At 59.9% G+C, this 230,686-nt stretch carries 189 protein-coding genes, 1 pseudogene and 2 riboswitches (1 of these 192 running past the window's edge); of the genes and pseudogenes, 113 read left to right on the top strand and 77 right to left on the bottom strand.

Features of this window, described 5'->3' with window-relative positions; all coding sequences use genetic code 11:
* Positions 1-1,032, bottom strand: partial view of a TonB-dependent receptor gene (locus tag AC6CIA_RS01150; protein ID WP_498310244.1) — the 5' portion only. It extends 1,017 nt beyond the left edge of the window; 1,032 of the gene's 2,049 nt are visible here — the first part of the coding sequence; it begins with the start codon at positions 1,030-1,032; its stop codon lies off the left edge, out of view.
* A gap of 340 nt (positions 1,033-1,372) precedes the next feature.
* On the opposite strand from AC6CIA_RS01150, the gene AC6CIA_RS01145 reads away from it, so the two are divergent.
* On the top strand, positions 1,373-2,254 hold the full coding sequence (locus AC6CIA_RS01145) for a helix-turn-helix domain-containing protein (protein WP_498310243.1): 882 nt from the start codon (positions 1,373-1,375) through the stop codon (positions 2,252-2,254).
* A gap of 106 nt (positions 2,255-2,360) precedes the next feature.
* Here the strand turns inward: AC6CIA_RS01145 and AC6CIA_RS01140 are convergent, their stop codons facing one another.
* Both AC6CIA_RS01140 and AC6CIA_RS01135 read right to left on the bottom strand, forming a co-directional pair.
* Positions 2,361-2,717: a type II toxin-antitoxin system RelE/ParE family toxin gene (locus tag AC6CIA_RS01140; protein ID WP_498310242.1), complete on the bottom strand. Its 357-nt coding sequence runs from the start codon at positions 2,715-2,717 to the stop codon at positions 2,361-2,363.
* Between the two features lie 2 nt (positions 2,718-2,719).
* Positions 2,720-3,010 (bottom strand): type II toxin-antitoxin system ParD family antitoxin, encoded by a 291-nt coding sequence (locus AC6CIA_RS01135; protein ID WP_498310241.1) that lies wholly within the window; start codon positions 3,008-3,010, stop codon positions 2,720-2,722.
* 351 nt (positions 3,011-3,361) lie between these two features.
* On the opposite strand from AC6CIA_RS01135, the gene AC6CIA_RS01130 reads away from it, so the two are divergent.
* Positions 3,362-4,606: a serine hydrolase domain-containing protein gene (locus AC6CIA_RS01130; RefSeq protein ID WP_498310240.1), complete on the top strand. Its 1,245-nt coding sequence runs from the start codon at positions 3,362-3,364 to the stop codon at positions 4,604-4,606.
* A gap of 264 nt (positions 4,607-4,870) precedes the next feature.
* On the opposite strand, the gene AC6CIA_RS01125 is transcribed toward AC6CIA_RS01130, so the two are convergent.
* On the bottom strand, positions 4,871-5,662 hold the full coding sequence (locus AC6CIA_RS01125; RefSeq protein WP_498310239.1) for a helix-turn-helix transcriptional regulator: 792 nt from the start codon (positions 5,660-5,662) through the stop codon (positions 4,871-4,873).
* Positions 5,663-5,766: 104 nt separating this feature from the next.
* Here AC6CIA_RS01125 and AC6CIA_RS01120 point away from each other — a divergent pair, with 104 nt between their 5' ends.
* Together AC6CIA_RS01120 and AC6CIA_RS01115 are read left to right on the top strand one after the other, a co-directional pair.
* Positions 5,767-7,338 carry an MFS transporter gene (locus tag AC6CIA_RS01120; RefSeq protein WP_498310238.1) on the top strand — a complete coding sequence of 524 codons (1,572 nt, stop codon included), beginning with the start codon at positions 5,767-5,769 and terminating at the stop codon, positions 7,336-7,338.
* A 73-nt stretch (positions 7,339-7,411) separates the two neighbouring features.
* Positions 7,412-7,666: a hypothetical protein gene (locus AC6CIA_RS01115; protein ID WP_498310237.1), complete on the top strand. Its 255-nt coding sequence runs from the start codon at positions 7,412-7,414 to the stop codon at positions 7,664-7,666.
* A 396-nt stretch (positions 7,667-8,062) separates the two neighbouring features.
* On the opposite strand, the gene AC6CIA_RS01110 is transcribed toward AC6CIA_RS01115, so the two are convergent.
* A complete protein-coding gene (locus tag AC6CIA_RS01110) occupies positions 8,063-8,794 on the bottom strand; it encodes a hypothetical protein (RefSeq protein ID WP_498310236.1) in 732 nt (243 codons plus the stop codon).
* Positions 8,795-8,972: 178 nt separating this feature from the next.
* Between AC6CIA_RS01110 and AC6CIA_RS01105 the strand changes: the two genes are divergently transcribed.
* Both AC6CIA_RS01105 and AC6CIA_RS01100 read left to right on the top strand, forming a co-directional pair.
* The gene (locus AC6CIA_RS01105; protein ID WP_498310235.1) at positions 8,973-10,145 is read left to right on the top strand and encodes a hypothetical protein; all 1,173 of its coding nucleotides are present in this window, start codon (positions 8,973-8,975) and stop codon (positions 10,143-10,145) included.
* A gap of 199 nt (positions 10,146-10,344) precedes the next feature.
* Positions 10,345-10,614 carry a hypothetical protein gene (locus tag AC6CIA_RS01100; protein WP_498310234.1) on the top strand — a complete coding sequence of 90 codons (270 nt, stop codon included), beginning with the start codon at positions 10,345-10,347 and terminating at the stop codon, positions 10,612-10,614.
* A 391-nt stretch (positions 10,615-11,005) separates the two neighbouring features.
* Here the strand turns inward: AC6CIA_RS01100 and AC6CIA_RS01095 are convergent, their stop codons facing one another.
* Positions 11,006-11,920: a LysR family transcriptional regulator gene (locus tag AC6CIA_RS01095; RefSeq protein ID WP_498310233.1), complete on the bottom strand. Its 915-nt coding sequence runs from the start codon at positions 11,918-11,920 to the stop codon at positions 11,006-11,008.
* Positions 11,921-12,167: 247 nt separating this feature from the next.
* Here AC6CIA_RS01095 and AC6CIA_RS01090 point away from each other — a divergent pair, with 247 nt between their 5' ends.
* The 5 genes from AC6CIA_RS01090 to AC6CIA_RS01070 all read left to right on the top strand — a co-directional run bounded on the left by AC6CIA_RS01090 (position 12,168) and on the right by AC6CIA_RS01070 (position 21,152).
* The gene (locus AC6CIA_RS01090; protein WP_498310232.1) at positions 12,168-13,190 is read left to right on the top strand and encodes a zinc-dependent alcohol dehydrogenase family protein; all 1,023 of its coding nucleotides are present in this window, start codon (positions 12,168-12,170) and stop codon (positions 13,188-13,190) included.
* 704 nt (positions 13,191-13,894) lie between these two features.
* Entirely contained in the window at positions 13,895-15,292 is a 1,398-nt protein-coding gene (locus AC6CIA_RS01085; RefSeq protein WP_498310418.1) for a hypothetical protein, read from the top strand.
* A 27-nt stretch (positions 15,293-15,319) separates the two neighbouring features.
* Positions 15,320-16,702 carry an aminotransferase-like domain-containing protein gene (locus tag AC6CIA_RS01080; RefSeq protein WP_498310231.1) on the top strand — a complete coding sequence of 461 codons (1,383 nt, stop codon included), beginning with the start codon at positions 15,320-15,322 and terminating at the stop codon, positions 16,700-16,702.
* Between the two features lie 137 nt (positions 16,703-16,839).
* Positions 16,840-18,486 carry a phosphoglucomutase (alpha-D-glucose-1,6-bisphosphate-dependent) gene (gene pgm, locus AC6CIA_RS01075; protein WP_498310230.1) on the top strand — a complete coding sequence of 549 codons (1,647 nt, stop codon included), beginning with the start codon at positions 16,840-16,842 and terminating at the stop codon, positions 18,484-18,486.
* Between the two features lie 197 nt (positions 18,487-18,683).
* Complete coding sequence (locus tag AC6CIA_RS01070) at positions 18,684-21,152, top strand: UvrD-helicase domain-containing protein (protein WP_498310229.1); 2,469 nt, start codon at positions 18,684-18,686, stop codon at positions 21,150-21,152.
* Between the two features lie 45 nt (positions 21,153-21,197).
* Here AC6CIA_RS01070 and AC6CIA_RS01065 read toward each other — a convergent pair whose 3' ends face one another.
* Complete coding sequence (locus tag AC6CIA_RS01065; protein WP_339532164.1) at positions 21,198-21,452, bottom strand: DUF1652 domain-containing protein; 255 nt, start codon at positions 21,450-21,452, stop codon at positions 21,198-21,200.
* Positions 21,453-21,713: 261 nt separating this feature from the next.
* On the opposite strand from AC6CIA_RS01065, the pseudogene AC6CIA_RS01060 reads away from it, so the two are divergent.
* The 8 genes and pseudogenes from AC6CIA_RS01060 to AC6CIA_RS01025 form a co-directional block, all read left to right on the top strand.
* A pseudogene (locus AC6CIA_RS01060) lies at positions 21,714-21,869 on the top strand (REP-associated tyrosine transposase); the annotation flags it as partial.
* Positions 21,870-22,373: 504 nt separating this feature from the next.
* Positions 22,374-23,822, top strand: coding sequence for a serralysin family metalloprotease (locus tag AC6CIA_RS01055; RefSeq protein WP_498310228.1), 1,449 nt, complete (start codon positions 22,374-22,376; stop codon positions 23,820-23,822).
* 71 nt (positions 23,823-23,893) lie between these two features.
* Complete coding sequence (locus AC6CIA_RS01050) at positions 23,894-24,262, top strand: AprI/Inh family metalloprotease inhibitor (protein WP_498310227.1); 369 nt, start codon at positions 23,894-23,896, stop codon at positions 24,260-24,262.
* 153 nt (positions 24,263-24,415) lie between these two features.
* A complete protein-coding gene (locus AC6CIA_RS01045; protein WP_498310226.1) occupies positions 24,416-26,167 on the top strand; it encodes a type I secretion system permease/ATPase in 1,752 nt (583 codons plus the stop codon).
* Entirely contained in the window at positions 26,164-27,486 is a 1,323-nt protein-coding gene (locus AC6CIA_RS01040) for an HlyD family type I secretion periplasmic adaptor subunit (RefSeq protein ID WP_498310225.1), read from the top strand. Before AC6CIA_RS01045 ends, AC6CIA_RS01040 begins: the two co-directional genes overlap by 4 nt.
* Before the next feature lie 2 nt (positions 27,487-27,488).
* On the top strand, positions 27,489-28,841 hold the full coding sequence (locus AC6CIA_RS01035; protein ID WP_498310224.1) for a TolC family outer membrane protein: 1,353 nt from the start codon (positions 27,489-27,491) through the stop codon (positions 28,839-28,841).
* Positions 28,842-28,959: 118 nt separating this feature from the next.
* Positions 28,960-32,037 (top strand): autotransporter domain-containing protein, encoded by a 3,078-nt coding sequence (locus tag AC6CIA_RS01030; protein ID WP_498310417.1) that lies wholly within the window; start codon positions 28,960-28,962, stop codon positions 32,035-32,037.
* Positions 32,038-32,145: 108 nt separating this feature from the next.
* Complete coding sequence (locus AC6CIA_RS01025; RefSeq protein WP_498310223.1) at positions 32,146-33,993, top strand: polyurethane esterase; 1,848 nt, start codon at positions 32,146-32,148, stop codon at positions 33,991-33,993.
* Between the two features lie 67 nt (positions 33,994-34,060).
* Here AC6CIA_RS01025 and AC6CIA_RS01020 read toward each other — a convergent pair whose 3' ends face one another.
* Complete coding sequence (locus AC6CIA_RS01020) at positions 34,061-34,285, bottom strand: YgdI/YgdR family lipoprotein (RefSeq protein ID WP_498310222.1); 225 nt, start codon at positions 34,283-34,285, stop codon at positions 34,061-34,063.
* Between the two features lie 188 nt (positions 34,286-34,473).
* Here AC6CIA_RS01020 and AC6CIA_RS01015 point away from each other — a divergent pair, with 188 nt between their 5' ends.
* From AC6CIA_RS01015 to AC6CIA_RS01005, 3 genes are all read left to right on the top strand, one after another.
* Positions 34,474-36,123 carry a VRR-NUC domain-containing protein gene (locus tag AC6CIA_RS01015; RefSeq protein WP_498310221.1) on the top strand — a complete coding sequence of 550 codons (1,650 nt, stop codon included), beginning with the start codon at positions 34,474-34,476 and terminating at the stop codon, positions 36,121-36,123.
* A complete protein-coding gene (locus tag AC6CIA_RS01010; protein ID WP_498310220.1) occupies positions 36,120-38,375 on the top strand; it encodes an ATP-dependent DNA helicase in 2,256 nt (751 codons plus the stop codon). Before AC6CIA_RS01015 ends, AC6CIA_RS01010 begins: the two co-directional genes overlap by 4 nt.
* 342 nt (positions 38,376-38,717) lie before the next feature.
* Positions 38,718-39,662, top strand: coding sequence for an alpha/beta fold hydrolase (locus AC6CIA_RS01005; RefSeq protein WP_498310219.1), 945 nt, complete (start codon positions 38,718-38,720; stop codon positions 39,660-39,662).
* Positions 39,663-39,757: 95 nt separating this feature from the next.
* On the opposite strand, the gene AC6CIA_RS01000 is transcribed toward AC6CIA_RS01005, so the two are convergent.
* The 3 genes from AC6CIA_RS01000 to AC6CIA_RS00990 form a co-directional block, all read right to left on the bottom strand.
* The gene (locus tag AC6CIA_RS01000; RefSeq protein WP_339532175.1) at positions 39,758-40,165 is read right to left on the bottom strand and encodes a nuclear transport factor 2 family protein; all 408 of its coding nucleotides are present in this window, start codon (positions 40,163-40,165) and stop codon (positions 39,758-39,760) included.
* Between the two features lie 141 nt (positions 40,166-40,306).
* Positions 40,307-41,257: an alpha-E domain-containing protein gene (locus AC6CIA_RS00995; RefSeq protein WP_498310218.1), complete on the bottom strand. Its 951-nt coding sequence runs from the start codon at positions 41,255-41,257 to the stop codon at positions 40,307-40,309.
* Positions 41,258-41,259: 2 nt separating this feature from the next.
* Positions 41,260-42,669, bottom strand: coding sequence for a circularly permuted type 2 ATP-grasp protein (locus AC6CIA_RS00990; protein WP_498310217.1), 1,410 nt, complete (start codon positions 42,667-42,669; stop codon positions 41,260-41,262).
* 381 nt (positions 42,670-43,050) lie between these two features.
* Between AC6CIA_RS00990 and AC6CIA_RS00985 the strand changes: the two genes are divergently transcribed.
* Together AC6CIA_RS00985 and AC6CIA_RS00980 are read left to right on the top strand one after the other, a co-directional pair.
* Complete coding sequence (locus AC6CIA_RS00985) at positions 43,051-43,596, top strand: hypothetical protein (RefSeq protein ID WP_498310216.1); 546 nt, start codon at positions 43,051-43,053, stop codon at positions 43,594-43,596.
* 99 nt (positions 43,597-43,695) lie between these two features.
* Positions 43,696-43,923 carry a hypothetical protein gene (locus AC6CIA_RS00980; protein ID WP_498310215.1) on the top strand — a complete coding sequence of 76 codons (228 nt, stop codon included), beginning with the start codon at positions 43,696-43,698 and terminating at the stop codon, positions 43,921-43,923.
* A 140-nt stretch (positions 43,924-44,063) separates the two neighbouring features.
* On the opposite strand, the gene AC6CIA_RS00975 is transcribed toward AC6CIA_RS00980, so the two are convergent.
* The gene (locus tag AC6CIA_RS00975) at positions 44,064-44,504 is read right to left on the bottom strand and encodes an Lrp/AsnC family transcriptional regulator (protein WP_084376673.1); all 441 of its coding nucleotides are present in this window, start codon (positions 44,502-44,504) and stop codon (positions 44,064-44,066) included.
* A gap of 132 nt (positions 44,505-44,636) precedes the next feature.
* Between AC6CIA_RS00975 and AC6CIA_RS00970 the strand changes: the two genes are divergently transcribed.
* Positions 44,637-45,539: a DMT family transporter gene (locus tag AC6CIA_RS00970; RefSeq protein ID WP_498310214.1), complete on the top strand. Its 903-nt coding sequence runs from the start codon at positions 44,637-44,639 to the stop codon at positions 45,537-45,539.
* A gap of 146 nt (positions 45,540-45,685) precedes the next feature.
* On the opposite strand, the gene AC6CIA_RS00965 is transcribed toward AC6CIA_RS00970, so the two are convergent.
* The 3 genes from AC6CIA_RS00965 to AC6CIA_RS00955 form a co-directional block, all read right to left on the bottom strand.
* Positions 45,686-47,686 (bottom strand): peptidase U32 family protein, encoded by a 2,001-nt coding sequence (locus tag AC6CIA_RS00965; protein WP_498310213.1) that lies wholly within the window; start codon positions 47,684-47,686, stop codon positions 45,686-45,688.
* Positions 47,687-47,824: 138 nt separating this feature from the next.
* Positions 47,825-48,205 carry a RidA family protein gene (locus tag AC6CIA_RS00960; RefSeq protein WP_084376676.1) on the bottom strand — a complete coding sequence of 127 codons (381 nt, stop codon included), beginning with the start codon at positions 48,203-48,205 and terminating at the stop codon, positions 47,825-47,827.
* A 53-nt stretch (positions 48,206-48,258) separates the two neighbouring features.
* Positions 48,259-49,353, bottom strand: coding sequence for a mechanosensitive ion channel family protein (locus AC6CIA_RS00955; RefSeq protein ID WP_498310212.1), 1,095 nt, complete (start codon positions 49,351-49,353; stop codon positions 48,259-48,261).
* 716 nt (positions 49,354-50,069) lie between these two features.
* Here AC6CIA_RS00955 and AC6CIA_RS00950 point away from each other — a divergent pair.
* From AC6CIA_RS00950 to AC6CIA_RS00930, 5 genes are read left to right on the top strand one after another with little or no spacing between them, the layout of a single operon-like run.
* Positions 50,070-51,443: an epoxide hydrolase family protein gene (locus AC6CIA_RS00950; protein WP_498310211.1), complete on the top strand. Its 1,374-nt coding sequence runs from the start codon at positions 50,070-50,072 to the stop codon at positions 51,441-51,443.
* 56 nt (positions 51,444-51,499) lie between these two features.
* A complete protein-coding gene (locus tag AC6CIA_RS00945; RefSeq protein WP_498310210.1) occupies positions 51,500-52,567 on the top strand; it encodes an alpha/beta fold hydrolase in 1,068 nt (355 codons plus the stop codon).
* A 28-nt stretch (positions 52,568-52,595) separates the two neighbouring features.
* Positions 52,596-53,105: a cytochrome P460 family protein gene (locus tag AC6CIA_RS00940; RefSeq protein WP_498310209.1), complete on the top strand. Its 510-nt coding sequence runs from the start codon at positions 52,596-52,598 to the stop codon at positions 53,103-53,105.
* A 24-nt stretch (positions 53,106-53,129) separates the two neighbouring features.
* Positions 53,130-53,906 (top strand): alpha/beta fold hydrolase, encoded by a 777-nt coding sequence (locus tag AC6CIA_RS00935; protein WP_498310208.1) that lies wholly within the window; start codon positions 53,130-53,132, stop codon positions 53,904-53,906.
* A gap of 58 nt (positions 53,907-53,964) precedes the next feature.
* Positions 53,965-54,717, top strand: a complete 753-nt coding sequence (locus AC6CIA_RS00930) for a 3-oxoacyl-ACP reductase family protein (protein WP_498310207.1) — start codon at positions 53,965-53,967, stop codon at positions 54,715-54,717.
* Positions 54,718-55,008: 291 nt separating this feature from the next.
* Here the strand turns inward: AC6CIA_RS00930 and AC6CIA_RS00925 are convergent, their stop codons facing one another.
* Genes AC6CIA_RS00925 through AC6CIA_RS00915 form a run of 3 tightly spaced genes read right to left on the bottom strand, consistent with a single transcriptional unit; the run spans position 55,009 to position 56,681 of the window.
* The gene (locus tag AC6CIA_RS00925; RefSeq protein WP_498310206.1) at positions 55,009-56,223 is read right to left on the bottom strand and encodes a cytochrome c biogenesis protein DipZ; all 1,215 of its coding nucleotides are present in this window, start codon (positions 56,221-56,223) and stop codon (positions 55,009-55,011) included.
* Between the two features lie 4 nt (positions 56,224-56,227).
* On the bottom strand, positions 56,228-56,377 hold the full coding sequence (locus AC6CIA_RS00920) for a hypothetical protein (protein ID WP_498310426.1): 150 nt from the start codon (positions 56,375-56,377) through the stop codon (positions 56,228-56,230).
* A gap of 40 nt (positions 56,378-56,417) precedes the next feature.
* Complete coding sequence (locus AC6CIA_RS00915; protein ID WP_498310205.1) at positions 56,418-56,681, bottom strand: DUF2790 domain-containing protein; 264 nt, start codon at positions 56,679-56,681, stop codon at positions 56,418-56,420.
* Positions 56,682-56,974: 293 nt separating this feature from the next.
* Between AC6CIA_RS00915 and AC6CIA_RS00910 the strand changes: the two genes are divergently transcribed.
* The 4 genes from AC6CIA_RS00910 (at position 56,975) to AC6CIA_RS00895 (ending at position 64,597) form a co-directional block, all read left to right on the top strand.
* Complete coding sequence (locus AC6CIA_RS00910; protein WP_498310204.1) at positions 56,975-57,715, top strand: response regulator; 741 nt, start codon at positions 56,975-56,977, stop codon at positions 57,713-57,715.
* Positions 57,712-59,022 carry a sensor histidine kinase gene (locus AC6CIA_RS00905; protein WP_498310203.1) on the top strand — a complete coding sequence of 437 codons (1,311 nt, stop codon included), beginning with the start codon at positions 57,712-57,714 and terminating at the stop codon, positions 59,020-59,022. Before AC6CIA_RS00910 ends, AC6CIA_RS00905 begins: the two co-directional genes overlap by 4 nt.
* 724 nt (positions 59,023-59,746) lie before the next feature.
* Positions 59,747-60,847: an ABC transporter substrate-binding protein gene (locus tag AC6CIA_RS00900; RefSeq protein ID WP_498310202.1), complete on the top strand. Its 1,101-nt coding sequence runs from the start codon at positions 59,747-59,749 to the stop codon at positions 60,845-60,847.
* 24 nt (positions 60,848-60,871) lie between these two features.
* The gene (locus tag AC6CIA_RS00895) at positions 60,872-64,597 is read left to right on the top strand and encodes an ATP-binding response regulator (RefSeq protein WP_498310201.1); all 3,726 of its coding nucleotides are present in this window, start codon (positions 60,872-60,874) and stop codon (positions 64,595-64,597) included.
* Between the two features lie 791 nt (positions 64,598-65,388).
* Here AC6CIA_RS00895 and AC6CIA_RS00890 read toward each other — a convergent pair.
* Positions 65,389-65,808, bottom strand: a complete 420-nt coding sequence (locus AC6CIA_RS00890) for a hypothetical protein (protein WP_498310200.1) — start codon at positions 65,806-65,808, stop codon at positions 65,389-65,391.
* Here AC6CIA_RS00890 and AC6CIA_RS00885 point away from each other — a divergent pair.
* Positions 65,807-66,415, top strand: coding sequence for an N-acetyltransferase (locus AC6CIA_RS00885; protein WP_498310199.1), 609 nt, complete (start codon positions 65,807-65,809; stop codon positions 66,413-66,415). The genes AC6CIA_RS00890 and AC6CIA_RS00885 overlap by 2 nt on opposite strands.
* Before the next feature lie 160 nt (positions 66,416-66,575).
* Here AC6CIA_RS00885 and AC6CIA_RS00880 read toward each other — a convergent pair whose 3' ends face one another.
* The 12 genes from AC6CIA_RS00880 to AC6CIA_RS00825 all read right to left on the bottom strand — a co-directional run bounded on the left by AC6CIA_RS00880 (position 66,576) and on the right by AC6CIA_RS00825 (position 81,445).
* A complete protein-coding gene (locus AC6CIA_RS00880) occupies positions 66,576-66,788 on the bottom strand; it encodes a DUF3079 domain-containing protein (protein ID WP_498310198.1) in 213 nt (70 codons plus the stop codon).
* A gap of 123 nt (positions 66,789-66,911) precedes the next feature.
* Complete coding sequence (locus AC6CIA_RS00875) at positions 66,912-67,607, bottom strand: anaerobic ribonucleoside-triphosphate reductase activating protein (protein ID WP_339532502.1); 696 nt, start codon at positions 67,605-67,607, stop codon at positions 66,912-66,914.
* Positions 67,604-67,771, bottom strand: coding sequence for an anaerobic ribonucleoside-triphosphate reductase (nrdD, locus tag AC6CIA_RS00870; RefSeq protein WP_498310197.1), 168 nt, complete (start codon positions 67,769-67,771; stop codon positions 67,604-67,606). Before nrdD ends, AC6CIA_RS00875 begins: the two co-directional genes overlap by 4 nt.
* A gap of 32 nt (positions 67,772-67,803) precedes the next feature.
* Positions 67,804-69,819, bottom strand: a complete 2,016-nt coding sequence (locus tag AC6CIA_RS00865; RefSeq protein WP_498310196.1) for a ribonucleoside triphosphate reductase — start codon at positions 69,817-69,819, stop codon at positions 67,804-67,806.
* 148 nt (positions 69,820-69,967) lie between these two features.
* A complete protein-coding gene (gene moaA / locus AC6CIA_RS00860; RefSeq protein WP_498310195.1) occupies positions 69,968-70,960 on the bottom strand; it encodes a GTP 3',8-cyclase MoaA in 993 nt (330 codons plus the stop codon).
* 20 nt (positions 70,961-70,980) lie between these two features.
* Positions 70,981-71,940 carry a peptidylprolyl isomerase gene (locus AC6CIA_RS00855; protein ID WP_498310194.1) on the bottom strand — a complete coding sequence of 320 codons (960 nt, stop codon included), beginning with the start codon at positions 71,938-71,940 and terminating at the stop codon, positions 70,981-70,983.
* Positions 71,941-71,950: 10 nt separating this feature from the next.
* A complete protein-coding gene (narI, locus tag AC6CIA_RS00850) occupies positions 71,951-72,631 on the bottom strand; it encodes a respiratory nitrate reductase subunit gamma (RefSeq protein ID WP_498310193.1) in 681 nt (226 codons plus the stop codon).
* On the bottom strand, positions 72,624-73,379 hold the full coding sequence (narJ, locus tag AC6CIA_RS00845; RefSeq protein ID WP_498310192.1) for a nitrate reductase molybdenum cofactor assembly chaperone: 756 nt from the start codon (positions 73,377-73,379) through the stop codon (positions 72,624-72,626). The genes narI and narJ overlap by 8 nt, the downstream gene beginning before the upstream one ends.
* A 2-nt stretch (positions 73,380-73,381) precedes the next feature.
* Positions 73,382-74,920: a nitrate reductase subunit beta gene (gene narH, locus AC6CIA_RS00840; RefSeq protein ID WP_498310191.1), complete on the bottom strand. Its 1,539-nt coding sequence runs from the start codon at positions 74,918-74,920 to the stop codon at positions 73,382-73,384.
* Position 74,921: 1 nt separating this feature from the next.
* Entirely contained in the window at positions 74,922-78,695 is a 3,774-nt protein-coding gene (locus AC6CIA_RS00835) for a nitrate reductase subunit alpha (RefSeq protein ID WP_498310190.1), read from the bottom strand.
* 70 nt (positions 78,696-78,765) lie between these two features.
* The gene (locus AC6CIA_RS00830) at positions 78,766-80,163 is read right to left on the bottom strand and encodes a NarK family nitrate/nitrite MFS transporter (protein ID WP_498310189.1); all 1,398 of its coding nucleotides are present in this window, start codon (positions 80,161-80,163) and stop codon (positions 78,766-78,768) included.
* Positions 80,141-81,445: an MFS transporter gene (locus AC6CIA_RS00825; protein ID WP_498310188.1), complete on the bottom strand. Its 1,305-nt coding sequence runs from the start codon at positions 81,443-81,445 to the stop codon at positions 80,141-80,143. The genes AC6CIA_RS00830 and AC6CIA_RS00825 overlap by 23 nt, the downstream gene beginning before the upstream one ends.
* A 303-nt stretch (positions 81,446-81,748) precedes the next feature.
* Here AC6CIA_RS00825 and AC6CIA_RS00820 point away from each other — a divergent pair, with 303 nt between their 5' ends.
* The 3 genes from AC6CIA_RS00820 (at position 81,749) to AC6CIA_RS00810 (ending at position 84,955) form a co-directional block, all read left to right on the top strand.
* Positions 81,749-83,551 (top strand): HAMP domain-containing protein, encoded by a 1,803-nt coding sequence (locus tag AC6CIA_RS00820; RefSeq protein ID WP_498310187.1) that lies wholly within the window; start codon positions 81,749-81,751, stop codon positions 83,549-83,551.
* Positions 83,548-84,195, top strand: coding sequence for a two-component system response regulator NarL (narL, locus tag AC6CIA_RS00815; protein ID WP_498310186.1), 648 nt, complete (start codon positions 83,548-83,550; stop codon positions 84,193-84,195). Before AC6CIA_RS00820 ends, narL begins: the two co-directional genes overlap by 4 nt.
* An 85-nt stretch (positions 84,196-84,280) precedes the next feature.
* Positions 84,281-84,955 (top strand): Crp/Fnr family transcriptional regulator, encoded by a 675-nt coding sequence (locus tag AC6CIA_RS00810; RefSeq protein ID WP_498310185.1) that lies wholly within the window; start codon positions 84,281-84,283, stop codon positions 84,953-84,955.
* A 37-nt stretch (positions 84,956-84,992) separates the two neighbouring features.
* Here the strand turns inward: AC6CIA_RS00810 and deoC are convergent, their stop codons facing one another.
* Complete coding sequence (gene deoC / locus AC6CIA_RS00805; protein WP_498310184.1) at positions 84,993-85,676, bottom strand: deoxyribose-phosphate aldolase; 684 nt, start codon at positions 85,674-85,676, stop codon at positions 84,993-84,995.
* Positions 85,677-85,804: 128 nt separating this feature from the next.
* Between deoC and deoR the strand changes: the two genes are divergently transcribed.
* Positions 85,805-86,563: a DNA-binding transcriptional repressor DeoR gene (gene deoR / locus AC6CIA_RS00800; RefSeq protein WP_084376741.1), complete on the top strand. Its 759-nt coding sequence runs from the start codon at positions 85,805-85,807 to the stop codon at positions 86,561-86,563.
* Here deoR and AC6CIA_RS00795 read toward each other — a convergent pair.
* The 3 genes from AC6CIA_RS00795 to rbsK are packed head-to-tail and all read right to left on the bottom strand — an operon-like array spanning position 86,560 to position 89,879.
* Positions 86,560-87,606: an aldose 1-epimerase family protein gene (locus tag AC6CIA_RS00795; RefSeq protein WP_498310183.1), complete on the bottom strand. Its 1,047-nt coding sequence runs from the start codon at positions 87,604-87,606 to the stop codon at positions 86,560-86,562. The two genes, deoR and AC6CIA_RS00795, sit on opposite strands and share 4 nt — an antisense overlap.
* Complete coding sequence (fucP, locus tag AC6CIA_RS00790; protein ID WP_498310182.1) at positions 87,603-88,931, bottom strand: L-fucose:H+ symporter permease; 1,329 nt, start codon at positions 88,929-88,931, stop codon at positions 87,603-87,605. The genes AC6CIA_RS00795 and fucP overlap by 4 nt, the downstream gene beginning before the upstream one ends.
* A 27-nt stretch (positions 88,932-88,958) precedes the next feature.
* Positions 88,959-89,879: a ribokinase gene (gene rbsK / locus AC6CIA_RS00785; RefSeq protein ID WP_498310181.1), complete on the bottom strand. Its 921-nt coding sequence runs from the start codon at positions 89,877-89,879 to the stop codon at positions 88,959-88,961.
* A gap of 216 nt (positions 89,880-90,095) precedes the next feature.
* Here rbsK and AC6CIA_RS00780 point away from each other — a divergent pair, with 216 nt between their 5' ends.
* Entirely contained in the window at positions 90,096-90,953 is an 858-nt protein-coding gene (locus AC6CIA_RS00780; RefSeq protein WP_498310180.1) for an SDR family oxidoreductase, read from the top strand.
* A 434-nt stretch (positions 90,954-91,387) separates the two neighbouring features.
* Here the strand turns inward: AC6CIA_RS00780 and AC6CIA_RS00775 are convergent, their stop codons facing one another.
* Positions 91,388-92,302 carry a site-specific integrase gene (locus tag AC6CIA_RS00775; protein WP_498310179.1) on the bottom strand — a complete coding sequence of 305 codons (915 nt, stop codon included), beginning with the start codon at positions 92,300-92,302 and terminating at the stop codon, positions 91,388-91,390.
* A 510-nt stretch (positions 92,303-92,812) separates the two neighbouring features.
* Here AC6CIA_RS00775 and arnC point away from each other — a divergent pair.
* From arnC to AC6CIA_RS00640, 27 genes are all read left to right on the top strand, one after another.
* On the top strand, positions 92,813-93,847 hold the full coding sequence (gene arnC, locus AC6CIA_RS00770) for an undecaprenyl-phosphate 4-deoxy-4-formamido-L-arabinose transferase (protein ID WP_498310178.1): 1,035 nt from the start codon (positions 92,813-92,815) through the stop codon (positions 93,845-93,847).
* Positions 93,844-95,847 carry a bifunctional UDP-4-amino-4-deoxy-L-arabinose formyltransferase/UDP-glucuronic acid oxidase ArnA gene (gene arnA / locus AC6CIA_RS00765; RefSeq protein WP_498310177.1) on the top strand — a complete coding sequence of 668 codons (2,004 nt, stop codon included), beginning with the start codon at positions 93,844-93,846 and terminating at the stop codon, positions 95,845-95,847. The genes arnC and arnA overlap by 4 nt, the downstream gene beginning before the upstream one ends.
* Positions 95,847-96,731, top strand: a complete 885-nt coding sequence (gene arnD, locus AC6CIA_RS00760) for a 4-deoxy-4-formamido-L-arabinose-phosphoundecaprenol deformylase (protein WP_498310176.1) — start codon at positions 95,847-95,849, stop codon at positions 96,729-96,731. Before arnA ends, arnD begins: the two co-directional genes overlap by 1 nt.
* The gene (gene arnT, locus AC6CIA_RS00755) at positions 96,728-98,383 is read left to right on the top strand and encodes a lipid IV(A) 4-amino-4-deoxy-L-arabinosyltransferase (RefSeq protein WP_498310175.1); all 1,656 of its coding nucleotides are present in this window, start codon (positions 96,728-96,730) and stop codon (positions 98,381-98,383) included. The genes arnD and arnT overlap by 4 nt, the downstream gene beginning before the upstream one ends.
* On the top strand, positions 98,383-98,730 hold the full coding sequence (arnE, locus tag AC6CIA_RS00750; protein ID WP_498310416.1) for a 4-amino-4-deoxy-L-arabinose-phosphoundecaprenol flippase subunit ArnE: 348 nt from the start codon (positions 98,383-98,385) through the stop codon (positions 98,728-98,730). The genes arnT and arnE overlap by 1 nt, the downstream gene beginning before the upstream one ends.
* Positions 98,727-99,140 (top strand): 4-amino-4-deoxy-L-arabinose-phosphoundecaprenol flippase subunit ArnF, encoded by a 414-nt coding sequence (arnF, locus tag AC6CIA_RS00745; RefSeq protein ID WP_498310174.1) that lies wholly within the window; start codon positions 98,727-98,729, stop codon positions 99,138-99,140. The genes arnE and arnF overlap by 4 nt, the downstream gene beginning before the upstream one ends.
* On the top strand, positions 99,137-100,516 hold the full coding sequence (locus AC6CIA_RS00740) for a UDP-glucose dehydrogenase family protein (RefSeq protein ID WP_498310173.1): 1,380 nt from the start codon (positions 99,137-99,139) through the stop codon (positions 100,514-100,516). Before arnF ends, AC6CIA_RS00740 begins: the two co-directional genes overlap by 4 nt.
* A 245-nt stretch (positions 100,517-100,761) precedes the next feature.
* On the top strand, positions 100,762-101,022 hold the full coding sequence (locus AC6CIA_RS00735; RefSeq protein ID WP_498310172.1) for a type VI secretion system contractile sheath small subunit: 261 nt from the start codon (positions 100,762-100,764) through the stop codon (positions 101,020-101,022).
* Between the two features lie 178 nt (positions 101,023-101,200).
* Positions 101,201-101,905, top strand: a complete 705-nt coding sequence (locus AC6CIA_RS00730) for an HPP family protein (RefSeq protein ID WP_498310171.1) — start codon at positions 101,201-101,203, stop codon at positions 101,903-101,905.
* A 149-nt stretch (positions 101,906-102,054) separates the two neighbouring features.
* Positions 102,055-103,149 (top strand): enoyl-CoA hydratase/isomerase family protein, encoded by a 1,095-nt coding sequence (locus AC6CIA_RS00725; protein ID WP_498310170.1) that lies wholly within the window; start codon positions 102,055-102,057, stop codon positions 103,147-103,149.
* A 15-nt stretch (positions 103,150-103,164) separates the two neighbouring features.
* On the top strand, positions 103,165-104,316 hold the full coding sequence (locus AC6CIA_RS00720; RefSeq protein WP_498310169.1) for an acyl-CoA dehydrogenase family protein: 1,152 nt from the start codon (positions 103,165-103,167) through the stop codon (positions 104,314-104,316).
* Between the two features lie 168 nt (positions 104,317-104,484).
* Positions 104,485-106,479: a methyl-accepting chemotaxis protein gene (locus AC6CIA_RS00715; protein ID WP_498310168.1), complete on the top strand. Its 1,995-nt coding sequence runs from the start codon at positions 104,485-104,487 to the stop codon at positions 106,477-106,479.
* Between the two features lie 77 nt (positions 106,480-106,556).
* Complete coding sequence (locus AC6CIA_RS00710) at positions 106,557-107,006, top strand: SRPBCC family protein (protein WP_498310167.1); 450 nt, start codon at positions 106,557-106,559, stop codon at positions 107,004-107,006.
* A 174-nt stretch (positions 107,007-107,180) separates the two neighbouring features.
* Positions 107,181-107,627: a DUF411 domain-containing protein gene (locus AC6CIA_RS00705; RefSeq protein ID WP_498310166.1), complete on the top strand. Its 447-nt coding sequence runs from the start codon at positions 107,181-107,183 to the stop codon at positions 107,625-107,627.
* A gap of 3 nt (positions 107,628-107,630) precedes the next feature.
* On the top strand, positions 107,631-108,062 hold the full coding sequence (locus AC6CIA_RS00700) for a YqaA family protein (RefSeq protein ID WP_498310165.1): 432 nt from the start codon (positions 107,631-107,633) through the stop codon (positions 108,060-108,062).
* A 40-nt stretch (positions 108,063-108,102) separates the two neighbouring features.
* Positions 108,103-109,116 carry an alpha/beta fold hydrolase gene (locus tag AC6CIA_RS00695; RefSeq protein WP_498310164.1) on the top strand — a complete coding sequence of 338 codons (1,014 nt, stop codon included), beginning with the start codon at positions 108,103-108,105 and terminating at the stop codon, positions 109,114-109,116.
* A gap of 716 nt (positions 109,117-109,832) precedes the next feature.
* Entirely contained in the window at positions 109,833-111,392 is a 1,560-nt protein-coding gene (gene glgA, locus AC6CIA_RS00690; protein WP_498310163.1) for a glycogen synthase GlgA, read from the top strand.
* 14 nt (positions 111,393-111,406) lie between these two features.
* On the top strand, positions 111,407-113,167 hold the full coding sequence (treZ, locus tag AC6CIA_RS00685) for a malto-oligosyltrehalose trehalohydrolase (protein ID WP_498310162.1): 1,761 nt from the start codon (positions 111,407-111,409) through the stop codon (positions 113,165-113,167).
* Positions 113,164-115,248 (top strand): 4-alpha-glucanotransferase, encoded by a 2,085-nt coding sequence (gene malQ / locus AC6CIA_RS00680; protein WP_498310161.1) that lies wholly within the window; start codon positions 113,164-113,166, stop codon positions 115,246-115,248. The genes treZ and malQ overlap by 4 nt, the downstream gene beginning before the upstream one ends.
* On the top strand, positions 115,245-118,010 hold the full coding sequence (locus AC6CIA_RS00675) for a malto-oligosyltrehalose synthase (protein ID WP_498310160.1): 2,766 nt from the start codon (positions 115,245-115,247) through the stop codon (positions 118,008-118,010). Before malQ ends, AC6CIA_RS00675 begins: the two co-directional genes overlap by 4 nt.
* 23 nt (positions 118,011-118,033) lie before the next feature.
* A complete protein-coding gene (locus AC6CIA_RS00670; RefSeq protein WP_339531165.1) occupies positions 118,034-118,285 on the top strand; it encodes a DUF2934 domain-containing protein in 252 nt (83 codons plus the stop codon).
* A 193-nt stretch (positions 118,286-118,478) separates the two neighbouring features.
* Complete coding sequence (gene glgX, locus AC6CIA_RS00665) at positions 118,479-120,638, top strand: glycogen debranching protein GlgX (RefSeq protein WP_339531166.1); 2,160 nt, start codon at positions 118,479-118,481, stop codon at positions 120,636-120,638.
* Position 120,639: 1 nt separating this feature from the next.
* Complete coding sequence (locus AC6CIA_RS00660; RefSeq protein ID WP_498310159.1) at positions 120,640-121,641, top strand: acyl-CoA dehydrogenase family protein; 1,002 nt, start codon at positions 120,640-120,642, stop codon at positions 121,639-121,641.
* Positions 121,638-122,396 (top strand): PIG-L deacetylase family protein, encoded by a 759-nt coding sequence (locus AC6CIA_RS00655; protein ID WP_498310158.1) that lies wholly within the window; start codon positions 121,638-121,640, stop codon positions 122,394-122,396. Before AC6CIA_RS00660 ends, AC6CIA_RS00655 begins: the two co-directional genes overlap by 4 nt.
* Entirely contained in the window at positions 122,393-122,992 is a 600-nt protein-coding gene (locus AC6CIA_RS00650; RefSeq protein ID WP_498310157.1) for an SAM-dependent methyltransferase, read from the top strand. Before AC6CIA_RS00655 ends, AC6CIA_RS00650 begins: the two co-directional genes overlap by 4 nt.
* Positions 122,989-123,648 carry a glycosyltransferase family 2 protein gene (locus AC6CIA_RS00645; protein ID WP_498310156.1) on the top strand — a complete coding sequence of 220 codons (660 nt, stop codon included), beginning with the start codon at positions 122,989-122,991 and terminating at the stop codon, positions 123,646-123,648. The genes AC6CIA_RS00650 and AC6CIA_RS00645 overlap by 4 nt, the downstream gene beginning before the upstream one ends.
* Before the next feature lie 270 nt (positions 123,649-123,918).
* On the top strand, positions 123,919-126,438 hold the full coding sequence (locus tag AC6CIA_RS00640; RefSeq protein WP_498310155.1) for an autotransporter family protein: 2,520 nt from the start codon (positions 123,919-123,921) through the stop codon (positions 126,436-126,438).
* Positions 126,439-126,590: 152 nt separating this feature from the next.
* Here AC6CIA_RS00640 and glgB read toward each other — a convergent pair whose 3' ends face one another.
* The 3 genes from glgB to AC6CIA_RS00625 all read right to left on the bottom strand — a co-directional run bounded on the left by glgB (position 126,591) and on the right by AC6CIA_RS00625 (position 134,356).
* Complete coding sequence (gene glgB, locus AC6CIA_RS00635; RefSeq protein ID WP_498310154.1) at positions 126,591-128,822, bottom strand: 1,4-alpha-glucan branching protein GlgB; 2,232 nt, start codon at positions 128,820-128,822, stop codon at positions 126,591-126,593.
* Positions 128,819-132,172, bottom strand: coding sequence for a maltose alpha-D-glucosyltransferase (gene treS / locus AC6CIA_RS00630; protein WP_498310153.1), 3,354 nt, complete (start codon positions 132,170-132,172; stop codon positions 128,819-128,821). The genes glgB and treS overlap by 4 nt, the downstream gene beginning before the upstream one ends.
* Positions 132,173-132,343: 171 nt before the next feature.
* Positions 132,344-134,356 (bottom strand): alpha-1,4-glucan--maltose-1-phosphate maltosyltransferase, encoded by a 2,013-nt coding sequence (locus AC6CIA_RS00625; protein WP_498310152.1) that lies wholly within the window; start codon positions 134,354-134,356, stop codon positions 132,344-132,346.
* 203 nt (positions 134,357-134,559) lie between these two features.
* Here AC6CIA_RS00625 and AC6CIA_RS00620 point away from each other — a divergent pair, with 203 nt between their 5' ends.
* Positions 134,560-134,718, top strand: coding sequence for a hypothetical protein (locus AC6CIA_RS00620; RefSeq protein ID WP_498310151.1), 159 nt, complete (start codon positions 134,560-134,562; stop codon positions 134,716-134,718).
* 8 nt (positions 134,719-134,726) lie between these two features.
* On the opposite strand, the gene AC6CIA_RS00615 is transcribed toward AC6CIA_RS00620, so the two are convergent.
* Positions 134,727-135,221, bottom strand: coding sequence for an MgtC/SapB family protein (locus tag AC6CIA_RS00615; protein ID WP_339531181.1), 495 nt, complete (start codon positions 135,219-135,221; stop codon positions 134,727-134,729).
* Between the two features lie 119 nt (positions 135,222-135,340).
* Here AC6CIA_RS00615 and AC6CIA_RS00610 point away from each other — a divergent pair, with 119 nt between their 5' ends.
* From AC6CIA_RS00610 to mapR, 3 genes are all read left to right on the top strand, one after another.
* Positions 135,341-135,580 carry a DUF3203 family protein gene (locus tag AC6CIA_RS00610; protein ID WP_498310150.1) on the top strand — a complete coding sequence of 80 codons (240 nt, stop codon included), beginning with the start codon at positions 135,341-135,343 and terminating at the stop codon, positions 135,578-135,580.
* Between the two features lie 195 nt (positions 135,581-135,775).
* On the top strand, positions 135,776-137,191 hold the full coding sequence (gene ccoG / locus AC6CIA_RS00605) for a cytochrome c oxidase accessory protein CcoG (RefSeq protein WP_498310149.1): 1,416 nt from the start codon (positions 135,776-135,778) through the stop codon (positions 137,189-137,191).
* Positions 137,192-137,269: 78 nt separating this feature from the next.
* The gene (gene mapR / locus AC6CIA_RS00600) at positions 137,270-138,679 is read left to right on the top strand and encodes a GntR family transcriptional regulator MpaR (RefSeq protein ID WP_498310148.1); all 1,410 of its coding nucleotides are present in this window, start codon (positions 137,270-137,272) and stop codon (positions 138,677-138,679) included.
* A 6-nt stretch (positions 138,680-138,685) separates the two neighbouring features.
* Here the strand turns inward: mapR and AC6CIA_RS00595 are convergent, their stop codons facing one another.
* The 7 genes from AC6CIA_RS00595 to tpx all read right to left on the bottom strand — a co-directional run bounded on the left by AC6CIA_RS00595 (position 138,686) and on the right by tpx (position 151,570).
* Positions 138,686-139,432: an SDR family oxidoreductase gene (locus AC6CIA_RS00595; protein ID WP_498310147.1), complete on the bottom strand. Its 747-nt coding sequence runs from the start codon at positions 139,430-139,432 to the stop codon at positions 138,686-138,688.
* A 125-nt stretch (positions 139,433-139,557) separates the two neighbouring features.
* Positions 139,558-141,642, bottom strand: coding sequence for a putative bifunctional diguanylate cyclase/phosphodiesterase (locus AC6CIA_RS00590; RefSeq protein WP_498310146.1), 2,085 nt, complete (start codon positions 141,640-141,642; stop codon positions 139,558-139,560).
* 155 nt (positions 141,643-141,797) lie between these two features.
* The gene (locus AC6CIA_RS00585) at positions 141,798-143,216 is read right to left on the bottom strand and encodes an efflux transporter outer membrane subunit (RefSeq protein WP_498310415.1); all 1,419 of its coding nucleotides are present in this window, start codon (positions 143,214-143,216) and stop codon (positions 141,798-141,800) included.
* Positions 143,217-143,335: 119 nt separating this feature from the next.
* On the bottom strand, positions 143,336-146,443 hold the full coding sequence (locus AC6CIA_RS00580) for an efflux RND transporter permease subunit (protein ID WP_498310145.1): 3,108 nt from the start codon (positions 146,441-146,443) through the stop codon (positions 143,336-143,338).
* Entirely contained in the window at positions 146,440-149,541 is a 3,102-nt protein-coding gene (locus tag AC6CIA_RS00575; protein WP_498310144.1) for an MdtB/MuxB family multidrug efflux RND transporter permease subunit, read from the bottom strand. Before AC6CIA_RS00575 ends, AC6CIA_RS00580 begins: the two co-directional genes overlap by 4 nt.
* On the bottom strand, positions 149,538-150,836 hold the full coding sequence (locus AC6CIA_RS00570) for an MdtA/MuxA family multidrug efflux RND transporter periplasmic adaptor subunit (protein WP_498310143.1): 1,299 nt from the start codon (positions 150,834-150,836) through the stop codon (positions 149,538-149,540). The genes AC6CIA_RS00575 and AC6CIA_RS00570 overlap by 4 nt, the downstream gene beginning before the upstream one ends.
* Before the next feature lie 233 nt (positions 150,837-151,069).
* Complete coding sequence (gene tpx / locus AC6CIA_RS00565) at positions 151,070-151,570, bottom strand: thiol peroxidase (protein WP_498310142.1); 501 nt, start codon at positions 151,568-151,570, stop codon at positions 151,070-151,072.
* 247 nt (positions 151,571-151,817) lie between these two features.
* Between tpx and AC6CIA_RS00560 the strand changes: the two genes are divergently transcribed.
* From AC6CIA_RS00560 to AC6CIA_RS00520, 9 genes are all read left to right on the top strand, one after another.
* Positions 151,818-153,029, top strand: a complete 1,212-nt coding sequence (locus tag AC6CIA_RS00560) for a glycosyltransferase family 4 protein (protein WP_498310141.1) — start codon at positions 151,818-151,820, stop codon at positions 153,027-153,029.
* A gap of 72 nt (positions 153,030-153,101) precedes the next feature.
* Entirely contained in the window at positions 153,102-154,007 is a 906-nt protein-coding gene (locus tag AC6CIA_RS00555; protein ID WP_498310140.1) for an AraC family transcriptional regulator, read from the top strand.
* Positions 154,008-154,320: 313 nt separating this feature from the next.
* Positions 154,321-155,631: an ABC transporter substrate-binding protein gene (locus tag AC6CIA_RS00550; RefSeq protein ID WP_498310139.1), complete on the top strand. Its 1,311-nt coding sequence runs from the start codon at positions 154,321-154,323 to the stop codon at positions 155,629-155,631.
* Between the two features lie 161 nt (positions 155,632-155,792).
* The gene (locus AC6CIA_RS00545) at positions 155,793-156,716 is read left to right on the top strand and encodes a carbohydrate ABC transporter permease (protein ID WP_498310138.1); all 924 of its coding nucleotides are present in this window, start codon (positions 155,793-155,795) and stop codon (positions 156,714-156,716) included.
* 10 nt (positions 156,717-156,726) lie between these two features.
* On the top strand, positions 156,727-157,557 hold the full coding sequence (locus AC6CIA_RS00540; protein ID WP_084376794.1) for a carbohydrate ABC transporter permease: 831 nt from the start codon (positions 156,727-156,729) through the stop codon (positions 157,555-157,557).
* A 36-nt stretch (positions 157,558-157,593) separates the two neighbouring features.
* Entirely contained in the window at positions 157,594-158,697 is a 1,104-nt protein-coding gene (locus tag AC6CIA_RS00535; RefSeq protein ID WP_498310137.1) for an ABC transporter ATP-binding protein, read from the top strand.
* Between the two features lie 18 nt (positions 158,698-158,715).
* Complete coding sequence (locus tag AC6CIA_RS00530; protein WP_498310136.1) at positions 158,716-160,197, top strand: mannitol dehydrogenase family protein; 1,482 nt, start codon at positions 158,716-158,718, stop codon at positions 160,195-160,197.
* Between the two features lie 144 nt (positions 160,198-160,341).
* Positions 160,342-161,823 (top strand): xylulokinase, encoded by a 1,482-nt coding sequence (xylB, locus tag AC6CIA_RS00525; protein ID WP_498310135.1) that lies wholly within the window; start codon positions 160,342-160,344, stop codon positions 161,821-161,823.
* A 12-nt stretch (positions 161,824-161,835) separates the two neighbouring features.
* Entirely contained in the window at positions 161,836-162,774 is a 939-nt protein-coding gene (locus AC6CIA_RS00520) for a carbohydrate kinase family protein (RefSeq protein ID WP_498310134.1), read from the top strand.
* Positions 162,775-162,788: 14 nt separating this feature from the next.
* Here the strand turns inward: AC6CIA_RS00520 and aqpZ are convergent, their stop codons facing one another.
* A complete protein-coding gene (gene aqpZ, locus AC6CIA_RS00515) occupies positions 162,789-163,478 on the bottom strand; it encodes an aquaporin Z (protein ID WP_498310133.1) in 690 nt (229 codons plus the stop codon).
* A gap of 239 nt (positions 163,479-163,717) precedes the next feature.
* Between aqpZ and AC6CIA_RS00510 the strand changes: the two genes are divergently transcribed.
* Entirely contained in the window at positions 163,718-164,116 is a 399-nt protein-coding gene (locus tag AC6CIA_RS00510) for a hypothetical protein (RefSeq protein ID WP_498310132.1), read from the top strand.
* Here AC6CIA_RS00510 and AC6CIA_RS00505 read toward each other — a convergent pair whose 3' ends face one another.
* A complete protein-coding gene (locus AC6CIA_RS00505) occupies positions 164,117-164,374 on the bottom strand; it encodes a DUF1652 domain-containing protein (RefSeq protein ID WP_339531217.1) in 258 nt (85 codons plus the stop codon). It abuts the gene before it with no gap.
* A 265-nt stretch (positions 164,375-164,639) separates the two neighbouring features.
* On the opposite strand from AC6CIA_RS00505, the gene eco reads away from it, so the two are divergent.
* The gene (gene eco, locus AC6CIA_RS00500) at positions 164,640-165,122 is read left to right on the top strand and encodes a serine protease inhibitor ecotin (RefSeq protein WP_498310131.1); all 483 of its coding nucleotides are present in this window, start codon (positions 164,640-164,642) and stop codon (positions 165,120-165,122) included.
* Here eco and ilvA read toward each other — a convergent pair.
* Complete coding sequence (ilvA, locus tag AC6CIA_RS00495) at positions 165,090-166,148, bottom strand: threonine ammonia-lyase, biosynthetic (RefSeq protein WP_498310130.1); 1,059 nt, start codon at positions 166,146-166,148, stop codon at positions 165,090-165,092. The genes eco and ilvA overlap by 33 nt on opposite strands.
* A 274-nt stretch (positions 166,149-166,422) precedes the next feature.
* Between ilvA and AC6CIA_RS00490 the strand changes: the two genes are divergently transcribed.
* From AC6CIA_RS00490 to AC6CIA_RS00480, 3 genes are all read left to right on the top strand, one after another.
* Positions 166,423-166,626, top strand: coding sequence for a ParD-like family protein (locus tag AC6CIA_RS00490; protein ID WP_498310129.1), 204 nt, complete (start codon positions 166,423-166,425; stop codon positions 166,624-166,626).
* Positions 166,623-167,381 (top strand): type I methionyl aminopeptidase, encoded by a 759-nt coding sequence (gene map, locus AC6CIA_RS00485; protein ID WP_498310128.1) that lies wholly within the window; start codon positions 166,623-166,625, stop codon positions 167,379-167,381. Before AC6CIA_RS00490 ends, map begins: the two co-directional genes overlap by 4 nt.
* Positions 167,382-167,478: 97 nt before the next feature.
* A complete protein-coding gene (locus tag AC6CIA_RS00480; RefSeq protein WP_339531226.1) occupies positions 167,479-168,258 on the top strand; it encodes a TSUP family transporter in 780 nt (259 codons plus the stop codon).
* On the opposite strand, the gene nudC is transcribed toward AC6CIA_RS00480, so the two are convergent.
* The 4 genes from nudC to AC6CIA_RS00460 all read right to left on the bottom strand — a co-directional run bounded on the left by nudC (position 168,226) and on the right by AC6CIA_RS00460 (position 172,008).
* Entirely contained in the window at positions 168,226-169,059 is an 834-nt protein-coding gene (gene nudC, locus AC6CIA_RS00475) for an NAD(+) diphosphatase (protein ID WP_498310127.1), read from the bottom strand. The two genes, AC6CIA_RS00480 and nudC, sit on opposite strands and share 33 nt — an antisense overlap.
* A gap of 6 nt (positions 169,060-169,065) precedes the next feature.
* Entirely contained in the window at positions 169,066-169,878 is an 813-nt protein-coding gene (locus tag AC6CIA_RS00470; protein ID WP_498310126.1) for a crotonase/enoyl-CoA hydratase family protein, read from the bottom strand.
* Positions 169,879-169,997: 119 nt separating this feature from the next.
* Positions 169,998-171,302 (bottom strand): ATP-binding protein, encoded by a 1,305-nt coding sequence (locus AC6CIA_RS00465; protein WP_498310125.1) that lies wholly within the window; start codon positions 171,300-171,302, stop codon positions 169,998-170,000.
* A gap of 4 nt (positions 171,303-171,306) precedes the next feature.
* Positions 171,307-172,008, bottom strand: coding sequence for a response regulator (locus AC6CIA_RS00460; RefSeq protein ID WP_339531232.1), 702 nt, complete (start codon positions 172,006-172,008; stop codon positions 171,307-171,309).
* Between the two features lie 174 nt (positions 172,009-172,182).
* Here AC6CIA_RS00460 and AC6CIA_RS00455 point away from each other — a divergent pair, with 174 nt between their 5' ends.
* The 3 genes from AC6CIA_RS00455 to AC6CIA_RS00445 all read left to right on the top strand — a co-directional run bounded on the left by AC6CIA_RS00455 (position 172,183) and on the right by AC6CIA_RS00445 (position 177,316).
* On the top strand, positions 172,183-173,352 hold the full coding sequence (locus AC6CIA_RS00455; RefSeq protein WP_498310124.1) for an efflux RND transporter periplasmic adaptor subunit: 1,170 nt from the start codon (positions 172,183-172,185) through the stop codon (positions 173,350-173,352).
* Between the two features lie 6 nt (positions 173,353-173,358).
* Positions 173,359-176,457, top strand: coding sequence for a multidrug efflux RND transporter permease subunit (locus AC6CIA_RS00450; RefSeq protein ID WP_498310123.1), 3,099 nt, complete (start codon positions 173,359-173,361; stop codon positions 176,455-176,457).
* Positions 176,458-176,851: 394 nt separating this feature from the next.
* Positions 176,852-177,316, top strand: coding sequence for a hypothetical protein (locus AC6CIA_RS00445; protein ID WP_498310122.1), 465 nt, complete (start codon positions 176,852-176,854; stop codon positions 177,314-177,316).
* Between the two features lie 66 nt (positions 177,317-177,382).
* Here AC6CIA_RS00445 and AC6CIA_RS00440 read toward each other — a convergent pair whose 3' ends face one another.
* On the bottom strand, positions 177,383-179,647 hold the full coding sequence (locus AC6CIA_RS00440) for an autotransporter outer membrane beta-barrel domain-containing protein (RefSeq protein ID WP_498310121.1): 2,265 nt from the start codon (positions 179,645-179,647) through the stop codon (positions 177,383-177,385).
* A gap of 278 nt (positions 179,648-179,925) precedes the next feature.
* Entirely contained in the window at positions 179,926-183,177 is a 3,252-nt protein-coding gene (locus tag AC6CIA_RS00435; protein ID WP_498310120.1) for a hypothetical protein, read from the bottom strand.
* Between the two features lie 270 nt (positions 183,178-183,447).
* Between AC6CIA_RS00435 and AC6CIA_RS00430 the strand changes: the two genes are divergently transcribed.
* The 7 genes from AC6CIA_RS00430 (at position 183,448) to AC6CIA_RS00400 (ending at position 190,660) form a co-directional block, all read left to right on the top strand.
* A complete protein-coding gene (locus AC6CIA_RS00430) occupies positions 183,448-184,482 on the top strand; it encodes a LacI family DNA-binding transcriptional regulator (RefSeq protein WP_498310119.1) in 1,035 nt (344 codons plus the stop codon).
* Between the two features lie 70 nt (positions 184,483-184,552).
* Positions 184,553-185,335, top strand: a complete 783-nt coding sequence (locus AC6CIA_RS00425; RefSeq protein WP_498310118.1) for a sugar phosphate isomerase/epimerase family protein — start codon at positions 184,553-184,555, stop codon at positions 185,333-185,335.
* Positions 185,328-186,272 carry a sugar kinase gene (locus AC6CIA_RS00420; protein WP_498310117.1) on the top strand — a complete coding sequence of 315 codons (945 nt, stop codon included), beginning with the start codon at positions 185,328-185,330 and terminating at the stop codon, positions 186,270-186,272. Before AC6CIA_RS00425 ends, AC6CIA_RS00420 begins: the two co-directional genes overlap by 8 nt.
* Before the next feature lie 58 nt (positions 186,273-186,330).
* On the top strand, positions 186,331-187,632 hold the full coding sequence (locus AC6CIA_RS00415) for an MFS transporter (protein ID WP_498310116.1): 1,302 nt from the start codon (positions 186,331-186,333) through the stop codon (positions 187,630-187,632).
* The gene (locus tag AC6CIA_RS00410; protein ID WP_498310115.1) at positions 187,629-188,606 is read left to right on the top strand and encodes a 2-hydroxyacid dehydrogenase; all 978 of its coding nucleotides are present in this window, start codon (positions 187,629-187,631) and stop codon (positions 188,604-188,606) included. The genes AC6CIA_RS00415 and AC6CIA_RS00410 overlap by 4 nt, the downstream gene beginning before the upstream one ends.
* Before the next feature lie 150 nt (positions 188,607-188,756).
* Positions 188,757-190,184 (top strand): nucleobase:cation symporter-2 family protein, encoded by a 1,428-nt coding sequence (locus tag AC6CIA_RS00405; RefSeq protein WP_498310114.1) that lies wholly within the window; start codon positions 188,757-188,759, stop codon positions 190,182-190,184.
* Positions 190,185-190,192: 8 nt separating this feature from the next.
* Positions 190,193-190,660, top strand: a complete 468-nt coding sequence (locus tag AC6CIA_RS00400) for an LEA/WHy family protein (RefSeq protein ID WP_498310113.1) — start codon at positions 190,193-190,195, stop codon at positions 190,658-190,660.
* A 249-nt stretch (positions 190,661-190,909) separates the two neighbouring features.
* Here AC6CIA_RS00400 and AC6CIA_RS00395 read toward each other — a convergent pair whose 3' ends face one another.
* Positions 190,910-191,164 (bottom strand): hypothetical protein, encoded by a 255-nt coding sequence (locus tag AC6CIA_RS00395; protein WP_084376820.1) that lies wholly within the window; start codon positions 191,162-191,164, stop codon positions 190,910-190,912.
* Between the two features lie 163 nt (positions 191,165-191,327).
* On the opposite strand from AC6CIA_RS00395, the gene AC6CIA_RS00390 reads away from it, so the two are divergent.
* Positions 191,328-191,648 carry an ElaB/YgaM/YqjD family protein gene (locus AC6CIA_RS00390; RefSeq protein WP_498310112.1) on the top strand — a complete coding sequence of 107 codons (321 nt, stop codon included), beginning with the start codon at positions 191,328-191,330 and terminating at the stop codon, positions 191,646-191,648.
* Between the two features lie 39 nt (positions 191,649-191,687).
* Here AC6CIA_RS00390 and AC6CIA_RS00385 read toward each other — a convergent pair whose 3' ends face one another.
* Positions 191,688-192,707, bottom strand: a complete 1,020-nt coding sequence (locus AC6CIA_RS00385; protein WP_498310111.1) for an Ldh family oxidoreductase — start codon at positions 192,705-192,707, stop codon at positions 191,688-191,690.
* 276 nt (positions 192,708-192,983) lie between these two features.
* On the bottom strand, positions 192,984-193,253 hold the full coding sequence (locus AC6CIA_RS00380) for a PepSY domain-containing protein (protein ID WP_498310110.1): 270 nt from the start codon (positions 193,251-193,253) through the stop codon (positions 192,984-192,986).
* A 152-nt stretch (positions 193,254-193,405) separates the two neighbouring features.
* Here AC6CIA_RS00380 and AC6CIA_RS00375 point away from each other — a divergent pair, with 152 nt between their 5' ends.
* From AC6CIA_RS00375 to fapF, 7 genes are all read left to right on the top strand, one after another.
* On the top strand, positions 193,406-194,401 hold the full coding sequence (locus tag AC6CIA_RS00375; protein ID WP_498310109.1) for a FecR family protein: 996 nt from the start codon (positions 193,406-193,408) through the stop codon (positions 194,399-194,401).
* 365 nt (positions 194,402-194,766) lie between these two features.
* Entirely contained in the window at positions 194,767-195,225 is a 459-nt protein-coding gene (fapA, locus tag AC6CIA_RS00370; RefSeq protein WP_498310108.1) for a fibril amyloid chaperone protein FapA, read from the top strand.
* Positions 195,222-195,776, top strand: a complete 555-nt coding sequence (gene fapB / locus AC6CIA_RS00365) for a fibril amyloid subunit FapB (protein WP_498310107.1) — start codon at positions 195,222-195,224, stop codon at positions 195,774-195,776. Before fapA ends, fapB begins: the two co-directional genes overlap by 4 nt.
* 68 nt (positions 195,777-195,844) lie before the next feature.
* Entirely contained in the window at positions 195,845-196,603 is a 759-nt protein-coding gene (gene fapC / locus AC6CIA_RS00360) for an amyloid-like fimbrin subunit FapC (RefSeq protein WP_498310106.1), read from the top strand.
* 61 nt (positions 196,604-196,664) lie between these two features.
* Entirely contained in the window at positions 196,665-197,345 is a 681-nt protein-coding gene (gene fapD / locus AC6CIA_RS00355; RefSeq protein WP_498310105.1) for a fibril amyloid maturation endopeptidase FapD, read from the top strand.
* A 37-nt stretch (positions 197,346-197,382) separates the two neighbouring features.
* Complete coding sequence (gene fapE / locus AC6CIA_RS00350) at positions 197,383-198,129, top strand: fibril amyloid subunit FapE (RefSeq protein ID WP_498310104.1); 747 nt, start codon at positions 197,383-197,385, stop codon at positions 198,127-198,129.
* 48 nt (positions 198,130-198,177) lie between these two features.
* Positions 198,178-199,467, top strand: a complete 1,290-nt coding sequence (fapF, locus tag AC6CIA_RS00345) for a fibril amyloid transporter FapF (RefSeq protein ID WP_498310103.1) — start codon at positions 198,178-198,180, stop codon at positions 199,465-199,467.
* Between the two features lie 61 nt (positions 199,468-199,528).
* On the opposite strand, the gene AC6CIA_RS00340 is transcribed toward fapF, so the two are convergent.
* Positions 199,529-200,854 carry a sigma-54 dependent transcriptional regulator gene (locus tag AC6CIA_RS00340; RefSeq protein ID WP_498310102.1) on the bottom strand — a complete coding sequence of 442 codons (1,326 nt, stop codon included), beginning with the start codon at positions 200,852-200,854 and terminating at the stop codon, positions 199,529-199,531.
* A gap of 342 nt (positions 200,855-201,196) precedes the next feature.
* Between AC6CIA_RS00340 and AC6CIA_RS00335 the strand changes: the two genes are divergently transcribed.
* Positions 201,197-201,457, top strand: coding sequence for a DUF1652 domain-containing protein (locus AC6CIA_RS00335; RefSeq protein WP_498310101.1), 261 nt, complete (start codon positions 201,197-201,199; stop codon positions 201,455-201,457).
* A gap of 162 nt (positions 201,458-201,619) precedes the next feature.
* Here the strand turns inward: AC6CIA_RS00335 and AC6CIA_RS00330 are convergent, their stop codons facing one another.
* Genes AC6CIA_RS00330 through gnd form a run of 3 tightly spaced genes read right to left on the bottom strand, consistent with a single transcriptional unit; the run spans position 201,620 to position 204,941 of the window.
* Positions 201,620-202,444, bottom strand: coding sequence for a Cof-type HAD-IIB family hydrolase (locus AC6CIA_RS00330; RefSeq protein ID WP_339531279.1), 825 nt, complete (start codon positions 202,442-202,444; stop codon positions 201,620-201,622).
* Positions 202,441-203,964: a glucose-6-phosphate dehydrogenase gene (gene zwf, locus AC6CIA_RS00325; protein ID WP_339531280.1), complete on the bottom strand. Its 1,524-nt coding sequence runs from the start codon at positions 203,962-203,964 to the stop codon at positions 202,441-202,443. Before zwf ends, AC6CIA_RS00330 begins: the two co-directional genes overlap by 4 nt.
* Positions 203,961-204,941: a phosphogluconate dehydrogenase (NAD(+)-dependent, decarboxylating) gene (gene gnd, locus AC6CIA_RS00320; protein WP_498310100.1), complete on the bottom strand. Its 981-nt coding sequence runs from the start codon at positions 204,939-204,941 to the stop codon at positions 203,961-203,963. Before gnd ends, zwf begins: the two co-directional genes overlap by 4 nt.
* A gap of 270 nt (positions 204,942-205,211) precedes the next feature.
* Here gnd and AC6CIA_RS00315 point away from each other — a divergent pair, with 270 nt between their 5' ends.
* From AC6CIA_RS00315 to AC6CIA_RS00300, 4 genes are all read left to right on the top strand, one after another.
* Positions 205,212-205,388: a DUF6026 family protein gene (locus AC6CIA_RS00315; RefSeq protein ID WP_498310099.1), complete on the top strand. Its 177-nt coding sequence runs from the start codon at positions 205,212-205,214 to the stop codon at positions 205,386-205,388.
* Positions 205,389-205,538: 150 nt separating this feature from the next.
* Positions 205,539-207,284 (top strand): phosphoethanolamine transferase CptA, encoded by a 1,746-nt coding sequence (locus AC6CIA_RS00310; RefSeq protein ID WP_498310098.1) that lies wholly within the window; start codon positions 205,539-205,541, stop codon positions 207,282-207,284.
* 150 nt (positions 207,285-207,434) lie between these two features.
* Positions 207,435-209,675, top strand: coding sequence for a TonB-dependent siderophore receptor (locus AC6CIA_RS00305; protein ID WP_498310097.1), 2,241 nt, complete (start codon positions 207,435-207,437; stop codon positions 209,673-209,675).
* A 153-nt stretch (positions 209,676-209,828) separates the two neighbouring features.
* Entirely contained in the window at positions 209,829-210,047 is a 219-nt protein-coding gene (locus AC6CIA_RS00300; RefSeq protein ID WP_498310096.1) for a hypothetical protein, read from the top strand.
* Positions 210,048-210,239: 192 nt separating this feature from the next.
* On the opposite strand, the gene AC6CIA_RS00295 is transcribed toward AC6CIA_RS00300, so the two are convergent.
* From AC6CIA_RS00295 to AC6CIA_RS00250, 10 genes are all read right to left on the bottom strand, one after another.
* Positions 210,240-210,731: a GNAT family N-acetyltransferase gene (locus AC6CIA_RS00295; protein WP_498310095.1), complete on the bottom strand. Its 492-nt coding sequence runs from the start codon at positions 210,729-210,731 to the stop codon at positions 210,240-210,242.
* 146 nt (positions 210,732-210,877) lie between these two features.
* Positions 210,878-211,984, bottom strand: coding sequence for a cell division protein ZapE (zapE, locus tag AC6CIA_RS00290; RefSeq protein ID WP_498310414.1), 1,107 nt, complete (start codon positions 211,982-211,984; stop codon positions 210,878-210,880).
* 43 nt (positions 211,985-212,027) lie between these two features.
* Positions 212,028-212,369: a nuclear transport factor 2 family protein gene (locus AC6CIA_RS00285; RefSeq protein WP_498310094.1), complete on the bottom strand. Its 342-nt coding sequence runs from the start codon at positions 212,367-212,369 to the stop codon at positions 212,028-212,030.
* 52 nt (positions 212,370-212,421) lie between these two features.
* Positions 212,422-213,141: a helix-turn-helix transcriptional regulator gene (locus AC6CIA_RS00280; RefSeq protein ID WP_498310093.1), complete on the bottom strand. Its 720-nt coding sequence runs from the start codon at positions 213,139-213,141 to the stop codon at positions 212,422-212,424.
* A 156-nt stretch (positions 213,142-213,297) separates the two neighbouring features.
* A complete protein-coding gene (gene pepN / locus AC6CIA_RS00275) occupies positions 213,298-215,955 on the bottom strand; it encodes an aminopeptidase N (RefSeq protein WP_498310092.1) in 2,658 nt (885 codons plus the stop codon).
* A gap of 13 nt (positions 215,956-215,968) precedes the next feature.
* Entirely contained in the window at positions 215,969-216,799 is an 831-nt protein-coding gene (locus tag AC6CIA_RS00270) for a DUF2797 domain-containing protein (protein WP_339531298.1), read from the bottom strand.
* The gene (locus tag AC6CIA_RS00265; RefSeq protein WP_339531299.1) at positions 216,796-217,056 is read right to left on the bottom strand and encodes a YeaC family protein; all 261 of its coding nucleotides are present in this window, start codon (positions 217,054-217,056) and stop codon (positions 216,796-216,798) included. The genes AC6CIA_RS00270 and AC6CIA_RS00265 overlap by 4 nt, the downstream gene beginning before the upstream one ends.
* Before the next feature lie 30 nt (positions 217,057-217,086).
* Entirely contained in the window at positions 217,087-217,956 is an 870-nt protein-coding gene (locus AC6CIA_RS00260; RefSeq protein WP_498310091.1) for a rhomboid family intramembrane serine protease, read from the bottom strand.
* Positions 217,953-218,924, bottom strand: a complete 972-nt coding sequence (locus AC6CIA_RS00255; protein WP_498310090.1) for a metallophosphoesterase — start codon at positions 218,922-218,924, stop codon at positions 217,953-217,955. Before AC6CIA_RS00255 ends, AC6CIA_RS00260 begins: the two co-directional genes overlap by 4 nt.
* Entirely contained in the window at positions 218,924-219,814 is an 891-nt protein-coding gene (locus AC6CIA_RS00250; RefSeq protein WP_339531302.1) for an NAD(+) kinase, read from the bottom strand. The genes AC6CIA_RS00255 and AC6CIA_RS00250 overlap by 1 nt, the downstream gene beginning before the upstream one ends.
* A gap of 155 nt (positions 219,815-219,969) precedes the next feature.
* Between AC6CIA_RS00250 and AC6CIA_RS00245 the strand changes: the two genes are divergently transcribed.
* Positions 219,970-220,917: a DUF1853 family protein gene (locus AC6CIA_RS00245; protein WP_498310089.1), complete on the top strand. Its 948-nt coding sequence runs from the start codon at positions 219,970-219,972 to the stop codon at positions 220,915-220,917.
* Between the two features lie 250 nt (positions 220,918-221,167).
* Here the strand turns inward: AC6CIA_RS00245 and AC6CIA_RS00240 are convergent, their stop codons facing one another.
* The 4 genes from AC6CIA_RS00240 to cobW form a co-directional block, all read right to left on the bottom strand.
* Positions 221,168-221,770 (bottom strand): vWA domain-containing protein, encoded by a 603-nt coding sequence (locus AC6CIA_RS00240; RefSeq protein ID WP_498310088.1) that lies wholly within the window; start codon positions 221,768-221,770, stop codon positions 221,168-221,170.
* Between the two features lie 53 nt (positions 221,771-221,823).
* On the bottom strand, positions 221,824-222,834 hold the full coding sequence (locus tag AC6CIA_RS00235) for a magnesium chelatase ATPase subunit I (protein ID WP_498310087.1): 1,011 nt from the start codon (positions 222,832-222,834) through the stop codon (positions 221,824-221,826).
* Between the two features lie 190 nt (positions 222,835-223,024).
* Positions 223,025-226,798, bottom strand: coding sequence for a cobaltochelatase subunit CobN (gene cobN, locus AC6CIA_RS00230; protein ID WP_498310086.1), 3,774 nt, complete (start codon positions 226,796-226,798; stop codon positions 223,025-223,027).
* Positions 226,799-226,801: 3 nt separating this feature from the next.
* A complete protein-coding gene (gene cobW / locus AC6CIA_RS00225; RefSeq protein WP_498310085.1) occupies positions 226,802-227,869 on the bottom strand; it encodes a cobalamin biosynthesis protein CobW in 1,068 nt (355 codons plus the stop codon).
* Between the two features lie 93 nt (positions 227,870-227,962).
* A riboswitch (cobalamin riboswitch) is annotated at positions 227,963-228,164 on the bottom strand.
* A 42-nt stretch (positions 228,165-228,206) separates the two neighbouring features.
* Positions 228,207-228,433, top strand: a riboswitch (cobalamin riboswitch).
* Positions 228,434-228,528: 95 nt separating this feature from the next.
* On the opposite strand from cobW, the gene AC6CIA_RS00220 reads away from it, so the two are divergent.
* The 4 genes from AC6CIA_RS00220 to cobM all read left to right on the top strand — a co-directional run bounded on the left by AC6CIA_RS00220 (position 228,529) and on the right by cobM (position 230,667).
* On the top strand, positions 228,529-228,717 hold the full coding sequence (locus AC6CIA_RS00220) for a CbtB domain-containing protein (RefSeq protein ID WP_084380862.1): 189 nt from the start codon (positions 228,529-228,531) through the stop codon (positions 228,715-228,717).
* Between the two features lie 11 nt (positions 228,718-228,728).
* Positions 228,729-229,430 carry a CbtA family protein gene (locus AC6CIA_RS00215; RefSeq protein WP_498310084.1) on the top strand — a complete coding sequence of 234 codons (702 nt, stop codon included), beginning with the start codon at positions 228,729-228,731 and terminating at the stop codon, positions 229,428-229,430.
* Positions 229,427-229,840, top strand: a complete 414-nt coding sequence (locus tag AC6CIA_RS00210) for a cobalamin biosynthesis protein (protein WP_498310083.1) — start codon at positions 229,427-229,429, stop codon at positions 229,838-229,840. The genes AC6CIA_RS00215 and AC6CIA_RS00210 overlap by 4 nt, the downstream gene beginning before the upstream one ends.
* Before the next feature lie 80 nt (positions 229,841-229,920).
* Positions 229,921-230,667: a precorrin-4 C(11)-methyltransferase gene (cobM, locus tag AC6CIA_RS00205; protein ID WP_498310082.1), complete on the top strand. Its 747-nt coding sequence runs from the start codon at positions 229,921-229,923 to the stop codon at positions 230,665-230,667.
* Positions 230,668-230,686: the final 19 nt, after the last annotated feature.

The following is a 230,686-nucleotide window of genomic DNA, read 5'->3' as shown; positions in this document are numbered from 1 at the left end:
CCCGGCCACCCAGAACACCCCGGATTCGGGTAGCGAACTCAGGTGCAGGTCCTGGCTCCAGCTGCGCTCGAAGGATTTGTCCACCACCCAGAACTCGCTGGGGGTGCCGTACAGGGCACCCATTAGTTTGCTGTCGTAGGCGATCAGGCCTTCGAAGTCGGTGGTGGAAGTCGCGGTGGTGGAGGTCAGGCGACTGTTGGCTAAGTCGTGATCGACCTTGAGCGTATAGCGTTCTGTGGTCTTGTAGTTGTCGTCGAACAGACCGGGGGTCAGGTCCAGGCTCGGATCGCTGCCGTAGGGGCGCAACACCAGGGAGTTGGTGGCGCGCTCGGTTTTCTGGCGTTCGGCGCTGACCAGCACAAGGGTGTCATCGTTGAGGTCCCAGAGCAGGCTGCCTCGGTAGGCTTCGTTACGCGGCTTGGTGATGGGGTGGTTGGTCTGGTCGTTGTCGATCCAGCTGTCATAGCCGGCACGGCGCACGGCCAGACGACCGCTGAGGCTGTCGCTGATCGGCCCGCCGATGGCGCCTTCGGTAAGGAACTGGCCTTCCTGGCCGACTTCGCCGCGCACGTACCCCTCGAGTTCTCGGGTGGGTTGGCGCGTAGTGATATTCACCGCACCCGCCTGGCCGATCGCACCGGACAACGTGCCCTGCGGGCCCTTGAGCACTTCGATGCGATCAACGTCGAGGGTGCCGAAACCGAGGCTGCGCGACGACACCGGCACACCGTCGATATTGAACGCCACTGAGCTGTCATCCATCGACATCTGGTACAGCGAGCCGACGCCGCGGATCAGCACGTTGAAGTCATTCGGTCCTCCGGAGGAGTTGACGCTCACCCCGGAAGTATTGCGCAGCGCGCTTTCCAGGGTGTCGAGACGTTGGGTACGCAGTTGCTCGCCGCTGATCACGCTGAGGCTGATGGGCACTTCCTTCGGGTCTTCCTGCTCCATGCGTGCGGTCACAGTCGAGGCCGGCAGTTGCAGGGGCTCGCTGGTGGCGAGCGCCAAATTGGCCAGTGTCAAACTCATAACTATTGTTATAGTATTACGTTTGTAGCAAGATTGGCGGGTAGCCGTCGTGTTGCATCGTGCAGACATGATGGGACCTTGACTGAGGATTCTGGTCGACGCGCGTTGCGGGGTGGCAGCGGCGATTTGGCGGAGCCTTTGTAGCGCGCCAGATGCTAATAATTATCAATTGCGAACTTCCACCCCGATGTGATCTGATTCGAGCCGTATCCGATCAGCCAGGAGATTTACGATGTCAGCCGTTCAAGGAGGCGCAGGGGAGCCGATGCCGGTCTCGCGAATCATTACGGGAGGATATGGAAGCGATCTTGGGCCAGGAGCGCACTGTCGCGTCACTCGCGTGACACTGCAGGACGGGCTGGACATCGTGCGTTGGCAAAGCACGTTCGAACAGCCGATCGAGTTACCCTTGCAAGACGACAGCGAGTGCATCCACTTCAGTTTCACCAACCTGCTCAAGGGCAAGGCCGCCTGCAGCTTTCAAGAAGGTCGTCGGCAACGGCGCTATGCGATTGACGAGGGCGCCGGCAGCATCAGCTATGGTCGTTGCCGCCATGGTCTCTATTACCAGCACGGCGAGATCGATAACATCACCGTGATGATTCGTCCTGAAGTGCTTGAGCAGTGGGAGTTGAAACTCGACCCACTGCTGAACAAAGCGCTGGCCTGTGACCATTGCTTTCTCGACGGCCACCGCAGTGGCGAAATGAGCGCGACTGCGCACATGCTCGGCACCGCTATGGACCAAGGCGCCGGCCTGTCGCCGGCCCAGCCGCGCAGCAGCCTATGGCTATACGGGCAAAGCGTCACGCTGGTGAGTCTGTTCCTGGAAGCACGCCAGGACGCCGAATGCACATGCCGCGTGAGTAACATCGACCGCCAACGGCTGGTGCGTGCCCGTGATCGTCTGCTCGAGGACCTGGGCAAGGCACCGAGCCTGTCGGAGCTGGCGCGTGAGTCTGGGTTGAGCCAACCCAAGCTGACACGCGGGTTTCGCCAACTGTTCTTCAACAGTGTCTACGGCGTATTCCAGCAAGCACGGATGATCCAGGCGCGCAGCCGGTTGATGAGCGGCGATGAATCCGTGATGCGCATTGCCTCGGACCTGGGCTACGCCAATGCTAGTCATTTCGCCACGGCGTTTCGTAAGCAGTTCGGAATCAACCCGTCGACGCTCAAGAACGGCGGGAGAAGCAAATCATTTGGTATTAGTGCTTCATAAACGAAGTTGTGCCTGAGCGTTCTGATTCCGTTTGACGCATAGGCGGATGCGCCATGGATCTGATTCGCTTTTCATGGCCAGTTAGGGCGTTGGGCCAGGTCGCTGATCAGTCATTAGGCAAGTGCAACTGCACGTCCATGGCGTCATGAAGAAGTCGAACGACCTCGATCACGTCGTCGTTTGCCACCCGATAGAAGACGATATGGCGTGGGTTTTTGACCGTCCCATGAGGGGGGTTGGCTTGCTGGCGTGAATAGACGAGGTGATAGCTGCGAAGACCCGGTGCAAGCTCATCGCGGTCGTGGCTGCCAATGCGATAAGGCGTATCGGCAATCGCGTGCAGCGCGGAAAGGATCAGCGCCTGGTAGCACTGGCGTGCTTGATCGCCGAACCGCGTCTGGGAGAGCCTGAGGATGTCGACAATGTCGGCGCGCGCCGCGTTGGACATCCGATACTGCGACATGCTCAGGGTTTCTCTCTCGCCGGGATCGTTGCCTCCAGGCTCAAGCTCTCGAGGTAGTGCGCCAGATCCCCTTCGTTGAACTGAGTGAAGTGCCCCTGCTCAAGATCCATGATGCCGATCGAGGTGGCCTGCCGCAGGGCCTCAATTTTGGCGGTGTCTTCGGCGACACGTTGTTCCAATAGCCGCAAACCTTCTCGCATCACTTCGCTGGCATTTTGATAGCGGCCAGACTGAACCAGGTCATGGATGAGCTGTTCCTGGTGAGGAGTGAGCACCACGTTTCGCGTCGCCATAATGAGCTCCAGCGTTCGGTAAACAGTCTGTTTTTAGTCATTGGCATATTATGCCATTTTGGCTAAAGGCACATGGTTTGGGATTTGAATCTGACGAACTGTGTCATACGGGGTCACCCTTTGCGCCGAACAGCACGTAGCCATGCACTGACAGCATCCGTGACAGCTCACATGAGATAGGCGGACTCGTGTCTGTCTGTAGGTGAGGTTGAGTTGCTCGCAATTCTTTGTCCCTGACAAGACGCAAACAGCATCGTCCTTCAGCTCGGGCGCGATTCCAATGCGTAGGCTATGGTTCAAGCGGGCGCGTGTCTGAACGTGCGTGAATAGCAAAACAAAAAAGGATAGGTTATGCACTCATCCGCTATTTTTCGTGCGGCTGCGCCTGGTCGTTCGCTGCTTCTCTCGCTCGGTCTGCTCGCTGCGGGTATCACCTCGGGCGCATGGGCTGAGGATTACCCCCACGCCCAGGAACCGATTGGCACCGTGGAGCAGATCTATGACGGCGCCATGCTCCCCGATCTGGCGGTCAGTACCTACCGCAACATCGACCGGCTGTTCCCCACCCACAGGATTAAAGCCGGCGATCACCGGTATGCGCTGCCGAAATCAGACAAACAGTTGACCAACGTTCGCTTCACTGTCGGGGACAAAAAGTACGACCTGTATGACTTCGTCGCACTGGACAGCATTACGGCGATGCTCGTGCTCAAGGACGGCAAGATCGTGTTCGAGACCTACCAGCGTGGCAACACCGAGAAAACCCGATGGATGTCGATGTCGATAGCCAAGTCCATCACCTCCACGCTGGCGGCTGCAGCGATCAAAGACGGCCTTATCAAGGGCCTTGATGCGCACGTGGTGGATTACGTTCCCGAGCTCAAGGGCAGCGCCTACGAAGGCGTGACCGTGCGCAACGTGCTGATGATGTCTTCGGGCGTGAAGTGGAACGAGACCTACACCGATCCGGCGTCCGATCGTCGCGCGCTACTCAAAGCGCAGATATCTCAGAAACCGCGTTCGGCCATGGCCTTGATGGCAAGTTTGCCGCGAGCGGCCGAGCCCGGCACGGCCAACACTTACAGCACTGGCGAAACGCAGGTACTTGGCGAGATCGTCCGTGGCGCTGTGAAGATGCCGCTGGCCGATTATCTATCGCAGAAGATCTGGCAGCCGTTCGGTATGGAGAGTGATGCCCGGTGGTGGCTCGATTCGCCTGACGGCGTGGAAATCGGTGGCAGCGGTATCAGCGCCACGCTGCGCGATTATGGACGCTTCGGGCTGTTTTTCATGAACGGCGGCAAGATCAATGGCACGTCGATTCTGCCCGAAGGCTGGGTCAAGGAAGCGACGCTGCCGACTACCCTCAAAGGCGGCAAGCCCCTGGACTACGGTCACATGTGGTGGACGGCGTGGACCGAACCGTCGGTGAAAGACGGCGCCTATTCGGCGGTCGGTATCCAGGGCCAGAACATCTACGTCAACCCTGCCAATAACGTGGTGATTGTCACCTTCGGTGCCCAGCCCAAGCCGGTTGACAAAGAGCCGATCGACCCGATGGTATTCTTCGATGCCGTGGTCGCTGCGTTGAAGTAAATTCGCGCGTCGGATGACGTTAATCTTCGCGGCGCGGAAGAACAACTGCGCGAGCCACGAAGAGCGACCCTGTTCCGTCGTGCAGGAGCCAGGTCTCAGTACGCATACGGCGCGAGGCTTCGCTACTGACTGTGGCTGCGTACGGCACTGGCTCGATTAGAGCAGGTGGAGACAGGCAGCTTTTCGGCCAGAAGCGGACGGTCTGTCCTATGCATAAATCTGTCCTTGCAAAAGTTGATTGCGGTACGTTCTTCAGTGATTCATCTATTCACCGAAATACACCACCATCCTGAGATGCCGGTGTTCATCCACCACCAGCGTCTCATGGCGAAAACTCTGGCGTTCGGTATCGGTTGTCATGAGAGAGCCAATTCCGCGCTGAGCTTCCTCGCGATCCGGTGTCTCCCACCAGCGCCGAAAGTCGGCCGATAGATCCTTCAGGTCCTCGACCAACGTCAGCATGGGCGGGTCGTCCGGCGCTACAGCGAAGTCATAACGGAACTGTGCCAGTAATTTGGGTGCATCGTCGCGCCACGCAGGCAGACGCCGTCGCATGTCGGGATCGGAAAACACCATACGCAGGATGTTGCGTATCTCATGTTCCCGGGCACTGAAGCCGAACAAATTATCGGCCGCGGTATTCCAGGCAATGACATCCCAACGCAGGTTGAGCACATAAGCCGGTCTTGTCACCAGATCGTCCATCAACTGTTGAATAAGTGGCGTGACCGAAACCCATTGATGAGCCTCCGGTGGAGGGGGCCGCCTGTGGGCCAGAAGAAACAGATGGCTGCATTCTGCGTCATCAAGCTTGAGGGCATACGCCACGCTCAGCAGGAATTTCTCCGATACCTGGATGTCTCGCCCCTGTTCGAACCAGGTGTACCAGGTGAGTCCCACGCCAGCCAGCGCGGCGACTTCTTCCCTGCGCAGGCCCGGCGTTCGGCGCCGCCCGTGGGACGGCATCCCGACATCGGCTGGTGTCAGTTTCCGACGGTGTCGGGTCAGAAACTCCGATAATTCGTTCTTGGTGCGGCTCAGGCTTCGCCCAATCATGGCTATTGTCCCCAGTAATAGGATAAACAGTTAAATTGTAATGTAATGATGCTGCCCTGAAGATGTGGCTTCCACAACCAATCCGAGCGAACCCGGAGGCCACTTTGACAGCACTTGGCGATTCATCTTCCATTCCAGAAAGTCGTCAGACACGCGGTGATTCGGTCGAAAGACGCGCGGGGGCCCGTGAGTGGATCGGGCTGGCACTGCTTGCGCTGCCGACCATCCTGCTCGGGCTTGATCTGACGCTGCTGCACCTGGCGTTGCCCGCGCTGTCAGTGGATCTGCGCGCGACCAGTGCGCAGGCGCTCTGGATCGTCGATGCCTATGGCTTCATGATTGCCGGCTTTCTTATCACGATGGGAACGCTGGGGGATCGCATCGGGCGGCGCAAGCTGCTCATGGTCGGCGCGGCCGCTTTCGGGGTTGCCTCCGTGATGGCGGCCTATTCGACCAGTGCCACCATGCTGATTGCGGCGCGTGCCGTGCTGGGTGTGGCGGGCGCGACGCTGATGCCATCAACGCTGGCGCTGATCAGCAACATGTTTATCCATCCCCACCAGAGGGCCTTGGCCATCGGGGTGTGGGCGACCATGTTTGCACTGGGCATGGCGGCCGGCCCAGTGGTAGGCGGCATCTTGCTGGAGCATTACTGGTGGGGAGCAGCATTTCTCGTGGCGCTGCCGGTCGTCGTGCTTTTGCTGGTTGCCGCGCCGTTTCTCCTGCCGGAGTACCGCGCTCCGCAACAAGGGCGGCTGGATCTGTCCAGTGTTGCGCTGTCGCTGCTTGCCTTGCTGCCGATCGTCTATGGCATCAAGCAACTGGCTAAGGATGGGTTAGTGGCCAATGCCACACTGGCTATCGTGGCTGGGCTGGCCTTCATGCTTCTGTTCATCCGACGGCAACGCCGATTGAGCAGTCCATTGATCGACCTCGGTCTGTTCTCCAGCCGGGCATTCAGCGTCGCCTTGGTGGTACTCCTGGTTGGCCTGATCGGTGTCGGTGGGACGATGCTACTGGTGAACCAGTACCTGCAACTGGTGGTGGGGTTGTCACCTTTGGCGGCAGGGCTGTGGATGGGGCCTCCGGCACTCGCCATGCTGGTGGCAGGAATTACGGCACCACTGCTTGCAAGGAGAATTCAGCCGGGCTATGTGATTGCAGGCGCGCTGGGACTATCCGTAGCGGGCTACCTGATGTTGACCCAACTCGATCACACGCCTCACGGAATTGCATTGGTGACTGCATCATTCTCGCTGGTGTATCTCGGCTTGGGCACCATTGCCGCGCTGGGAACGGATCTGGTGGTGGGCACCGCGCCAGCCGAAAAAGCAGGAGCAGCCTCGGCCATATCGGAGACGGTGCAGGAGCTTGGCCTGGCTGTGGGCATCGCCACGCTGGGCAGCCTCACGACCACTATCTATCGCACCAGAATGACCGATCAAGTCGGCGCCTTCATAGCTCAGGACATTCAACGCGCAATATCGGACAGTCTTGCCGGTGCCAAAACGGTGTCGCAGGAACTGCCTGCTGGCGTACTGGAACAGGCGCAAGCCGCGTTCATGATGGGCTTCCACGCGGCGGCGGTAACCAGCGCTATCTGCATCGCCGTCCTGGCTGCGCTGGCAGCGGTCACGTTGCGACATATCGGCGTAGACGGGGCACTGACGAAGTGAATTCCTGATGTCGCATGCCTGTTGGTTCTGACCTCTGTAATAGAGGGGAAATCGGGGGCGGACCACGATATTGATGCTTCTCACCGTCCGCTTCTGGCCGAAAGCTGTCAGTCGTAGCTGCTACATGACCTTGCGTGGGATTCCAGAGGTTGCACATGGGTCAGATAAAATCAGTAACCTGGGTCAAAATCGCATCAGCGCCAACAGGCCGTCCGAGCTCGTGATGGTCAACGGGGTTTTCAGTGCCAAATTCTCGCCCGTCGAAGAGCTGTTGCCGAACGTCACGCCGGAGCGAAAGGCCGCCTACTTTTCCGCAGCTGGTGAATGACGCTTGGAGCTTCACTTTGCGGCGTTGCGGTCACGATTTCATCGTTGCTTTTGAGATGCTCCAACATGGTGAGTAACCCACGCTTCGATCCGCATTTGGTTGTGGACGGGGTTTTCCTGGTATGTGTCGTCGGGTGAGCAGAGGTTGATCGGTTATCGCTGTGCAACGGCTCCCAGGATTAGGTGGTCGCAGCCTGCCGGTTGGTACAGCCAGAACGCGAGGCTGGAACCCTGACTGTCAGCCTGCCGTTGTCAGATGGTAGGCCAGGTTCGATACCCCCCATGAACTGGCATGCTGTTGATAGCTCCCCTTGGCCACGCACCAGCGTCTGAGCATGTGAAGCCAATTGACAGCAGCTTGGGCGACGCTTCCCCGATTGACCTCCATGGTTCTCGATCAAACTCGATACCTCAGTTCATGGTTGCTGAGAAAGCAAGTCAGCAGATCTTGTAGCGCCATGGATTCCTCTTCAGTTAGTTCGAACGGATCGCTGTCTTCGATGTAGTAGGTGTAACGCTCGTAGCGATAGTCCTGCATCTTGCTTCCCACAAGCTTTCCTTTCTGAAAATGTACTTTGCCACGGCTAGATAGATGAAGCTCACTGAGTAGGTTGCCGATGTCCTGCGCATCGAGGATGTAGAGGGTCTCATCTATCTTGAAGTGAAGGTGAGTGCCTTTCCAGTGCATGCCCGAGAATCTGTCCCGCGATGCGCTGCTCACCAATCCGAACGGTCGGAGCATCGTGTTTACGTTACGAAAGCGCTCGTAAAGCTCGGGCAACTCAGGCAAGTCCGAAAGGTTGGAGAGGTCGGAGTGAACGATTTTGTTCCGCATGGTGTTGAGCTTTTCCGCTCGGTCTAAAAACTCAGGCCAGAGTTCAGGTCTTTCTGGGTACATGTCGAATTTGGGCAGCTCGTTCTTGATCAATGACGCAAGGCTTTGACGCTTGGGCCATTTGCCGGTTTTTCGCTCGATGTAGCCCTTGACCATTTTCTCGAACTCAAGGGCTTCGTAGCGAATATCATCTACCGAAGGCCCCAAACTGCCCGGCAGATCCTTGTAATCTGTACCCGGCATATATAGGGGTATCACAGCGGGGGTTTTCTTTCGTCGGAACCCGTTAAACATACACGGCAAGCCTTGAAGTGGGGACGGGGTGATTATAGTGAGCGCGGTTCTGGGTACAGGACATCCATTTGAGTTCTTACCAAAGTAAGCCATGGCTATTCCGATGAAAGCCTCGTTGTGCACCAAGCTTCGAGAGACAGTAAACTCCGGGTCTGACGGGAAGACTAGAGGCATCACATTGTCCATCGAGAATTCAGCTGCAGAACCCATAGCGGTACCCGAGTGTGGCGATCCAGAGGCTAAGCCGTTCGCACTGAATGAACGTAACCGTCGGCTGATACTGGACGCGCAAAAAAAATACCGTCGCCGCAAGCGTCTAGAGCGGCGGATCGAATTTAGCTGGCTCTCTTGGCTTTTCGACGAGTTCCCAAGTGATGAAATGTACAGGCCTCCACTTGGGGAGCGACGCAACACGCGTCAAGAAATGGCGTATCACCGCTTCAGGCAGATGATGAGCTGGTCGTTCTGGTCTGGCATCAAATCGTCCACCGGCATCAAGCTCGCAGCGGTCGCAGGCTTGGTAGCTGGTTTTCTACAAGCCGCGCCATTACTGAAAGGGGCCGAGGTTGCTGTCGGGCCCTTCGGCTGGTTGCTGGTCAGCGGTAGTTTCTATGTGCTCGCTGTGCTCTGGTTCGAGTGGAGGTGCCCCGTTCTGCTTAAGCGAACTCTTGCAGGGAAACAGGAGTACCTGGGAATTGAAGGTCGACGCTGGCTGCTCGCGCTAGTCGAAGATGAATTGCGAAGATGGTGGGGCATCAAAACTTATGACCTTAAGGCGGGGAGGGCCCAGGGAAGTGCTGATACCTACCAGGTTGCTCTCGGAATCGTTCAGTACGGGAACGTTCCCGCTTACGGCGGTTTCTACGATTTCGCAGCAGCTCGGATCGAACACGCCCTTGATGAATATGCCCAACTGACGTCTACCATTATTTGGCGAGACGAGGGGCGGCCAGAGGAGTTGCACAGGTTCTCACCAAGTTACCGCCTATCCCCATTGAATATGCCTCTGCGTAGCCTGTATTTGTCGATCATCGATGAGAGCACGGTGAAGACAGCCAAGGTTGGAAAGGAGGGGGATTTGGCGATCCGCTGGTTCGACACGCCTTTGACCTTCATCACAGAGCTGTCGACCCATCGAAACCTGACCGTATCAGCCTATACCGAAGGCTTGGTCTATCTTTTTCGCACCGACTCATCGGCGCTGACGTTCACTCGAATTGTCGCCCAGTGGCAGAACTCCATGCGCCCTTTGAGCCGACTCGTCCTACTCGGCCTGTTTTCAGCCGGTGGGGCATGTTTTCTGTGGTTTGTCCTCCAGCAACTGAAGATACTCGCGCCGATCTTGCTTTGACGCGCACCGCTCGTCTCTTTGTCCAGCAGGCGAATTCGAGCACATGCTAGATAAATGGTGCCACAGCAGCCCAATAGGGGCGCTGCGGTCTGCTGTCTTATTACAGGAGCAGCTTCATTGCAGTTAGCAGAATGCTAATGGTGACGGAGAACCTGCAAGAACAGCTATCAGGATGTCCTAGACCCTTTTGAGGTCGAGGATGGGGGGGCGTCTTGAACTGGTCAGCTACCAGGTTATTCCCGGTGAGGGTCTTGATTCCGCGATTCAGGCGCGGGTGCTCGCTACCATTACACGCCTGAAACTGAACGACCATGATTGCCCGAAGGTCCGTGAAGAGTACGCAACAGCATTTTTCGATGGCGACATCAAATTGGACTATTTGCGGCGGCGCGCGCCGTTTTTGGCACAGGAAATTGAAGGGCAGGGTGCGGTTGACCCCATGGAGAGACACGAGGAGTTGGGGGCTTAATCACGTCGACGGACGCTTCTTTTCGGTACCAGACGAACCGTATCTTTTTTCCCTTTGGAGTTCAGACATGCTGCTTTCTAAGGGGCTTGAGGTCGACAGACAAATTACCGGTTAGCTGCCCCAGAATATCTTCGCGCGATTTGGTGTTGCTGTGCCAAAGCGACCAGAGCGTTGACTGCTTTCCGGGTGCGCTGGAGTGCGACTCAGGTGGCGCTTAACTACGTCGGGGGGGGAGGTCTTGTTGTGGCGTGAGACTGGGTGCATCCTTTTCAAACCATCCAAAGCATGCCCTCAAATATGCCCCCAATGTAGCAATCCACTGGAAGTGAATGGCGCTCCATGGTTTGTGGAAAGCCAGAAATGATCAGCTAAACAGCCTGCCCGACAACGCCTAAAGACTCTCAGGATCGCCGAAAAACATCTGAATCCGCGACCGCAACCAACGTTCCCCTGGATCATTGTCCTGGGAGCCACGCCACGCCATATGCAGCTCAAAAGTGCGCACCGGCAAGGGTGGGTCTTCGGCGCGCAGGCCGCCGGCGGCGGTCAGGGCTTCGGCGGTGTAGTCCGGGACGGTGGCGAGGATGTCGGTGCCTGCCAGCAGTGTCCCCAGTCCATTGAACTGCGGGACGGCCAGTACTACATGGCGTTTGCGGTCGAGCTTTTCCAGTTCTTCATCGATGAATCCGCTCAGGTCGCCGGCAAACGAGACCAGCGCGTGGGGGCGGGCGCAAAAGTCGTCCAGGCTCAGGGCGCCGGGCACGCTGTCGGCACGCAGCAGTTTGGGCAAGCTGCGACGCAGGACTTTGCGCTTGGCGTTGGCCGGCAGGTCGGTGGTGTAGCTGACGCCGATGGATATTTCCCCGGAGGCCAGCAGGCTGGGCATCAGGATGTAGTTGACGCGACGTATGACTAGCACGATGCCCGGCGCTTCGGCGCGCAAGCGTTTGAGCAACTGGGGCAGCAGGGCGAATTCCACATCGTCGGAAAGGCCGATGCGAAACACCGCGGTGCTGGTGGCCGGGTCGAACTCGGCGGCACGGCTGACCGCCGTGGAAATCGAGTCCAGGGCCGGCGAGAGCAGGGCGAAGATTTCCACCGCCCGCGCGGAAGGCTCCATGCTGCGTCCGGTGCGCACGAACAATGGGTCATCGAACAGCCCGCGCAGGCGTGACAGCGCGGCGCTGATGGCCGGTTGGCCGAGGAACAATTTCTCGGCGGCGCGGGTCACACTGCGTTCATGCATCAAGGTTTCGAATACGATCAGCAGATTGAGGTCGACACGTCGCAGGTCGTTACGGTTCATCTTGTGTCCCAGGCGGCGTCAGCAAACTTGACGAGAGTGGCCCCATAAGAACGATGGCCAGCATGAATCTTACGGGGAAAGACTGGTACTCTGCACAGGATTATTCAATTTTCCTACGTGGCCTGAGGTGTTTTCCGAAGGTGCGAATCAATGACAGACATGTCGACTATTAATGGTGACCGGTGGTCTTGCCCGGAAAGCCCAGATAGAGTTCAGGGTAATAGAGGTTATTTTGGCGAGGTTTGCGATGTCCCGCACGATTCGTTTTCACAAGTTTGGTCCGGCCGAGGTGCTCAAATGCGAAGAGCATGAAGCCACGCTGCCTGCACCGGGCGAAGTGCAGGTGCGTGTCGAAGCGATTGGCATCAGCTGGTATGACATTTTATGGCGCCAGAACCTGGCGTCGTCTCACGCTCGCTTGCCGTCCGGCCTTGGCCATGAGATGGCCGGGGTGGTGGTCGCCCTTGGCGATGGCGTGGATGACTTGGCGGTGGGCGATAAAGTGGCCAGTTTTCCGGCCGAGAGCCCCAACGATTACCCGGTGTATGGCGAACAGATCGTCCTGCCCCGTTCGGCCCTGACCCGATACCCTGACGTGTTGAGTCCGATCGAGGCCAGCGTGCACTACACGCCGTTGTTGATTGCCTATTTTGCGTACATGGACCTGGCGCGGGTCAAACCAGGACAATTCGCCCTGGTGACTGACGCCAGCCACTGCGCCGGCCCTTCCTTCGTGCAACTGGGCAAGGCCTTGGGTGTCAGGGTGATTGCCGCAACCAAGGACAGCGCGGAGCGTGAGTACCTGTTGTCCCTCGGGGCGGAAAAGGTCATCGTCACCGAAGAGCAGGACCTGCTGATGCAAATCAACAAGTTCACTGACAATCGCGGCGTTGACGTGGTGTTTGACGGTTTGGGTGGCCCGCAGATGTCGCTGTTGGGAGATGTCCTGGCGCCGCGTGGCAGCCTGGTGCTTTACGGTCTGCAGGGCGGTAACCAAACCCCGTTCCCGGCGTGTGCGGCGTTCCAGAAGAACATTCAGTTCTTTGTGCACTGCATCGGCAACTTCACCGGCAAACCGGAGCTGGGCATCATCCAGGACCAGGTGGCGTTGCAGCGAGCCTTGCGTGATATCAACCAGTTGACCGCCGACCGTGTGCTGGTGCCGCTGAAAACCACAGTGTTTCCGTTCAGCCAGTTCGTTGAAGCCCATCGGTATATGGACGAATGCCCATGCCGTGAGCGGGTTGCGTTGCAGATCGAGCTGGCTTGATCTGTAGGAGTGTTCGCAAACGGGTATGTTTCCTGAACTGCCCATGTGGCAAATACGCCATTTAGAAGGACTCTATCTACTTGGGCGCCGAGATATTATCTCGGCGCTCACCTCTCCCAACGTGCTCTTGACGCCGCCGTCGCCCTGAATTTCGGGCGGCGGCGTTTTGCATGGGTGCAAGTTTTGGCCGGTGGTTAACTATCTGCACTGGTTTTTGCACGGCCTCTGTATCTTTTAATCATTATTCAAGTACTGATAATTACCCGATCGCTTTCCTCTCAGGTGCGGAGCAATGATGGGGGAGACGTGTGCCCACCCATAAATCAACTGCAACTAGCGAGTACCTGCAAAAGTCGATACCGAGGAATATTTCGTTGGGCGCTTCGGGAGCCGAACGTGATCTTTTATCTTTGGTTTTATATGTGTCGGAACGTTCTTTGTTTTCTGAATTAAGAGTAAGTAGGACGCTGTAGGAGTATTCCTAGGGTTGCGAGAGATGGCTGGAAGGCTACAGGATAGGCACCTTTATCCTCGTTTCGTTGAAGCCATCGTCGGACATTCTAACTATCGTCTTGTTAAGCGGTGCTTACATTTGGGGATTTATCTGTGCCGCAAAAAGACCTCACCTCTGTATACGCAATAAGTCCGCTAATCGTACAGGTACGTTTAGCGGAAACGGATCGTCAATCTCAGGTAGTAAGACTATGAGCGCTATTCACGAACAAGCCATGAACTATGTCTATCAACAAGTTTTGCAGCGGTTACTGGGAAAATTTTCCAGGGCAGAACGGACAGCGCTTCAACTATTGGTTCAGCGGGTGATTGTTGCGGCAGGCGGTATTGATCAAATAGGCGACTATAAAGTATTGATCGCCCATGGGGGCGGCAAAGGAAGTAGCTGCGCCCTGGCTTTTCTTAGAGCTGCTCAGTTGACCATCGCCGGCCGTGCACCGAAGAGTTTCCAACTGCGAGTCGCGACCTTGCGTCATGCCGGCATGACACAAACCACCCTGGACAACATTCAGCGTGGTTACAGTGCGTTGTTTTTTCATGATGACCCCAGGGTCGAATTGCTGATGGTGGAAAATCAGGAGGTGCTGCCATTCAATCACTTGCGCCTGGTGTCCACTGCGGGCCAGTACGCCAGTCGACGCAACATGCTGATGATCGGTCATGTGACTGGCGGGGATATTCGCGCCAGCCTGCACAATGACGGCTATTTATCTCTTGGGGATTTCTACCGGCGCATCATCTCCTGGAAGGGCGGGGTGCATGCCTTGCTCAGCGGCGATCCCTCGCGCAAGCAAAATCGCTACCTGGCGTGGCTGACGAAAACCACCAGGGCGGCGAAGAGCAGGGAGCGAGCCCGCCGGCCATTGACGCTTAACGCGTTATTCACCGACATGGACGAGCGGAGTACGATGTATTACCGCGATATTTACGGTGATCATTGCGCGTTGGCGCACGATTCCTCATCCAAGCATGATCATCGCCCCCTGGCCTATATCGGTGTAGCTGATCTGCTGGCTGAAACCAACACTGATTTTACCTGGTTGCTAAACGACTTCATGGGGCACCGGCTTGATGAATTTGCCTTTCAATTCAGCAATCCCGCCTACGCCAACCCGCTCTTGATGGCGCACGTGCACGGTCTGCAAGCCGAGGTGTTGTTGGCGCTGGACTACTATCAGGGAGCCACGGGTTTTGTTCAGCGGGCTACGGCTTTCATGCGTCGCCAACAGATCCCTGAACTGTTGCGGGCCCAGGCCGGAACCCGGGAGGGGCGAATGCTGGCGGCTACTTATGCCCGAGAGTTCTTCAGCCTGGAAGAAAACCAGTTGGTGTGCATGTTGTTTTCACCCTTTGTTCAGCAAGGGCAAAAACTCGAAGCTTTCTTGCGCCGTTGCCATCCCGGCATGTTGGTGGCGTTGCCCGAGGTGCATAAAGTACTTCAGGGCAAGTCTTGTGCAGAGTTGATCCAGCATTGGCTTGTCGATACCAGCGGTTTGCCTCTGGAGCTTTTGCAACATATCTATCGTACCCAACCGGCGGCCAGCGCGTCGTGTCCTCCTGGCGACCCACCCCTGGGGCAAGGGCGCTAAGGGATTGCTGCTCAGACATAAACGCTCATGAGGTCTGGCAAGCAGGCAGATTTTGCCTATCAGGCGGTCTATCGCTACATGATCAATCTGATCAACGAGGTCAGTCCTGATGCACGGATCAAGTTGCCTTCCCTGCGGCATTTGGCAGAGCGTTTGAATGTATCGATTTCGACCATTCAATACGCTTACTCGTTGTTGGAAAAGGAGGGCAGGGTCTACTCGGTGGCCAAGTCGGGTTACTACGCCTTGCCTGCCTCCACAAATGCGCCGTGGAACACCGCTGGTGATTTGCTGGAGCGTCTCTATGCCGGTACCAGAAGGCCCGGGATGCGGGTGCTCAGCGCCGATGAGCCGGCGCTGCTGCTGTCGCTGGATGCAGCCTTGTTGCAACTGGAGCGCGAAGTGGTGCGCCAATATCCACGTCAACTGGAACCTTATTTCCAGCCGTGCGGTATCTGGGAGTTGCGTGCGGCGCTTGCGGCACGTTACACCCAGTCACCGACGCGCTACTGGCAGGCGGATGACGTTTATATCGGTGCCGACCTGCGCGGCGTTCTGGAAATCCTGATTGAAGCGCTTGGTCTCAAGGGCGCAGGCGTACTGGTGGAGTCACCCTGTGACTGGATCATTCTGCGCTTGTTGCAAGACGCTGGCGTGCGCGTGATCGAGGCGCCCTGTAATGAGAGCGGCAGCCTGGACCTGATGCGCCTGGAGCACCTGTTGCATACCGAAACGGTGCAACTGGCATTGCTCTCGTCGACGGCCAGCTTGCCACCGCAAGAACGCGTGCACGCAGCGCGGTTGCTGGAGCGCTATGGCTGTTGGGTACTGGAAAATGATATCCACGGCGAACTGGAGTACGAACCATCCACCTGCCATCTGCGGGATTTGGTGAACCCCGGTCGGTTACTGGTGTTTTCCACCTTCGAGAAAATCATTGGGCCAGAGGCGCCTTACGGATATTTGCTATCGCGCCACTTGAGCGCTGCTTTGCAGCGCCAGTTCGTGTTGCGGGCGTTTCGTTTATCGTCGATTCGCCAGCGCGCCATTGCCCGGCTCTATCAAAACGGTCGTTTTGACCAGCACCTGCAGGCATTGCGCGGATTGCTCAAGATGCATGCGACGTCAATGAATGCGCACTTGAGGCAGCACTTGGGCGCCCGTGTGAGCTATCGCATGCCACAGGCCGGGGCCACCTTTTGGCTGCGCTCCACACAGGCTGTCGATATGCGCCGGGTATTCCAGCACATGCTGGCCCAACAGGTGGTGATTGCCCCGGGAGAGTTGTTCAGTGTCAGCGGACTCTACCAGCAACACCTGCGGTTGAGTCATACCTTCAGTGGGCATATTCCCCTTGATCAGGTGATGGAAGCGCTGGCTCAAGCGCTCAGGCACGGGCAGATCGGCTGAACCGAGTTGTATAGGATTTATCGCAACTTATTGCGGAATAGATAACATCTAGTTGTGGGATATATAACATCGCGCCGTGGTCGAACTCTCAGTAAACTGCATTTCTTTTACGAATCCTTCTTTTCAGAGGTTTTTGCATGACTCTCAGTCCTTTTGCGGGCAAACCGGCGCCAGCTCAGTTGTTGGTGGACATCCCGCGACTGGTGACGGCCTATTACACCGGCCAGCCTGATGCAGCGATCTCCACCCAGCGTGTGGCCTTTGGTACTTCCGGGCACCGTGGCAGCTCCTTTGACTTGAGTTTCAATGAATGGCACGTGTTGGCAATCAGCCAGGCCATTTGCCTGTACCGTGAGGCCCAAGGCATCAATGGCCCGCTGTTCGTTGGCCTGGACACCCACGCGCTGTCGACCCCGGCGGGCGCCAGTGCCCTGGAAGTACTGGCTGCCAACGGGGTTCACGTGATGCTCGCGCAGGGCGACGAATACACCCCGACACCGGCAATTTCCCACGCCATCATTTGCTACAACCGTGGGCGTACCAGCGGTCTGGCGGACGGTATTGTGATTACCCCGTCGCACAACCCGCCCCAGAGTGGCGGGTATAAGTACAACCCGCCAAACGGTGGCCCGGCGGACACGCATGTCACCAAATGGATCGAAGCCAAGGCCAACGAGCTGCTTGCCGCGAGACTCGCGGGGGTCAAGCGCATGACCCACGCACAGGCGTTGAAAGCCGACACCACTCATCGCCATGACTACCTCAACAGTTATGTCGCGGACCTGATCAACGTCATCGACATGGACGTCATTCGCGGCGCGGATCTGCGTCTGGGCGTTGATCCGCTGGGCGGAGCGGGGGTGCGCTATTGGTCGGCGATTGCCGAGCATTACCGTCTTAATCTGGAAGTGGTGAACACCGAGGTCGACGCGACCTTCCGCTTCATGAGTGTCGACTGGGACGGGCAGATTCGCATGGACCCTTCGTCCAGTCATGCCATGCAAGGCCTGATCGGACTCAAAGAACGTTTCGACGTCGCGTTTGCCTGCGACCCGGACCATGATCGCCACGGCATTGTCACGCCATCCGGTGGGTTGTTGGCGCCGAACAACTACCTGGCGGTGTGCATCGATTACCTGTTTCAGAATCGGCCTGATTGGCGCACCGATGCCGCCGTGGGTAAAACCGTGGTCAGCAGTGGCCTGATCGATCGGGTCGCTGCCCGTATCGGCCGCAGACTTTACGAAGTACCGGTGGGCTTCAAGTGGTTTGCCGACGGGCTGTTCGACGGTTCCCTGGGTTTTGGTGGCGAAGAAAGTGCCGGCGCCTCGTTCCTGCGCAAGGACGGCAGCGTCTGGAGTACCGACAAGGATGGCTTGATCCCGGCGCTGCTGGCTGCGGAAATGACCTCGCGCAAAGGCCAGGATCCGAGCCAGATCTATCGCGGGCTGACGGATGCCCTGGGCGAGCCGTTTGCCATCCGCGTCGATGCCAAGGCCACGCCTGCGCAGAAGGCCTTGCTGGGCAAGCTGGCGCCGGAGCAGGTCACCTCCACGCAATTGGCCGGGGAGCGTATTCAGCAGATCCTCAGCCACGCACCGGGTAACGATCAAGCGATAGGCGGGCTGAAGGTCATGACCGAAAATGGCTGGTTTGCCGCGCGACCCTCGGGCACCGAAGACATCTACAAGATCTATGCCGAGAGCTTTATCGGCGAGGATCACCTCAAGCGTCTGGTGGAAGAAGCTCAAGTGCTGGTGGATGGCGCAATCGCCGCTGAATAACTCCACCAGGCTCGGTACGCAACTGTGGCGGGGGGCTCGTCGCCTCGCCACAGGGTGTTCCTCGACCTATACAAAACCTAGACCACATCTTCACTTCATCGCCTAACTGCATGAACCTAAAGCAATTGGCTGGAACTGACGGAAGATTCCGGCGACCATAGCGCTCCTTGTCCGAGCCAAGCATCGCAGGAGTCCGCGTGCCGCAACACACCCCCGATCTGCCCCCCGAACTGCGGCCTATGGCCGAAATGCCGCTATTGAAACGACTCGCCGCACGCTTGTTCGGCCACGGCTTGACGCGTTTGCGCGCCCAGCACCGTTTTTCCTGGTTGCACGGCCAGGCGGACGGCTTTCGCAGTGGCCATGAGGCGGGCGTGGAATATGGCTATCGGGAAGGCAAGGCGGACGGCATTGAAGAAGGGCGCCAAGTCCTGTTGATTCGAGACTTTCGACCTGATGAACACCGCGCGCCGGCTATCGACGCCAGTCTGTTCGACGACTGGCGCCTGCCACTGACCGCCGAGTTGAAGAAACGTATCAAGGCCGATGTGGCACGTCTGCTGCCGGCCCACTCGCAGCCGAGTGCGGCGCAGTGGAAGATGATCTTCAGCGACACGCCCTCGACCTCGGTCATCGCCGGGGCCGGTGCAGGCAAATCGACCTCTTTGGTCCTGCGTATCCTGCTGCTCACCCATTACCTGGGGTTTGAACTGAGCTCAATGACGGTGGTGACCTTCACCCGTGAGTCGCGCAAGGACTTCATCAACAAGCTCATGGAAATTCTCAACCTGTGGGGGCAACCTCTTGGTTTGAAAGAAGCACAAGCGGTGGTGCGCACCTTTCATTCGCGCATTCTGCCGATGGTGCGCAGTCTGCCGGGTTTCGAGCGTCTGCAAGCCTTTGAGAATCTTAATGCGCGTACTGCTCAAGGCGATGATGAGGGTGACAGCAACCCGTTTGAACTGCGTATCAATGATGCCCAGCGCCAGCAGCTCAACGCGTGCTATCACCGACTGTACGCCCGCCACGCACGCTTTCGCGAGCTGATCGCGCCTCTGGCGCGCCACGCCCTGCAACTCAAGGAGCTGGAGCGCGACCATCCCGATGTGCAGAAGCGCGTGGCAGTGACCGAGCTGGCGGCCAAGCGTGACGAAGACCTGTGTGATGTGGTCGAAGACCTGTGGTTCCGTGCCGGTGCGTGGCCGATCAAGGGCATTGAGCCCAATCGCCAGACGGTCGAAATCAACGGTGCGCAATTCCATTGCCATGGTTACATCGCCGAATTGGGCGCGTGGGTCGTGCTGGGCTTTGACCCCCGTGAAAATCCGCAGATGGTGCGTTCCGGGGCCAAACTCTCGGTGCGCGCAGAGTGCGCGGTTAAGCGCACACTCTTTCAAGCTTTCTGTCGCAAGCCTTTGATATGGCTAGATAGCTATGAGGAATCCAAGCGCGTATCAAGCAGCCTTGCGAAGGACGCCACAGCCGGGCCAGGCTTCGATTACAAGGTCAAGGGCGAACTGGCTTCGTCGCCGTTGCTGGACTGTTTTGTCTCCGCTGCGGGGTTTATCGAAAATCTCGGCCTGGACGTCACGAACGCCGTAGGCCAAATGAGTTTTGCCGAGGACGACCCGGACCGTTCGTTCTTCGAGGCCCTGAGTATTTTCTGGAAAGCCCTGGAAGATCACCTGCTGGACCAGTCGCCGCCGATCATGACGTATAACCGCATGTTTTCGTTGTTCGGCGAAAATACTCCGGAAAACCTCAAGCTGCTCGACGATGGATTACTGCGGCCGATGTCGCACCTGATGATCGATGAGTTCCAGGATGTCTCGCCACAGATCGTCTCGTGGATCCGCGCCAGCCTGCGCGAAATCCGCAGCCGTGGACCGGCGATGCATGTGGGGCGGGGCGCGCAGCATTCCTCGCTGTTGTGTGTCGGAGATGATTGGCAATCGATTTATGGCTGGCGCGGCAGTTCGCCCAAGTACTTCATGGCGTTCAACAAGGAGTTCCCGTCGCCAGCCACCACGCGGGTCATGCTGGGTGAAAACTACCGCAGTCATCAACACATCATCGATGCTGCCGAACACATCGTTAAATCCGCTCCGGCGATCCCCGGCAAGAAGGCCAAGGCCAGCGGGGGCGCAAAGGCACTGGTGCCGGTCGCCGTGCGAGATCGGGATGATGCAGGCTTGGCGCAACAGCTGCTGCTGCACTATAACAATGGCGAATCCGTGTTAATGCTCTATCGAAAAAGCAGCGATAAATCTTTGATTTTGCAGCATATTCAGTCTGTGGTTAATCTTGATTCTAGCTTGCCGCCCGCAGCGCGACGCTTGAAGCAGCTGACCTATCACAGCGCCAAGGGCCTGCAGGCCGATGCGGTATTCCTGTTGGGGGATTGCCAGCATTTGACCCGTTCGCCCTACAAGAATCAGGTTTACCGCATGGCGGGCCTTGGCAAGGAGGCGGACGCCGAACCTTATGACAGTGCCCAACGGGACGAAGCCTTGCGCCTCGCGTATGTGGGCATCACTCGAGCGGTGAGTCATTGCTACTGGTATGTCGAAAAGCAAGAAGCCGGTGTCAAGGGACACAAGGCGTCTGACCGTATTGCTGGGGACAGGCCGTTCTTTGACGATCAGCGTGGCGTGAAAGGGGAGTGAAGGAGTAGGAGCGAGCCTGCGAGTTCGCTCCTACAGCGACAGGACTCAGGCCCGCAGCAACAGAGGCGGTATAAAGGACTCGAGTTCGTCCTCGATGGCCTCGATGATCCGCTCGACGTCGCTTGCGTTCATCACCGTGGCGCAGGGAATCCCGGCGATGGCGATCAGGGTGGCGCCGCTTTCCCGGTCAAACAATCGCGCGACCATGCTGGCTGGAGCATCCATGCTCCCTTCAAAGCCTATCGGGTGAAAATGCCAGCGCATCAGCTGGCATGCATTCGGGAATGTCACCTTGTTCATATGCCCTCCTTGATCATTGAGCGCTTCCTTTAGCTCGCGGCAAGGGTGCCAGGTCCATCTATGTTCCTGGCCGTTGAAGGTTAAAAATAGCACTCATTCGCAGCCCTCATCAGGGTTTTCCTATCCGTTCGGCAGTTCTTTTCGATTAATTTGACGTGCGTCATGTCCTACCTGGATTTGGGCAAAAGGCCATTAGCGCCATCGCCAGGTCGGCATTGAAGCGGTTGGCAAAGTTGGGCGAGTGACTTGGGCATTGGGCCGCAAGGGGCGCTCTGGAAAAAGGGGTATCACGACCGTGCTATGCGCCGGGAAGAAGATCTTAAGGATTTTGCCCGTTATGGGGTGCATAACCCCGTTCCTGCAGGATGGGTGAACCGGGTGCATGACTATTCGCTTTGGGATGTGTTCTGGCTTTAGGGCGCAAGGGGTTGGCTTTGCAGAGGCGGCGCGGTTGGACGTAGCTTTGCTTGAGGCGCTGCGCCGGACGGCCTGGCACCGCCACATCAACATAACATCGCGTAGATAACGCATGATCGGGTAGCTGTCATTAATAATAAAATATTTAGCCAATGATATTAATGACACGGTGGCACTTTACAAGTGAGGCCCACTCAATATAACGGATCCATTTCACTGCAAAGTGTGAGCGTTTTAGCATTTAAGTGTTTAGCAGTATTTAATATTTAAATAGAGGTTTGTCCTGGCGCAGGCTAATCCCAAGGAATGCATCGGCTTATTCACCACTGTTTGCGGGCGTTATTCGTTTTTTGCACTTTTTAGTGCAAAAAAATGCTGGACGGCTGATTTCAAATTGTGTCAGTTTTATTTCGCCTTCATAAGAGGCGAGTGATAGGACGATCTCGCCAGAGCGCGTCGCTATCGGACAAAAACTGTTCCACTTGCAAACAAGGAAGTACGTTTATGTCGAAAGTTAAAGAAAAAGCTATTGTATCGGCGGCTCAAGCAAGTACCGCTTATGCGCAGATCGATAGCTTTAGCCATTTGTATGACCGCGGCGGCAATCTCACGGTCAATGGCAAACCGTCCTTTTCCGTCGATCAGGCAGCTGAACATTTACTGCGCGATAACGCGGCGTATCGGGATGTCGATGGTAACGGCAGGATTGATCTTACCTACACCTTCCTGACCTCGGCCTCCTCGGCGACCATGAACAAACATGGCATCTCCGGGTTCAGCCAGTTCAGTAACCTGCAAAAAGGCCAGGCGGTGCTCGCCATGCAGTCCTGGGCCGATGTGGCCAATGTAACCTTCACCGAGCGAGCCTATGGCGGTGACGCGCACATGACCTTCGGCAACTACAGCGGGGGCCAGGACGGGGCGGCGGCCTTTGCCTACCTGCCGGGGACCGATGAGCAGTACAACATGAGTGGCCTGGACGGCTCCTCCTGGTACTTGACCAACAGAAGCTACACGGCCAACGTCAATCCCGGGCTCAATAACTACGGCCGCCAGACCCTGACCCATGAGATCGGGCATACCCTGGGCCTGGCTCACCCTGGCGATTATAACGCCGGGACCGGTAACCCGTCCTACTACGACGCGGACTATGGACAGGACACGCGCGGCTACAGCGTCATGAGTTACTGGAGTGAAAGCAACACCAACCAGAACTTCACCAAGGGTGGGGTAGAAGCCTATGCATCCGGGCCGCTGATTGACGATATCGCCGCGATCCAGAAGCTTTACGGCGCCAACTACAACACCCGTGCGGGCGACACCACCTACGGTTTCAACTCCAACACCGGGCGTGATTTCCTCAGTGCCCATTCGAACGCCGACAAACTGGTGTTCTCGGTATGGGACGGTGGCGGCAATGACACCCTGGATTTCTCCGGTTTCACCCAGAACCAGAAAATCAACCTCAATGAGACCTCGCTCTCTGATGTGGGCGGGCTGGTGGGCAACGTTTCCATCGCCCAGGGCGTGACGGTCGAAAATGCCTTCGGTGGTGCCGGCAATGACCTGCTGATCGGTAACGCTGCGGCCAACACCCTCAAGGGCGGCGCCGGCAACGATCTGATCTACGGCGGCGGCGGTGCTGACAAGCTGTGGGGTGGGGCGGGGGCGGACACCTTTGTGTTCGGCGCCAGTTCGGACTCCAAGCCCGGCGCGGCTGATCAGATCCTCGATTTCATCTCGGGATCGGACAAGATCGACCTGACCGGAATTACCAACGGTAACGGCCTGCACTTCGTCAATGCCTTCACCGGCGCGGCCGGCGATGCAGTGCTCAGTTATGCCTCGGGCACCAACCTGGGCACCTTGGCGGTGGACTTCTCCGGGCACGGCGTGGCGGACTTCCTCGTTACCACTGTCGGCCAGGCGGCGTTCAGCGACATCGTGGCTTGATCCAGGCCTGAGGAGAGCAGCGCCCCGGCGCTGCTCTCTCCTTGCAACAACCCCGTAAACGGGTAATGGTGATGAACAACTATCGCAATGCAATCGCCTGTCTGATTCAGGCGTTGCTCGTGTCGGCAGGAGCCAACGCAATGGCAAGCAGTCTTGTTTTACCCAGCGCCGCAGAATTGGCCGGGCATTGGCAATTGCATCAGCAAGAGCAGATCTGCGCACTGGACCTGATTGCCGATTCCAACGCACTGGGTGGGGATGTCGATTGCGCCGAACAGTGGTTGGGGGATAAACCTATTACCTGGTCGCCCACGCCGGACGGTATATGGTTGATGAATGCAGAAGGCACTGGCATTATCCATTTGAATCGCCTTAAAGTGGGTGAATATAAAGGACGCAGCCGTTCAGGCGCTGAACTTTTATTGCAGCAGGCACCTTGAATATATAAAACGGCTATCTCGTTATAAATGGTGACCGGAGAGTCACTTTCAGTATAAGTCGGTCAGTATTAAGCAATTGTAGTAGTTGCCGGTCCATTATGTGGGCGTCCGGTAGACTATTGTGTGCATTCAGCTTAGGGATGATTAAGCAACATGGCGAAGACCACTCCCGCTGCACCCTTGTTCAAGACGCTTGGTGAATATAAAAGCATTCTGATCAGCGTCGGTTTTTTCACCGCACTGATCAATTTGCTGATGCTGGTGCCCTCTATCTACATGCTGCAAGTTTACGATCGAGTGCTGTCGTCGCAGAACGAAACCACGCTGGTGATGTTGACGCTGATGGTGGTGGGCTTCTTTGCGTTTATCGGCGCACTGGAAGTGGTGCGCAGTTTCATCGTGATCCGCATCGGCAGCCAGTTGGAGCGTCGTTTCAACCTCAAGGTCTACAAGGCCGCGTTCGAGCGCAATCTGCAACGCGGCGAAGGACATGCCGGGCAATCCCTGGGGGACTTGACCCACATACGGCAGTTTCTCACCGGGCCCGCGCTGTTCGCGTTTTTTGATGCGCCGTGGTTTCCGATCTATCTGGCGGTGATTTTCCTGTTCAACGTCTGGCTCGGCGTACTGGCCAGTGCGGGCGCCGTGTTGTTGATCGGCCTGGCGTGTCTGAACGAGTACCTGACCAGGAAACCCTTGCGCGAAGCCGGTGGTTATTCCCAGCAGTCGACGCAATTGGCCACCAGCCATCTGCACAACGCCGAGACCATCCAGGCCATGGGCATGCTGGGGGCGCTGCGCAATCGCTGGTTTGCGGTGCATTCGCGATTTCTCGGCCTGCAGAACCAGGCCAGTGACACCGGTTCGGTGATCAGTTCCCTGAGTAAATCCCTGCGCCTGTGTCTGCAATCGCTGGTGCTGGGGTTGGGGGCCTTGTTGGTGATCAAGGGCCAAATGACTGCCGGGATGATGATTGCCGGCACGATCCTGATGGGGCGGGTGCTCAGCCCTATCGATCAGTTGATCGCGGTGTGGAAGCAGTGGAGTTCCGCCAAGCTCGCCTATCAACGCCTGGATGGGCTGTTGCAGGAGTTCCCGCCAGAAGCCGAGGCCATGGCGTTGCCGGCGCCGAAGGGCCAAGTGAGTTTCGAACAGGTCAGCGCGGGGCCGCCCGGTCGGCGGGCTGCGACCTTGCATCAGGTCAGCTTCAACCTGGGAGCGGGCGAAGTGCTCGGCGTGCTGGGTGCCTCCGGTTCCGGCAAGTCGACCCTCGCGCGGGTGCTGGTGGGCGTGTGGCCGACGCTGGCTGGCACGGTGCGCCTGGACGGTGCGGATATTCATCGTTGGGACCGCGACGAACTCGGCCCGCACATCGGCTATTTGCCGCAGGACATCGAACTGTTCAGCGGCAGCATCGCCGACAACATCGCGCGCTTTCGCGAGGCCGACCCCGAACTCGTGGTGCGGGCCGCGCAACAAGCCGGTGTGCATGAGCTGATCCTGCGTTTGCCCCAGGGCTACGACACGGTGCTGGGAGACGACGGCAGCGGCCTGTCCGGCGGCCAGAAACAACGCGTCGCCCTGGCGCGCGCGCTGTACGGCGGGCCGCGCCTGATCGTGCTCGATGAGCCTAACTCCAACCTCGACACCGTCGGCGAGGCCGCGTTGGCCAGCGCCATCATGCAAATGAAGGCCCAGGGCAGCAGCGTGATTCTGGTGACACACCGCTCTTCAGCGCTGGCCCAGGCCGACAAGTTGCTGGTGCTCAACGAAGGCCGCCTGCAGGCGTTTGGCCCCAGTCAGGAAGTCCTGCGCGCGTTGTCCGGCCAGCAGGAACCGCCCCGCGAGAAAGCCGGTGTCAGCCTGAGTCGTCAGTATCAAGCCGCAAGGAATCCAGGCCAATGAGCGTCGATAGCAGCCTTCAACTCGACTCGGTTCGCCCCGAACGTGATGCACGCTTCTTTGCCCGGATGGGCTGGCTGTTGAGCGTGGTCGGCGCCGGTGGGTTTTTCCTGTGGGCCAGCCTCGCGCCGCTGGACCAAGGGGTTGCCGTGCAGGGCACGGTGGTGGTGTCCGGCAAGCGCAAAGCGGTACAAACCCTGAGCCCCGGCGTGGTCAGCCGGATCCTGGTGCGCGAAGGCGAGGTGGTGAAGCAAGGCCAGCCCTTGTTTCGACTCGACCAGACGCAAAACCAGGCCGATGTCCATTCGCTGCAAGCCCAGTACCGCATGGCCTGGGCCAGCGTCGCGCGCTGGCAGAGCGAGCGCGATAACCTGCCGGGTATCACCTTTCCTTCTGAACTGAGCAGCAACCCCGATCCGGCACTGGCGCTGGTGCTTGAAGGCCAGCGCCAACTGTTCAGCAGTCGTCGCCAGGCCTTTGCCCGCGAACAGGCGGGGATTCGCGCCAGTATCGAGGGCGCCAATGCTCAGCTGAGCGGCATGCGCCGTGCCCGCAGTGATTTGAACGCCCAGGCACAATCCCTGCGCGATCAGTTGAACAACCTGCAACCCTTGGCTGACAACGGCTACATCCCGCGCAATCGCTTGCTCGAGTACCAGCGCCAGCTGTCCCAAGTGCAACAGGATCTGGCGCAGAACAGCGGCGAAAGCGGGCGCATCGAGCAAAGCATCCTCGAATCCCGCCTGAAGTTGCAGCAGCACAGTGAGGAGTACCAGAAGGAAGTTCGCAGCCAGTTGGCCGATGCGCAACTGCGTAGCCTGACCCTGGAGCAGCAACTGACGTCCGCCGGCTTCGACCTGCAGCACAGCGAAATCAACGCTCCGGCGGACGGTATTGCAGTCAACCTCAGTGTTCACACCGAGGGCGCGGTGGTGCGTGCCGGTGAAACCCTGCTGGAAATCGTGCCCCAGGGCACGCGCCTCGAAGTGGAAGGGCATCTGCCGGTCAATCTGGTGGATAAGGTCGGCACCCACCTGCCGGTGGACATTCTTTTCACCGCCTTCAACCAGAGCCGCACGCCACGGGTGCCGGGGGAGGTGAGCCTGATTTCCGCAGACCAGATGCTCGACGAGAAAACCGGCGCGCCGTATTACGTGCTGCGCACCGCGGTCAGTGACGAAGCCCTGGAGAAACTCCATGGGCTGGTGATCAAGCCAGGGATGCCAGCCGAAATGTTTGTGCGTACTGGCGAGCGTTCGCTGCTCAATTACTTGTTCAAGCCGCTGCTGGATCGTGCCGGCTCCGCATTGACCGAGGAATGAGCATGGCTTTCAGGTATCCAAAACAGCTGCTCACGGCCTTGCTGCTGGGATGTAGCAGCGCCCAGGCGGCCATGGGGCCGTTCGATGTCTACGAACAAGCCCTGCGTAACGACCCGGTGTTCCTCGGCGCCGTCAAGGAACGTGACGCCGGCCTGGAAAACCGCCTGATTGGCCGCGCCGGGCTATTGCCCAGGCTGTCGTACAACTACAACAAGGGCCGCAACAACTCCCAGGCCACCTTGCCCGATGGACGGGGTGGCAATTATCACGACGATCGCAACTACAACAGCTACGGCTCCACGTTCACCCTGCAACAACCGTTGTTCGACTACGAAGCCTATGCCAACTACCGCAAGGGCGTGGCCCAGGCGCTGTTTGCCGATGAAAGTTTCCGCGACAAAAGCCAGGCGCTGCTGGTGCGCGTGCTGACCTATTACACCGAGGCGCTGTTCGCCCAGGATCAGATCGATATTGCGCGGGCCAAGAAAAACGCCTTTGAGCAGCAGTTCCAGCAGAACCGGCATCTGTTCGAGCAAGGCGAGGGCACGCGCACCGATATTCTTGAAGCGGAATCACGCTATGAACTGGCGATCGCCGAGGAAATCCAGGCGCTCGATGAACAGGATGCCGCCCTCAGGGAGTTGGGCGCGTTGCTCGGTGTACGCAGTGTCGATATCGCCGACCTGGCGCCGCTGAACGAGGATTTTGCCGCTTTTAGCCTGACGCCGGCCAACTATGACACCTGGCACGAGCTGGCAATCACCAACAACCCGACACTGGCCTCCCAGCGCCAGGCCGTGGAAATCGCGCGCCAGGAAGTGGCGCGCAACCGTGCCGGGCATTTGCCGACGGTCACGGCCTACGCCAGTTCGCGACAGCAGGAATCCGACAGCGGGAATACCTACAACCAGCGCTACGACACCAACACCATCGGGATCGAGGTCAGCCTGCCGCTGTATGCCGGAGGTGGCGTATCAGCGTCCACTCGCCAGGCCAGCCGTGCAATGGAGCAGGCCGAATATGAGCTGGAAGGCAAGACCCGCGCGACCCTGATCGAACTGCGCCGTCAGTTCAGCGCGTGCCTGTCGGGCGTGAGCAAGCTGCGCGCCTATCAGAAAGCCCTGGCGTCGGCCGAAGCGCTGGTGGTCTCGACCAAGCACAGCATCCTCGGGGGCGAGCGGGTCAACCTCGATGCCCTCAACGCCGAGCAGCAGTTGTACAGCACCCGTCGCGACCTGGCCCGGGCCCGTTACGACTACCTGATGGCCTGGACCAAATTGCATTACTACGCCGGCAACTTGCGCGACACCGACCTGGCCAAGGTGGACGAGGCTTTTGGCCATGCGCAGCGTTAATGGTTGGCTGGATGCCAGCTGCTACGCCGGGGGGGTGTAGATGCCCACAAGAACAACAAACGCGACAAAACTAAGGAAGGTAACCGTGAACGCAAAACGACGAGGGTTTCAATCCGCCATCCCAACAGGCCCGGGCTACCCGCTCAAGGCTTTGAGCTGCGTGCCATACGGCGCGTTGCTGTGTTGCCTGGCCAGCCTGGGAACCGCCCAGGCCGCACCCTACGTGGAAACCGGCAAGCTGGGCGATGTCGCCAGTTGGCGCAGCGATGAGTTCAAGGCCGATTGGGGATTGGGCGCGGTGAATGCCGATGTGGCCTACGCCGCCGGCTATACCGGCAAAGGCGTGAAGCTGGGGATTTTCGACCAGCCGGTCTACGCCCAGCACCCCGAGTTCGCCAGCCCCGGCAAAGTAGTGACGCTCGTCACTGAAGGCATCCGCCAATACACCGACCCCTACATTCCGGTGAAGGCCGGCGATGCGTTTCGCTACGACGGCACGCCGTCCCTGGGGTCCAACGGCAAGCTGGGTAACCACGGTACACACGTCGGCGGGATCGCAGCGGGCAACCGTGACGGCGGGCCGATGCATGGCGTGGCCTTCGATGCGCAGATCATCACGGCTGAAAACGGTGACCCGGGTCCGGAAGACGGGATCATCCTCGGCAATGATGGCGCGGTGTACAAGGCCGGTTGGGATGCCTTGGTGGCCAGCGGCGCGAGGATCATCAATAACAGTTGGGGCATCGGCATCGGTGATCAGTACGCCAAGGGCGGGCGGGATCCGGCATTCCCCAATTTCACGGTGGTTGAAGCCCAGGCGCAGTTCGATAACATTCGGCCGATCCTCGGGACCCTTGCCGGCGGCGCTTATCAAGGCGCTATCGATGCTGCTCGCAGCGGTGTGCTGACGATTTTTGCTGCCGGTAACGACTACAACCGCAATAACCCCGATGCCATTTCGGGCCTGGCGTATTTCGTGCCGGAAATCGCCCCCAACTGGCTTTCGGTAGCAGCCTTGCAGCAGAACCCGGACACCACCAGCAGCGACCCGTATGTGATCAGCACTTTTTCGTCGCGCTGTGGTTACGCCGCAAGCTTCTGCGTGGCGGCGCCGGGAACAAAAATCTACAGTTCGGTGATCAACGGCACTTCCCTGGAAAACCTCACCACGGATTACGCCAACTTCAACGGCACCTCCATGGCCGCGCCGCATGTTGCCGGGAGTGCCGCGGTGCTGATGGAGCGTTTTCCGTACATGAGTGGCGAGCATATTTCGACGCTGCTGAAAACCACCGCCACCGACCTCGGCGCGCCGGGCATCGACGCATTGTACGGCTGGGGCATGATCAACCTGGGCAAGGCGGTAAACGGACCTGGAATGTTGGTCACCGCAGAGGATATTCCGCTCGAGTTGCGTATCGACGGTGCCTATGGCAGCGGCCAGTTCGTCGCGGACTTGCCAGGGATTGGCGCCGTGGTCGACGCGGGCAAACCGACCCAACGCCGGTGTACCGATGTGCATTGCGGCCTGGATGTGTGGAGCAATGATATTTCCGGTCACGGCGGCTTGACCAAGCAAGGCATCGGTGCGCTGGTACTGAGCGGCAGCAACACCTACAGCGGGCCGACCCTGGTCAACCAAGGTCTGTTGGCGGTCACGGGTTCGCTGACCTCGGCGGTCACGGTCGGCAACAGCGGCGTGCTCGGCGGTTCCGGGACGGTGGGCGCGTTGACCGCGAGCAGGGGCGGCACGGTGGCGCCGGGCAATTCCATCGGCACCTTGAACGTGGCCGGGGATGTGCGTTTCGATGCCGGTTCCACGTATGCGGTGGAACTGTCGAACAGCGCCAGCGACCGAATCGTTGCCGGCGGCACGGCCACGCTCAACGGCGGCAACGTGACCCTGGCGCTGGAAAACAGCGCGACATTGCTCAGCCAGAGCGAAGCGCACAGCCTGATCGGTCGCCAATACAACATTCTGCAGGCCGCTGGTGGCATTACGGGCAGCTTCGGCGCCGTGTTGCCCAACTATCTGTTTCTGGGTGGCACGCTCAACTATGCGGCCAACGGCGTGCAGTTGGACGTCGGGCGCAACGCCAACAGTTTCGCCAGTGTCGCGACCACCGACAACCAGCGCTCCGTGGCGGCTGCCGCCGAGCAATTGGGGGCCGGTAATGGCGTCTATGAAAGCCTGCTGCTGGCCCCCGACGCGGCCTCGGCCCAAGGGGCATTTCAACAGTTGAGCGGAGAAATCTACCCGGCCCTGGAAACCGCGCTGATCAATGACAGCCGCTACTTGCGCGAAGCGGTGGGCGAGCGCTTGCAGCAAGGTGAAATGGGCACGACCACTCAAACCATCGACAGCCGTGGCAATGTTTGGGTCAAGGCGCTGGGGGCCTGGGGCAAGACTGATAGCCGCAGCGATACGGCGGGCTACACCACGTCCATCGGCGGCATGCTGGCAGGCGTCGACGGCGCGCTGGACGAGGACACGCGCCTGGGCCTGGTGGCCGGTTATAGCGACACCTCGCTGAACATGGGCAGTGGCACGCACTCCCGGGCAGCGGTGGACAGTTACCACTTCGGCGCTTATGCCGGGCATGAGATCGGCGCCTGGCGCTTGAGCGGCGGGGCCAGCTACAGCTGGCATCGCGCCGATGTAAAACGCGACCTGCAGTACGGCAACGTGTCCGGCAAGCAGAAAGCCAAAGTCGACGCCGGCACGACCCAAGTGTTCACCGAAGCAGCCTACCGGGTGAATCTGCAACCACTGGCGCTTGAGCCTTTCGCCAATCTGGCCTACATCCATCTGGCTACCGACGGTTTCACCGAGAAGGGCGACGCTGCCGCATTGCGAAGTGGTGATGACACCCGCGATCTGGTCCTGAGCACGCTGGGCGTGCGGGCGTTGAAAACCTTCAATGTCACGGATCATCAACAACTGGATGTTTCCGGCACCTTGGGCTGGCAGCACAACCTCAGCTCGACCGACGCCGAGCAACACCTGGCCTTTGCCTCTGGCGGCAGTTCCTTCGCAGTAGAAAGTGCGCCGATGGTACGCGATGCGGCCCTCGTGGGCGCTCGGGTCAGCCTGGCGCTGACCAAGGACGCACGGGTGAACTTTGACTACAACGGACTGTTGGCCAGCAAGGAGAAAACTCACGGCGTGGGCTTGAGCCTGGATTGGGCGTTCTGATGCCCGATTTTTAGTACATGAAGGACAATGTGGGAGCCGGTGCTCCCACATTCAGCATTCCAATCGTTTTAGCTTTCTCGACAATTCCAACAAAAGAGAGGCAATACCATGGGTGTCTATGACTACAAAAACCTCGCAACCGAGGACTCCAAAGCACTGTTCGCCGATGCCATGGCGATCACGCTGTACTCCTATCACAACCTGGACAACGGCTTTGCCGAGGGCTATCAGCAACACGGCATGGGCATCGGGTTGCCTGCCACCCTGGTACAGGCGCTGCTTGGCAGCACTGACTCGCAAGGTGTGATCCCGGGAATTCCCTGGAACCCCGACTCGGAAAAAGCCGCCCTGGAAGCGGTGCAAAAGGCCGGCTGGACGCCGATCAGCGCCAGCACCCTTGACTACGCGGGGAAGGTCGACGCTCGGGGCACATTTTTTGGCGAAAAGCCGGGCTATACCAGCGCTCAGGTAGAGGTCCTGGGCAAGTACGACGATGCCGGCAAACTACTGGAAATCGGCATTGCGTTTCGGGGGACATCGGGCCCGAGGGAAACCCTGATCACGGACTCCATTGGTGACGCGATCAGCGACCTGTTGGCGGCCTTCGGTCCGCAGGACTATGCAAAGAACTACTCGGGTGAAGCCTTCGGCACCTTGCTTGGCAAGGTTGCCGAGTATGCCAGTGCCCAGGGGCTGAGCGGCCAGGACGTACTGGTCAGCGGCCATAGCCTGGGTGGTCTCGCCGTGAACAGCATGGCGGACCTGAGCGACAGCACCTGGTCAGGGTTCTACCAGGATGCCAACTACGTGGCCTATGCCTCACCGACCCAGAGTGCCGGCGACAAGGTGTTGAACATCGGTTATGAAAACGACCCGGTGTTTCGTGTCCTTGACGGCTCATCCTTCACTCTGTCGTCCCTTGGCGTACACGATCAGGGGCATGCGTCCAGTACGGATAACATCGTCAGTTTCAACGATCACTACGCTTCGTCGTTGTGGAACGCACTGCCGTTTTCCATCGTCAACCTGTCGACCTGGGTCTCGCATTTGCCCACCGGCTACGGTGATGGCATGACGCGCATTCTTGAGTCCGGGTTCTATGACCTGACCACGCGTGACTCGACCATCATCGTTGCCGACCTGTCCGACCCGGCCCGAGCCACTACCTGGGTGCAGGACCTCAACCGCAACGCGGAGACTCACCAGGGCAGCACATTCATCATCGGCAGCGACGCCAGCGACCTGATCCAGGGCGGCAAGGGCAACGATTATCTGGAAGGGCGCGCGGGCAACGACACCTTCCGTGACAGCGGCGGCTACAACATGCTGCTCGGGGGGGCGGGCTTCAACACCCTGGACATGCAGCAGTCGTTGAAACGTGTCGAGGTTGCCAATGACGGTGCAGGCACTCTGTACATCCGTGACGACCATGGCGGCATCAGCGTGACCCGCGATATAGGCGCGTTGGTGAGCAAGGAAAGCAGCCTGTTTTTCTTCTCCAAGAATGTGACCCACACCGTCACGGATCAAGGCTTGCGGGCGGGCAGCGACCTCACCGCCTATGCCTCGTCGGTCAAGGGCGATGCCAGCGACAACCTGCTCAAGGCCAACGATAGCGGTCAATGGTTGTTTGGCCTGGCGGGCAACGATCATCTGATCGGTGGCAAAGGCAACGATGTGTTGGTCGGCGGTGGCGGCAATGACTTGCTGCAAGTGGGCGGCGGTGGCAATACCTTGCTGTTCGACGGGCACTTTGGCCAGGACCGGGTCGTCGGCTACCAATCGACGGACACCTTGGTGTTCATGGGAGTAGACGGGGTGAACGGGCAGTACGACTACCTTGAGCATGCCAAGGCGGTGGGGAGCGATACGGTGCTGAGCTTTGGCGCCGATTCGGTGACGCTGGTGGGGGTAGGGCTGGATAGCCTGTCGGCAGACGCCATTATCATCGCGTGATACGCAGCGGGCTGAATTGTCGAAGTGCAGAAGCTTCGCTGATTCGGCCCGCTGTCAGGTGAGCGGTTTACTCTTCCTTGATCACGGTCGCGACATCCGCGGCCTTGACCCGTACTCGCTTGCCGGCGATATCGGTGAATTCGTAGAAACCGTCCGGGGTCTTGGCGTTCGGCGTGTCCTTGGTCAAGTACTGGGTGCCGTTCTGTAACGTCACGACGGTGGGTGTCGAGCAACCGGCCAACACCAGAAAAGTGAGTGCAACCAGCGGCAGCCCCAAGTGCTTCATGTTCATTTACCCTTACCTTCACTCTTCAAAAGCCCGTGCCTGAGCGGCGTCGGACCGTAAATGTTACGCCATTCCCCAGCATCTGATCACTTTTATGCAAAAAGTTGCGTGAGCCGCTGATCTATTACTGATTGCAACAGCGGGCCATGAACGGCAATCTGTATGTATAAACAGTGTTCGATCAAGTGCCTGCAATGTCCAATCCCCTGCAAGATCCTTTCTATTACCTGCATAACTTCCGCCAAGTGCTCGATTGGCTGGAGCAACGCTATGCCGATTTGCTGGATCGCGAGGAACGACATTTCATTGAGCAATTTGACCGCTTGCCGCAAGCCTCCCAGGCCTTGCTGGTGCGTATGGTCATGCGTAAAGGTCGGCACTTTCGCGCCAACAAGCTGGATTATGTCGAGATCGGCTCGACCTGCGCGGCGATCGCGCCCTTGCTGGAACAAGGCTGGGTGGACAGCCGGGGCCTGCTGACGTTTAGCGAGCTGTTTGGGTTGTTGCACAAAGGTGAAGTGCTTGCGGCTTTCGCACCCTGGATCGAGCAGCCCCGGGGCAAGAAGGCCGATTGGCTACCGATGCTGGCAGCGCGGTTCCCGCAAACCCGGAGCTTCCAGCAATGGTGTCCGCAGATCGCGGAGCCGCTCTACAGCCTGACGGTCATGGACCTCTGCGATCGCCTGCGTCTGATGTTCTTCGGCAATCTGTACCAGGACTGGTCGGAATTCGTGCTGGCGGACCTGGGTATCTATACCTACGAAAAAGTCGAATTCTGCGCCGAGTCCCGTGGATTGCGCAGCCGCGACGATGTCTACGGATTTCTGTTCCTTCACCAATGCCAGCAGGCCCTTGAGGCCGGCGACGCACTGGAAAGCGTGCTGGAACAAATCGCCACCCTGGACACCGACAACCCGTGGCTGGAAAAGCGTCGGGCCAAGCTGTTGTTTCAACTCGGTCAACAATGCGAGCGGCGCGCCGAGCTGGCCTTGGCCGAGGTGATTTATCGGGGTTGCGCGCATCCTGGTGCGCGGGCGCGATTGATCCGGGTACTGGAGCGCCAGGAACACATTGGCGCGGCGATGGCGCTGGCGGTGCAGGCACACGCCGCCCCCCACAGTGCGGCCGAGCAGCAGCATCTGTTGCGGGTTCTGCCACGGCTGCGACGCAAGTTGGGCGAGCCGGCACTGCCCAAACCAACGCCACGGGAGATTCTGCGCCTGGATCTGGAACTGCCCTTTCCGCAACCGCTGGCGGCGGTGGAGTATTGCGTCCAGACCCACCTGAACGATGAAGCGGCGCCGGTGCATTACGTCGAGAACAGCCTGATCAATTCGCTGTTCGGGCTGTTGTGCTGGCCGGCGATTTTCGCGCCGTTGCCGGGCGCGTTTTTCCATCCGTTCCAGCGGGGTCCGGTGGACCTGCACAGCGAAGACTTTCATCAGCGTCGTGCCGAACTGTTCGCCGCCTGCCTGGATGAACTGCAGGACGAGCGCTACAAAAGCACCATTCGCCAGCGTTACTTCGACAAATGGGGGATCCAGTCACCGTTCGTGTTCTGGGGCGCGCTGAGCGAAGAACTGCTCGACCAGGCCCTTGACTGCCTGCCCGCCGAACACTTGCGACAGTGGTTCGCCCGCCTGTTGCTGGATATTCGCGCCAATCGCAGCGGGATGCCGGACCTGATCCAGTTCTGGCCGGCGCAAAAGACCTATCGCATGATCGAAGTCAAAGGCCCCGGCGACCGCTTGCAAGACAACCAACTGCGCTGGCTGGAGTTCTGTGACGAGCATCAGATGCCGGTCACGGTCTGTTATGTGCGGTGGGCGGAGCAGGGGGCTTGAGCTACACCGTTGCGGTACGTGCATTGTGTGAGTTCACCGCCAAGGTCGGTGACCTCGACTTGCGTTTCACACCGTCTCCCAGCGCCCAGGAGGGGATTGTCGGCCACCGCACCGTGGCCTCCCGGCGTAGCGCCCATTACCAGAACGAAGTGGCGCTGGAGGGTAACTATCAACAGTTGACTGTCAGGGGCCGCGCGGATGGTTATGACCCTGACCGCAATCAATTGGAGGAGGTCAAGACCTACCGTGGCGACCTTGAGGCCCAACCCGCCAATCATCGGCAATTGCACTGGGCACAGGTCAAGGTGTATGGCTGGTTGCTGTGCCAGAAGCTGGGCCTTGCCGAGGTTGTCCTGGCGTTGGTGTATTTCGACATCGTCAGCGAGCGTGAAACCCTGGTCCGCCAGACCTGCCGGGCGGCTGAGCTGGAACAGTTTTTCAACCGCCAATGCGCGTTGTTTCTCGGCTGGGCCGAGCAGCAAATGCAGCGACGCCAGGCCCGGGATGCCGCGGCCCGGGTTCTGGGGTTTCCCCACCACGACTTTCGACCCGGCCAGCGCGTCCTTGCCGAGTCGGTGTACAAGGCGGTCAGCACCGGGCGCTGCCTGATGGCGCAGGCGCCCACCGGCATCGGTAAAACCCTCGGCACGATTTTCCCCCTGCTCAAGGCCCTGGCGCCCCAGCAGTTGGACAAGGTGTTCTTTCTCACGGCGAAAACCCCCGGCCGCAAGCTGGCGCTGGATGCCGCGCAAGTGCTGTACGACAGCAGTCCGGATTTGCCGCTGCGGGTCCTGGAGCTGGTGGCCCGGGATAAAGCCTGTGAACATCTCGATAAGGCGTGTCACGGTGACTCCTGTCCATTGGCCAAAGGCTTCTATGATCGCCTGCCGGCGGCGCGGGAAGCTGCGGCCAAAGTGCGCCTGCTGGATCAGCGCCAGCTGCGGGAAGTGGCCCTGGACCACCAGGTGTGCCCGTACTACCTGAGCCAGGAAATGGCGCGCTGGGCCGATATGGTGGTCGCCGACTACAACTATTATTTTGATTTCGGCGCGATGCTGTTTGGCTTGGCCCAGCTCAACCAGTGGCGTGTCGCGGTGCTGGTGGATGAAGCGCATAACCTGGTGGAGCGTGGTCGTTCGATGTACAGCGCCGAGCTGGATCAGTACACCCTCAAGGCATTACGTACTACGGCGCCGGAGCCGTTGAAAAGGCCCTTGCAGCGTCTGAACCGCGAGTGGAATGCGCTGCACAAGGAACAGATTGCGCCGTATCAGGCGTATGCCGCCAAACCGGAAAAGCTGCTGCAGGCCCTGGCGTTATGCACCCGCGCCATGGGCGAGTATTTCAATGACCATCCACAGGCGCTGGGCGGCGATCTGCAACGTTTCTACTTCGATGCGCTGCAGTTTTCCAAGGTGGCGGAGCTGTTCAACGAGCAGTTCATTTTTGACATCACCCAGCGCGAGCCGCAGGCCAAACGCACGCTGTCACGACTGTGCCTGCGCAATGTGGTGCCCGCCGAGTTTCTTCGCCCACGGCTGACGGCGGCTCGCAGCAGCGTGTTGTTTTCCGCGACCTTGAGCCCTAGGCATTACTACACCGACTTGCTCGGCCTGCCGGCCAATACCGCATGGGTCGACGTCGAATCGCCGTTCCAGGCGCAACAGTTGCAAGTGCATATCGTCGAGCGGATCTCCACCCGCTTTGTTCATCGCCAGGCTTCCCTGGCGCCCATCGTCGAGTTGATCGCCGAACAGTTCCAGCGTCAGCCGGGCAATTACCTGGCGTTTTTCAGCAGCTTCGATTACTTGCAACAAGTGGCGCAGCTGTTGGCCGAACGCTATCCCCACATTGCGCTGTGGCATCAAGCGCGCGGGATGGCTGAAGCCGAACGCCAGGCCTTTCTCGATCAGTTCACCCAGCACAGCCAGGGCGTAGGCTTTGCGGTGTTGGGCGGAGTGTTTGGTGAAGGCATCGACTTGCCGGGCGCGCGCCTGATCGGCGCGTTCATCGCCACCCTGGGCCTGGCGCAGTTGAACCCGATCAACGAGCAGATGAAGCAGCGCATGGCGGCGATTTTTGGTGCCGGGTATGACTATACCTACCTGTATCCCGGGATCCAGAAGGTCGTACAGGCGGCGGGCCGGGTGATTCGCACCCAACAAGACCAGGGAACAGTGATGCTGATCGATGATCGCTTCGCCGAGCCCAAGGTCAGGCAGTTGTTGCCGCGCTGGTGGTCGCTGAGCTGACGCGTAAGATGCGCCATTCCCGGCATCAATGATGCTGGCGAAGGCTGCAGGGGTGCGTCAGTCTCAGGTCTGTCCCGTCCCTTCATCTGCACAATTTTGCCTTAACACTTAAATCCCAGTAGATAGGGCTGTTGTGTGGCGAACGGGCTTGTCGGAACGCCGCATCGCCCGTGTTGGGTTGCGAAGCAGCCCCAGAACCCTCCGCTACGGAGTATCTGATACACCGCATTCGGCTAACTGGGGCTGCTTCGCAGCCCAACACGGGCGATGCGGCGTTCCGACAAGCCCGCTCGCCACAAGGAAATAAGTTGTGTAGATGCCTATGCCTCAAGGAGCCGCGTGATGTATACCCCCGAACAACAGACGATCCAGGTCAACGGCATTCAACTGAGCCTGCATATCACAGGTCCCGAGAGCGGTCCGCCTGTCTGGCTGCTCCACGGTTTCCCTGAGTGCTGGCATTCCTGGCGTGAGCAGATACCGGCGCTGGTGGCGGCTGGATACCGGGTATTTGCCCCGCAAATGCGCGGTTACGGGCGCAGCAGCGCACCGGCCGGGATTGCCGACTATGACCTGCTGACCCTGTGCGCGGATATCCAGGCGGGCATGGATTTTTTCGGCCATCGGCAGGTGTCGATGGTCGGCCATGACTGGGGCGCGGTGGTGGCCTGGCACCTGGCATTGCTGGAGCCTGAGCGTGTCGCGGCGCTGGTGACGATGTCAGTCCCGTTTGCCGGTCGCGCACGCAGGCCGGTGATCGAGATCATGCGCGAGCTGTATGCGGATCGGTTCAACTACATCCTGTATTTCCAGGAGCCGGGTGTGGCGGAAGAGGAACTGGACGCTGATGTCGAGCGCACTTTGCGGCTGTTCATGCAGGACCAGGATGTGTTTCTGCAGAAAAAGCCCGCCACGGCCAGGTTGTTCGACGGCGTGGCGCAACCCGCTGCCTTGCCCCATTGGTGCAGTCAGCAAGATCTGCAGATTTACCTGCAGACGTTTGCTGAAGGCTTTCGCGGGCCGTTGAACTGGTACCGTAATTTTGAGCGCAACTGGCAGCGCACCGAGTTCCTCGTCGGCAGAAAAGTCCTGCAACCGACGCTGTTCCTGATCGGTGACCGGGATCCGGTGGGCGTGTTTGAAGCCCATACCCTCAAACGCATGCCCGAGGTGGTGCCGAGGCTGGAACCTCACGTGCTGGCGAATTGTGGGCACTGGATTCAGGTTGAACAGGCGCAGCAGGTCAACGCACTGTTGATCGACTTTCTCATGAGAACACCGTCCTGAACCGTGCCGAGCAAAGCGCACATCTCAACCAGGCAGTTATTTCGGGCCCTTGCAGGAGCGAGCTCGCTCCTGCAAGGGGGCTTGACTGACCGGTATCAGGCCAGGCGTCGGCCCATTTCTTCGCCCAGGGCCTGCAAGCCACTCATTGGGCGGACCATCACTTCGAACTCGATAATTTGCCCTTGTTCGTTGAAGCGAATCAGGTCGATACCCTTGAGCTGCTTGTCGCCCACCCGTGCACTGAACTCCAGCACCACGTTCTGACCATCCGCCGTGGCTAATTCGCGATGATATTTGAAGTCTTCAAACACCGTGAACACAGTGTTGAGGATCCTCGATACCACGGGCGCGCCTGGATAAGGCGTGTGGGCCATGGGCGAACGGAAGACGGCATCCGGGGCCAGCAGTTCGGGCAGGGCTTTCAAGTCGGCGGCGGCCAGCATGGCGTGCCAGCGTTGCAGGGTGTGGGCGGCGTGAGGGCTGAGTTTCGGCGCGTCGGACATGGTCTGTGCCTATTTTTATGAGGGGTGAGCAACGTTAAGAGCAGTACCGAAGCGGGGTCAATGATCGAAACTGACGGTTATATGATCGGGGTGAACACCGGGGGGCATGGTAGAAACCGTCCACAACCCTGTGTCCCCGCCTTAAACCACTTCCAGGTAAGAGCTGTGAATTGCCTGCGCAAGCTCACGCACGGTGTCGATGAACGCGGTCAGCCGGGTATGCAGGCCTTCCTCAAGGATCTCGTCAATCCCGGTATAGCGCAGGCGGGCTTCAAACTCGGCGGCCAGGCGTTGGGCGGTACGCCCGTAGCTGCCGGGAAGGTCGCCCAGGATATGACTCAATTCCTCGATACAGGCGTGCAGCGAGCGTGGCACATCGCTGCGCAACAGCAGCAGTTCTGACACCGAGCGGGCATTCAGCGCATTGGGATACAGCTCGGTATAGGCTTCAAATGAAGACAAGGCGCGGAGCAGGGCGCTCCATTGGTAGTAGCCCCGGGCCGAGAGGTCGCTGACTTCTTCTGATTCTTCGCCGAACATCTCGTAGCGCGCATCCAGCAGGCGCAAGGTGTTGTCAGCCCGTTCGACAAAGGTGCCCAGGCGAATGAAACGATAGGCGTCGTTGCGCATGATGGTGCCCGCGGTAGCACCACGGAACAGGTGTGAACGCTGCTTGACCCAGTCACAGAAGTGGCTGATGCCATGCCGCGCCAGGCCACCGGCGGCAATGCTGCGCATCTCCAGCCAGGTGGCATTGAGGTTTTCCCACATGTCGGCGGTGATGCGTCCACGGACTGCATGGGCATTGCCGCGAGCGGCGCGCAGGCAGTTGTAGATGCTCGCCGGGTTTGCTTCGTCGAGCGCGAAGAAGTGCAACATACGCTCGGCGTCCAGTTGCTGATGGCGCTCCAGATAGCTGTCCAGGGTGCCACTGCTGAGCAGCGACATCGCCAGTTCGTCCAGGCCATCACTGCGTCCGGCCTGGGGCATCAGTGACAGCGAATAACTGACTTCGAGCATTCGGGCGAGGTTTTCCGCGCGTTCCAGGTAGCGCGACATCCAATACAAATCCGCGGCGGTTCTACTCAGCATACTCAGCCCTCCACCACCCAGGTGTCCTTGGTTCCGCCGCCTTGCGACGAGTTGACGATCAACGAACCTTCGCGCAACGCAACCCGGGTCAGTCCGCCGGGGACCAAGCGGGTTTCCTTGCCCGAGAGCACGAACGGCCGCAGATCAATGTGCCGGGGCGCGATGCCGTTTTCGACAAAGGTCGGGCAGGTCGACAGGCTCAAGGTCGGCTGAGCGATGTAGGCGTGGGGACGCGCCTTGATGCGTTGGCGGAAGTCTTCGATTTCGGCGGCAGAGGCCGCCGGGCCCACCAGCATGCCGTAGCCGCCGGAGCCTTGGGTTTCCTTGACCACCAGGTCCGGCAGATGCGCCAGTACGTGCGACAGCTCTTCCGGCTTGCGGCACTGGAAGGTAGGCACGTTGTGCAGCACAGGTTCTTCATCCAGATAGAACCGGATCATCTCCGGCACATAGGGATAGATGGATTTATCGTCGGCCACACCCGTGCCGATGGCATTGGCCAGCACCACGTTGCCGGCGCAATAGGCCGCCACCAGGCCAGGAACGCCGAGCATCGATTCGGGATTGAACACCTTGGGATCGAGGAAAGCGTCGTCGATACGACGATAGATCACGTCCACGGCTTTCGGGCCGTCAGTGGTGCGCATGAATACCTTGAGGTCCTGGACGAACAGGTCGGCGCCTTCCACCAGTTCCACGCCCATTTCCCGGGCCAGGAACGCGTGCTCAAAGAACGCACTGTTAAAGCGCCCCGGTGTCAGCACCACGACATTGGGGTTATCCAGGCGGCTGGCGCTTTTCAGGGTCTTGAGCAGGAGATTGGGGTAGTGGTCCACCGGGGCGATGCGCTGTTTGGCAAACACCTCGGGGAACAGGCGCATCATCATCTTGCGGTCTTCGAGCATATAGCTGACGCCGCTGGGCGTGCGCAGGTTGTCTTCCAGAACGTAGTAAGTGCCATCGCCATCCCGTACGAGATCGACGCCGGAGATGTGGGAATAAATATCGCGGTGCAGGTCCAGCCCAATCATGGATTTCTGATAGCCCTCATTGCCCAGGACCTGATCGGCGGGAACGATCCCGGCCTTGATAATGCGTTGGTCGTGGTAAATGTCGGCCAGAAACATGTTCAGTGCGTTGACCCGCTGGATGCAACCCCGCTCGATGACGCTCCACTCACTGGCGGGGATGCTGCGCGGGATGATGTCAAACGGGATCAGGCGCTCGGTGTCTTGTTCGTCACCGTACAGGGTGAAGGTGATTCCCGCGCGGTGAAACAGTAGATCGGCTTCGCGGCGGCGCTGTGCCAGCAGCTCTGGCGGGGTATTGGCCAGCCAGCGGGAGAAATCCTGATAGTGCGCACGGCAGACGCCATGTGCGTCATTCATTTCATCAAAGAAAGATCGAGCCATTCCAATTACCTTGTCAGTGCCAGGCGAAAACCTGGGGGTGGCACTGCCGCTTTAGAAAACGCATTTTTTATGAGCCCGTGGCGTTTGGCGCCACCAGGCCTGGTCCTTACTTTCTTTTGGAGTCGGCTCTGAGTCAGGGGGTAACAATTGCTCCTGTATTCATCTGTGGCAGGCTGGGCCTTGCAGGATTAAAGCAATGCCTGTGCCTAAACCGCGTTTTGCCGCCTAAATCCCCTCGGCCGCCGCCTGATTCGCCCGGCATGCTCAACGCCGGTGCGCGGGAGTCGCAATGAATGCTCCAGGACGGTGCGCATGATCCACTTGAACTAAGGGCTGCGCCGGCTCTTCTAAGACAAACAAGTACTGCGAGGATCACCGTTTGTGCCTAGGATCATTCACCCGCAAAACCCGGAATCGGCGCTGAGCGACCACGACGAATACAACGCCAGGATATTTGGTTCGCCCAAGGACCGACTGGACTTCTATCGTCGGGAAATCCAATACGAAACCAGTATTCTGGCCAACCGCACCGACGCCTATCTCACGGCGCAATCGTTTCTGGTGATTGCTTTTGTCTCCGGCATGGGCAATCTCAATCCGGAGTGGAGCAAACTCTTCACATTGGTGGTGCCGCTGTTCCTGGCGCTGCTCGGGGTGCTCAGTTCGCTCAACGCCTGGCCGGGTATCCGGGCGGCCTACGACATCATTGATCACTGGCACTTCAAACAAAGCGAGTTGCTGCGCAGCGAGCCGATGATGGGCCTGGCCTACGATGAATCACCGTTGTTCAGCGAAATGGAATCGACCCACAAGGGTTATCGCAAGTCGCTGCTGTTTTCAGTGCGCACGCCTTGGTTGTTCATGGTGTTCTGGATCGTGCTGGGGGCGTTTTCGTTTTATATCCAGGTGGACAACCCCGGTGCGTGACCACTGATCAGCCGCGGACGATTTGACGGAACTTCATCCAGGCCGACAAGACCTTAACCTTACGCATAGACGTATTGATGAACCGGTAAAGAGGTAGAGATGAACGCGACCGACGACCCAGACCCACAAGTCAGCGACAGGAACGATCCGGCCATTGACGGTGGTCGTGAGGATGTCCCAGCGGCCGACACCGGCGCGACCGCCCCCAAGGACCGCAAACCGCCCGCGGACCCGGTCGACAAGGAGAATGAGTTCAGCCCTGACTTCAAGCCGGAACCCGAACCCAAGCCCGAAACAGATGCCGACATCGATACCCAGGGCGGCTAGAGGAGGCGAGCATGCACACTCCGCCAGAAGAGGAACCCATCAATGACCCCGGCAACGAAGATCCGGGTTCGTTGATGGACGACGCCGAGGTACCGCTTACCGCGCCGGAGGATCCCGAGCCTTGAGCCTTCGATTGCAGGTTATTCGGCCAACGGCGGCAACCGGCGCTTGACCGGAGTTTTCTTGACGATCGCGGTGTTGGTTTCGGCGTAGCCATTGAGCCGGTCGAGCAGCGTATCCAGTTGATCCATGGTGCGCACATGCAGCCGTGCGATAAAACAGTCGTCGCCGGTGACCTTGTCGCACTCGGTGAACTCCGGGATCGCCTGGATCTGACGCTCCACTTCCTGCAATTGGCCGGGGAGAGGGCGGATCCGAACAATGGCTTGCAGCAGATAGCCAAAGTGTTTCGGGTCGATATTGACCGTGTAGCCTTTCAACACCCCGCGTTCTTCCAGGCGTCGTAGTCGTTCGCTCACGCTGGGCGAGGACAGCCCGGTGATGCCCGCCAGGGTTTTCAGCGAACGTCGCGAATCTTCCATCAAGGCCGCAATCAGTTGCTGGTCGATAAGATCAATCATGCCTGTCTCCTGAAGTGAATTCGCCTTTTTGCCTAACAAGAAAAGGTCATGAACGACCTTTGCCTTTTTTAGGCGCTGGAGCCTGTGTGACGCAGATTGCCATAATTTAGCTTCATTCGAGGAGCACAAACTATGGACACATCCATGCGTCGCGGAACCTGGGAAATGATTGCCGCCATGCTGATCTCAGGCACGATCGGCTGGTTTGTACTGGTATCAGGCGTGCCGGTAATCGAGGTGGTGTTCTGGCGCTGCGTTATCGGTGCCTTGGCGCTGTTACTGGTGTGCGGGTTGCTGGGGTATTTGCGGGTCGACTTGTTGAGTTATTCGACACTCGGCTGGGCGATGCTCAGTGGCGTGGCCATCGTGGGCAATTGGCTGCTGCTGTTCGCCTCCTATGCCAAGGCGTCCATTGCTATCAGCACCGCGGTCTATAACGTCCAGCCGTTCATGCTGGTGATGCTCGCGGCGCTGTTTCTCGGTGAAAAGATCACCGTGCAGAAGCTCGCCTGGCTGAGCGTGGCTTTTCTGGGGATGCTGGCGATCGTTACGGCCCACGGTAACCAGGCAACCGGCGGCGAGCAATACCTGCTCGGGGTCGCGCTGGCGATGGGCGCGGCCTTTTTGTATGCGATCGCTGCGCTGATTATCAAACGCTTGAAAGCGGTGCCACCGCACCTGATGGCGTTGATCCAGGTGACTACCGGCGCCGTGCTGCTGGCACCACTGGTCTCGTCGCAGAGTTTGTCTGCGCCCTTCGAGGCCTGGGCAGCCTTGTTGACCTTGGGGGTGGTACATACCGGATTGATGTATGTGTTGCTCTACGGTGCGATACAAAAATTACCCACCGCCATGACCGGCGCGCTGTCTTTCATTTATCCGATCGCGGCCATTCTGGTCGACTGGATTGCCTACGGGCATCGTTTGGGCTGGGCACAATGGCTGGGTGTGGCGGCGATTCTACTGGCAGCGGCGGGGTTGCAGCGCGGATGGTGGTGGCGCCTCAAACCCGATGGCCGGACTCAAGGCGTATAACTTCGGATACCGTCCGGCCCAAGTACTAGGTAGATACCGCCTTGACTTTTGCCGAGCAAGCGCAAATCTCGAGCCCTAAATTACCCCGCAGCTGTCGAGCTTGCCCGGCCACCAAGTTCAAGACGGTATCTACGGCAGACTCACGGCTAGTGGGCGCCGCGAGGAATGGTCTTGAGCAAGTCGGCCGGGCTGATGTGACCCACCACTTGCTGTACGCCACTGCCAGGTTGCGGCAGATCGAGGATGTGGCCCTTGATCTTGCCAATCACGTGCATCTCGCAGGGTTTGCAGTCGAACTTGAGGGTGAGGACTTCGTCACCCTGAATCAACTGCATCGGTGCGACCTTGGTACGTACGCCAGTGACGCCTTTCGCCTGTTTCGGGCACAGGTTGAAGGAGAAACGCAGGCAGTGCTTGGTGATCATCACCGGTACTTCGCCGGTTTCCTCGTGGGCCTCGTAGGCCGCATCGATCAGCTTGACCCCATGGCGGTGATAAAAGTCGCGGGCCTTCTGGTTGTAAACGTTGGCCAGGAACGACAGGTGTGACTCCGGATAGACCGGCGGCGGCGTGGTTTCAGCCTTGCGCCCGCCACGAGGATGCGCCTTGACACGCGCGACGCTCAGCGCTTCGATCACGTCGCGGCGCAACGCCTTGAGCTGCGAATTGGGGATGAAATAGGCCTGCGGCGCATCCAGTTCGATCGCGGTGGCGTGATACTGGGTGGTGCCCAGTTGGCCAAGCAGATCGTGCAATTGTTCCAGGGCCTGTTGCGGTTTGTTGGCGATCCCGAACGGGCCGGGCAGGGTGGTGCTGACACTCACGCCCTCTTCACTGGTGGCGCTCAACTCCAGGCCATCCTCCCGCAGACGGGCGAGCCAGGACAGGCCGATCCGACGTTCGGCCGAGGTCTTGAGCAGCGCTTGCTGCCAGTTATGGTCCAGGTTGCGATTCAGCGGATGGCTCGGCTTGAGGTTATACAACCCGCCCGGCATCTCATTGGGTTCGACGCGATAGCGGTAACGTTTTTCGCCGTCCTCTTCGAACTCACCCTTGGCTTCGGCGATGTTCGCGCGAAAGCCGACCACTTCACGCTTGACCAGCACATTCAGGCCATCGCCGTTGGACAGCGGCTCGTGAGTGACGACTTGCATGTCACGCTTGCCGACTTTTTCCACCACGCCGACCGGTAAACCGGTGAACGTCGGCGTATCGAAGGCACCAATGTCGATTTTGCGGTCACTGACAAAGTAATCGGTACTGCCTCGGTGGAAGGTTTTTTCCGGGTCCGGCAGGAAAAAATGCGCGGTGCGGCCGCTGGAAGCACGGGCCAGGTCTGGGCGATCCTCAAGGATTTCGTCCAGGCGCTGACGGTAATAGGCCGTGATGTTCTTGACGTAGCCCATGTCCTTGTAGCGGCCCTCGATCTTGAACGAGCGCACGCCGGCGTCCACCAGGGCGCGCAGGTTGGCGCTCTGGTTGTTGTCTTTCATCGACAGCAAGTGTTTTTCGAACGCGACTACACGACCCTGGTCATCCTTGAGGGTGTAGGGCAGGCGGCAGGCCTGTGAGCAATCGCCACGGTTAGCGCTGCGGCCGTTCTGCGCGTGGGAGATATTGCACTGGCCGGAAAACGCCACGCACAGCGCGCCATGGATGAAAAACTCGATGGCGGCATCGGTTTCATCGGCAATCGCGCGGATTTCCTGCAGGTTCAGCTCGCGGGCCAGCACCAGTTGGGAGAACCCGGCCTGGTCGAGGAACTTGGCCCGGGCCAGGGTGCGGATGTCGGTCTGGGTACTGGCGTGCAACTCGATGGGCGGAATGTCCAGCTCCATCACCCCCAGGTCCTGGACGATCAGCGCATCGACACCCGCGTCGTAGAGCTGGTGGATCAGCTTGCGGGCCGGCTCCAGCTCGTTGTCGTGCAGGATCGTGTTGATGGTGGTGAAGACCCGGGCGTGGTAGCGCCGGGCGAACTCCACCAACTGTGCGATATCGCTGACTTCGTTGCAGGCGTTGTGGCGCGCACCAAAGCTCGGGCCACCGATGTACACGGCATCGGCGCCATGAAGAATAGCCTCGCGCGCGATGGCGACATCGCGGGCAGGGCTGAGCAATTCCAGATGATGCTTGGGCAAGGACATAGTTTTTTTAGTCAGGCTTGTCACGGTCGAGGCGCGCATTGTAGCCGTGAATGGCTTGACCGGCACCCGCTGGATGCCCAATGGCCGTCCAAGACCCGCAGCCCGCCTGAAAAAACCGCTGAGCTTATCCCTTCAAGCTCATCCCTTGGCCGCCATCGCCGTGACTTCGACGCGCATGCCCTCGACCGCCAGCGCCGCCACGCCAACGGCCGCGCGTACGGGCCAGGGTTTGGCGAAGAAGCGTTTGTAGACTTCGTTAAAAGCCGCGCGGTCGGCCATGTCGGTCAGATAAATGGTCAGGTGCATCACCCGGTCCAGGGAGCTGCCGGCGCGTTCAAGGGCAACTTTGAGGGCCTGCAGGGTGCATTCGCTTTGCAGGGTGATATCACCCAGTTCCAGGCTGCCATCGGCCCGCGTGGGGATCTGCGTGGAGACAAGAATGCCGTTGAAGCCGATGACGTCGGAAGAAATGGAATCCGGGTCAAGGTCCGGGGTGAAGCTGAGGTCTTGATTGGCCATGAGGGTCTACTGAGTTGGTTGAAGGGGAGAATCGTACAACCTTTCATCACCGGTTAACGATTTTCGGCTGAGGCCACGGAGCGGGGCGCAACGTAAACGGTGCGCGAGGGGAACGCAAAGCTGACGCCCAATTCGTTGAAGGCATCGATTATCTGCAGGTTGATCTCCTGCTGGACGTCCATATAGATGTTGTAGCTGGGGTCGAGCACGATATAAACGGTTTCGAACTCCAGGGCGCTGTCACCAAAACTGCGGAAATGGCATCGATCAAACCGGGCCATTTTCTGCTGCCGGATGATCTGCTCAATCCGTTGCGCAACGTCCTTTATCTGTTGGGGCGTACACGCGTAGGTCAACCGAATCTCGAACACGATCCGGCGCTCTTGTAGGCGCTTATAGTTTTGTATGGTGCTGCCGATCATGTCGGCGTTGGCCATGACGATCTGTTCGCCGCCCAGGCTGCGTATCCTGGTGGTTTTCAAGCCGACATGCTCTACGGTGCCGGAGAGTGAGCCGACCACAATGAAGTCGCCCACTTCAAAGGGTTTGTCCACTGCGATCGACAGCGACGCGAAGACGTCGCCCAAAATGTTTTGCACGGCCAGGGCAATCGCGATGCCGCCGACGCCAAGACTGGCGACAAAAGCGGTGATGTTCACGCCAACATTCGACAGCATGGCCAGCACCACTACGACCCACAGGAATACTTTCGCGCCCCATAGGCTCAGCGTTGCCAGGGCGCTTCCCTGGTAGGTTTCAGGGGTGCTGTGCCGGCGAAAATAGCGAGACAGAGCCAGTGCCAGAGCCCGGTTTGCCCACAACCCGACCTGCAAGGCCGCCACCACGAACCACAGGCTGCTGACGCGTCCCAACCAGCGTTCGGGCAGGTCCAGCACGCCAACACCAATCAGTATCGAGGCCAGCAGCAGAAGCGTATTGCTGGTGCCTGAAAGGACCTCGACCGCGATATGACTGATAGGGGCTTTGGGTAACGCTGAGGTTTTTCGAAGCTTCTTCAGAAAGAAACTAATCGCAGCCCTGGCCAGAATGAAGCTGAGCGTTGCCGCTGAAGCCGCGAATATCCAGTTGGCTAGCGATATCCCCAAAAACTCATGAACGACGAAAAAATTCAAAAACTCCTGAAACATATGACCCTCAGTTTAATCCGCGAGATGACCCCCTTAGCGTGGATACCTCTCGCAAGGTGAAGAGAGAGTGAGGTGCGACGTGACGCACGCGGTGCGGGTAGCGATAAGCAACCCGTCAGGGTTAGAGGAGGTAATGAACAGCACGTTCACTTGAATAGCGTGCTCAATCATCGCCGGCTGTTGAGTGGCGGTGTGGGTCAGCCGGAGAAAAGCGCTGACCCTCTGTCACCGAGTCTTGAGGATGCGCTCGAGTTCAGTGGGTATGTCGGCTCTCGTTTTTCGGCCGGCGTCTCTCTATGAGCACGCGCCTTTTAGGACGTGTCAGATCACTACAGTCCCATCGATCGGGCAGGGCAAGGCGCTCAGGCCCGACTCATACCTGGCACGTTCTCAGAACTTTGTAAGCCAGTGTATCCAGCCCCGCTCGGGCTACACAAACATTCAATCAACCTTGTCGGCGACACATGGCAGATACAAGCCTTGAGCAGTATCACTGCAGCCCTGTGTGTTCTGCAGGGTGCGTAAACAGCAGTTTTCTCTTGCCAGTAATACCTGGGTATTGACCGACACCATCGTGTAATCGCCGGTGCAAACGTCACATGGCTTGATCATGGGTGTCGCCAGATAGCTGTACCCGAGTATTCACCGTGACCGTCAGTGGCCCGCTCGATAACAACCGTCGCGCATGCCAGCCATCTTTATCAAGGAGATACACCATGCTTGCAGTTTTGTCCGCCACGACGTGGCAACGCTGGCTGGCTTCAACAGCCAAGATTAGTGCAGTCAGTTGTGTATTGCTGGGAGGCAGCAGTGGAGCATGGGCGGCAACCAGTGTCGCTGATGGCCAGGCGGTTCGAGCCCAAGACACCAGCTCGCAGGCAATACGTCCGTATCAAGTGCATGTTGATGAAGCACAACTGATTGATCTGCGCCAGCGACTGGCGGCGACTCGCTGGCCAGACAAGGAAACCGTCAGTGACCCTTCACAAGGGGTGCAATTGAAGTCGATTCAGGCATTGGTCGAGTATTGGGGCAAGGATTATGACTGGCGTAAGGCAGAGGCAAAGCTAAATGCGCTGCCGGAATTTGTCACCACCATCGACGGTGTCGACATCCAGTTCATCCATGTTCGCTCTCCCAACCCCAATGCCATGCCCTTGATCCTCACTCACGGCTGGCCAGGGTCGCAGTTTGAGTTTCTCAAGACGATTGGCCCGCTTACCAACCCCATAGCATTCGGCGGCCGTGCCGAAGATTCCTTTGACCTGGTGATTCCATCGATTCCCGGCCACGGCTTCTCTGGTAAACCGACAGCGCTGGGCTGGGGCCCTGAGCGTGTTGCCAAGGCCTGGGATGTCTTGATGAAACGCCTGGGCTACGACCATTACGTGTCACAGGGCGGGGATCATGGCTCGGTGATTTCCGATGCCCTTGGTCGTCTGGCACCTCCAGGCTTGCTGGGCATCCATCTGAACATGCCAGCCAGTGTGCCGCCGGAGTTGGTGGCGTCGATCAATAGCGCAAAACCCGCGCCTGCCGGGCTTACAGCATCGGAACATGCTGCATATGACGCACTGAGCACCTTCTTTGCGCGCAATGCAGCATACGGCGCAATGATGGTGACTCGGCCTCAAACGATTGGCTATCTACTGGCCGACTCACCCGCTGGAACCGCTGCTTGGATGTACGAGAAGTTCGCCGCCTGGACAGACAGCGACGGCAAGCCAGAGCGCGTATTGACTCGCGATGAAATGCTCGACGACATCAGCCTCTACTGGCTAACCAATTCGGGGGCGTCCTCTTCGCGCTTCTATTGGGAAAATAACAACAACAACTTCAGCGCAGCCGCGCAACGGACCTCAGAGATCAAGGTCCCGGTGGCAATCACGGTGTTTCCACACGAAATTTACCGCGCACCAAAAAGCTGGGCGCAACGTGCCTATCCGACGCTTACCTATTTCAGTGAAGTCAGCAAAGGTGGCCACTTTGCCGCCTGGGAGCAGCCGCAGTTGTTCTCTGAAGAGCTTCGTAATGCGTTCCGACCGTTGCGCGCGGCTGCAAATACCGCCAGCCACAAGACCAGCCAATAGAGCGTCCGCGACGACCGGTAATAACCACAACTCAACCTACACATTGGAGAATCGCCATGAAGATGACGTTGCTCAGTCAGCAAGCCAAACCTCATCGTCGCTTACGCGCACCGTCGCTGCTGGCTCTGGCCCTGTTGCAGTTCGGTGCTTTGACCCTTGGCGCGAGCCAGGCGCTCGCCGCAACGCCCGCGACCACTGTCGGCCCGATCACGGCGGGCAGCCACACGTCCCTGGGTGAACTCAAGCATATCAAGGCCGGTCTGCTGGACGTTTCCTATGCCGAACTCGGTCCAGCCGACGGCCCTGTGGTGATATTGCTGCACGGCTGGCCATACGATATTCATAGCTATGCCGATGTGGCTCCAGCACTGGCAGAGAAGGGCTACCGGGTGTTGATCCCTGAGGCTCGTGGTTATGGCAAGACCCGCTTCCTGTCCGACAAGACTCTGCGCAATGGTCAACCTGCTGCGCTTGCCACTGATGTAATTGATTTCATGAATGCGCTGAAGGTTAAACGCGCCGTGCTTGGTGGCTATGACTGGGGCGCACGCACCGCTGATATTGTCGCTGCACTGTGGCCTGAGCGGGTCAAGGCGCTGGTTGCTGTGAGTGGTTATCTCATTGGCAGTCAAGAAGCAGGTAAAGCGCCGTTACCGCCTGCTGCCGAATTGCAGTGGTGGTATCAGTTCTATTTTGCGACTGAGCGTGGCCGTGCCGGCTATGAAAAAAACACCCATGACTTCGCCAAGCTGATCTGGAAATTAGCCTCGCCCAAATGGGCGTTCGACGATGCCACCTTTGATCGCAGTGCTGCGGCTCTGGAGAATCCAGACCATGTGGCCATCACGATTTTCAACTACCGCTGGCGCCAAGGGTTGATCGAGGGCGAAGCCAAGTATGACCCCCTCGAGAAGAAGCTGGCGACTTTTCCTTCGATATCGGTGCCGACCATCACCATGGAGGGTGACGCCAATGGCGCGCCACATCCACCCGCCGAAGCCTATGCCAAGCGCTACACAGGCAAATATGAATACCGCCTGATTGGAGGGGGTGTCGGCCACAATCTGCCGCAAGAAGCACCGCAAGCCTTCGCTCAAGCGGTGATAGACGCTGATCATCTTTGATCAGGCGAATTGCGCACAGGAGGTAAACATGACGCTTAAGCATCTGGCAATTTTGCTCTTTGGAGCAACAACCGCCGCACTTAGCCTGACCGGGTTTGCAGAGGGGCAGCCGGCGAATAGTCAGGCATCACCCATTTACGGTGTGACGCTCCCTGAGGGCTACCGCAAATGGCCCCTGATTGCACCTGCCCAGGAAGCCGCACCCCTTAATGAGCTGCGTGCGGTGCTCGGCAATGAGCCGGCAATCAAGGCTTATGAGGCCAACAAGCTGCCGTTTCCCGACGGCACTGTGTTGGTCAAGTTGGCCTGGAAACACGTCCAGTCCCCCGAGTTCGAACCCGCCTCGATTCCCGGTGCTGCCACCACCGTTCAAGTGATGGTCAAGGACGCAAAGAAGTATGCGTCCAGCGGAGGATGGGGCTTTGGTCGGTTTATAAACGGTCAGCCAACTGACGAGGCGCAGCACAAGACTTGCTTTGCCTGCCATCAGGCATTGGTACGCGATCACGATTTTGTGTTCACCCGTTTCGCTCCCTAATTCCACTCTCGAAAGGAACTTCAAATGAAAAAATCATCTGTTGCGCTGGCCCTTGCTGCCAGCTTGGTGTTGTCGGCCAGTGCATTTGCTCAAACCGGCAAGCCAACTGTGGTGCTGGTACATGGCGCATTCGCCGATTCATCCAGTTGGAACGGCGTGGTGAAAATTCTCGAGAAAGACGGTTACCCGGTCATTGCCGCGGCTAACCCTTTGCGCAGTGTGAAAAGTGACGGTGCGTCGGTCTCGGCGCTACTGACGAGCATCAAGTCGCCGGTGGTTTTGGTGGGGCATTCCTATGGTGGCAACGTCATCACTGAAGCGGCCAACGACCACGCGAATGTAAAGGCGCTGGTTTATGTCAGTGCATTTGCTCCAGACAAAGGTGAGAGCGCAGCTGAGCTGGCCGGTAAGTTTCCGGGCAGCACGCTTGGGCCAACACTGGCGGAACCTGTTGCGCTGGCAAATGGCGGTAAGGATTTGTACATCAAGCAGGCCAAGTTTCGTGATCAGTTCGCCGCTGATGTGCCCGCCGCGCAGGTCGCATTGATGGCAGCGGAGCAACGGCCCGTCACTGATGCGGCGCTTAACGAAGAGACTGCTGAAGCTGCCTGGAAGCATATTCCGTCTTGGTTTATTTACGGTGACAAGGACAAGAACATCCCTGCGCAAACCATGGATTTTATGGCCAAGCGCGCCAAGGCCAAAGCTGAAATCGTGGTCAAGGGTGCCTCCCATGTGGTGATGGTTTCCAACCCGGGCCCGGTCGCTCGTCTGATTGAAACGGCCGCTCAAGCCAAGTGATTTTCACTGCCTGGGTAACGGGCTTAGTCAAGACGCAAATCAACTGAGGATTTAAGTTATGTCCATTCCTGAACAACGGTTTACCGGTAAAGTTGCCTTGGTCACCGGCGGCTCTCGTGGCATTGGCGCCGCCATTGTCCGCCGCCTGGCCAAGGAAGACGCAGCCGTAGCCTTTACCTATTCTGCCTCCGACGCAAAAGCCGAGGCGCTTGCCAGCAGCATTCAGTCAGAGGGTGGCAGGGCACTGGCGATCAAGGCGGATAGCCGCTTTGCTGCCGATATAGAACGCGCCGTTGCCGTCACCATAGAGCAGTTTGGTGGCTTGAATATCCTGGTTAACAATGCCGGTATTCTCGGGCTTGGATCGGTCGACGACTTCAGTGTCGAGCAGTTTGACGACATGTACGCGATCAATGTGCGGGCCGCTTATATCGTCGCCCAGGTGGGCTCGAAGGTGATGAATCGTGGTGATCGGATCATCATGATCGGCAGTGTCGCGGGCGAGCGCTCCGGCTTCCCCGGCTCGAGCGCATATTCAATGAGCAAGGCTGCTCTGATTGGTCTGGTTCGTGGGCTTGCTCTGGATTTCGCGCCTCGCGGCATCACCGTCAACAATATTCAACCGGGTCCAACGGCCACCGATATGAACCCGCCTGATGCGCCACATCTGGACAAGGCTGTTGGCCTAGTACCATTGGGGCGCCTCGGCACACCAGATGAGATTGCGGGCATGGCGATTTATCTTGCCAGTGATGACGCATCGTTTGTGACCGGTGCGAGCCTGACTGTCGATGGCGGCTATCTGGCTTGAATCCTGAGGTTCGCCAAGCGCGGGCGTCGGGTATTGGCGCGCGCAATACGAGCTAACCGTTACTGTAGGAGCGAGCTTGCTCGCGAAAAACGTCAACGATAACGCGTGTTTCCTGAGTAAACGCGGCGCTTATGAGTTTTTCGCGAGCAAGCTCGCTCCTACAAAAACCTTATTACCGGCTTAGCCGGGCGTTGTTGTGCTAACCGGGGACTGCAACATTGGGCGCAAAGCAAGCGCTCAATGTGGCAGCTTTGGTTTGCATCCTGATGGGTTAGCAGGACTTTTTCAGAATCAGGCCGCAGGTGTTGCCTTAGCCTCCTTGAGCAATTGCTGGATTATTTTTTCCTGGGCCTCATAGCCGCCTTCACCGAAATGGCTGTAACGCACCTGACCTTTGGCATCGATGAGGTAATGCGCCGGCCAGTACTGGTTATCAAAGTTGCGCCAAATGGCATAGTTGTTGTCGATGGCGACCGGGTAGGTAATGCCGTACTCTTTGACTTTGGCCTTGACGTTATCAATGATGCGCTCGAAGCCGTATTCCGGGGTGTGCACGCCAATGACCAGCAGCCCGTCCTTGCTGTATTTCTGTGCCCAGTCCTTCACATAGGGCAAGGTGTGACGGCAGTTGATGCAGTCAAAAGTCCAGAAGTCCACCAGCACCACTTTGCCTTTTAATTGATCCTTGCTCAGTGGCGGTGAATTGAGCCATTGCACCGCGCCATCCAGTGATGGCATGGCACGCTTGGATTGATCACTGAGACCATCTGCCCTGACTTTGCTCACCAGGTAATCGACAATCCTTGGCACTTTCTGCAGCACACTGGTTTCGACTTTTCCTATTCCTGCTGAAGAGGTTCCCGCCAACAGGCTGTCATCGGCTCCCGTAGCGATCGCCGCGGCGCTGGCCAGTACCACGACGCCGACGCCTCTGCGCAACCAGGCGGTAACCGGAATCGAGGGTTTGAGGCGATTGATCAAGCTACGCCCGGCGAAAATCAAGATACCGAGAGAAAAGGCGCTGCCCACACCATAAGCCAGCAGCAACAAGCTGGTGTTTGCGTTGGCACCTTGCAGCATGGCGCTGCTGAGTATCACCCCGAGTATCGGCCCGGCGCAGGGTGCCCAAAGCAGGCCCGTGGCGACGCCGAGCATGATTGACGGCAGCGGGCCGGATATTTGCCGAGTCGCCGGGTCGAGACGGTTACCCAATCGTACGAATGGTCGCGTCAGCCACTCACCGATCCGCGAGGAAATCAGCGAAATGGCGAACAGCGCCATCACTCCAAGTGCGACATAGCGTCCGCTATTGCTGGCCTGAATTACCCAGGCACTGCTGACCACGGCCAGGCTGGAGATCAGGGCAAATGTAAGCGCCATGCCAGCGAGGCTTAACAGGATTGAAGCACGCGTGCGGTCGGCCCCGGCAAACAGGAAGGGTACGACAGGCAGGATGCACGGACTCAGGACGGTCAATATGCCGCCCAGGAAAGCGATAAGGATCATGGGGTCACCTTGAAGTTGATTGCTTGATGACAGGCGTCAATTGAAAGCAGCTGGCGCTGCCGCACACATTTTGCTCGACAGCGGCGTTGGCATGGCTCGCAACACCTGCCACGGCAAAGGCAATGACGGATAAACAACGGCTTAACTTGTTCATGCGTTTGTCCTGTTTCAACTTAAATGAAGGGTCGCACCACTCAGCTTTCCGAACTGCAGTTATCGGCAACCTTGAGGTAGTCCAGAACATGGGTTTTGTTGTGCGAGTCGAGGTAGGTCATCTGGGCATTGACGGTGCCGCACTGCGGTGCGCTGTCTTCGGTCAGCGATAGCACTTTGTGAATGTCCAGGTGAGTGCCGTAGGTGTAGGTTTGCGGCGTGATGTTGCTCTCTGCGTGCGCAGACAGCGTGCAGATGTTCAGGGCTGCAAACAGGCAGGCGGTAACGATGGCTTTAGGGTTCATGACGGCTCCTTAAATCAATAGTTGATTAGCTCGGGGCGCTGGGCTTGGCCTCGATGGAGCCTATTTAAAATGCTGGATTTATCGCTTATGTGTCGCAAAACAGCACGGATAACTCTTTAGGTATCTCAGCCCAGGCTCGATACACAGCGATACAAGGTGCTGAGAAATATAGCGTCTGGCTTCTGGGTGTATCCAGCACGAGACTAGATACACTGCAATACAAAGGGGTAAATGCGGGCGCGCCAATGACCCGATAAACTGAGCGACATCCCCACACTCCTGAGGCAAGCGCAATGGAACACGTCGATCACATCCTTATCGTTGACGATGATCGCGAGATTCGTGAGCTGGTGGGCAATTACTTGAAGAAAAACGGCCTGCGTACCACTGTTGTGGGGGAGGGGCGGCAGATGAGGGCCTTTCTGGAGACCACCAAAGTGGATTTGATCGTGCTCGATATCATGATGCCGGGAGATGATGGCCTGATGCTCTGCCGGGAGCTGCGTGCCGGCAAGCATAAAGCCACGCCAGTGTTGATGCTGACCGCGCGCAATGATGAAACCGATCGCATCATCGGCTTGGAAATGGGCGCCGATGATTACCTGGTCAAACCCTTCGCCGCGCGTGAATTGCTGGCACGTATCAATGCCGTATTACGCCGCACGCGTATGTTGCCACCGAACCTGATCATCACCGAGAGTGGTCGCTTGCTCGGGTTTGGGCGCTGGCGCCTGGACACCTCAGCCAGGCACCTGCTCGATGAGGACGGCACCATGGTTGCCTTGAGCGGCGCTGAATACCGGCTGCTGCGGGTATTTGTGGATCACCCACAGCGGGTACTGAGTCGCGATCAGTTGCTCAACCTGACCCAGGGCCGAGATGCCGACCTGTTCGACCGCTCCATCGATTTACTGGTCAGCCGGCTGCGCCAGCGCCTTTTGGACGATGCTCGCGAACCGGCCTATATCAAAACCGTGCGCAGCGAGGGCTATGTGTTTTCCCTGCCAGTGGAAATATTGGGTGACTCAGTATGAGCTACACCCTGCACTGGCCCCGTACCCTGGCTTCGCGATTGTCGCTGATATTTATTGTCGGCTTGCTGCTCGCCCATGCGTTGTCATTCGGTGCTCAGTATTACGAGCGCTACCAATCGGCCAAAGACACCATGCTCGGCAATCTGCAAACCGACGTCTCAACCTCCGTTGCCATTCTTGATCGCCTGCCCGCGAGCGAGCGGGCCAGTTGGCTGAGACAGCTTGAACGGCGAAACTACAAATACCTGCTTGATGAGGGAACCGCAGGCGTTCCAATAGATGTGAGCATGGCTGATACACCCATCGCCATTGCTTCAATCAAGGAAGCTATTGGTGGTGATTACCCGCTGAGCTTTAGCGACATTCCAGGGCCGGTGAAGCATTTTCAAGCGCACCTCAAACTGGCCGATGGCAGCCCCTTGACCATTGACGTTCGACCCGCAATGGTGCCGTTGTCACCCTGGTTGCCAGCGGTGCTGTTGGGACAGTTGGCATTGACGCTTGTATGCACCTTGCTGGCCGTGCGAGTGGCTATTGGCCCGCTTACGCGCTTGGCCAACGCCGTCGGCAACCTTGATCCCAATACCCACCCGGTATTGCTGAATGAAGAAGGGCCGACCGAAGTCGCCCATGCGGCCAAAGCGTTCAATTCGATGCAGGCCCGCATTAGCGCCTACCTCAAAGAGCGCATGCATTTGCTGGCCGCTATTTCTCATGATCTGCAAACACCTATTACCCGCATGAAATTGCGCGCCGAGTTCATGCCTGACTCCAGCGAAAGAGAAAAACTCTGCAATGACTTAGGCGAAATGGAGCATTTGGTGCGTGAAGGGGTGGCTTATGCCCGAAGCATTCACGGTGCTACCGAAGAAAATCGACGCATTGATCTCGATTCATTTCTCGACAGCCTGGTGTTCGATTATCAAGACATGGGCAAGCGCGTTGAACTCAGCGGAAAGTGTGCAGTGGTGATCAATACCCGTCCCCATGCCTTGCGGCGGGTCGTGGTTAATCTGATCGACAACGCCTTGAAATTTGCCGGCGCCGCCGAGCTATGGGTAGGGCAAGATGCACGTGGTGGGTTGTCAATAAAAGTCATGGATCGCGGTCCGGGCATCTCTGAAGAAGAGTTAGAGCGAGTAATGCAGCCTTTCTACCGGGTAGAGAATTCGCGCAATCGCAGTACCGGTGGTACTGGCCTGGGGTTAGCGATCGCCCAGCAATTGGCGATCGCACTGGGTGGTCGGCTGATTCTAAGTAATCGCGAGGGCGGTGGTTTGTGTGTCGAGTTGAAACTCACTGCCTGAGGAGGTTTCGTGCCCGAGCACTTGTGCGATCGCCGTTTGAGCAGGGCCCAAGAGTGGAGTATCCGAGCCATTTCTTAATGAAGTCGCATGGCGTGCGAACCTTATTAGCTTATTCGGGCTGGAACCTGGGTTTGGCGCAGGGCTTCGGTGGCATGTTTCTGGCTTTTGATCATTGCCGTCATGTACCCCCAGTGCATCGCTGTACTAGAGGAGGAGGGTGAAGCGTGATCTTGGCCGACTGATTTAGTCACCGCGATCCAAGGCAATCCTCCATGCCGCGCGCGAAGCTGGCATGTTGAGACTATGCTCATCGCTATTGCGGGCAATATGTGGGTTTCAATTGTCGGCCGCCAGGAAAGGAGTCTGTATGTGTTTTGTTTTTCATGCCCGGTTCTATTATTGGAAGGCTCGGATGAGCAGTCTGACTAGTGTTTCAACACGGTTAGCGACCAGCGCGCGGCATATCTCTTGATGGTAATGGCCGGTAGCTTCGTGTCTGATTATTGACGACACGCTTTCGATCCACGGAAACGTTTTCAGGAACCTCAGCCCCGACTTGACTTAGCAGGGCCGGAGGCCCTGAAACGGGGCGCGGCCCTACGTCATGGTATTCACAGACGTCCGTATGCCGCCCGGCCAATTGCCTCAACCAGATCAGGCAGTCAGTCCCGGCTCTCGGCAGGTGGAGTACTGTTGGTAAATTCCAAGCACGACGGAGAACAGCATGAACACCAAACCGACCCACAAAATCTTGTGGCGCTTCGCCGGCTGCTTGACCGGGCTGGCAATGATTGCCGCCAATCCAGCCCAGGCTGCCGATGGCGGCATCGCCCAAGGCGCTACCGCAAGCCATAGCATTGCCTTCAGCAACTCCTACGCGGGGAGCGATTTTCGCAAGGTGATGGTACGCAACTGGCAGGAGATTGCCGCCCAAGCGCAAAAGGATGGCTTGATCCGAGAGGCCCCGGTGGTCAGCGCCAATAACTCTGCGTCGGAACAGGCAGCCCATATCCAGGACATGATCGTCAAGGGCGTCAACGCCATCGTCATCCTGGCCGCGTCCGACACGGCCCTCAACGGGGTGATTCGGGATGCCTGCAACGCCGGCATCGTGGTGGTCGTCATGGCCAGCCTGGTCACCGAACGCTGCGTCTATACCGTGGACTACAACTGGGCCGCCATGGGTCGTGTGGAAATGGACTATATCGCCGGGCGCCTCAAGGGGAACGGAACGCTGCTAGAGATTCGTGGCATTGCCGGCGACGCCACCGATAAAAACATCAGCGACGGCATTCGCAAGGCTGCCAGCGACCATCCGGGCCTGAAGTTCGCCAAGACCGTGTACGGAAACTGGACGACTTCCGTCGCACGCAAGGAGGTGGCGCTGGCGCTGCCTTCGCTGCCCAGCATTGATGCCGTCGCTACGCAGGGAGGCGACGGTTATGGCGCGGCCATGGCGTTCAAGGCGGCGGGACGCCCTTTGCCGATCATCGTGATGGGCAACCGTCAGGACGAACTCGCCCTGTGGAAACAGGAACGTGATGCCAATGGCTACGAGACCGTCTCGGTCTCCGCCTCCCCGAGCGTCTCCCAAGTGGGTTTCTGGGTGGCCCAGCAGATTCTGGCGGGCAAGCAGGTGCCGAAGTTCGTCGAGGTGCCGCTGGTACGCATCGATGCGGAAGACCTGGACACCTGGCTCGCCACTATGCCGGTGGGCGGCGCCGCCAATCCTTTCTACAGCCAGGCTTCCGTTGCGGCGATGATCGACGCGGCTAACAACAATACGGCGCCGCCAGCGCCTTTGCCGGAGGTTACGAAGCAGTAGCGGCGGGTGAGGATGCGAGGCGCTATGTTGACATTCAAACCCGTCAGGGACAGGCCCATTGCCGTCAAAATTGGCCTGGCGGTCGCCGCACTGGTGTTCCTGATGCTGGCGGTATCGCTCGTGAACCTCTACGGCCTGCGCGGCATGGTACGTGCAGTGGATTCTGCCAGCCATTCCGCGGAAATTCTGGCGTCGGTCAACGGGGCTACCGAGCGGGTGGAAAACTTCATCGCCACCCGCGACCAGCAAAGCCTGTCCCAGGCAGAAGGCATGGTGGCGACGGCTATCGCCGGCCTCTCCGCCATTGCGGTGGCAGAGGAGCAATCGCTCAAGGGCAGCCTGGAGAGGCTCGCCGCGGCGATCGCCGCCTTGCGGGTGGCGACCCTGACCATGGATGGCGAAACGGAGAACATGACAGCCCACTACGGCCGGATGCGAGAGGCGACGATCCTCGTCGAACAGGGTATCGCTGATGGGCTGAAGAGGCTTGACTCGCGCGCCGCTGACCACGAGGCTCGGGTGAGCGACATCGAAAGCGCCCATCGCATCCTGGATATCCTGCGCAACGGCGAACGGATCATCACCGCCAATGTGGCCAAGATACTGGTGACCGGTGATGGGGCGGCCGCCACCGCAGCGCGCACTGCCTGCGCGGCACTCCCGCCCGTGGTCGAGCAATTGCGCGAGGTGATAGGGACGCAGCAGGCGGCAGAGACCCTGGACCCGTTGGCGACGGCGGTCGCTGCTGCCTGCCAGGCGGTCGAGCACCTTGGCGAGGCACCCAAACACCGGGGAGGCGAGGCTTTGCTGCATCTCGCCAGCGTCGGGGAGGAGGCCGAGCGCCTCGAGGCGATGTTGGGTGAAGTGGACGAGCACGTTGCCCATGACGCGAGCGACATTCAGGCAGCAACCGGTTTGCTGCACAATGCAGCCGCGTTGTCCAAGCGTTTCGCCGAGCGCGTTGCTACCCTGGAGGCACAGACCTTGTCGTTTCGCCTGTCACCGTCGGCCGAGGTCGCCGGTTCTGTTGGCGATCTCCTGGATGAGCTCTCCCGTCTCTCGCGCGTTCTCCCTTCGACCGTGGGGCAGCAAGCCAACGCGGCTACGCCCTTGACTGTCAACGATCAGATTGCCGGCTACCGGGCGGCATTCGCCAGGTTCCATCAGGCGAGCAACGCATTGGGCGCCGCGCGCGACCAAGTTCGCAACGAGGCGCGCAGCGCCGGCCTGTTGGTTGCGCGCTTCGCTGGCGAAGCGCGCTCCGACGCCTTGGTCCACAATGATCGCGGCATGCTTGCGACGATAGTCGCGGGTACCGTCGCCATCCTGCTGGCCGGCGCCATCGCCTGGAGCACGTCGCGGTTTATCGCGCAGCCCATCGTGGCCCTGACCTCGGTCATGCGCCGGCTTGCGGCCGGCGACTTGAACGCCAAAATCGCCAGCGCCGGACGCGGCGACGAGATTGGGATCATGACCCGCGCCGTACGGGTGTTCCAGGAGAATGCCCTGCGCATCCGAGTGCTGGAGGCCGAGGCCGAAGCCGAACGACAGCAAGTCCAGGCCTCTCTGGAAAAAATGGTCGCTGAACGGACCGACACGTTGCACCAGCAGACCGAGGTGCTGGAGGCACAGGCTGTCGAACTCATTCAGGCGCGCAACCAGGCCGAGACGGCTAACCAGGCAAAGAGCGATTTCGTCGCTACGGTCAGCCACGAATTGCGCACCCCCCTGACGCTCATTCTCGCCCCCCTGGAGCAGCTCTCGGCGGCGACCACCCCGCCGGCGGACTGGCGTGTGCAAATTGACCGCGCCCAACGCAACGCGCTGCGCTTGATGAACCGGGTGAACGACATCCTCGATTTCTCCAAGGCCGAAGCGGGCAAGTTTGAGTTGTGTCCGGCGCCCATTGACTTGGACCAGGCGGTGGGTGTGCTGGCCGAGGATGCCGCGATGGTGGCCGAGGGCAAAGGCTGCACCTTGACCTGCAGCATCGATCCCGCGCTTGGCACGGTGTTCCTGGACCCGCGACACTTCGAGAAGATTCTTCTCAACCTGGTGAGCAATGCCATCAAGTTCACGCCCGCTGGCGGCACCGTGCACCTGGCAGTCACTGCGCTGGATGGCGAGCGATTTGAACTCGCGGTGCAAGACTCGGGCATTGGCATTGCGCCTGACAAACTGCCGTTGCTGTTCCAGCGTTTTTCCCAGATCGACAATTCCGCCACGCGCCACTACAGCGGTACAGGCATCGGTCTCGCCCTGGTCAAGGATCTGGTCGAACTGATGGGCGGCGAAGTCGGCGTCAACAGCGAGCCAGGACGAGGTTCGTGCTTCTTTGTTCGACTTCCGCTGGGGGCTGAGCAAAACACCGCGCCGGCCGAAGCCAGCACTCTGTACGAGCGATCATCACCGAGCGCAACGAGCACAACCGAGCAGCGCCACCTGCGTTTCGACGACGGCCGCCATGGCAGTAGCAACGACCGCGCTTCGACGGCAGGCGCAGATGACGAGCAGCACCCGGAGCACGTCTCGCAATCCAGGGTGCTAGTGGTCGACGACAGCCCGGAAATGCTGAGCTACCTCAGCGAACTTTTGCACAACGACTACATCGTCGCCACCGCAGCTGATGGAGAGCAGGCCTGGGCACTCCTGCAGCATCGACCCATCGATGTCGTCATCTCGGACGTGATGATGCCGGAGCTCGACGGCTTTGGCCTGACAGCCAGAATCAAAGCCAGCGCCGGTTTCGCCCATTTGCCCGTGATCCTGTTGACCGCCCGCGGCGGCAGTGAGGCTTGCGTCTCCGGGCTGGAGAGTGGCGCCGATGACTATATCGCCAAACCCTTCTCGCCGCTGGAGCTGAAGGCTCGCGTACGCGCGGCGATACGCATGAGCCAGGTGCAAACCGAACTGCATGCGAAATCCCGGCAGGCGGGCATGGCTGAAATCGCCACGACTGTGCTGCACAACGTCGGCAACGTCCTCAACAGCGTGAACGTATCGGCAGAATGGGTCAGCAGTCAGATGCGCACTTCAAAAGTCCATGGGCTGGGCAAGGTGGCTCAGGTGATGAACGAGCACGTCAATGACCTGGGCGATTTTCTCAGCACAGACCACAAAGGAAAGATGCTGCCCGGCTACCTACTCAAGCTGGCGGAGGTGGTGACGGCAGAGCAACAGGGCATCATCGAAGAACTCGAACGACTCACCAAGGGCGTTGACCACATCAAAACCATTGTCGCTGCCCAGCAGTCCTATGCCGTTGCCGTCAGTGTTGTCGAGACAGTGCCGGTCTCAGAGTTAATCGACGATGCCTTGCGCATGAGTGCCGGATCACTGGCGCGCCAAGAGGTGAGGGTGGTCAAGGTAGTGGCCGACTTGCCCCTGCTGGCGCTGGACCGGCATCGGGTGCTGCTGATTCTGGTGAACCTGATCAGGAATGCCAAGCAGGCGTTGGGCGCCGTGATCGATCGCAGCCCGTGCATCACGTTCAGCGCCTCCCTTGCTGACGGGCCAATATTGCGTATCGCGGTGGCCGACAACGGCAATGGGATTGCGCCAGAGCACCTGCCGCGTATCTTTTCGCATGGCTTCACTACTCGCAAAGAGGGTCACGGTTTTGGCCTGCACAGCTGCGCGCTAGCCGCGCAGGAAATGGGCGGCAGCTTGAGCGTGCACAGCGACGGGGTGGGGCAGGGCGCAACCTTCACCCTCGATATCCCCCTTGATGCGCCGCAGAATAAGCGCTGAACACCGAACCAGCTGCAGCTCGCAGTGCTGAGGCGGCGCAGCAAACGGCAGCCTTAATTGCCGACTCTTCGCTCAAGACTCAGCGGGGTATGATCATTGCCGGGCGTACGACTGATTCATTACGCAATATCGTAAAAGGAACGAGTGCCGTCTCAAGCCGCGTGTCAACAACCCTGGATGAGCCAGTTCAATGGTCAGAAATAGCCGATCGAGGACTTTAGACAATGCGCGGATCGACAACGGGCGGCCTCAATCGCCTCAAAGTGGCAGGCCAAGATAGCCTCATCGATATCCAGATCTCGGGTTGGCATAGGTGTAGAAAGCCAGGATAGCGCGCAGATGTGCCGCAGCCGTGTTGTAAGCACGGTGCCTAAGTTTAAATTGGACGTAGATGAACGGGACAAGTTGGGGCAACCGCGCCGCATTACCAGCTTGCTAGCCGCTGACCTGAAGAGAAACGGCGCTGAATCAGTTTCATCGGCCGCCACCTCATTCAATGACTTGCCATGAACACAAAATACATGGCCCGTTGAGAGCCTGGACGTCAAAAGCAGATTTGTCGAATCAGAGCCTTACGTGGCTTATGAGCATATCTGACATAACATATGATTTAACATAATATACATTATGCGAACCAATTGAATGATCGATGAAGGCTGGTCTCGCTCAGATTTCAAGCCTGGCATAGCCAGCTCGGTGTTTCTTAACGGGCACGTTGTCATGAGCGTTCCCTCGCATAGCCTCTGGCGACGTTTCGAGTTCAATCAATGCCTGTGCCTACTGTTCGGCGATTAATCGGCAGACCGTATTGGACTGTAATAACCGTTCGCACGCAGTTGCAGGCTGTATATCCAGATGCCGAAGACCAATGCGTACTCCTTGAACATCGGCATCGTCAGCATGTGCACGATGGAGTCGCTGCGCATCTGAGTAATGGATAAGGTTACGCCCAATGCCAAGGCCAGAATAAAACACCACGAGTTGCTCTGTTTTTTCCCAGCTAGCATCAATGCGCCCACGAACATCAGCAGCGTTACGGAACAGGCACAGAGCAGCACCAGCAGTGAAATATCCCCTTGCCAGGCTTGCTCAAGCCCTTCGTTGACTAGCCAAAGACCTGACTGAACCAGCAAAATGAAGCAGTAAAAAACAATCATGAAGACCGGGGCTGGGCGTTTGGTGTACCAAGGCTGGGGTGTGTTTGCTTCCATGACGACGTTGCTCCTGAAGGATCGTGCAAAGTTGCGAATTATAGGCGCGATTACCTTGTCCTCCCAGTTTTGCGCAATGCACAAGCGTCAGCCCCTGGCTTTTCAACCTGGTCATGAGGTGGTCAGGTACAGATACCGCTCACCAATGGAGTCTCATAAGGAAATGACAACACCCGCAATCCCAAGACCCTTTACCCAACAAGACATGGACCGCGTTCTGGACATCTGGCTGGAAGCTTCACTCCAGGCCCACGACTTCATTGAGCCCGCGTTTTGGCTGCGTCACGTCGAGGATATGCGCAATCTGTACCTACCTGCGTCGCAGACTTTTGTGCTGGAACGCGAATCGCGTGTGGTCGGTTTCTGCTCGCTGCATGACGATCAGCTCGCGGCCTTGTTCATCGCCCCTGAGTACCAACGCTCAGGACTTGGTGCGCGATTACTTGAGTACGCCAAGAGCTTGCGCGAGCGTTTGACACTGGCGGTCTATAAAGAAAACGCTGCCGGCTGCGCGTTTTACCAAGCGCAAGGCTTTAAGGTGATTCAACAACAAACGGACGAACAGACTGGTCATCTCGAGTACCTGATGGCCTGGAGCCGTACCTGATCCAGGCGATCTGGGGTTGTCTATCGAACTGACAGCCCTATCCTCCTGCCAGATTTTTCATTTCCGTTGTTATAACTCAACTAAATGACTCTTTAGTTGAGTTATCGCAGATAGATCCGTCGCGCAATGCCGTCAGCGAATGCCTGTCGAGCGTTTTACGCTAGTTACCCTCATCCACCTTCTTGTCTGTGGCAATAAGAGAGTCGATCCCCCAATCGCCCGGTACGCTCCACTCTTCTCCAAACAGCTCGGCCGGATGCATCGTGCGTTCGGAGCCGTTGCCGCACGCCAGGGATTTGCTCGGGCAATAGCGGTCACATCCCCAGCAGATCCGCTCTGGGTGTTTCGGGTTGATGGGGAAGTTCTTGGCCATGCCGATCTCCGATCATTGAGAGGCGTTGTTCCAACCTACATCCGCTGTGCAACGCCAGCCTTGATGGATGTCAAGAGATCGACATTCAACGACTGCCCTCCTCCCCGCATGATCCTGGGTCGTTCAGCCGCGCAGCACGAACGTTGGAAACAACTCGCGCATGGCGGCCCAGGTTTCGGCCAGCAAGGTCTGGACTGAAACGGCTGGCAACAGCGGATCAAGCATTCGTTCGGTACGTACCAGTTGCACGGCAAAGCGCTTGACGCCCAGGTCGCTCAAGCGCTGCGCCAGGCTCAACAAGCGTGTCGGTTCAATAAGATGCCAATGCACGGTGGTGCGACATTCATAGTCGACGCCGCTGTTCAGCAGGTGTTCAAGGCTATGCCAGTTGGCGTTTCCGCTGCCTTCGACACGGGTGATGGCCTGGCAATCCTCCGGCAGCGCCTTGACGTCGAAACCGACCCAGTCAGCCCCGGTCAGCGCCTTGGCGAACGCGCCCGGCTTGATGCCGGCGCTGTGCAGGCCGATGCGAAAGCCCATCTCCCGCACCTCATCCATGGCGCTGGCCAGGCCGTCCTGCAGGGTCGGCTCGCCACCGCTGAACACCACGGCATCCAGCAGGTCCTGACGCCGTTGCAAAAACGCCGTTACCCGCCGCCAGTCCACTTCCTCAGTACCGCGAGGCGGGATCAACTGCGGGTTGTGGCAGTAGCGACAACGCCAGGCGCAACCCTGGCAGAACAACACGCACGCGAGCTGTCCCGGATAGTCGATAGTGGTCAGGGGCACCATGCCCCCAACCCGAAGCATTCGACTCATTGGCGCCCTGCCGCTGCCGCGCTTTCGCTGAAGTGGAGCCGTTCGCGATGCTCCGACTGTTTGCCCGGGTTGAACGCCGATACCGGGCGGTGATACCCCATCACCCGGGTCCAGACTTCGCAGCGTTGACGTTGCGCCTGTGGCAGTGTTTGCGATGCATTCATGATGAAGCTCCTTGGGATTGAGTGGAACGAAATTAACCGACGGTGGCGGATGCCTGTTCTTTCAACAGAAGCACCTCGTCGCATTTGGGGCAGAACTCATGCTCGCCATCGAGGTAACCGTGCACCGGGCAAATGGAGAACGTCGGGGTTACCGTCAGGTAGGGCAAGCGGAAACGCCCGAGGGCCTTGCGTACCAGTTGCTTGCAGGCCTGGGTCGAGGAAATCCGCTCGGCCATGTACAGATGCAGCACCGTGCCGCCGGTGTACTTGCATTGCAGTTCGTCTTGCAGCTCCAGCGCTTCGAAAGGATCTTCGGTATAGCCCACGGGCAGTTGCGAGGAGTTGGTGTAGTACGGCGCCTGGGGATTGCCGGCCTGGAGAATCTCGGGATAGCGCTTGAGGTCTTCCTTGGCGAAGCGGTAGGTGGTGCCCTCGGCCGGCGTCGCTTCGAGGTTATACAGATGGCCCGTTTCTTCCTGGAAGCGCAGTAAGGTGGCGCGCACATGATCGAGCATTTTCAGGGCAAATTGCCGGCCAGGTTCGGTGTGCATGCCCTCCTCGTCACCGCTGAAGTTACGCAACATTTCATGCAGGCCGTTGAGTCCGATGGTCGAGAAATGATTGCGCAAGGTGCCGAGGTAACGCTTGGTGTACGGATACAGTCCGGCATCCATGTGGCGCTGAATGACTTTGCGCTTGACCTCCAGGCTCTCCATCGCCAATTCCATCAGCGTGTCCAGGCGCTTGAGCAAACCGCTGGTGTCGCCCTTGAACACATAGCCCAGGCGCGCGCAGTTGATGGTCACCACGCCGAGTGATCCGGTCTGCTCGGCCGAACCGAACAAGCCGCCGCCGCGCTTGAGCAACTCGCGCACATCCAACTGCAAGCGGCAGCACATCGATCGCACCTGATTGGGCTGCATGTCCGAATTGAGGAAGTTCTGGAAGTACGGCAGGCCGTAACGCGCGGTCATCTCAAACAGACGGTCGGCGTTTTCACTGTCCCAGGGAAAGTCATGGGTGATGTTGTAGGTCGGGATCGGAAAGGTGAACACTCGCCCTTTTGCATCGCCGGCCTGCATCACCTCGATATAAGCGCGGTTGATCAGGTCCATTTCGACTTGCAGGTCACCATAGGCAAACGGCATTTCCTCACCGCCGATGACGGGGATCTGCTCACACAGATCCTGCGGGCAAACCCAGTCGAACGTGAGGTTGGTGAACGGCGTCTGGGTGCCCCAGCGCGACGGCACGTTGAGGTTGTAGATGAACTCCTGGAGCGCCTGGCGAACCTGCTCGAAACCCAGCTGGTCCTTGCGTACATAGGGCGCCAGGTAGGTGTCGAACGAGCTGAACGCCTGGGCGCCGGCCCATTCGTTTTGCAGGGTGCCGAGGAAGTTCACCATTTGCCCCAGGGCGCTGCTCAAGTGCTTCGGCGGCCCGGCTTCGACACGCCCTGGCACACCATTCAGCCCTTCGTGCAACAAGGTACGCAACGACCAGCCGGCGCAGTAACCGGCGAGCATGTCGAGGTCGTGCACATGCAAATCGGCCTCGCGGTGGGCCTGCCCGATCGCTTCGCTGTAGACCTCGTCGAGCCAGTAGTTGGCGGTCACCTTGCCCGATACATTCAACACCAGTCCGCCGAGGGAGTAGCCTTGGTTGGCGTTGGCCTGAACCCGCCAGTCTTCACGGTCCAGGTATTCGTTCATTGACGTGGCGACCTCGACCATGGTCCGACGGTCGCGGCGCAAGCGTCCGTGCTGTTCGCGGTAGACGATGTAGGCACGCATGGCGAAGAAAAACCCCGCATCCATCAACACCCGTTCGACACGGTCCTGGATCTGCTCGACATGCAGTCTGGGCAGCCCGGCCAAGCGCGCGAGTACCGTCTCGAGCAAGCTTTCGACCTCAGCCTCGGTGTACTCGCCGGTTGCCTTGCCAGCAGCGATCAATGCCTGACGGATCTTGTCGGCATCAAAGGCGACAAGATCGCCATTGCGTTTGTACAAACGGGTACATCCTGTTGCGATCAACGTGCCCTGCATTTGGCCTCCAGATACTACATATAGATTTTTATCAAGGTAAAAACACAACATGCAGTAAAGGCTACGGACAAAACGTGGTTCTGCAATTGACCGGCATCAAGATTGGACGATGAAAAAACTGTCTGGGCGCCTGCCAGTAAAACGCGGATCAACCACCACTCATGTTCATGAATCTGACGATTTTCACCTCTGCGTTCGGGGTGAAGTCGTGACGCATTGGCTTGCCCAGCAGTGCTTTTTGCACCGCGCCGATCACCGGCTGGTCATCCAGCGGGTAGCGCCGCAGCAACCGTCTCAAATCCAGCGCATCGTCCTGCCCCAGGCACAGCAGCAGCTTGCCTTCGACCGTCATCCGCACCCGATTGCAGCTGCCACAGAAGTTGTGGCTATTGGGTGAAATAAAACCGATCCGCGTCTCGGGATGCTGTTCCAGGCGCACATACCGTGCCGGCCCCCCGCTGTTTTCGGTGCTGTCGAGCAGTGGATAGCTCTTTGCTATCAGTGCCCGCACTTCTTCGCTGGAACAAAACGCTTCGCCCCGTGAACGGCCGACGTCGCCCAAGGGCATTTCTTCGATAAAACTGATGTCGATGCGCTGATCAATGGCGTATTGCACCAGCGCCGGGACTTCATCGAAGTTGCGCCCCTTCATCACCACACAGTTGAGCTTGACCCGCTCGAACCCCGCGTTCCGCGCCGCCTCTATACCGCCGAGCACCTGATCGAGATCGCCATTGCGGGTGATTGCCCGAAATTTTCGCGCATCCAAGCTATCGAGGCTGATGTTCATCCGCTTGACCCCCGCCTCCGCCAACGGTCCGGCCAAGCGGCTCAATTGCGAGCCGTTGCTAGTCATCACCAGTTCGCGCAAACCGGGTAAGGCGGCGATGTCGCGGCACAGTCCGAGAATGCCGGGACGGATCAGCGGCTCGCCGCCGGTAAGGCGGATTTTGCGTACACCTTGGCCAACGAACAGCCTCGCCAGGCGCTGCAACTCCTCCAGCGTCAAGACCTGTTGGCGCGGCAGGAAGGTCATGTTCTTCGCCATGCAATACACACAGCGAAAATCACACCGGTCCGTCACCGACAGCCGCAGATAGTCGATCTGCCGTCCAAAACCATCCTGCAAGACTGCGTTCATCACACCTCCCCGTTTAGGACTCACTGCACCAGCGGTGAGTCGGCGCCCTGCAAATGGATACCGCGAATATCCGCCGCACCGATCAAGGTTTGCAGGTACTGCACCAAGGCTTTTTGCCAGACGCCTTGTTGCAACTGCGTGCGGATCGCCGTCGACACCACTTCATAAGGCAATGGCATGCCTTCGATCCGCTGATCGACACTGACCACATGCCAGCCATAGCGGCTTTCCAAGGGCTTACTGGCCAGCCCCGGTGTCAGGTTGAACAGCTGGCGCTCCAGTTCAGGCACGGTCTGGCCTTTACTGATCTGTCCTAAAGAACCGCCCTGAGCCTTGGACGGACAGGCCGAATATTTAACCGCCAGTTCAGCAAAGCTGCCGGGGAACTCACCCAGGCGCTGCAGCAGGATTTGCGCCTGTTGTTGCGCCAGCTCGCGGGCCTCGGCATCGTCCGGCGCGCATTCAAGCAGGATATGCCGCACCGCCAGCAACGGTGCGCTGTGGAAACGTCCGCGATTGTTTTCGTAGTAACGAAGACAGGTGTGTTCGTCGCACTGCGGCACGTGCACCTCACGTTCGAGCAGCAGGCGTGTGGCGGCCTCTTCTTCGTTCTCACCCGCGCCGACCTCCATCGACACCCCAAGTTCGGTGATGCGCTGCTGCAACAGCTCGCGGATCACCAGCGCCCTGGCCGCCAGAAATACCGCTTCTTCACGGCTTTCGGCGGGGTGATATTGCAGCTCCTGCGCCATCGCCTCCGGCGTGATCAGCACCTCGTTGACACTGATGACCGGCCACTCTTGTTCGCTGCTGGCGATCAACTGCGCCGGGGCGTCAGCGGCCGCCGCGGGTTCGGCCGGGAGGGCTTCAAACTGGGCCTCCACGACCGGTTTGATGCGTGGGACATCCTCGGTTGTTTTTGAAGAACCGCAGCCACCGCTGCCCCCAGTACCGCCGCCACATCCACATCCACTTGACATGCGTGTCTCCTCAGAATTTCTGCCGAACGATTTGATAACGGCGTCCCAGGTACCAGATCGGTGCGCTGATCATGTGTACCAGGCGAGTGAACGGGAACAGCACAAACAGGCTCAGGCCGAGGAACACGTGCAGCTTGTAGGTCAGCCCGACCGGGGCGATCGAGGCCGCCGCTTCCATCGGCCGCAACAACACGGTGTTCTGCGCCCAGTCGGCGAGCATCACCATCACCGAACCATCCATGTGCCCGGTGGACGCCACGATGGTCAGCAGGCCGAGTAGCAACTGCGCCAGTAACACCAGCAGAATCAGGATGTCGGATGGGCTGGACGTGGCGCGGACCCGAGGGTCGGTCAGCCGCCGATTGATCAGCATCAGCAGGCCGATCAGGCACAACAGGCCGAAGAACCCGCCAGACACCATCGCCAGCAGTTGCTTGTTCTCAGTGCTGATCACATGGTGGTACACCGACGCGGGCGTCAGCAGCCCGACGAAGTGCCCGGCCAGCACGAACAGCACGCCTACGTGGAACAAATTGCTCGCCACACGCATGCCGCGCGGGTTGAGCATCTGGCTCGAACCTGCCTTCCAGCTGTATTGCGACAGATCGAAGCGGGCCCAGCTGCCGATCAGGCAGATCGCCAAGGCGACATAGGGATAGATCCCGAACAACAACAGATCCCATTTAGACATTGCCTACCTCCTTGGCTGGCACGGCGGCCGGCCCTTCATGCTGAAAATCGACCCAGTGCAATGGCACCGCGCTTTCTTCCCGGGCCTTGCCCGGTGCGCTTGGCAGCGAACCGCAACGGTCCTGCTGCTCGGCCTGGAGGAAGTCCACGGCCTCCTCTTCCCAGACCTTGTCGAGGGCTTCGAGGGAGTCATCGCGTGGTTCCGCGGCGACCTGCGCGCGCAGTTCGGCCACGGCCTGATGGGGCTCGGCCCCGGCAATTTGCAGGAGTGCCCGGAAGCAACTGGCGTAGGCACTTTCACGCTCTTCCAGGCGCGCCGCGAGCAACGCCAGCAGATGCGCAACATCCGCCAGGCCCTCGCGGGCCTCGATGTCTTCGCGGGTGGACAGGAACTCCAGGTACAGCGGGATGTAGTCCGGCAGTTCCTTGACGCCGATGGCAAAACCGGCCTCTTCGTACTGCGCCATCATGTCGACCATGGCCTGGCCTCGATCGCGGGACTCGCCGTGCACATGCTCGAACAACAGCAGCGACAGCGAGCGGCCGCGACCGAACAGTGCACCGTAGTGTTCCTGCCCGTCCATCAGGTCATGGGCGCATATCAGCGCCATCAGCTCGAACAGCGCACCGCGCTGTTTCGGGCTGATTTCCCGGGACTGGATGATCGCCTGCTCCAGTTCTTCGCGACCGTTGACCAGTGTTTCGGTCGGGTAATCGAGCAGCAGTGAAATCACTTTGAGAATTTGCATGCCTAGTCCTCCCACAGCTGGACGGTTTTCAGGATGTCGCGGCGGTTGGCTTTCTTGGCCCCGAACATGTTGGTGTCGGAACTGCCGCTGCAACCGCTGCCGAAGCTGAAACCGCAACCGGAACGTTCGGCGAAGGCGTCGCTCATGGCGTCTTCACGGTGGGCGCTCGGTACGACAAAGCGGTCTTCATAATTGGCGATCGCCAGGTAGCGATACATTTCTTCCACCTGCGCCACGCTCAGGCCGACATCCGCCAGCACTTGCAGGTCCTGAACCCCATCGACCTGCTCGGAGCGCTTGTAGGCGCGCATCGCCAGCAAACGTTTCAGCGCACGCTTCACCGGTTTTTCATCGCCCGCCGTCAGCAGGTTGGCCAGGTACTTCAAGGGAATGCGCAGGCTGTCGACGTCGGGAATGACCCCGTTCATCCCGACGGTGCCGGCAGTCGCGGCGTTCTGGATCGGCGACAGCGGCGGTACGTACCAGACCATCGGCAAGGTGCGGTATTCCGGGTGCAGCGGCAGCGCGAGTTTCCAGTCCACGGCCATCTTGTAGACCGGCGAACGCTGGGCGGAATCGATCACCGATTGCGGTACACCGTCTTCCAGGGCCTGGCGAATGACCGCTGGGTCGTTTGGATCGAGGAATAGCTCCAGTTGTTTCTCGTACAGGTCCTGTTCATCGGCGGTGCTCGCCACTTCGCTGATGCGATCGGCGTCATACAGCAGCACACCGAGGTAGCGGATACGCCCGACGCAGGTTTCGGCGCAAACGGTCGGCATCCCGGCTTCGATACGCGGGTAGCAGAAAATGCACTTCTCGGATTTGCCGCTCTTCCAGTTGAAGTAGATTTTCTTGTAGGGGCAGCCGCTGATGCACATGCGCCAGCCCCGGCACTTTTCCTGGTCAATCAGGACGATGCCGTCTTCCTCGCGCTTGTAGATCGCCCCGCTTGGGCATGACGCCGCGCACGTCGGGTTGAGGCAGTGTTCGCACAGGCGCGGCAAATACATCATGAAGGTGTTTTCGTACTCGCCGTAAATGTCTGCCTGAATCTTGTCGAAGTTCTTGTCCTTGCGGCGCTTGGCGAATTCGGTGCCAAGGATTTCTTCCCAGTTCGGGCCCCACTCGATTTTTTCCATGCGCTTGCCGGACACCACCGAACGCGGGCGTGCGGTCGGTTGATGCTCGCCCAGGGGCGCGGTGTGCAGGTGCTGGTAATCGAAGTCGAACGGCTCGTAGTAATCGTCCAGGCTCGGCAGGTCGGGGTTGGCGAAGAGGTTGGCGAGCACGCGGAACTTGCCGCCGATACGCGGATTGATCGTGCCGTTGGCGTTGCGGATCCAGCCACCCTTCCATTTGTCCTGGTTTTCCCATTCTTTCGGGTAGCCGATCCCGGGCTTGCTTTCGACGTTGTTGAACCAGGCGTACTCCATGCCTTCGCGACTGGTCCAGACGTTTTTGCAAGTGATCGAACAGGTGTGGCAGCCAATGCACTTGTCCAGGTTCAGGACCATGCCGATTTGTGAGCGAATCTTCATCTCAGTTCTCCTCGATATCGGTCGGCAGTGGACGCGGCAGGTCATCGCCGGTGGAACCATCGAGCCAGTCGACGTTGGCCATCTTGCGCACCACGACGAACTCATCGCGGTTGCAACCGACCGTGCCGTAATAGTTGAAACCGTAGGCCTGCTGGGCATACCCGCCGATCATGTGGGTCGGCTTGAGGACCACGCGGGTCACCGAGTTGTGGTGCCCGCCACGGGTCTTGGTGGTTTCCGACCCCGGCACGTTCACGATGCGTTCCTGGGCGTGATACATCATCACCATGCCTTCCTTGACCCGCTGGCTGACCACCGCACGTGCGGTCAGGGCGCCGTTGACGTTGAAGCACTCGATCCAGTCGTTGTCCTCGATCCCGGCGCGCTTGGCGTCGATTTCCGAGAGCCACACAATCGGTCCGCCACGGCTCAGGGTGAGCATCAGCAGGTTGTCGCTGTAGGTGCTGTGAATGCCCCACTTCTGGTGCGGGGTGATCCAGTTCAGGACGATCTCGGTTTCGCCATTGCTGCGTTTGCCCTTGACGCCTTCGATGGTGCGGGTGTTGACCGGCGGCCGGTAGCTCATCAACTGCTCGCCGAAGGCCTGCATCCACGGGTGATCCTGGTAGAACTGCTGGCGGCCGGTAATGGTGCGCCACGGGATGTTTTCGTGAACGTTGGTGTAGCCGGCGTTGTAGCTGACGTGTTCGTCCTCGAGGCCGGACCAGGTCGGGCTGGAAATGATCTTGCGCGGCTGCGCCTGGATATCGCGAAAGCGGATCGCTTCATGGGCCTTGGAAATGGCCAGGTGGCTGTGGTCGATACCGGTGAACTCGGACAGCGCCGCCCAGGCTTTGAGCGCAACCTTGCCGTTGGTTTCCGGGGCCAGGGACAGGATTACCTCGGCCGCGTCGATTGCCGTGTCGATCTTTGGCCGACCCTGGCTGATGCCGGCGTCGCCTTCGTGGTGATTGAGCTCACCGAGAAACTCGACCTCCTCGTCGGTGTTCCAGTTGATGCCCTTGCCGCCATTGCCGAGTTTTTCCAGCATTGGGCCGAGGGACGTGAACTGCTTGTAGATGTTCGGATAGTCGCGTTCCACCACCGCCATGTTTGGCGCATTCTTGCCCGGTTGCGGTGCCACGCCGGCACTTTTCCAATCGGTGCCGCCAAACGGCTGGGCCAGTTCGCCGACGCTGTCATGCATCAGCGGTACGGTGACCAGGTCTTTTTCGACACCCAAGTGGCCGACCGACATGGCCGAGAAGGCCTTGGCGATGCCCTTGTAGATTTCCCAGTCGGACCGCGATTCCCACGCCGGGTCAATCGCCGCCGACAGCGGGTGAATGAACGGGTGCATGTCCGAGGTGTTCATGTCGTCTTTTTCGTACCAGGTGGCGGTCGGCAAGACGATGTCGGAATACACGCAGGTCGAGGACATGCGGAAGTCCAGGGTGGTCACCAGATCCAGCTTGCCGATGGCGCCATCCTCGACCCATTCGGCCTCGGTAGGCTTGCATTCGGTGCTGTGGCCGATGTCTTCGTTCATGACCCCGTTCTTGGTGCCGAGCAGGTACTTGAGCATGTACTCATGCCCTTTGCCGGAAGAACCCAGCAGGTTGGAGCGCCAGATGAACATGTTGCGCGGGAAGTTCACCGGGCTGTCCGGTTGCTCGCAGGCGAAGCGCAGGCTGCCGTCCTGCCAGGACTTGACCACGTAGTCCTTGGGGTCCATGCCGGCCGCTGCGGCGTCGCGGCAAATGTGCAGCGGGTTGGTGTTCAGCTGTGGTGCGCTCGGTAACCAGCCGGCGCGTTCGGCGCGGATGTTGTAGTCCAGTGCGTGTTCCGGGAATTGTGACTTGTCGGCCAGTGGCGAGAGCACGTCGTGCATGCTCATCTTTTCGTGACGCCATTGCGAACTGTGCCCGTAAAAGAAGCTGGTGCCGTTCATCTGGCGTGGCGGACGGTTCCAGTCGAGGCCGAAGGCCAAAGGCAACCAGCCGCACTGGGGGCGCAGTTTTTCCTGGCCCACGTAATGCGCCCAACCGCCGCCGGTCTGGCCCACGCAACCGCAGAGCATGAGCATATTGATCAGCCCACGGTAGTTCATGTCCATGTGGTACCAATGGTTCATCGCCGCGCCGACGATGATCATCGAGCGCCCCTTGGTCTTGTCGGCGTTGTCGGCAAACTCACGGGCAATCTGGATGGCTTTCTCGCGGCTGACGCCGGTGATCGCTTCCTGCCAGGCCGGGGTGCCCGGTACGCCGGCGTCGTCGTAGTCCTTGGCTACGTTGCCGCCACCCAGGCCACGGTCGATGGCCAGGTTGGCCGCCGACAGGTCAAACACCGTGGCGACCTTGGCCACGCTGCCGTCAGCCAGGGTCACGCTGTGCACCGGCACCCGGCGGAACTGCACGGCATCGCCCGCCACGTGCTGGAAATGCTCGTGGGCTTCGCCGGCAAAATACGGGAACGCCACTTCGGCGACGTCGTCGCCGATCAGGCTGAGCTTGAGGTCGATCGTGCGCCCTTCACCGCCCTCCTTCGGCAAAATGTTCCACTTGCCCTTCTCGCCCCAGCGATAACCGATTGAACCTTGTGGCGAGACCAGCTCACCGCGCTCGTCGAGAGCGATGGTTTTCCATTCCGGATTGTTGTCCTGGCCGAGGTTGCCGGTCAGGTCGCAAGCGCGCAGGAAGCGATCAGGCTGAAAGCCTGCGCCTGGCGCGGTGCCGAGCATCGGCTTGAGCATTACCAGCACCGGCAAGTCGGTGAAACGCTTGGCGTATTCGGTGAAATAGGCACTCGGCTTGTCCAGGTGAAATTCCTTGAAGATCACATGGTTGAAGGCCTGGGCCAGCGCGGCGTCTGTGCCCTGCTTGGGGTTGAGCCACAGGTCGGTGAGCTTGGCCACTTCCGAATAGTCGGGGGTGATGGCCACGGTCTTGGTGCCCTTGTAGCGCACTTCGGTAAAGAAGTGCGCATCCGGGGTGCGGGTCTGCGGGACGTTGGAACCCCAGGCGATGATGTAGTTGGAGTTGTACCAGTCGGCCGATTCCGGCACATCGGTCTGCTCGCCCCAGACCATTGGCGAAGCCGGTGGCAGGTCGCAGTACCAGTCATAGAAGCTCAGGCACACGCCGCCGATCAATGACAGGTAACGCGAACCGGCCGCGTAGCTGACCATCGACATGGCCGGGATCGGCGAGAAACCGACAATGCGGTCCGGGCCGTACTGCTTGATGGTGTAGACGTTGGAAGCGGCGATGATTTCGTTGACTTCGTCCCAGTTGGAACGGATGAAGCCGCCCATGCCGCGCTTGCTCTTGTAGGCGTCGGCCTTGACCTTGTCCTCGACGATACTGGCCCAGGCTTCTACTGGCGGCAGGGTCAGGCGCGCTTCACGCCACAATTTGAGCAGCGGCTTGCGGATTTTCGGGTACTTGAGACGGTTGGCGCTGTAGATGTACCAGCTGTAGCTGGCGCCACGCGGACAGCCACGCGGTTCATGGTTGGGCAGATCGTTGCGGGTGCGCGGATAGTCGGTCTGTTGGGTTTCCCAGGTGATCAGGCCGTTCTTCACGTAGATTTTCCACGAGCAAGACCCGGTGCAGTTCACCCCGTGGGTGGAGCGCACGATCTTGTCGTACTGCCAGCGCGAACGGTAGACGTTCTCCCAGTCGCGAGACTCCTTGCGGGTCTCTCCATGACCGTCGGAAAACTCGTTTTGCTTACGATTGAAGAACCGTAGTTGATCCAGTAAATGACTCACGTTGTAGTCCTCTCAGGCTTGCTGCGGGGTTCTGTGCCCCGCCCACGCAATGGTTGGATTCGGGGGCGTCTCAGCAGGGTGTCGCCGCGCCTTTGCGCGCGTACCACCACCAGGTCACGACGATGCAGCTCAGGTAAAAACCGACAAACATGTAGAACGCCATCTCCGGGCCGCCGGTCTGGGCCATCGAAGTGCCGAAGGATTTGGGGATGAAGAACGCACCAAAGGCGCCGATCGCCGAACTGAAGCCCAGGACCGCGGCCGACTCCTTGCCGGCAGCCTTGAACGCCTGTTCGCGCACCGCCGGTGGTTTTCCGGCCGCGGCTTTTTCATGCAGGGTGCGGAAGATCACCGGAATCATCCGGAAGGTGGAACCGTTGCCGATACCGGTGGTGATGAACAGCAGCATGAACATGCCGAGGAAACCGTAGAAGTTGCCGCCTGAACCGTTTTGCGGCAGGAAGTGCAAGACGCCGAAGACCATCGCGATCATCAGCACGAAGTTCCACAGGGTGACCTTCGCGCCGCCGAGCTTGTCGGCCAGCCATCCTCCCAATGGACGCACCAGGGCGCCGACCAGCGGGCCGAGAAAGGCGAATTTCAAGGCAATGACATCCGGGAATGAGGTTTTGATCAGCAGCGGAAACGCGGCGGAGAAACCGATAAAGGAGCCGAATGTGGCCAGGTACAACCAGCACATCAGCCAGTTGTGCTTGCGTTTGAAGATGACCGCCTGCTCGCTGAACGAGGCCCGGGCGCTGGACAGGTCATTCATGCCGAACCAGGCCAGCAGCGTCACCAGGACAATGAACGGTACCCAGATGAACCCGGCGTTTTGCAACCACAATTGATCGCCATCCGGCAGCACCTGCGGATGGCCGCCAATAAAGCCGAACACGCCGAACGTGATCACCAGCGGCACACAGAATTGCATCACCGACACGCCCAGGTTGCCCAGTCCGGCGTTGAGGCCGAGGGCTGTCCCCTGCTGGGACTTGGGATAAAAGAAGCTGATGTTGGACATGCTCGAAGCAAAGTTGCCGCCACCAAACCCGCAGAGCAAGGCAATGAACACGAACACACCGTACGAGGTGCTGGTGTCCTGCACGGCAAAGCCCATCCAGATCGAGGGCAACAGCAGTGACGCGGTGCTCAGCGCGGTCCAGCGACGACCGCCGAAGATCGGCACCATAAAGGAGTAGAAAACGCGCAAGGTCGCGCCGGACAGCCCCGGCAACGCCGCGAGCCAGAACAACTGGTCGGTACTGAAGGTGAAACCGATAGCGTTCAGGCGCACGATCACCGTGCTCCAGACCATCCACACCGCAAAGGCCAACAGCAGCGCGGGAATCGAGATCCACAAGTTACGCGTGGCGGTCTGTTTGCCGCTACTGCCCCAAAACACGGGGTCCTCGGGGCGCCAGTCATGAATGACCGGGCCCTTGTCAGGCTTTTGTAGAACGGACATGTTCTTCTCCTTGGGCAATGCTGGAAATCGGGGGCAAGGTCCGCGGTGGCTTTTTACCGAGCAGCGGTTTTTTGCGAATTTCGCTGAAGTACATCCAGGTGAGGGAGACCCAGACCACGCCGTACATCAACATGAAGCAGGAAGAGCGCACGCCGGTGAGGTCCACCAGGGCGCCAAACATGATCGGCAGCACGAAACCTCCCAGGCCACCGGCCAGGCCGACGATGCCGGACACCGCGCCCATGTTGTGCGGGTAGTCATTGGCGATGTATTTGAAGACCGAGGCCTTGCCGAACGCGAAGGCGATGCCCATGACGAACAGCAACACGGTGAACAGCACGGGATTGAGGCCGATGTGCAAGTCCAGCGGGCCGTTGATGGTCTGCACTTGCAACTGGGTCTGTGGGTACGACAGCAGGAACAGGCACATCCAGCTGACCCACAGCACCCACCAGGTCACGCTTTGTGCGCCCCAGCGGTCCGACATCCAGCCGCCGACGGCACGCAGCACACCACCCGGCAGTGAGAAACACGCCGCCAGCAGCGCCGCGCTTTGCAGGTTGAAACCGTATTCCTGCACGTAGTACTGGGTCATCCACAGCGCCAGCGCCACGTAGCCGCCGAAGACAATCGAGTAGTACTGGCAGTAACGCCACACCGCAGGATCCTTCAGCGCGTGCAGTTGCTCACGCAACGTGGCGCCCGCGGCACTGCGGTGGTCTTTGTTTTCGGCGCTGAGGAACCAGAACAACAGCGCGGTAATGAACAGAATCGCGCTGAAGACTTTCGGCACCAGCTGCCAACTGCCGGCGGCGATCAATGCAGGCGCGAGAAACTTGGTCACGGCCGCACCGGCATTGCCGGCACCGAAGATCCCCATGGCGAAGCCCTGGTTCTCCTTGTCGAACCATTTGGCGACGTAGGCAATCCCCACCGAGAACGAGCCGCCGGCCAGGCCGACGAACAGGCCCAGGACCAGGAACTGCCAATAAGCGGTGGCGTGGCTGATCAGGTACAGCGGCGCCACGCAGGACAGCATCAGCAGGAAGAACACACTGCGCCCGCCAAAACGGTCGGTCAGCAATCCCAACGGCAGGCGCACCAGTGAACCCGTCAAGACCGGCGTGGCGGCCAACAGACCGAACTGGGTCTCGTTGAGTTGGAGCAGTTCCTTGATCGGTACCCCGAGCACGGCAAACAGCATCCAGACCATAAAACAGACAGTGAAGGCCAGGGTGCTCATGCCCAGCACCAAGCCTTGTCGCACACGGGGTTGGGTCACAATGCTCTCCAGTCAGTTAGCCGTGGCGGCAGACTAGAGAGAGCAACCCCGCAAAAACTTGATCCATGTCAACGAAGCCCCTGGGGGCATAGGCCTATGCTTGTACTGCCTACCTCCAAGGAGGTAGCCCAAAAAAAGCCTGAAACCCTTTGTTTATCAGCGTATTAGCTTTTTCTGGTCAGCGTTCTGTCGACAGGGAAGCCTCGACAACTCTTTAGAGGTAGCGCGCCGAGGATCGGTGGCAAACCTCCCACTGGAGCTGTGCATGCTCTGCTTTCCTGTCTTTTGTACGGACCTGCGCCGATGATTCGCTGGTTGCGCAGTTCCTTGCCCGCGCGCGCCGGGCTGGCGGTGATCCTGATCGCCGTGCTCGCCCTCGCCAGCTCGTTGAGCGCTGGCCTGATCGCCTGGTTCAGCCAGGGTGATGCCGCCGCCATCAACACCGCAGGCTCCGTGCGCATGGAGACCTACCACCTGAGCTGGAAACTCGCCACCGGGGCCGCCAGGGAAGAAATCAGCGACATCACCGACAGCCTGCAACGGCGACTCAACAGCCGGTCACTCAAGGCCGTGCTTGAAGATGGCCCGACCACCGCGCTGCAGATCAGCTACGGGCAAATCCAGCAACAATGGAACGAGGCATTGCGTCCGGCCCTGGAGCGCGGCGATGCCCAGGCCTTTCAGGCTCAAGCCCGGCCGTTCGTTGAACAACTGAACCAGTTCGTCAGCCTGCTGCAACGCCAGAGCGAACAGAAACAAAGCTGGCAACAGGTGATCCAGGGCATGGCGCTGTTTACCACGATGATTGTTCTGCTGCTTGGCTTGTACGAGTTGCAGTACGGTGTCGTCACGCCCCTTAAAGAGTTGGTGGATGCGACCCAGCGTTTTCGACGCGGGGATTTCAAGGTCCGGGTCAACCATCAGTCCCAGGATGAACTGGGCCAGTTGGCCACGAGCTTCAACGCGATGGCCGAGACGATTGAAGAGTCCCATCGCACCCTTGAGCGTCAGGTCCGGCAAAAGACCCTGAACCTGCAACAGGCCAACGCTGCCCTGGAGTTGCTGTATCAAAGCAGCCGCAGCCTGGCTACGCGCCTGGCGAATGCCGAAGGACTGGGTGAATTGATCCGGCGCTTCCAGCAACGTCTGCCTGGCCTGCGCCTGTCGCTGTGCCTGCAAGGCGAGACGCAGGCGCCGGCCCAGCAATTGATTGCCCTGCATGGCGCAAACATTCGTCAAGTCTGCGCCAGCAGCGATTGCGCCACGTGCCGCAGACACCAGGATGCGCCGCCGCAAACGTTCAGCATCAGCAATCAGGGCAGCGAACTGGGAGAACTCAAGGCACACTTTGTCGACGGCCACGCCGCGCAAGCCTGGGAGACGCAACTGATCCAGGCGCTGGCCAACCTGATCGGCACTTCGCTCTCGCTCAAGCGCCAACGGGAACAGGATCATCGCCTGCTGCTGCTGGAAGAGCGCACCATCATCGCCCGCGAGCTGCATGATTCACTGGCCCAGGCCTTGTCCTATATGAAACTGCAGGTCAGCCGCATGCAGACTCTGATGCGTCGCGGTGAACCGGTGCAGACCCTGGAAACCGTCACCGCCGAATTGCGCGAAGGGCTGAACACTGCCTATCGCCAGTTGCGTGAATTGCTCACCACCTTTCGTTTACAGATTCATGAAGCCGGGTTGGTGCAGGAACTCAAGGACACCGCCGAGGAGTTTTCCCGCCGTGGCGAATTCCAGGTGCACTTGCACGTCGATGCGCTGGCTTTTCAACTCTCGGCCAGCGAACAGATCCACATTTTGCAGATTACTCGCGAGGCACTCTCCAACTGCCTGCGCCATGCCCATGCGCAAAATGCCTGGCTGGAATTGCGCCAGGACGGTGAAACCGTGCGGCTCTCGGTCGAAGACGACGGACGCGGTTTCAGCGGCGATGTCGATCAGCGCGAACACCACGGCCTGAACATCATGGATGAACGGGCACGCAGCTTGCGCGGGCACTTGCAGATTTTTTCCAGGGCGCCGCAAGGCACCCGCATCCAGCTGGAATTCCATCCGGAGTTTCTCGGACAGCACACAGAAGGTAGCGTCACATGACTCCCGCCCCCCACCGTAGAATCCTGCTGGTCGATGACCATCCGATGATGCGCCGCGGCATCCGCCAGATGCTCGAACTCGAGGCTGACTTCCTGATCGTCGGCGAAGCCAATCATGGCGAAGAAGCGCTCAAGCTCATCGAGCCGCTGCAACCGGACCTGGTATTGCTCGACAACAACATGCCGCAGATGAATGGCATTGAAACCCTGCGCCGATTACGCGCGATGCACTACACCGGTAAAGTGCTGCTGTTCACGGTGTCCGATGCTGAAGACGATATTCGCGACGCCCTGCGCCTGGATGCCGACGGTTATCTGCTCAAGGATATGGAACCGGAACTGTTGATCCAGTACATCCGCGATGCCCTGGACGGCGCGCTGGTCATCAGCCCCGGCCTGACCCAGGTCATGGCCCAGGCGTTGCGTTCGCCGCCGCGCCAGGCCGTGGTGGAGTTGACCGAACGCGAGCGCCAAGTGTTGAAGACCATCGCCGGCGGCTTCAGCAACAAGGTTATCGGGCACAAGCTGGGCATCACCGAAGGGACGGTCAAGGTGCACGTCAAGAACCTGCTGCACAAACTTGGCCTGCGTTCGCGGGTCGAGGCCGCCGTGTGGGCCATGGAACACATGCGCAGTACCGGCTGACGAGCATGCCTCCTTGGAGGTAGGCCGGCAGAGGCATAGGTCAACCGGCCGCTGCTGTCTACTATGACCGTCAGCGGAGGTACCCATGCTGACTCACCCTTCCATCGTTTTAACGCTGCGCGGTCATCATCTGTTCAGCCAGTTGCCGGAGAAAGTCTTCGAGGAAGTCTGCGCGCTGGCCGTGCTCAAGCGCCTGCCCTGTCACCGGACGCTCCTGCATCAGGGCGACCCCGCCAAGCGCTTTTTCCTGCTGGTCAGCGGCCAAGTCAAGTTGTACCGGCTGACGGGCGAAGGTCAGGAAAACCTGGTGGAAATCATCCAGCCCGGGCAAACCTTCGCCGAAGCCCTGCTGTTCAGCCAGGCCCGCCTGTACCCGGTGAGCGCCACCGCCTTGAAAGACAGCGTGCTCGTCAGCATCGAGGGCAACCATTATCGCAATGCGCTAGAGGACCAGCCGAAAGTCTGCCTGGCGATTCTGGCGAACATGAGCGTTCACTTGCACCTGCGGCTGCGCGACATCGACACCTTGACCATGGCGAGCGCAAGCCGTCGGGTGATCCATTTTCTGTTCCAGGAGCGCCATCCGGTCACCGGCCAGATTGTCTTGCAGACCTCCAAGCGATTGGTGGCGTCGAAGCTGGGGATTCAGCCGGAAACCTTTTCGCGGATTCTGCATCGCCTGGTGGACAGCGGCCTGATCGCCATGGAGCGACGCCACATCAGCATCCTCGCCGAAGAGGAACTGGCGGCGTTCCAATAGGCGTTATGGCGAGGATGAATGGTTTGAAGGGGTCGGGTTAATAGCCATTGGCGACAGTCGCCCCAGCTCCCACAATCGCGATCCCGGAGCTGCTGCCCAGCCGCGTCGCGCCGGCCTCAATCATCGCGACTGCCGTCGGATAGTCACGCACTCCGCCCGAGGCCTTGACCCCGACGCCCTCGCCCACCACTTTGCGCATCAGCGCCACGTCCTCGAGCGTTGCTCCACGGTGGCTGAATCCGGTGGACGTCTTGACGAAGGCCACCCCCAGTTCACGGCAGATTTCACAGGCCTGGATCTTCTGTTCATCGGTAAGCAGGCAGGTTTCCAGGATGACCTTCAAAGGCACGCTGCCACAGGCCTGCTGCACCAACGCAATGTCGTCCCGGACCATTTCCAGCAGAGCGTCTTTCAGCCAGCCGATATTGAGCACCATGTCGATCTCCCGTGCCCCGGCTTCGATTGCGCGCCGGGCTTCAAAAGCCTTGCTGTCGCTCAAACCGGCGCCGAGCGGGAAGCCGACCACTGCGCAAATCACTACTGCGGCGTCGGTCAGGCAGGTCGCCGCATACGGCACCTGCGCCGAGTTCAGGCACACCGAATAGAAGCCATGTTCCACGGCTTCTTCACACAGCGCGCGCACTTGCCGACGGGAAGCATCCGGTGCCAGCAGGGTGTGATCGATGTAGCTGGCCAATGCTGTGGGTTGAAGATTCTTCATTTAGCGTGCCCTTGCCTGTATGTTGCCAATGGTCATGCGTCACCCTACCGGGTGAGCGCACAGATACGTTACAATAATCACAATTAATGTTACTTGCATAACATCATTAATCAAGCCCTGGAATGCCCGTGGACAGTAAAAAAGCCGAGCGACTCAAGCTTATCCAGCAAGCCCTGCAGGACCAGAGCGCCATTCACCTGCGGGAAATGGCGGCCCTGCTGGATGTTTCCGAGATGACCTTGCGCCGCGACCTGAACCACTTCAGTGAGCATCTGCGCCTTTTAGGCGGCTATATCACGCGTGTAGGCAGTGACGCTGGCGATTATCGCGTGGCCGATCAAGACACCCGGCATGTCGAAGAGAAACGCCGCATCGGCAAGCTCGCCGCGCGCCTGATCCAGCCCGGTGACACGGTTTTTTTCGACTGCGGCACCACCACGCCGTTTGTGATTGATTTCCTCCCCGACGAGCTGGAATTCACCGCCGTGTGCAGTTCGTTGAACGTATTGCTCAAGCTGTACAACAAACCCAACTGTCACATCGTGATGTGTGGCGGCACCTTTCACCGCCAGAACCAAGTGTTTGAAAGCGGTGCCGAAAGCGCCATCCTCGACAGTGTGCGGCTGACCTGGGCCTTCGTCTCCGCCGCCGGGGTCAGCCAGGCGTTGGGCGTGACCTGCTTCAATTTCAATGAAGTCGAGGTCAAGCAAAAGGTCCTGCGCCAGGCCCGCCAGCGGGTGTTGCTGGCCGATTTCAGCAAGTTCGACACGGTGCGCACCGCTCACTTCGCCGCGCTGGAAGACTTCCAGTACGTGGTCAGCGACAAAAAAATCCCGCGCCTGTACCAGGACGCGATCAAGGCCAACGGCGCACAATTGCTGGTTTAGCCCGGTAATGCCTGGCGCTCCCGGGCACTCAGGTAGCCAGTGGTCACGCTGAACGCGGTGCTGGCTCCGGCCGCCAGCGAGCGCAGATTGCCCTTGGCCTTCTCGGCGCTGTAACCCTCCGGTTCACAGGTGGCCGGCAAGACAAACGCCGCCACCTGTTGATCGGGGTTATGCAGGATCCAGCGTGCCGCATGCTCGAACTGTTCGGGCCGATAGCGCGTATAGAACGCGGTCCCGTCGGGATGATCCAGCAGGAAATGGGCCTGGCCCTCGGCGTCCGTGCCCACCTCGTCGAAGAAAAACACAATCTCCGGGTTATACAACGCCGGCTGTTCGAGCCTCGCCAACTGCGCTGGGTGCTCGGCCAGTTGCGCCATATAAGCGCTCCACGCCGGGGTCGGCTTGACATGGTCCGGCACACTGCTGCGCAAGCGCAGACGCTGCATGCCAAACGGTTCGACGAAACGAGCGCCCTCGACGTATGCGTAATTCATGTGGGCCATGTACATCAGGTCCATGGGCTTGCCGGCGAGATTGGTCACCTTCATGCCGATATCGAACAGCGCGCAACCCGTGCGCAGCGTCACGCTGGGTTGCGCCCGATAGCGATCGCCGAAACCCTGGGCATATTCATATTCACCGCCCAGGCGCAGGAAACCTTCACCGACCTCCAGCCAGGCACTGTCCATTGCCGCGCACGGCATCTCTCCGTGCAAGGCGTGATCATCCGCGGGCGCCGGGCAGCCGTTACGCAGCAGGCCGCTGTGGAACATGAAACAGCCGTAGGTGCCGATCACCGTTGGGCTCGGCCTGGGCTGATCAAACAGGTTGGTCATGGTCAGGTCGCAACCGTCGAATACCGCCGACCAGATCATCTGCCCCTGATACGGCAACACCACCAGCCGGCCCCGGCTGTTTTCCAGGCTCAGGGCCAATACGCCGGACGTATAGGTCCAGGCGCTGACCTTGAAGTCCGCCGACTGCAACACGAGCTTTTCCTGTTCGCCGAACAGCGCTCGATACAGCGGGATACGCGTAGTCATGAGGCGACCGCCGCCGCGCCTGCGGGCATTGTGCTGGAATGACGCAGGCATTTGAGGGCATACATCACGATCACGATAAAGCACAGCAGCGGCACGCTATACGCCAACTGCATGTTGCCGCCCGTGGCATCCGACAGCAGCCCCTGGAAGATCGGAATCACCCCGCCGCCGACAATGCTCATCACCAACAGCGAGCCACCCACGCCGGTGTCCTCACCCAGGCCGTCGATCGTCAGGCCGTAGATGGTTGGCCAGCACGGCCCGAGGAAAATGCTCACCCCGACCGCCGCGTACACCGCCGAGATATTCGGCACCAGGATGGTGTAGGCCAGCAACACAATGCACAGCACCCCGTAAATCGCCAGGACCTTGGCCGGGTGCAGCCGACGCATCAGCAGGTTGGCGATCAACTTGCCGACAAAGTAGGCAGCGAAGGTGGTCAACAGGAACCAGGAAGCACTGCGCTCATTCATGCCGCCCATTTGCATCGCCAGGCGGATGGTGAAACTCCACACGCCGACCTGGGCGCCGACATAGAGAAACTGCGCCAGCACGCCAAAGGTGAAACGCGGGTTACGCCACAGCCGGCCGAGGCTTTGCCCCAGGCTGCCGCGCTTTTGGTCGACTTTCTGGTTGCCCTTGCAGGCCGGGAAGCGCGTGATGGCGATCAGGATGAACATCAATATCAGTACCGCGATCATCCATTTATAGGGCAATAACGTCGACTGGATCATCTGCAGTTGCTGCACGGCCGCTTCGGAGGCGCTCATTTGGGCCAGTTGTTCGGTGGTAGCGTCGGTCTCCTTGAACATCACGAAGCTGCCGACATACACCCCGGCCATCGCCCCGAACGGGTGGAAGGTCTGGGAGATATTCAGGCGCCGGGTCCCGGTTTCCCGTGGGCCCATCAACGTCGAGTAGGTATTACACGCGGTCTCCAGGAACGACAGGCCCGCGGCGATCACGAAAAGCGCCAATAGAAACATGCCGTACTTGGCCGTGGAAGCCGCCGGAAAAAACAGCAGGCAACCCAGCATGTACAGCAACAGGCCAATCAGGATGGTGCTTTTGTAGCTGAACCGTCGCACCACCATCGCCGCCGGAATCGCCACGAAAAAGTAGCCCAGGTAAAACGCCGACTGCACGAATGCTGTCTGGAAATCGCTGAGCATGAAGGCTTTCTTGAAATGCGCGATCAACACGTCATTCATGCTCGCCGCCGCGGCCCACAGCGCAAAAATGCTGCACAGCAGGATAAAGGCGAACCAGGGCGTGCGGTTCAGGTAGAAGCCATCGGGTGTCTGTTGCAGCGCAGGTTTGTTCATTATTGTTCTCCGGGCTGGGTTGGGGTGTTACGACTGTTGCTGGAAACGCACGAAGGTTTCGAGGTCGGGGTAAGACGTCTGTGTGCCGAGGCCCGTGACCGAGTACGCGGAATAGGCCACCGCTTGTTGCATGGCCTGGCGAATGTCGCCGTCACGGCTCCAGTGCCGGACAAAGCAACCGATAAACGCATCCCCGGCGCCGGTGGTATCCCGGGCCTCTACGCACAGGCCGTCGACCTGGAACTCGCCCTCCTCGCCCACGTACAGCGCGCCTGCCTGGCCGAGGGTGACGATGACGTGGCGAACTCCGCTGGCCACCAGCGTGCGTGCCGCCGCGCGGGCCGCTTGCACCGAGTCGACGACCTGCCCGGTGATCAGCGCCAGCTCCGATTCGTTGGGGACCAGGAAATCCAGTTGCGCCAAGTGCTCGGCACTCAGGCCGGACAGGGCCGGGGCGGGATTGAGCAAGACCGGGATGCCATGCGTGCGGCCAAACTCGATGGCGTAATAGACCGTGGCCAGGTTGATCTCAAGTTGCAGCACGATCAGCGAACAATCGCGCAGATCGGCGGTTGCGGCGTCGATATCGGCCGGCAGCAAATGCGCGTTGGCGCCTTTGACAATCAGAATGCTGTTGTGGGAGTCCGCCTGGACGAAAATCGGCGCCACACCACTGGAAACGCCGGGCACCCGCTGCACATAACGGGTGTCGATGCCGAAGCGCTGGAAATTGGCCAGGGTGTTGTCGGCGAACATGTCGTCACCGATTTTGCTCAGCATCAGCACGTCGCCGCCCAGCTTGGCCGCAGCCACCGCCTGATTGGCGCCCTTGCCGCCACAACCAAGGGCAAAGCCCGGCGCTTCAAGGGTTTCACCCTGGGCCGGCATGCGCTCGATGTAGGTGATCAGGTCCACCATATTGCTGCCGATGACTGCGATCTTGCTCATTGCTATCCACCTTGTTGCAGGCACGGCCGGACGGCGCGTGACGCTATTGTTTTGTTATTTAAATAACATTTTGTGTGAATACTCAATCTTTTTTTGATGAGGGGAACGCAAAACCCCCGGAACACCATTCGTCGGAGTGAAGGGCAATCCTTTCCAACTATCGCTGCCGGGAAAATTACTAATTCCTAAACCCACTGTGATCGATGGAGACTTCAGATGACTGACTACCCACGCCCTCCCTTCCCCGCCCAGGCCCAGACCGTTCCCGGTTCGCAAAAAAAGATGGAGCCCTACCCGGACTGCGGCGAGCAGAGTTATCGCGGATCTGGACGACTGGCAAACAAGATTGCGCTGATTACCGGCGCCGACAGCGGCATCGGGCGTGCGGTGGCCATTGCCTTTGCCCGCGAAGGCGCCGATGTGGCCATCGCCTACCTGGATGAACACGACGACGCGCGCGAGACCGCTCGCTGGGTGGAAGAAGCCGGCCGCCAGTGCCTGCTGCTGCCGGGGGATATCGCCGAAAAAGCCACGTGCCAGGCGCTGGTCGACAAGACTGTGGAGCAGTTTGGGCGTATCGACGTGCTGGTGAACAACGCGGCCTTTCAGATGAGTCACGAAACTTTCGAGGAGATTTCCGACGAGGAATGGGTCAAGACCTTCGATATCAACATCACCGCGATGTTTCGCATTTGCAAGGCCGCGCTGCCGCATATGAAAGCCGGAGGATCGATCATCAACACCAGTTCGGTGAATTCGGACATGCCCAAGCCGACACTGCTGGCCTATGCGACCACCAAGGGCGCCATCGCCAACTTCACCGGCGGGCTGGCGCAGATGCTCGGCAGCCAGGGGATCCGGGTCAACAGCGTGGCGCCGGGACCGATCTGGACTCCGTTGATCGTTTCGACCATGCCGGATGAAGAGGTGCAGAACTTCGGCAGCCAGACACCGCTGGGCCGTCCGGGACAACCGGTGGAAGTGGCGCCGATTTATGTGCTGCTGGCCTCGGATGAAGGCAGCTACATCTCGGGTGCGCGGTATTCGGTGACCGGCGGCAAGCCGATTCTTTAAGGCTTGAATCCGCCCCTCACCCTAGCCCTCTCCCAAAGGGAGAGGGAACTGAGCGAAGTGTGCGCAGAAAATCAGCGACTTGCAGCACCGCGTCGATTATGGATATCAAGCGAGACCGAGGCCGCTGTCACTCGCCAATATCCCCCAATCGTTGCGAACCGAGCGAGGTATGCCGAGAAAGTCCACGACCTGGGACACTGGGTCAATTTTGGATGCTCGGCTGCAGGCCCAGGTCGCTGTAACTCGTCAATATCCCCAATCGTTGCGAACCGAGCGAGGTATGCCGAGAAAGTCCACGACCTGGGACGCTGGGTCAATTGTGGATTCCCGGCTGCTGGCCCAGGTCTATGTAACTCGTCAATATCCCCCAATCGGCCCCCTCTCCCTCCGGGAGAGGGCTGGGGTGAGGGCGGGATCCACGCCGATCCTGTGCGTCAAAGATCAAACCGATCCACTGCCCGTCGCCGCTCATTGTCATCACGCACGTCATAACTGACCGTGGTCTGGATATTGGTGTGATGCGCCAGCTTCTGCGCAATCGACAAATCATGTTCCTCGATTACCCGGGTAATAAACGAGCGGCGGAAATCATGCGGCATGATCTTCACCCCTACCTGCGCGCCGCGCTGACGCGCAATGTAGTAGATCGCGTGCTTGGTGATGCGCTCACGGGTGATGTGGCTGCCCCGCCGAATGCGGTTGAACAGGAAGCTGTCGTCCACCTCGCCCTCTTTCAACTGTTCGCGGCGAAACGCCAGCCACGCCTCTAACTTGGCAAAGGCCCAGGCTGGAGCGTACTTGATCAGTTGCTTGTTGCCCTTGCCGATGACATTCAGGCTGCGCTCCTGGAAGTTGACCTGCGCCAGTTCAAGGTTGACCGACTCCGATTTGCGCATCCCCGAGCCATACAGAATGCCAATCACCGCTGCATCACGCAGGCCTTGAGGACGCGGGTCGGCGGCGCAGACTTCCATCAACTCCCGGATCAGGCTGCGCCGCAGGTTGCGACCCTGGCTCAAGCGCGTGCCCGGCGCAGCCTTGACCGAACGCATCTTCAACAGATGATCCTGGCTGATCAAACTCATGCGCCAGGCTTCGTTCATCACGCCGCGCACAGCGTTGACGTAGAGCGACGATGTGTTCGGCGCATAGCCGTCTTCGCGCAACACCGCCACCAACGCCATCACGTGTTCTGGCTGCAACAGGTGCCAGTCGATGTCTTCCAGGTTTATTTCTTCGTAACCCAGGCGGTCGGCGGCGTCTTGCAGCACGTAGCGCATGGTCAATTGGCTGGAAGGCGCAAGGCGTGAAAGATAGAGCGTCAGGGGATTACGGGAAATCTCGGTCAAAATAGATCAGCCTTCAGATTAAATATCTGGACTAAGCCTCTGTTTAGCTTGGGTATTTGTCGTTCAGTGAATCCCGAGTCTAACGCAGGTCGGGCATTCGTACCAAATCAGGGTCGCGATACGTCTAATTGTCGCGATAAATGACTTACTGATGAGGGCTACATAAAGAAGCGGTTATCCTCCCAAGTGTTTATCTGAACACTTGCTGTCTGCCCGCCAAATAAACGGGTTTTTCATCGGCCTTTCATATTCGTTCGACATTTTTGCGCTTAATCTTCAACGTACGGCTTGAACATACATCACGATTGGCAGACTAACCCTTTGATTATGCTTTACCTTTGACCACTCCAGCGTTTACTCAAGACATCGACGTCCGGCTCGCTCGCGTGTCATCGGCGCTGTCGAGAAATAGCAGTACAGCGGTTGTTTTTTATTCGGGCGCTCGCACTTTCAATCATTGAAGGTTGTCGTTTCCACGCGCCAAGTTGCTCTAACCCGAGGCATGAATCTTTGAAACCCTACCCTATTCATTGTGTGTCGATCGTTATCCCGGTCTACAACGAAGAACAGAGCCTGCCAGAACTGTTGCGTCGCACTAGGGCGGCGTGCAAGCAGCTGGCGTATGAATACGAAATCATCCTGGTGGATGACGGCAGCCGCGACGGCTCGGCGCAATTGCTGGAAGACGCTGCGCTGGTGCCCGGGAGCCATGTGGTGGCGGTGATCCTCAACCGCAACTACGGCCAACATGCGGCAATCATGGCCGGTTTCGAACAATGCCGGGGCGATGTGGTGATTACCCTCGACGCCGACCTGCAGAACCCGCCGGAAGAGATCCCACGCCTGGTGGAACAAGCCGCCCTGGGCTACGACGTGGTCGCCACGGTGCGCAACAACCGCCAGGATTCAGCCTTTCGCCGCTGGCCGTCACGCTTGATCAATCTGGCCGTACAGCGCTCCACGGGCGTGGCGATGAGTGACTACGGCTGCATGCTGCGCGCGTATCGGCGCACCATCGTCGACGCGATGCTGGCCTGTCGTGAGCGCAGTACCTTTATTCCGATCCTCGCCAACGGCTTCGCCCGCCACACCACGGAAATTCCCGTGCACCATGCCGAACGGGAGCACGGCGAGTCCAAATACAGTGCCATGCGCCTGATCAGCCTGATGTTCGACCTGCTCACCTGCATGACCACCACACCGTTGCGATTGTTGAGCATTGTCGGCTTCAGTCTTGCCGCGTTGGGCATGCTCTTCGCTTTGTCACTGATTATCCTGCGCCTGGCCTTCGGCGCCGACTGGGCCGGTGACGGCCTGTTTGTGCTGTTCGCCGTGCTGTTTGTGTTCACCGGTGGCCAATTCATCGGCATGGGGCTGTTGGGCGAATACCTGGGACGCATGTACAGCGATGTGCGCGCGCGCCCACGGTTCTTTATTGAAAAGGTGCTGCGTAACGATCCCGTCGCGCCCGCGCCGGTGGTCATCGTCGATGGCCTGCCCTCCTCGCGTACTTCCACTTCATCTTCCGATCAGGTTTCGTCATGAATCCCAACGTTGTTGTCTTTGCTTATCACGATATCGGCTGTGCTGGCATCGAAGCCCTGCTTGCCGCTGGCTATGACATTGCTGCTGTGTTCACCCATGCCGACGACCCCAAGGAAAACGCCTTCTACGCTTCTGTAGCCCAACTGTGCGCGCGCAAGGGCATTGCGGTGCATGCGCCGGAAGATGCCAACCATCCGCTGTGGGTCGAGCGTGTTGCCAAGCTCAAGCCGGATTTCATTTTCTCGTTCTACTACCGCAACCTGCTGAGCGAGGCCCTGCTGGCCACCGCGGGTAAAGGCGGGTTCAATCTGCATGGTTCGTTATTGCCCAAGTACCGCGGGCGCGCACCGGCGAACTGGGTGCTGGTCAACGGAGAGCATGAAACCGGCGTGACGCTGCACCGTATGGTCAAGCGTGCCGATGCCGGGGCAATTGTGGCTCAGCAAAAGGTCAGCATCGAACGCAGCGACACCGCCCTGAGCCTGCACGCCAAGTTGCGTGATGCCGCGCGTAGCCTGCTGAACGACGCGCTGCCGCAACTGGCCAAGGGCACGCTGACGGAAACCGCCCAGGACGAGCGCCAGGCCAGCTGTTTCGGTCGTCGCACCGCCGCCGACGGCAAGCTGGAGTGGAAAAAACCGGCTGAAGAACTGTTCAACCTGGTCCGTGCCGTGACCCAGCCTTACCCGGGTGCCTTTTGCGCGGTTGGCGAGCACAAGCTGATTGTCTGGAGCGCCGAAGTCGTCAAAGGTAACCACGGCCTGGCGCCGGGCCGTGTGATCAGCGTTGATCCCCTGCGCATTGCGTGCGGCGAGGATTCCCTGCTCATCAGGTCCGGTCAGCGCGGTGATAACGGCCTGTACCTGGCCGGTCCGGCGCTGGCCGACGAGTTGGGGCTGGTGGAAGGTTCCGTGCTGCGCGGCGCCGAGTCCGGCCGCAAGCCGCGCCGTACCCGGGTGTTGATCCTGGGCGTGAACGGTTTTATCGGCAATCACCTGTCCGAACGCCTGCTGCGCGATGACCGCTACGAAGTCTACGGGCTGGACATCGGCTCCGACGCCATCGAGCGTCTGCGCAGCCACCCTCACTTCCACTATGTGGAAGGCGATATCAGCATTCACTCCGAGTGGATCGAGTACCACATCAAGAAATGTGACGTGGTCCTGCCGCTGGTGGCCATCGCCACCCCTATCGAATACACCCGTAACCCGCTGCGCGTGTTCGAACTGGACTTCGAAGAAAACCTGAAGCTGGTGCGCTACTGCGTCAAATACGACAAGCGCGTGATCTTCCCCTCGACCTCCGAAGTCTATGGCATGTGCCAGGACCAGAATTTCGATGAAGACACCTCCAACCTGGTGGTCGGGCCGATCAACAAGCAGCGTTGGATCTATTCGGTCTCCAAGCAATTGCTCGACCGGGTGATCTGGGCCTACGGCGTCAAGGGCCTGAAATTCACCCTGTTCCGCCCTTTCAACTGGATGGGCCCGCGTCTGGATCGCCTGGATTCGGCGCGTATCGGCAGCTCCCGGGCCATTACCCAGTTGATCCTCAACCTGGTGGAAGGCACGCCGATCCGCCTGTTCGACGGGGGTGAACAGAAACGCTGTTTTACCGACATTGCCGATGGCATCGAGGCCCTGGCGCGGATCATTGATAACGAAAATGACGCGTGTGACGGTCAGATCATCAACATCGGCAACCCGGAGAACGAAGCGAGCATCCGCCAGTTGGGCGAAGAGCTGCTGCGCCAGTTCGAAGCCCATCCACTGCGCGCCAACTTCCCACCGTTCGCCGGTTTCCGTGAGGTGGAAAGCAAGGCGTTCTACGGTAACGGCTACCAGGACGTGGCACACCGCAAACCGAGTATCGCCAATGCCAAGCGCCTGCTGAACTGGGAGCCCACGGTGCCAATGCACGAAACCATCGGCAACACCCTGGATTTCTTCCTGCGCGAAGCGATGCTGGAAATCGCTCAATCCACCGAAGAAGCCCGTTAATGAAGGCAGGTTTGCGCATTGACGTCGACACCTATCGGGGCACCCGTGAAGGTGTGCCACGGTTGCTGGAGCTGCTGGATGAAGCCGGAATCAAGGCCACGTTCTTTTTCAGCGTCGGTCCGGACAACATGGGGCGTCACCTGTGGCGCCTGATGCGTCCACGGTTCCTGTGGAAGATGCTGCGTTCCAACGCGGCCGGGTTGTACGGCTGGGACATTCTGCTGGCGGGCACTGCGTGGCCAGGTAAACCGATCGGTCGCGATCTGGGGCACCTGATGCGTCGGGCCAAGGCCGCTGGACATGAGGTGGGGCTGCACGCATGGGACCACCATGGCTGGCAAGCCAACGCCGGACGTTGGAGCGATGTCCAGTTGGTGGAGCAGATCCGCCGCGGGGTCGAGACCTTGAGCGAGATCCTCGGCGAGCCGGTCGACTGTTCCGCGGCCGCCGGTTGGCGCGCGGACGAGCGCGTGGTGCACGCCAAGCAAGCCTTCAACTTTCGTTACAACAGTGATTGCCGGGGCGCTAGCCCGTTCCGTCCGATCCTCGCCGATGGCAGCGCCGGCACGCCGCAGATACCGGTCAATCTGCCGACCTTCGACGAAGTCGTCGGCCCGCACGTGGCGGCCAGGGACTTCAACCGCTTCATTCTCGAGCGATTCACCGAATCGACATTCAACGTCTATACGATCCACGCAGAAGTGGAAGGGATTCTGATGGCCAATGATTTTCGCCAGTTGCTCGCCCAGGCCGGGCAGCGTGGCATTGAGTTTCAGCCTCTGGGTAATCTGTTGCCGACGCAACCGGCAACCTTGCCCCAGGCGCACCTGACTCGCGGCGTGCTCAGCGGTCGCGAAGGCTGGCTGGGAGTGCAAAAGGCATGATTCGCCGTTGGACCCTGCCCCTGCTCCTGTTGGTCTTTGGTGTGTGCTACCTGGCGCCGATGGCGACTCATGGCTTGTGGATACCCGATGAAACCCGTTACGCGCAGATCAGCCAGGAAATGCTGCTGACCGGCAAATGGGCGTCCCCGCACTTTATGGGGATCCGCTATTTCGAGAAACCGGTGGCCGGTTACTGGATGATCGCCCTGGGCCAGGCCATTTTCGGCCAGAACCTGTTCGGTGTGCGTTTTGCGTCGGCGCTGGCGACGGGCCTGAGCATCCTGCTGGTTTATTTCATGTCCCGGCGCTTGTGGAACGATCCGCGCAAGAGCCTGGCCAGCAGTCTGCTGTACATGAGTTTTGTCAGCATCGCCGCGTCGGGTGGCTATGCCAATCTCGACCCGCAGTTCACCTTTTGGGTCAACCTCAGCGGCGTGGCCTTGTGGCTGTGCCTGGACAGCAGCAGTCGGCGCGCCCGGTTGGGGGCCTGGACCTTGCTCGGCCTGGCGTGCGCCATGGGGTTCATGACCAAGGGATTTCTGGCGTGGTTGCTGCCGATATTGATTGCCCTGCCCTATATGGTCTGGCAAAAGCGCACGCGCGAACTACTGACCTACGGCGGTGTGGCGATTGCCGTGGCGATTGTCGCCAGCCTCCCGTGGGCCTTGACGGTGCATGCCCAGGAACCGGATTACTGGCGCTTCTTTTTCTGGCATGAACACATCCAGCGGTTTGCCGGCGCGGATGCCCAGCACGATGCAGCCTGGTGGTACTACCTGCCCTTGCTGGTGGCCTTCAGCCTGCCGTGGGTGGTGTTGCTGCCTGCGACCCTGAAACAGGCCTGGCAGGCAAGGCGCACGCAAAAAAGCGGGTTCCTGCTGTTGTGGCTGCTGATGCCGCTGGCGTTCTTCAGCCTGAGCAAGGGCAAGCTGCCGGCGTACATCCTGCCGTGCCTGTTGCCGCTGGCACTGTTGATGGGTAACACGTTGGCCGACAAACTGGCCGCAGCCCGTGGGCGTACATTGCAAGTCAACGGGTGGCTCAACCTGATCCTCGGCGTACTGGGCTTGCTGGCCTTGGTCTACTTCCAGATAAAGAAGCCCTTGTATGACCTTCATGAGGAAGCGCTGAGCCTGGTGCTGGTGGTTATCGTGCTGGCGGGCTGGATTCTATCCAACCTGTTGCAGGCCACACGCCCTCTGCGCCTGTGGGCTGCCCCGGCCATCGGCAGTTGGCTGCTGGTGGCATTGGTACCCGCGGCCCTGCCCCATTCGGTGGTGTATAACAAGACGCCGGACCAACTGATCATTGATCACGTTCCTGAATTGCAGCAGGCCTCGGCGTTGTTGAGTAATGACCTGGGGGCTGCTTCGGCCTTGTCCTGGCGCCTGGGGCGTCCGGAAATCACCTTGTACAACACGGTCGGCGAAGTGAAGTACGGTATCGCCTTTGCGGACACCGCTTATCGGCGCGTGGATATCCCGCAAGTCCTGAAGTGGCTGGCCAAGGCGCGCCAAAAAGGTTCGGTGGGCGTGGTGATGCGGGTCAAGGGCGACTATGCGCGCATGGAGCTGAATCTGCTGCCCAAGGATGCCAAGCGTTATGAACAAGGCAATATGGTCATCCTGATCTTCCCGCAGGTAGTGCCATGATCACCACCCTGCTTTTGCTGCTGACCACGTGCCTGTTGACCTGCCTGGGGCAGGTCTCGCAGAAATTTGCCGTCGACAGCTGGCGCGACCGGTCACACGGTTGGCGCACAAAAGTGGCTTCGCCCTGGCTGTGGTCGGCGCTGCTATGCCTTGGCCTGGGCCTGCTGGTATGGCTGCTGGTGCTGCAACGCCTGGAGGTCGGCATCGCCTATCCGATGCTCAGCCTGAACTTTGTCCTGATCACCCTGGTGGCGCGTTTTGTGTTCCATGAGCCGGTGGATCACCGCCACTGGTGGGGTGTCGCACTGGTCATCGCGGGCGTGGCATTGCTGGGGGCCGACGTATGAGCCGGGTGCGCGGCTTTGCCCTGGCGCTGGGCAGCGTGACGTTGGTCAGCGCCGCGCAACTGGGCATGCGTTGGAGCATGACCCGCTTGCCGCTGCCCAGCCAATGGCTGAGCACCTTCAACAGCGGCGCTCTGGATCTCGCCGCGCTGGGCGTCGTGAGCCTGGCGATTCTCGCCTACGCTTTGTCGATGCTCTGCTGGCTGGGCGCCTTGCGGCATCTACCGCTTGGCCGTGCTTATTCCCTGCTGAGCATCAGTTATGCGCTGGTGTATCTGCTGGCCGCCAGCCTGCCGGTGTTCAACGAGCACTTTTCCGTGTCCAGGACGTTGGGGGTGGCGTTGGTCATCCTTGGCGTCGTGATCATCAACTCCCGTCGCAGCAGCGCCACAAGCCCTAGGAATACCCCATGAAAATCAGCGTATTTGGTAGTGGTTATGTCGGCCTGGTACAGGCCACCGTACTGGCCGAGGTCGGCCACGATGTCATTTGCATGGACGTCGATGAAGACAAAGTACGCTTGTTGCAGCAAGGACACGTGAGCATTTTCGAGCCGGGGCTCGCCAGCCTGGTCAAGGAAAACCTGGAAAGCGCGCGGCTGACGTTCACCGCTGACGAAAAACTCGCGGTGGAACATGGCGACGTGCTGTTTATCGCCGTCGGCACACCCTCGCGCGAAGACGGCTCGGCTGACTTGAAATATGTCTTCTCGGTGGGCGATGCGGTGGCCCGTCACCGGGTCCAGCCGGTGATCCTGGTCGAGAAGTCCACCGTGCCGGTGGGCACCGGCGATACCTTGCGTGCCCATATCGAAGACGCCTTGCGTCTGTCCGGGCGCAGCCTGGCGTTCGATATCGTGTCCAACCCGGAATTCCTCAAGGAAGGATCGGCGGTGGCCGACTGCCGTCGTCCGGACCGGATCATCATCGGCTGCGAACGTGAGGAGGTCCGCGATGTGATGCGTGATCTGTACGCGCCGTTCAACCGTAACCATGACCGCATTATCTTCATGGACCTGCGCAGCGCCGAACTGACCAAGTATGCCGCCAACTGCATGCTGGCGACCAAGATCAGCTTTATCAACCAGATCGCCGAACTGGCCGAACACTTGGGGGCGGATGTCGAGTCGGTGCGCCTGGGCATCGGCGCCGACTCCCGGATCGGCTACCACTTCATCTACCCGGGCTGCGGTTATGGTGGCTCGTGTTTCCCCAAGGACATGCGTGCGCTGATTCACAGCGCCAAACAAGCGCATTGCTCCAGTGATTTGCTGGAGGCGGTGGAAGCCATCAACCAGCGGCAGAAAAGCAAACTGTTCGAGCGGGTCAAGGCGTTCTACAAGGGTGAGCTACGCGGCAAGACATTTGCCTTGTGGGGCTTGGCGTTCAAGCCCAATACCGATGACATGCGCGACGCACCCAGCCGGGTGCTGATGGAATCGCTGTGGGCCGCCGGCGCCAACGTACGCGCCTTCGACCCGGAAGCCATGCAGGAAACCCAGCGCCTGTACGGCGATGATCCGCGCCTGATGTTGATGGGCACGCCGGAATCGACACTCGGCGGCTCCGACGCGTTGATCATCTGCACCGAGTGGCAGCAGTTCAAGGCGCCGGATTTTGACCTGCTGCAACAGCGCCTCAAGGCCCCGGTGATTTTCGACGGACGCAACCTTTACGACGCCGAGCGACTGGCACGCAAGGGTTTCCACTATTTCCCCATGGGGCGTGGCGCGTCGTGCACCTTGCCGATGCCGCAACAGCAATGGATACCGCGTTTGCTGGAAGCTTAGGCCGGGCGACTGCGTTGGCGTCCACACTTCAGTGACGCCATTATCGAGAAGAGTCCTACACCTGTATCCGTAACGGCCTGTATGAGCGCCCCTTCCGGCGTCTATAGGCCAACGGTAAACTCACTGTGCAATGTGAGTTACTTAATTACCACCCCCTGCCTACTTTCGTTCAGCGCCTGCAAACAGCTGAAAGCGACTCAAGCCGAGCTATCCAGGGCACATCTATTTTTCAGAGGACTACCCCTGTGTCTGATAAGCAATCGCGTGTCTCCGCATTCCCCGCAACCTTGTCTGGTGAGCGTGTGAATGTCGGTTATATACAGGTTCCTTCCCTGAATCGATTGATGGAATTGCGCGATGCCCTCGTCGCGCTCAAGGGGCCGTTAGCCAATGACCCGCAGTTGCGGGAAAATGTCCACAAACTGTTGATCAATGCCGAGAATCACGAACGGGTGCTGGGCAAGGTCAGCGTGCCAGCCGGGCCACGGATACCGATGGGGGAATGAAGGGATCGATCAAGCAAAATTACTGCACTTGACCTGCATTAATATGCATTGGAAATGAGCCAGTCAGATCGGCACACTGCCTCGGTTCCTCCCCCAAATGCAGGAACGTTCGAAGGGCTTTACGGGAAACCGAAAGGCCCTTTTTTTTCGCCCGCTGTTTAGATTGGATGTTTTAGCAATGCTCGCTCGCTGGTTACCCGCTGCCATCAATACCCGTCCCGCCGAATGGAGCCGTGCCGCAATTGGCATGGCACTTGGCACCCTGTTCAGTATCTGGGTATGCGCCCAGGTGTTCGGTCCCGAGGTCGCCCTGCACTTGCTGGGGCCGTTGGGCGCATCGGCGGTGCTGTTGTTTGCCGTGTCCTCGGGGGCTTTGGCCCAGCCATGGTCGATTGTCGGCAGTTACCTGTGTGCCAGTGTGGTCGCCTTGCTGGTGGCCCGGGTGCTGGGGCGTACCTTGGGCAGTGCTTGCCTCGCTGCGGGGATGGCGTTGATCCTGATGTGCTGGCTGCGCTGCCTGCACCCGCCCTCCGGTGGCCTGGCCATGACCCTGGTGCTGGCCGATCCGGCGTCCATCGCCCTGGGTTGGCTGGAAGTCGGCCCGGTCATGCTCGGTGCCGGTACGTTACTGCTCACGGCACTGGCTTATAACAACCTGACCCGCACCCGTTATCCCAAGGGCGCCAGCGAACCCGCGCCAGTGCTGGAAACACGTCCCCGGGAAGTCGACCCGAAGATCACCGCGATCGATCTGGAGCAAGCCCTGGCGCAGATGGAGCAGTTTTTCGACGTCACCCCCACTGAACTGGAACAGCTGATCCATATCGCCGAAGATCATGCGCGCCGCCGCAGCATTGGCGAAGTCCTGGCGGAACGCGTCTAGAGCGTGGGTCCAGCGATCGCTACACTGCATAAATGCAAAGACGACCTGCAGGATTCCGACTTGTACCGGGCAAATTTGCACTGGTAGGATCGACAGATGGTTCGTCCCCGAACATTTGGCTATAGAACAATAAAAGCAGGGAGTTACAGATGACTGCTCAGGCTCCATCACAGGCGACGTGCAGCGCCGAATCCGTTCAAGACGACGTCCTCGCCGAAGTGCGCAACCACATCGGCCACCTCACCCTCAATCGCCCCGCCGGCCTCAATGCCCTCACCCTGGACATGGTTCGCAGCCTCACCGGGCATCTTCGTGCCTGGGCCGAGGATTCGCAGGTGCATGCCGTGGTGCTGCGCGGCGCGGGCGAAAAGGCGTTCTGCGCCGGTGGCGATATCCGCTCGCTGTACGACAGTTTCAAAAATGGCGACACCCTGCACGAGGATTTTTTCGTCGAGGAATATGCCCTCGACTTGCTGATTCATCATTACCGTAAACCCGTGCTTGCGCTGATGGACGGATTTGTTCTCGGTGGCGGCATGGGATTGGTCCAGGGCGCGGACCTGCGAGTCGTTACCGAGCGCAGCCGTCTGGCGATGCCGGAAGTGGCGATTGGCTATTTCCCAGACGTGGGAGGCAGTTATTTCCTGTCGCGGATTCCCGGCGAGCTGGGCACCTACCTGGGCGTCACCGGGGTACAGATTCGTGCCGCCGACGCCTTGTATTGCGGGCTGGCCGACTGGTATCTGGACAGCGCCAAGCTCGTGCATCTGGACCAGAAACTCGATCGCCTGCAATGGCAGGACTCGCCCCTCAAGGACCTTCAGGGCGTCCTGGCCAAGCTCGGACAGCAGCAGTTACCCGATGCACCGTTGGCCCTGTTGCGTCCGGCGATCGATCACTTCTTTGCGCTGCCCGATGTGCCGAGCATTGTCGAACAACTGCAGGCGGTGACCGTGGCCGACAGCCATGAATGGGCGTTGAGCACCGCACAGCTGATGCAGACCCGTTCACCGCTGGCCATGGCTGTCACCCTCGACATGCTGCGCCGTGGGCGCCATCTGGCGCTGGAAGCGTGCTTTGCCCTGGAACTGCACCTGGACCGCCAGTGGTTCACCCGTGGCGATCTGATCGAAGGCGTGCGTGCCTTGTTGATCGATAAGGACAAATCCCCACGCTGGAACCCGTCGAGCGTGCGGGCACTCAGTGCCGAGCACGTCGACAGTTTCTTCAGCGACTTCCAGTAAGACGGGAACTATGTAATGCAAGACATTGAATTTACAGAAGAACAAATCATGATCCGCGACATGGCCCGTGACTTCGCCCGTGGCGAAATCGCGCCCCATGCCCAAGCCTGGGAAAAAGCCGGCTGGATCGACGATGCCTTGGTGGCAAAGATGGGCGAACTGGGCCTGCTGGGCATGGTGGTGCCGGAGGAATGGGGCGGCACCTATGTTGACTATGTGGCCTACGCGCTGGCCGTGGAAGAAATTTCCGCCGGTGATGGCGCCACGGGCGCATTGATGAGTATCCATAATTCAGTGGGTTGCGGCCCACTCCTCAACTACGGCACACAAACGCAGAAAGAAACCTGGCTGGCCGAACTTGCCAGCGGCCAGGCCATCGGTTGCTTTTGCCTGACCGAACCCCAGGCGGGTTCCGAAGCCCATAACCTGCGGACCCGCGCTGAACTGCGCGACGGCCAGTGGGTGATCAACGGCGCCAAGCAGTTTGTCAGCAATGGCAAGCGGGCCAAATTGGCAATTGTGTTTGCCGTGACCGACCCAGAGCTGGGTAAAAAAGGTCTCTCCGCCTTCCTGGTACCGACCGACACACCGGGCTTCACCGTGGACCGCACGGAGCACAAAATGGGCATCCGCGCCTCGGACACCTGCGCCGTCACCCTCAATCAATGCACGGTACCCGAAGCCAACCTGTTGGGCGAACGCGGCAAGGGCCTGGCGATCGCCTTGTCCAATCTGGAAGGTGGCCGCATCGGGATTGCCGCGCAGGCGCTGGGTATCGCTCGCGCAGCCTTTGAAGCGGCGCTGGCCTATGCCCGTGACCGGGTGCAATTTGACAAGGCAATCATCGAGCACCAAAGCGTTGCCAACCTGCTGGCCGACATGCAGACCCGCCTGAATGCCGCACGCCTGCTGATCCTGCATGCCGCGCGTCTGCGCAGTGCCGGCAAACCCTGCCTGTCGGAAGCCTCCCAGGCCAAGCTGTTCGCTTCCGAGATGGCTGAAAAAGTCTGTTCTTCAGCGATGCAGATCCATGGCGGGTACGGCTACCTGGAGGATTACCCGGTTGAGCGCTACTACCGCGATGCGCGCATCACCCAGATTTATGAAGGCACCAGCGAGATTCAGCGGATGGTGATCGCCAGGGAACTGAAGCACTATCAGATTTAACCCACTGCCATTGAATCGCGGGCGCACAGGTCCGCGATTCAATGCCTGGCTCGGCCCGCGTTTTTTTCTTGCACGATCGTACCTAAAGCTCCTTGCCCCCAAGCCGATACTTTCTACGAAGCTCTTAAAAAGCTGCGTCGATAATAAACGCTTCGCAAGGACCGCCCCATGCCCTCACTACGCTCCATCCAAGCTCGCTACACCTTGTTTCTCGTACTGTTCGTCCTGCTGTTATTCATCTTGACCGTGGTTGGCATCGGCCAACTTGTGGCCCCCAAGTTGCGTCACACCGAAGAACAGGTCGCCCTCAACCGCATTGCCGAAGTGGCCGAACAGATTCAGGGCGAATTGAACAAGGTCCAGTCTCAGCAACGTAGCATCACCCAGACCATCCCCCTGCTCGACAGCGATGCCATCGACAAGGTCCTGCCGGGGCTGGTGGATCAGTACGGCGAACAGAAGGTATTTGGTGGCGGCATCTGGCCCCTGCCCGACCAGCGCACCCCGGGGCGAAATAAACACAGTACGTTCTGGCACCGCGATGCCTCGGGCAAGCTGATAGTCAATACTTTCTGGAACAGCGACGCGGCCCCCAACTATTACGACCAGACCTGGTACAAGGGCGGCCTGCAATCGCCCGCGGGCCAGTGTGCCTGGGCTGCGGCTTACAAGGATGACGCCAGCGCCCAGCCACGCACCAATTGCGCCATGGCCATTGCGCGCGATGGCGTGCCTTACGGCGTCGCCACCATTGATGTGACGCTGGGATTCTTCAACGACCTGGTGGCCAGCAAAGAGAACGACATCGGCGGGCAGATGCTGATCGTCGAGGGTGACGGCAAAATCATTAGCAACAGCTCGCGGATCAGCGGCCCGCTGGTGTTGAAAAACATCAGCGAACTGACGGCCACCTCGGCTTTCGCCGCGCAGGTCAGCGCCGGACTGGCCCATCGTGATCAACCGTTGCAACGCAGTGAATTCGATAATCAAGGCGTAGCCAGCACGTTTTTCATGCGCCCCATTGAAGGCACGCCCTGGTTCCTGGCCACCGCCCTGCCCACCTCACTGATCACCGCCCAGCGCGATGATGTGCTGGGAACCCTGAGCTTGCTGCAAATCCCCATGGTCTTGTTGCTGGTGCTGCTGCAGGTCTACGCCATCCGTCAGTTGGTGCAGCGGATGAAAGCCCTGAAGACCAACATTGACGCGCTGTCTACGGGGGATGCCGACCTGACCCGACGGATCACCATCCGCGCCGAAGATGAGCTGGGCGCCATCGGGCATTCAGTCAATCGTTTTATCGTCTACCTGCAAAACATGATCGGTGAAGTGACCCAGGCCACGGGGGCCATGTCCTCGAGCCTGGCGCAATTGCAGCAGGCCTCGGTCCAGACCAATCAGATCCTGGTGCGCCACGCCTCGGAGACCGATCAGACCGTGACCGCTATCAACGAGATGAGCTCGACCGCGGATACGGTGGCTGAAAACGCCGCCGAGACCGCTGCCTTCACTCAGCGCGCCAATGAACACGCTGACCGTTCGCGGCTGGTGGTGGATGAGGCCTCGCGCAGTGTCGGAGCCCTGATCGGTGAAGTGTCCAGTGCCACCCAGACCGTGGAAAACATGCGCCAGGACGCCCAGCGCATCACTGAAACCCTGGACGTGATAGGCGCGATCGCCGGCCAGACCAACCTGTTGGCACTTAACGCAGCGATTGAAGCGGCGCGGGCCGGCGAGCAGGGACGAGGCTTTGCGGTGGTTGCCGATGAAGTGCGCGCCCTCGCCGCCCGGACCCAGGCCAGTACCTCGCAAATCAATGAAATGCTCGGCCGCCTGACGCTGGGGGTCAGTTCTTCGGTGACCGCGATGGAAAACACCCAAGTCAGTTGTCAGTCAGCGGCGGACGCCACGGCGAGGGTCAACACGGGGCTGGATGAGATGGCCGGTTCGGTCAGCCACATCAATAACCTCAGCACCCAGATCGCCACCGCGGCCGAGCAACAAAGTGCAGTGACCGAAGAGATCAATCGCAGCATGGTGCAGATCCGACAGATGGTCGACGAGCTGGTCCAAAGCGGTCAAGCCGCCGAGCACAACACTCACACCCTGGTGGAGGCCAACGGCCAAGTGATTGCCCTGATGAGCCGCTTCAAGGTTCGCTGAAGATACCCGGCCGACTCCCGTGCGTTGTGCGGGAGTCGGTCTATCCTGAAAGTTCCTAGCCGTACAGGAGGTGTGTCATGAATTCAGTTGAGCACCCGGTTCGCCTTGAGCGGATCAGCCAGGAACGCTATATCCAGGCCCCTATAGAAGCCGTCTACGACTATGTGACCCAGCCGGATCGCTGGCATGAGTGGCATCCGACGTCCCTGAGTGCCGAGACCGGTACGACGGGCCCACTGGCTGCTGGACAGCGGTTCACCGAAATAATCGACTTGCTGGGCGTACGCGTGCCCATGAGTCACCGGGTGCAAGTCGCGGTTGCGCCACGGGAGTTCCGGGCGGTGTTCACCTCGCTGGCCGTCGATGGCAGCATTCACTATCTGCTCCAGTCACAGGGCAGCGGCACGCTGTTCCAGCGGATCCTGACTTATGAGACCGAGCTGCAACTCACCAGCTTGCACACGCGCATGATTGAGCTATCGAATCAGGCGCTGGATCGTCTCAAGCAGCGTCTGGAAACGTCCTGACCTGACAGCATTGTCATCTCCACCTCAGTTTCTCGACAGTCGCCAGGGGCTAGGCTGCACGGGTTTTGGGACTGTCCACTCTCGTATAATTTCGAAACAAAACCTCCTCACCGATAGCCCAAAAGCGCGGAGAATGCGTGCTCTCTGCAGTGTCCGTAATGGATGGAAATCCCTATGAAAAACCCTCTGCGCCTGACTTTCCTGTCAGCCCTGTTCATCAGCTCGCTGGCCCAGGCCGCCGACTTGATCCCAATTGATGTGCACCGTGATGCCAATTGCGGTTGCTGCAAACAGTGGATCAGTCATTTGGAAAACAACGGATTCAAGGTCAACGACCATGTTGAAGCGGACATGAGCGTGGTCAAGCAACGCCTGGGCGTTGTCCCGCGGCTGGCCTCCTGCCATACCGCGGTGATTGACGGCAAGTTCGTCGAAGGCCACGTTCCGGCCGACCAGGTATTGGCCCTGCGCAAGCGCGATGACCTGCTGGGCGTCGCCGCGCCCGGCATGCCGATGGGCTCGCCCGGGATGGAAATGGACGGCATGAGTGAGGCTTATCAAGTCATTGGCTTGACCCGGGACGGCAAAGACGTCGTGGTGGCTGATTATCCGGCTCACTGATTGATGTGGGCCGGTTACGCGGGACTGTTTATCAGCGCTTTTGGCGCGGCAACCCTGTTGCCATTGCAATCGGAGACGGTGCTGGTGGCCCTGCTGCTCAGCGGCGACTATTCACTGGGATGGTTGCTTGCGATCGCGACGCTGGGCAATGTCCTTGGTTCACTGGTCAATTGGCTGTTGGGCCGCTCCGTCGAGCACTTCAAGGAGCGCCGCTGGTTTCCGCTCAGGGCAACGCAGCTGGAAAAGGTCCGCGGTCATTATCAGCGTTGGGGGCATTGGTCGTTATGGCTCAGTTGGATGCCCGTCATCGGTGACCCGCTCACATTGGTGGCGGGGGTGATGCGTGAACCGTTGTGGCGCTTTCTGCTGATCGTCAGTCTGGCCAAGGCCGCCCGTTATGCCGTGCTGGCAATGTTGACCCTGCAGTGGATCTAATCCCACACCGTCTACCATCAACCCTCTCCGGAGCCTTCCGATGCCTCTAGCTCGCACGTTTTACCTCACCGGCCTGCTGGCCACCCTAGCCTTTCCCACCCTTGCCGACACCGCAAGCCCCACCTACGGCCCCGAGTTGCAAGGTTTTCAATACCCCTATCCGGTTGAACATTTCAACTTCCAGTCCCAGGGCAAATCCTTGCAGATGGGTTATATGGATGTGCCTGCCAAGGGCAAAGCCAACGGTCGCAACGTGGTGCTGATGCACGGCAAGAACTTCTGCGGCGCTACCTGGGACGCCTCGATCAAGGCCTTGAGCGAGGCCGGTTACCGCGTCATCACGCCCGACCAGATTGGTTTTTGCACCTCCAGCAAGCCCGATCATTATCAATACAGTTTCCAGCAACTGGCGCTCAACACGCACCAACTGCTGGAAAAACTCGGCATTCAAAAGGCCACGATTCTCGGCCATTCCACCGGAGGCATGCTCGCCACTCGCTACGCCCTGCTCTATCCACATCAGACGGAACAACTGGTGATGGTCAACCCCATCGGCCTGGAGGACTGGAAAGCCTTGGGCGTGCCTTATCGCACCGTGGACCAGTGGTATGCGCGCGAGTTGAAGATGACGGCCGAAGGTGCGCGCAACTACCAGCGCAAGACTTACTACGGGGGCCGCTGGAAACCCGAGTACGAGCGCTGGATCGAGATGCTGGTGGGCATGAACAAAGGGCCTGGACAGAAACAGGTCGCGTGGAACTCGGCACTGATCTACGACATGATCTTCACCCAGCCGGTGTACTACGAGTTCAAGGACTTGCAGGTCCCGACCCTGTTGCTGATTGGCACCAGCGATACCACCGCGATCAACAGCGACATTGCATCGCCGGAGATCAAGGCGAAAGTCGGACATTACGACGTCTTGGGCAAGCAGGTGGCCAAGCTGATTCCCCGTTCCACGCTGGTGGAATTCCCCGGCCTGGGTCATGCACCCCAGATGGAAGAGCCGGCACAGTTCCACCAGACGTTGCTGCGAGAACTGCAAAAGCTCTAAACCTATAGCGAGGAGCTGCTAGCGCAACGGCTGGCTCCCCAAAAAACTGTAGGAACGAGCTTGTTCGCGAAAAACCTCAACGATAACGCGTGCGTCCTGGATAAACGCGGCGCCTATGAGTGTTTCGCGAGCAAGCTCGCTCCTACATAGAAGGTCTAAAATTACAATAATCCACTTTACATTAACAATGTAACTTACTGGCTATAAACATTTTTTATCTCTTGATAAATCACTTTAACTGTCGCATCGCTATCGCGACGCACCCTTTTCGGGCACGGGTCGTACGTTGCCCTGCCGTCAAGCATCGACTCTCGGCGGCGGGCCCTGATAAAGAGCGACGAAACGGCGGGTCCAGCCCCAGCGCTCGCGTTTTGCGCTGTCGCTTCCCTTTCAGCATAAATTTTTTGTCCTACAAAAAATTCCCACACGCCTTACGGGGTCTGGTATCTGGCCTAGACTGATGACCGATGGGTCTCCTTCAGAACAAAAACCCCGCAAAAAATCTAAACTTTCCACATCTGTCACAGGTCAGGTTTAGGGTGAGAAGCGCGCTGACGGCCCACGTCGACGCCCGTCTATCCACTCAATTTATGACACCAGCGCAACTGGCATAAGGCTTGCGAGTCTGTGTAGCGCTTGTACGCCTGGCCGCAGGATGCTGCCAATCTTCGCTGATGGCGTCAGGTCATCCGCTGAACAATACATGGGAGAGAACTATGATCAGTGCCGCTATAGATACTCAGGGAGAGCGTTTTAGTCAGCCGGTGAGCGGGCCAACGTCGTTGGCTGAACTTTCCGGCACAACGCGGCCGGTATCGTCTCAAAAACCCAATCGTAAAAAAGTACTGTTTGTGACCTCGGAACTGGCCGACCTGGTGAAGACCGGTGGCCTGGGCGATGTGTCCGCCGCCCTGCCCCGCGCCATGGCCCATTTGCACGATGTACGGGTGTTGATCCCCGGTTACCCGCAGGTGCTCGATAGCGACAACCCCATCCATATCATCGGCGAGCTGGGCGGCCATGCCGCGCTGCCGCCTTGCAAGATCGGGCGCATGGACCTCAAGGATGGGTTGGTCATTTATGTCTTGATCTGCCCCGAGCTCTACGAGCGCGAAGGCACGCCTTACGGTGCGAATAATGGGCGTGACTGGCCGGACAACCATATCCGCTTCGCGCGCCTGGGCCTGGCCGCCGCCGATATTGCCGCCAATCTGGCGCACATCCACTGGCGCCCTGACCTGGTGCACGCCCATGACTGGCCCGCGGGCCTGGCACCCGCGTATATGCACTGGCGTGGTTCACGCACGCCGACGTTATTTACCATTCACAACCTTGCCTACCAGGGTGTGATCAGTCTGGCGTCGTGCCCCGAACTTGGCATTCCCGAGCACGCCTTGCAGCAGGAAGGCATGGAGTTCTACGGCAAGATGTCGTTCCTCAAGGCTGGCATGGCCTATTCCAGCCATATCACCACGGTCAGCGCCACCTATGCGCGTGAAATCACCACCCCCGAATTTGGCTGCGGCCTGGATGGTTTTCTCGCCAGCAAGACTCAGCAAGGTCTGCTCAGTGGCATTCCCAACGGCATAGATGAAAGCTGGGAATCGTCGACTGACCCCCATCTGGAACACCCTTTCAACATCGGTGACTGGGAAGGCAAGGCCGTCAACGCCGCCCAGGTGCGCGAGTTGTTTGGCCTTGAGCCCTCCACGGGCCCGCTGTTTGCCGTGGTGTCGCGCCTGGTGTACCAGAAAGGCCTGGACCTGACCGAGGCGGTGTCGAGTTATATCGTCGAAAACGGCGGTCAGATTGCGATCATCGGCCGTGGCGAGCCTGAAGAAGAGCAATCGATGCGCGCCCTGGCCCTGCGTTTTCCCGGCCGCATCGGCGTACGCATTGGCTTCAACGAAACCGATGCGCGTCGGATGTTCGCCGGCAGCGACTTTTTGCTGATGCCGTCGCGCTACGAGCCTTGCGGCTTGAGCCAGATGTACGCCCAGCGTTTTGGTTCGCTGCCGGTGGCGCGCAATACCGGAGGTTTGGCTGACACCATTGAGGATGGCGTCACCGGCTTCCTGTTCAACGAATCCACGGTGCCCAGCTACGAAGCCGCCTTGGCCCGGGCGTTCAAGGTGTTCGCCTTCCCCGGTCTGTTGAACGCCATGCGTTGCCGGGCCATGAGCGCACCGTTCAACTGGAGCCAGGCAGTCGAACCCTATGCCGAACTGTATGAGCACCTGGTAGCGAAAGCACAGGTAAAAACAGGAAAAAACTGACGAGGTCACACTTAATGCCGTTACGGACTCTGGAAACATGGCCCCACGGCGCGAGGATGCTGGACGCGAAACATACCCGTTTCGCTTTGTGGGCGCCTGATGCATTTTATGTCAGCGTGGAATTGGAAGATGGAAGCTCGTCGGCCATGCTGTCCCAGGCGGATGGCTGGTTTGTTGTCGAATTACAGTGCCCGGCGGGCACACGTTACCGCTACAACATCGATGGCGAACGCGATGTGCCGGACCCGGCGTCGAGAGCACAGGCGCTCGACGTGCATGGCTGGAGCCTGGTAGTCGATCCGCTTGCCTATCAATGGCGCCATCGCAACTGGCAAGGCCGTCCCTGGCATCAGGCGGTGATCTACGAATTGCATGTCGGTGCGCTGGGCGGTTACGCCGAGGTCGAAAAACACCTGCCGCGCTTGGCCGAACTGGGTATCACCGCGATTGAACTGATGCCCCTGGCGCAGTTTCCCGGCGAACGAAATTGGGGCTATGACGGGGTCTTGCCCTATGCGCCGCAATCCACCTACGGTTCCCCCGAACAACTCAAGCAACTGATCGATCGCGCCCATGAGCACGGCCTCGCCGTTATCCTGGATGTGGTCTACAACCACTTCGGCCCCGACGGCAATTACCTGGGCCAGTACGCCAAAGGTTTTTTCCGCGAAGACGTGCATACGCCGTGGGGCGCCGGGATCGACTTTGATCGCCGCGAGGTGCGCGACTTTTTCCTCGATAACGCGCTGATGTGGCTGCTTGAATACCGCTTCGACGGCCTGCGCCTGGATGCCGTGCATGCCATCGACAACCCCGACTTCCTCAAGGAGCTGGCACATCGCGTGCGCCAGCAGGTCGATCCTGCGCGGCATGTCTGGCTGGTGCTGGAGAATGAATTCAACCAGGCCAACCTGCTGGAGCAGGATTTCGACGCCCAGTGGAACGACGATGGCCACAATGCCCTGCACGTGCTGCTGACCGGCGAAACAGATGCCTATTACAGCGATTTTGCCGAAGACACCACCGCCAAGCTGGCACGTTGCCTGAGCGAAGGTTTCATCTATCAGGGACACGCCACGCGCCACGGTCACACGCGCGGCGAGCGCAGCGGGCATCTGCCGCCGAGTGCCTTCGTGCTGTTTTTGCAGAACCATGACCAGATCGGCAATCGCGCCCTGGGCGAGCGCCTGCACCAACTCTGCACGCCCGAGGCATTGCGGGCAGCGACCGCCCTGCTACTGCTGTCGCCGATGATCCCCCTGATGTTCATGGGCGACGAAGTCAACGCCAGCGAGCCTTTCCTGTTCTTCACCGATCACCACGGCGAACTGGCCGAGGCAGTGCGCGAAGGCCGGCGCAACGAGTTCGCTGAGTTTGCCGCGTTCCAGGATGCCGAGCGACGCGAGCGAATTCCGGATCCCAACGCCGAGTCGACGTTCCACCAGTCGATACCGAGCTTTACCGAGAACCAGCACACCCGGCTCTACCGGCAACTGCTGAGCCTGCGCCAGCGCCACATCGTGCCGCACTTGCCGGGCTGCATGGCGCTGGGGGCGCAGGTACTGGGCCAGGGCGCGGTGTCGGCGCGCTGGCGCCTGGGCAATGGCGAGGTGTTGCAGATCGACCTGAACCTCAGCCAGGCCCGCTTCGAGCACCCGGCCGGCGCGCACATCCTGTTTGCCAGCGCTCCTGACGATGCCTTGCTCGCGCCTTTCTGCGCCCGCGTCAGCTTGACGCCGGGCGACACCTCATCACCTGTTGGAGAGCACTCTTGAGCGACGCGCAATTGGAAATACTGGCCAGCCGCGCCGGGCTGGCGGTCGATTGGATCGACGCGAACGGCCGTATGCAACATGTCAGTCCCGACGCTCTGCGCGCCGTCCTGAAAGGCCTGGGCCATCCCGCCGACAGCGATGAAGCCATCGCCGCCAGCCTGAAAGACCTGGAGCAAGCGCAGCAAGACAAGCACCTGCCCCCCTTGCTTACCCTGGATGCCGGTATGTCTCTGGACCTGGCGCGGTATTTCGCGCCGGGCACGCCTTGCCGGATCGACCTGGAAGATGGCAAGGCCCTGACCCTGGAACTGAACGCCGAGGCGGCGCTCGCGGGTGATCTTCCCGTGGGGTACCACCTCGTACACATCGCCGAGCAACAGTTCACGCTAGCCGTGGCGCCGAGTCGTTGCTATAGCGTCGCTGACGCCGTTGACAGCCAGAACGCTCGGGCCTGGGGCCTGAGCGCCCAGTTATATGCCCTGCGCCGCAGCGGTGATGGCGGTTTCGGTGATACCCAAGCCCTGGAACAACTGGCCCGCGCGGCCGCTGAGCGTGGCGCCGATGCCCTGGCGATCAGCCCGATGCACGCGATGTTCAGCGCCGACACCGAGCGCTACAGCCCTTACTCGCCCTCCAGTCGCCTGTTCCTTAACAGTCTGTATGCCTCGCCGGGTTGTATCCTGGGTGAACGGGCATTGCGCGACGCGATCGAAAGCAGTGGGCTGGCGGACGAGTTGCAAGAACTCGAGCAGCAAAGCCTGATCGACTGGCCTGCCGCGGCCAAGACCAAGCTACGTCTGTTGCGTGCGCTGTTCGATGACTTTCGCGCCGGGGAGCACCCACAACACGCCGACTTCCTGAGTTTTCGCCAGGCCGGCGGTGAAGCCTTGGAAAACCACTGCCGCTTCGAAGCGATACAGGCCCGGCACGCCGCCAACGGCGAAAGCCTCGACTGGCGCGATTGGCCGCAAGCGTGGCGCGACCCCAGCAGCCCGGAGTTGGCGCAGTTTGCCCGCGAGCAGGCTGAAGAAATTGCCTTCTACGCCTTCAACCAATGGCTGATCGCCCGCTGCCTGGAGCGCGCGCAACAAGCAGCGCGCGGCGGCGGCATGGGCGTGGGGTTGATTGCCGATCTGGCCGTCGGCGCGGATGGCGCCGGCAGTCAGGCCTGGAGTCGCCAGGATGAGTTGCTGGCTGAGCTGACCGTGGGCGCGCCGCCGGACATTCTCAACCGTTCCGGGCAAGGCTGGGGGATTTCCGCGTTCTCCCCCGAAGGCCTCAAGCGCCATGGCTTTCGGGCCTTTATTGAAATGCTGCGGGCCAACTTCGCGCATGCCGGCGGCTTGCGCATCGACCATGTCATGGGCCTGCAGCGGCTGTGGGTGATCCCCAAGGACGCCTCGCCCAAGGACGGTGCCTATTTGTATTACCCGGTAGACGACCTGCTGCGACTGTTGGCCCTGGAGTCCAGCCGGCATCAGGCCATCGTCCTCGGTGAGGACCTGGGCACCGTGCCCGACGGTCTGCGCGACAAGCTGATCGCCCGCTCGATGCTCGGTATGCGCGTGCTGTTGTTCGAACAAGATCATGCAGGCCAGTTCACGCCGATCCTCGATTGGCCCGACAACGCCCTGGCCACCAGCAGTACCCATGATTTACCCACACTCAATGGCTGGTGGCACAGCCGTGACATCGACTGGAATATTCAACTCGGGCTCATCGATGCGCCGACAGTCGAGCAATGGAGCGAGCATCGTTTGCGTGAGCGTCAGGCGCTGCGCCAGGCCTTGAGCCAGGACCCGCAGAACTTCAGTGATGAAATCCGCAACGAAACCGACCACATGATCGACGCCAGCGTGCGGTACCTGGGCCACACCCGCGCACCGCTGGTGCTGTTGCCCCTGGAAGATGCCCTGGGCATTGAAGAGCAAGCCAATCTGCCCGGCACCACCGACACCCATCCCAACTGGCGCCGGCGTTTGCCGGGCGATGCCGCGACCTTGCTCGACGATGAAAACGCCGCCCGGCGTCTTGAATTGCTGGCTGTCGCCCGCCAACAAGCCAGTGAGCGTGACCGATGAACGCACCACCTCTGCGCGCCACCCAGCGCCTGCAATTTCATAAAGGCTTTACCCTCGACGATGCGGTGCCGCTGGTGCCCTACTTCGCCGCACTTGGCATCAGTCATGTGTACGCCTCGCCGCTGTTGCGCGCCCGCGCCGGCTCCATGCATGGCTACGATGTTGTCGATCCGACCACCGTCAATCCTGAATTGGGCGGTGAACCCGCGTTGCGTCGGCTGGTCGAGGCGCTGCGCCAGCACGACATGGGGCTGATCCTCGATATCGTCTCCAACCACATGGCCGTCGGTGGCAGCGACAACCCTTGGTGGCTGGACTTGCTGGAGTGGGGACGCCTGAGCCCCTACAGCGAGTTCTTCGATATTCAATGGCATTCACCCGACCCGTTGCTCAAGGGCCAATTGCTGATGCCTTTTCTGGGCAGCGATTACGGCGAGGCCTTGCAAAACGGCGCCCTGCCCCTGCGCTTCGATGCCCAGCACGGCAGTTTTTTTGTCGAACACTATGAACACCGCTTCCCGATCTGCCCCGGCGACTATGGCGACATCCTGCGCGCCGAGCCTGCTCTCAAAGACCTGGCCGACCGTTTCAGCGCCCTGGCCTATCAAGCCGATGCCTATGTCCAGGCGCTGGCGCTGAAGCAAGCGTTGGCCGAGCACGCCAGCGATCCGGCGGTGCGCGGCGCTATCGAGGCCAGTCTGGCACTGTTCGATTCGCGGCAACCCGAAGGTTTTGCGCGTTTGCATCAATTGCTGGAGCAACAAAGCTACCGCCTGGCCAGCTGGCGTACAGCGGCGGATGACATCAACTGGCGACGCTTTTTCGACGTCAATGAGCTGGGCGGTCTGCGGGTCGAGCGAGCCGCGGTGTTCGAAGCGACCCACGGCAAGATCTTCCAATTGATCAGCGAAGGTTTGATCGATGGCCTGCGCATCGACCATATCGACGGCCTCGCCGATCCGCGCGGTTACTGCCGCAAGCTGCGGCGCCGGGTTGACGCGCTGTCGCCCCAGCGGCACCTGCCGATCTTCGTGGAGAAAATCCTCGGCGAAGGCGAAACGTTGCGTGAAGACTGGAACGTGGACGGCACCACCGGCTACGAGTTCATGAACCAACTGTCGCTGTTGCAACATGACCCGCAGGGCTTTGAACCCTTGGCGCAACTCTGGTCCAGCCAGACCGAGCGCCCGTCGGGGTTTATCGAAGAGGCCTGGCTGGCCCGCCAGCAAATTCTCAACGGCTCCCTCGCGGGTGACTTTGAAAGTGTCGCTCAAGCGTTACTGCAGGTGGCCCGTGACGACGTGATGAGTCGCGACCTGACCCTGGGCGCGATTCGTCGCGCCTTGCAGGCGCTCATCGTGCATTTCCCGGTGTATCGCACCTATATCAGTGCCTTGGGTCGCAGCGAGCGTGACGACAGGTTTTTCCTGCAAGCCCTGGCCGGTGCCCGCGGCACCTTGAGCGAAGGCGACTGGCCGGTGCTCGATTGCCTGGAACGATGGCTCGGCGGCCAGCCCTGGCGTGAGCGTGCGGTGGGACGCGAACGCAAGATGCTCAAGCATGCGTGCGTGCGTTTCCAGCAACTGACGTCCCCGGCCGCCGCCAAGGCCGTGGAAGACACCGCGTTCTATCGCTCGGCGGTGTTGCTGTCGCGCAACGACGTGGGGTTCAACACCGAACAGTTCAGTGCGCCCCTGGCGGATTTTCACGCGGTTAATCAGCAACGCTTGCACACCTTCCCGGACAACCTGCTGGCCAGCGCCACCCACGACCACAAGCGCGGTGAGGACAGTCGCGCGCGCCTGGCGGTGCTCAGCGAGTGTGCCAGCTGGTACGCCGAGCAAGTCACCCATTGGCGGACCCTGGCGGCGCCCTTGCGCAGCGATCCGGCCGCACCGTCGGCAGGCGATGAGCTGATTCTCTATCAGGTCTTGCTGGGCAGTTGGCCGCTCGACCTGGATCTCGACGCCGGCGCCCGTGGCGAGTATCACCAGCGACTCTGGCAATGGCAGCAAAAGGCCTTGCGCGAGGCCAAGTTGCACAGCAGTTGGAGCGCGCCCAACGAGGTTTACGAGCAGGCTGTCGAGGCGTTCCTCGGCCGCTTGTTGCTCGACGACTCAGGGACGGCGCTGCGCACTGCGCTGGGACGCGCCGCCCACGCCATCGCACCCGCCGGCGCCCTGAACGGGCTGGCGCAATCCTTGCTGCGGATCAGCGTGCCAGGCGTTCCGGACCTGTACCAGGGCGCCGAGTTCTGGGACTTGAGCCTGGTGGATCCGGACAACCGTCGGCCGGTGGACTTCAATGCCCGGCAACGTGCCTTGCAAGCGCCGGGCGAAATTGAGGCCTTGCTTGAACATTGGCGTGACGGGCACCTCAAGCAGGCCTTGATCAGCGAGGCGTTGAACCTGCGCAAAGCCCATCCGGCGCTGTTCGCCAAAGGCACGTATGAACCGCTCGAGGTGGTGGGCAAATACGCCGAGCGGGTCGTCGCCTTTTGCCGCGAATATCAGGGCAAAAGACTGTTGGTGATCGTGCCGCGCTGGTCCCATGGATTGCTTGAAAACAGCGCATACCCACGGATTGACGCGCAAGTCTGGGGCGATACCCGGATCCAACTGCCGTTCGCCGCCGCGATGCAAAACTGGAAGGGACTTTTGCGAACCGACGCAGTCACACCCAACAAGGAGCTAATGGTCAGTGCGGCCCTGGGCGTTGTCCCGGTGAATATCTTGATTAATCCTGATGACCAAAAAAGCTGAAATTTTCTGCGAGGAGCATTGCGATGAATACCGAAGACAAACGCGTTCGTGAGTTCGCGTATCAGATCTGGGAGTCTGAAGGTAAACCTGAAGGCCAAGAGGCCCGCCATTGGGAGATGGCGCGCAAGTTGGTAGAAGCCGAGGCGTTGGCCCCGACCAAGCCTAAGGCGGCGGCCAAAGCCAAGCCCAAGGCCAAGCCCAAACCAGCCGCCGCAGTGGCAGAAAAACCTGCAGAAACCAAGAAACCCAGGGCGCCGCGTAAACCTGCCAACTGAACCGCGCACGCCATACATCCCGTAGCAGCCGCGGTGAACCTGACACGCCGTCAACGCAGCCTCGCCAAGGCTCGACAGCTGCTACGGGGCTCTCGTTCGGCAAGATTCAAGACGTATTGACTGTTACCCCGGATTCTTACCTGGCCCTTGGCCGGCACGGCCTCTTGGCCCGAAAAATTGCAGGAGCAACACCATGAGCAAACCCGACAAAGCCCAACCGACGCCCGCCAGCGAGCCGTCGCGGATTCGTGAAGGTTTGCCCTTCCCTCTGGGCGCCACCTGGGATGGCCTGGGCGTCAACTTCGCGCTGTTCTCGGCCAACGCCACCAAAGTCGAGCTGTGCTTGTTCGATGACAGCGGTGAAATCGAGCTGGAACGTATCGAACTGCCCGAATACACCGATGAAACCTTCCACGGCTACCTGCCTGACGCCCATCCCGGGCTGATCTACGGGTATCGCGTATATGGCCCTTATGATCCGGCCAACGGTCATCGTTTCAACCACAACAAACTGCTGATCGATCCCTACGCCAAGCAACTGGTGGGCGAGCTGAAGTGGTCTGAAGCGCTGTTCGGCTACACCATCGGCCACCCCGATGCCGACCTCAGTTTTGACGAACGCGACAGCGCCCCCTTCGTGCCCAAGAGCAAAGTCATCGACCCTGCGCATACCTGGGGCAATGACCTGCCGGTACGCACACCGTGGGACCGCACCATCATCTACGAAACGCATCTGCGTGGTATCAGCATGCGCCATCCTTCGGTGCCTGAAGCCGCACGCGGCACCTGCGCCGGGTTGATGGAAGATGACGTGCTCAAGCACATTCGCCAATTGGGCGTTTCGTCAGTCGAGTTGTTGCCGGTGCATGCCTTTGTCAACGACCAGCACCTGCTGGAAAAAGGCATGACCAACTATTGGGGCTACAACAGCATCGCCTTCTTCGCGCCTGATCCGCGTTATCTGGCCAGCGGCAAGATCGCCGAGTTCAAGGAGATGGTCGCGCACCTGCACGAGGCCAAGCTCGAGGTTATTCTGGACGTGGTCTACAACCACACCGCCGAGGGTAACGAGCAAGGCCCGACGCTGTCGATGCGCGGCATCGATAACGCCTCGTACTACCGGCTGATGCCCGACGACAAACGCTATTACATCAACGATTCCGGGACCGGCAACACCCTGGACCTGAGCCACCCGTGCGTGCTGCAGATGGTCACCGACTCCCTGCGCTACTGGGCCAGCGAGATGCACGTTGACGGTTTCCGCTTTGATTTGGCGACCATTCTGGGTCGCTATCACGAGGGGTTCGACGAACGTCACAGCTTCCTGGTCGCCTGCCGCCAGGACCCGGTCCTGCGTCAGGTGAAAATGATCGCCGAGCCCTGGGACTGTGGTCCCGGCGGCTATCAGGTGGGTAACTTCCCACCGGGCTGGGTGGAATGGAACGACCGTTTCCGCGACACCGTGCGTGCGTTCTGGAAAGGCGACGACGGACAGCTGGCGGATTTCGCCGGGCGCATGACCGCGTCAGGAGATATGTTCAACCAGCGTGGGCGCCGTCCTTACAGTTCGGTGAATTTCATCACCGCCCATGACGGTTTCACCCTCCACGACCTGGTGTCCTACAACGACAAGCACAACGAAGCCAACGACGAGAACAACCAGGACGGCAGCAACAACAACCTCTCGTGGAACTGCGGGGTCGAAGGCCCTACGGATGATCCTGAAATCAACGCACTGCGCCTGCGTCAGATGCGCAATCTGTTCGCCACGCTGTTGCTGGCGCAAGGCACGCCGATGCTGGTGGCCGGCGATGAGTTCGCCCGCACCCAGCATGGCAACAACAATGCCTATTGCCAGGACAGTGAAATCGGTTGGGTCAATTGGGATCTGGATGCAGACGGCAAAGCCCTGCTGCAGTTCGTCAAGCGTCTGATCAAGCTGCGCCAGGCTTACCCGATCCTGCGTCGTGGGCGTTTTCTGGTCGGCGATTACAACGAAGACATCGGCGTTAAAGATGTGACCTGGTTGGCGCCGGATGGCAACGAGATGACCACCGAGCAATGGCATGACAGTCACGGTCGGTGCCTGGGCATGTTGCTTGACGGCCGCGCCCAGGAAACCGGGATCCGCCGCCCGGGTGCGGATGCCACGCTGCTGCTGGTGGTGAATGCGCACCACGACGTCGTCAACTTCCGCCTGCCCCCGGTTCCGGATGGCGGCTTCTGGACCTGTCTGGTCGATACAAACCAAACCGCAGTGCGCGGCCAGGAACGCTTTGACTTTGATCACGAATATGCCGTGACCAACCGCTCGTTACTGTTGTTCGAGCTGCAACAGGAAGACGAGGTGTGAAATGGCGCTGGACGCATTCCTGCAGCTTAATCGCCAGGCACCTGCCGATGCCGAGGGCCTCGGGCAAACCCTGAGGGCGATGGTCCAGCAGCGGCTGGACCAGCTGCCGCTGCCCGGTGGCGGGCAGACGCTGCAGCGTTTCAACCAGTTGGCGCACGTGGCGGGCCACGATCTTGGGCTGTGTAAGTTGTTTGAAGGGCACACCGATGCGCTCGCGATCATGGCGGAACTCGACAGCCCTGCTCCACCTGCTGGCAGCACCTGGGGCATGTGGGCCGCTGAACCACCCACGGAGCGGGTTCGAGTCAAACGTGTGGGGCAGCGCTGGGTGCTTGAGGGGCGCAAGGCCTGGTGTTCAGGCGCCGGCGTGGTCAGCCACGGCTTGCTCACCGCCTGGGATGAACGGGACCGCCAGCAACTGATTGCCGTGCCAATGCGCCAGGCCGGCGTCACGGTAACCGGTGAAGGCTGGGAAGCGGTCGGCATGGGCGCCACTGCCAGTGTGCAAGTGCTGTTCTGCAACGCCGATGGCGTGGCGGTGGGCGGCCCCGGCGACTACGTGCAACGCCCTGGTTTCTGGCATGGCGGAGTCGGCATAGCGGCCTGTTGGTATGGGGCGGCGCGCGGTCTGGCAGAGGTCTTGCGCGAACACTGCGCACGCCGTGAAGAACCCCATGCGCTGGCTCACCTGGGCGCTGTGGACGTGGCCTTGTCTGCCGCGGCCGCCGTGTTGCGCAGCAGCGCCGAAGAGATTGACCGGCATCCACAGGCCAATGCGCAGTTGCTGGCGCGGCGCGCGCGCGGCGTTGTGGAGGCGGCGGCGGACCAGGTTATCGGGCATGCGGGCCGCGCCCTGGGGGCGGGACCTTACTGCAAGGATCGGCATTTCGCCCGCCTGATCGCGGACCTGCCGGTGTATTTGCGGCAAAGCCATGCCGAACGTGACCTGGCGGCCCTGGGTCAGCAACTGATCAGCCAAACCAACCAGACGTGGCCCCTATGAAAGCCAATCCGATTGTCGGCCAAGGCACCCCGCTGCGCCTGTGGCAAGATTCCCCCCGACTGGCCAACCTGCCTGTGATCAGCGTCACGGAACTTGTGCCGGAAGGCAGTCGCGCGGTCATCATCGCGCCCCATCCCGACGATGAAGTACTCGGCTGCGGTGGCTTGCTGCAAGGCTTGGCCGCGCTGGACCGGACACTGCAATTGATTTCCGTGACCGATGGCAGCGCCAGTCATCCCGGTTCACGCCGGTGGCCGGCGCAACGCCTGAGCGTGGTCCGCCCTCAAGAGTCGGCCCAGGCCCTGCATCGCCTGGGGTTGCCACTGCATAGCCTGAAATGGCTGCGCGCCGGTTTTGCCGACAGTCAGGTGGCGGCGCGGGAGGATGAACTGGGTGAATTCATCCAGCGTCATCTCAAGCCAGGCGATGTGGTGTTCACCACGTGGCGCGAGGATGGGCATTGCGACCATGAAGCCGTGGGACGCGCCAGCGCCAGGGCCGCCCTGGCGGTGGGTGCCAGTCTGGTCGAGCTGCCCATATGGACCTGGCACTGGGCGACACCCGACGATCAACAGGTGCCCTGGCACCGCGCCCGCAAGATTGCACTGACAGCCGAAGCGATCGCCCGCAAGCGTCACGCCATGCACGCCTTCGCCAGTCAGTTGGAGGGTGATCCACAGATCGGTTTGCCTCCGGTATTGGCGCCCTATGTGATCGAACGCCTGTTGCAACCTTTTGAGGTGGTTTTCGTATGAGTGTCGCCACTGCCTACTTCGATCAATTGTTTTCCGATAGCGATGATCCTTGGGCATTCCGTCAGCGATGGTACGAGCAACGCAAGCGTGCACTGACCCTGGCGGTGCTGACACGCCCCCACTATGCCTCGATTTTCGAACCCGGCTGCGCCAATGGCGAACTGAGTGCAGCGCTGGCAATGCGCTGTGATCGGCTACTGTGCTGCGACACCGCAGCGTTAGCGGTAGCGCTGGCCGAGTCGCGTTTGCAGGCGTTCCCCCACGTACAGGTGCAACAACGACGCTTGCCGGAAGAATGGCCGGAAGGTTCGTTTGAGCTGATCGTGCTCAGCGAGTGGTGTTATTACCTGGACCACGATGATTTGGGGGCAATGCTCGATCGGGCCGTGGCTTCTCTGACAGATGACGGCCAGGTAGTGGCCTGTCACTGGCGCCCGTCTATCGAAGGCTGTCCGCTCAACGCTGAACAGGTTCACGGTTTGCTGGAGCAACGGCTGGGTATGCCGCGTCAGGCACAGGTGCAGGACGACGATTTCTTGCTTGATTTGTGGGGGCGCCAAGGCGTCTCGGTCGCCACGCTGGAGGGCCTGCGATGATTGGCATTCTGATACCGGCACATAACGAAGAAGCGCTACTGCCCGAGTGTCTCAAGGCGGCCATTATTGCGGCAAACCATCCCGCGTTGCTGGGGGAAGAGGTGCGGATCCTGGTGGTCCTCGACAGTTGTACGGATCGCAGTGCAGCCATCGCACAGGGCTATCAAGTAGAAAGTCTCGCGGTACAGGCGCGCAATGTCGGACAGGTGCGCGGCGTCGGTGCCCGTCACTTGCTCAACCACGGCGCGCGCTGGATTTCCTGTACGGATGCCGACAGTCGGGTTGCGCCTGACTGGCTGGTGGCGCAATTGGCGCTGGGGGTGGATGCGGTCTGTGGAACAGTCAACGTCGACGCCTGGAGCGAGGACTTTGATTGCAACGCGCAAATGCGCTACCAGCAAGCCTATCAAGCGTGTGACGATCACCGGCACATCCACGGTGCCAATCTGGGGTTCAGCGCGAGTGCCTACCTGCGCGCCGGCGGTTTTGAACCCTTGGCTTGTCACGAGGATGTGCTGTTGGTACGGCAACTGGAGCGCAGTGGCGCGACGATTGCCTGGAGCCACGACCCTCAAGTAACGACCAGTGGCCGTCTGGATTGCCGCGTTCGTGGTGGCTTTGGCGATTATTTGAAAAGTCTGACACAGGTTTCCTGAGCATCGCCCAAGGCTGCTGGAGCGGATGCGCGAGCCCAGGACAGTGTTTTCGTGCAACATGAACGCACTCGTCCATACCTGTCATTTTTCACAGTAGCGGCCGCTACGCACGGTTGCTAACGTGTCGTCGGTGCTGCACACCTTGAGGTGCAGTCGCGAAAGCCATGCCAATTCATTGCATTGGCCGATGTTTTCCGAGCCAGGAAACCCGTAGTCCCTGATCCGTATCGCGCGTTGTGTTGCCATGGCCCTTAGCCCGGAGGAAGGATCATGAGCACACGGTTATCAGCTTTGATGTACCTGGGGATCGGGATGGGATCGGCGCTATTGCTCGCCGGTTGGCCCCTTCTCTCTCAAGCCGCTTGCACCTTGGCCTCCACGCCAGGAGATGACAGCTACACCTGCGACAGTGAAAGCAGTCCCGGTCTTATCGACACCGAGGGCAACAACAGCTTGACGCTCCCCGTCGGAGGCAGCGGAATCATCAATGGCGATGTCACGTTCGGTGCGGGACAGGACACACTTGAACAGGCTTCCGGTGAAATCACCGGTGAGGTGAACCTGGGCGACGGGGACGACGCCGTGCGCTTCACCGGCGGCAGCGCCGGCGCGATTTTGCAGGGGAATGGCATCGACGATTTCTTCATGAGCGGCGGTACCCTAGCGTCCCTCGCCCAGGGCGATAACCGCGATACGTTTTTGATGGAAGCCGGCACCATCACTGGCGCCTTCGAGGACGGCGACGTCGCGCGCATGTCCGGCGGCAGCATTGGCCGGGTTGATATGAAGCTGGATAAAAACATCTTCGAAATGAGCGGTGGCGAGATTCTGGGCAATCTGGTCACAGGCTTTGATACCGATACCATCTCCCTGTCAGGCGGCACGATTGGCGGCAATATCAGCGTCAGTGGCGGAAACGACAGCATCACCATCACCGGCGGTGAAGTCGCTGGCGAGATCCGTGCCGGCCCGGGCGATGACCGGTTCGTCTGGGACTCCGCGGGCACGATTCGCTCCCCCATCCTGATGGCCGCGGGCAATGACGAGGCGCTGCTGACGGGGCTCAGTGAAGGTGTCATGGGGGCCTCCCCCACGCTGGACGGGGGAAATGGCAATGACACCTTGACCTTCAACCGCACTCAATCAGCTTCGCCGAGTCGTTATCTCAACTGGGAAAACGTCAGGCTGGACAATGGATCGGAACTGACCCTCGCAGGCGCGCTGCTGCTCGGTGACGACATCTCGGGCACCGGTACTCTATCGATTGATCCGAGCAGTGCCCTGCGGGTCAGCCAGGGCCGCATCAGCCCTTTCACGCCGGGGCAGTCCGCGCAATTGAACAACAGCGGCCTGATCGACATGACCACCGGCAGCGCCAGTGCCACCGACAGCCTGACGGTGGACGGCAACTACATCGGCAACAATGGCCAGATTGCCTTGCAAAGCGTATTGGGTAGCGACGGTTCGCCCAGCGACAAGCTGGTGGTGAATCGGGGCACCCTGCAAGGCAACACGACGCTCGACATCAGTAACCTCGGCGGACCCGGCGCCGAAACCCTGAGTGATGGTATCCAGGTGGTCGAGGCGCTGAACGGTGCGACGGGTAGCGGCCAGGCATTCAGCCTGCGTGGCGGCTCCCTGTCCGAAGGCGCTTTCGAGTATTTCTTGTTCAAGGGCGGTGTCAGCGCTGGCAGTGCACAAGACTGGTACCTTCGCTCGACGATCGTAGCGGCTCCCTCGCCCACCCCTCAGGACCCTACGGTGTTCATACCGACTCCCGCCGAGGGCGCGCCGATTGAGTTGCCGACCCCGGTTCGCGGTGCACCGCCGATTGTCCTCTATCGCCCGGAAGTGCCTGACTACTCCACGTTCTTTCCCGCCGCCCAGCAACTGGTCAAGGCGATGCTCGGCACCTATCACGAGCGTTTGGGAGACCAGAGCCAACAGCAACGCACCGGCTCGTTTCCGGCGGGCTGGGGCCGGGTGTATGGCAACAGCAGCCGTCAGGCTTACGCCGGCACGGTGAGTCCGCGACTGGACAGCTCGCTCAGCGGTTTCCAGGTGGGTAGCGATCTGCACGCGTGGACCAGCGACAACGGCCAGACGCAACGCCTGGGTTTTTTTGTCGGTCATAGTCGCTTGAAGGGCAATGTCGACGGTTTCAATCGGGGTTGGCAGCATCTCGACGCCGGCAAAACCACGTTGCGCGGCGACAGCCTCGGCGTGTATTGGACACTGATCGATCCCCAAGGCTGGTACGTCGACGCGGTGCTGATGGGCACCCGCCTGAATGGCAGCAGCGAGTCTGATCGGGGCATCAAGCTCAAGACCGAGGGTCACAACGTATTGGGTTCGGTCGAAGTCGGGGTGCCGGTGCGCGTCTCCGAAAACTGGGTTGCAGAACCCCAGGCACAGGTGATCGTCGAGCGTACCTCGCTGGACAGCGAGAATGACCGGATTTCCGATGTTTCGTTTGCGGCGGACACCGGCGTGACCAGTCGGCTCGGCGTACGCCTGCGAGGCAGTTACACTATGGCCGGGATGCCGATTCAACCCTACGTGCGCAGCAATGTCTGGCACGCCTCGGCGGGCACCAATCGGGTGACGTTCAATGAGCTGACCGATATCGATACCGAACAGAAATCCACCACGCTGGACTTGAGCCTCGGCGCCACCTTGCAGGTGTCCCAGGTGGTCAGCGTGTATGGCGAGGTGGGTTATAACCGCAACCTGGACAGCAACCAACTGAACGGGCGAGAAGGCACCTTGGGCGTGAGGATCGAGTTTTAAACATAGCCCTCGTGGTGAGGGGGCGCCTTTTTGTAGGCGCGAGCTTGCTCGCGAAGAACTCAAAGGCACCGCGTTTATCCTGAATGCACGCGGTATCGTTGACGTTTTTCGCGAGCAAGCTCGCTCCTACAGTGCCCTCCACCACTGGGTCTTCACTCAGGTCGCAAGATCAGTACCCCCAGCGGTGGCAGGTTGAGAGACAATGACACCGCTTGCCCATGGTTCGGTTCATCGACGGTAAACGCCCCGCCACTATTGCCATAGTTGGAACCGGCATAGGTGTCGGCATCACTGTTGATCACCTCACTCCAGCGTCCGGCAAACGGCACGCCGACCTTGTAGGCTGCACGCGGCACCGGCGTAAAGTTGGCCACCACCAGCACCGGCCTGCCGTCCTTGCTCCAGCGCAGCCAGGCGTAGACGCTGTTGATCGCGTCGTCGCCGATCAACCACTGGAAGCCTTGCGGCGCATCATCTTGCTCGTGCAACGCCGGCTCTTCGCGGTACAAGCGGTTAAGGTCACCCACCAGTTTCTGCACGCCCTGGTGTTCAGGGTATTGCAGCAAGTACCAATCCAACTGCTGGTCGTGATTCCACTCGCGCCATTGGCCGAACTCACAGCCCATGAACAACAGTTTCTTGCCCGGATGCATCCACATGAAACTCAGGTAGGCGCGCAGGTTGGCGAATTTCTGCCAACGGTCGCCGGGCATCTTGTCGATCAGCGAGTGCTTGCCATGCACCACCTCGTCATGGGAAATCGGCAGGATGAAACGTTCTGACCAGGCATACACCAGGCCGAAACTCAGTTCGCTGTGATGATGGGCACGGTACACCGGGTCTTGCTGCATATAGTGCAGCGAATCGTGCATCCAGCCCATGTTCCACTTGTAGTTGAAGCCCAGTCCGCCCTGCTGGGTGCTTTGGCTGACGCCGGGCCAGGCGGTCGACTCCTCGGCGATCACCAGCGCGCCAGGCGCCTCCAGGGCAACCACGTCATTGAGATGGCGCAGGAAGTCGATGGCTTCGAGGTTCTCCCGACCACCGTGGCGATTGGGCACCCATTCGCCGGCCTTGCGCGAATAGTCGCGGTACAACATCGACGCCACGGCATCCACCCGCAGGCCGTCAATGTGGAAGTGTTTCAACCAGTGCAACGCCGAGGCGAGCATGAACCCATGGACTTCGGTTCGTCCCAGGTTGTAGATCAGCGTGTCCCAGTCCTGGTGAAAGCCTTCCAGCGGGTTGCCGTATTCGTACAGTGCGGTGCCGTCGAATTGCGCCAGGCCGTGGGTGTCGGTGGGGAAATGCGCCGGTACCCAGTCGAGAATCACCCCGATGTCGGCCTGATGGCAGGCGTTGACGAAGGCGGCAAAGTCCTCCGGCGAACCATAGCGGGCGCTCGGAGCAAATTGCGAGAGCAACTGATAGCCCCAGGAACCGCCGAAAGGGTGCTCCATGATCGGCATCAGCTCAATGTGCGTGAAGCCCAGCTGCTGCACATAGGGAATCAAGCGCTCAGCCAATTCCTGCCAGCCATATTGCCGGGACACCTCGCCCGCCTCGTCGAGCTCGCACTGCCATGAACCGACATGCAATTCATAGATCGACAATGGCGCACTGGATTGCTGGCGTTCGCCACGGGCCTGCATCCAGGCGTCGTCCTGCCAGTCGACGTGCAACGGCGAGGCGACTTTCGAGGCGGTGTCGGGTGGCAATTGGGTGGCCAGGGCCATGGGGTCGGCCTTGAGGGGCAGGATCCCGTGGGCGCCGAGGATTTCGTATTTATACGCCGCACCCGGTTGCAGGCGCGGAATAAAGATTTCCCATACCCCCGCCGGATGACGCAGGCGCATTGGATGCCGGCGACCGTCCCAAATGTTGAAATCGCCGACCACCGAGACGCGCCGGGCATTCGGCGCCCATACGGCAAAGCGCACACCCTGGACGCCGTCGACATGGGTCACTTGTGCCCCCAGGCAACTGCTCAGGTCACGGTGATTGCCTTCGGCAAACAGGTAGAGGTCCATTTCCCCCAGCAGCAATTGGCTGAAGCTGTAGGGATCTTCGGTAATCTGTTCGCCACCGGCCCATTGGATTTTCAACAGGTAATCCTGGCGCGAGGTGAAGTGCCCGACAAACAGCCCCGGCACCGACGTGGTGTCCAGGCGGCCGATCAACTCGCCGCTGTCACGGGCCAGCACTTCGACACTCAAGGCTTCAGGCAGGAAGGCGCGAATGAACTGGCCGCCCTGCTCGTCGTCGTGTGGCCCCAGAATCGAGAACGGGTCAGGATGCTCGGCACGTACCAGCGCCTCCACGTCCTTGGGTGCCGGTATTGCAGTTAATGTTGGCTGCAGCGGTTCATTGTGCGTGAAACTCATGACGTTTTCCCTCCGCGTGCCGTTTTAGGTAGTGCTTTCAAGCCGCCAAGCAACCCGTGCAAACCCTGCAAGGGCACCGGCAGCCAAGCAGGACGATTCTCCGCTTCGTAGGCCACCTCGTAGGCTGCCTTCTCGAGGCTGAACAACGTGAGCGCTGCATCAGCCCCCTTCGCATCCTGCCAATCATGCGCCAGTGTAGCCGTAGCCTCTTGATACGCCTGGATAAATGCCTGGCGCGCTTCAGTCACGTAGCGGTCCGCTACCCGTTGCCGCGCGGCATCGGTTTCGGGCGAATGATCCAGCCCTTGCCCCTGCACATTCAACGCCAGGGCCGCGGCGTAATCGAACGAGCGCAACACGCCCGTCACGTCTTTATACGGACTGTGTTTGCCACGGCGCTCGTGTAACGGACGCGCGGGCTCGCCTTCAAAGTCGATCAGATAAGCATCGCCCTTGACCACCAGGACCTGGCCCAGGTGCAAATCACCGTGCACGCGAAGGCGCCAGCCGCCGATGGTGGCCTTGGCCAGCGCCTGGACGTGGCTGGCGATGGATTTTTTCTGCGCCAGCAAGTCACTTACCAACACTTGATCCGCCGGGCTCAACTCACTCTGATGTTGCTTGAGCAGGTGCAGGGCCTGGTCCAGCTGAGTCCCGACCTGCTTGGCCAGGGCTTGACTGTCCTTGACCGACGTGACCTCTGGCGCGAAGTCCGGGTTGTCGGTAGGCGCGGCCAGCACTTGGTGCATTTCGCCCAGGCGCTGCCCCAGCAACCCAGCAAAATCCTGCAGCTCGCCGAGGGCGTTGTAGTGTTGTTCCTGTTCCGAAATCGCCTCTGCCAGTTCATCGCGGATCGCCCGTTCCAGGTTGTTCTGGGTCCAGGCCCACGCATCGCCCTGGTTGCTCAGGTAGCCCTGGGCAATCATCAGCAAGTTGTCCTGCCCTTCGGCATCCCGGCGAATCACCGAACCCAGCAGCGGCGAAATATGTGCGTAGCCGGCTGCGGTCAGGTAAGCGCTCATTTCCAGTTCCGGGTGCACGCCCGTGCTGATTTTGCGGATCAGCTTGAGCACCAGGCTTTCGCCGACCACCACCGAACTGTTGGACTGCTCGGCCGCCAGGTAACGTACCTCCAGCTCCTCGGCCGGTAGCCACTGGGCCAGTTGCGCGGTGGGTTCGAAGCGGATCTCGCCGTCGCTGGCGTTGAGCACGGTATTGGCCTGCATCGCCTGGATGACCGCGCGCACAAAGGTATCGAGGCTGAAGGCGTCGGTGATCAACCCGACCTGCCGTACGCGACGCACCCGCGCCAGGGCCAATTGTTGAGGCAGGGCACTGGTGAATTGGTCTTCACCGAGCAAACCGAACGGCAGTTGATAGCGGCTCACTTGCCCGCCGCTGCTGACCTCGATTTCACTGAGCAGCACCGGATGCTGCGGATCGCCAAAACGCACGCCATACGCGATGTGCACAGTGTCGATCGCCGAATCCTTGCCGGCAAACCAGCGGCGCTTGGGCAGCCATTGCGGCAACGAAGTCTGCTCCAGTGTCGCGCGGCTTGGCGCTTCGAGCAGTTCTTCGAGGCGTTTTTTCAGGACCAGTGTGGTGAAGTCCGGAATGCTCTGCGCAGGCTCCACGTGCCAGCTCGGCATCTGGTTTTCCGCGGCCAGCACGAACCAATAGAAACCGTAAGGCGCCAGTGTCAGCAGGAAATTCAGCTGGCCGATGGGCGGGAATGCATTGCCGCCCAGCATTTCCACCGGAACCATGCCGGCAAACGCTGACAGGTCCAGCTCGGCCGCCTGGGCGGTACGCGATACGTTGGCCACGCAGAGGATGATTTCCTGTTTGCCATCGGCACCGGTGTATTCACGGGTATACGCCAGGATCCGCCGATTGCTCGGCGACAGCATTTTCAGGCTGCCGCGCCCGAATGCCTTGGATTGCTTGCGGATCGCCAACATGCGCCGGGTCCAGTTCAGCAGCGAGTGCGGATCCTGGGCCTGGGTTTCGACATTGACCGATTGGTAGCCGTAGAGTGGGTCCATGATCGGCGGCAGTACCAGGCTGGCCGGGTCGGCGCGCGAGAACCCACCGTTGCGGTCGATCGTCCACTGCATGGGTGTGCGCACGCCGTCGCGGTCGCCGAGGTAAATGTTGTCACCCATGCCGATTTCGTCGCCGTAGTACAAGGTCGGCGTGCCCGGCATCGACAGCAGCAGGCTATTGAGCAATTCGATACGGCGACGGTCGCGTTCCATCAACGGCGCCAGACGCCGGCGGATACCCAGGTTGATACGTGCGCGGCGGTCGGCGGCGTAGTAGTTCCACAGGTAGTCCCGTTCCTTGTCGGTGACCATCTCCAGGGTCAACTCATCGTGGTTGCGCAGGAAGATCGCCCATTGGCAGTTAGCCGGAATTTCCGGGGTCTGGCGCAGGATGTCGGTGATCGGGAAACGGTCTTCCTGGGCCAGGGCCATGTACATGCGCGGCATCAGCGGGAAGTGAAAGGCCATGTGGCATTCGTCGCCGTCATCGCCCTTTTTGTCACCAAAATACAATTGCGTGTCTTCCGGCCACTGATTGGCTTCGGCCAGCAACATGCGGTCCGGATAGTTGGCGTCGATCTCGGCGCGGATCTGCTTGAGGACGTCGTGGGTTTCCGGCAGGTTTTCGTTATTGGTGCCATCGCGTTCGATCAGGTACGGGATGGCGTCCAGGCGCAGGCCGTCGATGCCCATGTCCAACCAGTAGCGCATCACCGACAACACGGCTTTCATCACTTGCGGGTTGTCGAAGTTGAGGTCCGGCTGGTGGGAATAGAAACGGTGCCAGAAGTATTGGCCGGCCACCGGATCCCAGGTCCAGTTGGATTTTTCCGTGTCGAGAAAGATGATCCGGGTCCCGTCGTATTTCTGGTCGTCGTCGGACCACACGTAGAAATCCCGCGCACTGGAGCCGGGCTTGGCCTTGCGAGCGCGCTGGAACCACGGGTGCTGGTCGGAGGTGTGATTGATGACCAACTCGGTGATGACCCGCAATCCGCGTTTATGCGCCTCGGCGATAAAGCGCTTGGCATCGGCCATCGTCCCGTAATCGCTGTGTACGCCACGGTATTCGGCAATGTCGTAGCCATCGTCGCGCCGTGGCGAGGGATAGAACGGCAGCAGCCAGATGGTGTTCACGCCGAGGTCGGCAATGTAATCGAGTTTGGCGATCAGCCCGGGGAAGTCACCGATGCCGTCGTTGTTGGAATCGAAATAGGATTTGACATGTACTTGATAGATCACCGCGTCCTTGTACCAGAGCGGGTCTTTGATAAAAGTGGCAGCCTTGGGCTTCTTCGCCATGGGTCAACTCCTGAAAAATTCTAAAAAACCGGTCTGAATAAAAAAGCCTGCCCCGCCATTTTCGTAGTAACTGTCGAGCCTCGGCGAGGGTGCGATCTTTGATCTCTCTGATACACCGGACGCAGCCTCGCTCGGGCTCGACAGCTGCTACGCAGGCAACCATTCGCCTGGTCAGGACACCGTGATCCGCCAGATTCCGAATGGCTGGTTCCAGGGTTCGATGCGCATGAACTGTGTCTTGCCATGCCAGGTCCAGCGGTGGCCGTTCATCAAGTCTTCGCCCTGGGTCTGGGCGTCGTCCGGCAGGCCCAGCTCCCATAGCGGCAGCTCAAAGTGGGCTTCCTGGGCATTGAACGGATCAAGGCTCACGGCGACGAGGATGAAGTTGCTGCCGTCCTCGCTGCGCTTGCCGAAATACACAATGTTGTCGTTCCAGGCGTTGTAGAGCGTGAGCCCCAGGTGTGTCTGCAGCGCGGGGTTTTGCCGACGAATGCGGTTGAGTTGCGCGATTTCCGCAATGATGTTGCCGGGGGCGCTGAAATCCCGTGGGCGGATCTCGTACTTTTCCGAGTCCAGGTACTCTTCCTTGCCCGGAACCGGTGCCGACTCGCACAGTTCAAAGCCCGAATACATGCCCCACAGCCCCGACCCCATGGTTGCCAGCGCGGCTCGGATCAGAAAACCGGCGCGTCCGCACTGGTGCAGAAACCCCGGGTTGATGTCGGGCGTATTGACGAAAAAGTTCGGTCGATAACATTCGCGCCAGGGCGACTGGTTCAACTGCGTGAAGTATTCACTCAACTCGGCCTTGGTATTGCGCCAGGTGAAATAGGTGTAGCTCTGGGAGTAACCGACCTTACCCAGGCGGGCCATCATCGCCGGCGTGGTAAAGGCTTCGGCCAGGAAGATCACCTCAGGGTGCTTGGCCCGCACGTCACTGATCAACCATTGCCAGAACGGCAGCGGCTTGGTGTGCGGATTATCGACGCGGAACGTCTTGACGCCCTCCTGCACCCAGCCGACGACGATGTCCCGCAGTTCCATCCACAGGCCCGGGATCGCATCGGCGGCGTAGAAGTCGACGTTGACAATGTCCTGGTATTTCTTCGGCGGGTTCTCGGCGTATTTGATCGTGCCGTCGGGACGCCAGTTGAACCAGCCGGGATGTTGTTTGAGCCACGGATGGTCCTGGGAGCACTGGATCGCAAAGTCCAGGGCGATTTCCAGGCCATGCTCCGCGGCGGCCGCCACCAGGCGCCGGAAGTCCTCGCGGCTGCCCAGTTGCGAGTGGATCGCTTCGTGGCCGCCCTCCTCGCTGCCAATCGCGTACGGGCTGCCCGGATCATCGGGACCGGCGGTCAGGGAGTTGTTCTTGCCCTTGCGGTGGCTGCGGCCGATGGGGTGGATCGGCGGGAAGTACAGCACATCGAAGCTCATGTCACGGATCATCGGCAGACGCGAGTGCACGTCGTTAAACGTGCCGTGGCGCGCGGGATCATCGGTGATCGAGCGAGGAAACAGTTCGTACCAGCTGGCAAACAGCGCTTGCCGGCGTTCCACATCAATCGGGTAAATCGGGCTGGTGCTCAAATAAGGGCGCAAGTCAGCCTGGGCCATCAGTTCTGCGCTGTCTTCGTGCAGGAAACGTGCGACCTGCTCGGTCTCCAGCAGCCCCGAGAGTTCCTGGTGCAACTGCATCAAGCGCTGGTGCAGCTCGCCCTCGTTGCGCTCGGCCGCCTGCAGCACCTGGCTGCGGCCTTCCTGCAATTCCAGGCTGACCGGCACGCCGGCCGTGTGTTTTTTGCCCAGTTCGTAGCAAAAGCTGGCGAACTGATCGATCCACGCCTCGATGCAATAATGAACAGGACCTTGTTCCAGCACGGTAAAGCTGCCTTCCCAGGCGTTGTTGCCCAATTCAGTCATGGTCACGCTGTGCCAGTGTTCTTCGTGGGCGCAGCGCCAGCGGATCCGTACCGCCAGTTGGTCGTGCCCGTCGGCGAAGACGTTACTGGTGACATGAATCCGCTCGCCCTCCACCGCCTTCACCGCGAAGTCACCGCTGTCGATCACGGGCGTGGTGTCCTCAATGGCGATCCTGGGCAGCAACAACGCCTGCGACAGCGGCAAAGGTGAAGTTGAATCGTTCTGTGTGGTTAGTGCCTGTTGCAGTAATTCAGCAGTCATCGAGCATCACCTCTACGCCCCAAGGACGCTCTTTTGCTTGATCGTAATGGTGCAATGGTCCCGGCTGTTCCTGAGTCGGGTCGCTTAAGGTCCGAGCCCGCCCGGCGCTGAAAAGTTCAGGTGAATGTGCCGCCATCCGGCGGGAATCAATCGGCCATCGTCGTTGTCCACCGCTACAGCAAAGCATAAAGGAGGCCATACCGATGAATATCCCGATCCCGGCTGAAACCCCTGATCCCAATATCGAAAAACCGACCTTGCCGCCGACCGAGCCTGAGCCGGTTCCTGAGCAGGAACCACCGGAGAACGAGCCGCCACCGGTGGAAGAGCCACCCGCGAGCATGCCACCAGTGATTGTCTGAACGAAGGATCAGGGCTTTTCGAAAAGCCGTACGATCCTCGGCATTACGCTGAACACCACCAAGGCGAGTACCGTGCTCAGCACGGCTGTCGATTCCTTGCCGAGTCCCGCCGCCATGCCGATGGCGGCAGTCATCCATAATCCGGCAGCGGTCGTCAGCCCTTTTACGTCCTGTTCATCCTCTTCTGACCGGCCCTTGAGAATGGTCCCGGCCCCCAGAAAGCCGATTCCGGCAATCACGCCCTGTACCACGCGGCTCATCGCGTCTTCCTCGGCGCCAGACATCTGTGGCACCAGCACGAACAACGCCGCGCCCATCGCCACCAACATATGTGTGCGGACCCCGGCGGCCTTGCCTTTGTGTTCGCGCTCAAAGCCCAGGATGCCGCCGAGCAGGGCCGCGATCAGCAGGCGCAGGGTAATTTGCGTCACGTGTTGCGCATTGCCGATATCGCTGAATTCGGTTTGCAGGGTGAGCCAGACTTCATGCCACCAGGCGTCCATGGTCCTTTCCTTCTCAAGGGGGGATAAAGGATGGACAGCGGCGACCGCCAGTCAGTTGCCCCGAACCATCATTGACCTGGCGTTCACTAACCTACAGGCCTACCTACAAGGAGAACGTCATGCCCGTACGCATCGAACACCAGACCTGTTACTTCAAGATCGACGATACCGGCCAGGAAACCAGCCGTGCGGCCGACGCGGTAACGGTGATCACTGACAGCGAGAAGGCCATGTCGGCGGTCGACCTCGACGGCCAGCGGGTCTACATCACCGAGGCTGAGGCCGACGCGTTGACCGTTGCCGGCGCGAAGGATGGACGCGAGCACCTGAGAGCCACCGATGGTGATTCGGTGATCTGATTGATCTGGATCAGCGCAGTTTAGAACCGCCTGGTCCAGGCCCGCTCTACAAGGCGCACGAGGTGTAGCAGAACGTCGGAGGGGCGGCTCAGAACTCCATCTGATCCGCTTTTTATCGTTTTACCTGAGTCTGTTATGCAAACAGAGCGCCGCGCATAGTTCATCCGCCTGATGGAGGCTGATGAGCGAAAGACCATGAGCGATAGAATCCCCGTCCGATTAGTAGAGACATTTGCGCCTGCCCACCCACGGAAGATGAAGGCCAAATCCAGCGACAACCTGATCCACACCCGCAGTTTCACGGGGCTGTTCCGCACCTTGCGCGTGAGCGGCGCGGGCGTTCTGTTCCTGGCCTTCTTCGGCACCGTATGGCTGAACTGGGGCGGCCGCCAGGCAGTGTTATGGGACCTGGCTGCAAGCAAGTTTCATATCTTTGGCGCGACCTTCTGGCCGCAGGATTTCATTTTGTTGTCGGCGCTGCTGATCATCTGTGCCTTTGGCCTGTTTGCGATCACGGTCTTTGCCGGCCGGGTGTGGTGCGGCTATACCTGCCCGCAAAGCTCGTTTACCTGGCTGTTCATGTGGTGCGAGAAAGTCACTGAAGGCGAACGTAACCAGCGGATCAAGCTGCAGGCTGCGCCGTGGAACCTGAACAAGCTGCTCCGGCGCTCGGCCAAACATACGCTTTGGCTGGCCATCAGCGTGCTTACCGGGCTGACATTTGTCGGTTACTTCACGCCGATCCGGCCCCTGGGCGAAGCATTGCTGAGCGGGCAAATCGGCGGTGCCAGCCTGTTCTGGGTGCTGTTTTTCACAGGTGCCACCTACCTCAACGCCGGCTGGCTGCGCGAAGCGGTGTGCATGCACATGTGCCCGTATGCGCGGTTCCAGAGCGTGATGTTCGACAAGCACACCCTGACCATTGCCTACGACGCCGCCCGTGGCGAACGCCGTGGCCCACGTAAACGCGAGGTGAAGGCGGCCGATACGGGCCTCGGTGACTGCATTGACTGCTACCTCTGCGTGCAGGTCTGCCCGACCGGCATCGACATTCGCGACGGCCTGCAGATGGAGTGCATCGGCTGCGCGGCCTGTATCGATGCCTGTGATTCGATCATGGACAAAATGGGCTACGCCCGTGGCCTGGTCAGCTACACCTCCGAGCATCAACTGCAAGGTGGCAAGACTCATCTGCTCCGGCCACGCCTGATCGGCTACAGTGCGGTGCTGCTGGTGATGATCGGCGCGTTGGTGACGGCGCTGGTCGAGCGTCCAATGGTTTCTCTGGATGTGACCAAGGATCGCGGGATGTTTCGCGAGAACAGTGACGGCTTGATCGAGAACATCTATAGCCTCAAGGTCATCAACAAGACCCAGCAGCACCAGGATTATCGCCTGGAGCTGGTAGGCGCCGATGGCTTCCAGTTGCAAGGCAAGACCCGGATCAGCCTGGCGCCCGGCGAGATAACCGATGTACCCGTGTCGGTCGCGCTGACGGCCGACAAACCGTCGAGCAGCTCGCAAATCATCAGTTTCAAGGTGACTGACGAAGATCAACCGGCTATCTACACCGTCGCCAACAGCCGCTTTGTCGCGCCGCTGAATCGCTGAATTGGCGTTTGCTCGATAAGCTTCAAGACGCCATCAACGGCTTTGTTTTAAACAGTAATCCATTGCACTAGGACCCCGATGAAACGCTACGAAAAATTTGCCGAAGACATCGCGGAACTGATCCGCTCCGGCGTCCTCGGCCCTGGCCAGCGGGTGCCTTCGGTGCGTTATGCCAGCCAGACCTACGGCGTCAGTCCGTCCACGGTGTTCCAGGCGTATTACCTGTTGGAGCGGCGAGGTCTGATTCGCGCCCGGCCGCGTTCCGGTTATTTCGTCAATGCCCATGCGCCGAGCCCGTTTTCCGAGCCGGTGGTGAGTAGCCAGGTGCATGACTCCACTGAAGTCGACGTCAGCGAACTGGTGTTTTCGGTGCTCGATTCGATCAAGGATCCACAGACCGTACCGTTTGGCTCTGCGTTCCCCAGCCCGACACTGTTCCCCTTGCAGCGTCTGGCCCGTTCCCTGGCCCGTGCGAGTCGGGACATGGACCCGCGCCTGGTGGTCACCGACATGTCGCCGGGCAACCCACAACTGCGTCGGCAAATCGCCCTGCGCTATATGGTCGGTGGGCTGATGCTGCCCATGGAAGAACTGCTGATCACCAATGGCGCCCTGGAAGCCCTGAATCTGTGCCTGCAAGCCGTGACCGAGCCGGGTGACCTGGTGGCCATCGAAGCCCCGGCGTTTTATGCCTGCCTGCAAGTACTGGAGCGCTTGAAACTCAAGGCCGTGGAAATCCCGGTGCATCCCCGGGATGGCATTGACCTCAAGGTATTGGCGCACAGCCTGCAGCGATACCCGATCAAGGCCTGCTGGTGCATGACCAGCTTCCAGAATCCCATGGGCGCGACCATGCCCGAGGCCAGGAAGCAGGCGCTGGTGGAGCTGTTACGGGCTCATCAGGTGCCGCTGATCGAGGATGATGTGTATGCCGAGTTGTACTATGGTCAACAAGCACCCAAGCCGGCCAAGGCCTTTGATACCGAAGGTCTGGTGATGCATTGTGGCTCCTTCGCCAAGAGCCTGGCGCCCGGCTACCGCGTGGGTTGGGTCGCGGCGGGACGCTATGCGACGAAGATCGAGCGGCTGAAGTTGATGACCTCGTTATGCGCGTCAATGCCGGCCCAGGCGGCAATTGCCGACTACCTGCAACATGGTGGATACGACCGGCATCTGCGTAGACTGCGCGATGCCCTGGAAGAACAACAACGCTCGATGCTGGCCGCCATTGCACGTTACTTTCCCGCGCAAACCCGGGTCAGCCAACCCGCCGGCGGGTACTTCCTGTGGCTGGAACTGCCGGAGCCAACCGACTCACTGAAACTCTTCCAGATGGCGCTGGCCCAAGGCATCAGCATCGCACCGGGGCCCATCTTCTCGCCGACCCAAAGGTTCAGGAACTGTATTCGCTTGAACTACGGCAGCCCCTGGAATGAAGCCAGTGAGCAGGCGATGGAGACGCTGGGGCGTATCGTGCGGTCGTTCTAATGCGGCTCAGCGACCACCGCCCAGATCGACAAAGGTCCCGGTGGAGTAGGACGCCTTGTCCGACAACAACCAGATAATCGCCTCGGCCACTTCATCCGGGCGCCCGCCCCGCGCCATGGGAATGCCTGACTCCAGCTTGCTGACCCGCTCCGGGTCGCCGCTCAAGGCGTGAAAGTCAGTGAATATATAGCCAGGGCGCACCGCGTTCACACGAATGCCCTCGCCGGCCACCTCTTTCGACAACCCAATGGTAAAAGTGTCCAGCGCGCCTTTGGACGCGGCATAGTCGACGTATTCACCCGGGGAGCCGAGACGCGCCGCCACCGACGAGACATTGACGATGCTGCCACCTTGTCCGCCATGCCTGGGCGACATGCGCAGGACAGCGTGCTTGGCACAGAGAATCGGGCCGAGGACGTTGGTTCTGATGATCTTCAGAATGCGCACTTCGGACATTTCATCGACCCGCGACTTACGGCCGACGGTGCCCGCATTGTTTACCAGCGCCGTGACTCGGCCCAATTCGCTATCGACACGCTGGAACAGGCTGATCACTTCCTCTTCGATGCTGACATCGGCACGCACCGCGATGGCTTGTGCGCCAAGCGCACGCACGTGTGCCAGTACCTGGAGCGCCGCGTCTTCGTCAGACTGGAAGTTGATACAGATGCGATAACCCTGGCGGGCGGCCAACAACGCCGTGGCGGCGCCGATCCCACGACTACCGCCGGTGATGATGACGACTTTGTCCATGCGTGTTGTCTCCTGTAGGACCTTGGAACCGTTGGATCCAAGAATACCTGCCACAGACCTGTTTTGCATGGACTCACATCAATGGACCGGCGCACGTTCGTAGGCACGACGGTCAGTGTCGACGGTTAGCGGTTGTGCGCCAACGGTGCTGCGCGCACGATCTCGGCCATGAAATCCTCGGCCGGTAACGGGTGCCCCAACAGATACCCTTGCAGGGAGTCGCAGCCCAAGCGCGTCAGGAAACTCTGTTGCACGTCGGTTTCCACGCCTTCAGCGACAATCCGCAAACCCAGGGCCTGGCCCAAGGCGACGATGGCCGAGACGATGGCCGCGTCGTCGCTGTCGTGCTCGAGGTCGCGGACAAACCCGCGGTCGATCTTCAGCTCATTGGCCGGCAGGCGCTTGAGGTACATCAGGCTCGAGTAGCCGGTGCCGAAGTCGTCGATGGACAGGTCGACCCCCATGTCCGAGAGTTTTTGCAGGACTGTCATGCTCGCGTCGGCATCGCGCATAGCCGTGGTTTCGGTAATTTCCAGGGTCAGGCTGTTGGCCGGTAATCGATGGCGTTCCAGGGCGCTGGCGACACTCCTGACCAGCCCGGCGTGGCAAAACTGCAAGGCCGAGAGATTCACCGCAACGCGCCATCCCCTATAGCCCTGGGCATACCAGACTTGCATCTGCCGGCACGCCTCATCGAGCACCCATTCGCCGATGGGAATGATCAGGCCGGTCTTTTCCGCCAGCTCAATGAATTTGTCCGGCATCAACAGCCCGTGCTGCGGATGTTCCCAACGCAGCAGCGCTTCGGCGCCTACCGGTTGGCCGCTGCCTGCGTCGAACTTGGGCTGGTAATACAGGCGGAACTGCTGGTGCTTGAGGGCGCTACGCAAGTCTTGCAGCAGTTGCAGTTGCTTGCGCGCGTTGTTGTTCATCGAGACGTCAAAAAAGCTGTAGCCGTTCTTGCCCATGCTCTTGGCGTGATACATCGCCGCATCGGCGTTCATCAGCAATTCCTGGGGCGTCTGGCCATTGCCCGGGAACAGGGCGATGCCGATGCTGGCGGAAATATGCAACTCATGCTCGGCGACCCGGAACATTTGATTGATCAGGCCGACCTGACGTTCCGCGAGGCGAACCGCGTCATCGGGCTGGTTCAACTGCACCAACAACACAAACTCGTCGCCACCGATTCTGGCCAGGGTGTCCTGACTGCGCAGGTCTTCGCGCAGGCGCATGCCTACCTCGCGCAGCAACTGGTCACCCATATGGTGGCCGAAAGCATCGTTGACTGGCTTGAAGCCATCAAGGTCAATAAACATCAGGGCAAAACAGCCGCCCTTTTCCGTGACCCATTGTGTCGCTTGCTGGATACGGTCCGAAAGCAATGTGCGGTTAGGCAGCCCGGTCAGGGTGTCATGCAGGGCCAGGTGGGTCAGTTCCTCGTTGGCCTGGCTCAGGGAGTCAGTCAACAACGCGGTGCGGGCTTCCAGGCGTGCGTCCAGCAACGAGGTCAATAACGCAATGATCAGCACCGCGAGTGTGGTGATCAACACCAGATTGTCCAGGCCGTTGCCGCTCAAGCCATTCAGCGCCGCGCCGCAGAAACTGCCGTCGGCAAAACGCGCGGCGGCCATGCCGGTGTAATGCATGCCGACAATCGCCACGCCCATGACCACGGCGGCACCGCATCGGGCCAGGCGTACATGGTGGGTATTGCGCCGCAGGTTGAAGGCAATCCACAGCGCTGCAGCCGACGCGCCGACGGCAATCAACAAGGACGCGCCGAACAAGGTCGGGTCGTAGTCGATGCCGGGCATCATGCGCAAGGCTGCCATGCCGGTGTAGTGCATGGTACTGATGCCCGCGCCCATGACGAGCGCGCCAAACCCCAGTTGCCAGATCGGCAAGCGCGGCTGGCTGACCAACCACAAGGCGAAGCCACTGGAAAGGACCGCGATCAATAGCGACAGCGCGGTGATGCCGATGTCGTACCCAAGGGCAATCGGCAGGCGGAATGCCAACATGCCGATAAAGTGCATCGACCAGACGCCAATTCCCATGGCCAACGCGCCGCCGACCATCCACAGGTGCACCGCACGGCCTTTTGTGGTGGCGATGCGCGCGGTCAGATCCAGGGCGGTGTAGGACGCAAGGATCGCAACAAACAGGGAAATAAGAACCAGTGTGGGTGAGTAACTACCGGTGAGCATGAGACGTCTCGTTGCTGACAGAACGAAAAAGCATCCATGCCCAGGGAAAAGTCGGCGATTGTAGCGAGAATAATTCTCGGCCACCTGAAAAGTTATCAGAATGCCATCTCTGCCGCCCTGCAGTTACCCCGTTAACCCTGCCGGTCGAGCCAGGCTCAGGGTTTTTCGTCTGGCCGCATCTGTCCATCCCAACCGCCACCCAGTGCGGCGATCAGTTGCACACTCGCCACCAGCCGGGTTTGCAACAGCGTCAGCACGGTACGTTCGTTGCTCAGCGCGGTGGCCTGGACATTGACTACATCGAGGTAGGCAATCATCCCGGCCTTGTATTGGTTCTGGGTCAGGCGCAGGGATTCACGGGCCGAATCCAGGGCTTCATTGCTGACCACCGCTTCGTCTTCCAGCACCTTGAGCTGGATCATGTAGTTTTCCACTTCGCGGAAGCCGTCCAGCACCGTCTGGCGATACTTGGCCACGGTTTCATCGTAGGACGCCTCGGCCCGGTCGACTTCGGCGGAGCGTTGGCCGCCATCGAACAAGGTCATGGCCAGTTTGGGCCCCACCGACCAGAAACGGTTGGGCAGGCTGATCCAGTCGGCATAGGTGCTACTGGAGTAACCGCCGGCCAGGCTCAGGGTCAGGTCCGGGTAATAGGCGGTTTTGGCCACGCCGATGTTGGCGTTCGCGGCGATCACCGCGCGCTCTGCCGAAGCGATATCGGGGCGTCGCTCCAGCAGTTGCGATGGCAGGTTGGCCGGGATCTGCGGCAGCGTCGGAATGTCCTTGCGCACGGCCAGGTCGAACTGTGCCGGTGGGATGCCGATCAGCACGGCTATCGCGTTTTCCAATTGCGCGCGCTGCCAGATCAGGTCGATCAGGCTGGCCTGGGTGCTTTTGAGCTGGGTCTGGGCCTGGGCCACCGCGTCCTTGCCGGACACCCCCGCACGGTACTGGTTCTGCGTCATTTCCAGGGAACGCTGGTAAGCCTCGACGGTGGATTGCAGCAGCCGGGTCTGCTCGTCCATCACCCGTAATTGCAGGTAGTTCTGGACCAGTTCCGACTGCTGGCTCAAGCGCATCGCGGCAAGATCCGCGGCGCTGGCTTCGGCGCTGGCTTCACTGGCCTCGAGGCCTCTACGCAACTTGCCCCAGATATCCGCTTCCCAACTGACGCCCAGTTGGGCATTGAGGGTATCGCGAATACCACTGCTGGAACTGCTCAAGCTGGCATTGCTGCTGCCCGTGCCTTGGCTGGCGCGGGTTTTTCCGACACTCAGGTCGACGCTTGGATAGAACGCGCCCCGGGCACTGCGCGCCGTGGCCTGGGCCTGGCGATAGCGGGCCTCGGCCTGGGCGACGGTCTGGTTGGCATTGTTGAGCTTGTCCACCAGTTCGTTGAGCTGTGCGTCGCCGTACAGCTCCCACCAGGCCCCCCGGGCCAAGGCGTCGCTGGGCGTCGCTGGGCGCCAGCCCTGGGCTTGCTTGTACTGCGCAGGCTCGCTGACCTGCGGACGTGTGTAGTCCGGTCCGACGGCGCAGGCACTGAGCAGAAGCCCGATAAGCACGATACCCATTGTAGGAGCGAACTTGCTCGCGAAGACCGCAGGGGCGCCGTGTTGAGTCAGGCCGGCCGCGTTATCGTTGACGACCTTGGCGAGCAAGCTCGCTCCTACAGGGGGGAACGTTGAATCAGTCATAGCGGAGTGTCCAGGGCAGCATCGGTACGCACGCCGCGCCAGCCGTTGAAACGGTGGCGCAGGCGGTCGAGATAAAGGTAAACCACCGGGGTGGTGTAAAGCGTCAGGATCTGGCTGAACACCAGCCCGCCGATGATCGTCAGGCCCAGGGGTTGGCGCATTTCCGCGCCTTCCGCAGTACTCAGCAGCAACGGCAAGGCACCGAGGATCGCGGCCAGGGTTGTCATCAGGATCGGCCGCAACCGCAGCAGGCAGGCGCTGCGAATCGACTCCAGCGGCTGCATGCCCTCCTTGCGCTCCAATTGCAAGGCAAGGTCGATCATCAGGATGGCGTTTTTCTTCACCACGCCAATCAGCAGGAACAGTCCCAGCAGCGAGATCAGGCTGAACTCGCCGCCCAGCACGTAGATCGACAGCAACGCGCCGACCCCGGCCGAAGGCAGCGTCGAGAGAATCGTCAGCGGGTGGATATAGCTTTCATACAGGATCCCCAACACCAGATACACCGCCATCAATGCGCCGAGGATCATGAACGGCTGGCTTTTCTGGGTGGCGGCGAACGCGTCGGCGGTGCCGGCCATCTTGGCAATCACGTCCTCCGGCAAGCCGACCTTGGCAATGGCGCGCTCGATCGCGGCCGTGCCCTGCTCCACCGTGACCCCGGGCGCCATGTCAAAGGCAATGTCTTCCGAGGCGAACTGCCCTTCGTGACTGACGCGGTCGTCCGCCAGGCTGTTTTCGTAATGCGCGATGGTCGACAGTGGAATCCGCGCGCCGTCTGCGGTAATCACCTGCACCTGATTGAGCGTGATCGGGTCCTGGGCGTATTTCGGGTTGACCTCCATCACCACCTGATACTGGTTGAGGCTGTCGTAGATGGTGGAAATCTGCCGCTGGCTGTAGGCGTTGTTCAGCACCGAGGTGACCATGTCCATGTCGACCCCGAGGCGTTTGGCCTGATCGCGGTCGACCACCAGCGTCACTTGTTGCGCACCACGGCCTTCACGGGCATCGATGGCGGTCAGCTCCGGCAGTTCACGCAGGGCGGCGACCACTTTCGGGTACCACAGGCGCAAAGCTGTCAGGTCACCGCTTTGCAGAATGTAGGAATACTGCGAAGACGTCTGGTCGCGACCGCCGCCAAATTGCAGGTCCTGGTCGGCCATCAGCATCAAGCGGCCTCCGGGTACCGGCGGCACGTTCTTGCGCAGGCGCTCGATCACCGCCTGGGCAGACAGCTTGCGTTCCTTGATCGGCTTGAGGCGTACCAGCATCACCGCGTTGTTGGTGCCGCTGTTGCCACCGATAAAGCCGGCCACACTTTCAACGGCAGGGTCTTGCAGCACGGCCTTGCGGAAGATTTCCATCTTCGGCTGCATGACCGTGAATGACAGCCCGTCATCCCCGCGCACAAAACCGATCAGTTGCCCGGTGTCCTGCTGCGGCATGAAGGTTTTTGGCACCACCACATACAGTGCGATATTCACGCCGATGGTCAGCAACAGGCTGAGCAAGGTCAGCCGCTTGTGCTTGAGCACCCAGTCGAGACTGCGCGCATAGCCGGCCACCATGCGGTCATTGATCTTCTGGCTCCAGCGCTGCAAACCGCTTTCCTGACCTCTGACATGGGGCTTGAGCCAGCGAGCACAGAGCATTGGCGTCAGGGTCAGCGAGACTAACAACGACACAATGATCGCCGCCGCCAGGGTGATGGAGAACTCACGGAACAGACTGGTGACAATCCCGCCCATAAACAGGATCGACAGGAACACCGCCACCAGCGACACGTTCATCGACAACAAGGTGAACCCGACTTCCTTGGCCCCCAGGTAAGCCGCTTTCATTGGCGGGATCCCGTCGTCGATATGCCGGGAAATGTTTTCCAGCACCACGATGGCATCGTCCACCACCAGCCCCGTCGCGAGGATCAGCGCCATCAGCGACAGGTTGTTCAGGGAAAAGCCGTACAGGTACATGATGGCAAAGGTGCCCACCAGCGACACCGGCACCGCCAATGTAGGAATCAACGAGGCGCGAAAGTTGCCGAGGAACAGGTACACCACCAGGATCACCAAGGCCACGGCGATCAACAGGGTCATTTCGGCTTCATGCAAGGTGGCGGTGATGACCGGCGAACGGTCCATGGCCAGATTGAGCTTGACGCTGGACGGCAACACCGCCTGCAGCGCCGGCAATTGGGCCTTGATCTGTTTGACGGTCTCGATGATGTTGGCGCCCGACTGGCGGTTGATCACCAGCAATACCGCCGAATCGTTGTTGAAAAAACCACTGTTGTAGCGATCTTCAACGCCGTCGGTGATCTTTGCCACGTCACTGAGGCGCAAGGCGGCGCCCTCCTGGTAACGGATCAGCAGCGGCTCATAGTCCTTGGCCTTTTCCAGCTGGTCATTGGCCTGGATCTGCCAATGGCGCTGACCATCCTCTACCGAACCCTTGGGTCGGCGCACGTTGGCATTCGCAATGGTGTCGCGCACGTCATCCAGGGCCACGCCATAGTGTTCCAGGGCCTTGGGTTCAAGCTGGATGCGCACCGCCGGCAAGGAACTGCCGCCGATCTGCACTTCGCCCACGCCCGGTACCTGGGACAGGCTCTGGGACAAGATGGTCGAAGCCAGGTCGTAGAGCTGGCCCTTGGGCAACACATCCGAGGTCAGCGACAGCACCATGATCGGCGCCTGGGACGGGTTGATCTTCTTGTAGGTGGGCATGCTGCGCATGCCGCTGGGCAACAGGTTGCGCGAGGCGTTGATGGCCGCCTGCACTTCGCGCGCCGCGCCGTTGATATCGCGATCGGAGTCGAAGGCCAGGATCACCCGCGTCGAGCCCTGGCTGGAGGAACTGCTGAGGGTGGTGACACCAGCGATCGAGCCAAACGAGCGCTCCAGCGGCGTGGCCACGCTGGACGCCATGACCTCGGGACTGGCGCCGGGCAGGTTGGCGGACACCACGATCACGGGAAAGTCGATCTGTGGCAGCGGCGACACCGGCAGCAGATTGAAGCTGACGCCGCCCAGCAGCATGATCGCCAGGCTCAGCAGCATGGTCGCTACCGGCCTGCGTATGAACGGTCCGGACAGGTTCATCGCTCAACCGGCTCCAGCACTTGCGGACTCTTGCGCCAGCGGCGGCCAAGGCGATCGAAGTACAGGTAGATCACCGGGGTGGTAAACAGCGTCAGCACCTGGCTCAACAGCAAGCCGCCGACCATCACCAGGCCCAGCGGTTGACGCAACTCGGCACCGGAACCACTGGCGAGCATCAAGGGGATCGCGCCAAACAGCGCCGCCAGGGTAGTCATCAGGATTGGCCGGAAGCGCAGCAAGGCCGCTTGATAGATCGCGGTCTGCGGATCGAGTCCCTGGTTGCGTTCGGCATCCAGGGCAAAGTCGATCATCATGATCGCGTTTTTCTTGACGATACCAATCAGCAGGATGATGCCGATGATGGCGATCATCCCCAGGTCATTGCCGCTAAGCAGCAACGCGAGCAACGCCCCCACCGCTGCCGAGGGCAAGGTCGAGAGAATGGTAATCGGGTGGATGTAGCTCTCGTAGAGCACGCCAAGCACGATGTACATGGTCACCACTGCCGCCAGGATCAGCAGCAAGGTGCTCGACAACGAAGCCTCGAATGCCTGGGCAGCGCCCTGGAACTGAGTCTGCACGCCCACCGGCATGCCGATGTCTTTCTGCGTCTGGTTGATCAGTTCCACACCCTTGCCCAGCGCCACGCCAGGGGCCAGGTTGAACGACATCATCACCGCCGGGAACTGGCCGATATGGGCAATCGCCAACTGCGCCTGGCGTTGTTCGACGTGCGCCAGGCTCGACAAGCGAACCTGCCCACCGTCGCTGGTCTTGACGTGAATCTGGTTCAGCGCGTCGGGGCCGAGGGTTTCCCCGGATTGGGCCTGCAACACCACCCGGTATTGGCTGGCCTGGGTGTAAATGGTGGAAATCTGCCGTTGGCCAAAGGCGTCGTACAGCGCGTCGGTAATGTTCGCCACCGACACGCCCAGGCGCGAGGCGGCGTCGCGGTCGATCACCATATACACCTGCAAGCCTTTATCCTGCAGGTCGCTGGCGACATCGGTGAGTTCTGGCAACTGGCTCAATGCCTGTACCAGCTTGCCGCTCCACAACGCCAGCAGCTCGGCATCCGGCGAAGACATGCTGAACTGGTACTGAGTACGGCTGACCCGGTCTTCAATGGTCAGGTCCTGCACCGGCTGCATGAACAGGCGAATGCCCACCAGCTTATCCACCGCCGGTTGCAAGCGACTGATCACCTCGGTGGCGCTCAAGTCCCGCTCCCCGTGTGGCTTGAGGTTGATCAGCAGGCGACCGCTATTGAGGGTGGCGTTGTCACCGTCCACGCCGATGTAGGACGACAGGCTTTCGACCGCCGGGTCTTCGAGAATGATCTTCGCCAGCGCTTGCTGACGCTGGCTCATCGCCGTAAAGGAGATCGACTGTGGCGCTTCGGAAATGCCCTGAATCACGCCCGTGTCCTGCACCGGGAAAAAGCCCTTGGGCACCACCATGTACAACACCACGGTCAGGCCCAGGGTGGCGATGGCCACCAACAGGGTCAACGGCTGGTGCTTGAGCACCCATTGCAACTGGCGACCGTACGCGGCAATCAGCCAGTCGATCCAGGCACCGCTGGCTTTGTAGAAGCGTCCCTGTTCGGCTTCCTTCGGCTCACGCTTGAGCAAGCGCGCGCACATCATCGGCGTCAGGGTCAACGAGACCACCAGGGAAATCAGGATCGCCACCGCCAGGGTGATGGCGAATTCGCGGAACAGCCGCCCCACCACATCGGCCATGAACAGCAGCGGAATCAGTACCGCGATCAACGACAGCGTCAGGGACACCAGGGTAAAGCCGATCTGCTTGGCGCCCTTGAGCGCCGCGGCCATCGGTGTCTCGCCTTCCTCGATATAGCGGGAAATGTTTTCCAGCATGACGATGGCGTCATCCACCACAAAACCGGTGGCGATGGTCAAGGCCATGAGCGTCAGGTTGTTAATGGAGAAACCGGCCAGGTACATCACGCCAAAGGTGCCCACCAGCGACAGCGGCACGGCAATCGAAGGGATGATCGTGGCGCTGAAACGGCGCAGGAACAGGAACGTCACCATCACCACCAGGGCAATGGCGATCAGCAGCTCGTGTTGCACGTCGGTGACCGAGGCGCGGATGGTCTGGGTACGGTCGGTGAGCACCGTCACATCCAGGCCAGCCGGCAGGTTGTCGGTAATACTGGGCAGCAACGCCTTGATGCGATCGACCACTTCAATCACGTTGGCCCCCGGCTGGCGCTGGATGTTCAGCAGCACCGCCTGATTTTCATTGGCCCAGGCCGCAAGGCGTTCATTCTCGGCACCGTCGACGATCTGCGCGACATCCTTGAGGCGCAGCGGCGCGCCATTGTTGTAGGCGAGGATCAGTTCGGCGTACTGCTCCGGCGACACCAACTGGTCGTTGGCATCCAGCATCGAGACCCGGGTCGGTCCGTCGAAATTGCCCTTGGGCTGGTTGACGTTGGACGCGGCAATCAGTGCCCGCACATCCGACAGGTTCAAACCATTGGCCGCCAGCGCCTCGGGGTTGACCTTGATGCGTACCGCCTGACGCTGACCGCCGGCGATGCTGACCATGCCGACGCCGCTGATCTGCGCGATTTTCTGCGCCATGCGCGTATCGACCAAGTCGTTGAGCTTGGGCAACAGCATGGTCCTGGACGTGATCGCCAGGGTCAGAACCGGCGTGTCGGCCGGATTGACCTTGTTGTACACCGGCGGCGCCGGCAGGTCATTGGGCAAGAGATTGCTGGCGGCGTTGATGGCCGCCTGGACCTGCTGTTCGGCGACGTCCATGTTGACGTCCAGATTAAACCGCAGGGTCAACACCGACGCGCCGCCGGAACTGGTGGACGCCATCTGCGTCAAGCCGGGCATTTGTCCGAACTGACGTTCCAGAGGCGCGGTCACCGCACTGGTCATCACATCCGGGCTGGCGCCGGGGTACAGGGTCATGACCCGAATGGTCGGATAGTCCACCTGTGGCAAGGCCGAAACCGGCAGCAAGCGATAGGCGATCAGGCCGGCCAGGACAATAGCCAGCATGCTCAGGGTGGTGGCGACGGGCCTGAGGATGAACAGCCTTGAGAGATTCATGCGCTGGCCTTTTGCGCCTTGCTGGCCGACGGGCTGCTGTCATCGCTGGTCGCGGGCTTGCCCTGCAGGTGCTCGGTCGGTGTGGTGGGAACTTCAGTGCTGTCGTTGACCACTTCCACCGCGGTCCCATCCTTCAGGCGGTCGGTGCCTTCCAGCACGACGCGGTCGCCAGCGGCGAGGCCTTCCTTGATCACCGTGTTCTCGCCGTCGGTGTCCCCAATCACCAGTTGACGAATCTTGACCTTGTTGTCGCCGTCCAAGGCGTAGACAAACGTACCGTTGTTACCGAACTGGATGGCCGCCGAGGGTGCCAGCACCACGTTTTTCAAGGTGTCGGCCAACAGGCGCACGTTGACGAACTGGTTGGGGAACAGCACTTGATCCTGGTTATCGAAGCGGGCCTTGAATTTCAAGGTGCCGGTGGTGACGTCGATCTGGTTGTCCAGACTTTGCAGCACGCCGCGTGCTTGCAGTTTCACATCACCACGATCCCAGGCTTCCACCGGCAGCTTATTGCCGCCGCGATAACGCGCGAGCACGGTCTGCAGTGCGGTTTCCGGCAGAGTAAACGCGACGCTGATGGGCTGCGTCTGGGTGATCACGGCCAGGGCGGTGGTGTCATTCGCCGCGACCAGGTTGCCGACGTCGATCTGACGCAGGCCTACGCGCCCGCTGATCGGTGCGCGGATGCGGGTGAATTCGAGGTTGAGCTTGGCGTCGTCGACCGCGCCCTGATTGGTCTTGACCGTGCCCTGGTACTGCATGACCAGCGCGGCGGCGGTATCCAGGGTTTGTTTGGCGATACTGTCTTGTGCATACAGGCCGCGATAGCGCTCAAGGTCGACCTGGGCGTTTTTCAGTTGGGCCTGGTTCTGCAACAGTGTGCCCTGCGCCTGGAGCAAGGCATTCTGATAACTGCGCGGATCAATTTCCGCCAGCAGATCGCCCGCCTTGACCATTTGCCCTTCCTCAAAGGCAATCTTGACCAGCTCGCCCCCCACCCGGCTGCGCACATTGATGGTGTTCAATGCCGTCACCGTCCCCAATGCCTTGTAATACACCGGGAAATCTCCCTGCACCGCAGGCGCTACACGCACCGGTACCGGGCCGGCAGCCCCTCCGAAACCCGGACGCATCATCCCGGTTTTGCTAGTGCGGTTCGCCGGGGCTTCTTTATTCTCGGCACCTGTAGGCCAGAATATCCAGCACAGGCCGGCAATAACCAACAGAACGAGCAGGCCAAAAAGCCAGCGGCGGGAGTTGCGGGGAGCGGATTGCATGGATTGATCAACCATTGGGGACAAGAGCTTCTTCTTCGGGAGGCTGAAAGATAAGCACTGGAGCGTTTTAAGAAAAGCGCCTTTACTGGCTATTTACTTTCGGACTTACACTTCTTCACCGACGGACCAACAGCTTCGGATCCTTGGGCTAAGCCGCTGAAGCGTAAATAAAAACGGCCTGGACTAGGCCAGGCCGCAATCATGCATCACGCGTGTTACTGCAAAACGACAGCCACGGGCCTGGATGATTACTTCAGGACCGCCAGGGCCGCTTCATAGTTCGGCTCTTCACCGATCTCCTTGACCAGCTCGCTGTGCAGCACGTTGTCATTTTCGTCCAGCACGACCACGGCGCGTGCGGTCAGGCCCTTGAGTGGACCATCGGCAACGGATACACCGTAGTCGACGGCGAACCCGGCGCTGCGGAAATCCGACAGGCTCTTGACGTTTTCCAGGCCTTCGGCACCGCAAAAGCGCGCCTGGGCAAATGGCAGGTCGGTGGAGATACACAGCACAACGGTGTTGGCCAGCTCATTGGCCTTGGCGTTGAACGTGCGAACCGAGGTGGCGCAAGTCGGAGTGTCGACGCTTGGGAAGATGTTCAGCACTTTGCGCTTGCCGGCGAAAGTGGCCAGGGTTACGTCCGACAGATCGCCGGCGGTCAGGGAAAAGTCGGGAGCCTGCGTACCGGTTTGCGGCAACTGGCCTTCAACCTGGACGGGGTTACCACGGAGGGTGACGTGAGCCATGAAAGGAATCCTTATGCTGGGTTTAGTGAAACGAATTCGAGAGGCGGAAGTTAACCACAAAGTGGAGTGAGCACCTACGCCTGGACATAAATTGTCATGACGGCCGCTGCTTCACAGCTGTGGTTTAATTGCGCGGTTTTCATCCTGCCCTTGAAGGAATCCGTCGTTGAAGAATCCACCTGTTACTCGCGTCCTGGTCATCGGATATGTATGGCCGGAGCCACGATCCTCAGCCGCGGGTGGGCATATGATGCAGATTCTCGAAACTTTTCTTACACAAGATTGGGACATTACCTTCAGCAGCCCTGCCGCTATCGGCGAACACAAGGCCGACTTGGCCGCGCTCGGCATCCGCGAGTGCGGGATCGAACTCAATAACAGCAGTTTCGATGATTTTATCCGCGAACTGGCCCCGGATATCGTGCTGTTCGACCGGTTCATGATGGAAGAACAATTTGGCTGGCGCGTGGAGCTGCACTGCCCGCAGGCGTTGCGCGTGCTGGAAACGTCCGACCTGCAGAGTCTGCGGGACGCGCGTCAGCAGCGCCTCAAGCATTACCTGAAACAGCAACCGGATGCCGATGACTTCACGCCCCTGTTTGCGCCGGACCTGGATGAAGAGTTCCAGTTGATGGCCGACACCGACCTGGCCAAGCGGGAGATTGCGGCAATCTATCGTTGCGATATCAGCCTGATGATTTCCGACGTCGAAATCAGACTGCTCACCGAACAGTTCCATGTGCCGCCCGCCCTGCTCCACTGGTGCCCGTTACTGATCGAGCCGCCCACACAAGCCTTCGTGCCGTATGAAGAGCGGGCGCACTTCCTGAGTATCGGGAATTTCCGCCACGCGCCGAACTGGGATGCCGTGCTGTGGATGAAGAACAGTCTCTGGCCATTAATTCGCCAGCGCTTGCCCGGCGCCCAATTGCATGTCTATGGCGCCTACACGCCGCCCAAGGCCACGGCGCTGCACAATCCTGCCCAAGGATTCCATGTGATGAACTGGGCCGAAGATGCCCTGCAGGTAATGACGGCGGCGAGGATCTGCCTGGCGCCATTGCGCTTTGGCGCCGGGATCAAGGGCAAACTGGCGGATGCCATGCTGTGTGGCACCCCGAATATCACCACGCCCATCGGTGCCGAAGGCATGGCGGACGAGCAACCTTGGCCGGGGCTGATCGGCCACAGCGCCAGCGCCCTGGCCGATGCCGCTGTGACCTTGTATCAAGACCCGCAAGCCTGGACCCAGGCCCAGGAAAACGGACGCCAACTGCTTGCCGAGCGCTATGCGCCCGCGTTCCATGGGCCTGAGTTGGTGCAACGCCTGACACAGTGTCGTAGCGAACTGAGTCAACAGCGTCGCGCCAATTTCACCGGCAGCATGCTGCGCCACCATCTGCATAAAAGCACTCAGTACATGGCGCAGTGGATCGAGGCGAAAAACCGCACGCTTTAATCCCAAGCGCTGGCGAGGCGACGCGCAAGGGGGCATTATCGCTTGCGCGCCCCTGATAAAAGCGACGGCAAGATGACCCGAGCAGCGAGAATCACCGACCCTTCCTACGAGCTGATGGACGATCACAACGGTCTGTCCATCATCTATCGCCAGCACGGCTTTCCCTGCCCGCTGGTGCGCTGGCATTTCCATAAGGAATACGAGCTGCACTTGATCGTCGCCAGCTCCGGCAAAGTGTTCATTGGTGACTACATCGGTAACTTCTACCCCGAGAGCCTGTTTCTCACCGGCCCCAACCTGCCCCATAACTGGATCAGTCAGGTGGCCGAGGATGAAGTGGTGCCCAAGCGCGACATGCTGGTGAACTTCACCGACGAGTTGTTCGACAGCGCAATCCCCGTGTTCAACGAACTCAAAGCCCTTGCGCCGTTGCTGGAGCGGGCCAAGTACGGCATCGAGTTTCGTTGCAAGCACACCATCGCCCAGGCGATGACGTTGATGCAGCGTATCGAAGACGCCAGGGGCGTGGCGCGGCTGGGGTATTTCCTGATCCTGCTCGAGGTGCTCAGCGCCTGCGAGGATTATCAGTTGCTGTCCGGCGTCACTACGCCGCAGCTGGCGGATGAGCACAGTATCGACCGCACCAACCGCGCGGTGGATTACATCTTCGCCCACTACGCCCGCGAACTGCCCCTGGAAGAGGTGGCGGATTACCTGGGCATGAAGCCCACCTATTTTTCCCGGGTATTCAAACAGGCGACCGGCAGAACGTTTATCGAATTCGTCAATCGGCTGCGGATCAGCAAGTCCTGTGAGCTGCTGGCCGATGGCGACAAAGCGGTCACCGACGTGTGTTTTGAGTCAGGCTTCAACAATATCTCCAACTTCAATCGACGCTTTCAGCAGCTTAAAGGCATGACGCCTTCCCATTACCGGCGGCTGGCGGTGCAACGTCTGACCGAGCAGAACCTGGCCTGAACCTTACCGAGCAAGCGCGAAATCGCGCCCCCGTCGATACCCCGTCTTGAATCTTGCCCGGCCCCGTTCAAGACGGTATCTACGGGACGGTTCGCACCTTACGCGTGCTGGGTGCAATTCAAGATCGCGCACGAAGGAAACGATTCAGCCCCGGCCTATGCAGTGCAAAAAAGTATCAGTCCAAGTGCTCCCAAGGATTTGTCACCGCGTGTTTAGAAGGCTGTAATCAACGCACACTCTTCCAGTCGTCGGGGAAGACACAACAACAATAACTGTCCTTCTGTCGCCGCCGGGCGCAGAAACGGAGTGCGCGATGAATTTCCCAGTAAAAGCACTGTTTGCCTGTACCTGCATGACCCTCAGCGCTGTCAGCCTCGGCGCGCAAACCTTGACCATTGCCACGGTCAACAACAGCGATATGATTCGCATGCAAAAGCTCTCGAAAACCTTCGAGGCCGAGCATCCGGACATCAAGTTGAACTGGGTGGTACTCGAAGAAAATGTCCTGCGCCAACGCCTGACCACCGACATCGCCACCCAAGGCGGACAGTTCGACGTGCTGACCATCGGCATGTACGAAGCCGCACTCTGGGGCGCCAAGGGTTGGCTGGAGCCGATGAAAGATCTGCCGGCTTCCTACGACCTTGAAGACGTCTTCCCCTCGGTACGTGACGGCCTTTCCGTCAAGGGCACGCTGTATGCCCTACCGTTCTACGCCGAAAGCTCCATCACCTATTACCGCACAGACCTGTTCAAGGACGCGGGGCTGACAATGCCCGAGCATCCGACCTGGACGCAGATCGGCGAATTCGCCGAGAAGCTGACTGACAAGAACAAGGAACAATACGGCCTATGCCTGCGGGGCAAGGCTGGCTGGGGCGAGAACATGGCGCTGATCACCACCTTGGCCAACGGCTTCGGTGCGCGCTGGTTCGATGAAAAGTGGCAACCGGAATTCAACGGGCCTGAATGGAAGGACGCGCTGAATTTCTACGTCACCAACATGAAAAAATCCGGCCCGCCGGGCGCCTCCAGCAATGGTTTCAACGAAAACCTGGCGTTGTTCAACAGTGGCAAATGTGCGATTTGGGTCGATGCCAGCGTCGCCGGCTCGTTTGTCACCGACAAGACCCAGAGCAAGGTCGCCGAGCATGTCGGCTTCACCTTCGCCCCACACGAAAAAACTGACAAAGGCACGTCCTGGATGTACTCCTGGTCACTGGCAATTCCTGCCAGCTCCAAAGCCAAGGATGCCGCCAAGGCCTTCAGCGCCTGGGCTACGTCCAAGGAATACAGCGCGCTGGTGGCCAAGACCGATGGCATTGCCAACGTGCCGCCGGGTACTCGCACCTCGACTTACAGCGAGGAGTACATGAAGGCTGCGCCGTTCGCCAAGGTGACATTGGAATCGCTGAAAGTCGCCGACCCGACTAAACCGACCCTCAAGCCGGTGCCGTATATCGGCATTCAGTTGGTGACCATTCCCGAGTTCCAGGCGATTGGCACGCAAGTCGGCAAGTTCTTCGCAGGCGCGCTGACCGGCCAGCAGACGGTTGACCAGGCGTTGGCCGCGGCCCAGAACACCACCGAACGTGAAATGAAGCGGGCGGGCTATCCCAAGTAACCCGGCCTTACCACAGTCAAATGTGGGAGGGGGCTTGCTCCCGATAGCGATCTACCCGTTGATATTTCAGTGACTGACACACCGCTATCGGGAGCAAGCCCCCTCCCACACTGACCGCGCTTCTACTCTGGTTTTGCATGTACCTGACTGGTTCTGATCCTATGAATACCAACACTGCCCAAGTGCTAACTGCTCCGGAAAAGGTGCGCAAAAGCCGCCTGGCCAACCCCGGTTGGTTCCTTGTCAGCCCCTCGGTGGCCTTGTTGCTGCTGTGGATGATCGTGCCGCTGGGCATGACCCTGTACTTCTCGCTGATCCGCTACAACCTACTGTATCCAGGCGAAAATCAGTTCGTCGGCCTGGAAAACTTCAGCTACTTCGTGACTGACTCCGGGTTTCTGCCGGGCGCGACCAATACCTTGTTGCTGGTGGGCAGCGTGCTGCTGATCAGCGTGGTGCTGGGGGTGTTGATCAGCGCCCTGCTTGAGGCCAGCGAGTTTTTCGGTCGCGGACTGGTGCGAGTGTTGTTGATTTCACCGTTTTTCGTCATGCCCACCGTCGGCGCGCTGATCTGGAAGAACCTGATTTTCCACCCGGTCTCCGGCGTGCTCGCGGCGGTTTGGAAGGTGTTTGGCGCGCAGCCGGTGGATTGGCTGGCGCACTACCCGTTGCTGTCAATCATCATCATTGTGTCCTGGCAGTGGCTGCCCTTCGCGATCCTGATCCTGATGACGGCCATGCAGTCTCTGGATCAGGAACAGAAAGAAGCCGCGCGCCTGGACGGTGCCGGTCCCATCGCGATCTTCTGGCACCTGACCCTGCCCCACCTGGCCCGGCCTATCGCGGTGGTGGTGATGATCGAGACCATTTTCCTGCTTTCGGTGTTCGCGGAAATCTTCACCACCACCAACGGCGGCCCCGGCTACGCCTCGACCAACCTCGCCTACCTGATCTACAACCAGGCGCTGGTGCAATTCGATGTCGGCATGGCATCGGCCGGCGGTTTGATTGCCGTGGTCATTGCCAATATCGCGGCGATCATTCTCATCCGAATGCTCGGCAAAAACCTGACTGACAAGCCTTGAGGCCCGCGCCATGACCCTTCAACAATCTCGTCGCCTGCAAAGCCTGCTGCTCGGCACCCTGGCCTGGGCCATCGCCATCGTGATTTTCTTCCCGATCTTCTGGATGGTGCTCACCAGCTTCAAGACCGAAATCGATGCATTTGCCACGCCACCGCAGTTCATCTTCACGCCGACGCTGGAGAACTACCTGCACATTAACGAGCGCAGCAACTACTTCAGCTTCGCCTGGAACTCGGTGGTGATTTCCTTCAGCGCCACAGCCTTGTGCCTGCTGATTGCGGTGCCGGCGGCCTATTCCATGGCGTTCTACGAGACCCAGCGTACCAAGGGCACGCTGTTGTGGATGCTGTCGACCAAGATGTTACCGCCGGTGGGCGTGCTGATGCCGATCTATCTGCTGGCCAAGAGCATGGGCCTGCTGGATACGCGGATCGCGCTGATCATCATCTACACCCTGATCAACCTGCCGATTGTGGTCTGGATGATTTACACCTATTTCAAAGACATTCCCAAGGACATCCTCGAAGCCGCGCGCCTGGACGGTGCAACCCTATGGCAGGAAATGGTTCGGGTGCTGCTGCCTATCGCCAAGGGTGGCCTGGCCTCCACGGTATTGCTGTCGCTGATCCTGTGTTGGAACGAGGCTTTCTGGTCGCTGAACCTGACCTCCTCCACGGCGGCGCCGCTGACCGCGCTGATCGCGTCCTACTCGAGTCCCGAAGGCTTGTTCTGGGCCAAATTATCCGCCGTATCGACCCTGGCCTGTGCGCCGATCCTGATCTTTGGCTGGATCAGCCAGAAACAGCTGGTGCGTGGTTTGTCCTTCGGCGCCGTGAAATAACGCCACCTTATAAAAATTTCAATGTGGAGGCCCAGCATGGCCAACCTGAAAATCAACAATCTGCAAAAAGGCTTCGAAGGTTTCTCCATCATCAAGGGCATTGACCTGGAAGTGAACGACAAGGAGTTCGTGGTGTTCGTCGGTCCGTCTGGCTGTGGTAAGTCCACGCTGTTGCGCCTGATCGCCGGCCTCGAAGAAGTCACTGAAGGCACCATCGAACTGGATGGCCGCGACATCACCGAAGTGCCGCCGGCCAAGCGCGACCTGGCGATGGTGTTCCAGACTTACGCCTTGTACCCGCACATGAGCGTGCGCAAGAACATGTCGTTTGCCCTCGACCTGGCGGGCGTCGACAAAAAACTGGTCGACAGCAAAGTCAGCGAAGCGGCGCGGATTCTCGAGCTGGGCCCATTGCTGGAGCGCAAGCCCAAGCAACTGTCCGGCGGCCAGCGCCAGCGCGTCGCCATCGGCCGCGCCATTGTGCGCAACCCGAAGATCTTCCTGTTCGACGAGCCGCTGTCCAACCTCGACGCGGCATTGCGGGTGCAGATGCGCCTGGAGCTGGCGCGCCTGCACAAAGAACTGCAAGCGACCATGATCTACGTGACCCACGACCAAGTGGAGGCCATGACCCTGGCCGACAAAGTGGTGGTGCTCAACAGCGGTCGCATCGAACAAGTCGGCTCGCCCCTGGAGTTGTACCACCAGCCGGCCAACCTGTTTGTCGCAGGCTTTCTGGGGACGCCGAAGATGGGCTTTCTCAAGGGCAAGGTCACGCGGCTTGAATCCCAGGGCTGCGAAGTGCAGTTGGATGCTGGCACGCTGATCAATTTGCCGCTGAGCGGTTCCACCCTGAGCGTGGGCAGCGCGGTGACCCTGGGCATTCGTCCGGAGCACCTCGAAATCGCCGCTCCGGGTGATACCACCTTGACGGTTACCGCCGATGTCGGCGAACGGCTGGGCAGCGACACCTTTTGCCACGTCATCACTGCCAGCGCTGAGCCATTGACCATGCGTATTCGTGGCGACATGGCCAGCCAGTACGGCGAAACCCTGAACCTGCACCTCGACCCGGCGCACTGCCATCTGTTTGATACCGATGGTGTTGCGGTCGCCCGTCCATTGCGCGCTGCCGCCTGATCTTGCGAGAACTGCCCGATGAAACTGAACACACAACATCTCACGCAACTGGCGCCCGAGGTCCAACTGCCACGCTATGCCATTGCTGATACCCGCCAAGGGATCGCGCATATCGGCGTCGGCGGTTTCCATCGTGCGCACCAGGCGTATTACACCGATGCGTTGATGAACACCGGGACTGATCTGGACTGGAGTATTTGTGGCGTGGGCCTGCGTGCCGAGGACCGCAAGGCCCGGGACGACCTGGCGGGTCAGGATTATCTGTTTACCCTGTACGAATTGGGTGACTCAGATGACACCGAAGTGCGGGTGATTGGCTCCATCAGCGACATGCTCTTGGCCGAAGACAGCGCCCAGGCACTGATCGACAAGCTGGCCAGTCCCGAGATTCGCATCGTTTCGTTGACCATCACTGAAGGTGGCTACTGCATCGACGACAGCAACGGCGAATTCATGGCTCACCTGCCGCAGATCCAGTACGACCTCGCTCATCCCGACGCGCCGACAACCGTATTCGGCTTTATCTGTGCTGCCCTGACCCAGCGCCGCGCGGCCGGCACGCCAGCGTTTACCGTCATGTCCTGCGATAACCTGCCGCACAACGGCGCCGTCACCCGCAAGGCCTTGTTGGCGTTCGCCGCGCTGCATGACGCCGACCTGCATGACTGGATCAAGGCCAACGTCAGCTTCCCCAACGCCATGGTCGATCGCATCACGCCCATGACCAGTACCGCGCATCGCCTGCAGTTGCATGACGAACACGGTATCGACGATGCCTGGCCGGTGGTCTGCGAGCCCTTTGTGCAATGGGTGCTGGAAGACAATTTTGTGAATGGCCGTCCCGCCTGGGAAAAGGTCGGTGTGCAATTCACCGATGACGTTTCACCCTACGAGGAGATGAAAATCGGCCTGCTCAACGGCAGCCACCTCGCCCTGACCTACTTGGGTTTTCTCAAGGGCTATCGTTTTGTCCACGAAACCATGAACGATCCGTTGTTCGTGGCGTATATGCGCGCCTACATGGACCTCGACGTAACGCCGAACCTCGCGCCGGTGCCCGGTATTGACCTGACAGACTATAAACAAAGCCTGGTGGAGCGCTTCTCCAACCAGGCGATTGCCGACCAATTGGAGCGTGTCTGTTCGGATGGTTCGTCGAAGTTTCCAAAGTTCACCGTACCGACGATCAACCGCTTGATCGCCGATGGCCGCGAAACCGAACGGGCGGCGCTGGTCGTGGCGGCCTGGGCGTTGTACCTGAAAGGCGTGGATGAAAACGGTGTGAACTACAAGATTCCTGACCCGCGTGCCGAGTTCTGTCAGGAACTGGTGGCCGATGAAGCGTTGATCAGCCAGCGGTTGTTGGGCGTGGAAGAGATTTTCGGGACAGCTATTCCCAACTCGCCCGGGTTTGTGGCCGCGTTTGAGCGGTGCTACGAAAGCCTGCGGGATCAAGGCGTGACCAAGACCCTGGAGCGAGTGTTGGCCGAGATTGACTGAGCCAAGTGTGCTGATAAATAGTGTGACCTGAAAGACCCTGTCGATTGTGGGTTCCAAGGTAATCTTTCAGGTCGATGCAAACCACCAACATCCCCCAATCAGTCCCCTCGCCCCTTTGGGGAGAGGGCTAGGGTGAGAATCCTCATGACCCAGCAAAACCTCTACCTCGGCATCGACTGCGGCACCCAAGGCACCAAGGCGATCGTCCTCGACGCCGCGACCGGCAGGGTCCTGGGCCTTGGTGCCGCCAGCCACACGTTGATCAGCGGCGCCAATGGCCGGCGCGAGCAAGCCCCTCATGAGTGGCTCGACGCCTTCACCGAAGCCACCCATCGTGCCTTGCAACAAGCCGGCGTCGATGGCCAGGATATCCTCGCCATCGGCGTTTCCGGCCAGCAGCACGGCCTGGTGCTACTGGATGACCAGGGCCAGGTACTGCGCCCGGCCAAGCTGTGGTGCGACACCGAAACCAGCGCCGAAAACCATCGACTGCTGGACTACCTTGGCGGTGAAAGCGGTTCCCTGGAACGCCTCGGCGTTGCCATTGCGCCTGGCTACACCGTGTCCAAACTGTTATGGACCCTTGAGCAGCATCCCGATGTCTTTGCGCGTATCGCGCATATTCTCTTGCCCCACGATTATCTCAACTACTGGCTGACGGGCCGCGCCTGCGCCGAGTATGGCGATGCGTCGGGCACCGGTTATTTCAATGTGCGGACCCGCGAATGGGACTTGCCGCTGTTGCGTCATATCGATGCCAGCGGACGCCTGGAAGCAGCGTTGCCACAACTGATCGAGGCCGATCAGGCGGTGGGCGGCATACTGCCCGCTATCGCCGAACGCCTGGGCATCAACCCTAATGCAATCGTGTCCAGCGGTGGCGGCGACAACATGATGGGTGCAATCGGTACCGGCAATATCACCCCGGGCGTGATCACCATGAGCCTGGGGTCTTCGGGCACCATCTATGCCTGCGCCGATCAGCCCAACGTCAGCGCGCAAGCCTCGGTGGCGACCTTTTGTTCCTCCAGCGGTGGCTGGCTCCCGCTGATTTGCACCATGAACCTGACCAACGCCACCGGGGCGGTCCGCGAGTTGTTCGAATTGGATCTGGCCGCTTTCAACACCTTGGTCGCCCAGTCGCCCATCGGCGCCGAAGGCGTCAGCATGTTGCCTTTCCTCAACGGCGAGCGCGTGCCTGCCCTGCCCCACGCCAGCGGCAGCCTGCATGGCTTGAACATGAGCAACCTGAACCGCGCCAATCTGTGTCGCGCGGTGGTCGAAGGCACCACGTTCGGTTTGCGCTATGGCCTTGACCTGTTGCGCCAGACCGGCCTGCAGAGCCACAGTATCCGGCTGACCGGCGGCGGCTCGAAGAGCCCCGTATGGCGGCAGATGGTCGCCGACATCATGAACACCGAAGTGATTTGTACTGAACAGAGCGAGGCGGCGGCCCTCGGCGCGGCGATACAGGCGGCCTGGTGCGAGTCCGGCGAAAGCCTGGAGGCGCTGTGCACGCGCTGCGTCAGTCTCGATGCAGACAGCTCGACCCGACCCTCGGCAACCAGCGTCAGCGCCTATCAACAAGCCTATGAGCGCTATCAACAGCACGTGGCAACCCTTTAAGAGCGAATAACTATGTATCTGGTGTGTGGCGAAGCACTGTTCGATTTTTTCAGCGAAGACAATGCCGACGGGCAGGCTTCGCGCGTCAATTTCAAGGCGATTGCCGGCGGTTCGCCGTTTAACGTGGCGGTCGGTTTACGTCGCCTGGGGATCGAGGCCGGACTGTTCGGCGGACTTTCCAGCGATTATCTGGGGCAGCGGCTGCGCCAGGTGCTGAAGCAGGAAGGTGTGCGGGATGGCTATCTGCAAGAGTTCTCAGCGCCCACCACACTGGCGATGGTCGCGGTGGGCGCCAACGGTTCGCCGCAATACAGTTTTCGTGGCGAAGGCTGTGCCGATCGACAATTGCAGATCGAACACCTGCCCGTTCTCGGTGATGAGGTTCGCGGCCTGCATTTCGGCTCGTTCTCCCTGGTGGTGCAACCGATTGCCGACACACTCCTGACACTGATCCGTCGAGAAAGTGGCAAGCGCCTGATCAGCCTGGACCCCAACGTGCGCCTGAACCCGCAGCCGGATATCGGCTTGTGGCGCCAGCGGGTGACTGAACTGGTACGGCATGCCGACTTGATCAAGGTCAGCGATGAGGACCTGCACCTGCTCTACCCCGGCCAGCCCCCGGAAAGCGTGCTCGAGGGCTGGTTGCAACACCGCTGCCAATTGATTTTCCTGACTCGGGGCGGTGACGGTGCAACCGTCTTCAGTCGCCAGCATGGCAGCTGGTCAGCACCGGCGGTCAAGGTGGTCATGGCCGATACGGTCGGTGCCGGTGACACGTTCCAGGCGGCCTTGATTACCTGGTTGACCGAGCATCAGCTGGATTCGGTCGAGGGTGTACAGCGTCTTGCCAGGGCTCAGATCGACGAGCTGCTTACGTTTGCCATTCGCGCAGCGGCCTTGACGTGCAGCAAGACCGGACCGGATTTGCCCTATCGCGCGCAACTGGATTGAGTCCACCGGAGCCGTCAGGGGGAGCGCTCCCTGACGGCCCTCGCGACCATCGCCCCCGCCACGCCGCCCAGCACCGGAGCCAGCCAGAATAACCAGAGTTGCGCCAGATACGCAGCACCGGAAAATAGCGCCGGTCCGGTACTGCGCGCCGGGTTGACCGAGGCATTGGTGACTGGAATCGTCACTAAATGAATCAGGCTCAGTGTCAAGCCAATCGCCAGCGGAGCAAAACCTGCCGCCGCTCCGGGCGCGGTGACACGCATGAGAATAAACACGAAAAAGAACGTGGCCACCGCCTCTACCACCAGCGCCGCCAGCAGGCTGTACTTTCCCGGGCTCAGTTCACCATAACCATTGGCCGCGAAAGCGCCTATTTCAAAGCCCGGTCGGCCACTGGCGATCAACGCCAGCACCGCGGCGGCGACCGTCGCGCCGGCCAACTGGGCGATGATGTAGGGCAGCACATCAACCCCTGGTAGCCGTCGGCCGACCCACAAGCCGATGGTCACGGCCGGGTTGAAGTGCGCGCCGCTGATACTGCCCACGGCATAGGACATGGTCAGCACCGCGAGGCCAAACGCCAGGGCTACACCGATATAACCGAGCCCCCGGTACGGAATGACCGCCATCAGAATCGCGCTGCCGCAGCCGCCAAAGGTCAGCCAGAAGGTCCCAAGGAACTCTGCTGCAATTTTTTGTTGCAAGGTCGACTCTCCATACGCCGGCCATCAGAGCAGGCCAGGCGGCGACGTTAGCAACGGTGAGTGACCTGCCAGTATCGGACTTTTCTGATTGAGGAGTGGCTGTATCGCCTTGATGGAGAGCCTCGATTACCCACGGTAGTCGGACGCCTCCCATTCGCCCATTCCTGAGCGAGCGCCGGGACAATCACACAGCCACAAGGTATCCTGCTCGGCTTCTGAAACGGCTGAAAGGATTCACCATGCAGTTGCGCTTTTACTCGCTTGCCCATTTCACGGCGTTGCTGTGCCTCGCCCTGGCACTCGTCTGGGGATTTAGACCTGACTTACTGTTGTGGCTCTGGAGTGTCCAGTATTCCGAGGTCACCGGCCTCGTCGCACGGCGCAATGCCATGTTGTTCCTGGCCATCGGCATCATGTTTTATCGTCTTCGCCATGCGTTACCCTCACCGACACGAAATGCCGTGAGCAGCGGCTTTAGCGCCGGATGCCTGGGGCTTGCCGCACTGGGCGTCATCGAGTGGCTCAATAGCCACGCAGGGCCCGGGATTCTGTTGGCGGTGTTCAGCGAAATAACACTGGGCCTGGCATTTATCCAGGCCCAGAAATCCGTGCTCATTCAGTCCCACACTTCACCCTGATTAATGAAACCGTGCTCCGGCTCTGCGTGGGGCTGGAGCGTGGGCGTGCTTGAGGTCTTCGCGTAACTCGGTGATCAAGTTGCAGATCGCCCGGCTGCTGTCGAGTTTATCGGCGCGGATGCCGGTCACAGTCAGGTCGGTGCCGTCGTCGTCATACACCTTGATTGTCAGCGAAGCATCCTGGGCCTTGATGCATTCACAGCGTTTAGGCAGGAAACATCCCTCAATAATACTGCGCAGTTCCAGTTCTGAAAGCATGGCCAACCTCTCCTTTTTTGAGACCACCAATGTTTTTTGTAAATGCTGACGCAGCAGGCAGGTGGTAACCCGTCTGCCTGAAACGCCTCGCCGACCGTGGCAGACGTTCTCGACTCTTCAGCCTACTCTCTGGAGCTGGCGGCGTTGGACTCTTTTCTCATAAGCAAGCGCGATACCTGTATCAACTGGCCTGACACATTTGCAGCCCGCGCCCTCGAGTGGCATCGTATTCAGGTTTTTTCTCCTTCAAGACAAGGACGCCTGCATGACCTCCTCTCTGCTCAATACACTATGCCTGCTTGGCCTGGCCGCTTGCGCTGCCCAGGCGCATGCGGCGAAGCTGGAAGACATTGCCCCCTATCCGAAGGCCGATGCCGGCTACGTGCGCCAAGTCATCCATCTGCCCGCACAGCCGCAGGAACAGGACTTCAAGGTCGAAATCCTGGCCGGCAAGACGCTGCTTGTCGACTGCAACCGCCAACGGCTGGGCGGTGTGCTCGAAGAAAAGAACCTCGACGGCTGGGGCTACCCGTTCTACCGCCTGGAAAAAGTCAGCGGGCCCATGAGTACCCTCATGGGCTGTCCGGATGGCCAGACCCGCGAGGATTTTGTTGCCGTGGTCGGGGATGGTTTTATGCTGCGCTACAACAGCAAGTTGCCCATCGTTGTATATGTTCCAAAAGATGTCGAAGTTCGCTATCGGATCTGGTCGGCGTCAACCACCGTCGGTAAAGCCAGCGCCGAATGACCCACCCTGGACCGCCACCTGAGCGGCCACGCGTTCGGCCACGTGCCGCAAGCTGTCAAAATTGATATTGGCCCCGGAGTTGATCGCGACCAGCGTCTGCCCCCGGGCCTGGGTACGTGCCACATAGGCGCGAACGCCGGCAACAGCGAGGGCACCGGACGGTTCGGTAATCGAGCGGGTATCGTCGTAGATCAACTTGATGGCGCTGCACAACTCATCGTTGCTGACAGTGATCACCTCATCCACATGCCGCCGACAGATCGCAAAACCGTAGGCCCCGATCTGCGCGACGGCGGTACCGTCGGCGAAAGTGTCGACACTGGGTAACACCACCCGCTCCCCGGCCTGCAAGGCTGCCAGCAGGCAGCTGGAACCCTCGGGCTCCACACCGATGATGCGCACCTCGGGACGCAAGTATTTGACGTAGGCCGCGATACCGGCGATCAAGCCACCGCCACCGACCGGTACAAAGATCGCGTCCAGCGCGCCCTGTTGCTGACGCAACACTTCCATGGCCACCGTGCCCTGTCCGGCAATCACATGCGGGTCGTCGAACGGCGAGACAAAGGTACCGCCCGACTGTTCCGCCAACTGCAACGCGTGGGCCAGGGCAAAGGGAAAACTTGCGCCGTGCAGCACCGTTTCGGCGCCTCGAGAGCGCACACCCAGCACTTTCAGCGCAGGCGTCGTACTCGGCATGACAATCGTGGCCTTGATTCCCAGTTCCTGCGCGGCCAGCGCCACGCCTTGGGCATGATTGCCCGCCGACGCGGTGATCACACCTCGTCGACGTTGCGTGTCGTCCAGTTGCGCCAGTGTGTTGTAGGCACCGCGGATCTTGAAGGAAAAAGTCGGCTGCAAATCTTCGCGCTTGAGCAGGATCTGATTGCCAAGCAACGCCGATAAGGCCGGCGCGGCTTGCAATGGGGTACGCACCGCCAAGTCATACACCGGCGCGGCAAGAATCATTTTGACGTAGCGTTCGAGCAGATGCGGGTCGGCGGTGTGGCGTTGGCAGATACTCATCGGTGTCTCCTCGGATGATGCCGAGCCCGGGAGACGGAAAAACAAAACCCGCCTTCAGGGCGGGTTTGGGTACAGCCAAGCGCTATCCCGCCAAATGAGGAATGGCGGTAATAATGCGTGGCTGGAAAGCAAAGGTTTGAAATGTCATGAGGCAAAATTAACCAGCGTTGCGTGGCAAGTCAATCGCAACCGCGACGGCCGCAGGCAACAACAGGCTTTACGGAGGACATATGAAACGTATACGATTCATATATTAAACCACACAGTGAAACTCATGGGCATCGTCAAGATCAGCGATCAACTGCATGAACAACTCCGGCTGGCCAGCGCCACTATGGATCGTTCCATCAACGCCCAGGCCGAGTTCTGGATCAAGATCGGTCTCTTGGCCGAACTCAACCCACACCTGGCCTACAACGACCTGATCAACAAGTTGCTGTTGGACAAAGCCGACCTGATCCGAGGGCGCAGCCGTTGATCAAGAGTGCCGAAGACCTCGTCCTGATGCGCGAAGCCGGCCGCTTGTTGGCGCAGGTCTTCACGATGCTCGACAGTACAGTCAGTGCCGGCCAGTCAACCCTTGAACTGGATCGCGCCGTCGAAGCCTTTATCCGCAACGACCTGCAATCGCGCCCCGCCAGTCTCGGACAATACGATTATCCGTTCTCGATCAACACCTCCATCAACGAGGTGGTCTGCCATGGCATGCCGGACGCCAAGGCGGTGTTGAAAGACGGTGATATCGTCAACATCGATATCACGCTGGAGAAAGGCGGTTTTATTGCCGACTCCAGCAAGATGTACCTGATTGGCAGCGTCTCGCCCAAAGCCCGGCGCCTGGTAGAAAAGACCTTCGAGGCCATGTGGGCCGGGATCCAGCAGGTCAAGCCCGGTGCCCGCCTGGGGGATATTGGCCATGCCATCCAGAGCCATGCGCAGGCCAATGGCTACAGCGTGGTACGTGAGTACTGCGGCCACGGGATCGGGCGCGAAATGCACGAGGAACCGCAAATCCTGCATGTCGGCCGGCCCGGTACGGGCATGTTATTGCGTGAAGGCATGGTGTTCACGATTGAGCCGATGTTGAATCAGGGCAGCGCCAAGGTCCGCAACCTGAAAGACGGCTGGACCGTGGTGACCCGCGACAACAGCTTGTCTGCACAGTGGGAGCACACGGTGGCGGTGACCGCCGATGGCTACGAAGTGCTGACCCTGCAAGCGTCAGCGGAATAACGCACATCGCAACAGTCGCCGTAACATCTGGTTATAGGTAAGCTATCGGTCCTTCGCGCAGCCTTTTCTGCGCCTCGCCGAAAAATAAGTCGCCTACATGCCTTTTGAACTCAGCGTTGACCTCACCACCTTGGCCATTCTGGCCGTTGTTGCCTTCGTCGCCGGTTTTATCGATGCCATCGCCGGCGGAGGCGGTTTGTTGACCACCCCGGCACTGCTGACCGCCGGCATGCCGCCGCACATGGTGCTGGGCACCAATAAGTTGAGTTCGACCTTCGGTTCGGCCACCGCCAGTTTCACCTTCTACCGGCGCAAGCTGTTCCATCCGCGGCAATGGGTGCACGCCATCGTCGGCACCTTGGTTGGCGCCCTGGCCGGGGCCATCGTGGCCCACTACCTGCCGGCCGAATGGCTGAACAAGATGTTGCCGGTGATTGTCTTCGGCTGCGGGCTGTACCTGTTGTTTGGCGGGACGCCCAAGGCGCCGCTGGATGCCGATGCGCCGATCAAGAAGAAATGGCAGTCGACCCAAGGTTTCGGGCTGGGCTTCTACGACGGTGTGGCGGGGCCTGGCACGGGCGCGTTCTGGACCGTCAGCACACTGTTGATGTACCCCGTCGACCTGGTCAAGGCCAGCGGCGTGGCGCGCAGCATGAACTTCGTCAGCAACGCGGCGGCGCTGTCGGTGTTTATCTTCAACGGTTCGGTCGACTGGATTGTCGGCTTGTGCATGGGCGTTTCGGTGATGGTGGGCGCGTTTTTTGGCGCTCGCAGCGCGATCAGCGGCGGCGCCAAGTTCATTCGCCCGGTGTTTATCACGGTGGTACTGGGCCTGACGGTACGCCTAGCCTGGCAACACTGGTTCAGCGTGGCCTAGGCGCCGCGCTACATACAGGTCGATCAGGTAGCGCGCAATCGAGCGTGATGCCGGCAACGGCGGCAGCTGGTGGATGTTGAACCACTGCGCGTCTTCGATCTCGTCGGCCTGGGGCACGATATCGCCACCCGCATATTCGGCGTGAAACCCCAGCATCATCGAATGTGGAAACGGCCAGCATTGGCTGCCCATGTACTGGATATTCTGCACCTCCACCTGCACCTCCTCGCGCACCTCGCGAATCAGGCAGTCTTCGGCGGACTCCCCAGGCTCGGCAAATCCCGCCAGGGTGCTGTAGACCCCGCTGACAAAGCGTGGCGAGCGTGCGAGCAATATCTCGTCGCCGCGGGTGATCAGCACAATCATGCTCGGTGAAATACGCGGGTAGCTGCGCAAGTCGCAGGCCTGGCAAAACATTGCCCGCTCACGGGGAATCTGCACCATGGCCTGGCCGCAACTGCCACAAAAACGATGTTCGCGCGCCCAGGTGCCGATTTGCGCGGCATACCCCAGCACGCTGTACAGTTTGTGCTCGTCCTGCAGCATGAAACCGCGCAAGCCTTGCCAGCGACAACCCTGTACAGCGCTGGCACGGTTCAGCTCCAGCAGATACACCGGCTCGCCATCCAAGTAGCCGATACCGTGCTCGGCCATTACCGAAAGGTCCTGGCGCTTGAGCCACTCCCTGGGAAACAGCGGCCCGTTGTCATCGAGTAAAAAACCTTCGCGGCTGCGAGCCACGGCCCAGCCGCCCGGGGCCTCGTTATCCAGCAGCGTCGTGGTTATCCAGCCTGGGGTCATGTTCGATCAATCCACAAATTCGGGTTTCTGCTTGCTCATATGGGCCGCGATGGCCACGCGCAGGTCGTTGGATTGCAACATAGCTGCGTTCCAGGTGGCAACGTATTCCAGACCGTCATTGATCGTATGGTCACGCATGTAGCTGATCATGGCCTTGGTGCCGGTCACGGCAATCGGCGATTTGGCGGCGATCTGCGCAGCGATCTCCAACACCCCGGCCAGCAGGCTTTCGTGGTCGGCAAAGGTGCGGTTGACCAAGCCGATGCTGCGCGCTTCTTCGGCACCGAAAGTACGCCCGGTGTAGGCCAGCTCGCGCAACATGCCATCGCCGATGATGCGTGGCAGGCGTTGCAGGGTGCCCACATCGGCGGCCATGCCAATGTCGATTTCCTTGATCGAGAACTGCGCGTCGGCGGCGGCATAGCGCATGTCACACGCGCTGATCAGATCGATGGCACCGCCGATGCAGTAGCCCTGGATCGCCGCCAGCACCGGTTTGCGACAGTTGTCGACGGCATTGAAAGAGGCTTGCAGCTGCAGGATCTTGCGCCGCAGCAGTCGGGCGTTGCGCCCCACATCCGGGCCTAACTCATTGGCCACCGAGGCCAGCATCATCAGGTCGATGCCGGAAGAGAAATGTTTGCCGGCGCCACTGAGCACCACCGCCCGCACCGCGTCGGTGTCTTCGATCCATTGGAAGATATCAATGATTTCGCTCCAGAACGCCGCGTTCATGGCGTTGATCTTTTCCGGGCGATTGATCTGCACATGGGCGACGTTGCCGTTGAGTTCGACGACAAAGGCTTGGTATTCGGACATGGCAGTGATCCTTGACTGGCGACTGATAAGGGCCGAACTATACCAAGGGAGTATGACGCGGGGTAAGGCTGCGCTTGTGCCAAAGGCGGGACTGGAATGAGCTGTAGGTCTTCGACACGCTACAGCTTCTGGCTGGGCAACCACAACCGAAACCGCGCGCCACCCAACGGCGAGGCCTGCGCCGTCAAGGTTCCACCCTGCGCCTCCAGCGCGCGCCGACTGATCGCCAGGCCCAGGCCAAAGCCGCCGGTGGAACGGTCTCGGCTGCGATCCAGCCGGTAGAATGGCTCGAAGATCCGCTCACGCTGGTCCTCCGGGATCCCGATGCCGTCGTCATCGACCCAGATCTCACACCCCTCGCCACACACCTTGACGCCCACCTGAATCCGTCGCTCGCAATAACGCGTGGCATTGCGCAGCAGGTTTTGCAGGGCTCGGGCGGTCAGGCGTGGATCGAGGGTGAAGCGCTCCACCGCACAGTCCAACGCCACGTCGATGACGATTTCGGGGTTCTCCAGCTCATCGTCGACACTGCCTAAAACGCTGTCGATAAACTCATCCAGCACCACTTCCACCTGCTCGGGCAGTTGCGCCGGATTTTGCAGGCGACTGTAAGACAGCAACTCCAGCACCAGATCATCCAGCTCGCGAATATGCGCAATCAACCCTTGCAGGCGTTCGCGGCTGGCCGCCGGCAGGTCTTCGGACAGCGCCAGGGCCAAGCCGAAGTCCAGGCGCGTCAACGGCGTGCGCAGTTCATGGGACACCGCGTTGAGCAGGTCTCGCTGCTGGGTGAGTAACTGTTCGATGTCGTTGGCCATGGTGTCGAACACCGCCGCCAGGCTGCCGATATTGGAACTGGGAGGAATCTGTGTGCGCGCATCCAGGTTGCCACGCCCCAACTGCGCGGCGGTCATCTTGAGCCGCTCCAGGTCACGCCAGTGCGGCCTGAGCCAGACCAGCAGGCAGGCCAGCAACGCCGCACCGATCAGCACGTTCATGCTCCAGTACAACAGGTTCATGTCCATCGGGTCCGGCGGGATGGTCAGTTTCACCACCCACTGCGCGTCGAGCGGCGAACTGACTTCTTCCATCCAGCCCCACTCCCCCAGGCGGATTACCGATTTGCCCTGCGCCAGCAACTGTTCCTCGGCCGGGGTATAGCCGGCCTCCGGGCGATGCAACAACTGCACCTTCAACGGCGCGAAATCCTTGATCAACTGGTCAGTGACCTGTGGCCACTGCTCCACCGCAACGCTGTGATACTGCTTGACGATCAGCGCCTGCAAGCCACGGGATTGTTCGATGTTGTAGTTCATGTAGCGATGCTGGAAGACCTCGATGATGCCCTTGGGAATCAGGAAGGTGGCCGCGCTGTAGGTGACAATGGTCAACAGATAGAGACGAAAAAGGACTCGGAACATGCTGTCAGCATTCCCACTCGGAGCGGCTGAACAGGTAACCCTTGCCCCAGACCGTCTTGATTTTACGCGCCTCGCCGGCATGGTCGTCGAACTTGCGGCGCAACTTTGAAATAGCCACATCCACCGAGCGATCGGTGCCATTGAACTCGATGCCGCGCAGGCGCTGCAGGATCTGGTCGCGACTGAGGACTTCGCCGGCGTGGCGCGCCAGGACCACCAGCAGATTATATTCGCCGCTGGACAGCTCCACGGGCTGTTCACGCCAGGTGACGGAACGCTCAGACAAGTCGATGCACAGGTTGCCGATCACGACCCGGTCGTTGGCCACTTGGGGTTCGGTGAGGCTGCTGCGCCGCAACAAGGTTCGCACGCGTGCCAGCAGGACCCGCGGCTCACAGGGTTTGGTCACGTAGTCGTCGGCGCCCATTTCCAGGCCCAACACCTGATCGTGACTGTCATCACGCGCCGTGAGCATCAGGATCGGCAGGCACGCCGAGTCGGCCCGCAGCAACCGGCACACTTGCAGGCCGTCGAGGCCCGGCAACATCAGGTCAAGGATCACCAGGTCCGGCGGATTCAGCCTGGCGCGCTCCCGCACGTGATCACCGCGACTGAGCACGCTGACGTGATAGCCGTTGCGCTCCAGGTAACTGGCAATCAACTCGGAAAGTGCGGCGTCGTCTTCGACCAGGAGGATGTTGGGCATGGTGTTTCCAAAAAGTGCGGTTTCGAGGTGTAACAGTTTGGCGGCAGGTAAGGATATACGCCCATGCGACGGCGTGGGTCGCACCTTACATTTCTTCACATACCCGCTACACAGCTTCACAGCACGTGAACGTGGGGGCCCGTAGGATGCGTCAGTCAATATTGGGATATGAGCATGTCGAAGAATCTGTTTGCGCCGTTTTGCCTGTTGGCACTGACATTGGCCTTGAGTGCGTGTGATAACTCGGCAGGTGACGCGGTGGAAATGCCGCGGGTCAAAGTCCGCGTCGAAACCCTGGAAGCCAGGCCGCTGTCCATCAGTACCGAACTGAGTGGCCGCATCGCCGCCCCACGCATTGCCGAAGTGCGTGCGCGGGTGGCCGGCGTGGTGTTGGAGCGGGTGTTCAAGGAAGGACACGACGTCAAACAGGGCGATGTGTTGTTCCGTATCGACCCTGCGCCTTTCAAAGCCGACCTGGACAGCGCCGAGGCCAATTTGCGCAAGGCCCAGGCCAATGCGTTCCAGGCCAGACTGCAAGAACAGCGCTACAGCCAGTTGGTGGAAGGCAACGCCATCAGTGCCCAGGATTACGACAACGCCCGCGCCGCCGCCCGACAGACCGCCGCCGACGTCGCGGCCAATCAAGCGGCCGTGCAGCGGGCCAGACTCAACCTCGGTTATGCGACGGTGACCGCGCCCATTTCCGGACGTATCGGCCGGGCGCTGGTGACCGAAGGCGCGCTGGTAGGTCAGAACGAGACCACGCCACTGGCGGTGATTCAACAACTGGACCCGATCCATGCCGACCTTACCCAGTCGACCCGCGAACTGAATGATCTGCGTCGCGCCTTTCGCGCCGGACACTTGAAGCAGATCGGCCAGGACCAGGCCAAGGCCACGTTGATCGAGGATGATGGCAGCCTTTACCCGCTGCCGGGCACGTTGTTGTTCGCGGACATTTCCGTGGACCCCGGCACCGGGCAAATCATCCTGCGCAGCGAGTTTCCCAACCCGAACCTCGATCTGTTGCCCGGCAGCTTTGTCCGGGTGCGCCTGGAGCAGGCCGTCGACCCACAAGGTCTCAGCGTGCCGCAACGGGCAATCACTCGCGACAGCGCCGGTATCCCCATGGTGCTGCTGGTGGACGCCGAGCAAAACGTGATTCAGCAACCGGTGGAGCTGGGTTCGGTGATCAATGATCGCTGGATCGTCAACAGTGGCCTCAAGGCTGGCGACCGCATCGTCGTCGAAGGCCTGCAACATGCACGCCCCGGTGAAAAAGTACAGGTCGATGCCAGCCCCGAATCCATCGCCCAGACGCCTGGCCAGTCACCAAAGGGATAAGAAACAATGCCGCAGTTCTTTATTGACCGCCCGATTTTCGCCTGGGTGGTGGCCCTGTTCATCCTGTTGGCGGGGGCGTTGGCCATCCCACAGTTGCCGGTGGCCCAATACCCTGACGTCGCACCGCCGAAAGTCGAAATCTACGCCACGTATCCGGGCGCTTCGGCGCAGACCCTGGATGAAAGCGTGGTCAGCCTGATCGAGCAGGAACTCAACGGTGCCGATAATCTGCTGTATTTCGAATCCCAGAGCAGCCTCGGCAGCGCGACCATCACCGCGACGTTCCAGCCCGGCACGAACCCGGAAATGGCGCAAGTCGATGTGCAGAACCGGCTCAAGGCCGTTGAGCCGCGCCTGCCGCAAGCGGTGACCCAGCAAGGCCTGCAAGTGGAGAAAGTCTCCGCCGGCTTCCTGTTGCTGGTGACCCTGACCTCGAGTGACGGTGCGCTCGACGACGTCGCCCTCAGCGATTACCTGGCGCGCAACGTGATGAACGAGCTCAAGCGCCTGGACGGCGTGGGCAAGGCGCAGCTGTATGGCGCCGAGCGGGCGATGCGGATCTGGATCGACCCGCAAAAGCTGGTCGGTTTCAACCTGACCCCGGCGGACGTCAACGCAGCGATTGGGGCGCAGAACGCCCAGGTAGCGGCCGGCAGCATCGGTGACTTGCCGGGCACCAAGACCCAGGAAATCACCGCCTCGATTCTGGTCAAGGGCCAGCTCTCGACGCCTGCCGAGTTTGCCGACATTGTGCTCAAGGCCAACCCGGACGGCTCCACCGTGCGCATCGGCGATGTGGCGCGTGTCGAGATCGGTAGCCAGGAGTATCAGTTTTCCACGCGCTTGAACGGCAAACCGTCCACCGCGGTCAGCGTGCAGCTGTCGCCGGGGGCCAATGCGTTGAACACCGCGACGCTGGTGCGGGCGAAGATGGATGAGCTGGCGCGCTACTTCCCGGCCAACGTGGAGTACAAGATTCCCTACGACACCTCGCCGTTCGTCAAGGTCTCGATCACCAAGGTCGTCTACACCTTGGGCGAAGCGATGTTGCTGGTGTTTGCGGTGATGTTCCTGTTCCTGCAGAACATCCGCTACACCTTGATTCCGACGCTGGTGGTGCCGATTGCGTTGATGGGCACCTTTGCAACCATGTTGCTGCTGGGGTTCTCGATCAACGTGCTGACCATGTTCGGCATGGTGTTGGCCATCGGTATTCTGGTGGATGATGCCATCGTGGTGGTGGAGAACGTCGAACGAATCATGGTCACTGAAGGCCTGTCGCCCAAAGAAGCGACACGCAAGGCCATGGGGCAGATTACCGGTGCGATTGTCGGGATTACCCTGGTGCTGGTGGCGGTGTTTCTGCCGATGGCCTTCATGTCGGGCTCGGTGGGTGTGATCTATCAGCAATTCTCGCTGTCGATGGCCACCTCGATTCTGTTCTCGGCGTTTCTCGCCCTGACCTTGACCCCGGCGCTGTGTGCGACCTTGCTCAAACCCATCGCCAAGGGCGAACACCATGAAAAAGGCGGTTTTTTTGGCTGGTTCAATCGACGCTTCGATCGATTCAGCGATCGCTACGAAGGTTGGGTCGCGTATGCGCTGAAACGTTGTGGCCGCTACTTGCTGATCTATCTGGTGTTGCTGGTGGGGTTGGGGCTGCTGTTCAGCCGCCTGCCCTCCTCGTTCCTGCCGGTTGAAGACCAGGGTTACACCATCACCGATATCCAGTTGCCGCCGGGTGCGAGCAAGAACCGTACGGTGCAGGTCGCCGAACAGATCGAGGCGCACAACGCCGGTGAACCGGGCGTGGGTGACACGACGATGATCATGGGTTTCAGCTTTTCCGGTTCCGGACAGAATGCGGCCCTGGCGTTTACCACGCTCAAGGACTGGTCCGAGCGCGGCAACGACGACTCGGCGGCGTCGATTGCCGAGCGCGCCAATCAGGCGTTTAGCGAACTCAAGGATGCGCTGGCCTATGCGGTTCTGCCGCCACCGGTGGACGGCCTGGGCACCTCGAGTGGTTTTGAGTTCCGCCTGCAGGACCGTGGTGGAGTCGGCCATGCTGCGCTGATGGCCGCGCGCAACGAGTTGCTGGCAGCGGCTGAAAAGAGCCCGATCCTCGCCAACGTACGCGAAAGTGCCCTGGCCGAGGCCCCGCAAGTCCAGCTGGAGGTCGACCGCAAGCAAGCCAACGCTCTGGGTGTGTCCTTTGCCGATGTCGGCAATATTCTGTCCTCGGCGATTGGCTCGGCCTACATCAATGACTTCCCCAACCAGGGCCGCATGCAACGGGTAGTGGTGCAAGCCGAAGGCGATCAGCGCAGCCAGGTCGAAGACCTGCTGAAGATCCATGTGCGCAACAACGCCGGGAAGATGCTGCCGTTGTCGGCCTTCGTCCAGGCTCGTTGGGTCCAGGGCCCGGCGCAGTTGACTCGCTACAACGGCTATCCGGCCATCGCGATTTCCGGTGAGGCGGCCCCGGGCCATAGCACCGGCGAGGCGATGGAGGAAATCCAGCGTCTGGTCAGCCAGTTACCGGCCGGCCTGGGCCAGGAGTGGACCGGGTTGTCGTTGCAGGAGCGCTTGTCCGGCGCCCAGGCACCGCTGCTGCTGGTGTTGTCGCTGCTGATCGTATTTCTGTGCCTGGCGGCGCTGTATGAGAGCTGGTCGATTCCGACCTCGGTGCTGCTGGTGGTGCCATTGGGGGTGTTGGGCGCGGTGCTGGCAGTGACCTTGCGTGGCATGCCCAACGACGTGTTCTTCAAGGTCGGGCTGATCACCATCATTGGCCTGTCGGCGAAAAACGCGATCCTGATCATCGAGTTCGCCAAGGACCTGTATGACCAGGGCGAAGACCTGATCGACGCCACATTGAAAGCCGCACGCCTGCGCTTGCGCCCGATCATCATGACCTCGCTGGCATTTATCCTGGGCGTGGTGCCGTTGGCGATTGCCACTGGCGCCAGTTCGGCCAGCCAGCAAGCGATTGGTACCGGGGTGATTGGCGGGATGATCACCGCGACACTCGCGGTGGTGTTTGTGCCGGTATTTTTTGTGGTGGTGATGAAGCTGGTGCGCAAACCCAGCGCCACGCAGTAAATGGAGCGTGCTTGCTCGCGAAGAACCTCAACGATTACGCGTGCATTGTGAATAAACGCGGCGCCTTTGAGTGGTTCGCGAGCAAGCTGGCCACTACCAAAGGTTTGCCGGTATTAGTCTAAAAAAGAATTAAAAGCGCTTTCTTAGACTGTCATTCTTCACAGTAGACATGATCGTGAAGAAGCGTCTAATACCGTCAAGCCCGCCGGCCAGCGAAACCACTACCTTTAGTGGTCAAGCCGATGCTTGCGGTGTTGAATCAGTCATGAATCGCGGCCTTCGTATACTGTTAGTTCTGACAGTATACAGCGCGAGCCCTCTGCTATTTCATGGCTCCTACAGAGTTGATGATGCCTCTGTTCCGCGCACAATCATCAGTGAAGGAGAAGCGATCATGCCCGCCCAACAGCAACTACTCACGTTCGCGCAGCAAAGAAAATTGCGACCCAAGCGACTCATGGCGACAGGTACATTCGATGCGCGAATCGATTTGACCGCTGTTATCTTTCAGACAACGACCTTGAAGCACAACTTTGAACGCAAGGTTTACAACGTTGAAGGCCGACACGCTGATAACTCAGTGAGCCTGAAAGAGCTACATATCCAGATTCCCGAAAACGTTGCTGTGGGCCAGGTCATAAAACTCGAGGAACAAGAGTTTACGGACCTCAAAGTCTGGTATTCGGTGACTTCCCTGCCCTCGACTCATTACACAGTGCGCTGCATCGAGGGGACCTTGACCATTGAACGGATGCCCCCCGGCGTCCTCGAAATCAGCGGCACGCTGCATGGCGTCACTGATAAAAGCCCCGAAGGGATCGCTCATATCGTGGATGTCGAGTTCGACCTGACCAGTTGATCGCTTATGCAAGACCCAAAAAAACGCCCGTATCTCTCGATACGGGCGTTGTTGGGTCACGGATATTTACCAGGCGTAGCGAACGCCTATGTTGGCGCCCCAGGGTTGTTCAACCTTGCCGCCGCTGCTGTGCTCGAGGTCGGCATGCAGTTGCAGGTTTTGCGACAATTTCACCGCCACGCCTGCCCCGAATTCAGCGCGAGAGCCAGACAAGTCATTGTTGAACAAATTGCTGTTCACCTCGACCTTATTGTTGTTGGCAAACTCGTGCACCATCGCCGCACGCAGATAGGGCTGGACCACACTACCGCTGTCGAGCTGGATGTCACGCCCGATGGTCGCGCCAGCCTTGGCCATGATTGAACGGGTCCGTTCGCCCTTGGCTTGCAGGCCATTGTCCAGGCTGTAATTGGCTCCCTGGATCACCACGGTGGAGATCTGTGCGTAAGGTTCGACAAAGAAGCCATCGTCCAGTTTGATGTTACGACCGAACTCGGCCGACAAGCCGCCACCGGTGTTGTTGTACTTGCCCTTGGAGGTGGTGCCGTCACTCAGGCCTACCTTCGACTCATTGTGGAATCGGTTGAGCTTGGCCACCGCGTCGAAATACAGACCGCTTTCCTCATCCATCCAGGTTGCGTAGGCACCCAGGTAGTAGCTCTTCACGTTACCGGATGTACCGCGCTTGAGGTCCAGGGCAGAGGTACTGTGACCAGCCATTACACCCACCAGCCACTGGCTGTCGGCCAACGGCATGTCAGCACCCAGGGTGAACCCCTGTTGGTTCTGGTTGTAACCGACACCGGTGCTGTCGGCCACCTTGTACTTGCTACCATAACCACGCACCCACACTCCCGCCTGGCCAGGTTCGAAGCGCAGTTCTCCCATACGGGTACGCAATGAAGTCGCTTCGCCGTACCACACCGTCGGGGCCGTGTTGAACAGGGCCATCACCGAGCGGGTGCCTGGGCTGATCACACGGTTGTTCGGGTCGAGGAACCAATCGCTGCCTTCCTGTTTCAGGCCGTAGGAATAGGCGCCCACGTCGACGACATCGCCCAGCAGGGAGAATTGCGCGTCACCGCCGCCGGTATGCACGATAAGGATCTCTTCCGGGTTGATCGGCTCCGCGCCGCTGGCAGCGAGCAGCAGGCTGTGATTACCCGTGGCCTCACCGCTGATATTCAGGAAATCAGTGATGCCACGGGCAAAATCGGTGCCCATGACGAAAGTGCCGTTACCGGCCAGGCTGTCCAGATCGAGTTGATAGAACGCATCGGCCTCACCAAATTTCACCGTACCGCCCGCCAGATTCAAGGCGCCCACCTGGCTGTCGCCGGTCAACTCCCAGTAAGACTGGTCGCCTACGTTCAGGCTGGTGACGTTCTGCATTTGGCCGGTCAGTCCGGCGTTGTTCTGCAGATTCAGATGCGCCGTGCTCCCTTCCTCGACGATTACGTTGCCATTCAAGCGGCTGTTGTCGACATTCATGGTCGCCAGCGCCCCGCCGTTGACTTCCAGCAACGTGCCGTTGCCACCGGTCAGGGTCGAACCGTTGTTTACATCGATTTCAACTTCCATGGCTTGGCCGGGATAACCGTTGACGGCAATGGCTGAACCGCTGCGGCCTTCGACACTGGAGTTGTCCAGCACCAGCTTGCCGACTTCGCCGATGCTCAGGTCGTTGGCCATCACCACGCCGTTCTTGCCACCGATAATGCTGCTCTGGCTGGCAGTCGCGGTCGCGCCATCAAGATACACGCCATAACTGTCGGCGCCGGTGCCCTCGACCAAGGTGTTCTGGTTGAAATGCAGCTCACTGTTGCCATACGCCATGGCCCCGCCGAGGACGCCGCGGATGCTGCTGTTGTAGACGTCGGCGATACCGCCCTTCTCCGAGTTGTGGTTCTGGAAGGCTTGCATCCCTACCGAGGTATTGCTGGTGATGCTGCTGTCGTGGATCACCGCAGTGCTATCGTCCAGGCGCACTGCACCAAACGTCGCGTGGTTCGACTCAACGGTGGCGCCGTTGAGGCTGACGGTGGAACCCTGGGTCGCACGGATGTCGTCGACCCTGCTGCCTGCGTTGACGATCAGCGCCGAATCATTGACCAGGATATGCTGGGCCCGGGCACCGTTGAGGGTCAGCTCGGAACTCAGGTCCAACTGCCAGTCATTCTTCACTTCGCTGGCATCAATGGTTTTACTTTCGCCAACCAAATGACCGGCTTGGGCGGTACTTTGAACCGCCGCAAACACGAGAAACGTAAGGGTTGGAACATTCATCATCTTGCTCAAGGGCTTGAGCTCGAAGTGGGTTAACACTGACATGGTGGTTCACTCTCTGGAATAGAGCCTTTGAAAACGGTTTGGCTCGTTCCCTTGGAATGAAGCCTTACCTGTAAGAGGCGCAGAGGTTACCCAGCGAACATACCAATGGATGTAGGAGTAATCCGAAGAGGCAGCACTAAAAGGCATTAGAGAGGACTGGAAAAAGAGACGAGCAATAAAGCAAACAAGTTAAACCCACCGGGAAAACAGATCGCGACTTTCAGATACACCAAAGGGAAGCCATGCTTCCCTTTGGTGTTTTGCGCATTGCGTGGTTTTTATAATGCAGGCACCCCGTCACAGAAGGAATCAGGCTTGGAGAACCCGGTGTACACCGTGGCCACTTCACCATTACCGGTTGCGCCGCCTGCTACGTTCGTGGCGTAGGTGATTTCGCAAGGTCCGAACGGCACCTGCGCCAGGAATGGACGGTAAGTGATTTCAACCTTGAAGCCGTTGAGCACATCAGCATCGGTCAAGGCGGCAGTGGTAATGACTTCCGTATATGGTCCTGGTGGAAGCCCCGGGTAATCGTTGCTGATAGTGATCGTGACATCCACCGTGTTACCCACCACCAGCCTTGGGTCGCCCGGGATGAAAATCTCGGCGTAAAGCACCGGTGGCGGCCCGATCGTGCGCACCTGCAACGACTCGCAGGACCACTCGCCCAACCCATCCAGATGCTCGTATTCGGCAGGCGGCAATATCACCGTCACGGCATCGATCACGTTGACCGTGGTCACCCCCGACGGGTTTTCGTTGGTGGTTCCAGGGCCCGTGACAATGTAGCTGACTGGCTGCGTGCCGTTGCCGCTACGGGCCACCACATCCCAAGGGATGGTGAACTCAAAGTCAGTGCCAGGCAACGTAGCGCCGATATTGAAAGGACCGACACGCTCCTTGATCGCGCCCCACAGCAGGTAGATGTCATTCTGAGGGTGTGGCAGCGCGGGAATGTCCCACAGTTCAATTTTGACAGTGACAGGCTGATTCGCGTCCTCAATCCGCAGCGTGTTCAACTCGGTGGCCGTCACCGCGCCAAACACACGCGCCAGTTCCAGCCCCGGGTTTTCGCTGCCCGGCGGAAGTATGACCGGAAGCACGGGTCCTTCCACCGACAAATCGAGGCGCAGGGGTTTATCCGGAGAGAGAAAAAATATGCCATTGCGGTCAATCCGGTAACGTACGTTCACCGCCTGAGGACCCAATGCAGCGGTATAGGCGGCCCGGATCGCGTCATTCATATTGTCGAAGATCACGTCAAAGCCGGTCAGTTCGGTGGATTGAGGGCCAAAGGGCAGCGCTTCCCACTGCACCTCGAACTTGTCCAGTCCTATGGCGTGTTCAAGGTACTCTTCAATGTGCAGCTCAATGCCCTGGACATAATCCGCAATGTCGAGCAAGTCATCCGTGCTACCACCCCGCGGGGCAGCCGCCAACGGCAGGAAAGGCGCCAGCGGCACCGGGTCGGCCAGCAGCGCGACGGTACGGTAATCATTGAACGAGGGGCGGCTTTCGTTACCTGCCCGGTCGGTGATGGTGTAGAGCAGGTAATACAGCCCACTCAGGAGTATCTGGTCTTTTTCCAGGAAAAACGTGGCCCCGGTTGGCAGCATCGGCACGCCTGCGCCACTCACCAGATTCTCTGGCCGTGGGTCCATCACCGGACCGAAGTAAATGTTAATCATGTCGCCCATTTCGTAGCGTCCCGGCTGGGGACTGAAGGTATTCGGCGGGATACCAAATTGCAGGCCGCCCTGATCTAACAGGAACGCATTGTCGATGACCGTGCCCGGTGGCGCATTGAGGAACTCCGGAACAGTCGGCTGCTCACGTGACGTCGCCACCGCATAGGGCGCAATGGTGTCGACGCGGAATGCGGCCGGGTTCGATTCATCGAAAGACGGGCCAGGCATGTTACCGGCTGCATTACGGTACTGCGTGGTCTTGAGTTCATAAAAACCATGTGCGAACTCGGGCGGTGGCGCAGCCACGAACTTGTCGACGATGGCCGGAACCGGGGCTACGTTGATCTGGGAGGCCGGCAAGAATGTGCTCCAGCTGGGCGGGCTGTCTGTCGTCGTACGGATTTCAATGCTGATCCAGTCAGTCGGCCGTGAGATGCCGCCGGTCCTGCACTCGACGGTTATACCCACCGGGGCAACGACCGCCGGAATCAGGCCTGATGAATCATCCAGCGCCTCTGCAATCGTGGGAGCACTAATAATCCGTGCGGACGCTGGCTCGGTAATGACGTTAGGTTTGCCGCTCATTTCAGTCTCTCCTTCCTTTACTGGGTTCAGGGGCTCAGGGCCATTACCGTCAATCCAACAATAAATTGGCTGGGGCGGCGGTGGCGAAACAGGCACCACGCGATCGAACTGCACAAACCTGGAGAAGGAGCGACCGATGATGACGCCTCCTCGAGACACCATGTAGCTCGCCTCTCCTCCCGCATTTTCTTTCAACGGGCGAATCAGGCGCTCGACATCGTTGATCCAGAAGGAGTATCCCGAGGCATCTGCCACCCCATCCCAGTAATGAACGAGTGTTTCAACGATGTTGGGGTCGGGATTGCCATCCGGGTATTGGCCGTAGCCCTGGAACCGCAGCGTGACCAGGTCGCCATGGGAAATGTCTGTATGGGACGAGATATGCACCTCGACCCCGAACCATATGGGCGGCTGGTTGCTACAGGTCATGAAGCCGTTCGGGTGCGACTCGGCTTGAGGGTAACTGGGTCGAGGATATTTGAGAGGTGGAAGACTGGTCTCCAGCCCTACCTGGGCCACCAGTGAAAACAGCGGATTCACGTTGCCGGCGCGATCTTTCAAACGATAAAAACAAAACAGCCACAGGGCACCGGGGAAACTGCGGAATACGTCGCTGGGCACCAAGACGAATATGCGTCCGGCAGCACTGATCAGCGGCGGCGACACCAGGGTGGGCGCGCCCGTCGGCAGCATATTCATGTCAGAGAAATACAGCATCACTTCGTCACCGATCTCGCGCCCAAGATAATCACCCGGGATTTCCATGGTCACCAGAGGATTGGCAACCAGGTAGGCTTCAGTGATCGGATCGATGGGGAAGATGGCCGGTGGCAGCACCGTGCTGCCGCCCGGCGCGTCGCGATCGATTCTGATCGTCACGACCCCTGACCTGTCGAAGACCGGGCTGTCCGACACATTTTTATGCACGCGAAATGAGAGGTCTACGATGGCGCTGCTCAGCAAAAATGATTGAGGAATCACCAGCGGGTAAGGAAAGTCGGCGGGAGTCAGCGGGTTGCGCAACAGAATCGGAGGCGCATCGACGGGACGGGCGCCCCGGACGTTCCACTCGAATACGACGAATTGGTCTCTGCCGGGAGTGGGTAAAAACGCCCAAGGCGTGTCCAGCGAAATCCGTAGATCACTGAAATTGAATTGGGCAGGCAGTAACCCGTCAGGCAACGTATCGACAACGCGGGGGGCCTCAATAACCAGAATGTCTGCCGGGCCGGAAGGTCCGTTCGCGTTTGTGCTCATCCAAACCTCCCGTAAGTCGCCGACGCTCTGCGTGCCGGAGCGTCGATTGATCAGCGTGCTTCAGGCTGTGTTGGAGCAATTGAATACCTCCTTTCCCTATGCGGATACTGTCAGAACTAACAGGTACGCCGTCCGTTCGTCGGCTTCGCAGGCGGCGCCGTCCAGCGTTCGGTCAAGATTTTCTTGACGAATCGAGCGCTCTAGTGTTTTCTGAAACCGGTTTCAGCGCGATACACAACGCGTACTCATTCCAATAAGAAAGGCCTCGCCGTGACTTCATTTTCCGCCGCCCAGCGCAGCCGCGTAACCATGCTTGACGTCGCCGAGCGCGCCGGGGTGTCCAAAGCCAGTGTGTCGCGTTTTATCGGCGATGACCGTGCACTGCTCTCGGATGCCACCGCGCTGCGCATCGAACAAGCCATCGACGAATTGGGCTACCGCCCCAATCAAATGGCCCGAGGCCTGAAACGCGGACGCACCCGCCTGATCGGCATGCTGGTCGCCGATATCCGCAACCCTTATTCAATTGCCGTGATGCACGGCGTCGAAACCGCCTGCCGCAAGCACGGCTACAGCCTGGTGGTGTGCAACACCGACCGCGATGACGAGCAGGAACGCCAGCACTTGGCGTCGCTGCGCGCCTACAACATCGAAGGGCTGATCGTGAACACCCTCGGCCATCACCTCGAACAACTGCTGGAACTGCAACGGGAAATGCCGCTGGTGCTGGTGGACCGCAAGGTCGATGCGCTGCACAGCGATCTGGTGGGCCTGGATAACCCGGTGGCCGTGCGCATGGCGCTGGATCACCTTGAGAGCCAAGGTTATCGCGACGTGCTGCTGATCAGCGAAGCAGCCGATGGCACCAGCTCGCGACTCGAGCGAATGGACAGTTTCACGGCCGAGATCGGCCGTCGGCAACGCCTGCATGGCGCTGTGCTGGAACTCGGTCCTGACGTGAACAGCCGTCTGCGGGCGTTTCTCGCCGCTGACTCTACGGGTCCAAAAGCCTTGTTTTGCGCCAACGGCATCGCCACGCTGGCCTGCACCACCGCGCTGCGCGAACTGGGCTGCAGGTTGTTCGAGGACATCGGCTTGATTGCCCTCGACGACCTTGACTGGTACCCGCTGGTGGGAAGCGGCATCACTGCCCTGGCCCAGCCGACGGACGCGATCGGCGCCAGTGCCTTTGACTGTTTGCTCAAGCGTTTGCGCGGCAATGCCGAACCCGTCCGGACCCTGGACTTTCTGCCACAACTGATCGTCCGGGGCTCCACCCGGCTGCCACCCGAAGTCACCCCGTAGCGACGGCTGCGAGCGGCGTACATGGTCAATTTACAACAAAAAATGAAACCGGTTTCAGAGGTCAATGACAATGCATGAATATCCCGTTTCCATCAGCCTCTCCAGCTATGGCGCCGACGTGGTCCGCCAGCGTGGACAGCTGAGTTTCGTCGAACTGTTGGCCGCCGCTGGCGCCCGACGTATCGAGTGGCGTGAAGAACTGCTGACCACCGAGCAACCCGCCGAGCTGGCGCAGGCCGCGGCCGAGCATGCGCTGGAATGCGTGTTTTCCTCACCGCTGGAACTGTGGGTCGCCGGACGTGCCCAACCCAACGCCGAACTGGCCGCCACCCTGGATCGCGCCCAGGCCTTCGGTGCCCGCTGGCTGAAGGTCTCGCTGGGTTATTTCACCGACACCAACGACTTGCACAGCCTCGGCGCCCTGCTCAACCGCCACCCCGTTCGCCTATTGGTGGAGAACGACCAGACACTGCATGGGGGGCGTATCGAGCCGATGCAGCGGTTCTTCGACGAAGCCGAACGCTTGGCGGTACCGGTCAACATGACCTTCGACATCGGTAACTGGCAATGGCAGGACCAATCCGCGCTGACGGCGGCGCGGCTGCTGGGCCGTTATGTGGATTATCTGCACTGCAAGGCTGTGGCCCGCAGGGCTGACGGCAAGCTGGTAGCGCTACCACCGGGCGCCGTCGACCTGCATCTGTGGGAACAATTACTGCGCCACATGCCTCAAGGCATTAACCGGGCCGTGGAATTTCCGCTGCAAGGCGAAGACCTGGTCGCAATCACCGCACAGCAGGTCGCCGCCCTCACCCACCTTGGTCAACCCCGCGTGGAGAAAGCCCATGTCTGAGATCGATATCCTGTCGTTCGGTGAAACCATGGCGATGTTTGTCGCCGAACAAACCGGGGATCTGGCCCAGGTTGCCCACTTCCAGAAACGCATCGCCGGTGCCGACAGCAACGTAGCGATCGGCTTGGCGCGCCTTGGGTTCAAGGTGGCCTGGCTGAGTCGGGTCGGCAATGATTCACTGGGACGCTTCGTCGTGGATAGCCTGGAACGTGAAGGCCTGGATTGCCGGCATGTGGCGGTCGATCCGCTGCACCCGACCGGTTTCCAACTCAAATCCAGGGAGGAAACCGGCGAGGATCCCCGGGTTGAATACTTCCGGCGTGGCTCGGCCGCCAGCCATTTATCGTGCGACGCGATCCACCCCGAACTGCTGCGAGCGCGACATCTGCATGCGACCGGGATTCCACCGGCCCTGTCGGATGCCACCGCGCAACTGTCGCGCCAGTTAATGACGCAAATGCGCGAAGCCGGGCGCAGTGTGTCATTCGACCCGAACTTGCGTCCGTCACTGTGGGCCAACGAGCAGCAGATGGTTCGTCAAATCAACAGCCTCGCCTGTCTGGCGCACTGGGTGTTGCCGGGTTTGAGCGAAGGTCGCCTCCTGACCGGCTTCGATGACCCGGCGGATATCGCCGCGTTTTACCTCGATCAAGGTGTGGAAGCGGTGGTGATCAAGCTCGGTGCTCACGGCGCCTATTACCGTACCCGGCTGGACCAGGGCTTTGTCGCCGCGGTGCCGGTCACCCATGTGGTGGACACGGTAGGTGCCGGTGATGGTTTCGCGGTGGGCATGATCAGCGCCCTGCTGGAGAACCTCAGTTTTGCCCAGGCGGTGCAACGCGCCAACTGGATCGGCAGTCGCGCGGTGCAGAACCGTGGCGATATGGAAGGCTTGCCATCGCGTGCCGATCTGCCTTCCCTGCTAAAAGCCGGCTGACCCAAACCGAACCCCCGTTACCTGTTGCCACAACTACAACAAGCTCAGGAGCAACCTCATGCAAACGCCGAAACTCGCCACCCGTCGTTGGTGGTACATCATGCCGATTGTCTTTATCACCTACAGCCTGGCGTACCTGGACCGCGCCAACTATGGTTTTGCCGCGGCCTCCGGCATGGCCGAAGACCTGATGATCACGCCAGGCATGTCCTCCCTGCTGGGCGCGCTGTTCTTCCTCGGTTACTTTTTCTTCCAGGTGCCGGGCGCGATCTATGCCCAGAAGCGCAGTGTGAAGAAGCTGATTTTTGTCAGCCTGATCCTCTGGGGCGGCTTGGCGACGCTGACCGGCGTGGTGTCCAACGCCTACATGCTGATTGTCATCCGCTTCATGCTGGGTGTGGTGGAAGCCGCGGTGATGCCCGCCATGCTGGTGTACCTGTGCCATTGGTTCACCCGCGCCGAACGCTCTCGGGCCAATACGTTCCTGATCCTCGGCAACCCGGTGACCATGCTGTGGATGTCGGTGGTGTCGGGTTATCTGGTAGAGCATTTCAGCTGGCGCTGGATGTTCATCATCGAGGGCTTGCCCGCGGTGTTCTGGGCCTTTATCTGGTGGCGCCTGGCCGATGACCGTCCGGCCGATGCGAAGTGGTTGAGTGCCGGTGAGAAGCAAGACTTGGAAACCGCGCTGGCCGCTGAACAGGTGGGGCTCAAGGCAGTGAAAAACTACGCCGAAGCCTTTCGCTCGCCCAAGGTGATCATCCTGGCCTTGCAGTTCTTCTGTTGGAGCATTGGTGTCTATGGCTTTGTGCTGTGGTTGCCGTCGATCCTCAAGAGCGGCTTGCAGATGGACATGGTCGAGGCCGGCTGGTTGTCTGCGCTGCCTTATCTGGCCGCCGTGATTGCCATGCTTGGGGTGTCCTGGGGCTCGGACAAACTGCAAAAACGTAAACGTTTTGTGTGGCCGCCGCTGCTGATCGCTTCTGTTGCGTTTTATGGCTCATACCTGCTGGGTGTCGAGCATTTCTGGTGGTCATACACGTTGCTGGTCATCGCCGGGGCCTGCATGTATGCGCCCTACGGGCCATTTTTTGCCATCGTACCGGAGATCCTGCCGGCCAATGTGGCCGGTGGCGCCATGGCCTTGATCAATAGCATGGGCGCTTTGGGGTCGTTCGGCGGTTCCTATCTGGTGGGCTATCTCAACAGCAGCACCGGATCACCCGGTGCTTCGTATTTATTGATGAGCGGCGCGTTGCTGCTGTCGGTGATCCTGACGATCCTGCTCAAGCCCAACGCCGATCAGCCGGCGCGCCCGGCTCCATTGCGCACCCTTGATTTACAGGTGAAAAACCCATGAAAAAACATGTCGTGCTGTACAAAAAACTCTCCGCGCCGCTGATGAATCGCCTGCGGGACCAGGTCGAGGTGACGCTGATTGAATCACTCGACAACGGCGGCCTGGCGCACCTACGCGACGCGTTGCCCGACGCTCAGGGTGTGTTGGGCGCCAGTTTGCGCCTGGACGCCGAGCTGCTGGACCTGGCGCCCCGCCTGGAAGCGATCGCCAGCGTTTCAGTGGGTGTCGACAACTACGATATCGACTACCTGACCCGGCGCGGCATCCTGCTCAGCAATACCCCGGACGTGCTCACCGAAACCACCGCCGACACCGGCTTTGCGCTGATCCTGGCAACGGCGCGTCGCGTGGTGGAGCTGGCCAACATGGTGCGCGCCGGCAACTGGAACCAAAACATCGGCCCGCTGCATTTCGGCAGTGATGTCCACGGCAAGACCTTGGGCATCATCGGCATGGGGCGCATTGGCGAAGCGCTGGCGCAACGCGGGCACTTTGGTTTTGGTATGCCGGTGATCTATCACAGTCAGTCCCCCAAGCCTGCGGTGGAGCAACGTTTCGCGGCGGAATATCGCAGCTTGCCCGACTTGCTCAAAGAAGCCGATTTTGTCTGCCTGACCCTGCCGTTGACCGCGAAAACCCAAGGTTTAATAGGTGCCACGGAGTTTGTGCAGATGGGCCCGGAGACGATCTTCATCAATATTTCCAGGGGCAAGGTGGTGGACGAGGCAGCGCTGGTGCAGGCCCTGCAACAGCAGACGATCCGCGCGGCAGGCCTGGATGTGTTTGAGCGCGAGCCGTTGAATCACGACTCACCGTTGCTGCGTTTGAACAACGTGGTCGCGACGCCTCATATCGGCTCCGCGACCCATGAAACCCGGGAAGCCATGGCGCGGTGCGCGGTGGACAATCTGTTGGCGGCGCTGGCGGGAAAACGACCGCAAAATCTGGTGAATGAATCGGCCTGGCAGCCTTGATCCAGCGCCGCGCGGAGCAAGGGCCGCTCGAACAGGCCGGAGTGTTTCCTCCGCCTGCGGCTCGAAAGCCAGAAAAATATACTGCCACACTTCTGAGAGGGGGCGCTTTCTGGCATCCTGCGCCTCCATTTTCTGACCCGAGCACGTATTTTGTCTGACGCTCAAGCCCCTCGCCCCCGCTATAAATCCGACTTGATCTACGGTCTGGAGGATCGCCCGCACTTTACGGCGGCGATGTTTGCCGCGTTGCAGCATGTGCTGGCCAGCTTCGTCGGGATTATCACCCCGACCCTGATTGTCGGCGGCGTACTCGGCCTGGAAAGCGAAGTGCCCTATCTGGTGAGCATGGCGCTGTTCGTTTCGGGCCTGGGCACGTTTGTCCAGGCGCGACGCTTCGGTCCGGTGGGGTCTGGCCTGTTGTGCCTGCAAGGCACCAGTTTTTCGTTTATCAGCGTGATCCTCAGCGCCGGCTTTATGGTCAAGGCACGGGGCGGTGGCACTGATGAAATTCTCTCGACCATCTTTGGCATCTGCTTCTTCGCGGCCTTTATCGAGGTGGTACTCAGCCAGTTCATCGGCAAACTGCGCAAGCTGATCACCCCGGTCGTCACCGGCACGATCATTACCCTGATGGGCCTGTCGCTGATCAAGGTAGCCGTCACCGACATGGCCGGCGGCTATGGCGCCAGCGACCTCGGCGCCGCGGGCAATATGGGCCTGGCGGCATTGGTACTGCTGACGATCGTGGTGCTGAATCGCTTCGACAACCCGTTCCTGCGCCTGGGCTCGATTGTCATCGGCCTGACCCTGGGTTTTGTGGTGGCCTGGTGGCTGGGCCGCGTGGACCTGACCGCGCTGCCCGAGGTACCGTTGATCAGTGTGCCTGTCCCGTTCAAGTACGGGTTTTCGTTTGATTGGGTGGCGTTTATCCCGGTGGCGGTGATTTTCCTGATTTCGCCGCTGGAGGCGGCAGGTGATCTGACGGCCAACTCGATGATTTCCCAACAGCCGGTCAAGGGACCTTTGTACATCAAACGCATCAAATCCGGCCTGCTGGCCGACGGCTTGAATTCGGTGATGGCCGCCACGTTCAACAGTTTGCCGATGGTGACCTTCGCCCAGAACAATGGCGTGATCCAGTTGACCGGCGTGGCCAGTCGTTATGTGGCGTATTTCATCGCCGGCCTGCTGGTGCTGCTGGGCTTGTTCCCGATGATCGGCGCGGTGCTGCAACTGATGCCCAAGCCGGTGCTCGGCGGCGCGACGCTGATCATGTTCGGCACCGTCGCGGTGGCCGGGATCAAGATCCTCGCCGAAGCCGGCCTGCATCGCCGCAACGTGTTGATCGTGGCCATCTCGCTGGGGATGGGCCTGGGGGTTGCAGCGGTGCCGGAAGTCTTGCGCGAATTGCCCAAGGCGCTGCACAACATTTTTGAGTCGCCGATCACCGTGGGTGCATTCTGTGCGATTCTGCTGAACATTTTCCTGCCTGAAGAGTTCATAGAACTGGAAGAAGACGAATTTGAGCCGGAAGCCTCCACCCTCAAAGTGATGCAGGACCCGCAAGCCACGAAATAGGAAACTGTATGCGCAGACTGATTGGCCTGACCCTGTCCCTGGTATTGCTCAGCCTGAGCGCCTGCGCACTGTTCCCCAACCGCGACCCGCTGACTATCAATGTAGTGGGCATCGAGCCCTTGCAAAGCCAGGATCTGGAGGTGCGCTTCGCGGTCAAGCTGCGCGTGCAGAACCCGAATGAAACGGCCATCGACTACAATGGCGTGGCCCTGGATCTGGAGGTCAATGGGCGGCCGCTGGCCTCTGGGGTCAGCGATCAACAGGGCTCTATTCCACGCTTTTCCGAGACCGTGCTGAGGGTGCCCGTGAGCGTTTCAGCATTTTCGGTGCTGCGTCAGACCCTGGGCCTTAGCCAGACCCAAAGTTTGAACAACATGCCCTACGTGCTACGTGGCAAACTGGCCGGCGGGCTGTTCGGCACCCTGCGCTTTGTCGACCGTGGCACCCTGGATTTGCCCGACACCGCAACCTGGTAACACCCATGGAGCCTCTTGTGGCGAGGGGGCTCGTCCCCCGTTGGGCTGCGCAGCAGCCCTCAAACCTGCCACCCCGGTTTGACTGGACGAACGAGGAGGCCTTTTTGGGGCTGCTGCGCAGCCCAACGGGGGACAAGCCCCCTCGCCACAGAGGCGGTTAGCTGAACGGTATTCCGGCACCCCTTACCGCACTTCCGTGCGGACTCACCGCCGATGGTTCTGCCGCACGACGGTTGAGCAGCAAAGCGCTTACTTGCTAGCTGCCATCAGGCGATTGACTTCACTGCGCACCATGTTGGCAAACTCGGGTGGCGACATGCCGTCCAACTCCGAACGCACCCATTCGGCCCATTTACCCTTGCGCTTGGCGCGCTCGCCGAACAACCGCGCGCCCTCGCCCTTGGCTTTACCCAGGTTGCTTTGCCACAAGTCATACAGACGCGACTTTTCATCTTCAAGCGCAGCGCGCTCGGCAAGGGGCTTGTTGGCCAGATTGAAACTCATGTGGAATTACCTGCTGCACAAATATGCGACATCTTACACTGTAGGCTGAAAGGTCCGAATTCGGATTTTTGCATCATGCGGGTGACCGGCAAAAAAACTGCAACTTTTACCGCCTTTCCCGACTCCATTGTGCATCGCCCATTTCCTATCAAGGAGCTATTCAATGGCCCGTAAAACTACTGCTCAAGCTGTCGAAGAGCAAATCAAGGATCAAGCGTTCAGCGAACTACAGGCACTGATCGAAGAGTCGGAAAAACTGCTCAAAAGCAGCGCGTCGCTGATGGGAGAAGAAGGCGAAAGCGTGCGCGAGCAGGTCGCGCTCAAGCTCAAGCAAGCCCTGGATTCGGTGTCCAGCGTGCGTGAGCGCAGCAAGCCGGTGGTGGATGCCACCGAGGCGTACATCGGTGGGCACCCGTGGCAAACCGTCGCCATCTCCGCCGGTTTCGGCCTGGTGATCGGCCTGCTGCTGGGCCGTCGCAACTGACAGCGGCCTTCGCAGAAGCGGGCGATCCCGCTTCTGCGGTTATCCTCGTGCCAACCCCTTCAATCGTTCCAGTTCCTGCCGGTCGATGACAATCCCCTCCAACTCAGCCCTGGCCCGCGTCCGATGACGACGGTCACCCGGCAAGCGTCGCAACCCTGCCGCATGCATCTGTCGCACCAGTTCCTGGCTGCGCTCGGCAAAGCTCTGTCCAGCGCTCTTGCCCGGATCAATCACAATCAGCAGTTGGCCGGTCCACGGCGTCTTGGCTCCAGGATGATTGGACCAATCGAACTCGAAGGAAAAATTACCACCCGTCAACGCCGCGGCCAACAACTCCACCATCATCGACAACGCCGAACCTTTATGTCCGCCAAATGGCAATAGTGCGCCGCCTTCAAGAATGGCCCTTGGGTCCTGGGTCGGCTGGCCCAGGCTGTCGACTCCGGTGCCTGGCGGTAACCGCTCGCCTTTGCGCGCGGCAATCTGCACGTCGCCATGGGCGATGGCGCTGGTGGCCAGATCGAAGACGATCGGTGGCCCGTCAGCGCGGGGGGCGGCAAACGCAATGGGATTGGTCCCGAACAACGGGCGGTCGGCGCCGTGAGGCACCACGCAGGTCATGCTATTGACCACGCTGAGCGCCACCAGGCCCTCATCGGCAAAGGGCTCGACATCGGGCCACAACGCGGCAAAGTGATGGGAGTTACGAATCGCCAATACCGCGATTCCGGCGCTGCGAGCCTTCTCGATCAGCAATGGACGCGCGGCCGCCAATGCCGGCTGGGCAAAACCGTTGGCCGCATCCACGCGAACGAAGCCGGAGGCGACATCCTCGACCACCGGCAGCGCCTTGCCGTTCACCCAGCCACTGCCGAGCGTCGACACATACCCCGGGATCCGAAACACCCCGTGACTATGGGCGCCGTCGCGTTCGGCACTCGCGCAATTATGCGCAAGAATGGCCGCCACCTCCGGCGACGTCCCGTGCCTGGTGAAGACCTGTTCGAGTAACGCCACCAATTCGCTGAAGCTGATAACTGTCGGAGACTGCGCAGACATTTGAAGCTCCGTTTTTATGATTGGAGGGGGCAACAAAAGGGAACATCCAGACCGTCGATTAAACAACGTAGTGCGCATCTGCTGTCAACTCGGCAAGCAAGGAAAACACGCGGATAGCGCGTCTTGAAACGCCTGTCGCGCGTGGGGCCTGGACCTTGTACAGATTGTTTGGTTCTCGTGACGAATAAGTCATCGGCGGCGACTCAGTGACGCACCTGGTCGCACAGCGGGGCTGGAGCTGGATGAGGGGGCCTGAGCAGGCCCCCGCAGGATTGATCAGTCTTTCTGATCGCGCAGGACATTGCCCGATGCGCCGTCGATTCGGGCCTCATAGACCACACCGTCAGCCTTGCGACCTTTGACTTCCCAATAACCGTTGTCGTCTGCTTCAGCTTGGTAGACCTCGATATAACCGGCCTTGGTCTTGGCCGTTTCGATGGCTTTTTCAATGGTGATCCAGCCAGCGCCTGGCTTGTCGGCAAGGGCCGCACCGGCGCTGAACAAGGTGGCAGTGGTCACCATGACAGCAAGGGTTTTCTTGAGCATTTTCCTGACTCCGTTATAGAGAATGACTTGCAGATCCAGATTTTTAGGTCAACTGCGGCCCTAATTAGTTCCACATTGATGCTCCTTAGCCATGATGGCTGTTCTCGGCGCATGGCCGGGAGGGTTAGAATGTAGGAAATCAGGAATCACAAATGACAGAACAGTCCTTATCAGAAGTCGAATATGACGCCATCACCGATGCCGCCGCGCACTGGTGTATGCGTATGCACGCTTTTGATTGCACGACTGCCGAGCGCGAGGCCTTCAAGCAATGGCACGAAGCGCACCCGCTGCACGCTTTCGAATACGCGGCGATGCTCGAGATCTGGGAAGTTGCTGATCATTTGCCGCGTAGCGAAGCCGTGGCGCCAGCGCCCGCACCTTCCCTTCCCAGGCGCTGGCGCAGCTATGCGGTGGCCGCGGCGTTAGCGCTGGCAGCCTTGCCGCTGGCTGCGCTGACCGGTTGGGAGGCCGGCTGGTTACCCAGTTCCTATGAGCATTACGCGACTGAAAACACCTTGCGCAAAGTGACGCTGGCTGATGGCAGCCAAGTGGAGCTGAACGTCGGCACCGAACTGGTCTATAGCAACTATAAGGACGAGCGACGGATCACCCTTAAAAAAGGCGAAGCATTCTTCAGTGTCAGCCATGACCGCAGACACCCGTTCGTGGTGCGCGCCGGCACCGGGCAGATCCGCGTCACAGGTACCCAGTTCAACGTCTGGAAATATGAGGACAAGGTCCAGGTCATGCTGCTGGAAGGCTCGGTGAACATCGTCAGCAACGACGGCCGTGACATAACGAACTTGAGCCCTGGCATGCAGGCCAGCTACAACCGTGTCGAGCCTGTTCCTCGCGTCAGCCCGTTTGCCCCGGACGGCTCTGCACTGGCATGGCGTACCGGCAAGCTGATTCTCGATAACCTGGCCCTGGCGGATGCCTTGCCTCTGATCAACCGCTACCTGAGCAAACCGGTGATGCTCGCGGATACTGCCACCGGCGCCATTCGGATTGGCGGGATCTACGACATTCAGGAAGTCCCCCACCTGGTTTCATCGCTGCCCAAGGTTCTGCCGGTCTACCTGACCCGCAACCATGATGGTAATACGGTACTCAATTCGATACCGGGCAAAACCCCCAAGTCCTGAACCGAACAGCGTCGCTCCCGCCCCAATGCGCACCTGCCCGAATGTGCCCGCCTGCGCAAGAATGTCCAATTCTGAAACACCCGCGTCGTCTCGAACCGCCAGCGGCTGCGGGTTCAATGATTGCTCAACGAATGTGTTTCACCGCTGAAACAACCCAAGCACAACGCGCTGACCTTGCCGTGCATGGCGGGAGTAGAAGTCGCTCTGTTCGCGCCTGTTTCAAGGTTGGTACACACCCATCGACCGGATCCCAGGAAGTGCGCCTAATACATTGAAAATAAAACATATTTAAAAAGCGGCACAGCTTCTGCTCTATTCCTGACAACGCTGTTTAGGGTCAGCGTTAAACGACAAGGAAAGACGCCGTGGCAACTCTCGATTCAGGCTCAGTGAGCCTTCTGCTGATCAGCTGTGTACTCAGCGCCAGTATGAGCGTTCCCGCCTCCGCAGAGGATGGCATCATCGTCACGGGACGCAATGTACAAGGCTTCCACGTGGGCCGACCGGCCTTCGGTCCTGACCCTTATCCTTCCACCGCCAATGCCAATCCAGGCAAGCAGATCCTGGGCGCCACTGGTGGCGAACTCACCGACCACGATTTCGCCGGGGTCAGCAGCGGCTCCAGCATCACTCACGCCATCCTGCCGAACGGCGACCTTCCCGGTTTAAGCAACACGCTCGGCACCCACCCGGCCAGCCTGGGCACCGGCGCAGCCGCGGGGCATGGCGGCGCAAGCAATTTGGGTGGTCAGATCAGCGGTTCGATCGAACGCGGCATGGCGCCCTTGAACGCTATCGGCGGCATGATGGGAGTTCAGCAATGAATCCTTCGTGGCTGGTCCTCGCGGCGCTGGGTTGCTCCTCGGTCATGGCCGATGGCAGCCACCAGGCGCTGATCAACCACTCAGGCCAACAGTACAGCGGTGTGATGTCGGTCAACCAGGCCGCCGGCAATCAGCAACAACAGATCAACAGCCGGGCCATCACGGTGGGCGGCCAGGCCAGCGATTCACTTGTCCAGACCCTCGACGGCAGGGTCGCCCCTTCCCTCAACGCCCAAGCGGCGATCCAGGGTTCGTCTTTCAGCAATGGCAACGGTGTGCTGGGCGTCAACCAGTCGGCCGGGGCCAACAATCAAATGATCAATGCCGTGCGGATCAGCATCCATCCTGGCCCGCAAAGTATTGATGACAGCGCCCTGTCGCAACAGAACGTGGCGCTGTTACCAGACTCCGGATCCACCTCTACCACTGGCAGTCGCCAGGTCGTTACCAACGACCAGGCCTTCACCGGCAGCCGTGGAGTCATACAGGTGAATCAGAGTGCGGGGGTGGGGAACCGCATGGCTAACACCCTCGGTATCACTATCAAGTAAGCGCTTGATAGGGGTTCGTTCGACCGTACCAACACTTAACCAACACATCAGAAGCAAGGAGATACACCATGAAACCTACAATGGCCCTCAAACCACTGGTTTTCGCTCTCGCTGCGCTCATGGCTGTTGCTGCACAGGCGGGCCCCGCCGAAAGATGGACACCGACCCCTGTCGTCACCGGCACCGTGGCTGCCGTGGTCACCGACACACAAGTCAGCGAAGACAACGTCTTCGACGACACCCAAACCACCAACAACGCCTCGGCCAACGGTTCGTTGAACGGCAGCAACGGCAACCTGGGTGGCAACGTGGCGGCGGGCTCCGGCAACCAGCAAGACAACGCCGCTGCAATCACCAGCAGCGCTGACGATGCTGCGTCGGTGTTCGCGGTCGCCGATATCTACCAGGAAAGCGGCTCTAACCAGTTCGACAGCAAAGGCGTGCAAAACAACGCTTCGCTGAACAACTCGGCCAACGGCAGCTCCGGCAACGTCGGTGTCAACGCCGCGGCCGGTCAAGGCAATCAGCAGAAAAACAACCTGGCCATCGTGACTGCCGACGGCAACAACGTCGCTTCTGCCTCGAACACCGAGCAAATGTCGGTGGACAACGAGTTCCTGAACGCCGCCGCCAGCAAACACGGGTATGGGTATGGCCAGACGCAGTATGTGGTCAACAACGCCAGCCTGAACAACTCGGGCAACAACGCCAGCGGCAATATCGGCATCAACGTAGCCGCCGGTCAAGGCAACCAGCAGAGCAACACCCTCACCCTGGGCAGCGGCTGCACCGCCTGCCCAACCGGTGGCAACGCCGTACGCTTCTGATGCAACAGGGCCTTGGCGACAAGGCCCTTCTTCATTCCAGTGTCCAACAGGTCATTCGATCATGCGTTTCGCGACCTTCGTACTCTTGTTGTTACTCGTGGGCCCTTCGTGGGCGGGGCAGATGGCGATAGCCGCGATGCCCGGTGGCACAGTGATCTTCAAGAAGGTCGAAAGTCTTCGGGAGCGTCGGTTCGCCAATCTGGTGGAACAGAAAACCGATTTCAGCTGTGGTGCCGCGGCACTCGCGACCATCCTGCGCCAGGCCTATTGGCTGGACGTCGATGAGGAACACGTCATCAAAGGCATGCTGATCAACGCTGATCAGGACCTGGTACGCACCCAGGGTTTTTCCATGCTGGACATGAAGCGCTACCTCGAAAGCATCGGCATGCGCGCCAGGGGCTACAAGATCGGGCCCGACACGCTGGTCACGGTGAAGATCCCGGTGGTGGTATTGCTGGAGATTCGTGGCTACAAGCACTTCGTAGTGATGCAGCGCGCCGACAAGGACTGGGTCTATATCGGCGACCCGGTGCTGGGCAACAAACGCTACACGCGCGACGACTTCGTCAAAGGCTGGAACGGTGTGGTGTTCGCTGTGCTTGGCGAGGGCTACGACAAGACCAACGCCCTGCTCGATCCCCCCAATCCGCTGACCACCAAGCACCGCTTGAATGAATTCAAGCCGGTAGGTGATGCGGAACTGATGGAATTCGGTTTTATCCAGAGCGACTTCTTCTAGAAGCGCAATAAGGAGCAGGACGCTCCAGGAGCAGATCATGAACACTTTCCGTTGGCTGACGGTCATGTGCCTGGCAGCCTCAATGCCCGCTTATGCTTCCCCGGCGTTCAAGCCGATGGAACTGAAGGACTCGGAGCTGGGCGAATTGCGTGGTCGTTACGTAATGCCGGGACGGATTGTCAGCTTCGGCATTGTGATGAGCACCACTTGGACCAACGCCGCCGGCGATACCAGTACGGTGTCGGCCAATATGCATATCGACGCCTCCACCCTCACTCCGCAATTCTATGTTCAGACCACCGGTACCACCGGTACCGGCAACACGCGTCCAACCGGCACCGGCACGGTCATCGGCGGCGCGGGCCTGGGCAGCGGCCAGGGCGTCACCCAAAGCGTACGCGCCGCGGGTGATGGCAACACCGCTTATAACAACGTCGGCATCAATGTCAGCGAGAACGGCCTGGCGCCGGCCAACCTTGTGCAATCGGGGCAGGTGCTGGTGGCGGGGGGCTCGATCGCTAGCAATAGCGCAGCGGGCCGAGTCAGTGTTTCGGCTAACAACGGTGGCCTGCAAATGGCTATCCAGGCCAACAACAATCAGGGCAGCGCAGTCCAGCAAATCGGTGCAGGCCAGGTTTTGCAGGGTACGGTTTTGCAAGGTAACAGCAACTTCGTCAACAACATGACTCAGCTCAACGTCGCCCTAGGCAGCAACGGCCTGAACAATGTCGCGCTGAACTGCAATCTGGAACAACTCAAGGGGCTACGCACCCTGGGTTATTGAACCCGTAAGCCTTCGACACTTACGCATTAGAAAAGGACGGCTGACTTCATGCATCGATCGTTATCGCTACGTGCCGTTGTTTGTTTAAGCACGCTCTTGCCCGCGAGTATGTTGTACGCCGCGCCAGACGCCGACATCGAAACGCTCAAGCGAGAACTCCTGGAACTCAAGCAGCGCTACGAAATGCAACAAAAGGCTCTGGCGGTCCTGGAGCAACGCGTGCGTCAAGTTGAGGACCAGCCTGCAGCGCCGCCGCCAAAACGCCTGGCAAAATCTCCGGCGGACTTCAAGAAAGGAGGCCGTACGGTAGCGGCCGGCAGTTCCGGTGCGGCAGCTGGCGGCAGTTCTTATGGGCAGTCCCTCAAGGATGATTCAGCCCCGGCGCAAAGTGTCAGCAACTTGTACGACGAGGCCAGCGGTTTCTTCGGAAGAGGCAAGTTCAGTGTTGAAACGGGCATGACCTACGCCCGCTACGATGCCCGCCAGTTGACCCTCAACGGTTTTCTGGCACTGGACTCGATCTTTCTGGGCAACATTAACCTCGACCGCATCAAGGCCGACAACTGGACCCTGGACCTGACCGGACGCTACAACCTCGATAACCGCTGGCAGTTCGACGTCAACGTCCCGGTGGTTTACCGCGAGTCGACCTATCAGTCCGGTGGCGCCAATGGTGGCGATCCACAGGCGACTTCCGAAGAGTCGGTGAGCCGTGATCCGGCTATCGGCGACGTTAACTTCGGGGTGGCCTACAAGTTCCTCGACGAAACCCCCACCCTGCCGGACGCCGTGGTTTCGGTGCGGGTCAAGGCGCCGACCGGTAAAGAGCCTTTCGGTATCAAGCTGGTGCGCTCGACCGCCAACGACAACCTGTATGTGCCGGAAAACCTGCCGACCGGCAACGGCGTGTGGTCGATTACACCGGGAATCTCGCTGGTCAAGACGATCGACCCTGCCGTACTGTTCGGCTCGATTTCCTACACCTATAACCTTGAAGAATCGTTTGACGACATCAGCAGCGACATCAATCAGAAAGTCGGGGGCAAGGTCCGCCTCGGCAACAGCTTTCAGATAGGCGCGGGCGTAGCCTTTGCCCTCAACGAGCGGATGAGCATGTCGTTCTCGGTGTCCGACCTGATTCAGCGCAAGAGCAAACTCAAACCCGACGGCGGCGATTGGCAGTCGATTGTCTCCAGCGACGCCAACGCTGGTTACTTCAATGTCGGCATGACCATTGCCGCCAGCGAGAACCTGACCATCGTGCCGAATCTGGCGATCGGTCTGACGGACGATGCACCCGACTTTACCTTCAGCCTGAAATTCCCGTATTACTTCTAGCCGATGAACAGGAAAAAGCCCCCCCGCGACTGGATCGCGACGGGGCTTTTGTTTACCCGCCCTAGCGGATCTGGTGTTTGTGCAGCAACCGGTAGAACGTGGGCCGGGAAACGCCCAGCACGCGCGCGGCGACGCTCATGTTGTCGCTGTGCCGGTTAAGCACATCGCACAGCGCCTGACGTTCGGCGCGGTGTTTGTAATCTTCCAATGTGGCCATGGGCAGCGTGATTGCCTGCCGGCCTTGCAAGCCAAGGTCGGCTGCTTCGATTTGGCGTCCTTCCGCCAGGACCAGGCCCCGCCGCACGCGGTTGGCCAACTCGCGGACGTTTCCTGGCCAGCCATGCTTGCCCATCGCGTCCAGCGCGTCATCGCTGAAGCTGCGCGGACGGCGGCCGATTTCCTGGCTATAGAAGCGAGAAAAGTGGTTGGCCAACATGCCAATATCACCGTGCCGGTCACGCAAGGGCGCGGTCAGGACTTGCAGGACATTCAGCCGGTAATACAAGTCTTCCCGGAACAAGCCCTTCTCGATGGCCGCTTCCAGGTCCACGTGAGTCGCCGCCAACACCCTGACATCCACTGGAATCGGCTGACAGCCACCGACACGCTCGATGTGTTTTTCCTGCAGGAACCGCAGCAGGTTGGCCTGCAACTCCATCGGCAAGTCGCCAATTTCATCCAGGAACAAAGTGCCGCCGTGCGCTGCCTCGATACGCCCGACCTTGCGTTGGTGGGCCCCCGTGAATGCGCCTTTTTCATGCCCGAAGAGTTCGGACTGAATCAGATGTTCGGGGATCGCCCCACAATTGATCGCCACAAAAGGTTTGGCGTGACGTTGAGATTGCCGGTGCAGGGTCTTGGCGACCAACTCCTTGCCGGTGCCACTGTCCCCACGAATCAGGATCGGCGATTCGGTGGGCGCCAGTTTGGCCAGCAACTTGCGCAATTCGCGGATCGGCCGGCTGTCTCCGAGCAGTTCGTGGGCCGGCTCGTGGACCTGAGTCGCGCCTTTGCCACGCAACCGTGCCATGCCAAAAGCCCTGCCCAGTGTCACCTGGACCCGCGATACGTCAAACGGCAAGGTATGAAAGTCAAAAAACCATTCGCAGACAAAATCGCCAACATTCTGCAGCAGCAATACCTCCGGGCTGAGCACCGCGATCCACTCCGTGCCGCTACGCGTGATCAGTTCCTTGACCGCTTCCGGGCGCTCCAGGTGAAACGGCTGCAAACGCAACAGCCCGACGTCACAGGTACGTTCCCCGACTGCCGCCAGCGTACTACTGTCGACATCCCATCCCGCCGCCTTCAGCCCTGGCAATAATCGATGACAATCGTCACACGGATCGACGACGAGCAAGCTGCGCAGCGCAGGGGACTCAACCATGACTTTTCCTTGGCGTCAAAAACATTAAAGTTATTTAGAAACAATAGTTTGGGAGAGCCTTGGATAACCCTAGCAAAATCTTGACGCAGTTCTTGTATCGTTTCGCGATAAGCCCGCCCTTGGCTAGTCTTTTAATCAATGAGTGCGTTAAATCGCCGCACTTCTTATCTTTCAGGAAGCTTTCAAAAGCACCTCTTACATGACGTTAATCACGAAAAGTTGAAAATAGTTGTTCTAAGATGTGACCCGTACCCTGCCTTCGTGCATCAGTACAAGTACGAGCCGAACGGTACGCCCAACCGACGGCACATCATTTGATTGGGCATTTAGAGAGAAGACCCCATGAACGCCCCGCTCCGCATCAACGAAGCTCTTTTGATCGCAGACCGTGCTTTTCAGCCCTTTCAGTGCATCGCCTGGCACGACGGTAACGGCGCGCTGTCGCTTTCCGTCATCGACCGCACCAATACCCGGATTGGCAGCAAACAACTGTCTTGCAGCGCCTACACCGATCCGGCGCAACTTGAAGACCTGCTGTTAGAAGCCCGCGCTGAACTCGACAAAGATGGCTATCAGTTGCAAGGCTGGGCAATGCCCAAGTAACTGACGCACTGTTACTTGGTGATCGAGGTTATCGATCAACTGTTCGATAAGAGTGATCGTCCAGTCGTTATATCGGCGGTCGTCTCTGCGTAGTTATTTAGACTGAAACCAGGCAAGTGGCGAACGTTCTGACGCGTTCGCCACTTGCCTGGTAGTTTCAGATTATCGGCCCGACAGAATAAACCGCTCAATCGCCTCGGCCACGCCGTCCTCGACATTACTGCCGGTGACTATCGTCGCCTGGCGCTTGACCGTTTCTTCAGCCTGCCCCATGGCAATCGACAAGCCGGCGACGTGAAACATGGCCGGGTCGTTGCCGCCGTCACCGATGGCCGCAGTCTGTTCCATCGGCACTCCCAAGTGTGCCGCCAGGGTTGCCAACGCCTCGCCCTTGTTGGCCTTCATCGCTGTCACGTCAAGATACACCGGTTGCGAACGAGACACCTGGGCCTGCCCCTCGACGCTGGGCTGTAATTGCGCTTCCAGCTCAATCAGCAGCTGCGCATTCGGGCTGGCAGCGACAATCTTGTCGATCCGATCCAGGAACGGCGCAAAACTCTCCACCACCACCGGCGCGTATCCCAGGCCTTGTTGTTCCCGAGGAACCATAGGTCCCGTTGGATCACGCAACAACCAGTCGCCATCGGCAAACACCCAGACTTCGACCTCGGGGTGCGCTGAAAACAACCCCAAGGCAAGCAACGCCGCCGCCTCCGGCAAATGATGAGCGACCAGAATGCTGCCGTCCGGATTGACGAGCGTGCCGCCATTGAACCCCGCCGTGGGCACGTCGACCCCCAGCGCTTCGATCTGCTGCAACATGGCCCTCGGCGGACGCCCGGTGGCCAGGCTGAAAAACACTCCAGCCTCGCGCAAGGCGCGGACCGCCGCAATCGTGCGCTGGCTGAGGCTGTGATCGGGCAGTAACAACGTACCGTCCATATCACTCAACAAGAAACGGATGGGATGAATCCTCTCGTCACTCATCCGAGGCGATGCCAGGTGTGGCCATCGCGGGCCAGCAAGGCATCAGCCGCCGCCGGACCATCCTCGCCGGCCTTGTAGGCCTGTATCCCGTCATCTTCTTTCCAGGCGTCGAGAAAAGGCTGCACCGCACGCCAGCCGTTTTCGATGTTGTCGGCGCGCTGAAACAATGTCTGGTCGCCGGTCAGACAATCATATATCAGCGCTTCGTAGCCCGTTGACGGCTGCATTTCGAAGAAGTCCTTGTAGGCAAACCCCAGCTCGATATTGGCCATGTCGAGGGTCGGCCCAGGTTTCTTCGCCAGCAAGTCGAACCACATGCCTTCATTGGGTTGGATCTGGATCTTCAGGTAGGTCGGCTTGAGTTCGTCCACTTCCGTATCGCGGAACTGCGCATACGGCGCCGGCTTGAAGCAGATGACGATTTCCGTATCACGAACGCTCATGCGCTTGCCGGTGCGCAGGTAGAACGGCACGCCAACCCAGCGCCAGTTGTCGATCATGACTTTGAGGGCGACGAAGGTTTCGGTGCTGCTGTCGGGTGCGACGTTGGCTTCTTCACGGTATCCCGGCAATGCCTTGCCGGCGATCTCGCCCGCGGTGTATTGGCCACGGACCGAGTTGGCCCGCGCATCCTCCACCGACCACGGACGTATCGCACCAATCACCTTGGCCTTTTCCCCACGCACCGCATCGGCGCCAAATGCGGCCGGCGGCTCCATGGCAATCATCGCCAACAATTGGAACAGGTGGTTAGGCACCATGTCGCGCAAAGTACCAGTCGTTTCGAAAAAGCTGCCACGGGTCTCCACGCCGACAGTTTCGGCCGCGGTGATTTGCACATGGTCAATGTAGTGATTGTTCCAGAAGGCTTCGAACAGCACGTTGGAAAAACGGCTGATCAGGATGTTCTGTACCGTCTCCTTGCCCAGGTAATGGTCGATACGGTAGATCTGCTTTTCCGTCATGACCTTGAGCAGGCAGGCGTTGAGCGCCTCGGCCGTGGCCAGGTCCGAACCGAAGGGCTTTTCGATCACCACGCGGCGGAAAGCCTCGGGACTTTCTTCCAACAGGTTGGCGCGCCCCAGGCGCTGCACCACTTCACTGAAGAAGCGCGGTGCAGTGGCCAGGTAAAACACCGCATTGCCGGTGCCGCTCTCGGCGATTTTCCGCGCGATATCGGCATAGGTCGTGTCGTCGAGAAAATCGCCTTGTACGTAGCTGATGCCTTTGGCCAATTGCTCCCACAATTGCGGGTCCAACGCGTTTTCGGCATTCCCCTTGATCTTGCTGGCGGCCTCGGTGCGAATGAAGTCTTCAAGCTTCTTGGCGAAGTCGACATCGCTGATGGCGTTATGATCCACGCCGACAATGCGCAAGCCATCACCCAGCAAACCATCACGACTGAGGTTATACAGCGCCGGCATCAGCAGGCGCTTGACCAGGTCGCCATGGGCGCCAAACAGGAACAAGGTGGTCGGTGGAGCGGGTTCGGCCTTGGGTTTCTTGCCGTTCGCGGTCATTTTTTGGAAGTCTCCACATGCCCGCCAAAGCCGAAGCGCATGGCCGAGAGCAGCTTGTCACCGTAGGTGCTTTGCTGGCGTGAGCGGAAACGCGCGAACAACGAGTTGGACAACACCGGCACCGGCACCGATTGCTCCATGGCGGCTTCGATGGTCCAGCGCCCTTCACCGCTGTCGGCCACGGAACCGGAGTAACCGTCGAGCTTCGGATCGGTGGCCAGTGCATCGGCCGTCAGATCGAGCAACCAGGACGACACTACGCTGCCGCGACGCCATACTTCAGCGATGTCAGCCAGGTTCAGGTCGAAGCGTTGATCTTCCGGCAGGTTCTCCGAGTTTTTGGTTTTGAGGATGTCAAAACCTTCTGCAAAGGCCTGCATCATCCCGTACTCGATGCCGTTGTGGATCATCTTGACGAAGTGCCCGGAACCGGCAGGACCTGCGTGGATGTAGCCACGTTCGGCGCGGTCATCGGTGGCGGTACGGTCCCTGGTGCGTGGAATATCGCCCAGGCCGGGCGCCAGGCTGGCGAAGATCGGGTCCAGGCGCTTGACCGTCTCGGCGTCGCCGCCAATCATCATGCAATAACCACGCTCCAGTCCCCAGACGCCGCCGGAAGTCCCTACGTCGATGTAGTGCAGGCCTTTTTTCGCCAGGCTCCGGCCACGGCGCATGTCGTCCTTATAGTAAGTGTTGCCGCCGTCGATGATCACATCACCCGGCTCCATCAATTCGCTCAGTGCCTGGATCGTGAGCTCAGTGGGGTCGCCCGCAGGCAACATCACCCAGACCGCCCGAGGTTTCTGTAGCCCGGCAACCAGTGCTGGCAGATCGGCGACGCCGGTGGCGCCCTCTTCACTCAACCCTTTGACGAATGCTTCGTTGTGGTCATAGACCACGGTTGTATGCCCATTGAGCATCAAGCGGCGCGCGATATTCCCGCCCATGCGGCCTAGTCCGATAATCCCCAGTTGCATGTATTGATGCTCCCAACTACAAATAAAATGTGTGCAATAGTTTATAGCGCAATGAGGCTAATGAGGGATTAGTCAGGCGCCAATCACATGAGTTTCATGACAAAAAAAGGCCATCGTTTCACCATCACCGCGCAAAAAGTCACAGCGACCATAAAAAATAAAAAAGTTCCATTGTGCCAAAAAAGAAATCAGAATTGGCCTGACTGCTGCCGAGAGCCTCGACTCAAGCGCTCTGGCACCGCGACACACCGGCTATTTGCGAGGTAAGCAATGAGCACTGCATCGATGACACGCCCGCCACAGACCCTTTACGTCACTGTCCGACGCGATGAATTGCGCCAGTTGAAAGACGAACGCGACCAACTGCAAGAGGAAGTATTGCGTCTGCGCGCGCACCTGCAGGGCCAACTGAATCTGCCTGCGGAACCGCGACCCGTGCTCATCTGAGTCAACGCTCGTATCCCCCGGAAAACCCTCACAAAGTTTTCACACGCCCACCCCGATAATGCCGCGCTACCAGGCTGCCCCTTTTATGGGTGGCCTTGATTGCGTGCTGTCAGCACGCAGATTTCCAAAATTATCGGGTGAGAACGGCGGATGGCGATGTTCAAACGCAGCACTAAGTCTGCGAAAGGATTTGATTGGGCCGGCCTTGGCTGGATGTTTCTGTTTTTCTGGTACTTTTCCGGGATTACCCAACTGCTGATACAACTGACCGGCACTTCCGGCTTCAGCGGTTTTCGCCAGGCATTTTTCATGAGTGCACTGTGGCTCGCGCCGATGCTGCTGTTCCCGCGGCGTAGCCGTCTGCTGGCGGCGTTGATTGGCGTCGTGTTGTGGGCCTGTTCCATGGCCAGCCTGGGCTATTTCTTTATCTACCAGCAGGAATTTTCCCAAAGCGTCATCTTCATCATGTTCGAGTCGAACATCTCTGAAGCCGGCGAATACGCCACCCAATACTTTGCCTGGTGGATTGTGCTGGCGTTCATTGCCCACACTGCCTTGGCGATATTCCTGTGGACGCGCCTGCGCCCGGTCTACCTGCCACGGGGCCAGGCCATGCTTGCGGCCGCGGCGATTGTCGTGGCGGTGATCGGCTACCCGCTGATCAAGCAGATTGCCAAAAGCGAAACCATGGAACTGGCCATCGATCGTTTCGAAACCCGCATTGAGCCGGCCGTGCCCTGGCAGATGATTGTCGCCTACCGCCGTTACACCGAGCAGTTGAACAATATGCAAGGCATGCTGGACAACGTCAGCAAGATCCCGCCCCTGAGTAACCTCAAGGACAGCACCGCGGGCCAGCCGTCCACCCTGGTGCTGGTGATCGGCGAGTCGACCAACCGCCAGCGCATGAGCCTCTATGGTTACCCGCGCAATACCACGCCGGAGCTGGACAAGCTGCGCAGCCAACTGGATGTGTTCGATAACGTCATCACGCCGCGCCCCTACACCATCGAAGCGCTGCAACAGGTGCTGACCTTCGCCGATGAAGACAACCCCGACCTGTACCTCAAGACGCCCTCCATTGTCAGCGTGATGAAACAGGCGGGTTACAAGACCTTCTGGATTACCAACCAGCAGACCATGACCAAGCGCAACACCATGCTGACGACGTTTTCCGAACAAGCTGACGAGCAGGTGTACCTGAACAACAACCGCAACCAGAATGCCCGGCAGTACGACGGCGATGTGTTGGCGCCGTTCTCCAAGGCGCTGGGCGATACGGCCGAGCGTAAGTTCATCGTCGTGCATCTGTTGGGCACGCACATGAGCTATCAATATCGCTACCCGTCGAGTTTCGACAAGTTCACCGACCGCCAAGGCGTTCCGGACGGTGTGCGCGACGACCAGCTGCCGACCTACAACAGTTATGACAACGCGGTGCTGTACAACGATTTCGTGGTGTCGAGCCTGATCAAGGACTACGCCAAGACCGATCCCAATGGTTTCCTGATGTACCTCTCCGACCACGGCGAAGATGTGTTCGACTCGGTGGGGCATAGCACCCTGGGGCGCAACGAAGGCAAGCCGACGGCGCCGATGTACACCATTCCGTTCATGACGTGGGCCTCGCCCAAATGGCGCGCCAATCATGGCTGGAATGTCCAGGGCGACCTGCAACGACCCTACAGCAGCTCGCAACTGATTCACACCTGGGCCGACATGGCCGGTTTGAGTTTCGATGAACTGGATCACAGCCGCAGCCTGATCAGCGACAACTTCCAGCCGAGGCCACTGTTGATCGGCAATCCTTATGAGCGCAAACAAAGGGCGTTGATCGATTTCAGCCTGATCAAGCCCAAGGTCAACCCACCCGTGGCCGTTGTGAAGCAACCTTGAAGGATCCGGGTTTCACCCGCGCAACGCGGTGAAACCCGACGCTTTGCAATGCAAAGATAATAATTATTCTCGTTTACCGCTAAAGATCCCCTGCCCCTTTCGTCTTTGTGCCAATGGCATTTTTTCATAGACGACAAGGAGTTCGCCGCGATGTTCGCGCCTATTACCCGTTCCATGACCTTGACTGTCGGGCTTTTCAGCGGGGTGCTGAGCCCGGATTTGCTGGCTGAAAACCCCGTCACTCGAGAAGGCAACGCTTCCGCCAGCGGCCTGGAGCTGGTCAGCACCCATATCACGGCCGACAACCTTGGTTCCGACACCGAAGACACAGGATCCTATACGACAGGCGCCATGAGCACCGCGACGCGGCTGAATCTCTCGATCAAGGAAACCCCGCAATCGGTTTCGGTGGTCACTCGCCAGCAGATGGATGACTTCAAGCTCGGTACATTGAGCGAGGTGATGAACCAGACCACGGGCGTGGTGGTGCAGCGCAACGACTCCGAGCGTTTCAACTTCTATTCCCGGGGCTACAGCATCCAGAACTTCCAGATCGACGGAATGCTCAATACGTTCTCCGGCTTGAAATCGGATTCCGACACGATCATCTATGACCGCATTGAAGTAGTCCGCGGTGCCACCGGCCTGACCACCGGCGCGGGCGATCCGTCAGGCACCATCAATATGGTGCGCAAGCGTCCCACCGCTGACTGGGCAGCCAAGGTCGGCACCAGTGCTGGCAGCTATGATAATTACTACAGCTATGTCGATGTCGGCGGGCCGCTGGGGTTCGACGGACGTTTGCGCGGGCGTACGATGCTGGCCTATCGCGACAGCAAGTCCTTCCGCGATCGTTATGCGCTGGAACGCAAGGTGGGCTACGGCATTCTGGAAGCCGACCTGACTGAAGACACGGTTCTCGCGGTAGGTTACGACTACCAGGACAAGCAGATTGAAGGCGCGACCTGGGGGAGCGTGCCCTACTGGAATTCGTTGGGCGGCAAGGCCAACATGCCGCGCTCGAACAACATCACCACCTCATGGAGTAACTGGCCGCTCACCGACCATACGCTGTTCGCGACCCTGGACCAACGCCTGAGCAACGACTGGCGCCTGAAAGCGGCCTACACCCATCGCGAAAGTGAAACCGATGGCAAGGTGTACTACGGCGGCGGCGGCTATCCGAATCCCGACCGCAGCGGCATCAGGGCCTACAGCAGCCACTTCAAGGATGATGACAAAATGGATGCCGTGGACTTCAACGTCGCGGGTTCCTACTCCCTGCTCGGCCGTGAACACGAAGCCATGTTCGGTTACGGCCAGGCCCGCCACCGGGATTCCTCGCCGTACATCGTCAGTGGCAAGTTGCCGGTCGACTATCTGCACATTCCAGACTGGGCCAACACGGGCGGTATCCCGGAGTTTGCCGATGAGACCACCGATCAGAACGCCAACACGGCCAGCACTTATCAAAAGGCCGGCTACCTGGCGACACGTCTCTCCTTGAGTGACAACTGGCATGCCGTGCTCGGCAGTCGTTATGGCAGCTGGAACACCAGCCGCTCAAGCTACGAGTATGAAGACCGGCAATTGGTAGGCATCAATCACAACAGCCAGACCCAAAAGGACGTATGGACGCCCTATGCAGGCTTGCTCTATGACATCGACCAGGACTTCACCGTTTACGCCAGCTACACCGATATCTTCAAGCCACAGACCGTACAAGACGTGAGCAACAAGTATCTGGAACCGATTGTTGGCAGAAGCTACGAGATCGGCTTGAAAGGCAGCATGCTGAATGACCGACTGACGTTCTCCAGCGCCGTATTCAGGACGATCCAGGACAATGTGGCGGAAATTGACGACTCAGTACCGCCAGGCCCCCAGGGCGAGGAGTACTACAAATCCGGCGGTAAAGGTAACAAGGTACAAGGTTTTGAAGTGGAGCTTTCCGGAGAATTGCGCGCCGATTGGAACGTGAAGGCGGGCTATACCTATACGCACTCGGTGAACGGCGACAAGGAACGCAATAACACCGCTCAACCGCTCAATCTGCTGCGCACTTCGACCACCTATCGCTTGCCGGGTCGGTGGCACGGGTTGACCGTTGGAGCCGGGGTCAACTGGCAAAGCGATATCTATCGGCATGCCCAGCGTCCGGTTGGACGAGGCAGCGATGGAAAGTTCATCACCCAGAGCACGGCTATTCGCCAGGAGGCTTACGCGGTGGTGAATCTCATGTCGCGTTACGAATTTGACAAAAACCTGTCGGCGTCGTTGAACGTGAATAATCTTTTCGATAAAAAATATTACAACAACGTCGGTTTCTACAATGGCGTCTATTGGGGTGACCCACGCACGATGACGCTAAGTCTGGACTGGAAAATCTAAGCGCTCACCTTTCCTGCCCTCAAGTTAACGAAGTGATTAACTTGAGGGCACTTGCAAGTTAACGCCCGCTTAATAAGCGTCCTACAGACTACTCCCACAAATCTGATCAAGGACGGTGCAGATACTCGATCACTTTTACCGGGAATACACGCAATGAAAATCTCGACGTTGATGCTTGCTGGCCTGATGAGCCTGACCTCCGTTGCCGCTTTCGCCGAAGGCGGCTCGGAGCGGGTCAAGGAGTTCTACAACAACTTCAGTTTCATCCAGGCAGAAACCCACGGCAGCGCCGAACAGACCGCTTCCAGCGACGCCCAGCCGTCCGAATCGAAGGTGCCTGAGCAAAGCAGCGAGAGCGAACACTCCAGCTGATGGGATGCGCCCTACCCTGCGCCATTCCGCTCTGATGGCGAAGGTTGATTTGGCGCCCTTTATCGGGCGCCTTTTTTATTTCCGAAAACAATTATCCTGCACTAAATCTGCGTCAGGTTATTGCAAGGGCCATTCAGCCAAGCATTAACTTCCACCCCAACAGGAGTGTTAATCCTGAGTTAACCTTGATGGTTAAAGAGACTTGTTCCAAAACAACATCCGGCCATGCTCGGAATCATAGACCGCGTCATCAAATCCGAACTTACGGTAAGAACCTTGCGCCACCGCATTGCCCTCCAATACCTCCAGGGTGATCTTGCAGCAACCACGCTGGCGAGCGATTTCCTCGACCTTTTGCAGCATTTTCTGACTCAGTCCCAGGCCACGGTATCGATCCATGACGACCACATCGTGCACATTGACCAATGGACGACAGGCAAAGGTCGAGAAGCCTTCAAAACAATTCACCAGACCTGCCGGTTCGCCCCCCACAAAGGCCAGGACACTGAAAGCATGCGGGCGCTTGGCCAATTCAGCGGGCAGTTGTTGCAGGAGATCCGCTGGCAAGGCCTGGCCACCGCCCATTGGATCTTGTGCGTAGTGGTCAAGCAGGCGACCAACAGCCTCGGCATGTACAGGATTGCTGTAGCTGGCTTGCAGCACCAGTATTTCTGCGGCGTCCATTTCCTTCCTCGATAACAGCTGTGTGGGGATGACCTCACCTGGAACATCGATTGTAAGCGTGGGGTCGGCATTAGATGAAGGAGATTAACTACATCTTGGTGCAGGAAAATAGTAACAAGCGCGGTGCTCGCTTACTGACCTGGTAGTCATGATTGTCCGAAACGCTGTAACTGCATCTCCTGCAAACGACTGAGGGTCCGACGGAACGCAAAACTCAGATACCCCTCGGTGTAAAGCTCCTCCAAGGGCAGACTGGCCTCAATGAACAGCGGCACTTTGCGGTCGTAACACTCGTCAACCAGGGCGATGAAGCGCCTGACGCTGTCGTCGTGGACGGACAACGCCGGCAGTTCACGGTCCCCAGCCTCCACGCGCAGAGCGGCGTCCTCGGTCCCCCGGGCAATTCGCCCCGGGCGCGTTTGCGCGCTCAAGGCTGGAACGTCGCTCAGCAAAATCGCCGTATAGCGATCACACAACTGCATGAAATCCATGGCGGACAACGCTTGCTCACACACGTCGGCGTAGCGACACCATAAGACCGTAGCGCAGGCCTTCACCACAGCAATGCGGCGCGAGCCGACAACGATGGGGACGTTGCTGCAGGATTGTCCCTGGCTCAAGCCTAGAAATACCTGTGCCAGCGCTTCAGGCTGGTCGACCCAGTAGCGTTGCAGCCGAGTCCCCGGGTGCAAGCGATGATCTTCATCGCCGTCGACAGCCACCACCCGCATGTTCGCCTTGAGCGCTTCGATAGCCGGTAAAAAACGCTCGCGATTGAAGCCATCGGCGTATAGCTGCTGCGGCGGTTGGTTGGAGGTACAGACCATCACCACGCCTTCTTCGAACATCACCTGAAACAGGCGACCAAGAATGATCGCATCACCGATGTCATTGACGAACAGCTCGTCGAAACACAGTACCCGTACCTCCAGGCTCAATTCGCGGGCCAAGGCCTTCAGCGGGTCGGGGGTACCGGTCAACTGGAACGAGCGTTGGTGCACCCACCCCATGAAGTGATGGAAGTGCTGGCGTCGCGCCGGCACCCGCAAGCTCTGATGGAACTGATCCATCAGCCAGGTCTTGCCGCGCCCTACCGGGCCCCACAGATAAACCCCGCTGACAGGCGCGCGGCCCTGATGCAAGGCTTGGTGGCAGTCCTGCAAGGCCTGCACCGCCTGACGCTGGGCGGCGTCGCAGACAAAGCCAGCCGTCAGGGCGTGTTGATAAGCGGCGAGTGGTGAGTCGAACGTCATGCGGGGCAGTATGCCATGATCACCGTCCAGCACGGATGTCATGCTACGGGGAAATGTCCAGGCGTACGATCTGGCCTCGTTCATTGAGCCGAAAGGTGTAGCGCAGTTCCAGCGGGCTTCCGGGAAAGCTGCCGCTGACCAGATTGTTCACCAACACCTTGCCGGTGCGCTGCTGGACATCCAGTATCTGGACTTTCGGTTGATATCGACGTCCGGTGTCTTCCATCCAGCGGGCTATCGCCGCCCTGCCGACCTGGTGCTGACCTTCATCGAAGACATTGGCTTCTTCGGCAAAACACTCAACCACCGCCGCCGTATCGCCGGCATTGGCGGCGGCGATATAAGTCGCAATGGCCGGGGCCAACTGAGAGGTGGGTCTGGACATGCTGGCAACTCCTTGTTGATGATTTCGGGAACCATCCTAAGGCACGTCTGTGTCAATTCTTGTCAGGAGTGAACGGTGCTGACTCATTCTGTTGTTCCATCAGCTTGCGCCATGCTCGCAGCCAGTCGCTGCGTCGTCCCGGATAGCGTTCCCCGTGTTCACCGGCAGCCGCAATCCGGTCGGTACGGAAGGTACGATAGGCGCCCCGCAACTCGCACCACGCCACAATCACCCGCGCTTCGTTGAGAAAACCCAGGGCCAGCGGCCAGATCAGGCGTTGGCTGGACGTTTGAGCGGCATCCGAATAGTCAATGTGCAGCTTGGCCTGGCTGCGAATCGCCTGGCGAAACACGTTGAGCGGCACAGTATTCTGCGGGTATCCATAGCCAGGTGGCCCTGGCAGCAACGTCGGGTTGCGCAAAGCCTCCTGGGAGGCGGGATCGAGGACCGCGGCGATTTTTGCCAACGCGTCAGCCGCGGCCTGACTCAAGACCTCATCGCCCCGCTGATCGACATAACGCAAGCCCAACACGATGGCTTCAGTCTCGTCGGCGTTGAGCATCAACGGCGGCAGAAACAACCCGCTGCGCAATACATAACCGATCCCCGCCTCACCATGAATCGGTGCGCCCAACGCGGACAGTTCGGCGATATCGCGATACAGCGTGCGCTCGGAAACCTCCAGTTCTGCAGCCAGCACAGCCGCGGTTACCGGGCGTTTCTTGCCACGCAGGACTTGCAACAAGGTCAGTAGGCGACTGGTTCGCGACACGTGCATCACGCTTGAGAGATGAGAGGTGCCGCAGCTTATCAGAGAGGATTGTCAGAAAGTGTCAGGAGCGCGGCAGCGCGCACCCGCGTTAATGGCCGCCGGTCAAACGCCAGCAGTGGCGGCTTGCCTGTCCCCAGCAAGCCGCCGCGCACGCCCTTACGCCAGGCTTTTGCTGACCACTTCAAATACATCGCTGGACAGCTCGCCCGAGCCTAGGATGCGCTCCAGCTCGGCCTTCATCAGCGCCTGACGGGCGCTGTCGTACTTGCGCCAGCGCGTCAACGGCGCCAACTGCCGCGATGCAATCTGCGGGTTGAGGGCGTTCAGCTCGATCACCAGATCCGCCAGGAAACGGTAGCCAGCGCCATCGGCGGCGTGGAAGTTGATCAGGTTCTGGCCGGCGAAGGCCCCGATCAGCGCACGAACCTTGTTCGGGTTCTTCAGGTTGAACGCCGGGTGCCGCATCAACGTCTTGACCCGCTCCAGGCCGCCAGGCAACGGACTGCCGGCCTGGACGCTGAACCACTGATCCATCACCAGCGGGTTGTCCTTGAAGTTCTCGGCGAACACCGCCAGGGCCTTGGCTTTTTGCTCTTCGAAAGGCGAATTGACCAGTATCGCCAGCGCTGTCAGGCGTTCGGTCATGTTGTCGCAGGTATCGAACTGTTCCAGGGTCGCGTCCAGCACTTCAGGTTTGCCGCTGAGCATCAGGTAGGACAGCGCGATATTCTGCAGGGCGCGGCGCGCGAAATGCTCGGCGCTGGCGACATAAGGGGTTTTCCTGGACAGGTCCCGATTGGCCTGGTAACGCAGCCACAGGCTTTCGAACAGGTTGTCGGCCAGTTGCTTGCGCGCAAACTCGCGGGCAGCGTGGATGGCGTCGACATCGGCCACTTCACTGATTTCCGCCAGATAGGCCTCACCCGGCAACGAGAGCATTTCCGCGACCATTGCCTGATCCAGGCTTTCGTCACTCAACACGCTGCGCAGTGCCGTGATCAAGCGCTGATCCAGCACCAGGGTCTTGCCCTGCTGATACTCGGCGATGAGTTCCTGTACGACCTGCACCGACAGTTGTTGGCCCGCCTCCCAGCGGTTGAAGCCATCGCTGTCGTGCTGCATCAGGAACATCAATTGGTCGCGGCTGTAAGGGAAGTTCAGCTTCACCGGCGCCGAGAAACCGCGAAGCAGAGAAGGCAGTGGCTGTTCGGCAATATCGACGAAGGTAAAGGTCTGCTCGGCCTCGGTCACCGACAACACGCGCGAGGTACCGAGCGCCGCCGCTTCGCCGCTCAGGCGCAGCGGCAGATCAGCGCCCTTGCCGTCCAGCAGACCCAGTTCGACTGGAATCACGAACGGCAGTTTTTCCATCTTGTCCGGGGTTTGCGGGCAGCTCTGGCGGAAGGTCAGGCTGTAGGTTTTTGCCGCACCATCGTAGGATTCGCTGACCGCCAAGCGTGGGGTGCCGGCTTGGCTGTACCAGCGTTTGAATTGCGTCAGGTCGGCGCCATTCGCGTCTTCCATGGCCTTGATGAAGTCGTCGCAGGTCACGGCCTGGCCGTCGTGGCGTTCAAAGTACAGGTCGCTGCCTTTGCGGAAACCTTCGGCACCCAGCAAGGTGTGGATCATGCCGACGACTTCGGAGCCTTTTTCATACACTGTCAGGGTGTAGAAATTGGAGATTTCGATAAAGCTGTCCGGGCGCACGGCATGAGCCATCGGGCCGGCATCTTCGGCGAACTGGTGGGTGCGCAGGTAAGCCACGTCCTGGATACGCTTGACCGTCGCCGAGTTCATGTCGGCGGAAAAGCCCGAATCGCGGAACACCGTGAAGCCTTCCTTGAGCGACAACTGGAACCAGTCGCGGCAGGTCACGCGGTTGCCCGACCAGTTATGGAAGTACTCGTGGGCGACGATGGCCTCGACCCGCTGGTGCGCGGCATCGGTGGCGGTTTCGGCCCGGGCCAGCACGGCACTGGAGTTGAAGATATTGAGGCCCTTGTTCTCCATGGCGCCCATGTTGAAGTCGTTGACCGCGACGATCATGAAGATATCCAGGTCGTATTCACGGCCGTAGACTTCCTCGTCCCAGCGCATGGACTTTTTCAAGCTGTTCATGGCGTGCTGGCACTTGTCGATGTTTTCCGGCTCGACGTAGATGCGCAAGGCCACGGTGCGTTGGGTCATGGTGATGAAGGTATCTTCAACGCACCACAAGTCACCGGCGACCAGGGCAAACAGGTAGGCCGGTTTCTTGAACGGGTCTTCCCAGGTGGCCCAGTGCCGCCCATCTTCGCCAGGACCGCTGGCAATCGGGTTGCCATTGGACAGCAACACCGGGTAGCGGTGCTGCTCGGCAATGACCGTGGTGGTGAACGTGCTCATCACGTCCGGGCGGTCCAGGTAATAGGTGATCTTGCGAAACCCTTCGGCTTCGCACTGAGTGCAGAACATGCCGCCGGATTTGTACAGGCCTTCCAGGGCGGTGTTGGTTTCCGGGTGAATCCTGACGCTGGTGTCCAGGGTAAAACTGTCGCTGGTCGGCTGCAGGGTCAGTTGGCTATCAGTCAATTGATAGTCAGTACTGCTCAGTTCCCGGTCGCCCAGGCTGACTGACAGCAACTCCAGCTGCTGGCCATCCAGTACCAGCGGCGGCAGGCCTTCGCCACGCTCGGGATTGCGGCGCATTACCAGCTGCGCGTGGACCAGGCTGTGGTCCTCGAACAACTCGAAGGTCAGGTGCGTCTCGTCAATCAGGTAGTCGGGCGCCTGATAGTCCTTTAAATAAATCATCTTCGCTTGTTCGGTGCGCATGCGTCGAATCCTTCTACTGATGCACGGCGAGCTGGTAAGCCGTGTATTTACGAATGTTGATAACGCCGGTGTCGAAGATCAGGTATTGGCCCTTGATCCCCATCAGCGTGCCTTCGGCAATCGGGTTCTTGTCCAGATTGAAGCTGACGATCTTGGCGGGATACTGCTCCACCGGGTAGCGTATTTCGAGCGGCTCGATATCAGTCACGGTTTGGATGGCTTGCAGGCCAAAGCGTTCCTGTAATTGCAGCAACCCGTCGGCGCAGGAGGCAAACAACTCATCGCGCACCTGGTTGAGGTCCACGGCAGGCGCGTCGCCCTTGAGCAAGGCACGCCAGTTGGTTTTGTCGGCCACCTGGCTGCGCAACACATCTTCGACGAAGCCCGACTGCTGACGCGTGGCCACGCGCATGATCGGCAGCGCCTGGCTCGCGCCCTGATCCAGCCAGCGGGTCGGCAGTTGCGTGGCACGGGTAATGCCGACCTTGATCCCCGACGAGTTGGCCAGGTACACCACATGATCGGTCATGCAGAACTTTTCGCCCCAGGCCGGATCGCGGCAGGTGCCGGCCTCGAAATGACAGCGTTCGGGGCTCATGATGCACAGATCGCACTGCGCCAGCTTAGTCATGCACGGATAGCAATAACCCTGGCTGAAACTGGTCTTGGTCTTGCGTCCGCAATGGGTGCAATGGATCGCTCCCAGGTATTCCAGGCGCACGGTCGTGCCAATCAACGGATTGACCGGCACCTCGGTATCGCCCAGGCGAAAAGCGTATTGAACGGTCGGCGTCCCCAATTGCGCCGACATCTTGCTGACTGCACCACGGCCAATCTCGATCAATGGATGGCATCCGACTTGAACAGGATGTTTTCCACGGTGGTCGATTTCGACTGGCATTCCTGCGGGCCCATGTAACCGGTCCGCTGATCTTCGGGCAGGTTCTGGATTTCCCAGGCGATCATCGCCTGCAGCGACAATTCGCGCTGCTCGGCGCTGAGCTTGCGCCCATCCGACCATTTGCCGATTTCCACGGCGAGCTTGAGGCTCTGGTAAATGTCCGGCGTGATGTTTTCAATCATTTCAGCAAAAGAGGACATAAGACTCTTCCTTAACCCGATAGGTGATATTCAAGAGGCCCGTCTGCGGCGGCTGTACAGCCCGCCCAGCAAACCGGTGAGGCAACCGACGAGCAACCCGCCGACATGCGCCGCATTGGCGATTTCGCCGAAACCGATCATCGAGACCAGGCCCGACAGGCAGAGCAACAGCCATACCAGCATCATCACCAGCACCCCACGGGGCAAGCGATAGGCCGGATTGGGCGCCAGCATCTGATAAATCCAGCAATGTCCGAGCAGGCCATACAAGACACCGGACAAGCCACCAAACAGGCCGGGGCCGCCGAACGTGTATTGAGCGTAGTTGGAAACCAGGCTGAACAGCAGCGTCAGGCCGAGCAAGTTGATACTGCCCTGGCGCGACTCGATACGCCGCCCCAGCTCCCAGTACCACATGCCGTTCATGGCCAGGTGCAGGATGCCGAAGTGAATCAGCATCGGTGTGACCAATCGCCACCACTGCCCCGCGGCCAGACTGTCGGCCAGCGGAGTGAAATACAGGTATTCGCCGGCGACGCGGAACTGCAGGAACGTCAGCCAACTCATGGCCTGCAGGTTGTCGCCCAGCATTGTTGCGGCACCGACGATCAGGCTGAGCAGCAAGATGGCGGCGGTCAACGGGCTATGGCGCAGTTGCTGGATAAACCCAGGGCGCTTGACGTCCTGCTCCTGGGGAATATCCAACTGCTGATCCGGGTCGCCGCCCGGAAAACGCTGATACAGGCTACGCACATCGTCGCTGATGACGTCAGGCACCCACAGCACTTGCTCCCCCGCTTCTTCGCTGACGCGATGGGGCACCTGCATGCGCTGCAGGAGCTTGATAAAGCCGCCCAGGTCCACGCTCAGTGGCAAGCGCAATACCGCTACGGTACTCATGAAATGACCTCCGGACGCTCGACATCGACCCAGACGAACTTGCTCGGGTCGAGGCGACTTTCCTGATCCAGGCGATAGGCGACCAACTTGCCGTACAGCACCGCGCTGTAATCCAGGCAAGCCAGATTCGGACGGATCGGCGCTGGTTTGCCGCTGCGCCAGTAATGGCCGACAAACAACAAGGGTTCATCGATGCCATAACGCAGCAATGAGTTTTTTTCGCTCGAGGACAATGGCGTGCGTGCCACGGGGTCAGGCAAGGCATCCGGCTGAAAGACGATATCACCGTAGGTTTTCGGGTCGTCTTCCCAGAATTTGGTGCGAAAGAACGAGCGCGTCAGGCCGTCGCCGCCGGTCAGCGTCAAACCGTGTGGCAGGCGCATGTCCGTGCCGCGCAGCAAACGATCAAACGCATTGCAGGCAAAACTGCCCGGCACGGCAGCGGCTTGCAGGAAGTGCTGGTCAATACAGCCATCCGCAAACGTTGCGCGCAGCGGTTCGATAAAACTGTCGTCCCAGCATGCATGCACCACCCGAAAGCGCCCGGCATCGACGAACAGCGGCATGTCGTAGAACCAGCCAAGAAAGTCGTGCCAGTCGCCAGGGTGGTGTTCGAACTGAGTCAGGGTCTCCTGGATCAACCGTGCGTGACGCGGGTTGTGTTCGCGCACAAACTGCTTGCCGCTGCCCGGTGGGGCCGGCGTGGTCCAGCCGAGGGCATTGAATTCATGGTTGCCCATGAGGCACAGCGCCTGGCCGGCTTCGGCCATGTCATGGACGATATGCAGCGCCTCGCGGATACGCGGGCCACGGTCGATGATATCGCCGAGGAACACCGCCATTCGTGATGGGTGGCGCCAGGCGCCGCCTTGCTTGTGATAACCCATTTGGTCGAGCAAGTGCTCAAGGGTATGAGCACAACCATGCACGTCACCAATCAGGTCGTAGCTACGCGCGGGATCGAGCATCAGTCGCCTCCACCCCCCAAGCGGCTGCCCCAGCCCAGCTTGGTCCGGCAGACTTCGTAGTAGTTGTGGTCCAGTGGGTGGATCAACCGCAGTTTCTGCGCTTTCTTGCTCACAGTGATCGTGTCACCCGGCGCGCAAGTGAAGTGATTCTGCCCGTCGCAGGAGACTTGCGGGTAAATCTGCATGTCTTTGGAGACCACGATTTTCAACTCACTGTTGCCGTCGACCACGATGGGCCTGCTGGACAACATATGGGGGTACATCGGCACGATCACAATGGCGTCGAGCTTGGGATGCATGATCGGACCACCCGCCGACAGCGCGTAGGCGGTTGACCCGGTGGGCGTGGCGACGATCAGGCCATCGGCCTTCTGGCTGCAGACAAACTGGCCGTCGATATACAGTTCGAACTCGATCATCCGCGTCGACTTGCCAGGGTGCAGTACCACGTCATTCAGGGCATCGCCCTGGCCGATGGCTTCGCCGTGGCGGCGTACTTCGGCCTGCAGCAGGAAACGGTTTTCCACCAGATAATGACCGTCGAGGACCTTGGCCACTTCCACTTCCAACTCGTCGGGGCGGATATCCGTGAGAAACCCCAGGCTGCCCCGGTTGATCCCCAGCACCGGCACATTATGCCGTGCCAAGGCCCGGGCCGCGCCCAGCAGGCTGCCGTCGCCACCGACCACGATCACCATGTCGCACACTTCACCGAGCATCTTGCGCGACGACGTCTGCAGGCCGTGGCCGGGCAGAATCTCGGCGATGGTGTCTTCGAGGATCACATGCAGGTGGCGCTCGAGCAGAAACGTTTTCAGCCGGCGGACGGTGTCCAGCACTTGGGTACTGCCCAAGCGACCGATGATGCCGATATTGCGAAATTGCTCCATGGGGCTCCTGCGGGGTTCGGGGTCTGGCAAAAAGAACGATTATGGGCGAAAGGCGCCGTTAGACAAAATCCTTTGTGCCCGAGAGGCCCAGACGCCAGCGGTTTTGCATGCCACCGGCGATCCCGCACTGACGCGTAAACGGCTATGCTCGGAGCATGACTTTGTTCGCTGACTTGCAGCACTTGCCCCGTCAATTGCGTCACCCTGAGGTGCGTGATCTGGCGTGGGTGATCATTGCACCGCCAATGCTCGCCCAAACACCCTGGCCGCAACGTCATCCGCTGGCGGGCAGCGACTGGGTGCAGGCGCCCGATCAACTGGAGCGCTGGCTCAGGCAGCTGGACCACGACAGTCACCTCCTGCAGCACTGGTTGAGCCAGGCCCGCACCCGACGCCTGGGCCTGTATTACGAGCGATTGTGGCAATTTGCCGTGCAGCACGCGCCCGGTGTCGAGCTGCTGGCGGCCAACCTGCCCATTCGCCAAGCCGGCCACACCCTCGGGGAGCTGGACATGCTGCTGCAGGACCGTGACGGCGTGCACCACCTGGAACTGGCGATCAAGCTCTACCTGGGCCCGCAGGATGGCGACGGCCAGGACGCGGCGCATTGGCTGGGTCCGGGCTGCCACGACCGTCTCGACCGCAAGCTGGCGCATCTGGCCCAGCATCAGTTGCCGATTTCTGCACGCCCGGAAAGCCGTGAAGTGCTGGCGGCACTGGATATCCGCCAGTTCGATGCGCAACTGTGGCTGGGAGGTTATTTGTTGTATCCCTGGCCCGGCCAGGCCGAGCCGCCAATGGGCGCCCACCCCAGGCATCTGCGAGGGCGCTGGTTGCATCAGCGCGACTGGCTGGACTTTGTCAGGGGCCGCCCGCCGGGTCGCTGGCAACCTCTGCCCCGGCATGCCTGGCTGGCCCCGGCTCACTACGAGGCAAATGAGGTGTGGAGTGATGAGCGGATGCACGGCTGGCTGGCAGACCTCGATCCGATGGCGCCGGCGCAATTGTTGGTGCGGCTGGTCCAGAGCGGTGAAGACTGGGAGGAAGCCGAGCGCTTGTTTCTGGTCGCGGACCTTTGGCCGAATGTGCAGGGAACGGGTTGAGGCTTGTGAAGACTCGGCGTGCCCTCAACTGCGGATTGATCCATAACTGGGCGTCTAAGGCCGCCTTCTAAATGTAGGAGCGAGCGTGCTCGCGAAAAACCTGAGGACGCCGCGGGGGCCAGATTTCCCGCGTCATCGTTGACGATTTTCGCGAGCAAGCTCGCGCCTACAAGAGGGGAATTCGGTCGCAAAAGTCAGGCCGCCGTGGTGTTGATTTTGATCTTGGGCGCCCATGCCGACAACCCAACCTCTAGAGCGTATCGATATGCCGATAGGCAATGCCCAGCCCGGCTGCAAGCACCTGGCCCCGGCCCAACCTGATCGGTCCCCGTTCGATATCCACCAGCAATCCTGGACATTCCAGATCCGGTAGCCCGGAAATATCCTTGAGTCGCCCATCGGTCACCACCAGCAACCGCTGCCGCTCCGCCGGATAGCGCTTGCGTCGGCCCCGCAACCAATGCCCAGCCTCAACCAACGCCCCCAGCAACGGCGTGCCGCCGCCAGCGCCAAGCCCTTCCAGCCAACTCGCCAAGCCTTTCGCCGCCTTCAACCCCTGCACGTGCCACTGGGGCGATTGGCCGCTGACCGTCAACAGTGCCATTCGCGCGCGCTGCCGATAGGCATCGTCAAACACCTGAGCCAGTAAACCCTTGGCATCGCTCAACGCCTGATGCCGGCGGGTTGAGGCCGAGGCGTCGACAATCACCAGCCATAGTTCATGGGGCGAGCGGCTGCGCAGTCGATACACCACATCTTCCCGGCGTTGCGGACGTCCAGCCAGCAAGGTGCCCGGCCAATTGATCGCGCCTTCGACGCTGCCGCGCGCCTGTCCTTGCCTGCCCTTGTGCAATCGGCCCGCCTTGGGCCGGGCATCCGCCCCCGCGTCAGGTCGAGGACGAATGCCTAGGGCTTTTTTGGCCAGTTGGGCACTTCCCGTCGTGCGCCTGTGGGCAACGCGGGTGCGGGCATTTCACCCCATTGGCCCTGTCCCTGGCCTTGCTCTTCAGGGCGCTTCAAGGGGGGCGCTGCGGATGTTGCATCGGGCGGGCTCGCGAGGGGCGATTGTTCCTGGCGTCGGTGACGCAAGGCGAACTCCGCTACGGCGTCGATATCCTCCCCGCTGATCGCTGTCGCGCCGCGCCAGGCAGCATGGGCACGCGCGCCGCGCAGCCACACCAGGTCCGCACGCAGTCCATCGACGCCCGCCGCAAAACAACGTTCGGTAATCTGCGCCAATGCCTGGTCATCCAGCGCAATGCTGTCCAGCGCTGCGCGTGCCTCGGTGCAACGCTCACGCAGTGCTGCTTGCTGAGCCGACCATTGCGCACAGAACCCATGCGCATCGCTGTCGAAATCCAACCGCCTGCGGATAATTTGCCCGCGTTCGGCGGGCAGCGTTTGACCACTCAAGGCCACGTTGAAACCAAAGCGATCGAGCAATTGCGGGCGCAACTCACCTTCTTCAGGGTTCATCGTGCCAATCAACACGAAACGCGCCGAGTGCCGGTGGGATATACCGTCGCGCTCGATCAGGTTAGTGCCGCTGGCGGCGACGTCCAACAACAGATCCACGAGGTGATCGGGCAACAGATTGACTTCATCGACGTACAGCACGCCGCCATCGGCCTTGGCCAGTACCCCAGGGGAAAACTGCGCGCGGCCTTCGGCCAACGCCGCGTCAAGATCAAGCGTGCCTACCAGACGCTCTTCGGTGGCGCCCAGCGGCAGAGTGACGAACTGCCCGCTGGCCAGCAAGTCCGCCAGGCCGCGGGCCAGTGTGGACTTGGCCATGCCACGTGGGCCTTCGATCAATACGCCACCGATCTTCGGGTCGATGGCAGTGAGGCACAGCGCCAGTTTCAGGTTGTCGGCGCCCACTACGGCAGACAGTGGGAAATGAGGTGTATCGTTCATTGCTGGGTCTCAGTGGGTTGCTTTTTTGTGGTGGGGCAGGCAGATCGCCCCCTCACCCTAACCCTCTCCCCAAAGGGGCGAGAGGACTTGCCGAGGTGTGCAAAGAAAATCAGCGACCTGAACGACCGAGTCGATCATGGATTCAAAGAAAATCGCTCACGTCGTAGTAAGTGCATCGTCGAAAACCACCTCAACCCTCTTCCTCTATATCCAACAACACATTCTCCAGCGCCTCTCGATATGCCCCCGGGTCCTGCCACATACCGCGCTGCTGGGCTTCCAGCATGCGTTCGGTCATGTCGCGCAAGGCATCAGGGTTGTGCTGCTGGACAAACGCGCGGGTGTCGGGATCGAGTAAATAGGCATCGGCCAGCAATGCATATTGATGATCGTCGATCAGCGCCGTGGTGGCATCGAAGGCAAACAGATTGTCCACGGTCGCGGCCATCTCGAACGCACCTTTATAGCCATGGCGCTTGACCCCTTCAATCCACTTGGGATTGGCTGCCCGCGAGCGAATCACCCGGTTCAGTTCTTCCTTTAACGTACGGATTTTTGGCAAGTCCGGCTGGCTATGATCGCCATGATAACTGGCGGCCTGGGTCCCGCTCAGGGTTTCCACGGCAGCGAGCATGCCGCCCTGGAATTGGTAGTAATCATTGGAATCGAGCAGGTCGTGCTCGCGATTGTCCTGATTCTGCAGCACCGCCTGCACCTGGCTCAGGCGCCGGGCGAATGGCTCGCTCGCGGCGCTGCCTTCGTCGCTGCCGCCATAGGCATACGCGCCCCAGTCCAGGTAGACCCGCGCCAAATCCGCACGACTTTGCCACAGGCGCCCATCGATCGCGCCCTGCACGCCTGCACCATAGGCGCCGGGTTTTGCTCCGAAGATCCGCCAGCCGGCCTGTTTAGCCGCCGCGTCCTCATCCAGCCCGGACCGGCACAACGCCTCACGCTCGCTGCGCACCTTGGCGGCCAGCGGGTTCATGTCATCCGGTTCATCCAGTGCCGCCACGGCTTGCACCGCCGCATCGAACAGACGGATCAGGTTGGCAAACGCGTCGCGGAAAAAACCCGACACCCGCAAAGTGACATCAACCCGCGGACGGTCGAGCAGGCTCAGTGGCAGGATCTCGAAGTCATCCACCCGTTGGCTGCCGGTGGCCCATACGGGGCGCACGCCCATCAGCGCCATGGCCTGGGCGATGTCATCACCGCCGGTGCGCATGGTGGCGGTGCCCCACACCGACAAGCCCAGTTGGCGCAGGTGATCGCCATGGTCTTGCAGATGCCGCTCCAGAATCAGGCTGGCCGACTGAAAACCCAGGCGCCAGGCGGTGGTGGTCGGCAGATTGCGCACGTCCACCGAGAAAAAGTTGCGCCCGGTAGGCAGCACATCCAGGCGCCCACGGCTTGGCGCGCCACTGGGGCCGGCGGGTACAAAACGCCCGGCCAGAGCATCCAGCAAACCGCGTATTTCTGCCGGGCCACAGGCGTCCAGGCGTGGTGCGAGCACACTGCGCACGCTGTCCATCACCGCCTTGACGTCTTGCCAGCCAGGCACATCGAGTTGCGCGACCACGCCTTCCAGGCTGTGTTCGATCAAGCGCGCCGCGTACAACTCCAGACGCTCGCGGGTGTCGCCCGCGGTGCGCCATAACTGTGAGTCAATCTGCTGCAATGCCTCGGGACGGCGCCCAGTCCAGGGTTCGGCCAAGGCGCAATCGAGTGGGTCGAAGTCCAGCTCGAAGGCCTTGGCCAGGACCCGCAGCAGACTCGCTTGCGGGCCTCGGCCGTCGCCACGGGGAATGCGCGACAGCGCCAGCAAGGTGTCGATACGCAACCGACCTGCGGGGGACTCTCCGAAGATATGCAGACCGTCGCGGATCTGCGATTCCTTCAGGTCGCACAGGTAAGTGTCCAGGCGTGGCAGCCAGATCGCCGCGTCGACGTCGCTGTCGAGGTTGGCATCGAGCATCAGTTCCTGGTCGATACGCGTCTCGCGTACCAGTCGCAGAATATCTTTTTGCAGCTCCCTGGCACGTCGTGGGTCGAGCAACTGCGCTTCGTAATACTCATCGGCCAACAGTTCCAGATTACGCAATGGGCCGTAGGTTTCAGCGCGGCTCAGCGGCGGCATCAGGTGATCGATGATCACTGCCTGGGTACGGCGCTTGGCCTGGGCGCCCTCGCCCGGGTCATTGACAATAAACGGATAGATATTGGGCAGCGGGCCGAGCAGCGCATCCGGCCAGCAGCTCTCGGAAAGTCCAACGCCCTTGCCCGGTAGCCACTCCAGGTTGCCGTGCTTACCCACATGAATCAGCGCATGGGCGCCGTAGGTCTGGCGCAACCAGAAGTAGAAGGCCAGATAGGCGTGGGGTGGCACCAGGTCCGGGTCGTGATACACGGCACTGGCGTCCACCTGATAGCCGCGGGCGGGCTGAATACCGACAAAGGTCAGGCCAAAGCGCACGCCGGCGATCATCAGGCGGCCGTCACGGAACATCGGGTCATGATCCGGCGTGCCCCAGCGCGCCAACACTGCGGCGCGGTTGGCTTCGGGCAACTGCTTGAACAGGGTGTCGTAGGCGTCCAGTCCCAGGCTTTGATGGCAGGGGCGCAGGTCCAGGCTATCGAGGTCGTTGCTCACGCCACCCAGCAGTTGCTGAATCAACGCCGTGCCGCTGTCCGGTAACACCTGCGGCAGCGGATACCCCTCGGCTTGCAGCGCACGGAGAATATTCAAGGCGGCGGCCGGGGTGTCCAGGCCCACGCCATTGCCGATGCGGCCGTCACGGGTCGGGTAGTTGGCGAGAATCAACGCGATACGCTTTTGCGGGTTTGGCACCTGTGCCAGGTCAACCCAGCGTCGCGCCAGTTCAGCGACAAAATCCATGCGTTCCGCTACGGCCCGATAGCACACCACGTCCGACTGACTGCGCTCGCTGCGCCAGGCAAGGTCCTTGAAGCTGATGGGCCGGCTGATGATGCGACCGTCCAGCTCCGGCAAGGCAATGTGCATCGCCAGGTCACGCGGTCCAAGGCCCTGCTCGCTGGCTCGCCAGCCCGGCTCATTGTCTTGGGCACAAATCGCCTGAATCACCGGTATATTGCGCCGAAACGGCCGCAGATGCGGCGCTTCAGGGCTGGACTGGGCAAAACCGGTGGTATTCAGAATCACCGATGCCTGGACTTCATCCAGCAGGTCCTCAACCACCGCGAGGCAGCCGGGCTCCTTCAAGCTGGCCACCGCCATCGGCAACGGGTTGAGTCCCGAGGCCTGCAAACGCTGGCAGAACACATCAATGAAAGCGGTATTGGCCGCCTGTAAATGCGAACGGTAGAACAGTACCGCCGCCACCGGACGCTCGGCTTGCCAGTCCGCCTGCCAATCGCTCAGCCCGGCATGGGCCTGGCGTGGATGATAAATCGCCGTGCGCGGCAGGATCTGCGGTTCGCACCAGGGGTAAGCGCGGCCCAATTGGCCGGCTGCCAGGCAGCCATAAAAATTCAACGCATTGCCCAGGCCACCTTGGCGCAGGAACTGCCACAAGCGATCGCGCGTCTCGGCATCGACGGTGCTCAGGCTGCTGAGTTCCGGGTCAGGCCGGTCATCGCCTGGCACCAGAATCAGTTGTACGCCCTGCTCCGCCAGCTCCACCAGGCGCTGAATGCCGTAGCGCCAGTAGCCAATGCCGCCATGCAGCGAAATCAGGATGAGCTTGGCATGGCGCAGCACCTGGTCGACATACAGATCGACCGACGCATGGTTCTGCACCTGCATCGGATTGGCCAGGCGCAGGCTCGGATAATCCTCGGGCAACTGCCGCGCCGCTTCCGCCAGCAATGCCAGGCTGGAGTCGCCACTGCACAGGATCACCAGCTCGGCTGGGGTCTGTCCGAGGTCGGCGATGTTGTCATCGGCAACGAATCCGCCGGGCTGGGTCCTGAGCAAGTGCATGATTTAAACGCTGAGGGCGGCGCGCAGCTGCGCTTCGAGACCCGCCGCATCCAATGCCTGGCCGATCAACACCAACCGCGTGGTGCGGGCTTCATCAGCCCCCCAGGCACGGTCGAAATGCTTGTCGAAACGCGTCCCGACGCCCTGGATCAGCAGGCGCATCGGCTTGCCGGGAATCGCGGCGAAGCCTTTCACGCGCAGGATCCCGTGCTGCACCACCAGTTGCGCCAAAGCATCCAGCAGCCGCGCTTCGTCGGCCTGCGGCAGGTCAATGGAGATGGAGTCGAACGCATCGTGATCATGCTCATGATCGTCTTCACCTTCGTGATGATGATCGTGATGACTATGGCGCGCGTCGATATGTGCTTCGGAGCCAGCACCGAGGCCGATCAGCACATCCAGCGGCAGGCGACCACTGCTGGCTTCGATGACTTTCACCGCCGGCGGCAACTCTTGCGCCACTTCCAGGCGCACGCGGGCCAGGTCTTCAGGGCTGATCAAGTCGGTCTTGTTGAGGATCACCAGGTCGGCGCTGGCCAACTGGTCGGCAAACAACTCGTGCAGCGGCGACTCATGGTCCAGGTTCGGGTCAAGCTTGCGCTGGGCATCGACCTGATCCGGGAACGCGGCGAAGGTACCGGCCGCCACGGCCGGACTGTCGACCACGGTGATCACCGCGTCAACGGTGCAGGCGCTGCGGATTTCCGGCCACTGGAAGGCCTGGACCAGTGGTTTTGGCAGGGCCAGGCCCGAGGTTTCGATAAGGATGTGATCGAGGTCGCCACGACGAGCCACCAACTCCCGCATCACCGGAAAGAACTCTTCCTGGACGGTGCAGCACAGGCAGCCGTTGGCCAGTTCGTAGACCCGACCATTGGCTTCTTCTTCGGTGCAACCGATGGCGCACTGCTTGAGAATCTCACCGTCGATGCCCAATTCACCGAACTCGTTGACGATCACCGCGATGCGGCGGCCTTGCGCGTTGTCCAGCATATGCCGCAGCAAGGTGGTTTTACCTGATCCGAGGAAGCCGGTAACGATAGTGACGGGGAGTTTGGCCAGTGTTTTCATCGAATGCCCTTTAGGGCGGGCATACGGGACGACTGGCCCTGCGGCGGCGCGCAGAAACGAAATTCGTCACCGGATCACCCCGCCCGGTTGAAATGGAAAATCAGTTGCGAGGCAGGTCTCCTGGCTTGGGGCTTGCCGCTCTTTCGAGCGGCGCTGGCTGCGCCTTCCCGCCGGGTTCCGGCAGTGGCATGGCAGGCAGATAAACCCTTTACAGTTGCGGGGGCAGCCGCGGCATTGACCGCGTTCCCTTCTTAGCTTCGACCTCGGCCGAAGAACCTCGAAGCTGCAAGGCTACAGGGGCTCGGGCCATTTGACTACCATCCCCGGGCCATGCTCTCCTACGCATCTTGTTTCGGGTGCCCTTCACAGGGTGAAACGGGAAACCGGTAAATCCAGAGCTGTTTTTCAAGGCTCAGGACCAGTCCGGTGCTGCCCCCGCAACGGTAAGCGAGCGAAGTGTCAAATCCACTGTGCCAGCGGCATGGGAAGGTGACGCTTTTCGGGATGACTCTTTCCAGAGCCCCCCTCGCAAGCCCGGAGACCGGCCCGATCATTCAATAACAAACCCGCGGTGGGCGGGCGCTGTTCCGAACCCTGCGTGCCCGGCTCGCGGGGTTTGCATGCGCTCGTTTCACCCTGTCACTCGAAAGGGACGCGCCATGTCGATCATCAGCAGCACTTCGCCTACCGCCAGCAGCACCGCCACCTTGAGTCAGCGCCTGACCGCCGCCATTGGTGCGTCGATCCTCGGTGTGTGCCTGGTGTACTTCGCCGGGTTCTCGCACATCGAGGCCGTCCACAACGCCGCCCACGATACGCGCCACAGCGCCGCCTTCCCGTGCCATTGAGGGCTGTCGACATGATCAAGCGAATTGCCCAAACCGCCGGTTTTACCGGTCTGCTGGCCGCGCTGTTGTTGACCTTGCTGCAAAGCCTGTGGGTTGCCCCGCTGATTATCCAGGCGGAAGCCTATGAAAGCGCCCCGGCCGCCAGCGAGGTCCACGAGCACGCCGCAGGCACCGTGGCCCACAGCCACGACGCCGAAGCTTGGGCCCCGGAAGATGGCTGGCAGCGCGTGGTGTTCACCACGGGCAGTAATCTGGTGGTGGCGGTGGGTTTCGCACTATTGCTCGCCGGCCTGTACACCCTGCGCGCACCGACTCGTACGGCCCAGGGGTTGCTCTGGGGACTGGCCGGTTACGCCACGTTTGTGCTGGCGCCGACGTTGGGTCTGCCACCGGAATTGCCGGGCACCGCCGCGGCGGATCTGGCGCAACGGCAACTCTGGTGGATCGGCGCTGCTGCCTCCACAGCCGTGGGCATCGCACTGATCGCGTTTGGGCGTCATTGGCTACTGAAAATCCTCGGCGTGGCGATTCTGGCGGTGCCCCATGTGATTGGCGCGCCGCAACCGCTGGTGCACTCGATGTTGGCGCCTGAAGCCCTGGAAACGCAGTTCAAGCTCGCCTCGCAGTTGACCAACGTTGCATTCTGGCTGGCGCTGGGCTTGATCAGCGCCTGGTTGTTTCGCCGTAATCACGCCACTCAGTACGCGGCATGAGGCCAGACAGCACCACGCCGATCCTGGTGGTCGGCCTGGGTTGCCAGCGCGGTTGTGACGTCGACACCCTGCTCGCTCTGTTTCACACCGCCCTGGCTGCCGAGGGAGTCGATCCGCGGCGCATCAACGCGCTGGCCAGTATCGAGCACAAACGCGATGAACCGGGGTTGCTCGCACTGGCCAATGCCCTCCGGCTGCCGTTGCAGTTTTTCGCTGCCGAGCAATTGACGGTCTACGCCCCCCGGCTAAGCCACCGTTCGGCGCTGGCGTTTACCCACACCGGTTGCCACGGCATCGCCGAAAGTGCCGCCCTGGCCCTGGCCGAGCAGTTGTCTGGGGCCCCTGCCCGGCTGTTGATCACTCGCCAAAAAAACCCTCAGGCGACCTTTGCCTTGGCGTACGCCGGTTAAACGCCGGATAATCCCTTGTTTGATCATGAGCAAACTTCATCTGGAGCCTTGCTCACCTGCTTTTCCACAGGAATCCATTCATGACCGTCTTCTTCATCGGCGCCGGCCCCGGCGATCCGGAACTGATCACCGTCAAAGGCCAACGGCTGATCCGCAGTTGCCCGGTGATCATCTATGCCGGTTCCCTGGTGCCGGCCGCAGTGCTGGAAGGGCATCAGGCCGAACAGGTGATCAATAGCGCCGAGTTGCACCTGGAGCAGATCATCGATTTGATCAAGGACGCCCATGGCAAAGGTCAAGACGTGGCACGGGTGCATTCCGGTGATCCGAGCCTATATGGCGCGATTGGTGAGCAGATTCGGCACTTGCGGGAGCTGCAGATTCCCTTCCAGATCATTCCGGGAGTCACGGCAGTGGCGGCCTGCGCGGCCCTGCTGGAAAGTGAATTGACCCTGCCGGATATCGCCCAGAGCGTGATTTTGACGCGGTATGCGGACAAGACCACGATGCCGGCGAGGGAAAGCTTCGCCAGCCTGGCGCAGCATGGCACCACCATGGCAATTCACCTTGGCGTCAGTCATTTGCAAAAGATTGTTGCTGAGTTGTTGCCGCATTACGGCGCCGATTGCCCGATCGCCGTGGTGCATCGCGCAACCTGGCCGGATCAGGACTGGGCGATTGGTACATTGGCGGATATTGTCGAGAAAGCAGCAGCAAAAGGCTTCAGGCGTACTGCTTTGATTGTGGTGGGGCGGGTACTCGCCAGCGATAGTTTCAGCGAGTCATCACTGTATCGCGCAGGTCACGCGCACCTCTATCGTTCCTGACAAAGCAACGCAATGGCCG

This window comes from Pseudomonas sp. GQ91 (assembly GCF_059758795.1).
The sequence above is the reverse complement of the archived record's forward strand: the minus strand, read 5'-3'. Positions and strand labels throughout refer to the sequence as shown.

Coding starts and splice junctions, on each gene's coding strand:
- AC6CIA_RS01140 (WP_498310242.1), bottom strand. CDS start 2,717: ATGTCGCAGTATCGGATGTCCAACGCGGCGCGCGCCGACATTGTCGAC.
- AC6CIA_RS01135 (WP_498310241.1), bottom strand. CDS start 3,010: ATGGCGACGCGAAACGTGGTGCTCACTCCTCACCAGGAACAGCTCATC.
- AC6CIA_RS01130 (WP_498310240.1), top strand. CDS start 3,362: ATGCACTCATCCGCTATTTTTCGTGCGGCTGCGCCTGGTCGTTCGCTG.
- AC6CIA_RS01125 (WP_498310239.1), bottom strand. CDS start 5,662: ATGATTGGGCGAAGCCTGAGCCGCACCAAGAACGAATTATCGGAGTTT.
- AC6CIA_RS01115 (WP_498310237.1), top strand. CDS start 7,412: ATGCTTCTCACCGTCCGCTTCTGGCCGAAAGCTGTCAGTCGTAGCTGC.
- AC6CIA_RS01110 (WP_498310236.1), bottom strand. CDS start 8,794: ATGTTTAACGGGTTCCGACGAAAGAAAACCCCCGCTGTGATACCCCTA.
- AC6CIA_RS01100 (WP_498310234.1), top strand. CDS start 10,345: ATGGGGGGGCGTCTTGAACTGGTCAGCTACCAGGTTATTCCCGGTGAG.
- AC6CIA_RS01095 (WP_498310233.1), bottom strand. CDS start 11,920: ATGAACCGTAACGACCTGCGACGTGTCGACCTCAATCTGCTGATCGTA.
- AC6CIA_RS01090 (WP_498310232.1), top strand. CDS start 12,168: ATGTCCCGCACGATTCGTTTTCACAAGTTTGGTCCGGCCGAGGTGCTC.
- AC6CIA_RS01085 (WP_498310418.1), top strand. CDS start 13,895: ATGAGCGCTATTCACGAACAAGCCATGAACTATGTCTATCAACAAGTT.
- AC6CIA_RS01080 (WP_498310231.1), top strand. CDS start 15,320: ATGAGGTCTGGCAAGCAGGCAGATTTTGCCTATCAGGCGGTCTATCGC.
- pgm (WP_498310230.1), top strand. CDS start 16,840: ATGACTCTCAGTCCTTTTGCGGGCAAACCGGCGCCAGCTCAGTTGTTG.
- AC6CIA_RS01065 (WP_339532164.1), bottom strand. CDS start 21,452: ATGAACAAGGTGACATTCCCGAATGCATGCCAGCTGATGCGCTGGCAT.
- AC6CIA_RS01055 (WP_498310228.1), top strand. CDS start 22,374: ATGTCGAAAGTTAAAGAAAAAGCTATTGTATCGGCGGCTCAAGCAAGT.
- AC6CIA_RS01050 (WP_498310227.1), top strand. CDS start 23,894: ATGAACAACTATCGCAATGCAATCGCCTGTCTGATTCAGGCGTTGCTC.
- AC6CIA_RS01045 (WP_498310226.1), top strand. CDS start 24,416: ATGGCGAAGACCACTCCCGCTGCACCCTTGTTCAAGACGCTTGGTGAA.
- AC6CIA_RS01040 (WP_498310225.1), top strand. CDS start 26,164: ATGAGCGTCGATAGCAGCCTTCAACTCGACTCGGTTCGCCCCGAACGT.
- AC6CIA_RS01035 (WP_498310224.1), top strand. CDS start 27,489: ATGGCTTTCAGGTATCCAAAACAGCTGCTCACGGCCTTGCTGCTGGGA.
- AC6CIA_RS01025 (WP_498310223.1), top strand. CDS start 32,146: ATGGGTGTCTATGACTACAAAAACCTCGCAACCGAGGACTCCAAAGCA.
- AC6CIA_RS01020 (WP_498310222.1), bottom strand. CDS start 34,285: ATGAACATGAAGCACTTGGGGCTGCCGCTGGTTGCACTCACTTTTCTG.
- AC6CIA_RS01015 (WP_498310221.1), top strand. CDS start 34,474: ATGTCCAATCCCCTGCAAGATCCTTTCTATTACCTGCATAACTTCCGC.
- AC6CIA_RS01005 (WP_498310219.1), top strand. CDS start 38,718: ATGTATACCCCCGAACAACAGACGATCCAGGTCAACGGCATTCAACTG.
- AC6CIA_RS01000 (WP_339532175.1), bottom strand. CDS start 40,165: ATGTCCGACGCGCCGAAACTCAGCCCTCACGCCGCCCACACCCTGCAA.
- AC6CIA_RS00995 (WP_498310218.1), bottom strand. CDS start 41,257: ATGCTGAGTAGAACCGCCGCGGATTTGTATTGGATGTCGCGCTACCTG.
- AC6CIA_RS00990 (WP_498310217.1), bottom strand. CDS start 42,669: ATGGCTCGATCTTTCTTTGATGAAATGAATGACGCACATGGCGTCTGC.
- AC6CIA_RS00980 (WP_498310215.1), top strand. CDS start 43,696: ATGAACGCGACCGACGACCCAGACCCACAAGTCAGCGACAGGAACGAT.
- AC6CIA_RS00975 (WP_084376673.1), bottom strand. CDS start 44,504: ATGATTGATCTTATCGACCAGCAACTGATTGCGGCCTTGATGGAAGAT.
- AC6CIA_RS00970 (WP_498310214.1), top strand. CDS start 44,637: ATGGACACATCCATGCGTCGCGGAACCTGGGAAATGATTGCCGCCATG.
- AC6CIA_RS00965 (WP_498310213.1), bottom strand. CDS start 47,686: ATGTCCTTGCCCAAGCATCATCTGGAATTGCTCAGCCCTGCCCGCGAT.
- AC6CIA_RS00960 (WP_084376676.1), bottom strand. CDS start 48,205: ATGGCCAATCAAGACCTCAGCTTCACCCCGGACCTTGACCCGGATTCC.
- AC6CIA_RS00955 (WP_498310212.1), bottom strand. CDS start 49,353: ATGTTTCAGGAGTTTTTGAATTTTTTCGTCGTTCATGAGTTTTTGGGG.
- AC6CIA_RS00950 (WP_498310211.1), top strand. CDS start 50,070: ATGCTTGCAGTTTTGTCCGCCACGACGTGGCAACGCTGGCTGGCTTCA.
- AC6CIA_RS00945 (WP_498310210.1), top strand. CDS start 51,500: ATGAAGATGACGTTGCTCAGTCAGCAAGCCAAACCTCATCGTCGCTTA.
- AC6CIA_RS00940 (WP_498310209.1), top strand. CDS start 52,596: ATGACGCTTAAGCATCTGGCAATTTTGCTCTTTGGAGCAACAACCGCC.
- AC6CIA_RS00935 (WP_498310208.1), top strand. CDS start 53,130: ATGAAAAAATCATCTGTTGCGCTGGCCCTTGCTGCCAGCTTGGTGTTG.
- AC6CIA_RS00930 (WP_498310207.1), top strand. CDS start 53,965: ATGTCCATTCCTGAACAACGGTTTACCGGTAAAGTTGCCTTGGTCACC.
- AC6CIA_RS00925 (WP_498310206.1), bottom strand. CDS start 56,223: ATGATCCTTATCGCTTTCCTGGGCGGCATATTGACCGTCCTGAGTCCG.
- AC6CIA_RS00920 (WP_498310426.1), bottom strand. CDS start 56,377: ATGAACAAGTTAAGCCGTTGTTTATCCGTCATTGCCTTTGCCGTGGCA.
- AC6CIA_RS00915 (WP_498310205.1), bottom strand. CDS start 56,681: ATGAACCCTAAAGCCATCGTTACCGCCTGCCTGTTTGCAGCCCTGAAC.
- AC6CIA_RS00910 (WP_498310204.1), top strand. CDS start 56,975: ATGGAACACGTCGATCACATCCTTATCGTTGACGATGATCGCGAGATT.
- AC6CIA_RS00905 (WP_498310203.1), top strand. CDS start 57,712: ATGAGCTACACCCTGCACTGGCCCCGTACCCTGGCTTCGCGATTGTCG.
- AC6CIA_RS00900 (WP_498310202.1), top strand. CDS start 59,747: ATGAACACCAAACCGACCCACAAAATCTTGTGGCGCTTCGCCGGCTGC.
- AC6CIA_RS00895 (WP_498310201.1), top strand. CDS start 60,872: ATGTTGACATTCAAACCCGTCAGGGACAGGCCCATTGCCGTCAAAATT.
- AC6CIA_RS00885 (WP_498310199.1), top strand. CDS start 65,807: ATGACGACGTTGCTCCTGAAGGATCGTGCAAAGTTGCGAATTATAGGC.
- AC6CIA_RS00890 (WP_498310200.1), bottom strand. CDS start 65,808: ATGGAAGCAAACACACCCCAGCCTTGGTACACCAAACGCCCAGCCCCG.
- AC6CIA_RS00880 (WP_498310198.1), bottom strand. CDS start 66,788: ATGGCCAAGAACTTCCCCATCAACCCGAAACACCCAGAGCGGATCTGC.
- AC6CIA_RS00875 (WP_339532502.1), bottom strand. CDS start 67,607: ATGAGTCGAATGCTTCGGGTTGGGGGCATGGTGCCCCTGACCACTATC.
- nrdD (WP_498310197.1), bottom strand. CDS start 67,771: ATGAATGCATCGCAAACACTGCCACAGGCGCAACGTCAACGCTGCGAA.
- AC6CIA_RS00865 (WP_498310196.1), bottom strand. CDS start 69,819: ATGCAGGGCACGTTGATCGCAACAGGATGTACCCGTTTGTACAAACGC.
- moaA (WP_498310195.1), bottom strand. CDS start 70,960: ATGAACGCAGTCTTGCAGGATGGTTTTGGACGGCAGATCGACTATCTG.
- AC6CIA_RS00855 (WP_498310194.1), bottom strand. CDS start 71,940: ATGTCAAGTGGATGTGGATGTGGCGGCGGTACTGGGGGCAGCGGTGGC.
- narI (WP_498310193.1), bottom strand. CDS start 72,631: ATGTCTAAATGGGATCTGTTGTTGTTCGGGATCTATCCCTATGTCGCC.
- narJ (WP_498310192.1), bottom strand. CDS start 73,379: ATGCAAATTCTCAAAGTGATTTCACTGCTGCTCGATTACCCGACCGAA.
- narH (WP_498310191.1), bottom strand. CDS start 74,920: ATGAAGATTCGCTCACAAATCGGCATGGTCCTGAACCTGGACAAGTGC.
- AC6CIA_RS00830 (WP_498310189.1), bottom strand. CDS start 80,163: ATGTCCGTTCTACAAAAGCCTGACAAGGGCCCGGTCATTCATGACTGG.
- AC6CIA_RS00820 (WP_498310187.1), top strand. CDS start 81,749: ATGATTCGCTGGTTGCGCAGTTCCTTGCCCGCGCGCGCCGGGCTGGCG.
- narL (WP_498310186.1), top strand. CDS start 83,548: ATGACTCCCGCCCCCCACCGTAGAATCCTGCTGGTCGATGACCATCCG.
- AC6CIA_RS00810 (WP_498310185.1), top strand. CDS start 84,281: ATGCTGACTCACCCTTCCATCGTTTTAACGCTGCGCGGTCATCATCTG.
- deoC (WP_498310184.1), bottom strand. CDS start 85,676: ATGAAGAATCTTCAACCCACAGCATTGGCCAGCTACATCGATCACACC.
- AC6CIA_RS00795 (WP_498310183.1), bottom strand. CDS start 87,606: ATGACTACGCGTATCCCGCTGTATCGAGCGCTGTTCGGCGAACAGGAA.
- fucP (WP_498310182.1), bottom strand. CDS start 88,931: ATGAACAAACCTGCGCTGCAACAGACACCCGATGGCTTCTACCTGAAC.
- rbsK (WP_498310181.1), bottom strand. CDS start 89,879: ATGAGCAAGATCGCAGTCATCGGCAGCAATATGGTGGACCTGATCACC.
- AC6CIA_RS00780 (WP_498310180.1), top strand. CDS start 90,096: ATGACTGACTACCCACGCCCTCCCTTCCCCGCCCAGGCCCAGACCGTT.
- arnA (WP_498310177.1), top strand. CDS start 93,844: ATGAATCCCAACGTTGTTGTCTTTGCTTATCACGATATCGGCTGTGCT.
- arnD (WP_498310176.1), top strand. CDS start 95,847: ATGAAGGCAGGTTTGCGCATTGACGTCGACACCTATCGGGGCACCCGT.
- arnT (WP_498310175.1), top strand. CDS start 96,728: ATGATTCGCCGTTGGACCCTGCCCCTGCTCCTGTTGGTCTTTGGTGTG.
- arnF (WP_498310174.1), top strand. CDS start 98,727: ATGAGCCGGGTGCGCGGCTTTGCCCTGGCGCTGGGCAGCGTGACGTTG.
- AC6CIA_RS00740 (WP_498310173.1), top strand. CDS start 99,137: ATGAAAATCAGCGTATTTGGTAGTGGTTATGTCGGCCTGGTACAGGCC.
- AC6CIA_RS00730 (WP_498310171.1), top strand. CDS start 101,201: ATGCTCGCTCGCTGGTTACCCGCTGCCATCAATACCCGTCCCGCCGAA.
- AC6CIA_RS00725 (WP_498310170.1), top strand. CDS start 102,055: ATGACTGCTCAGGCTCCATCACAGGCGACGTGCAGCGCCGAATCCGTT.
- AC6CIA_RS00720 (WP_498310169.1), top strand. CDS start 103,165: ATGCAAGACATTGAATTTACAGAAGAACAAATCATGATCCGCGACATG.
- AC6CIA_RS00715 (WP_498310168.1), top strand. CDS start 104,485: ATGCCCTCACTACGCTCCATCCAAGCTCGCTACACCTTGTTTCTCGTA.
- AC6CIA_RS00710 (WP_498310167.1), top strand. CDS start 106,557: ATGAATTCAGTTGAGCACCCGGTTCGCCTTGAGCGGATCAGCCAGGAA.
- AC6CIA_RS00705 (WP_498310166.1), top strand. CDS start 107,181: ATGAAAAACCCTCTGCGCCTGACTTTCCTGTCAGCCCTGTTCATCAGC.
- AC6CIA_RS00700 (WP_498310165.1), top strand. CDS start 107,631: ATGTGGGCCGGTTACGCGGGACTGTTTATCAGCGCTTTTGGCGCGGCA.
- AC6CIA_RS00695 (WP_498310164.1), top strand. CDS start 108,103: ATGCCTCTAGCTCGCACGTTTTACCTCACCGGCCTGCTGGCCACCCTA.
- glgA (WP_498310163.1), top strand. CDS start 109,833: ATGATCAGTGCCGCTATAGATACTCAGGGAGAGCGTTTTAGTCAGCCG.
- treZ (WP_498310162.1), top strand. CDS start 111,407: ATGCCGTTACGGACTCTGGAAACATGGCCCCACGGCGCGAGGATGCTG.
- AC6CIA_RS00675 (WP_498310160.1), top strand. CDS start 115,245: ATGAACGCACCACCTCTGCGCGCCACCCAGCGCCTGCAATTTCATAAA.
- AC6CIA_RS00670 (WP_339531165.1), top strand. CDS start 118,034: ATGAATACCGAAGACAAACGCGTTCGTGAGTTCGCGTATCAGATCTGG.
- glgX (WP_339531166.1), top strand. CDS start 118,479: ATGAGCAAACCCGACAAAGCCCAACCGACGCCCGCCAGCGAGCCGTCG.
- AC6CIA_RS00660 (WP_498310159.1), top strand. CDS start 120,640: ATGGCGCTGGACGCATTCCTGCAGCTTAATCGCCAGGCACCTGCCGAT.
- AC6CIA_RS00655 (WP_498310158.1), top strand. CDS start 121,638: ATGAAAGCCAATCCGATTGTCGGCCAAGGCACCCCGCTGCGCCTGTGG.
- AC6CIA_RS00650 (WP_498310157.1), top strand. CDS start 122,393: ATGAGTGTCGCCACTGCCTACTTCGATCAATTGTTTTCCGATAGCGAT.
- AC6CIA_RS00645 (WP_498310156.1), top strand. CDS start 122,989: ATGATTGGCATTCTGATACCGGCACATAACGAAGAAGCGCTACTGCCC.
- AC6CIA_RS00640 (WP_498310155.1), top strand. CDS start 123,919: ATGAGCACACGGTTATCAGCTTTGATGTACCTGGGGATCGGGATGGGA.
- glgB (WP_498310154.1), bottom strand. CDS start 128,822: ATGAGTTTCACGCACAATGAACCGCTGCAGCCAACATTAACTGCAATA.
- treS (WP_498310153.1), bottom strand. CDS start 132,172: ATGGCGAAGAAGCCCAAGGCTGCCACTTTTATCAAAGACCCGCTCTGG.
- AC6CIA_RS00625 (WP_498310152.1), bottom strand. CDS start 134,356: ATGACTGCTGAATTACTGCAACAGGCACTAACCACACAGAACGATTCA.
- AC6CIA_RS00620 (WP_498310151.1), top strand. CDS start 134,560: ATGAATATCCCGATCCCGGCTGAAACCCCTGATCCCAATATCGAAAAA.
- AC6CIA_RS00615 (WP_339531181.1), bottom strand. CDS start 135,221: ATGGACGCCTGGTGGCATGAAGTCTGGCTCACCCTGCAAACCGAATTC.
- AC6CIA_RS00610 (WP_498310150.1), top strand. CDS start 135,341: ATGCCCGTACGCATCGAACACCAGACCTGTTACTTCAAGATCGACGAT.
- ccoG (WP_498310149.1), top strand. CDS start 135,776: ATGAGCGATAGAATCCCCGTCCGATTAGTAGAGACATTTGCGCCTGCC.
- mapR (WP_498310148.1), top strand. CDS start 137,270: ATGAAACGCTACGAAAAATTTGCCGAAGACATCGCGGAACTGATCCGC.
- AC6CIA_RS00595 (WP_498310147.1), bottom strand. CDS start 139,432: ATGGACAAAGTCGTCATCATCACCGGCGGTAGTCGTGGGATCGGCGCC.
- AC6CIA_RS00590 (WP_498310146.1), bottom strand. CDS start 141,642: ATGCTCACCGGTAGTTACTCACCCACACTGGTTCTTATTTCCCTGTTT.
- AC6CIA_RS00585 (WP_498310415.1), bottom strand. CDS start 143,216: ATGGGTATCGTGCTTATCGGGCTTCTGCTCAGTGCCTGCGCCGTCGGA.
- AC6CIA_RS00580 (WP_498310145.1), bottom strand. CDS start 146,443: ATGAACCTGTCCGGACCGTTCATACGCAGGCCGGTAGCGACCATGCTG.
- AC6CIA_RS00575 (WP_498310144.1), bottom strand. CDS start 149,541: ATGAATCTCTCAAGGCTGTTCATCCTCAGGCCCGTCGCCACCACCCTG.
- AC6CIA_RS00570 (WP_498310143.1), bottom strand. CDS start 150,836: ATGGTTGATCAATCCATGCAATCCGCTCCCCGCAACTCCCGCCGCTGG.
- tpx (WP_498310142.1), bottom strand. CDS start 151,570: ATGGCTCACGTCACCCTCCGTGGTAACCCCGTCCAGGTTGAAGGCCAG.
- AC6CIA_RS00560 (WP_498310141.1), top strand. CDS start 151,818: ATGATGCAGATTCTCGAAACTTTTCTTACACAAGATTGGGACATTACC.
- AC6CIA_RS00555 (WP_498310140.1), top strand. CDS start 153,102: ATGACCCGAGCAGCGAGAATCACCGACCCTTCCTACGAGCTGATGGAC.
- AC6CIA_RS00550 (WP_498310139.1), top strand. CDS start 154,321: ATGAATTTCCCAGTAAAAGCACTGTTTGCCTGTACCTGCATGACCCTC.
- AC6CIA_RS00545 (WP_498310138.1), top strand. CDS start 155,793: ATGAATACCAACACTGCCCAAGTGCTAACTGCTCCGGAAAAGGTGCGC.
- AC6CIA_RS00540 (WP_084376794.1), top strand. CDS start 156,727: ATGACCCTTCAACAATCTCGTCGCCTGCAAAGCCTGCTGCTCGGCACC.
- AC6CIA_RS00535 (WP_498310137.1), top strand. CDS start 157,594: ATGGCCAACCTGAAAATCAACAATCTGCAAAAAGGCTTCGAAGGTTTC.
- AC6CIA_RS00530 (WP_498310136.1), top strand. CDS start 158,716: ATGAAACTGAACACACAACATCTCACGCAACTGGCGCCCGAGGTCCAA.
- xylB (WP_498310135.1), top strand. CDS start 160,342: ATGACCCAGCAAAACCTCTACCTCGGCATCGACTGCGGCACCCAAGGC.
- AC6CIA_RS00520 (WP_498310134.1), top strand. CDS start 161,836: ATGTATCTGGTGTGTGGCGAAGCACTGTTCGATTTTTTCAGCGAAGAC.
- AC6CIA_RS00510 (WP_498310132.1), top strand. CDS start 163,718: ATGCAGTTGCGCTTTTACTCGCTTGCCCATTTCACGGCGTTGCTGTGC.
- AC6CIA_RS00505 (WP_339531217.1), bottom strand. CDS start 164,374: ATGCTTTCAGAACTGGAACTGCGCAGTATTATTGAGGGATGTTTCCTG.
- eco (WP_498310131.1), top strand. CDS start 164,640: ATGACCTCCTCTCTGCTCAATACACTATGCCTGCTTGGCCTGGCCGCT.
- ilvA (WP_498310130.1), bottom strand. CDS start 166,148: ATGAGTATCTGCCAACGCCACACCGCCGACCCGCATCTGCTCGAACGC.
- AC6CIA_RS00490 (WP_498310129.1), top strand. CDS start 166,423: ATGGGCATCGTCAAGATCAGCGATCAACTGCATGAACAACTCCGGCTG.
- AC6CIA_RS00480 (WP_339531226.1), top strand. CDS start 167,479: ATGCCTTTTGAACTCAGCGTTGACCTCACCACCTTGGCCATTCTGGCC.
- nudC (WP_498310127.1), bottom strand. CDS start 169,059: ATGACCCCAGGCTGGATAACCACGACGCTGCTGGATAACGAGGCCCCG.
- AC6CIA_RS00470 (WP_498310126.1), bottom strand. CDS start 169,878: ATGTCCGAATACCAAGCCTTTGTCGTCGAACTCAACGGCAACGTCGCC.
- AC6CIA_RS00465 (WP_498310125.1), bottom strand. CDS start 171,302: ATGTTCCGAGTCCTTTTTCGTCTCTATCTGTTGACCATTGTCACCTAC.
- AC6CIA_RS00460 (WP_339531232.1), bottom strand. CDS start 172,008: ATGCCCAACATCCTCCTGGTCGAAGACGACGCCGCACTTTCCGAGTTG.
- AC6CIA_RS00455 (WP_498310124.1), top strand. CDS start 172,183: ATGTCGAAGAATCTGTTTGCGCCGTTTTGCCTGTTGGCACTGACATTG.
- AC6CIA_RS00450 (WP_498310123.1), top strand. CDS start 173,359: ATGCCGCAGTTCTTTATTGACCGCCCGATTTTCGCCTGGGTGGTGGCC.
- AC6CIA_RS00445 (WP_498310122.1), top strand. CDS start 176,852: ATGCCCGCCCAACAGCAACTACTCACGTTCGCGCAGCAAAGAAAATTG.
- AC6CIA_RS00440 (WP_498310121.1), bottom strand. CDS start 179,647: ATGTCAGTGTTAACCCACTTCGAGCTCAAGCCCTTGAGCAAGATGATG.
- AC6CIA_RS00435 (WP_498310120.1), bottom strand. CDS start 183,177: ATGAGCACAAACGCGAACGGACCTTCCGGCCCGGCAGACATTCTGGTT.
- AC6CIA_RS00425 (WP_498310118.1), top strand. CDS start 184,553: ATGCATGAATATCCCGTTTCCATCAGCCTCTCCAGCTATGGCGCCGAC.
- AC6CIA_RS00420 (WP_498310117.1), top strand. CDS start 185,328: ATGTCTGAGATCGATATCCTGTCGTTCGGTGAAACCATGGCGATGTTT.
- AC6CIA_RS00415 (WP_498310116.1), top strand. CDS start 186,331: ATGCAAACGCCGAAACTCGCCACCCGTCGTTGGTGGTACATCATGCCG.
- AC6CIA_RS00410 (WP_498310115.1), top strand. CDS start 187,629: ATGAAAAAACATGTCGTGCTGTACAAAAAACTCTCCGCGCCGCTGATG.
- AC6CIA_RS00400 (WP_498310113.1), top strand. CDS start 190,193: ATGCGCAGACTGATTGGCCTGACCCTGTCCCTGGTATTGCTCAGCCTG.
- AC6CIA_RS00395 (WP_084376820.1), bottom strand. CDS start 191,164: ATGAGTTTCAATCTGGCCAACAAGCCCCTTGCCGAGCGCGCTGCGCTT.
- AC6CIA_RS00390 (WP_498310112.1), top strand. CDS start 191,328: ATGGCCCGTAAAACTACTGCTCAAGCTGTCGAAGAGCAAATCAAGGAT.
- AC6CIA_RS00385 (WP_498310111.1), bottom strand. CDS start 192,707: ATGTCTGCGCAGTCTCCGACAGTTATCAGCTTCAGCGAATTGGTGGCG.
- AC6CIA_RS00380 (WP_498310110.1), bottom strand. CDS start 193,253: ATGCTCAAGAAAACCCTTGCTGTCATGGTGACCACTGCCACCTTGTTC.
- AC6CIA_RS00375 (WP_498310109.1), top strand. CDS start 193,406: ATGACAGAACAGTCCTTATCAGAAGTCGAATATGACGCCATCACCGAT.
- fapB (WP_498310107.1), top strand. CDS start 195,222: ATGAATCCTTCGTGGCTGGTCCTCGCGGCGCTGGGTTGCTCCTCGGTC.
- fapC (WP_498310106.1), top strand. CDS start 195,845: ATGAAACCTACAATGGCCCTCAAACCACTGGTTTTCGCTCTCGCTGCG.
- fapD (WP_498310105.1), top strand. CDS start 196,665: ATGCGTTTCGCGACCTTCGTACTCTTGTTGTTACTCGTGGGCCCTTCG.
- fapE (WP_498310104.1), top strand. CDS start 197,383: ATGAACACTTTCCGTTGGCTGACGGTCATGTGCCTGGCAGCCTCAATG.
- fapF (WP_498310103.1), top strand. CDS start 198,178: ATGCATCGATCGTTATCGCTACGTGCCGTTGTTTGTTTAAGCACGCTC.
- AC6CIA_RS00340 (WP_498310102.1), bottom strand. CDS start 200,854: ATGGTTGAGTCCCCTGCGCTGCGCAGCTTGCTCGTCGTCGATCCGTGT.
- AC6CIA_RS00335 (WP_498310101.1), top strand. CDS start 201,197: ATGAACGCCCCGCTCCGCATCAACGAAGCTCTTTTGATCGCAGACCGT.
- AC6CIA_RS00330 (WP_339531279.1), bottom strand. CDS start 202,444: ATGAGTGACGAGAGGATTCATCCCATCCGTTTCTTGTTGAGTGATATG.
- zwf (WP_339531280.1), bottom strand. CDS start 203,964: ATGACCGCGAACGGCAAGAAACCCAAGGCCGAACCCGCTCCACCGACC.
- gnd (WP_498310100.1), bottom strand. CDS start 204,941: ATGCAACTGGGGATTATCGGACTAGGCCGCATGGGCGGGAATATCGCG.
- AC6CIA_RS00315 (WP_498310099.1), top strand. CDS start 205,212: ATGAGCACTGCATCGATGACACGCCCGCCACAGACCCTTTACGTCACT.
- AC6CIA_RS00310 (WP_498310098.1), top strand. CDS start 205,539: ATGGCGATGTTCAAACGCAGCACTAAGTCTGCGAAAGGATTTGATTGG.
- AC6CIA_RS00305 (WP_498310097.1), top strand. CDS start 207,435: ATGTTCGCGCCTATTACCCGTTCCATGACCTTGACTGTCGGGCTTTTC.
- AC6CIA_RS00300 (WP_498310096.1), top strand. CDS start 209,829: ATGAAAATCTCGACGTTGATGCTTGCTGGCCTGATGAGCCTGACCTCC.
- AC6CIA_RS00295 (WP_498310095.1), bottom strand. CDS start 210,731: ATGGACGCCGCAGAAATACTGGTGCTGCAAGCCAGCTACAGCAATCCT.
- zapE (WP_498310414.1), bottom strand. CDS start 211,984: ATGACGTTCGACTCACCACTCGCCGCTTATCAACACGCCCTGACGGCT.
- AC6CIA_RS00285 (WP_498310094.1), bottom strand. CDS start 212,369: ATGTCCAGACCCACCTCTCAGTTGGCCCCGGCCATTGCGACTTATATC.
- pepN (WP_498310092.1), bottom strand. CDS start 215,955: ATGCGCACCGAACAAGCGAAGATGATTTATTTAAAGGACTATCAGGCG.
- AC6CIA_RS00265 (WP_339531299.1), bottom strand. CDS start 217,056: ATGTCCTCTTTTGCTGAAATGATTGAAAACATCACGCCGGACATTTAC.
- AC6CIA_RS00260 (WP_498310091.1), bottom strand. CDS start 217,956: ATGAGTACCGTAGCGGTATTGCGCTTGCCACTGAGCGTGGACCTGGGC.
- AC6CIA_RS00255 (WP_498310090.1), bottom strand. CDS start 218,924: ATGCTCGATCCCGCGCGTAGCTACGACCTGATTGGTGACGTGCATGGT.
- AC6CIA_RS00250 (WP_339531302.1), bottom strand. CDS start 219,814: ATGGAGCAATTTCGCAATATCGGCATCATCGGTCGCTTGGGCAGTACC.
- AC6CIA_RS00245 (WP_498310089.1), top strand. CDS start 219,970: ATGACTTTGTTCGCTGACTTGCAGCACTTGCCCCGTCAATTGCGTCAC.
- AC6CIA_RS00235 (WP_498310087.1), bottom strand. CDS start 222,834: ATGAACGATACACCTCATTTCCCACTGTCTGCCGTAGTGGGCGCCGAC.
- cobN (WP_498310086.1), bottom strand. CDS start 226,798: ATGCACTTGCTCAGGACCCAGCCCGGCGGATTCGTTGCCGATGACAAC.
- cobW (WP_498310085.1), bottom strand. CDS start 227,869: ATGAAAACACTGGCCAAACTCCCCGTCACTATCGTTACCGGCTTCCTC.
- AC6CIA_RS00220 (WP_084380862.1), top strand. CDS start 228,529: ATGTCGATCATCAGCAGCACTTCGCCTACCGCCAGCAGCACCGCCACC.
- AC6CIA_RS00215 (WP_498310084.1), top strand. CDS start 228,729: ATGATCAAGCGAATTGCCCAAACCGCCGGTTTTACCGGTCTGCTGGCC.
- AC6CIA_RS00210 (WP_498310083.1), top strand. CDS start 229,427: ATGAGGCCAGACAGCACCACGCCGATCCTGGTGGTCGGCCTGGGTTGC.
- cobM (WP_498310082.1), top strand. CDS start 229,921: ATGACCGTCTTCTTCATCGGCGCCGGCCCCGGCGATCCGGAACTGATC.